Source organism: Streptomyces sp. RKAG293, from assembly GCF_023701745.1.
GTDB lineage: Bacteria > Actinomycetota > Actinomycetes > Streptomycetales > Streptomycetaceae > Actinacidiphila.
The window spans coordinates 6,552,672-6,783,357 of record NZ_JAJOZB010000001.1 but is presented as its reverse complement, the minus strand read 5'-3'; the positions used below and the strand labels follow the sequence as shown (position 1 = coordinate 6,783,357).

The window sequence follows — 230,686 nt, the reverse complement described above, 5'->3', positions numbered from 1 at the left end:
CGGCGAGCGCAAGCTCAACTTCTACGGCGCCTCCTACGGCACCTACCTCGGCGCGGTGTACGCGACGCTCTTCCCCCGGCATGTGCGCCGCATGGTCTTCGACAGCGTCGTCAATCCCGACCCGCGCCAGATCTGGTACCAGGCCAACCTGGAGCAGGACGCCGCCTTCGAGATCCGCTGGGCCGACTGGCGCGATTGGGTGGCGAAGTACGACTCCGCGTACCACCTGGGCACCGACCGGGCGCAGGTGCAGAAGGCCTACGACGCGGTGCGGTCCGAGCTGGCCGAGCGGCCGGCGGGCGGCGTGGTCGGCCCCGGCCAGCTGCAGGCCGCCTACCTCGGCGCCGGGTACTACGACGAGACCTGGCCGGAGCTGGCCGCCGCCCTGTCCGCGTATGTACACGGCGACCCGAAGCCGCTGATCGCCGAGGCCTCCCCCAACCCGGCCAGGGCCGTCGAGAACGAGAACGGCAACGCGGTCTACACGGCCGTCGAGTGCGCCGACTCGCCCTGGCCGCGCGACTGGTTCACCTGGGACCGCGACAACACCGCACTGGCCCGCACCGCCCCCTTCGAGACCTGGGACAACGCCTGGATGAACCTGCCGTGCGCCTTCTGGAAGGGACCGCACCGGCAGCCCCTGGAGGTGCGCACGTTCGGCCGTCAGCTGCCGCCGGTGCTGCTCGTCTCCGCCGAGCGCGACGCCGCGACCCCGCACGCGGGCGCCGTGGAACTCCAGCGCCGGCTGCCCGGTTCCGTACTCCTCACCGAGCGGCGCTCCGGCTCGCACGGCGTCGCGTACGGCCCCAACACCTGCGTCAACAACCGCGTCGACGCGTATCTGCTGCGCGGTGAGACGGGAACGGACCGCACGCCCACGTGCGGTCCGCATCCCGAGCCCAAGCCGTAGGGCCGGCGTTACGCCAGGCCGGCCACCAGCTCGCCGATCTCCTTGCGCCGCCCGGTGTAGAACGGCACCTCCTCGCGTACGTGCATCCGTGCCTCGGACGCGCGGAGGTGCCGCATCAGGTCGACGATGCGGTGCAGTTCGTCCGCCTCGAAGGCGAGGATCCACTCGTAGTCGCCGAGCGTGAAGGCCGGGACGGTGTTGGCCCGCACGTCCGGGAAGCCGCGCGCCATCTTGCCGTGGTCGGCGAGCATCCGGCGGCGGTCCTCGTCGGGCAGCAGGTACCAGTCGTAGGAGCGCACGAACGGGTAGACGCTGACGTACCTGCGCACCGTCTCGTCGGCGATGAACGCCGGGACGTGCGACTTGTTGAACTCCGCGGGGCGGTGCAGCGCCATGTTCGACCACACCGGGACCATCGCGCGGCCGAGCTGGGTGCGGCGGAAGAGGTTGTAGGCCTCCTGCAGCGCCTCCGCGGTCTCCGCGTGCCACCAGATCATGAGGTCGGCGTCCGCCCGGAGCCCCGACACGTCGTAGGTGCCGCGCACCGTGACGTCCTTCGCGGCGAGCTGCGCGAACAGCTCCTCCACCTCGTCGGCGTATCCGGAGCGGTCCTCGGGCAGCACGTCGCGCAGCCGGAAGACGGACCAGAGGGTGTAGCGGATGACCTCGTTGAGGTCCTTCGCCTTCTTGCCGGCGTTCGGAGTCCTGTCCGGGGCGTCGGGGGCAGCAGTCGAGTCAGTCATGCCGTCATTCTCCCGTGTCCCGTGCGCCGCCTGTCGCCAGGGTCGTGGCCAGGGAGGTCAGCACCTCGTCGGCCGCCTTGCGGGCGCTGGCGATGCAGGCCGGAATCCCGACCCCGTCGTACACCGCGCCGCAGACCGCGAGCCCCGGCAGCTTCCCGACCTGTTCGCGGATCCTGGCGACGCGCTCGACATGGCCGACCGGGTACTGCGGCAGTCCGCCGTCCCAGCGGGTGACACGGGCCGCGACGGGCGCCGCGGACAGCCCGATGGCCTCGCCCAGGTCGCGCCGCGACAGGCGGACGAGGTCGGTGTCGTCCCAGGCCAGGTCCGCCTCGTCGCCGTGCCGGCCGACGGAGGTGCGCAGCACGAAGGTGTCGGGTCCCGCCTCGTCGATCCATCCCCACTTGTGGGAGGAGAAGGTGGACGCCTTGATCGTCTTTCCGTCGACCGGCGGCACCAGGAAGCCGGTGCCCTTCGGCATCCGCAGCACGTCGCGCCGCCGGAACGCCATGGTGACCAGCGCCATGCTGGCGTACTCCACCGCCGACAGCTCCGCGGCGGCGACGGGCGACTCGGCCGCCAGCAGCCGGGCGGCGGCCGGGGCGGGCGCGGCGATCAGGACGGCGTCGGCGTCGAGCACCCGGTCGCCGACGGTGACCTGCCAGCCGCTCGCGGTGCGGCGCAGTTCCCTGGCCGGCGCGCCGGTCTCGATGGTGACACCGGCGGCCCGGCACGCCTCGGCGACGGCGACCGGCAGCTGCCCGACGCCTCCGCGGATGCCCATGAACACCGGTCCGTCCGGGGCGGTCCTGGCGGCGCGCCGCTGGACACCGCGCACGGCCTCGATGAGGGAGCGTCCCGACCGGGCCGCCTCGAAGAGCTGGGGCATGGCCGCGCGCAGCGAGATCTCGTAGGCGTTGCCCGCGTAGACACCGCCGAGCAGCGGCTCCACCAGCCGGTCGACGACCTCGTGACCGAGCCGCGCGGCGACGAACCCGCCCACGGCGACGTCCTCGCCGATCTTCGTCCGGGGCAGTACGTGGTCCAGCGGCAGCCGGGCGAGGCCCGCGGGCGACAGCAGGCCGGAGGCCGCGAGGGGGCCCAGATCGCCGGGGACTCCCATGACGTGCCCCTGTGGCAGGGCCCGCAGCCGGCCCCGGGTCCACAGGGCGGCGCCCGACACCGCGGGCGGCTCCAGCCGGTCGCCGAGCCCCACCTCGCGGGCCAGCGCGACCGCTTCCGGCCGGCGCGCGAGCATCGACTCGGCGCCCAGGTCCACGGGCACGCCGGCGATCTCGTCCGCGTACAGCTTTCCGCCGAGCCGGGCCGATCCCTCCAGCACCGTCACCCGCGCGCCGCCTCCGGCCAGGAAGTGGGCGGCGGCGAGTCCGGAGACGCCGCCGCCGACGACGATCACATGCCCTGTTCCGCGGTGTGTGTCGGTCATGCCCTCCACTGTCCCAGATTCCGGAACGAGCTCTAAACGTGACCGCTTCGGGACCGGGGATCCGCAACCCCGGCCGGCCTCTCCACGTCGTATCGCCAACACCGGTTCCATCACCGGTTTCCTGCCGGTGAACGATCTCTGGGGGAGTTCGATGCGCCAGCCGACCACCATCCGCCGCAGACCCTTCGCGGCCCTCGCCGCCGCCGCACTGACAGCCGTGCTCACCGTCTCGGGGTGCGGTGCCTCGGGCTCGTCGAACGACAGCAAAGCGGACAAGGCCGCCGCGGCGCCGCAGCAGGCGGACGCGAGGGGCGCGGCGGACGCGCCGTCGGCGGCGCCCGGCACCGCGAAGGGCGCCACCACCAAGACCCCCGCGCCGTCCCAGAACTACGTGGTGCGCACCGCGACGCTCAGCGTCGAGGCGAAGGACGGCGTCGCCGCCGCCCTCGTGTCGGCACGGACCCTGGTCACCGGGGCGGGCGGCTACATCGGGGACGAGAACACCAGCCGCGACGGTCAGGGCCTGGAGCACTCCACCATCACCCTGCGGGTGCCGCCGGAGTCCTACGACAAGGTGCTGAACGATCTCGCCGGCCTCGGCAGGCTGATCGAACGCAAGGTCAGCACCGAGGACGTCACCGGCCAGGTGGTGGATGTGGAGAGCCGCATCCGCTCGCAGCAGGCGAGCCTCGCGCGGGTGCGGGAGCTGATGAACCGGACCACACAACTCAGCGACGTGGTCACTCTTGAGGGTGAACTCAGCACCAGGGAAGCCAACTTGGAGGCGCTGCAGGCCCAGCAGGCGTCGCTGAAGGAGCGCACGAACCTGGCGACCGTCTCGCTGGTGCTGTCCGAGCCGGAACACCCCGCCTCCGCGCCGCCGAAGAAGGACGACGGTTTCTGGGAGTCGGTCGGGAACGCGCTGGGCACCGGCTGGCACGCCTTCTACGTGGCGCTGCGCGGGATCCTGATCGTGCTCTCGGTGGCGCTGCCGTTCGCCGCCCTGGGCCTCGCCGGCTGGTTCGTCTTCGTGGTCGTCCGCCGCAGGCTCTCCCCCTCGCCGCGCGTGGTGCGGGAGAAGGAGAGCGCCGCCGAGGAGTAGAGCCCCGTCAGACCTCGGTGGTGCGGTGCACGAAGTCCACGAGGCGGGTGAGCGCGTCGGGGTCGGTGCTGGGCAGGACTCCATGGCCGAGGTTGAAGATGTGGCCGGGCAGATCGGTCGCCGAGTAGAGCACCTCGCGGGTCTTCGTCTCGACGGCGGACGTCGGGGCGAAGAGCACCGCCGGGTCGAGGTTCCCCTGGAGCGCCTTGTGGGGGCCGACCCGGCGGGCCGCCTCGTTGAGCGGGACGCGCCAGTCGACGCCGACGACGTCCGCGCCGGCCTCGCCCATCAGCCCGAGCAGCTCACCGGTGCCGACGCCGAAGTGGATCCGCGGTACGCCGTAGCCCGCGACGGCCTCGAAGACCTTCACCGAGGACGGCATGACATAGCGCCGGTAGTCCTCCGGGGAGAGCGCCCCGACCCAGGAGTCGAAGAGCTGGACGGCGCTGGCGCCGGCCTCGATCTGCACCTTGAGGAAGGCGGCGGTGATGTCGGCGAGCCGGTCCAGCAGGTCGGCCCACAGCTCGGGGTCGCCGTACATGAGCGCCTTGGTGCGCTCGTGGTTGCGGGACGGGCCGCCCTCGACGAGGTAGCTGGCGAGGGTGAAGGGCGCGCCCGCGAAGCCGATGAGCGGGGTCTCGCCCAGCTCTCCGGTGAGCATCCCGATGGCCTCGGTCACGTACTTCACGTCGTCGGGCTCCAGCGCCCGCAGCCGGCCGAGGTCGGCGCGGGTACGGATCGGCTCCTCGACGACCGGGCCGACGCCGGGCTTGATGTCGAGGTCGAGGCCGATGGCCTTGAGGGGGACGACGATGTCGCTGAAGTAGATGGCCGCGTCGACTTTGTGGCGGCGCACCGGCTGGAGCGTGATCTCGGTGACCATGTCGGGCCGCATGCAGGACTCCAGCATGGCGGTGCCCTCACGGAGCTTGAGGTACTCGGGCAGCGATCGGCCGGCCTGCCGCATGAACCACACCGGGGTGTGCGGCACGGACTGACGCCGACAGGCGCGGATGAACGGGGAAGCAGCGGTCTGCTGGTGCGCACTCACGCCGTGAATCTTCGCACGCGCCGGGATGCGACCCACGCGCCCGGGTGTTGCTCCACCCGTGGAGGCCGCGGGCGGCCTAGTCTTCCGGGCATGGCAGCGGTTCACGGGCACCTTGCGGACGGGGACGGCGCACCACTCCCCTTTCAGCGCGCGGTAGACGCGTTGAGTTCCGCGCGGGTACGGCCCGAAGTGGAGATCGACACGACAGCCCCGCCCAAGCGTCTCGCGTCGTACGCGTACGCGCTGGAAGCGGCGGTCGTGGTGGACGGCGAGGAGCTGGCCGACGGCCGGCTCATCCTGCTCCACGAACCGGACGGCCATGAGGCCTGGAACGGCACGTTCCGGCTGGTCACGCTGGTGCGCGCCGATCTGGAGCCGGAGATGGCGGTGGACCCGCTGCTGCCCGAGGTGAGCTGGTCCTGGCTGACCGGCGCCCTGGAGGCGCGCGGCGCGGAGTACACCGAGCCGAGCGGAACGGTCTCGCGCAGTTCCTCGCACTACTTCGGCGGGATCGCGGAGCGACCCGACGCGACGGCGATCGAGATCCGGGCGTCCTGGACCCCCACCGAGGGCCCGGACGGGATCCCGGCCGTCGCGGACCACCTGGCGGCCTGGTGCGATCTGCTCTGCGCCTGCGCGGGGCTGCCGCCCACCGAGGGCCATGAGTCGCAGGACCTGCCCGGCGGCGTCGTGCCGATGCCCAAGCGCCGCGGCTGACGGCCCGTCCGGTAACCGCGTACTTGGCCGGTTTTCCCGGTATTTTGGCGCGGTTCCGCCGCGTGTCCGGCCGCCGCTCGACATGATCTTGTTCGAGTGAGCGTCCGATTTGCCGGAATTGTTACTCAACAAATCGTGATCATTCCCTAAAGGCCGGGGCAATTGCTGCCGAAGGAGACTGTGACCCTCTCAGTCCCCCCTTTGCCACAGGAGGCCCGGTGTCAGTTCTTCTCGAGCAGCCCACGAGCCTGGTCGCCTACCGTCCGAACAAGCCGACGGCCATGGTCGTCGTCGCCGACCCCCGCGTCCGATCCACCGTCACCCGGCACCTGTGGGCGCTCGGTGTGCGCGATGTGATCGAAGCCTCGTCGATCGCCGAGGCCCGGCCCCGGGTCAGCAGCCCCCGCGACATCTGCGTAGCCGATGTCCACCTCCCCGACGGTTCCGGCCTGACCCTTCTCGCCGAGACCCGCGCGGCCGGCTGGCCGAACGGCCTCGCGCTCTCCGCCGCCGATGACATCGGCGCCGTCCGCAACGCACTCGCGGGCGGCGTCAAGGGATACGTCGTCACCGGTACCCGCAACAACCTCGGCGGCATGCCGGGCCGTCCCGGCGCCGCGCCGGTCGGTTCGGCGGGCGCCCGTATGCAGCGCCGCCCGCCCGGCACGCCCGGCCACCCCGGCGGCTACCGCGAGCTCTCCGGCCGTGAGGTCGAGGTGCTGCGGCTGGTCGCCGAAGGCCAGTCGAACAAGGCGATCGGTGTCTCGATGGGCCTGTCCGCGCTCACCGTGAAGAGCCACCTGGCCCGTATCGCCCGCAAGCTCGGCACCGGCGACCGGGCCGGAATGGTCGCTGTCGCCCTGCGTACGGGCATCATCCACTAGCCCTCACACACCCCCGCATGGCCGCTGCGCCCGTCGACGGAACGTTCCGTCGACGGGCGTTCGCGATACACGGATACCCTTAGGGGGTGACCGACGCCCGAGAGACCGCAACAGAGGCTGCCCCGGCGCCGGTCCCGCTGCTGGACCCGCGCGAGGGAATCCCGCCGGTGACCGCCAGCCCGGAGGCCCTCGCAGACATCGTCGCGGCATTCGCCGCGGGCTCCGGTCCGGTCGCCGTGGATGCCGAGCGCGCGTCCGGATACCGCTACGGACAGCGGGCCTATCTGGTCCAGCTGCGCCGTACGGGAGCCGGGACCGCGCTGATCGACCCGGTCGGCTGCCCCGACCTGTCCACCCTGGGCGCTGCCCTCACCGACACCGAATGGGTGCTGCACGCCGCCACCCAGGACCTTCCGTGTCTCGACGAGATCGGTATGCGGCCCAAGAGCCTGTTCGACACCGAGCTGGCCGGCCGGCTCGCGGGCTTCCCCCGGGTCGGACTCGGCGCCATGGTCGAGAACGTCCTGGGCTTCGCCCTGGAGAAGGGCCACTCGGCCGTCGACTGGTCCACCCGCCCGCTCCCCGAGCCCTGGCTGCGGTACGCGGCGCTCGACGTGGAGCTGCTGGTCGACCTGCGGGACGCGCTCGAGGAGGAGCTGCGCGAACAGGGCAAGCTGGACTGGGCGCTGCAGGAGTTCTCGGCCATCGCCGCCGCTCCGCCGCCCTCACCCCGGGTCGACCCGTGGCGGCGTACGTCGGGCATGCACAAGGTCCGCCGCCGCCGGCAGATCGGCGTGGTGCGCGAGCTGTGGAACGCCCGCGACCAGGCCGCCCAGGAGCGGGACATCTCGCCGGGCCGGATCCTCACCGACGCCGCGATCGTTACGGCCGCCCTGGAGGGCCCGCCGAACGTGACGGTGCTCGCGACGCTGCCCGGCTTCGGGCACCGGATGGGCCGCCGCCAGCTCGACCAGTGGCAGGCCGCGATCGACCGGGCCCGCGCCCTGCCGGAGCGGGAGCTGCCGCAGCCGGGGCCGGCCTACGTCGGTCCCCCGCCGCCGCGCGCCTGGGCCGACAAGGACCCGGTGGCGGCGGCCCGGCTGTCCGCCGCGCGGGCCGCGGTGAGCAAGCTCGCCGAGGAGCTCAACCTGCCGCAGGAGAACCTGATCACCCCGGACACCGTGCGCCGGCTGTGCTGGGACCCGCCGGCCGAGGCCACCACCGAGGAGGTCTCGGCGGTGCTGACCGGCCACGGAGCGCGCGCCTGGCAGGTCGGGCTGACCACGCCGATCCTCACCGCGGCCCTCGCGGCCCAGCCGCCGGCGGCTCCGGAGGCCCCGGCGCCGTAGGGCCTGTCCGGGGTCGGCGCCCCCGCGGAACCCGGCCGGGAGCGGCCTCGTCGTATGTGACGTTCGCCGCTCCGGGCGAGGGGGCTGTCCCCGTTGGTTACTGGCTAGTAGCATGGGTGTCGTAGCCGCAGCCTCGCGCCCAGTGGCAGCGAATCCGCATCTGGAGGAGAGCCAACGTGCCTCGTACCGCTAGGGACGTCGTCTTTGTCGACGGCGTCCGCACCCCGTTCGGCAAGGCGGGCCCGAAGGGCATTTACCACGAGACCCGTGCCGACGATCTCGTGATCAAGTGCATCCGGGAGCTGCTGCGGCGCAACCCGGAACTGCCCGCCGAGCGGATCGACGAGGTTGCTCTCGCCGCCACCACGCAGATCGGTGACCAGGGTCTGACCCTCGGCCGCACCGCCGGCATCCTGGCCGGCCTGCCGACCACGGTCCCCGGGTACTCGATCGACCGTATGTGTGCCGGCGCGATGACCGCGGTGACCGCGGTCGCCGGCGGCATCGCCTTCGGCGCGTACGACGTCGCCGTGGCCGGCGGTGTCGAGCACATGGGCCGCCACCCGATGGGTGAGGGCGTGGACCCGAACCCGCGCTTCGTCTCGGAGAAGCTGGTCGACGAGTCCGCCCTGTTCATGGGCATGACCGCGGAGAACCTGCACGACCGCTACCCGGCCATCACCAAGCAGCGCGTCGACGAGTACGCCGTGCGCAGCCAGGAGAAGGCCGCCAAGGCGTACGCCAACGGCAAGATCCAGCAGGACCTGGTGCCGGTCTCCGTGCGCAACAGCAACCCCGAGGCCGGCGAGACCGGCTGGGGTCTGGCGACCGCGGACGAGCCGATGCGCCCGGGCACCACCCTGGAGCAGCTGGCCGGCCTCAAGACGCCGTTCCGCGCCCACGGCCGGGTCACCGCGGGTAACGCGGCGGGCCTGAACGACGGCGCGACCGCCTCGCTGCTCGCCGCCGAGGACGTCGCCGTCGAGCTGGGCCTGCCGGTCCGCATGCGGCTGGTCTCGTACTCCTTCGTGGGTGTCGAGCCCGAGGTCATGGGCATCGGCCCGGTCCCGGCGACCGAGAAGGCGCTGGCGCAGGCCGGTCTGACCATCGACGACATCGGCCTCTTCGAGGCCAACGAGGCGTTCGCCGTCCAGGTGCTCGCCTTCCTCGAGCACTTCGGCATCGCGGACGACGACCCGCGTGTCAACCAGTACGGCGGCGCGATCGCGTTCGGCCACCCGCTGGCCTCCTCCGGCGTCCGGCTGATGACGCAGCTGGCCCGCCAGTTCGAGGAGCAGCCGCACGTCCGCTACGGCCTGACGACCATGTGCGTCGGCTTCGGCATGGGCGGAACGGTCATCTGGGAGAACCCGCACTTCGACGGAGGCAGCAAGTGACATCCACCGCCGAGCTTTTGAAGGGTGCGGCCGAGCTGTTCCCCGACGAGGTCGTGACGAGCGCGCACGTGCGCCACCTCGACCTCCCGGGCGCCGGACGCTTCGCGCTCATCACGCTGGACAACGGCCTGGACCACACCAAGCCGACCACCTTCGGCCCGCAGTCGCTGGCCAACCTCGACGCCGCGATCGACCAGGTCGAGGCCGAGGCCGCCGAGGGCACCATCACCGGTATCGGTGTCACCGGCAAGCCGTTCATCTTCGCGGTCGGCGCCGACCTCAAGGGTGTCGAGCTGCTGAAGCGCCACGAGGACGCGCTCGCCATCGGCAAGGGCGGCCACGAGGTCTTCAAGCGGCTCTCGCACCTCGCGGTCCCGACCTTCGCGTACTACAACGGCGCGGCGATGGGCGGCGGTGTCGAGGTGGGCCTGCACTGCGCCTACCGCACCGTCTCCGCGGCGCTGCCGGCGTTTTCGCTCCCCGAGGTCTTCCTCGGTCTCGTTCCCGGCTGGGGTGGCTGCACCCTGCTGCCGAACCTGATCGGCGCGGACCGCGCGGTGACCGTCGTCATCGAGAACTCGCTGAACCAGAACCGTCAGCTCAAGGGCCGGCAGGTCTTCGAGCTCGGCATCGCCGACGCGCTCTTCGAGGGTGCGGACTTCCTGGAGCAGTCGCTGGTGTGGACCGCCGCCGTTCTGCGCGGCGAGATCGTGGTGGACCGCCCCGAGATCGACCGCGGTACGGCCTGGGACCAGGCCGTCGAGCGCGGCAAGGGCATCGCCGACTCCAAGGTGCACGGCGCCGCCCCGGCCGCGTACCGCGCGCTGGAGATCATCGCCAACGCCAAGGACGGCGACCTGCAGGCGGGCTTCGACGCCGAGGACACCGCTCTCGCGGACCTCATCATGGGCGGCGAGCTGCGCAGCGGCATCTACGCCTTCAACCTGGTGCAGAAGCGTGCCAAGCGCCCGGCCGGTGCGCCGGACAAGAACCTGGCCCGCCCGGTCACCAAGGTCGGCGTCGTCGGCGCTGGCCTGATGGCCTCGCAGCTGGCGCTGCTCTTCGCCCGCCGGCTGGAGGTGCCGGTCGTGCTGACCGACATCGACCAGGAGCGCATCGACAAGGGCGTGGGCTATGTCCACGGCGAGATCGACAAGCTGCTCGGCAAGCGCCGCATCAAGCAGGACCAGGCCAACCGCCTCAAGGCGCTGGTGACCGGTTCGCTCGACAAGGCCGCCGGTTTCGGTGACGCGGACTTCATCATCGAGGCCGTGTTCGAGGAGATGGGCGTCAAGCAGCAGGTGTTCGCGGAGGTCGAGGCGGTCGCCCCGGCGCACGCGATCCTCGCCACCAACACCTCCTCGCTGTCCGTCACCGAGATGGCGTCGAAGCTGAAGAACCCCGAGCGGGTCGTCGGCTTCCACTTCTTCAACCCGGTCGCGATCCTCCCGCTGCTGGAGATCGTGCGCGGCGAGTCGACGGACGACGCTTCGCTGGCCACCGCGTTCGGTGTGGCACGCAAGCTCAAGAAGACCGCCGTGCTCTGCAAGGACGCCCCGGCGTTCGTGGTGAACCGGATCCTGACCCGTTTCATGGGCGAGATCCAGAACATCATCGACGAGGGCACCCCGGTCGAGGTCGCCGAGAAGGGCATCGACCCGCTCGGCCTGCCGATGTCGCCGCTGGTGCTCCTGGAGCTGGTCGGCCCGGCCATCGGGCTGCATGTCTCCGAGACCCTCAACCGGGCGTTCCCCGACCGGTTCACCGTCTCGCAGAACCTGGCCGCGGTGGTCAAGGCCGGCAAGCGCGGCTTCTACGTCTACGACTCCGGCAAGCCGGAGCTGGACCCCGAGGTCGCCGCGCTGCTGGTGCAGGGTGACTCGGTGCTCACCGAGGAGCAGGTCCGTGCCCGGGTGCTGGACGCCGTGGCGCAGGAGATCGGCCTCATGCTCGACGAGGGTGTCGTCGCCGAGGCGCAGGACATCGACCTGTGCCTGATCACCGGTGCCGGGTGGCCCTTCCACCTGGGCGGGATCACCCCGTACCTGGACCGCGAGGGTGTCTCGCAGCGGGTGAACGGCAAGCCGTTCCTCGCCCCGGGCGTCGCGAGCGTGCCCGCGTAACACCGTGAGTGACGGCCCCCGGCCGGGTCCTGACCGCTGTTGGCCAGGACCCGGCCGGGGCTATTTCCTGGGCGTCTCGACCGCGGGACCGCGGGCGGTGTAGAAGGCCACGGTCAAGTCCCTGACCAGGGACTTCCGCTCGTAGTCGTCGAGCTGGACCAGCCCGCGGTCGGTCAGACCGCGCACCGTCTCGGCGACCGCCGCGAGCACGTCGTCGAGCACCGCACGGCGGTGCCTGGCGTCGAGCGCGGTGACCTGGGCCCGCCGCATCGCGGCGGCCACCTCCGGCGCGTACTCCAGGCGTACGGGCTGCGCCGAGAAGACCTCGACGCCGACCGGGCGCATGTCGGCGGCGAGCAGCCGGGTGAGCTGGTCGCCGAGGCGTTCCGAGTCCCGCAGGGTGGGCCCGGAGCCGCGGAAGTCGTCCGCGGGCAGCCGGGAGACGGCGCGGGTGACCGCGCACTCCACCTGTTCGCGCAGGTAGCGCGAGTGGTCGTCGACGGCGAAGGCGGCCCGGGCGGTGTCCCGGACCCGCCAGACGATCAGGACGCTGGCGTGCAGCGGGGTGCCGTCCGCGTCGACCGTCTCGATGGCGCGGCTGCGCCAGTGCCGCAGGCTGACGTCCATCCGGCGGCGGCCGAGCAGCGGGCTGATCCACAGCAGTCCGGTGTCCCGGACGCTGCCCTGGTAGGCGCCGTGCCGGGTCAGCACCCAGACCTTGCCGGGACGGCCCCGGGTGAGGCCGCCCGCGGCGAACGCGGTCAGCGCGCCGAGCAGCAGTACCGCGCCCCACAGACCGGTCAGGTCCCGGGGCGCCGGCGCCTCGGGCAGCACGGTGTGGCCGGCGAACCGCTCGGGCAGGACGCCCGTCCGCCACAGCAGCCAGCCGCCGGCGGCAGCCGCGGCCAGCGCGGTGAGCGCCGCGGTCCAGCCCGGCAGGCAGCGCCCTGGCCTCTCGACGAGATCGGAAACGGTGACGGTGGCGGCGGTGGGGATGACGGCGGGGAGGACGGCGGTGGCGGCCAGGGCCGCGTCCGCCGTGGGTGCGTGAGTCGTCACAGGAAGAGTCGTCTCCAGGTCTCCGGTCCGGGATGGCCATCCGCGTCGCGCCCGGACCAGCCCTGGGCGCGCTGGAACGCCTCGACGGCGCGGCGGTCGGCCTCGCCCCAGGTACGGCTGGGGCCCACGCGGTAGCTCTTGCCGAAGCCCTTGGCGACGAGGCGCCGTCCGAGGGTCAGCACGTGGTCGTTGGACTGTCCGGGGCGGAAGGAGGCGGCGCCCGGGTAACGGGGTGCCGTGGAGCCGCCGGCCGGCCGCGTCGTGGGGGTGCCCGCGGCGATGTTCTTGCCGCTGCCCTCCACCAGGTATCCCCAGGTGGTGGGTCCCGGCAGGCCGTCGGCGTCGCTGCCGGTCCAGCCCTGGGCGCGCTGGAAGGCGCTGGTGGCGCTGCGGTCGGCCTCGCTCCAGAGCGGGCCGGGGCCGACGAGGTAGTAGGGCCTGGCACCGCGGGTCATGAGCATGGTGCCCAGCCGGGTGACGGCGGCGTTGTTCGCGCCGGGTCCGAAGGCGGCGGTGCCGGGATAGGCGCTGCTGCCCGTGGTGCCGGTGTTCCCGGGTGTTCCCGGTGCCCCTGTGGTGCCCGATCCGGAACTGCCGGTGCCCGAGCCCAGGTACTTGTACCGGTAGGCGACGTACTTGTCGGAGTTGGTCCAGTAGGCCATCGGCGTCGTCTGCGCGCGGGTGTGCGGCTGGGTCTGCTCGATCGCGGTGTACAGGTTGTGCCCGGAGTCGGCCCAGCCGTCGAAGATGACGGCGTGCGAGCCCTTCTCCGGGTTCGCCTGGTTGTGGAACAGCAGGATGTCACCGGGCAGCAGATCGTCCCGGTCGATCCGGGTCCCGTAGTCCGCCAGGCTCCCGGTCCAGGCGTTGGTGCCGAGGCCCCAGGCCATCGAGATGAAGCCCGAGCAGTCCTGGCGGTAACCGTCCGACCAGTACGCGGTCATGCTGTAGGGCACCTCGGCGTCCACCCAGCGCTGTGCCCGGTCCAGGATCTGGTCCCGCGTCAGATGCAGCGGGGCCGGGACCGGCGCCGTGAGCAGGGCGTGGCCGAGCATGGAGCCGGTGGCGGCGCTCGGGGCGGTGGCCGCGGCGACCGCGCCCGCTCCGCCGCCGATGGCCGTGCCCGCGGCGGCCGCCACGACCATCACACGGGTGGCCGCGGTGGTGGTGCAGCCGGTGCCGGTGTCCCGCGTCACCGAGTCGGCGAGGCGCTGTCGCGCGCATTCCTCGCAGACGCAGCCGGAGAGCGGTTCTACCTCGTCGAACAACGGTATGGACATGCGCACACTCCTCCGTGATCGGGCGTCACATGCCTTCAATACCCGATTTCGCCAGAAAGTTGACGAAATGTCGGATACGTCTCGGCCAGGTGATGACGCGCCCGGTCACGGAGGGGTGGAGAGGAGTGCGGAAAGGGTGCGGAAAAGAGCTCAGCTCGCGAGGCTCGGCTGCCCGGACGGGACGGTCTCGTCGGACACCTTCTTGGCCTCCTTCTCCACCAGTGAGCTCAGCTTGACCGGCGTCAGCGACGTCTGGACGTCCGGCACCGTCTCGCCGTTGATCTGGACGACGGGCACCTCGCCGTAGCCGCCTGACATGAAGTCGGACTCGGACTTCGCGACCCAGCCTTCGTGGTCGTTGCCCTTCATGCACGGGACGAACTTGCCCTCGTCGATCTTCCCGGCCTTCTCCGACAGCTCCTTCAGCAGCTTCTGGCTGCTCAGCGCGTCGTCCGACGGATCGGGCTGCCGCTTCCAGACCTGCTGCACGAACTGCGTGTACCGCCCCTGGTCCTGGGCGCACGCGGCCGCGTTGGCGGCGGCCCGGGAACCGCTGCCGCCCAGCTGGGTGTCGGTGTGGGTGACCAGCCGGTACTGGATCTCCACCTGCCCGGTCGCCAGCAGCTTCGTGAAGGTGTCCGCGTACTGCTCGGCGAACGCCTTGGACTGCGGACTGCGCAGGTCCTCGTACACGGTGAGCGTCACGGGGACGCTGGGCTTCACCGGCACCGCCAGCTTCGCCTGGCCGTCCGGCCCCGCCGCGTTCGCGGGCGGCTTCACCTTGTCGGCCTTCGCGCCGCGCACATGCGCGCCGATGGCCGCGGACGCCCCGAACACCACCACGAGCACCACAATGCCCGCGGCGTACGGCCGCCAGCGCTGCAGAAGACTCTTATGGGGCGCCGCCCCGGAGTCCGCCGTGTCGTTCCGGTCCTTGAGTCCCTTGGACTCCGTCATGAAATACCGCCACCTCGATCAGCGTGCTCTGCTACGTCGCCTGTATACCACCGGGACGCGTCGGGACCGGCCCGGGGGCCCGGCGGAGGCGCTGTGCGGGGCCTGCGGGAGCGCCCGGTGCGAGGTCAGCGCAGGGCCGGGGCCCGGGCGTAGAGGACCGCGCCTCCGACGGTGTCCACGCGACGGTATCCGGCGTCCAGCATCCGCTTCAGGGTGGGCGTCAGGGCCGGGGCGTACGGCGCTCCGCGCGAGTCGTCGACGATCAGGTCGGCCGGGCGCAGCGCCGCCTCCTCGCCGAAGGTGCGCCAGGCGCCGGGGACCGCGTACTCCTCCCCCACCCGGACGCCGCCGCGGCCGCCGCTGAAGTTCGTCAGGAAGCCGGCGGTCAGATAGCGGCTCGCGGGGGCCCGGCCGGAGAGCCAGTACTGCTCGGGGTGCATGCCCCAGACCAGAACGGTGTCCCCTGGGCCGGTACGGGCCCGTACGGCGGCGGCGACGGCGTCGGCGTGGTCCAGCTCGGTCCGCGGCGCGGTCAGGCCCCAGACGGCGAATGCGGCGCTCGCGAGCACCGTCCAGGCGGTGGCCGCGGGCCACCAGCGCGGCAGCCCGCGCAGCGCGGCCACGCCGGCGAGCACCAGCGGCGGGATCAGCTGCAGGAAGTAGTGGCCGTAGAACTGGAAGCCGAAGGCGGCTCCGAGCGCCGAGGCGCCCAGCCAGACCCAGAGGTCGGCGGGCAGCCGTTCGGCGCCGCTCCGGCGGGCCAGGGTGAGGACCGTGGGGACGACGAAGGCCGCCCCGGCGGCGGCCAGTATCCCGGCGTTCCCCAAGCCCCGCCCCAGCGCCACGCCCCAGGCGCCGGACGCGGAGGCGTAGGAACCGGAACCGGTGACCGTCCAGAACAGGAACCGGGACGGGCCGGTGAGGACGGCGACGGCCGCCATCGGCAGGGCGCAGCCGGCGAGCAGCCGCAGCACGGCGACCCCGCCGGGCGGCTCCGGCGCGCGGCGGGCGCTCCAGAGCATCCAGAGCACGGGCAGCAGCGCCGCGCCGCCGGTCTGCTTGGTCAGCGCCGCCCCCGCGACGGCCAGGCCCGCCAGGGCCCAGCGGCGGCGGTCGGCCGCCCAGAAGGCCAGGACGGTCCACGGCACCATGAACACGCCGAAGGAGGCGGCCTGGGCGTCCTCGGGGGCCAGGCCGATGGAGAGCAGCAGATACCCGGCGCCGGCGGCGGTGCCCGCCCGGTTCCCCCAGCGGCGGCGGGCCACGGAGGCGAGCAGCAGGGCGGTGCCGAGCTGCGCCACGACGGCGGCGGCCCGCAGCGGCCACAGCGAGGCGTCGCCGAAGACCGCGAACAGCCCCTCGTAGAGCCAGGGCAGCAGCGGCGGCTTGCGGTCGACGACGGTGTCGTAGAGCACCCCGCCGTGCGCGAGCATCCGGGCCTGCACCGCGAGGTAGCCCTCGTCGGGGTTCCAGACCGGGCGCAGGAACGACGGGACGCGCACGAGGGTGGCGAGCACGGCCAGCGCCGCCGCCAGCCGCAGCCAGTAGCGGTCCGGCGGCCGGAGCCACCGGGCCCGACGGCGGGCGCCCCCGCCGTCCTCCGCGCACGGGGCGGGGAGTCCGGCGGGGGCGCCGCTCGTGATCTTCGGGGCCGATGGCACGCCTGACAACGTACCGGTCCGTCAGGCGCCCTTGTTCGCGCGGTTCATACGGCTGTGGCTGCGGCCGTACAGGAAGTAGACGACGACACCGATCACCATCCAGATCCCGAACCGCAGCCAGGTCTCGCTCGGCAGATTCAGCATCAGCCACAGCGAGGCGGCCACCGAGAGGATCGGCAGCACCGGCACCCAGGGGGTGCGGAAGGAACGCGGCAGGTCGGGCCGGGTATTGCGCAGGATGATGACGCCGACCGCGACGAGGACGAAGGCGAAGAGGGTGCCGATGTTCACCAGCGCCGCCAGCTCCGAGATGCTGGTGAAGCCCGCGATCACGGCGATCAGCCCGCCGAGCAGGATCGTCGAGCGGTAGGGCGTGCGGAACTTCGGGTGGACCCGGGAGAAGAACCGGGGAATGAGGCCGTCACGGCTCATCGCGAAGAACACCCGGGTCTGGCCGAGCAGCAGGATCATGCAGACCGTGGTGAGACCGACCGCGGCCCCGAAACTGATGACGCCCGCGTACCAGGGGTGTCCGGTCGCCTTGAAGGCGTCGGCGAGCGGCGCGTCCACCGACAGTTGGGTGTACTTCTGCATACCGGTGACGACGACCGACACGGCGACGTAGAGCGCCGTGCAGATGAAGAGCGAGCCGAGGATGCCGCGCGGCATGTCCCGCTGCGGGTTCTTGGTCTCCTCGGCCGCGGTCGCCACGATGTCGAAGCCGATGAAGGCGAAGAAGACCACGGCCGCCGCGGTGAAGATGCCCTGGACGCCGAAGCTCGTCGGCGCGTAACCGAACAGCACCTGGATGAGCGGCGACTTGAGACCGGACTCCTTGACGGAACTGATCGCGGGCGGAAGGAAGGGCTTGTAGTTCTCGCTGTGGATGAAGAACGCGCCGGCGATGATGACCAGCAGCACCACGGCCACCTTGATCGCGACGACCACCGTGGTGACCCGCGCGGAGAGCTTCATGCCGAGGACGAGGATCCCGGTCAGCAGCAGCACCAGCAGGAACGCGAGGAGGTCGAAGCCGAACCCGTCCGTGTCGCTGGTGCCGGACAGCGCCTGCGGCAGATGCCAGCCCGCGTTGTCCAGCAGCGACCGCACATAGCCGGACCAGCCGACCGCGACCACCGCCGTACCGAGCGCGAACTCCAGCACCAGGTCCCAGCCGATGATCCACGCCGGCAGCTCGCCGAGGGTGGCGAAGGAGAACGTGTACGCGGACCCCGCGACCGGCACCGTGGACGCCAGCTCGGCGTAACAGATGGCCGCAAGCCCGCACACCACACCGGCCGCGACGAAGGCGAGGGCGACCGCGGGTCCCGCGTTGTTCTTCGCCACCGTGCCGGTGAGCACGAAGATGCCGGTGCCGATGATGACACCGACGCCGAAGACCGTGAGGTCCAGGGCCGACAGCGACCGCTTGAGTTGGTGCTCCGGCTCCTCGGTGTCCCGCATGGACTGCTCGACGGACTTGGTCCTGAAGAGCCCGTCCTGCCTGCCCGAGGGCGGGTTGTCCTGCGTACTCGTACTCACCGGCGCGCCTCCTGTTCGTCCTGCCGACAGGTTGGGGTGCGTCGGCAGTCGCTACTCCACTCCCACGATTCGCTTCACCCGAATAGGCGCGCCTATGCCTACGCCAATGGGTGAGGGGGTCCACCCGGATGGGTGGACCCCCTCACTCGACAGCTCCGCGGAGCGGGACTCAGTCGCTGACCGCCGCCGGCTCGGCCGATCCGACGCTCTCGCCGTACCGGCCGTCGATCGTCGCGACCAGGCCGGTGACCTGGCGGGCGATGTCGGGCGCGGTCAGACCGATCTCGGCCATGACCTCCTTGCGGGAGGCGTGGTCCAGGAACTCCGCCGGGATGCCGAAGTCGCGCAGCGGTACGTCCACGTCGGCGTCGCGCAGTGCCTGCGAGATCGCCGAGCCGACACCGCCGGCCCGGCAGTTGTCCTCGACGGTGACCACGACGCGGTGGCCGGCCGCGAGCCCGGGCAGCGCCGCGTCCACCGGCTTGACCCAGCGCGGGTCGACGACGGTGGTGGTGATGCCCTGGGCGTCGAGCAGGTCGGCGATCTCCAGGCACATCGGGGCGAGGGCGCCGACCGAGACCAGCAGGACGTCGGGGCGCTCGAAGGCCTCGTCGGGGGTCGCCTTGCGGAGCACGTCCATGCCGCCGACCCGGCCGACGGCCTTGACCGCCGGGCCGACCGCGCCCTTGGAGTACCGGACGACGGTGGGCGCGTCGTCGACCTCGACGGCCTCGCGCAGCTGGGCGCGGACCTGGTCGGCGTCGCGCGGCGCGGCGATCCGCAGGCCGGGGACGACCTGGAGGATCGACATGTCCCACATGCCGTTGTGCGAGGCGCCGTCGGTGCCGGTGACACCGGCCCGGTCCAGCACGAAGGTGACACCGCACTTGTGCAGCGCCACGTCCATCAGCACCTGGTCGAAGGCGCGGTTCAGGAACGTCGCGTACACGGCGAAGACCGGGTGCAGGCCGCCGGTGGCCAGGCCCGCCGCCGAGACGGCGGCATGCTGCTCGGCGATGCCGACGTCGTAGACCCGCTTCGGGAAGACCTTCGCGAACTTGTCCAGGCCGACCGGCTGCAGCATCGCGGCGGTGATCGCGACGATGTCCTCGCGCTCCCTGCCGAGCTTGACCATCTCCTCGCCGAAGACCGAGGTCCAGTCGGCGCCGGAGGCGGCGATCGGCAGGCCGGTGTCCGGGTGGATGGGGCCGATGCCGTGGAAGCGGTCCGCCTCGTCCTGCTCGGCCGGGCGGTAGCCGCGGCCCTTCTCGGTGAGGCAGTGCACGATGACCGGTCCGCCGAAGCGCTTGGCGCGGTGCAGCGCCGACTCCAGCGCGTCCACGTCATGGCCGTCGATCGGGCCGACGTACTTCAGGCCCAGGTCCTCGAACATGCCCTGCGGGGCGATGAAGTCCTTGAGGCCCTTCTTCGCGCCGTGCAGCGTCTCGTAGAGCGGCTGTCCGATGAGCGGGGTGCGCTCCAACAGGTCCTTGGTGCGGGAGAGGAAACGCTCGTAGCCGTCGGTGGTGCGCAGCGTCGCCAGGTGGTCGGCGAGCCCGCCGATCGTCGGGGCGTAGCTGCGCTCGTTGTCGTTGACGACGATGACGAGCGGCCGGTCCCGGGCGGCGGCGATGTTGTTCAGCGCCTCCCAGGCCATACCGCCGGTCAGCGCGCCGTCACCGATGACGGCCACCACGTGGTCCTGCTTGCCGAGCACCTCGTTGGCCTTGGCGAGCCCGTCGGCCCAGCCGAGCACCGTCGAGGCGTGGCTGTTCTCGATGACGTCGTGCTCGGATTCGGCGCGCGAGGGGTAGCCGGACAGGCCGCCCTTGCTCTTGAGCCGGGTGAAGTCCTGCCGCCCGGTGAGCAGCTTGTGCACATAGGACTGGTGCCCTGTGTCGAAGAGCACCTTGTCCCGCGGCGAGTCGAAGACCCGGTGCAGGGCGATGGTCAGCTCCACCACACCGAGGTTGGGGCCCAGGTGTCCGCCGGTCTTGGAGACCGCGTCGACGAGGAAGGTACGGATCTCGCCCGCCAGCTCCACCAGCTGCTCCTGGCTGAGCCGGTCGAGGTCGCGCGGTCCCTTGATACGGGTCAGCAGCGCCACCCGTGCCTCCTATGCAGTCGAACTGGTCGATCCGTCGAGTCTAATGTTCCGCGTGCGGCGCCGTGGAGCGCCCCGTGCGACGTTTGTCACCCGCGACCCGCCCGCAGCGCACCCGCGGCACACCCGGCAACACGAATGCCCGGTGCAGGGATGATCATCCCCGCACCGGGCCGGTGCCGCCACACCACCGACATGCGGAGGTGTGTGCGATGGAGCGTTACGCGCGGCCGGAGGCCTTCTGCGTCTTGCGCGACACCGAGTCGATGACCACGGCGGCGAGCAGTACGGCGCCGGTGATCATGTACTGCAGCGAGGTGTTCATGTTCAGCAGGTCGAGACCGGTCTGGATGGACTGGATGACGAGCATGCCGAGCAGGGCGGACCAGGTGTTGCCGCGACCGCCGAAGAGGCTGGTGCCACCGATGACCGCGGCCGCGATGGCCAGCATCAGGAGGTTGCCGCTACCGGCGGCCAGCGTCGCGGTGTAGGTCTGCGCGGCGAGGAACAGACCGCCGGCCGCCGCGAAGCCGCCGGAGATGGCGAACACCGAGATGCGGATCAGGGCCACGTTGATACCGGCACGGCGGGCGGCCTCGATGCTGCCACCGACGGCGAAGATCTTGCGGCCGTACGAGGTGCGCCGCAGGACGAAGTCGGTGAGCACGAGCGCCACGAGGAAGATCACCAGGGCGTTGGGCACACCCGCCGCCTGGTTCAGCACGTACGCGGCGACGAAGGACACCACGGCCAGCGCACCGACACGTACGGCGATCTCGCCGGTCGGCCGGTACGGGACCCCGGCCTGGCGGCGGCGGCGCTGCTCGATGAGCGAGCCGGCGAGCAGGGCGACGGTGCCGAGACCCGCCAGCAGGTACGCGCCGGCGATGTCCTGGTTCATGAAGAAGGAGCGCTGCCCGAGCAGGTGCAGCGGGCCCTTGTCCTGGATCGAGAGGCTGCCGGTGTCGCCCAGCAGCCACAGCATCAGGCCGTTCCAGCCGAGGTTGCCGGCGAGGGTGACCACGAAGGCCGGCACACCGATCTTGGCGAAGAAGTAACCGTGCAGCGAGCCGATGGCGATACCGGTCAGGAGGGTCAGGAAGACGGCCAGCCAGGGATTCACATCGTGTGTCGTCGCCAGGATGGCGAAGACGGCGGCCGACAGACCACTGACGGAGGCGACCGACAGGTCGATCTCACCGAGCAGCAGCACGAAGACCAGGCCGATGGCGATCATGCCGGTGGCGGACATGAAGTAGCTGATGTTGAGCATGTTGCCGGCGCTCAGGAACAGGCTGTCCTGGGACTGGAACACGGACCAGATGATGATCAGACCGACGACGACGGGCAGCGAGCCCAGCTCACCACCGCGCACCTTGCGCTTGAACTCGGTCAGATAGCCCTTGAGTCCCTCTTCGCGGACCAGCAGTCGCGGGTCGACGACGGGGATCGCCGCCGCGGTGGGGTCTTCGGCCGGGGGCGTGTCCTTCACCGTCTTGGACAGGTCGCTCACTTTGCCGCCTCCGTGTTGCGCGCCTGACGACGGGTCACGGCGTTCTCCGTGGCTCCGGTGATCGCCGCGATGATCTCTTCGGGACTGGTGTCCTTCACCGGGAAGGCACCGTTGTTCTTGCCCAGGCGCAGGACGGACACCACGTCCGCCACGGCGCGCACATCGGCCATGTTGTGGCTGATGAGGATGACGGCGAGGCCGCGCTCGCGCAGCCGCTCGACCAGGTCGAGGACCTGGGCGGTCTGCTCCACACCGAGGGCGGCGGTGGGCTCGTCGAGGATGACGACCTTGGGGTCACCGATCAGTGCGCGGGCGATCGCGACGACCTGCCGCTGACCACCGGACAGACTCGCGATCGGGATCCGGACGCTCGGGATGCGGATCGACAGGGTGTCGAGCAGCTCGCGGGCGCGCTGCTCCATCGTCACCTCGTCGAGCGCCAGCCCGCGGCGCAGTTCGCGTCCGAGGTAGAGGTTGCCGACGACATCGAGGTTGTCGCACAGCGCGAGGTCCTGGTAAACGGTGGCGACGCCGAGACCCTGGGCGTCGTGCGGCCGGTTGATGCTGACCGGCTTGCCCTCCCACTCGATGACGCCTTCGTCGATGGGGTGCACACCGGCGATCGTCTTGACCAGAGTGGACTTGCCGGCACCGTTGTCGCCGACGAGCGCGACGACCTGACCGGAATGGACCTCCAGCTCGACATCGGTGAGGGCTTGCACCGCACCGAATCGCTTGGAGACTCCGCGCAACGCCAACACGGGCGTAGCGGACACGTGAATCATCTCCTTCGCCGCCTGACCGGCGGGGATGCCGCGCCCCTTGGAAGGGCGCGGAAGGACGTGCATGAAGCACAGGATTGCAAAGTCAAAACGTGGGGGTAAGTCCCGTGTCCCGTAAGCGTTTCCGTCCGGCGCCCCACCCCGAAGCGGGGATGTTGGTGGGGCGGGGCGCCGGACAGGCTTTTACCGGACCGAGGGCCCGGAGGGGCCCCGGGTTCTACTGAATGCCGGCCGTCTTGCAGGCGGCGGCGAATTCAGGGGTGCAGATCTGGGCCACGGTGAAGAGCTGGTCCTTGACGACCGTGTCCTTCACGTTGTCCTTGGTCACCGACACCGCGGTGAACAGCTTGGCGGGCACGGTGGTGCCGGAGCCGCTGGTCGCCGTGATGTCCGCGACGCTCTTGATGTCCTCGCCGTTGAGCAGCTTGACCGCGATCTCGGCGGTCGCGTCCGCCTCGGGCTTGTAGGCCTTGTAGATGTCGCTGGTCTGCGTGCCGGCGAGGAGGCGCTGGATGCCGGCGAGCTCGGCGTCCTGACCGGTCAGCGGAACGTTGATGCCCGCGCCCTTGAGGGCGGTGGCGATACCGCCGGCCATGCCGTCGTTGGCGGAGTACACACCGGCGATGTTCTTGGCGCCGAGCTGGGTGATGGCCGCCGTGACCTTCTGGTTGGCGACGGTGTCCTTCCACAGACCGCTCTGCTCGTACGCGATCTTGACCTTGCCGTCGAGCGCCTTGTGGGCACCGGCCTTGAACATGGCGGCGTTCGGGTCGGCGTCGTCACCGTTGATCATGACAACGTTGGCAGTCGGGGTGGCCTTGTCGCCCATGGCGGCGAGGAGCGCCTCGCCCTGCAGCTGGCCGACCTTCTCGTTGTCGTAGGAGACGTAGGCGGAGACCGGGCCCTGGGCGAAGCGGTCGTACGCCACGACCTTGATGCCCTTGTCCACGGCCGACTGGACCGAGGCCTTGATGCCGACCGCGTCCTGCGGGTCGAGGATCAGGACCTTGACGCCCTTGGTGATCATGCTGCTGACCTGCTGCGCCTGCTTGGCCGGGTCACCGGCGGCGTTCGCGTACTCGATCTTGCAGTCGGCGCAGAGCGCCTTGATCTTCGCTTCGATCAGCGGGCGGTCGAACTTCTCGTAGCGCGTCGTCGCGTTCTCCGGAAGGAGCAGGCCGATCGACTTGTCCTTGCTGCTGTCGGACTTGTCGTCTCCGGCCTTGCCGCACGCGGCCACGGACAGGGCCATCGTTACCGCAAGCGAGCCAATTACGGCACGACGCATCATTGCGTTCATTTTGGGTTGCCTCCCTGACGAGGCCGCAACGCTGCGGCCGAGGTTCACGTGAGTCAACTCCGCCGTTGCCATGCCGTCAATAAGTAAACACTTAACGAGATGGCAACGGCGCGTTTCGTTAGCTGTGTGAACTCAGGGTTATGCAGGTCGTTGCGCCGAAAGGGCCGGAACCGCCGCCGGAGCATTTCCATCAAGAAGGGTCGAATCACCCATTTCGCTCAGCACCAGAGCGAGTGCTCCGAGTACTTCCGCGCGGGCGCCGAGCCCGCCGGGGACGATCGACAGCTGCCGGGCCGCGCTGGGAATGGCGTAGCGCGCCACCGACTCGCGGATCGGCGCCAGCACCAGCTCGCCGGCCTCCGCGAGATCGCCGCCGAGGACGACCCTGCTGGGGTTGAGGAGGTTGCAGAGACTGGCCACGCCCATGCCGATGTGCCGCCCCACGTCCGCGATCACCCGGCGGCAGCCCGGATCGCCCTCACGGGCGTACTGGACCATCCGCGGCACCGTGAGATCGGCGCCGTGGCTGCTGCGCAGCAGCTCCAGGGTGTAGCGCGCCGCGGTGAAGGTCTCCAGGCAGCCGCGGTTGCCGCAGCGGCACACCGGGCCCGACTCGTCCAGCGTGATGTGCCCTATCTCGCCCGCCGTGCCGCCCGGGCCGCGGTAGATGCGGCCGTCTATCACCAGGCCCGCGCCGACGCCGCTGGCGACCTTGATGTAGGCCAGGTCCCGCACCCCGCGGCCGCCGCCCCAGACCAGTTCGCCCAGCGCGCCGAGGTTGGCGTCGTTGTCCACCTTCACGGGCATGCCGAGCCGGTCGGACAGCTCCTGACGTGGGTTGATGCCGCTCCAGCCGGGCAGGATCGCGGTCGATCCGATGGCTCCGGACTCCACGTCTATGGGGCCGGGGACACCGAGGCCGACCCCGAGCACCTTGTCCACGCCTATGCCGGTCGACTCGATCAGCTGGGCGACCAGCTGCTCGGCCCGGTCGAAGCCCTGGGACGCGGAGGCGTCCACGTCGATCGGCTCGGACTGCTCGGCCAGCACCTGGTGCGCCAGGTTCCCCACCGCGACCCGCAGGTGGGAGTGTCCGAAGTCGACGCCCACGACGATGCCGACATCGCCGGACAGCGCAACGCTGCGGGCCCGTCTTCCTCCGGAGGAGGTAGGCGTGACCTGCACCGTTCCGTTGTCCCGCAGCTCCCGGACGATATTGGAGACCGTGGCGGCGGACAGCCCGGTACTCCGGGCGATCTCCGCCTGGGTGAGCGAGCCTGCCAGCCGTACGGCGCGGACCACACGCTCTAGGTTGGCCCGGTGCAGCGATGACTGCGATCCCGGAGTCTCCACGACCATCCACTCCTGCCTCGGCAGGCGGTACTAACCGCCGCCCGAACGGACGAGGCCGCACCAGTGAGACCCCGTCGTCTACAACATGTGAACCCTAAGCTGAGCCTTTAGGGTGATGTCCCGTCAAGGGCTGAGACCATTCTGCGACGGAAAGCCCGATGCGTCATAGGTCGCCCGTGCCCGCTCAGCACCTCAGGACGTCACGGAGGGAAGACGTGTCGCGGCGCAGCAGCTCGTCCTCGACGAAGGTGACCTCGTACTCGTTCCCCCCTCCGGTCATCCGCAGGACGAGCCGGCCGTCGTCCGCGATCACCGCCGTCGCCGGCCCGCCCGTCGATTCGTCCCGGCCGCCGAGCACCCAGCCGAGATCCGGATCCCGCCGCACGTACACAAGGTGATCGCGCCCGATGCCCGCCCGGGCGAGCACCGCCGCGTCCACCCCGGGCGCGGCGAGCGGATCGTGTGCCTCCGGCAGACCGTCCGTACCGGTCCGCTGGAGCAGGGCGATCTTGACCGCCCGGCGCAGTCGCGGGTCCCGGGTCTCGGCCAGGAAGCGGCCGAGCACCTCGGTCTCCGCCTCGTTCCGCGCGAAGCCGCCCGCGTAGCTGGAGGCCCGGACGCGGTAGACGTACGAGGGGTCCGCCGGCTTGCTGACGACCGCGCCCGCGGCGACCAGCCGCAGCCACAGGTCCCACTCCTCGCCGTAGGCGATCTTCCGGAAGCCGCCGACCTTGTCGTACAGCGCCCGGCTGTACAGCGCGCCGACCACGACGTAGTTCTGCGCGAGCAGCTGGACGAGCTGGTCGCCGGGGAGCGGCAGCCGCCCCTTGGTGTACGTGCCGGGGACGAACGGCCCGCGGCCCGTCCAGGTCAGCGGGCGGGGGCTGATCAGCCCCGGGCTGGCGTCGTAGGCGTCGCACATCGCCTCGACGTGGTGCGGAAGGAAGGCGTCGTCGCCGTCGAGCTGGCACACCAGGTCGGTGTCGAGCCGCTCGATCCCGGTCCCCCGGGCGCCCCAGACGCCGAGCCGGCGGCTGTTGCGGACCAGTGTCAGCGGCAGCACCCCGCTCCAGCGCTCCACGCGCCGCACGGTGTCGTCGTCGGAGCAGTCGTCCACGACGACGATCCGGTCGACGGGCCGGGTCTGCATGGCCACCGACCCCAGGGCCTGGTCGATGAAGTCCGAGGAGTTCATGGCGGGGACGATGACGCCGACCGTCGGTCGGTCAGTGGGACGCGACACGGAACTGGGGCCTTTCGACGATGTAGTAGTGCGGGAGAACGACATCGGGCAGGACGGAGAGCGCCGCTTCGTACGCGCGCCGCACCTCCCCGACGGTGACGGGCCGGCCGCCGTCACCCCTTGGGTGCGGGACCACCCGCGCCGTCACCCGGGGCACGCCGGCGGCGTCCCGGTCGACGAGCAGTTCAGCGCCGGCCACCGGTTCCAGGCCGAGCAGGGCCCGGCGCATGGCACCGAGATCGGCCCAGGAGGCGTCGGTCAGCAGCCAGTCGTCGCCCCTTGCCAGGGGCCGGACGAGGTAGCCGTCCGGCGACGCCGCCATCGGCACCCCGGGGCGGCGGGCGGACTCGGTCAGCAGCGTCTCCATGTCCAGGAGCAGCCCGCGGACGTCGTCCCGGGGCAGGTACGCGGTGTCCGCGACCAGTCGGTGCACCGTGCGCGGGCCGTCCGGCTCCGCGCTCACGTTGTAGTAGAGCTTCAGCGCCGGCAGGGCGAACGGCGGCGCCCAGGAGAAGGAGCGGTCGTCCGCGCTCTCCCGCTCCGCCGTGTCCTCCGTTTCCTCCGGTGTCCGGGTCCGCTGTGCCGGGTCGCCGAACAACAGGGTGGTGTCGTTGTGCAGCACGGACAGGTCCAGGCGCAGTCCCCGCGCCGCGCCCGCCGCCGCGATCAGCCCGTCGAGGTCAGCCGGGTCGTACTGGGCCCTGGCGTACCCGCGCAGCGTGTCCTTGTGGGTGGCGCGGACCACGTCGTCGAACGCGGGCCCGGAGACCTCCGGACAGAGCACGACATCGGAGGCGAGCGGGGCGACCATGCCCTGCCGGTCCGCGCCGACCCGGTTGGCGAAGATCGTCTTCAGCGCGCAGCGGGTGGTGCCGTTGCGGCGCGCGAGGAGCGTCGCGAACGCCGCGAGGTGGACGGTCGCCGTGCTCACCTGGCAGCGCAGGGCGATCGTCCGGGCGGCGGCGTCCATCGGGGCGGAGCGCAGCTCGCCGTGCGCGGCCCCGGGATCGCCCGCCGCCCCCGCGAACATGGACCGCGGGGCGCCGTCGAGGACCCTGCGCACATACGCGCCCGACCGGCGGTTCATCGCCCGGCCCCGCTCGGACTGCTCCTGCTCCGCCAGATCCAGCGGCTGGGTGCGCGGCGCCCCGGCCGGATCCGCGGCGGGCCGGCCCGCCAGCCGGTCCCGCAGGTCCTGTTCCAGGATCCGCAGCGCCCAGCCGTCCAGCGCCACGTGGGAGAGATAGAGGAGGACGCGGAACGGCGCTCCCCCGGGCGCCAGCAGCAGCGTGACCCGGATCCCCCATTCGTGTGACAGGCCGAAGCCGGATTCCGCCATCCGGGTGTGCAGCCGGACGGTCTCGGCCTCGGGGTCGGCGCCGGCCGCCATGCGGTCGATCCGGACGGGCAGCCGTCCCTCCCCCTGGACCGACTGCCGGGGCGGCGCGCCGTCCGCTCCCGGGAGGTAGACGGTGCGCAGGCTCTCGTACCCGGCCACCACCTGCCGCAGGGCGGCCAGCACGTCCTCGGTGGTGGAGGTGCCGTCCAGCTCCACGAAGTACTTGATGTCGTAGTCGTAGCCGTGCGCCTCGGTCCTGCTCAGCACCGCCTCGTAGATCACCCGCTGGCCCCATGTCAGGGGCGCCTGGGCGGAGCGCAGTCCGGTGAAGTCCAGCTGGAACGGCTGCGCGTCGCTCACCCCGCGCTCCCGGCGGTCGGCAGCGGCGAGGCGGTCAGCAGGGCGGGCAGTTCGGCGAGTGACGCCAGCGCGGCACCCGGGGCGCCGCCCACCAGATAGGTGGTGATGCCCGCCGCCTCCCCCTGCCGGACGTCGTGCGCGGTGTCCCCGGCGAAGACCACCTCGGCCGCGGAGAGTCCCAGCAGCCCGCGGGCCCGGTGCAGACCCTCCGGGGCCGGTTTGGGCTGGTCCACGTCCTCGCGGGCGACCAGCAGCGGGACGTCGAGGCCCGCGGCGGTGAGCAGCAGGGCCGCGGCGGTCCGGGAGCGGCCGGTGCACACCCCGAGGGCGAGGCCCAGCGCGGCCAGCGCCTCGATCGCCTCGGCGGCGCCCGGCCGGGGCGGGGCGGGCGCGGCCGCGAGCGCGAGCGGGAAGTGCGCGTTGTAGGCCGCCATCGCCCGCTCCGCGAGCGGCTCGCCGGCCAGCCGGGCGAGCGTCGCCAGATCGGTCGCGGCCGACCGGGTCGCGATGAGGGCCGCGCTCGGCCGCGGCAGCCCGAGGTCCTGGCACACCGCGCGCAGACAGCGCACATGCACGCCCCGGGAGTCCACGAGCGTTCCGTCGAGATCGAGGATGACGCCCCGGACCGTCATATGCGTTCGCTTCCTGAAGGGTCGGGAGTCCGCACCGCTGCGTTGCCGGACTGCTCTGCCGAGGGGGGAGAAGCCGCAGGTGGAGGGACGGACGCGGCGGCCAGTTCGGTCACCGCGAGCAGTGCGTTGACCGGGCCGGCCGCGAGCGCGGCGCCCGATCCCATGCCGAGCCGCATCTCCAGGTCGAGCACCGGCTTCAGCCCCATCTCGTCCAGCAGCATCCGGTGGGCGGGTTCGGTGGAGACATGGGAGGCGACCAGGTACTCGCGGACCTGGGGGCACAGCCGGCAGGCGATCAGCGCGGACACCGCCGTCATACAGCCGTCGAGCACCACGAGGCAGCCGCGGGCGGCGGCGGCCAGGATCAGGCCGACGTTGCCGCACAGCTCGTAGCCGCCGAGCGCGGCGAGCTGCCGGACCGGATCCCCGCCGTGGACCGGATCGCCGGCGAGCCCGGACGTGCGCTCCAGCGCCTGCTCCACCAGCCGCGCCTTGAGCCGGACGGTCTCCTCGCCGACGCCGGAACCCCTGCCCGCGAGGTCCCGCGGATCGGCCCCGAGCAGCCGGGCGGCCAGCGCGGCGGCCGACGTCGTGTTGCCGACGCCGATCTCACCGCAGGCGGCCATGCTCCCGGCGGGGAAGACCTCGTGGGCGAACCGGGCGCCGGCCTCGATCGCGTCCAGCGCCCGCCCGTAGGTCATCGCGTCGGCGCGGGTGATGTCCGCCGTGCCGTTCCCGACCTTGTAGCGGTGGTCCCCGGTGTCGGTGCGCAGCCCCAGGTCCGCGGCCGCCACCCGGCCGCCCACCCGGGCGGCGAGCGCGCAGACGGGCGCCCGTCCCGCGACGATCTCCGCGAAGAGCCGGGCCGTGGACTCCGGCCGGTGGGCGGAGACTCCGTGCTCCGCCACCCCGTGGTCGCCCGCCAGCACCGAGACCACGACGGGCAGCGGCCGGACGCGGTGCGTCCGCAGGATTCCCGCGACCTGCCAGCCGATCTCGTCGAGGCGGCCGAGGCTGCCGGCCGGCCGGGATCCTGTCGCGGCGACCAGCCGCGCCAGCCGCGCGGTCCGCCGGTCGAACGCGCCGACCACGTCGGTCAGTGCGCCCAGCCGTTCCTCCGGCAGCGCTCCGGCACCACCGTCGGCAGGGTCACCGGCGCCGTGCCCGCTCCCGTCCGCCGCCCTCGAAACCTCCACCAGCCCTCCCCCGTCGAAGCGTTCACCGCGGCCGCTCCCCCGGCCCCGGCCGCGGCCGGGCCACACAGTACGCGGCGGTTTTGCCGATGTCACGAGGTGATCCCCAGCGCTCGGGAGCTGTCCGGGAGGCCGTTCAGGGACCGCGCCACAAGTCCAAGCGCTCTTCACGGAAAGCCCTTTCGCCCCGACCGGGCCCGCTGTTACGCTCGCGCCCTCAACCGGTCTAGACAACTTACCGGCTGAGTACGGGGCGATCCTGCCATGGCGTGGGAGAGGGACGATGATTTCACGGGAGACAGTCGTGGCGGCGCTCGTCGGCCGCCTCGCGGAGACCCTGCCGGAAGCGCGCGGTGCCGCGCTCCAGGAGACGGACGATCTGCGGCAGTTCGCCGGATTCGACTCCCTGGGAATCCTGGAGACCCTGGTGTGGCTGGAGTCGGAGTTCGACATCACCATCCCGGACGAGGACCTGGACGTGGAGAACTTCCAGTCGGTCGGCCGGATGGCCGACTTCGTCCTCACCCACCGCTGACCGGCTCTTGACCGGATATCCAGGAGGAGCAGTGGCGGACGCCGGATTCTTCTCGGCAGTTCGGGACGGGGCGGGACGGGGCGACGCCGTCGCCCTCATCTCCGGCAAGCGGGCGTGGACCTACCGTGAGCTGATCACCTCGGCGGAAGTGTTCGCCGGGCACCTCGGACGGCACCCCACCGCGGGAGTTCCGGTGGTCGTGGACATCGCCGACGCGGCCGTCCGCGCGGTGGTCACCCTCGCCGCGGACCTGGCCGGACTGACCGTCCTGCACAGCGATCCCGGGGCGCCCACCGACTTCGGCGGGCTCGTCGTCCGGGACAGCGCGACGCTCCAGGAGCCATCGCAACCGTCGGAGCCATCGCAACCGTCGCAACCGTCGGAGCCGCCCGCCGTGCGGACGTCGGACGGCGGTGTCGAGCTGTGGACGCACACCCGGGCCGCCACCCACAGCCTGGCCGGCATCCCGGCCCGCTCCCAGATCTTCCTCACCTCCGGATCCACCGGAACGCCCACCGGCGTGGTCCGGCCGGCCGCCACCGTCCTCACGGACGCGCACCGGATCGCGGCGTTCATGGGATACGGGCAGGGCCTGCCGGCCGTCGTCAGCACCCTGTCCTTCCACTGCTACGGCTTCGCCTACGGCATCGCCGCGCCCCTGCTGCACGGCACCCCGGTCCGGCACGTCCCCTCCCGGTCCATACCGTCCCAACTGGCCCGCGCGGTGCGCGAGCACGGGGCGCGGACGCTGGTCGGGCTGCCCTTCCAGTTCCAGCTGCTGGCGGGCATCGCCGCACCGCTGGACTTCGGGGAGCTGCGGATGGCGGTCTCCTCGGGCGCCCCGCTGCCCCCGGCGACGGCCGGCGCCATCACCGGGCGGTACGACTTCGCCCTCTACAACGCGTACGGGTCCTCGGAGACCGGGGCGCTCTCCGCGGCGCTCAGCACCGGGGAGCAGCTGCCGGGCGAGGTCGGCACGCCGTTCCCCGGCGTCGTCCCCCGGATGGTCCCGGTCGACGGCGTGTCCGGCGGCGGTGAACTGCAGCTGCGCACCGACGCGTTGGCGGCCGGCTACACCGGCACCGACGGGCTGCTCCCGCTCGACTTCGACGGCGGCTGGTACCGCACCGGCGATCTGGCCCGGATCGAGGACGGCGGTATCCGGATCAACGGCCGGCTGAAGAACATCATCAACGTCGCGGGCAAGAAGGTCAGCCCGGCGGAGATCGAACGGGTGCTGGCCCGGCACCCCGCGGTGACCGACGTCCAGGTCGTCGCGGCCCCCGACGACGTACGCGGCCAGGTTCCGGCCGCCCGCATCGTCACCGGCTCCGACCTCACCGTCGCGGAACTGCTCGCGTGGTGCCAGTCCCGGCTGGCCCCGCACCAGATGCCGCGGCGGATCAGCTTCCTGGACGAGATCCCCCGGTCGGCGATGGGCAAGCCGCTCAGGGGACCGGAACCGAGCTAGCCATGGAGAACTCCGCTCCCGGTATCCACCGCACCGCACGCGGCACGTTCATGGAACTGCCCCCGCAGACCCGCATGCTGCTGGAGAGCGAGGGATCGACCACGATCCTGCTGGAGTCGCTCATCGCCTGCCGGCTCACCGTCCGCGTCGACTCCCAGCTCCCGGTGGACGCCGGGTCCCTGGACCGCCGGATCCGCGACGAGCTGGGGCTGTCGCCGCACGCGAAGCCGGTGCTCCGCAGGTCCGCGCTGCTCACCCCGGCCGGGGAGGTCGTCAGCAGCAACCGTGTCGCCTTCGACGGGGCGGCCGTGCCGTGGCTGGCGGACAGCCAGGACTCCACACCGCTCGGCCGTGAACTGCGCGCCCGCAACTCCATGCAGCACCGCGTCATCCTCGACAACGGGCTGGCGAGCTGGCCGCCGGGCGGGGCCGGTACGCCGTGCGCGTTCAAGGAGTACATCATCAACTGCTCCGACGGCAGCCGCATCCACCTGCACGAGACGTTCAGCCCGCACTTCGTCCCGGTGCCCGGGCGATGAGCTGGGACGGGGTGCCCGAAGCGTTCCAGGAGTGGTGGACCAAGCGCGCCAGGGCGGGCTGGTTCGACGTCACCCGGATTCCGTTCGACGAGATGGAGGGCTGGTCCTTCGACGAGCCGACCGGGAACCTGGTGCACGGGAGCGGGAAGTTCTTCTCGGTGGAAGGGCTGCGGGTGACCGACGGGGACGGCCGCGGCACCTGGGCCCAACCGGTGATCCACCAGCCGGAGTTCGGTGTCCTCGGCATCCTCGTGAAGGACTTCGACGGGGTCCCGCACTGCCTGATGCAGGCGAAGATGGAACCCGGCAACATCAACACCCTGCAGCTGTCCCCCACCGTGCAGGCCACCCGCAGCAACTACACCCGGGTGCACGGCGGCCAGCCGACCCGCTACCTCGACCACTTCCGCGGTCCCGGCCGCGGGCAGGTCCTGGTGGACACCCTGCAGTCCGAGCAGGGCACCTGGTTCTGGCACAAGCGCAACCGCAACATGGTGGTGCGGGTGACCGAGGACGTCCCACTCCACGAGGACCACCAGTGGATCGCCTGGGACGACCTGCGGCGGATGCTGCGCGTCGACGACCTCGTCAACATGGACAGCCGCTCGGTGATCGCCTCGCTGCCCTTCCCTCCGGGTCCCCGTTCTGCCGGGGCCGCGCACCACTCCATGAGCCACGTGCTCAGCTGGTTCACCGAGGCCAAGACCCGCTGCGACTGGTCCGCGCGGCTGGTGCCGCTGACCGGGGTGCCGGGCTGGGCCCGGTCCCCGCGGCGGATAAGCGACGAGGCCGGGGACCGTTTCGACGTCATCGCGGTACGGGTGCAGGCCGGGAACCGGGAGGTGCCCGGCTGGACACAGCCGCTGCTCGCGCCCCGCGGCCTGGGACTCGCGGCGTTCCTCGTCCGCCGGATCGACGGCGTACCGCATCTGCTCGCCCGCGCCGGGCACGAGCCGGGGCTGCTGGACCGGGTCGAGATCGCGCCCACCGTGCAGCTACCCGACGCGGCGGCGGGCGGCTCCGGCGGGGCGCCGCCGTTCCTCGACGTGGTGCTGGGTGCCTCGCAGGACCAGGTGCGCTTCGACGCGGTGCTGTCCGAGGAGGGCGGCCGTTTCTACCACGCCAGGACCCGCTACCGGCTGATCGAGGTGGGTGACGAGGTGCCGGTGCGGGTGCCGGAGGACTTCTGCTGGACGACCGTGTCCCAGCTGATGGAACTGGTGGGTCACGGCCATTATCTGAACGTGGAGGCGCGCACCCTGCTCGCCTGCGCGCGGAGCCTGTGACCGGCGGCGCGCTGAGGAACGTGTGAAGGGGAACCCCGATGAGCGAGCCAGAACCGGCCTCCGGCGTCCTGCGGCTCGGGGTGCTGGGCTGCGCCGACTTCGCCTGGCGCAAGATGCTGCCCGCGATCGCCACCGTCCCGGAGCTCCGGATCACGGCGCTGGCCAGCCGCGACCCCGCGAAGGCGGCACGCTTCGCGGACCGCTTCGGCGGCGAGCCCGTCACCGGGTACGAGGCGCTGCTGGAGCGGGAGGACGTCGACGCCGTGTACGTGGTCCTGCCCACCGGCCTGCACCACAGGTGGGCGATGCGGGCGCTGGCCGCCGGCAAGCACGTACTGGCCGAGAAGTCCCTGACGACGGGGGCCGAGGAGGCCGCGGAACTGGTGGCCGCGGCGCGGGACCACGGTCTGTGGCTGATGGAGAACTTCCTCTTCCTCCACCACCCCCAGCACCCGGCCGTGCGCGAGCGGATCGACGCCGGCGCGATCGGTGCACCGCGGGTCTTCAGCGCCGCCTTCGGCGTCCCGCCGCGCCCCGCCGGGGACATCCGCAACAGCCCGGAGCTCGGCGGCGGCGCCCTGCTCGACGTGGGTGCCTACACCGTCCGTGCGGCGACGTACTTCCTCGGCCCCGATCTCGCCCTGGCCGGCTCCCAGCTGCGGATCGACGGGCGCGCGGGCGTGGACGTGGGCGGCAGCGCCCTCTTCCACACGCCCGCGGGCGTCTCGGCGGAGCTCTCCTTCGGCTTCGACTCCTCCTACCGCACCACCTATGCCCTGTGGGGCAGCGAGGGCCGGATCAGCGTGGACCGGGCCTTCACCCCGCCCGCCGATCTGCTGCCGTCGGTGCGCTGGGAGCGGCAGGACTCGGTGCAGGATCTGGTCCTGCCGGCCGACGACCAGTACGCCAACGGAGCCCGGGCGTTCGCCCACCGCGTGCTGACGGGTGCGCCCTTCGACGCGTACGGGGAGTCGCTGGTGCATCAGGCGGCGCTGCTGGAGCAGATCAGGGACCGGGCGCACCACGTGACGGTCTAGGTCGCGTCGTCAGCCGTTCAGGTCGGGCCCCAGGCGGCGCCCCGCGTCCAGGTCCGCGATCGCCGCCAGGTCCGCGTCGTCCAGGGTGAAGCCGAGCAGGTCCGCGTTCCGCCGGATCCGGGCCGGGTCGGCCGAGCGGGGGATCGCGATGTGGCCGAGCTGCAGATTCCAGCGCAGGACGACCTGGGCGGCGGTCACCCCGTACCGCCCGGCTATGGCGGTGAGCACCGGCAGCGCGAGCGCCTCGCCCTGTCCGAGGGGGCTGTACGCCTCGGTGGCGATGCCCCGCGCACGGTGGTGGGCCCGCAGTGCTGGCCGCTGGTACCAGGGGTGCAGCTCGATCTGGTTGACGGCCGGGACGATGCCGGATCCGGCCGCCAGCCGTTCGAGGTGCGGGATACAGAAGTTGGAGACACCGATGGCGCGGGCGCGCCCCTCGGCGTGGATCCGTTCCAGCGCCCGCCAGCTCTCCGGGTACAGATCGCGGGCCGGCTGGGGCCAGTGGATCAAGTACAGGTCGACGTACTCCAGGCCGAGCGCGGCCAGCGAGGCGTCGAAGGCGCGCAGCGTCCGGTCGTGGCCCTGGTCGGCGTTCCACAGCTTGGTCGTGACGAAGAGGTCCGCGCGCGGCAGCCCCGAGGCGGCGAGCGCCCGGCCGGTGCCGCGCTCGTTGGCGTACACCGCGGCGGTGTCGATGCCGCGGTAGCCGCACTCCAGTGCCGTCGACACCGCGACAGCGGCCTGGGCGTCGGTCAGATGACCGACGCCCAGGCCGAGCTGTGGCATCGCGGTGCCGGTGTTGAGGGTGACGCGCGGAAGACCGCTCACGCCGCCCCCGTCCGTGCCGCGACTGCTGTGGGTGACTACTTGATCGCACCGGCGGTGAGGCCGGCCTGGATCTGCTTCTGGAAGACGATGTAGACGGCGAGTACCGGGAGCATCGCGATGGCGAGGCCGGCGAAGAGCGCCGCCCAGTCACCCGCGTACCCCTGCTGCGTCGCCAGGTCCGCCAGTCCCTGCGTCAGCAGGTAGTTCTTGGAGTCGCCCTGGTTGAGGACGATCGGCAGCAGGTACTGATTCCACTGTCCCAGGATGTTGAAGACGCCGATGCTGATGAGGCCCGGCTTCGACATCGGCAGCATGATCTGGAAGAAGGTCCTCGAGTGCGAGGCACCGTCGACCAGTGCCGCCTCGGCGATCGAGGTCGGCAGCGTCCGGAAGAACGACGTCATGAAGAACACGGTGAAGGGCAGCGAGTACGCGATGTAGACCAGGATCAGTCCGGGGAACGTGTTCAGCAGGCCCAGGTTCTTCGTGACGAAGAAGAGCGGAACCAGCACCATCACGACGGGGAAGGCCATGCCGGCGACGAAGAGGTAGTAGATGAACCGGTTCCCGAAGAACTCGAAGCGCGCCAGGACGTAGGCGGCCATCGAGCCCAGGATCATCGTGCCGGTGGTCGAGCAGCCGACCACGATCGCCGTGTTGATGAAGTACTGGCCGATGTTGGCCTTGTTCCAGGCCCGGGTCCAGTTGTCGAAGTGCAGGTGCGTGGGGAGCGACCAGGGGCTGCCCACGATGTCGCCCGAGGTCTTGAGCGAGCTCCAGAGCACCCAGAGCATCGGCACGCCGACCATGAGCGCCCACACCAGGAGGAAGCCGTGGGAGAAGACGTTGAGCACGCCTCCCTCACTGCGCCGCCAGTTGCGTTTGGTCCTGTTCTTGGCGGTCGGGGCCGCCGACTTCTGCTTTTCCACAGAAACTGCGTTCGTCGTCATCGCGCCACCCCTAGAACTCGATACGGTCGCGGCGCGACAGCCGCATGCTGAGAATGGCGAAGATCAGCGTCACGATCAGCATCGCGACACCCATCGAGGCCGCGTAACCGAACTGGCTGTTGTCCCGGAACGCCGTCTTGTACAACAGCAGGGGCAGCACGTCGGTCGATTCGTCGGGCCCGCCGTTGTTCACCGACATCAGCTGCACGAACGCGAAACCGTCCATGGCCATGATGCCCATGTACACCCAGCCGGTGGCAACCGTGTCCCGCAGCAGCGGCAGGGTGATCCGGAAGAACGTCGTGCCGCGCTCGGCACCGTCCAGCCGGGCCGCCTCGTAGATCTCGGTCGGGATGGAGGCCATCCCGGCGGAGAACAGGACGACGTAGAAGCCGACGTTCGCCCAGATCATGACGACCATGATGCAGGCCAGCGCGGTGGACTTGTCGCCCAGCCACGCGTGCTGCAGGGCGCCCAGCCCCACATTCCCCAGCAGGGCGTTGAGCAGGCCTTCCTTGTTGTCCGGGTTGTAGATCTGCTGCCAGAGCACAGCGATGATCGTGACGGACAGCACCTGCGGGAAGAAGAAGACCACCTTGTAGATGGACGATCCCCGCACGCCGGAGACCCCCGCAGCACTACCTCTGCGGCGGCCTCCGACGTTGAGCATGAAGGCGAAGAACAGACCGAGCGACAGCGTCACCAGCGGCACCACCAGCAGCATGATGATGTTGTGCGACAACGACTTCCAGAAAAGGTCGTTGTGAATGAGCTTCTGGTAGTTGTCGAGCCCGATGAATTTCTTGTCGGATGAGATTCCGCTCCAGTCCGTCATCGAGATCTGGAAGTCCTGGACGAAGGGCGAGATCACGAGGACCCCGTACAACGCCAAGGGGATTGCCAGAAAACCGATGATGAACCGGTACTTGCCATGTCGCATGTCGCCGGTCGCTCTCGTCTCAGTCAGTACAAGTGAAGCAGCGTCAGGCGTGCTTGAACTTCGGGACGGACGAGTCCTTCGCGGTCGCGTCCGAGGCCGCCTGCGCCTTGGTGATCCACTCGGCGGCCTTGATCTTGCCGGAGAGCAGGTCGAGGGTCAGGTTGCCGATCGTCTCTTCGTTCAGCTTCTTGTACCAGTCGCCGAGCCGCGGGTTCACGACGTTGGCGGCGGCGGCCTTGAGGCCCGCGCTCGCGGAGGCGAGACCCGGGGTCAGGGTCAGGCCCTCCTCGGCGCCCGCGACGGCGGTCAGGGACTTCAGGGACTCGGTGAAGGCCTTGGCCTGGGCCTTGCTCAGCATGATGCGGAGCAGCTCCATGCCGCCGGCCGGGTTCTTGCCGTCCTTGGCGACGATGAAGGGCTCACCGGCCGCGGCGCGGATCGCACCGTACGGAAGCTTGTCGCTGGCGGCACCCTGGATCGGGCCGACCGCCAGGTCGAAGTCCTTCGGCATGGTGGGCGCTGCCTCGTTCTCCACCCAGGAACCGTTCGGGATGAAGGCGGCCTTGCCCTTCGTCCAGTCGGTCTGCGCCTGGATGTGGGTCTTGCCCTCGGAACCCTGGAGGATGTAGCCCTTGGCGGCCAGCTCCTCGTAGTACGCGATGACACCCTTGACCGCGTCGGTCTGGAACGCCTTCGGCTCCAGGTTGTCGATGGCGTTGATGCCCTCGACGCCGCCGGCCTTGGCGATCTGGGCGAAGATGTCGAAGTGCACGTAGTACGGGTACTTGCCCGGGTACGTGTACGGCGCGATGCCCGCGGCCTTGATCTTCTCGAACAGCGCGAGCTGCTCGGTGAGGGTCTGCGGGTACGTCCAGCCCTTCTCCTTGAAGAGCTTGTTGGAGTACCAGGTGCCGTAGACGGTGAACGCGTAGTTGAGCGCGTACACCTCCTTGCCGCCGTACTGGCCCTGCTCGATGGTGCCGGCGATCAGGGTGTCGCGGACCTTCTTGGCCGGGTCGTCGAAGGACGCGGCGTCGAGCAGCGGAGTGAGGTCGACGAGCTTGCCCTGCTTGGCGAGCGCCGCGGTGTCCAGGTTGTCGGCACCCGAGTTGTCCATGACGTCCGGCGGGCTGCCACCGGCGAAACGCGGCTGCAGCTTCGGGCCCAGGGCCTGGGTACCCGTGTGCTTGACCGTCGTCTTGTAGGTGGTGTTGTAAGCCGTCTCGGCGTTCTTGACGTAGTCGTCGCCGAAGCCGCCCTTGAAGATGAACGCCTCGAGAGGCGCGCCCTCCTTGACACCGAGCGGGTTCTTGGCGGACACCGTGCCCGTCTCCTTGGGCTTGTCGGTCTTGTCACCGCTGTCGGAGGCACACGCGGTGAGGAAAGATGCCGACGGTACGGCGACCAGGCCAACGGCCATCGCGCGCTTGACCAGATCCCGGCGGTTCAGTTCGGATCCCATGCTCAAGTCCTCGCCCTCTACAGGACTCATGCGGTGCAGCGGAATCCGCCGGCGCCCGCGAACAGATGAAGCTTCAGTGATGCTGCCATCCACCGGAGGGGTGGTCCTGCCACGAGCGGGCGTTTTCGGCCCGTCGATCCCCCCGCCCGGCCCGCGCTCGCGGGCTTCCCTGGACGCGACAGGTATAGTCCACTTCTCGTTGAGAGGGCAAGATCGAAAGCCCGTTTGGCCGTGAAGCTTTCCCGAGTTGAGACCTGGCCGAAACGCGGAGGAGCAGACTCCGTTTCTGGAACCACCTCGAACAGTAGGCATTCGCCTTCACTTATCTACCATTGATCACCCCTCTCACGTTCACTTCTTGAAGGACAAATGCGGACGGACCGCACCCCAGGGTGAGGGGGTGCGGTCCGTCCGGACGGCCGTGGCGGGCCGTCCCGGCCCGTGTCGGGCGGTGCTTACTTGGTGATCAGCGAGCGCAGCACGTACTGCAGGATGCCGCCGTTGCGGTAGTAGTCCGCCTCGCCGGGGGTGTCGATGCGCAGCTTGGCGTCGAATTCCACGTCGCCGGCCGTCACCTTCACCGTCTCCGGGATCCCGCCGTCGTTCAGCGCGGTCACGCCGGTGAAGGAGAAGGTCTCCTCGCCGGTGAGCCCCAGGGAGGCCGCGGTCACGCCCTCCGGGTACTGCAGCGGCAGGACGCCCATGCCGATCAGGTTCGAGCGGTGGATGCGCTCGTAGGACTCGGCGATGACGGCCTTGACGCCGAGCAGCGCGGTGCCCTTGGCGGCCCAGTCGCGGGACGAGCCCGAGCCGTACTCCTTGCCCGCCAGGATGACCAGCGGGATGCCGGCGGCCTGGTAGTTCTGCGAGGCGTCGTAGATGAACGACACCGGGCCGCCCTCGACGGTGAAGTCGCGGGTGAAGCCGCCCTCGGTGCCCGGTGCGATCTGGTTGCGCAGCCGGATGTTCGCGAAGGTGCCGCGGATCATGACCTCGTGGTTGCCGCGGCGCGAGCCGTAGCTGTTGAAGTCACGGCGCTCGACCTTGTGCTCGGTCAGGTACTTGCCGGCCGGGGTGTCGGCCTTGATCGCACCGGCCGGGGAGATGTGGTCGGTGGTGACCGAGTCGCCCAGCCGGGCCAGCACCCGGGCGCCGGTGACGTCGGTGACCGGAGTGGTCTCCATCGTCATGCCGTCGAAGTACGGGGGCTTGCGGACGTAGGTGGACTCGCTGTCCCACTCGAACGTGTTGCCGGTCGGGATCGGCAGCGCCTGCCACTGCGCGTCACCCGCGAAGACGTCCTGGTAGGACTTGTTGAACATGTCCTCGCCGATGGAGTTCGCCACGACGTCGTTGACCTCGGCCTCGGTCGGCCAGATGTCCTGGAGGAAGACCGGCTTGCCCTCGGTGTCGGTGCCGATGGCGTCCTTGGTGATGTCCACCTTCATGGAGCCCGCGATGGCGTACGCGACGACCAGCGGCGGCGACGCCAGGTAGTTCATCTTGACGTCGGGGTTGATCCGGCCCTCGAAGTTGCGGTTGCCCGAGAGCACCGAGGTGACGGCCAGGTCGTGCTCGTTGATCGCCTTCGAGATCTCCTCGTCCAGCGGACCGGAGTTCCCGATGCAGGTGGTGCAGCCGTACCCGACGAGGTTGAAGCCCATCTTGTCGAGGTACGGGGTGAGGCCGGCCTTGTCGAAGTAGTCCGTGACGACCTTCGAACCCGGGGCGAGAGTGGTCTTGACCCACGGCTTGCGGGTCAGGCCCCTCTCGACCGCCTTCTTCGCCACGAGCGCGGCGGCGACCATGACGTAGGGGTTCGAGGTGTTGGTGCAGGAGGTGATCGCGGCGACGGTGACGGCGCCGTGGTCGATCTCGAAGGACGTGCCGTCCGCGAGGGTGACCAGGGTCGGACGGCTCGGGACGCCGTTCGTGGACGCCGGGGAGTCGGAGGCCGGGAAGGACTCCTTGCCTGCCTCATCGTCGTCCTCGACGTAGTTGCGTACGTCGCGGGCGAACTGCTGCGAGGCGTTCGCGAGGACGATGCGGTCCTGCGGGCGCTTCGGGCCGGCGATGGAGGGGACGACCGTGGAGAGGTCGAGCTGCAGCTTCTCCGAGAAGTCCGGCTCGGCGGCCGGGTCCAGCCACAGGCCCTGGGCCTTGGCGTACGCCTCGACGAGCGCGACCTGCTGCGCGTCGCGGCCGGTCAGCCGCAGGTACTTCAGGGTCTCGTCGTCGATCGGGAAGATCGCGGCGGTGGAGCCGAACTCCGGCGACATGTTGCCGATGGTGGCGCGGTTGGCGAGCGAGGTGGCGGCGACGCCCTCACCGTAGAACTCGACGAACTTGCCGACGACGCCGTGCTTGCGCAGCATCTCGGTGATCGTCAGCACCAGGTCGGTGGCGGTGGTGCCGGCCGGCAGCTCGCCGGTCAGCTTGAAGCCGACGACGCGCGGGATGAGCATCGACACCGGCTGGCCGAGCATCGCGGCCTCGGCCTCGATGCCGCCCACGCCCCAGCCCAGCACACCCAGGCCGTTGACCATGGTGGTGTGCGAGTCGGTGCCGACGAGGGTGTCGGGGTACGCCTGGCCGTTGCGGACCATGACGGTACGGGCCAGGTGCTCGATGTTCACCTGGTGAACGATGCCGGTGCCCGGCGGGACGACCTTGAACTCGTCGAACGCGGTCTGGCCCCAGCGCAGGAACTGGTAGCGCTCCCGGTTCCGGCCGTACTCCAGCTCCACGTTCTGCGCGAACGCCTCCGGCGTACCGAACTTGTCGGCGATCACGGAGTGGTCGATGACCAGCTCGGCCGGGGCCAGCGGGTTGATGCGGGACGGGTCGCCGCCGAGCTCCTTGACGGCCTCACGCATGGTGGCGAGGTCCACCACGCAGGGCACGCCGGTGAAGTCCTGCATGATCACGCGGGCCGGCGTGAACTGGATCTCCTGGCTGGGCTGGGCGCTCGAGTCCCAGTTGCCGATGGCCCGGATGTGGTCGGCGGTGATGTTCGCGCCGTCCTCGGTGCGGAGCAGGTTCTCCAGCAGGACCTTCAAGCTGTAGGGAAGGCGGGCGGAGCCCTCGACCTTGTCCAGCTTGAAGATCTCGTACGACTCGTCGCCCACCTGCAGCGTGCTGCGGGCGTCGAAGCTGTTCGCCGACACGACAGTCTCCTTCATGCATGTAATTCGCGCGTACCACCGCAATCCTGCCGACACGACCGACACGACTCCATGCCGATCCGCTAAGGTGAGCGCTAGGTTAGGTATGCCTTACCTAGTAGCTCGGTGACTGCGGCGTGGTACGCCTCGGCAGATATCTCGATGTCGAGATAACTCTAGTACATCACCGGTGCGGGGTCATGCCCCGGCACCCCTGTGGCGCTCGCGCGCGCCCGGCGCCATGACCCGGAACCCACTCGTCCATCTGGAGCAATCCTTCACACGATCAGGCACATTAATCTCATATCCGAGATAGTGACCTTGTGTGACGTTGCCGGATCGAGGGCCACCGCGCCACGTCTACCCCGTTCCCGACGATCCACACGCCGCACCTGCCTTTCGCCACACAGCCCCCATCTCATGTGTGAGATACCGTTTGCCACATGATCGATGACTACCTCGCCCGTATCGGCAAGCTCATCCGTGACGCCCGCCAGCACCGCGGCTGGACCCAGTCCCAGCTCGCGGAGGCACTGGGCACCAGCCAGAGCGCGGTCAACCGCATCGAGCGCGGCAACCAGAACATCAGCCTGGAGATGATCGCCAGAATCGGCGAGGCCCTCGACAGCGAGATCGTGTCGCTCGGCTACGCGGGGCCCATGCACCTGCGGGTGGTCGGCGGGCGGCGGCTGTCCGGCGCGATCGACGTGAAGACCAGCAAGAACGCGTGCGTCGCGCTGCTCTGCGCCTCCCTGCTGAACTCCGGGCGCACCACGCTGCGCCGGGTCGCCAGGATCGAGGAGGTCTACCGGATCCTGGAGGTGCTGAACAGCATCGGGGTCCGCACCCGCTGGATCAACGACGGCAACGATCTGGAGATCGTGCCGCCGGCCGAGCTGGACCTCGACGCGATGGACACCGAGGCGGCCCGGCGCACCCGCAGCGTGATCATGTTCCTCGGCCCGCTGCTGCACCGCACCGACCGCTTCCGGATCCCGTACGCCGGCGGCTGCGACCTCGGCACCCGTACGGTGCAGCCGCACATGAACGCGCTGCGCCACTTCGGCCTCGATGTCACGGCCACCGACGGCACCTATCACGCGGTCGTCGAGCGGGCGATCTCCCCCGGCCGGCCCATCGTGCTGACCGAACGCGGCGACACCGTCACCGAGAACGCGCTGCTGGCCGCCGCCCGCAACAACGGCATCACCGTGATCCGCAACGCCAGCTCGAACTACATGGTCCAGGACCTCTGCTTCTTCCTGGAGGAGCTCGGGGTACGGGTCGACGGCGTCGGGACCACCACCCTGACCGTGCACGGGGTCACCGACATCGACCGCGATGTGGACTACGCGCCCTCCGAGGACCCGGTCGAGGCGATGAGTCTGCTGGCCGCCGCCGTGGTCACCGAGTCGGAGCTGACGATCCGCCGGGTGCCGATCGAGTTCCTGGAGATCGAACTGGCCGTCCTGGAGGAGATGGGCCTGGACCACGAGCGCACCGAGGAGTACAAGGCCGACAACGGCCGGACCCGCCTCATCGACCTCACCGTGCGCCCGTCCAAGCTCCGCGCGCCCATCGACAAGATCCACCCGATGCCGTTCCCCGGCCTCAACATCGACAACGTCCCCTTCTTCGCCGCCATCGCCGCGACCGCCCAGGGCTCCACGCTCATCCACGACTGGGTGTACGACAACCGCGCGATCTATCTCACCGACCTCACCCGTCTGGGCGCCGGCGTCAAACTGCTCGACCCGCACCGCGTCCTCGTCGAGGGCCCGACCCGCTGGCGCGCCGCCGAGATGATGTGCCCGCCCGCGCTGCGCCCCGCCGTCGTCATCCTGCTCGCGATGATGGCCGCCGAGGGCACCTCCGTACTGCGCAACGTCTATGTCATCAACCGCGGCTACGAGGACCTGGCCGAGCGGCTCAACACGATCGGCGCGCAGATCGAGACGTTCCGCGACATCTGACCGGCGAATGCCGCCGCATCGCCCTGGCCAGGATGGCGTCCACCCCCTCAGACCCCCACATGATGATGCGCCGCCCAGGCTGCTGGGCTGGCGGCGTAGCGTCGGCGGAGGCGGCGGGCGACACGGGTCAGGGCGAGCGCGGGGTGGCTGCCGTCGGACGCGGCGAGTTCCTCGTAGAAGAAGCGTGCCGCCACCTCGGCCACGTTGTCCGGGACCCGCCACAAGGTGCCGACCACGCTGAGAAAGCCCGCCATCTGGAAAGCGGACGTGAGGTGGACGGCCTCGTCGGCGAGGTGGCGGACGGTGCGGGTCGTCTCACACGCGGACAGGTAGGCAAGCCGCCCGGAGCCGTTGCGCTGCGCCGCGATCCGGGCGACCGTCAGGTCGATCCCGGCCAGCAGAAAGCCGCTGTCGTCCGGGGAGTCGAGGTCAGCTGCGGAGTGCAGCGCGAGATGCAGGTGTGAGCAGGTCGTGATCGCACCGATGACGCCTGCCGGATCGGACCGGGCAGCATCCAGGGGCTCGACACCCAGGTGCCGCGCGGCCAGTGCGACCTCTCGCTCCACGGCGGGCAACGGCGCCGTCCGCGCATCAGGGGATCCGCTGTGGATCACGGCGGCTTCGCGGACTTCCGGATCGGGAGTCCGGGTCCGTGCATGATGCAGAGCGGTCACGGTGGGGGTGTACGAAGACACCGTCAGGTCGACTACCGATGCGCCTGTCTCCCTGTCGGTGGCAGCGTGCAGCGGCAGATGACACAGGGCCTGCGTGGGCACCCACCAGATTCGCGGGAAGGAGCCGGACGCCTCCAGCGCGGCGAGGACCGGTGCGGCGGCCCCGTGCCACAGCAGGTCGAGCACGCCGGCGACCCGTTCCCCCGCCATATCGGCGTCGGCCTTCGGTGTGCGCGGGTCCAACGCCGTCTCCGCGTCGCGGTGGATGGTCGAGGCCGCGTCGTCCAGCCTGGCCGCGTCGAGGCCGGGCAGGGGCACGTGGCGGAGTCGCCCCGAGGTAAGGACAAGGGCGTCGCAGCGGTGGGAACTGACGTTCACCACGACGACCGGCCCGTCCGTGGCCTCGGCGAGCAGGGCCGTGGGCTCCGGGGGGCGCTGGAAGCCCGCCAGGCCGGGCAGTCTGCGAATCTGCCGCAGCAGCACGTCGAGGGCGGCCTCCAAGTCGCGACGTCGCTCGCGGTCCGTCCCAACAGCGGAGGGTGCGACCGGCGCCGCCACATCGTCGCCCGAGCCGGACGGCCGCAGGACCCGCCGGGCGTCCATCTCGTCGAGCGCGTCGCGCAGTTCCTCGAACCTACGGGCCAGTCCGGGGTCCGCGCGCCGCACCTCGCTCGTATCACCCCGGATGCCCAGCACACGGTTGAGCAGCACCCCGCGGCCGAGTTCCAGCAGACTCAGGGCACGCTCGGGTACACCGCAGGCCAGCCACAGGGCGGCGGCGTCACCGGCCAGCCCGGCGTATTCGGCCAGCAGGCGCTGCGCATCGGGTCGTTCCAGCCGTCGGGGCGTCGCGTAGGGCAGCAGTTCAACGGCGAGCGCCAGGGCCTCGGCCGCCTCCCCGGGGCCGCCGGGGCCGATGTCCTGCGCCGCGATCCGTCCCCAGGACCGGGCGGCATTCAGACGGACGCCAGGGCCTGCCGCCGTGCTGAGGGCGGCCGACCGCAGCGCGGCGCGCACGCCCTCCCGGTCGCGCGGATCGCCGGTCGTCCCGTGCCGCTGGTGCAGGAGATAGGCGAGATTCGCCAGCGCCTGCGCCCGCCCGGGGTCGTCCTCCAGGGCGCGCGCGGCTACCGTCCGAGCCAGGTCCACCGCCTCGTCAAGGTCGCCATCGCGGCGCCGGGCGGCCAGCGCGAGCGCGAGGTTGGCGCGGATCGCGTTGGCGGTGGATCCCTCACGCCGTTCGCGCAGCGCCTCCCGAGCGACGGTCACCGCCTCGTCTGCGGCTTCCGCGCGGTGCGCCGACGACACCTCCAGTGAGGTCACCAAGTTGGCCAGGCGCCACGGAAGTTCCGGATCGTCCGGCCGGGTGGCAGCGACCGCACTCCGCAACCAGGTGATCGCCTGCTCCAGGACGACCCGGTCACCGGTGGCGCCGTGCAGTGCGTGCAGCGCCATGGCGTAGGCGTTGGTGACGGTCGCGCGGATTCCACGGGGCGGGATGGCATCGAGGGCGGCCCGCAGGGAAGTCAGGGCCTCGTCCAGGTCGTCCCGCGACCCGAGCCGTTCGTTGCGTTCGGTCAGGGCAGTGCCAAGGTTGCTGAGCAGCCCCGGCCGGTCCGGGTGGCCGAGCGGTGCGGCACGCACAGCCTCCCGCTGGCAGTCGACGTCCTCGTCGAGATCGGCAAGGTCCCCGAACCGCTCGTAGCGCGCGTACAGAGCGCTGCCCAAGTTGCTCAGACGCGGAATTCGGGCCGGGCCGGGCGGGCTCGAACGCACGGCGGCGCGGCACACCTCGATCGCCTCGTCCAGCCGGTCGTCCGAGCCGGCCGGCTCCGCGCGTTCGGCAAGTGCCACGCCAAGGTTGCTCAGGTACCGGCCTGCGTCGGGGTGATCGTCGTCGATCAGGTCCAGCGCCTCACGGGTCAGCCGGATCGCCTCGTCCAGGTCAGCGCGGTTGCTGGTGGCCTTGTAGCGGTGGAGCCGAGCGACGCCCAGGTTCCCGAGGTAGCCGGCCCGGGTGGAGGGCAGGGCCGCGGGCGTCAGGGCGACCGCCTCCTCCCCCAGCCCGACCGCGTCCTCCAGAGCCGCCGGATCCTCGGTGAGCAGCCACCGCGTCTGCAGGACGTCGGCAAGAGTATCGAGCGCTTCCGCCCGCCGCACCTGCACTCCTCCGGACGCCTCCACGGCGATCCGCGCGGCGAATTCGGCCTCCCGCGACGCGTCGAGGTCCTCCCGCTCCTCCGCCCAGGTGCCGAGCACCGCCGCCGCGATCTGTGCCACGCCGGAGGTGTGGGGGGCGGCGGCCATCGCTACGCGCACCTGCTCGACCGCCTCGGCCAGCGCCCCGGCCCCGCCGGCGCCGTGGTATTCGGTCAGCGCCCCCGCCAGGAGACACCGGTGCCGGTGAGCCTCCTCCCGGCCGGCGTATCCGGCCAGAGCGCGGCGGGCCGTCTCGACGGCTTCGGAGGCTGTCTTCCGATCGCCGGTAGCGGCGAAGCGGTGGCGCAGTACCTGCGAGAGTTCGGCGTGTTCGTCGGCTGCCTCCAAGTCATGGCGCACACACTGAGCGACGGCCTCGCGCGCCGCCACCTCAGCCCCATCGAGGCTCTCGCGGGCGCCGGTCGCCTCGTAATGCAGGCGTCGGCCGTACGCCAAGTGCAACAGGGAGCCGCCACCTGCGGCCAACGCGTCCTGCACGAACCCGGACGCCTCCTCCAGGAGCGCCGGATCGCCCCCGTCCGATCCGGCGGCCAGCAGGACCCTCGCCGCCGCCGAAAGCACCATGATCCGGATGAGTCGGTCCTGGCCCAGGGCCTCCACCCCGCGCCGGGCGGTCGTCACGGCCTCCCGTAGCAGCCCGGGGTCCACGGCTTCCTCGGACAACTCGGCCAGAGCATCGGCCAGTTCGAGCAGGACGACCGGTTCCTCTGCACTGCCCGTCCCGGCAGCGCGGACGGCACGCCGCAGCGCGTCGACGGAACAGGCCCGGGCGCCCGGCTCGCCACGCAGGGCCGCCTCGGCGTGCAGCGCGGCGATTCCCTCCAGGAGCGTCACCGCGTCCGCCCGCCCGGCACCGGGAAGTACGGCCTCCAGAGCGGCAACGGTGCCGAGGCGGCGCGGAGATCTCCTGCCCCCGCTCGCCGCTCTGGCCCGGCGCAGCGCGAGGGCGAGCCGCAGGCGGCGCACCGGCCCCGCGGCCCTCACCACGTCCCTGGCGCCGAGGGGCGGACGCTGTGCGAATCGCTGCCAGTGGGCGGCTCAGTTCCGACGGCCATCGTCCGTTTCCCGCTCCGGCGGGCGTCCGCGGGGCTCACCGCCCGAGTCCTGGTCATCGTCCATGCGGTGGACGAGGGCCACCAGGCGTTCGCGCAGGGGGGTGGTCGGCGGAACCTCGTCCGAATCCCGTATCCGCTTCACACGGTGCGGGCTCAACATCTCCAGTGCGGCGGTGGCCGCCTCGAACGCGTCCTCGTCCCCAGCCGCCCATGCAGTGGCCAATGCTGCGACGGCCTCATCGGGACGCTCCCACCGGTCGGCCGGGAGTGTCCAGAGCAGAACGTCCCGCAGGACCGCGCGGGCCTCCACGACAAGCTCCCGAGAGATGCCCTTATCGACCGAAGCGCCCCTAGAATGCATGGAGTTACTGTAGCGATAGATTCGCCCGACACGGGAGTGAACCGCGACGTGCCCGAATCCGCCGTGGCGGAGCAGGAAATCGCCACCCATGTCTTCATCCCCCTCGACGGGGTGCGCCCCAGCGACGGTTTCGATTCCGTGGCGGGGATGTGGAATCGGTTCAGGGAGCGTCAGGGAGCCGATCACCCGGTGTCCCGGGGCGTCCCCGCCGATCTCCCGGACGTCCTGCCCGTCGCGTCCCTGCACGGGTCGGTACCGTTGGCCGCCGTACAGTCCGCCGGCGGGCTCGACCAAGCGGTCCTGCGTCGCAACCAGGAGGTACTGAATCTGTCCCTGCTGCTCGGCGCGGCCCCGGGCCGGACCTGGCCGGACCTGGAGCAACGTGTCCAGGAGATCACGGGCCCCTTGGGACAGGCCCATCTCGGCGCGGTGACGCTGCTTCTGGGCAAGACGGCCGGGAGCAAAACCGATGTCCTGGAGTCGGCGTCGCCCTATGGGACGGGCGACACGGATCCCGTGCGCCGCCTGCGGCTGCTCGTCCCGGCCGGGCACGACGACCGGCTCGGTGCCTGGGCGTGGTCCGCGGGCGACGGAACGGAGATGCCGCTGTTCGTCCGCTACCTGATGCACATGAGCGCGATCCGCTACCAAATCGCCGTGCACGGCATGCTCCGCAGCGACTGGGCGTTGTCGGACGGGCCGGCTCCAAAGGCCCGGATCCGGGTGCCGTTCGCAACAGGATCAGGACCTCGGGACCTGGAGGATCCGGTCGAGCAACTGAGTGCCCTGCGACAATCCGTGGAAGGAGCGTGGCACAACGCGTCGCAGGCGTTGCGTACTTGGGACGGCAGTCGTGGTTCCGCGCTCGCCTGCACGGACGTACTCGACGACGACGGGGAACTCGTCGCCTGGTTCACCCGAATGCTGAAGGACGATGTGACTCTCCACCATTTGGGCAAGCGGCAGCCTGTGCCGGAGGTCAGCACCACACCGGAGTCTCAGCCGGCCACACCGACTGGCCCGGAGCGCGAGCGGTCGCCGCATGGCAACACGGAGATCGGGACGCGTACCGAGCCGGTACGGGTGCTCAGCGTCGCCGACGAGTGGTTTCCCGCCCGGGGCGGTCTGAGCACACTCAACCGACTGTTGTGCATAGCGCTCGCCAATGCGCGGGCCGACGTCGTGGTGTTGGTGTTGACGTCGAGCGAGCAGGAGCGGGCGGACGCACGGACCCACGGCATCCGACTGCTCGATGTCGCGCGGACCGGCTACACCGGGCGGGAGGCGCTGATGCTGCCTCCGCAACTGCCCGAGGGGTGGGTGCCCGATCTGATCCTCGGGCACGGCAGAGTGACCGGCCCGGCGGCCCTGGCCCAGGTGCGCCACTTCCCCGGCGCGAAGCGACTGCAGTTCCTGCACGTCGAGCCGGACCAAGCGGAATGGCATCGGACGCGCCCCGAGGGGGACGTCGGAGCCCGTGCCGACGAGCGCACCGAACTCGAATTCACGCTCTGCCGGGGCGCGTGGCGCACGGTGGCGGTCGGGCCGCGGCTGGAGGCAGCGCTGGTCAGGCGGCGGCGCGTGCCCGGATTTGAGGATCTTGGTCCGCTGCTGCGGCTCGACCCCGGGTTCGACGCAGGCCCCACTGCGCTGGGCTCGCCGCCACCGGACACGGTGCCGCAGATCCTGGTGCTGGGCCGTCTTGGCGAGGAGATCGGCAAGGGTCTGGACATCGCCTGCCGCGCGGTGGGACGGGCGGTGCCGGAGCGGTCGCGACCCGGACGATGGCAGCTCGTGGTCCGGGGCGCGCGGGACGGCCAGTCCCCTGACCTGCACACCCGGGCCACGCGATGGGTGGACCAGTCCGCCGTGGACCTGAGCGTCCTGCCGTACAACGCCGACCCTCGCCAGATCCAGCGGGATGTGGCCGGGGCCGCCCTCGTGCTGATGCCCTCGCGGGCGGAGTCATTCGGGCTCGTGGGCCTCGAGGCGGTCGTCGCGGGTGTGCCGGTACTGGTCAGCGGGCGCAGCGGACTCGGGGAGCTGCTGCGCAGGACGCTGCCGGACCACGAGGCGGAGCGAGTCGTGGTCGATGTCGAGGCTGTCCCCCACCGGATCGAGCAGGACGTCGGGCGGTGGGCCGGGGCCATCTCCTCGGTCATGTTCGACCTTCGCGGGGCGTTCCTGCGCGCCGAGGAGTTGCAGAAGGAGATGGCGTACCGCGTGCCGTGGGGCGAGGCCGCGCGCCGGGTGCTGCGGTGTGTCCGGGAGACGGACCACCAGAGGTGAGCCACCCGGCCCGGGGGTGGGACGGGGCCGGAGCCATCCTTCGCCAGTACGGGTGGCAGGAACTCAGTGGGTCTGCACGGCTTCCGCCCTCCTGCGGGTCGGTCGGCGGAGAGGGTCCCCGCCGATGGAGACGTCTCAGCGGACCACGCGGTCCGGCCCCGGCAGCCGGTGCTCTGGAACACACTGGAAAGGTCTGAGAAACCACGGTGCGGAGTGACGACCGGTGCACGGAGGAACAGTGTCGAAAGAGGAACGCCGGCCCACAGGTGACGACTCCTTGGTGCTCCGGCAGCGGCTGGCCGCCGAGCTGAGCAAAGCGGTGATCAGTGCCGAGAAGGGGCGCGGCCGCGCAGTGGACCGCGCCGAACTCGCCCGCCGCCTCAACGTCTCCGCCAGCAGCCTCTACGCCTACCTGAACGGGACGACCCTGCCCGGCTCCGATGTGTTCGACGGACTGCTGGCCGCGCTCGGCGTCACGGGAGCGGCGGCCGGCCGGCTCGGCACACTACGGGACGCCGCGGAGATGGCCCGGCGGCTGCGCCCGCCCGCCGCCCGGGCTACGACAGACGCACACCGTCGTGTCCCGCAACAGCTCCCGCCGGGCACACCGGGGTTCGTCGGGCGGGAGACGGAACTGGCCCGGCTGGACGGCCTGCTGGGCATGGGTGCGGCGCTCGCCGCCGGGCCCGTGATGATCGCCACCGTCGAGGGCACCGCCGGCGTCGGGAAGACGGCGCTCGCTCTGTACTGGGCGCATCGCGTCCGGGACCGCTTCCCGGACGGCCAGCTCCACGTCAACCTGCGCGGCTTCGGTGCCGAGGAGCCGATGGACCCCAGCGAGGCCCTGCACGGTTTCCTCCAGAGCCTTGGGGTCGCTCCGGCAGCTGTCCCGGTGCACCGGGCTGCCGCCTCGGCGCTGCTGCGCACCCTGCTCGCCGATCGGCGTCTCCTGCTGGTGCTGGACAACGCCCGCTCCGCCGAGCAGGTACGGCCCCTGCTGGCGAGCGGCTCGGGGTCCCTGACCGTCGTCACCAGCCGGACCCGGCTGGACGGTCTGGTCGTGCGGGAGGGAGCCCTCCGCATCACGCTGGACGTGCTCCCCCGGTACGACGCCCACGCTCTTCTTGTCCGTCGGATCGGCGCCGAGCGAGTACACCGCGAACCGCTCGCGACAGAAGAGCTGGTCGATCTCTGCGCCCGTCTGCCCCTGGCGCTGAGTGTCGCCGCGGCCAGGGTCGCCGTCTGCCCTGGCGAAGCCTTTGGCCACCTGGTAGCCGAACTGCGTGAGGCCCACGCGCGGCTTGACGTCCTCGGGCTGCAGGACGCCGACGTCGACCTGCGGACCGTCTTCGAGCGGTCGTACGCCCTCTTGCCCCCGCCTGCGGCCCGGCTGTTCAGGCTGCTCGGATGCCATCCGGGGCGAGATGTCGACGGTCCCGCCTGCGCCGCGCTGCTCGGCACGCCCGCTGTCCCTCGGGCCCTGCTCGACACCCTCACCGCGGCACACCTTGTCCAGCAGCATGCGCCCGGCCGGTACGCCCTGCACGACTTGCTGCGGCTGTACGCGAAGGAACGGGCGGAAGCCTGGCCGGGCGACGAGCGCCGCGCGGCCACCGGGCGGCTGCTGTGCCACTACCTGGCGGCTGCCCGGTGCGCCGACCAACACCTGGAACCGTGGCGGCCCGGTTCCGCCGCCCCCGCGCCCGGGACGCCCACGGCCCTGGAGGACCGCCGAGAAGCCATGGACTGGTTCGAGCGCGAGCTGGCCACTCTCCAAGCCGTGATCGCGCAGGCCGCCGCGTCCGATGGGCTGGAACCCTACGCGTGGCGGCTTGCGGGGGCTCTGGCGGTTTACCTACGCCGGTCGGGGCGGCGGCACCAGCGTGCCGCTGTACACGCCCTGGCCCGCACCGCGGCCGATCGTGCAGGGAATCAGCAGGCCTGGGCGACCGCCACCCGGCGTCTCGCCGACGCGTTGTCGCGGCTGCACCGCTCCGAGGAAGCCCTTGAGCTGCTCCGCACTGCGTTACGCACCTGCCGGGCGCTGGAGGACTGCGAGGGAATGCGGGCGGTGCGGCTTTCGCTGGTGCGGGTGCACGCGGCCCGCGGCGACCACCGGCGGGCACTGCCACACGCCCGGCTCGCCCTCGCGATGGCGCAGCGGACCGGGGACCCGTGGGCGCTGGCGGACGGTCTCACGTCGGTGGCCCAACAGCAGGAGGAACTCGGCCGGCACACCGTGGCGTTGGACCACGGGCGGCGGGCGCTGGAGCTGTACAGCCGGCTCGGGCATCTCGACGGCCGGGCCGGGATCCTGCTTTGCGTGGGGGAGGCGGAGCTGGGGCTGGGTCGGCCCGCCGATGCGGTCGGGCACTACGAGGCGTCGCTCGCCCTCGACCGCGCGCTGGGCGACCGCTATCGGGAGGCGCACGCACTGGACCACCTTGCGGACGCCCACATGGCACTCGGCGACCACCATCAGGCACGCCGGTTTCGCGAGGAGGCGCTGACGGTGTTCGAGGGGCTGCACCATCCCGACACGCGCGCCGTCCGAGCGAAGCTGATCCCGCACGGCGGACCAGGGGCGCCAGGACCGGCCGTTCGGCCCTCCGCGGTCCCTGGCGGGTCACCGGCGGGCGGCGACGGACCGGACCTCAGGCGTCCTGCCAGCGCAGCCCGTAGCCGTAGCCGACCTTCATCTCCGTGAAGCCGGCGGCCACCGTGGCGTCCGGGTTCACCTTCAGCGGCGAAGTGCCGGGCAGTCGCTGGTAGATCACGGCGGTAGGCACCCCGTTCAGCCGCCAGACGGTCCGTGGGGGCCGCGCCGGGTCGAAGCGGACATGCAGCCGGAACCTCTCGCTGCGGGTGAGCGGGATGTGGACGAAGTGCGGCGCCATCGGCTGCGCGGACGGTATCCGTAGTCGCAGGACGTAGATGTGGCGGGCACCGACCGGCACCGGGTCACGCAGGGCGAGTTCCTGCCGGAAGTAGCTCTCATAGGGGTGCTCGGAGCTCTGCAGCCGCCCGCCCCGCACGACAGAGACGTGTAGCCCGTGCTCGGTTCCCACGTCATCGGTGTGCCGCGGCACGCTGAATGCCAGCGGGATGCGAGCCAGTCGATCGCAGGTGGAGACGACGACACGGGTTTCGACCGCCTCCGGGGCCCGGGTGTCCAACCGCAGGCGGGTGTCGACCGACTCGGTGTAGTAACCGTGCAGGTCGGTGCGTAGGCAGCCGGGCGGGCACACCGGGCCGCTCTCGCCGGCCGTCGGGGCCCGCAACTGCTCCCACGGCGGCGGAGTGAGGTCGGCCGGCCCGGAGGCGGGGTCACGGTCGAGGGCCCGCCGGACCTGGCCCCAGAACACGGTCCACCGGGTCAGGTCACCCGCGCATGCCTCGACCACTGCGAGTGTGACCCGCCGGGAAGGGAAGGTGACGCCCCCCATGGCGTCGCTCACCGTGGTGCGTCCGTATCCGGTGCGGCGCGCCAGTTGCTCCAAAGTCAGGTCCGCCGAGCCGCGCAGGTCGCGCAACCAGAAGGCGAACAACCGAATCGGTGAGCCGTCGAGTTCGATGTCCTTCACGGGACGACCCATGGCACCCCCCGTTCCGCCGTCCTGCCCGTCGTGCCAAGTCTCCCACGGGCAAGGACAATCGCAGCCCTTCCGCGGTCCGCGCCCAGGTGTCCCATCGAACCGTGCAGCGATGATCGCCTCGGAGAGCACGACGGTATCAACAACGTCGGAGCCCATGGGCCGCATGAATATTTTTCCGGGAATCGTCCGGCTTCACGAGGAATCGTTGTGCCGCCGTTCGGCGCGTTGCTACACAAGAACCTCGACCAACACGGCCGCCAACCGATCCCGACCTCGCGCCAGGAGCTACATGTCGTTCTTCCGCAGACCCTCGAGCTCCACCGACTTTCCCCCTGACGTGGCCTCCAGAATGGAGCAGTTCGGCCGATTCGAATTCGATCCGACAGGTAGCGGTATCGACGCCTCGTACGTCTGGAACGAACTCCAGGCTCCGTTCCTGGCCTTTGCCCAGTCCGATCCGGACCGATTCGCCGAGGAACTGGCCGAGGCTGTTCTGCCGGCCGGCGGCTTCGCGTTGTTCGGTGCGTCCCGGACGATCTGGAGTCTCGCCGGTTCCGATTGTCGCAGCCCCTCCTACGACGGCGTGCGGATGGCCGCCCTGGAGTTCTTCCGGTCCAACGGCATTACCACCAGCCGGATCTCACCTGACGACTATCGTTTCTGGCGTGAGCACCGGGACGAACCGTGGCTCGTTGGGCGCCCCAGGCCCGCGCCGGACGAGGCCGTGATCACCCCGCTCGCGCTGGGCGAGGTCCGTCCCCTCGCCCGGATCACCGCCGAGGCCGAATCGAACATCATCTACGTACAAAGCGGTCCGGATGGCGGCTACCAGGCTGTCGTCGAAGCGCGGCACAGCGACACCGACCCCACCCGGGGCCACTTCGACTGGCTCCGGGCCGCCACGCTCCACAGCCTCTACGCCCAGATCGGCGAGGCGTTCCAAGTGCCCGTGCACTGGGTCGCCGACGAACTCGAACCGTACATTCCCCTGCCCCCCGCCGATCTGTGAGGAGATCCGCCATGCCCAGAGGACGCACCTGTCAGGTCTGCCGGCAGCGCATGACCGTGAAGAGCGAACAACGTCAGCCCAAGGGGTCGTGGGTCGTCTACGAATGCCAGAACCCCGCCTGCAGGAACTACCTCAACAGCGGAAGGCTGTTCCGCTTCAGCGAGAAGATTTTCGAGGACAACTAAGGCCTCCAGCAGGCCGACACGTTCGGATCAGGAGACGAGCACATGGCAAATCAGACGGTGGAGATAGTCACCGAAGCGTCGGCACAGGACGCCGCCGCGCTCTTTCAGAAATCCATGCGAGTGAGCTGGGTCAGCGAGAACATCACCGGCGCCGGAACAGAGTTCGTGGAGCCCCGGGGTTCCGTATTCGACAGGCTGGACGACGATGTTCCGGACTTCGCGGTAGTTGCGATGCTGGGCGGCCGAGGGGCGGAGATCCAGAAGTCCGCAGTCCACATGTACCTGTGGGACCGGGGAGATCACCGCGAAATCACGCTTGGCGTCGTACGGAATCTCGGCGCACTGGGACTCAAGGCGAAGAGCAAGATGCGCCGATTCATCGCCGCTCTGGAGGAGATCGATCCCTCCGTCAAGTACACGGGTCTCTGAGCGAACAGGGGGAGGCTGCAAAGCCGTTCGCCGGCCCGTTGGGTGAGCACCCGGTCCACGACCGGGTGCTCACCTTTGTCCGAAGGCCGCCACCGACACGTCCCGCTCGAGGGACGCCTGATGGAACAGATACGTGCCGATGTGGCCGACCCGGATCAGCACGCAGAACCTGTGCACCGACCCGACCGCGCCGGCCACCTGCGAGTAGTCGCGGCGCAGGAATTCCACGGCGGCCTGATTGGCCACCGAACTCTGCCCGCAGACCAGGATCACCGGCCGGGTTGACTCCACCGGAGTGAACCGGGCCACCAGGACATACTCCTGCACTCCGTGGTCGAAGTCGTATTGCCGCCCTCCGACCGTGATGGCCACCGCGTCGCTCCCGGGTCCGAAGGGGCGAATGGCCACCCCCGGCAGGTGGGCAGCCAGATGACCGCCTGTGCGGGGGTTCGCGCCCCCGACCGGCCCGCCGATACAGAACTCCGTCCGGCCGCCGTTGCTCCCCCGCAGGGCCCCGGACTCAACCGACACCCGACAGCCGAGCCCGGCGAGCAGCACTGCCAGTTCGATACCGGCGCGCGCATCCCGGTGGTGCGCGCTGCCGGGCGTACCGTACTTGCTGCCGAGAACGATCAGGCAGTCCTCCCCGGGCCGCACTCCGAAGAAATCCGCCTTGCGATACAGCGCCCTGCGGCGTCGCCCGCGCTCCCAGAGCCATCCCAGCACCGCGCCCACCAGGCTGGTGACCAGGCCTATCCCAATGTTCACGAGTGTAGAGACCATCGGCGCCCCTCCCGACCCGTACGGCTGTGTCCCGCCGGTGCGTTCACCGTCCGGACGGCTGTCCGCCGCCCGCCGCGGAATCGGTGCCGTCGCGTCCCGCGGCAGTCGACCGCTCGAGGGCATGGAGAAGGGCGACGGCTCGCTCGCGCACCGGCTGCGGCGCAGGTACCTTGCCATCAGGCGGGGGGTTCTGCGGCGCGGCCCCGATCCGCCTGGCCCGCCACCCGCTGGTCTCCAGGTCGGCGGTGAGCTCGTCGACCGTCATCGCATCGCCCGCGTCGACAGCCTCGCCGAGCGCTGACAGCAGTCGTCCGGTCTCGTCCCAGGCGTCGGGTGGCAGCCGCCAGTCGAGCATGACGTTCAGCGCCAGCTGCACCTCTTGTGCCAAGTCCCATCGGATCGATGCGGACATGCGTGGCCCTCTTCTCTCTCAGCGACCGGTGTGCACGTACGGAGCCCAGACGGCCGGACTTCTGGGGTAGCGCTTCCGCAAGTCGCGGACAATGCCGTTCAGCGCCCGCCCGGTGTCGGCGACATCGAGTCCCCCGCCGTAACGGCGCAGCGACCGGTAGAGATGTCCCGCCAGCCGGACCGACACCAGGTCCGCGGCTTCCCACAGCGCCCCGACCACCTGCGGGTACCCCGCGGTCTGGAAAGCCGAGGTCAGGTGGATCGCCTCGTCCGGCAGGCGGTCGGTCCGCGCGGTGTGGCAGGCGAGCAACACGGCCAGTTGAGCCCGGGGCAACCGCTGCCGGGCGACGCCCGTCACTTCCAGCGGACCATCGGCCAGTTCCAGCCGGCTCCGCGACGGATCTGCGGGATCGCTGATGCCGTGGCAGGCAAAGTGCACGATGGCGGCGTACGGAAGTGCGGCCAGGACGGTATCCACACGGGCTGTGGCCCCGTCGAGGACTCGCAGCCCGGTCAGGGTCCGGGCGACCGCGGCGATCTCCCGCGCCGATGCCCCGGCCGATCCGTTCTCGCCGGTCGGCTGGCCGACCGCCAGGTACTGCCCGGCCAGCCCGCGGGCCACCGGTGCCTGCCGGGCGTGGCTCAAGGCCCGGATGCCCGGAGTGTAGGACGAGGCCACTCGGTCCAGCACCGAACGCCGCGCGGCCACGTCCTCCTGGCGGTGGTATCCGGCGGCATGCAGCGGCAGATGGGCCAGCGGACCGGAGGCAGACCACCACAGCCGGGGCACCTCGGCCGACGGGGTGCCGCCCGGAATCGGCTCGGTGAGTCCGGCCGCGTCGAGTACGGGCCGGGCAACGCGGTCCCACAGCAGCTCAAGGGTGGCGAAGACCGTCTCCTGCGCCTCCTGCTGGCGCGTGGCGGACGCGTCTCGGCCAACCGCGGCCGCAGCCAGAAATTCCCGTGCGGTGTAGGCCAGCAGCCCTTCAGTGATGTCGAGGGGCACGCGCAGGACAGCATCGCCGGTGACGACGAGCGCGTCGCAGCGCAGCCGGTCGACGTTGATCAGCGCAATGGGTCCCTCGGCGGCCTCGGCCCGCATCTGCTCGACGGTCGGGGCTCGCAGGAAGGTCTCGAAACCAGGATGCCGCCTGATGTCGTCGAGCAGCCTGCGCCACTGCTCGGCAACCTCGTGCTGCTCCCGCACGCGCCCTGATCTCTCGTCTTCACGGGTGTCCTGATGGTCGAGCAGGCGGGCCGAAAGGACGGCGAACGCATCGGCCAGGGAGGGGTGGACGGCGGCCAGGTCCGACACGTCACCGCGGGCCTCAAGGTCCTGGCTCATCAGAACGGCACGGCCCAGTTCCAGCAGCACCGCCGCCTGTTCGGTGCGCCCCGCGGCGAGAGCAACCGCGCATCCAGTGCGGCCCAGGCTCGTCCCAGCGATCTGATCCGGCACGTCGACCGCAGGGCCTGCCGTTAAGGTGCCGGGGTGCCTGCGGCCGAGCAGGGCTCGGCGCGCCACAGCTTGGCGGTCGTCACGGTGCAGTGCCGGGGAAGTGAGCAGTGGCAACATCTCCAGGGCGACGGCGGCGGCGTCCGTAGCCAGACCCCAGTCACGTCGCTCGATGGCGCGGCCCAACACCATTCGCGCGCTCTCGAACCGGGCCGTCGGCGGCAGCAGTGCCTCGGTCTCCGGGGACCACGTGCTGTCGGTCTCCTCGACTGCGTATACGTCGCCACGGAGCTCGGCATCGGCAAGGTCGGCGAGGTCCATGATCTGGGCGAGCACAGGCCGCACCTTTTGCAGGTGCTGCCCGGCCGGTCCGGCGGTGATCAGCAGCGCGTCGAGCCGGGCCGCGGCCGTGTCGAGAATGTGGCGGGCCTGCCGGGCCTTGCCAGGCTCCTGACGCATCATGGCGACGTGCGTGAGGGCCTGGGCGTAGGGTATGGCGCAGCCGATCCAGGTGGCGGAGTCCTCGGGCACCCGTTCCACGGCCCAGCGCAACGCGTCGCAGGCACGGACCAGGGTGGCTTCGTCCTCGTACAGGCCGCCGATCGCGCTGCGCTTGTCCTCCACGGCGCAGAGCAGGTCGATGTAGCGGGAGCTGGTCGGCGGCAGGGTCGCGAGTATCTCGTCGCCCTGGCGGACGGCCGCGAGCAGGAGAGCCGTGTCCTCGCTGAGGGTGTACTGAACGACCAGGACCGACATCAGCACGGTCGCGGTCCAGCCGCGCCGTCCGTGCTCCAGGGCGGGATCTCCCAGCCGCTCGCGGAGTTGCCGTTCGGCCAGGGCCAGCCGACGGGGGTCAAGGGCGATGTCATTCACTCCGCTCAGGCCGTGGAAGACCTCCTCGGCCTCGGCGGGCAGGCCCGCCATGTCCGACGGCAGCTGCGGGTCGGGCGGGCCCGCCGTGGCGGGCGGGCCCGGCGGCCAGCGGAACGTGGCGGCCTCTGCGGACGGGGCGAAGGTGGAGGTCCCACCGGGCGGAGGGCCCGGCGCAGCACCGGAGGGTGCCCTTCGGGTGCGGGGCGGGCGGGCGCCGGTTCCCAGGAAGGCTGCGAACTCCTCCGGTCCGGGCCCTGGCGACGCGTATCCGGGCGAGTCCATCGGCGCGCTCACCGTGATCGGCGGCAGGTCAGGGACAGGGAACAGTGACCCCAGCATGGGGCTCAGTCGCTTCAACGGGGTGGCGGGATTGAAGGGCAGCATCCGCATCAGGCGGGGCATCCGCGCGCACGCCGCCCGCTTCTGCTCAATATGCGGCAACAGCATGTGGCCTGGCGGCAACCCCCGCTGGAGTTGTTCCCAGAGCCCGTCCGCGCGGGCGACGTCCTCGCGCGAGCCGCTGAGGATGGCCCGGCCCGTCAACAGGGAGGCCATGTTCGCCGCATAAACGCCTTGGTCGTCCGGGGGACCCAAAGCCCGAAACCGCTCAAGGTGCTCCATCGCTTCCTCGATCGTCGCCGTGTCCAGCGTCCTGCGCAGCGACGACATCAGCGCCATGGCGAGCATCAGGTGCACGGCGGAGACATCATGCGGGTTGTCCCGGAAGCCGTGGCTGCGGGCCCTTTCGACGGCGGCGAGCGCCGTACGCCCGGCGTCCACGGCGAACTCGACGGCGCCGTAGTCCCGCCCGTGGGCGCGGAACCACGTGAGGGCGGCGTGCACAGCAGAGCGTCCAACCAGTTCTGCTTCGAGATGGTCGGAGGTGACGGCTTCGTGGGCGGCTCGGGCCCGGTGCCAGAGTTCGGGGAGCGCGCTCGCATCCCCGGACTCGTGGCGGAAGGCAGCGGCCTGTGCGAGCCGGACCAGCAAGCTGCACCTCCCCAGGTCACCCGGCGGCAGGTCGGCCGCCAGTTGGGCCGCGTGGTGCTCGATCGGCTCGACGGCCTGGCCGTGGCGCGGGAACGGCCGGTCGGAATAGGCAGCGGCGACCGCGACCGGGTCATCCGGAGTCCGTCCCTGGATCTGCGCCGCGAGGTAGTGCCGCACGTCGCCGGAGAGCTGGTAGTCGGCGTAGAGGCGGGACAGAGTACGTTCGGCCAGCCACAGGTGCATCACCCAGGACGGCCGCCGCACGTGGTTGCGCGGGCCGACATCCAGCGCGTACTCCATCAAGGCCGTTGCGGCAATGGCGGGGGCGCGCCCGCCTCCGTTCCAGGACAGGTGCAGCAGTCGTGCGGCAGCCGGCAGCCAGCCCGCCGGGTAGCCCCCGGCACCGCCGACGAGCCGTTCAATTTCGGGTGACCATGTGGCCTCACAGCGCACCAAGGTGCGGTCTACGACCGCTCGTACGTCAGACACGCGGCAAGTCTCCCCGCAAACCGGCCGGGGCAGGTGTCTTCCGGAAATTTCCGTCAAACTACCGCAGTTGTTCAAGATCGTCTGTCCCGGCGGCCTTCCGGCCGTTCAACACCAAGACTCGCGGCGGCAGGCCATCCAACAGGGACATCTCCAGGCCTGTGTGCAACGGCGAGCCTTCGCGATGAGCCTGACGTTCGGCTCCAGGCCGTAACGCGATGCCGATCCCCCCTCGCCCCCGGCTCGGGCCGGCCCTTGCCAGACCTTACTCACACAGGTAACTTCTTACTCATGCGAGTAACAGAGAATGCCGGCGCACCCACCGGACGGTCGGTCACCGCGACCGCCCGGCGGGCGCAGATCGTCGGGGCGGCCATCGAGGCCATCGCGGAGCTGGGATACGCCCAGACCTCGTTCGCGAAGATCGCCGCGCGGGCCGGGATCAGCAGCACGCGGCTGATCTCGTACCACTTCGCGGGCAAGGACGATCTGATGCGGGCGGTCGTCGACGAGGTGACGACCGCCGCCGCGGCCTTCATCCGGCCGCGGATCACGGCCGTCGCCGGGCGGACGGCGGTCCTTGCCGCCTACATCGAGGCGAACCTGGAGTTCATGAGCACCCACGCGGCGCACATCCGCGCGCTGGTGGACATCGCGGTGAACGCGCGGACGCCGGACGGCGCACCGCTGACCGTCCAGGACGGGCCCGCGCTGGAACTGCTGGAACGGCACTTCCGGGACGGCCAGGCGGAGGGCGTGTTCCGGGACTTCGATCCGCGGGTGATGGCGGTCAGCCTGCGGGCGTCCATCGACGCGGCGGCGGGTGTGCTGGCGCGCGAGCCCGGCGCCGACCTGAAGGCGTACGGCACGGAACTGGTCGGGATCTTCGAGCGGGCCACCCAAGGGGAGACGTCATGAGCGAGGTCACAGCGGTGCGGGAGCAGGCCAGTGGACGCAAGGCCGTGCTCGGCACGGTCCTGACGGATCTGGTGCTGCCGCTCGCGGTGTTCTACGGGCTGCGCGCCGCGGGCGTCGACCAGTGGTGGTCGCTGCTGCTCTCCGCGATCGTGCCGGCCGTGATCGTGGTGCGGCGGTTCGTCCGGCGGCGGCAGGTCGAGTACTTCGCGCTGTTCGTGCTCAGCCTCGTCGCGCTGGGCCTGGTCCTGTCGGTGCTGACGCACGATCCCCGGACGATGCTCGTCCGGGACGCGTGGGTCGGCATGGCGGGCGGGCTCGCCGCCGTGTGGATGCTCGGTTCCGTGGTGCGCGGACGGCCCGCCCTGATGGTGCTGTTCCGGTCCTTCGTACTGACCAAGGCGGGCCCGCAGGGGCTGCGCACCTGGGAGGCGCGGTGGGACGACGACCCCGCCTTCCGGCACGGACTGCGGGTGCTGACGACCGTCTGGGGCCTCGCCGGCCTGCTCAACGCCTTCGCCAATCTCGCCTTCGCGTACGCGCTGCCCATCGACGACGCCCCGGCCGCCATGCACCTCGTCTGGCCGGTGATCGCGGTACCGCTGACGGTCTTCCACGTCGTCTACACCAAGCGCCGCGACCTGCGCGCCTGAGCGCTCCTCCCCCTTCCGCGGACTCCTCAGCCCTCGGCGCCGATGAATTCGCGCAGTGCCGCCGCGAGAGCGGCCGGCTGGTCCACCGGGATGAGGGTGCGGCAGTCCGGGATCTCGACGAGCCGGCCCTGCGGCAGCAGGTCGGCGAGCCGGCGGCCGTGGGCGCGGGGCATCATCCGGTCGTCCTCGGCCCACACGACCAGCGCGGGGCGGTCGAACTTCCTGAGCCGTTCGGCCGCTTCGAGCATGGCGCCCTTGCGGGCGCTCAGGAGGTAGCGCCGCAGATCGGCCCGGATCGCCCGGTCGGTGAGCAGCGGCCGGAGCCAGTCGTCGAGCATCTCGTGCGGCACACCGTGCACGGACATCGGACGGAATCCGACCGGCAGTCCGCGCAGCGCGCGCAGGTTCATGAAGTGGGCGAGTGCGTACACGCCGCCGGGAATGCGGCTCACAGCGGTCAGCATCTTGCCGCCGGCCCCTGGCGGGTAGTTCTCGAACGCCTCACCGGAGGTGATGACCAACCGGCCGATCCGCTCCGGGCGTTCGCCGGCCAGCACCTGGGCGTGACCGGAGTCGTTCTCGACCAGCGTCACCCCGTGCAGCTCCAGCCGCTCCAGGAACTCCCCGACCAGCAGGGCCACGGAGCGCAGTGACAGCTCGGCGTCCGGCCGCATCGGACGGCGGTGGCCGCCGGTCGGCAGGTCCGGGATCACACAGCGGTGGTCGGTGCGCAGATCGTCCACGACCCGCTTCCATACGGTGCCGCTCTGGCCGAGTCCGTGCAGCAGAACGACGACCGGGCCCGACCCCCCGGTGTCCTCGAAGTCGATGGTTCCGGCGGAGAGTTCGATCCCGGGCACGTGGTCCCCCTCGCGAGTCGGCTACCGATCCTGGCGACCGTATCGCGCCCCCGCCGGACGAGTTCCGGGCGTCTCGGCGCATCCCCTACACATCACCTTTGACATGTGAAATATTACCTGCGCTCACCGGCCCTCCCCCTCCGGGAGGCGCTCCCGCAGTTCCTCCGAAAGGACCTGTACGTTGCGCAGAATCACCCTGCCCGGCATGGCGGCGCTCACCAGCGCCGCGATAGCCGGCGCGCTGCTGCTCACCGGCCCGGCCGCGGCCTCGACCGCACCACCGGCCGCCGCCCCGGGCCCGGCCAACAGCGCTCCCGAGGACGCCCGGCACGCCGATGCCCCGTCCAGCCCGATGGACCTGCAGCGCCAGGCGCTGCGCCGGCAGGCGCTGGAGCACGTCGCCGCCGGTTCGGTGGCCCGCGCGCCCGGCGGCACGCTCCCCCACACGGTCAAGATCGGCAAGCAGTACGCAGAACTCGCCCAGGAGCGCACGGACAAGATCTTCGTCATCCTCGCCGAGTTCGGCGACCAGGTGGACAGCACCACCATGAACAACGGCCAGCCCCGCTACGGCGGTGAGCCCGGCCCGCTGCACAACACCACCGGCCGTCCCGCGAAGGCCGACAACCACACCGTCTGGCGCAAGGACTTCGACCGCGCCTACTACCAGCAGCAGTTCTTCGGCGACGCCCCCGGCACCGTCTCGCTGCGCAACTTCTACCGCACCCAGTCCTCCGGCCGGTACGACATCGAGGGCACGGTCACCGACTGGGTCAAGCTGCCCTGGAACGAGGCCCGTTACGGCAGTGACAACTGCCCCGAGGGCCAGCAGTGCCACAGCAACTGGGACATGGTCCGGGACGCCACCACCGCCTGGTACGACGGAGAACGCGCCAAGGGCCGCACCCCGGCGTCCATCAAGGCCCAGATAGCCCAGTACGACCACTACGACCGCTACGACTTCGACCACGACGGCAACTTCGACGAGCCCGACGGCTACATCGACCACCTCGTCGTCGTGCACGCCGGCAAGGACCAGACCTGGGGCGGCGGCGCCCAGGGCACCGGGGCGGTCTGGGCGCACCGCTGGTTCGCTTACTACGACCAGGCGGGGCAGGCGGGCCCGCAGGGCAACCGGATCGGCGGCACCCCGGTCGGCGACACCGGCATCTGGGCGGGTGACTACCTCACCGGCGGCGAGAACAGCGGCGTCGGCCTCTTCGCCCACGAGTACGGCCACGACCTCGGGCTGCCCGACCTGTACGGCGCCACCGGCGACAACAGTGTCAACTACTGGTCGCTGATGTCCTCGGCCTCCTACCTCGGCAAGGGACCGAACACGACCGGCGACTACCCGGGCGACCTCGACGCCTGGAGCAAGCTCCAGCTCGGCTGGCTCGCCTACGAGGAGACCGCGTCGGCCGCCCCCGCCTCCACCCACAAGCTCGGCGTCTCCAGCTACAACACCGCCGACCCGCAGGGGCTGCTCGTCCATCTGCCGCCGTCGACCACCACCACCGACCTCACCGACCCGTACGAGGGCGGCAAACAGTGGTGGAGCGGTACCGGTGACTTCCTCGACAGCTCACTGACCCGCACGGTCGACCTGCGCGGCGTCACCGCCCCGGCCGTTCTCGACACCCGGCTCTGGTACGACATCGAGAAGGACTACGACTTCTTCACCGTCGAGGCCTCCACCGACGGCGGCGGCCACTGGACGGCCCTGCCCGGCACCGTGGACGGCACCGCGATCCCCCGCACCCCCACCGGCACCCCCGTGGTCACCGGCACCTCCGGCGCCTGGACCGCGCTGAGCGTCCCGCTCGACGCGTACGCCGGACAGCAGGTGCAGCTGCGCTTCCACGTCACCTCCGACAGCAACACCCACGGCAAGGGCGTCCTCACCGACGCGGTGAGCGTCAGCGCGGGCGGCACGCGGCTGTTCGCGGACGGCGCGGAGGACGGCGCCGCCGGCTGGACCGCACAGGGCTTCACGATCGTCAGCGGCCGCACCGGCGTCACCGACCACCCCCGCGCGTACATCGTGGAGAACCGCCGCTACACCGGCTACGGCGCCTTCCTGAAGACCGGCCCCTACAACTTCGGCTGGTCGAACGACCCGAAGAACCCGGCGAAGAAGGACACCGTCGAGTTCTACCCGTACCAGCAGGGCGCCCTCATCTGGCTCTGGGACACCGCCTACAGCGACAACACCACCGCCAACCACCCCGGTGGCGGGCTGCTCCTCCCGATCGACGCCCGGCCGGCGGCCCTGCGCTACACCGACGGCACCGTACTGAACGCCCGCGCCCAGACCTTCGACGCGACGTTCTCCCTCGGCCGCACCGACCGCCTCACCTTCCACAAGGACGGCGTCCCGGTCACCGTCCCGTCCCACGCCGGCATCCCCGTCTTCAACGACCACACCGGCGTCTACTGGAACGCGGACCTCCCCCAGGTAGGCGTCAAGGTCCCCGACACGGGCACCCGCATCGCCGTGACGAACGAGTCCCACGACGGCCGCGTCACCACCGTCCGCGTGAGCCACGTTTCCTGACCGCTGCGGCACACAAGAGTCCGCCCTGGCCCCTCGAACGCGGGGGCCAGGGCGGACTCTTGTGCAGAGGGACGGTCAACGGCGCAGCGGGCCCTCGCACGAGTAGTCGCTCGTGCCCGCCAGGCCCGACGACCAGACGTCCACCGCACCGAACGTGCAGTTCATGTCGGCCAGGTTGTTCGCCGCCACTCCCGCCCGGTCCAGGATGAAGTAGTCGACGGTCTCCGACATGTCCTTGAAGACCCGGTCCGGGTCGCCGGAGGCGGAGAGGTTGGCCGTGATGCGGCCGGTGCAGGTGAAGCGGACCTTGTTGTCCCGGTCCGCGTTGTCCTTGCAGACAGGGCTGTTGGCGGTGGCCGCGGCGAACGCCGCCTGCACCTCGGCGGCCGTGGCGAACGTCAGCGATCCGTTGGCCGTGTACTTCGTGTCGGGCACGTACAGCGTGGCGACCTGGGCGATCTGCCGGTCCAGGAAGGCGTCGTACTCCCGCTGGAGCGCGGCGTCGGCGCCGGTTCTGGTGCGCCAGGCGTCGAAGCCGGCCGGGTCGTCGGCCCGCTCGTAGCCGTACATCTCGCGCAGCAGGGTCGGGTGCTCGGTCCACAGGAACTCGAAGAACGTTCCCGCGTAGTCGTAGAAGCGGAATCCGTCGCCGTCGTAGGTGGCGTGCAGCAGCTGGTCGACGCTCATCCGCGGGCCGCCGCCCGCGGTGTCGTCGATGACGCCCTGCACCAGGGACTTTCGGACCTTGATGCCGTCGTCGCGGGTGCCGCCGTCGAAGAACTCGGCGGTCCCCTCGTCCATGGCGGTGGTCAGGTCGTTGGAGTACCAGCGGGTGTCACCGAAGGTGCCGGGGACCGCCCAGCGGCCGTTGAGGTAGTGGGTGTACTCGTGGCGGAACAGTTCCTCCAGGGTGAGCGAGGAGTCCTGCGGCACCCGGCGCTGGTAGGTGTAGAAGGTGGCGCCGTCCTCGATGTAGATGCCGCCGTTCTCGGTCCCGTAGCCGGTGAGCAGCGGCTGGAAGACCGCGTAGTCGGCGCGCGACGCGTACAGGTGGATGTGCAGGGTGGTGTTGATGTCCCCGGCCAGCGGGGTGGAGGTGCCCAGGACGCGCAGGAACTGGGTCTTGACCTGCTTGCTGGCGTAGTAGAGCTGGTCGACGGTCGCCTGGTCGAGGCCGGTGTGGACCTCGATGGCGCCGTTGTCGTACGTGTAGGTGTGCGGGAAGAGCATCGCCTCGATCTGGGCCTTGCAGACGTTGAACCGCGCGCAGTCGTCGTAGTAGTTGAGCCAGGACGCGGCGCTGACCCAGGGCGGGCTCATCTTTCCGAAGGCGGCCTCGGTGGTGCCCAGCAGCGTGCCGAGGTCGTTGACGATCGCCGGCTTGAGGGCGTCTATCTGGCCGAACCGGCCGTACTCGCCGACCGCGTCGCGCGCCGCCCAGTCGTTCGTGGTGCCCTTGAGGTGGCCGTAGCCGCCGAACACCCGGAAGGCGCCGCGGTAGGCGGCGTCCGCGGTGGCCGCCGCGCGGAAGGCGGTGTCGTTGTTGCCGGGGTAGACGCCGAGGTAGTTGACGGACAGGGCGGCGAGGACGGCGCCGCCCCAGTCGGCGCTGGTGGCGGTGGCCGCTCCCGGGGCCATGGTGGCGAGCACCTTCTTGATCAGCGGGAGCTGGTACTGGCGCAGTCCGGGCGCGCTGGCCGCGTAGAGCGCCTCACGCAGCGTCTGGGCGTTCTGCTTCGTCGCGTCGAAGGTGCGCGGGGCGGTCCCGAAGGCGGCGATGGCCTTCTGCATGGCGGCGACCGTCGGGGCGTCGGTGACGTCGATCTCGGTGTGCGAGTAGTCGTGGTACGCGACGGCGTGCAGATACGTGAACATCTCGTACAGGTTGTTGGCGTTGGTGCCCCGGTGTTTCGGCGCGAGCAGGGCTATGCGCCGGGAGACGGCCTGCACATGGGCGTCGGACATGACGGGTATCAGGCGTGGGTCCCAGGTCCAGAGCAGCTTGCTCAGACAGTTCTCCACGGAGACGGTGTAGTTGTCGGCGAGGAAGTCCGCGAAGCGTTCCGGGCTCAGTTTGGTGATGGCGTCGAGGGTGCAGGGGACGGTGCCGCCCAGCGCCTTGGCCGGAGCGGCCGACCGGTCACGGGCGGCCACCGCCGGGCCGCCCGCCGGTGCGGACTGGTCGCCGGGCAGCCTGCCCTCGGCGTGCGCGCCGCCGCCGGGGGCGGGCGCCTGGTGGGGGGCGACCGTGCCGGCCTTGGCGAGCCGCTGGACCTCGTCGAACGGGTTGCCGTCGGCCGCCCGCGCCCCCGCGCCCGGCGCTCCGGCTCCCGGCGCTCCGGCTCCCGGCGCTCCGGCGAAAGTCGACGGAACGGCCGGAGCGGCGGGGGCGGCCTGCGGACCTGCCGGTCCTGCCTGCCCCGCCTGGGCGACGTTCATCATCGGCAGGGTGAGGGACGCCGACAGGGCGGCGACGAGCAGGCTCTTACGCACGGCGCGGGTGGTGCGGGTGGTGCGGGTGGTGGTGCCGGTGGTGCGGGTGCTTCCCGTGGGACATGCGGAACGGGCGTGGGACACCAAGGACTCCTCGAAGTGGGGTGGAGTGTGGAGTGGGTGGAGTGGGTGGGACACCGCCGGCAGGGCCGGGGCGGCCGATCACGAACGGCCGGACAGGCCCTGGCCGGCGGGTGCGGGCTCCGGGAAGTGGCAGGCGGCCTGCCGCTGTCCCGGGCCGGCGATCTGCAGCAGTGGTGCTTCGGTGCGGCAGATCTCCCGCGCCTTGTGGCAGCGCGGGTGGAAGGTGCAGCCCGCCGGCGGATGCGCCGGGCTGGGGGGATCGCCGAGCAGCACGATCCGTTCACGGGCCCGCTCCGCCGCCGGGTCGGGCAGCGGCACGGCCGACAGCAGGGCCCGCGTGTAGGGGTGGGCGGGAGCGCCGTAGACCTCGGCCTTGCGGCCGATCTCGACGATCCGGCCGAGGTACATGACCGCGACGCGGTCGCAGACCCGCTTGACGACCGACAGGTCGTGCGCGATGAAGAGGTAGGCGAGGCCGAGTTCGCGCTGCAGGGTCTCCATCAGGTTCACGATCTGGGCCTGGATGGAGACGTCGAGGGCGGACACCGGCTCGTCGGCGATGATCAGCCGCGGCCGGGTGGCGAGCGACCGGGCGATGCCGATGCGTTGTGCCTGGCCGCCGGAGAACTCGTGCGGGTAGCGGTCGAGATGCTCGGGGATGAGGCCGACCAGGTCCATCAGCTCGGCGGCCCGCTTGCGGGCGTCGGCCGCTCCGCTGCCCTGCGCCAGCATCGGGTCGGAGATGATCCGGGCGACCGTCTGCCGGGGGTTGAGGGACGAGAACGGGTCCTGGAACACCATCTGCACATGGCGCCGTACCGGGCGCAGGGCGCGCGCGGACAGATGGCTGATGTCACGGCCGTCGAAGGTGACGGAGCCCGAGGTGGGCTCCAGCAGCCGGACGACCATCCGCCCGGTGGTGGACTTCCCGCAGCCCGACTCCCCCACCAGGCCCAGCGTCTCGCCCGCGGCGATGTCGAACCCGACGCCGTCCACGGCCCGGACGGGGGCGCCCGCGCGCCCGCCGCGGGTGCGGCGGCCGGGGAACGTCTTGACGAGGTCGCGGACGGACAGCAGCGGTGGCGCTCCGCCGTCGGCCGGGCCGCCGGTGGCGGCGACCGTCTCCAGGGCGCTCATCGTGATCCTTCCGGGGCCGGGGCCGAGGCCGGAGCCGGAGCAGTTGCCGGAGCGGGAGCCGCTGCCGGGGCCAGGGCTTTGGCAGGGACGGCGGCAACCGCTTCCAGTGGGTAGTGGCAGGCCACGCGATGCCCGCCGGCCGATGAGAACGCCGGGCCGAAGGCCGGACGCTCCGAGGCGCACCGGTCCCGTTCCGCCGCGCTCCCGGCCGCCGCGCGCGGGCAGCGCGGCACGTACGGGCAGCCGGGCGGTGGCGCGAGCAGCGAGGGCGGGCTGCCCGGGATGGCGCGCAGCGGCGCGTCGTCGGTGTCGTCGAGCCGGGGCAGCGAGTCGAGCAGACCCCGGGTGTAGGGGTGCGCGGGCGCGGTGAACAGCTGGTCCACCGGCGCCTGTTCGGCGGCCCGGCCGCCGTACATCACCAGTACCTCGTGGGCGACGCGGGCGACGACGCCCAGGTCATGGGTGATCATCACGACGCCGAGGCCGCGGTCGGCCTGGATGCGGGCGATGAGTTCGAGGATCTGCGCCTGCACGGTGACGTCGAGCGCGGTGGTGGGCTCGTCCGCGATCAGCAGGTCCGGTTCGCAGGCCAGCGCCATGGCGATCATGACGCGCTGCCGCATGCCGCCGGAGAACTGGTGCGGGTGGTCCGCCGCCCGGCGGGCCGGCTCCGGGATGCCGACCTCGCCGAGCATCTCGACGGCCCGCCGCCTGCCGACCGCGCGACTGGCCTTGAAGTGCACCCGGTAGTGCTCGGCCACCTGTTCGCCGACCGTGTAGTAGGGGTGCAGGCTGGACAGCGGGTCCTGGAAGATCATCGCCATCCGGCGGCCGCGCAGCCGGTTCAGCTCGCGGTCGGGCAGCGCGGTGAGCTCCCGGCCGTCGAGCGCGATGGATCCGCTGACGGCCGCGTCCCGGTGCAGGCCCATGACGGCCAGCGACGTGACGGACTTCCCGGAGCCGGACTCGCCGACGATGCCGAGGGTGCGGCCCGCCTCGACGGTGAAGCCGATGCCGTCGACGGCGCGGACCGGGCCCGCCGGGGTGGGGAACGTGACCTGGAGGTCACGGACTTCGAGCAGGGGGCCTGGCGCGGCCATCAGTACCTCACTCTCGGGTCGACAAGGGCGTAGAGGAGGTCGACGACCAGGTTGGCGATGACGATGAAGAACGCCGCCAGCAGGGTGACGCCGAGGATCACCGGCTGGTCGGAGCGGACGAGGCCGTCGTAGAAGAGCCGTCCGACGCCCGGCAGCCCGAAGATGGACTCGGTGATGACGGCGCCGGCCAGCAGCCCGCCGAGGTCCATCCCGAAGAGGGTGAGGATGGGCGTCATCCCGGAGCGCAGCCCGTGCTTGACGATGACGGTGCGCTCCGGCATGCCCTTGGCGCGGGCGGTGCGGATGTACGGCTCCGCCATCGCCTCGATCATCGAACTGCGGCTCTGCCGGGCGTACATGGCGGCGTAGAGCAGGGCCAGTGCCAGCCAGGGCAGGATCAGGTTGGAGGCCCAGTCGAGCGGGTCGGCGGTGAAGTCGGTGTACGTCGGGTAGGGCAGCAGGCCGGCGATCCTGATCACGCCGTAGATCAGCATCACCGAGGTGAAGTAGACCGGCATGGAGGCCGCCGCGACCGCGCCGACCATCAGGGTGCGGTCGACGAGGGTGTCCTTGCGCAGCGCGGCCGTCACCCCGGCGCCGAGGCCGAGCAGCAGCCACAGCGCGGACGCGCCGACGGCGAGCGAGACCGAGACCGGCAGCCGGTCCATCAGCAGGTCCCAGACCGGGACGGAGTTCTCGTAGCTGTAGCCGAAGCAGGGGAATCCGCAGTGCAGCGCGTGCGGCCCCTCCCCCAGGGTGCGGCCGGAGAAGATTCCGGTGAGGAAGTCGCCGAACTGCCGCCAGACCGGCTGGTCCAGGCCCATGTAGTGGCGGACCAGTTCGAGGCGCTCGGGGCTGCAGCTCTTGCCGCAGGCGGCCGCGGCCGGGTCGGAGGGCAGGACGTAGAAGATGGTGAACGTGATGGCGGAGATCGCGAAGAGCACGCCGGCGACTCCGGCGAGCCGGCGGGCGAGATAGAGGATCACCTGCGGCCTCCCCGGGGATCGAGGATGTCGCGCAGCGCGTCGCCGAGGAGCGTGAAGGCGAGGACGGCCAGGAAGAGGAAGAGGCTGGGGATGATGAAGTACATCGGGTCGGTCTCGTAGAACGCGACGCTGTCCGCGATCATCTGGCCCCAGGAGGGCGTGGGCGGCCGGACGCCGACGCCCAGATAGCTGAGGGCGGCCTCGGTGCTGATCATCCCGGGGATGAGCAGGGTGGTGTACGCGATGATCGGCCCGGCGACGTTGGGCAGGATCTCCCGGCCGAGGATGCGCCAGGCGCCGGAGCCGCCGACCCGGGCGGCCTCGACGTATTCGCGGTGCTTGACCGAGAGCGTCTCGCCCCGGACGACGCGGGCGATGCCGGGCCAGCCGAAGACGCCGATGATGGCGGTCATCAGGAAGATCCGGTTGACGTCCTGGGCCACCGACATCATCGCGATCATGAAGATGAGGGACGGGAAGGACATCGTCAGATCCATCAGACGGCTGAGCACGGCGTCGGTGCGGCCGCCGAAGTAGCCGGCCGCGATCCCGGTGGCGGTGCCCGCGAGGACGACCACCGCGGTGGCGCTCAGTGAGATCAGCAGCGAGACCTGGGCCCCGTTGACGACCCGGGCGAACAGATCGCGGCCGGTGACGGGTTCGACGCCCAGCCAGTGGTCGGGGCTGATGCCGCCGAGCGGTCCGAGCGGCAGACCGCCGAGGTAGGGATCGACGGCGGTCTGGTCGAACTCGGTGGGCGACCAGCCGCCGAGCGCGCTGAGCAGCGGCGCGCTCACGGCCGTCACGACGAGCAGCGCCACGACCACCAGGCCGAAGCGGGCGGCGGGGCGGCGGCTCAGCTGCCGCCAGGCGAGCCGCCACGGCCCGTACCCGGGAGCGGCTCCGGGCGCCGGTTTCCCGGCGGAATCCGGGGGTTCAGGGGGAGGTACCCGGTCGGGCACGGTGACGATGGCCATCGCCGTACGCCCCTCAGCCCTGGCTCTTGGACGGGTCCTTGAGGCCGATGGCCGCGTAGTCGAGCTGGCCCGACCACACCGGGTGGCCGAAGGCGCCCGCGATGTTGGTGCCGACCAGCAGCGGCTTGCGCTCGAGCATCAGCGGTACGGCCGGGGACTTGGCCATGATCTGCGCGTCGAGGCCGATCCAGGCCTGGTTGGCCTTGGCCGCGTCGGACATCGCGGCGATCGCGTCCATCCGCTGCATGACCGCGTCGTCGCGGAACTGCGAGTAGTTGCCCTGGTTGCCCTTGTCCCTGATGGTGCGGCCGTCGAAGACGAAGGGCAGGAAGGTGGAGCCGGACGGGTAGTCGGGGCACCAGCCGGCCATCACCATGTCGGGCGCGCTCTTGATGTCGCCGATCGACTCGTAGTAGGCGGACGGGTCGACGGTGTTGATGGTAACCGCGACCCCGACCCGGGACAGGCCCTGCTGGATCGCCTCCGCTCTGGTCTTGTCACCGGTGGAGACGGTGAAGGTGGCCCCGAACCCGCCGTCCTTGCCGGCCGCCTTCAGCAGGTCCTTGGCCTTGGCGACATCGCCGGCCGGTGCGATCTTCAGGGTGTCGGCCTGCTTGGCGCCGGTGAGGGCCGGCGGCAGGTAGGCGGTGGCGATGTCGTTGAGCGCGGGGCCGCCGGACGCGGTGAGCAGCGACGCCTTGTCGACCGCGTACTGCATGGCCTCGCGGACCTTGGGGTCGTTGAACGGGGCCTTGCTGGTGTTGAGTTGCAGCATCTCGGTGCAGCCGGAGGACTCGGCGATCAGCCGGCTCTTGACGTCGGCCTTGGGCAGCACCTTGGGCGCGCTCTCCGGCCGCATGTTGGACCACTCGATCGTGGAGGCGTCGCCGCCCGCGGAGGCGATGACGCGGTCGTCGACCTGGCCGCCCTTGAGCCCCTGGACGAACACGAAGCGGTCCGGGTAGGCCTTGCGGACGGTATCGGTGGCGGCGTCCCAGTTCGTGTTGCGGACCAGGACCAGCTTCTTGCCCCGGTCGTAGCTCTCGACCTTGTACGGGCCGGAGGAGAACGGCCGGGCGTCGTACTGCGCGCCCTTCTCCTGGGCCTGCGGTACGGGCGAGAAGGTGGGCAGCGTGGCCGTGGAGGCGAAGTCGGCGACCGGGCGCTTGAGCTTGAAGACGATGGTGAGGTCGTCGGGGGTCTCGATGGAGCTGAGGTGCTTGCCCGTCAGGGGCCCTGGTAGCCCTTGGTGTCGGCCAGGTACTGGGCGGCGTAGTCGGGGCCGCCGGTGAGGTCGGGCGAGAACGACCGCTCGACGTTGTACTTGACGTCCTTGGCGGTGATCGGGGTGCCGTCCTCGTACTTCAGGCCCTTCTTGAGCGTGAAGGTCCACACCTTGCCGCCCTCGGTCGGTGTGCCGAGGTCGGTGGCCAGGTCGGGGACGATCTCGCTGCCGGCCTTGCCGGGCTCGCTCCTGAAGGTGGTCAGGGTCCGGTAGAGCAGCCGGATCCCCATGTCCATGTTCGGCATCGTCCAGTTGCGGGCCGGGTCCAGGTGCGAGAAGTCCTGGTTGGACAGGACGGTGAGGGTGCCGCCCTTGACCGGGGTGCCGCCGACGACCTGTCCTTCGTTGGCCGCCGCCGGGTTCTTCCCCTTGCCGCTCTGGCTGCCCTTCGCATCGCCGGAACAGCCCGCGATGCCGAGGGCGAGGGACGCCAGGAGGGCGGTGGACAGGGCGAGTTGGGTGCGCTTGGTCATATGAGTCACTCCGCTGAGAAGAACCGCACTCTAAGATGTGACCCGTAACATAGTAATGTGAAATTGCACTGACAAGATGTGTGCGTCGCCGTTACCGACCCGTGTCCGAAGGAGCTCATCGATGAACGGAACCCCCGCCCGACTGCATACGGGAAGTCATGATCTGCCGACCTCGCCGGCGTTGGACGCCTTCATGGGCGCCGGCTGGGCCGCCACTCCGCTGCCCGACGGCACCCGCGTTCCCGCCTCGCACCTCACCCCGGCCCGCCGCGACCGGCTCTCCGCCCGCTTCCCCGGCGAGCGGCTCGTCGTCCCCGCCGGGCAGCTCAAGGTCCGCTCCAACGACGACGACCACCGCTTCCGCCCGCACAGCGCCTACGCCTGGCTCACCGGCCTGACCGGCGAGGACCAGCCCGGCAACGTCCTCGTCCTGGAACCGTCCGGCCCCTCAGGACACGAGGCCGTGCTGTATCTGCGGCCGCGCTCACCGCGCACCGAGGCCGGGTTCTACTGCGACCGCCGCTACGGGGAGTTCTGGGTCGGGCGCCGCCCCGACCTCGCGGAGGCCGAGCGGATGACCGGCATCCGGTGCGAGCACCTCGACGGCTTCGGCGCCCTGCCGCCGGGCCGTGACGCCGCGACGGACACCGAACTCGCCAGTGCACTATCGGAGTTGCGCCTGGTGAAGGACGCGTGGGAGGTCGGCCAGCTGCAGCTCGCCGTCGACCACACGGTCGCCGGCTTCGAGGACGCCGTACGGTCCCTGCCGCGCGCCCTGCGGCACGCGCGCGGCGAACGCTGGATCGAGGGTGTGTTCAACCAGCGCGCCCGCGCCGAGGGCAACGGCACCGGGTACAACACCATCGCCGCGTCCGGCGCGCACGCCTGTGTGCTGCACTGGATACGCAACGACGGCGCGCTGGACCCCACTCAACTGCTGCTGCTCGACGCGGGCGTGGAGGCCGACACCCTCTACACCGCCGACGTCACCCGCACCCTGCCGCTCTCGGGCAGCTTCTCCCCCGTCCAGCGCCAGCTGTACGAACTGGTCCTGGCCGCGCAGGACGCCGGCATCGCGGCGCTCAAACCCGGCGCCAGCTTCCGGGACTTCCACCTGGCCGGGATGCGCGTCATCGCCGAAGGGCTCGCCGACTGGGGCGTGCTGCGGATCTCCGCCGACGAGGCGCTCGCCGAGGACAGCGGCCTCTACCGCCGCTACACCCTGTGCAGCAGCGGCCACATGCTCGGTCTCGACGTGCACGACTGCGCCCAGGCCCGCGCCGAGACCTACCTCGACGCGGTGCTGGAGGAGGGCCACGTCCTCACCGTCGAACCGGGCCTGTACCTCCAGCCCGACGACGAGACGCTGCCGCTGGAACTGCGCGGCGTCGGCATCCGGATCGAGGACGACCTGGTGATCACGTCCGACGGGGCCCGGCTGATGTCGGGGGCGCTGCCGCGCGATGTCGGGGGGATCGAGAGCTGGATGGGCGAGCTGCTCGGCTAGACAGTCGTCAAACGCCGGACGGGCTGAATTCAGCCCGTCCGGCGTTTGACGACCGGGTCCGGGCGGAGCCCGGTTTCGGGAAGGGGCGGGGAGGGGCAGGCCCCGCAGGGCAACCGGCCTAGGCCTTGCCGAGCTTGCGCTTGAGGACCGGCTCCGGCTTCGCCGCGGCCGGTTCCTCCTTGCCCACCGCCCACAGCGACCGGACATGCCCGAGGTGGCGGGCCATGCACTCCTCGGCCGCCTCGGCGTCCCCGAAGATCATCAGGTCGAGCAGCTCGATGTGCTCCTCGGCCGACGAGACCAGCTCGCCGCGCTCGTCCAGCCGCGTCAGCCCGTACAGCCGGGAGCGCTTGCGGAGATCGCCGACGGCCTCCACCAGCCGCTCGTTCCCGGCCAGGCCGAGGAGGGTGAGGTGGAAGCGGCGGTCGGCCTCCAGATAGGCGATGAGGTCGTGCGCCCGGGCGGCGGCGACGATCTCCTCGGCGGCCGGCCGCAGTTCCTCCAGCTGCTCCGGGGTGGCGGTGCGGGTGACCCGGCCGACCGTCGGGACCTCGATGAGGGCGCGGATCTCGGTGTACTGGTCGAGGTCGCGCTCGTTCATCTCGGTGACCCGGAAGCCCTTGTTGCGCACCGGTTCGACCAGACCCTCGCGCGCCAGGTCGAGCATCGCCTCACGCACCGGGGTGGCGGAGATGCCGAAGTCCGCGGCGAGGGCGGGCGCCGAGTAGACGACGCCGGGGCGCAGTTCACCGGCGATGAGCGCGGCACGCAGGGCGTGGCCGACCTGATCGCGCAGCCGCTCCTGCGCTGTGATCAGGTTGCGCTGCTTCAGGTCACCCATCGCTGTTCCTCCGTCATCGCGCGGACGTCCAGCGTACAATGTCACGTTGCTTTCGCGGCCCGGAAGATCTCAGCAGCTACGGCGAGATCCTGCCACGCCATACCCGTGCCCTTGAAGAAGCGCGGGCGGCCCGCTTCCGGACGCAGCCGGCCCTCGACGAGGTCGGCGAGGGTGCCCGCGAGATCCTCCGGCCGGTAGGCGCCCTCCGCGATCGGGACCAGGATGTCCCCCGCCTCGCGCAGCGCGGCCGACCTCGCCTCGACGACGACGGTGGCCCGGGTCACCAGCGCGGTGTCGGTCTCGCGGGCCGTCGGTTCGTGCGAGCCGACGGCGACCACGGTCGTGTGTCCGGCGACGGTGCTGCCGTCGAACAGCGGGGTGCGGGCCGTGGTGCAGCAGATCACCAGATCGGCTTCGGCCACCGCGTCGGGACCGCCGGACACGGCGTCCAGTCCGAGCCTGCGGGCGTGGGCCACCAGCGCCCGCGCGGGCTCCGGCCTGCGGGCGACCACGGTGAGCCGGGTCAGGGGCCGTACCGCGAGGGCCGCCGCCAGGTGCCCGTACGCCTGCGGTCCCGCGCCGAACAGGACGAGGTGCGAGGCGTCGGGCACGGCCAGGTGGCGGATCGCGACGGCGGACACCGCGGGGGTGCGCAGCGAGGTGAGGGCGGGCCCGTCGAGCAGCGCGACCGGCTCCAGGGTCGCGCCGTCGAGGAGGAGATAGCTGCCGGTGATCCGGGGCAGCCCGCGGGCCGGATTGCCCGGCGCCACCCCGGCGATCTTCACCCCGGCGAAGTCCTTCGTGGCGGCGGGCATCAGCAGCAGCTCGCCGGCCGGGACCGGAACACCGGTGCGCGGCGGCCCGGTCTCCGGGTCGAGCCCGTCGCGCAGCGCCGCTTCGACGGCGTCCGCCGCGTCGGCGGGCCCGAGGAGTCGGGCGATGGCGGCGGCGTCGAGGTGCGGCAGTGTCACAGGGGTGGCCCCGTTCCCGGAAGGTCGTCGGAGGGCGCCACCGCGGCCCGGTGAGCCCCTTCCACCCGACCGTACCCGCCGTCGGTGATCACAGCAGGAACCCGCCGGGGAAGGGGTCGGACGGGTCGAGGAAGTACTGGGCGGTGCCGGTGATCCACGCGCGGCCGGTGACGGTGGGCACCACGGCGGGCAGCCCGCCGACCGTGGTCTCCTCGACGAGCCGGCCGGTGAAGGACGTTCCGATGAAGGACTCGTTGACGAAGTCGGTGTGCAGCGGGAGTTCACCGCGCGCGTGCAGCTGCGCCATGCGCGCCGAGGTGCCGGTGCCGCACGGCGAGCGGTCGAACCAGCCGGGGTGGATGGCCATCGCGTGCCGGGACAGCCGCGCGTCGGAGCCGGGGGCGATCAGCTGGACGTGCTTGACGCCGCCGATGTCCGGGTCCTCGGGGTGTACCGGCCGGTCCGCCGCGTTGATGGCCTCCATGACGGCCAGCCCGGCGGCGAGGATGTCGTTCTTGCGCTCCCGGTCGAAGGGCAGCCCGAGGTCGGCCAGCGGCAGCATCGCGTAGAAGTTGCCCCCGTAGGCGAGGTCGTAGGTGAGCGTCCCGTGGCCGGGGACCTCGACCTTGAGGTCCAGGCCGGCGGAGAACGCCGGCACGTTCCGGAGGGTGACGGCGGTGGCCGCCCCGTCCTCGACCTGGACGTCGACGGTGACGAGCCCGGCGGGGGTGTCCAGCCGGACGGTGGTGACCGGTTCGGTGACGGGCACCATCCCGGTCTCGACGAGGACGGTGGCGACGCCGATGGTGCCGTGGCCGCACATCGGGAGATAGCCGGAGACCTCGATGTACAGCACCCCGTAGTCCGCGTCGGGCCGCGTCGGCGGCTGCAGGATCGCGCCGCTCATCGACGAGTGCCCGCGCGGCTCGTACATCAGGAGCGTGCGCACCCGGTCGTGGTGCTCCATGAAGTACAGCCGGCGCTCGGCCATCGTGGCGCCGGGGATGACGCCCACGCCGCCGGTGATGACACGGGTCGGCATGCCCTCGGTGTGCGAGTCGACGGCGTGGTAGATGTTCCGGCTGCGCAAGGGGTCCTCCTTCTGGTGGGCCTGCTCGTCGGCGTTCTCGCTCATGCGCCTGCTCGGGGGTCAGCCGAGTCCTTCGGCCATCGCCTTCTCGGTCGCGGCGCGGACGACGGCCTCGATGTCGGCGGGAAGCGGGGAGCGTGGCGGGCGGACCGGGCCGCCGGGCCGGCCCACGAGGTCCATGGACACCTTGATGGCCTGGACGAACTCGGGCTTGGAGTCCCAGCGCAGCAGCGGGTGCAGCGCCCGGTAGAGCGGCACGGCGGTGTCGAGGTCGCCGGAGAGCGCCGCCCGGTACAGGGTGGCGCAGGCTTCGGGGAACGCGTTGGGGTAGCCCGCGATCCAGCCGACGGCGCCCGCGATGCCGAGTTCGAGCAGGACGTCGTCGGCCCCGACCAACAGATCCAGGCCGGGGGCGAGTTCGGCGATCTCGTAGGCCCGGCGGACATCGCCGGTGAACTCCTTGACCGCGACGATGCTGCCCTCGTTGTAGAGCTCGGCGAGCAGTTGCGGGGTGAGGTCGACCTTGGTGTCGTACGGGTTGTTGTAGGCGACGACCGGCAGCCCGGCCCTGGCCACCTCGGCGTAGTGCGCGCGCACCGCCCGCTCGTCGGCGCGGTAGGCGTTGGGCGGCAGCAACAGGACGGATCCGGCACCGGCCTCACCGGCCTGTTCGGCCCAGCGGCGGGCCTCGGCGCTGCCGTAGGCGGCGACACCGGGCATGACGCGGTCCCCGTCGCCGGCCGCCTCGACGGCGGTCCGGACGACCCGGGCCCGCTCGTCGTCGGTCAGGGTCTGGTACTCGCCCAGGGAGCCGTTGGGAACGACACCGTCGCAGCCGGATTCGATGAGCCAGGCGACGTGCTCGGCGTAACCGTCGTGGTCCACGCGCAGGTCGGCATGGAACGGGAGGGCGGTGGCGACCATGATGCCGTGCCAGGGCTGGTCGCGGGGCGGGGTGTTCGTGGTCACGGTGGTTCTCCCTTTAGTGAGATGTGACATTTTACTGTGTGGTGGACGGAGACCACAAGGGGCTCGCGGAGGAGAGTCCTACGGTTCTTCCGTGATCGCAGGCAAGCCGGCCCGTCCGGGCAGGGCGGCCGGTTCCGACAGGGCGGCCAGCGGAACCGGGCAGGACAGCGGACGGCGGTCCGGGCCGGCGCCTGCATCTGTGCACGCGTCTGCGGAGGAGTCGGCGCCCGGGTCCGTTCCTGCGCCCGCCAGGCAGTCGACCGCCGGGCCGCACATCCGGCCCTGGCACCAGCCCATCCCGGCGCGGGTGAACAGCTTGACGGTGCGGGCGTCGTGGGCGCCGAGATCGGCGACCGCCGCCCGGACCTCACCGGCGGAGACCTCCTCGCAGCGGCACACATCGGTGTCGTCGCTCAGCCAGCCCGGCCAGCCGGGGCCCGGCCGGTGGGCGGCGGCCATGACGGCCGCGAAGGCCCGCAGCCGGGACCGGGTCCGGCGCAGCGCGACCGCCCGCCGGGCGTCGGGGCGTCCCGCGGAGCGCGACACGGCCGCGATGGTGAGGGCCGCCAGTTCCCCCTCGGTGAGGGCGAGTTGAGCGCCGCCCACTCCCCCGGCCTCGCCGGCCGCCCAGACTCCGGGCACCGAGGTCCGCTGGCGGTCGTCGAGCACGAGCGCGTACGTGCCGTCGGGGGTGCGGTGGGTGGCGCAGCCGAGTCCGGTGGCCAGTTCCAGCTGCGGCACCAGGCCGTGGCCGACCGCGAGCGCGTCGCAGGCGATCCGGCGGCCGGTGCCCGGCACGGGACGCCAGTCGCGGTCCAGCCGGGAGACGGTGACGGCCTCCACCCGGTCGGTGCCGTGGGCCTCGGTCACCGCGCTGCGGGTGCGCGGGCGCAGGCCGTGGCGCAGCAGGGCGGCGCCGTGCACCGCGCCTTCGAGCAGCTTGCCGGGATTGGCGGCCAGCGTCCGGGGGTTTTTGGCGTACCCGGCGTAGCCGGCCGCCTCGACGACGGCGGGCACCGTCGCGCCCGCGGCGGCCAGCGAGCCGGCGACCGCCAGCAGCAGCGGGCCGCTGCCCGCGACGACGATCCGCCGTCCGGGCAGCACCAGGCCGGACTTGAGCATCGCCTGGGCGCCGCCCGCACCGACCACCCCGGGCAGCGTCCAGCCGGGGAAGGGAAGTTGACGCTCGTAGGAGCCGGTGGCCAGCAGCAGTGCACGTGACGTCACGGCCGCCCGGCCCTGCCCCGGCCCGTCGGGACCGGTGACGGCATGCGCGGTCCACGCCGTCGAACCGCCCCGTTCCACAGTCCACACATGGTGGTTGACGAGGTGCCGCACCCTGCCGGTCCCGATGTGCCGGTCGAGCCGTCGCACCAGATCGGCGAAGACGGCCCAGCCGTGGTGCAGCGCCTCGGGGCGCGCGGCGCCGAGTCCCGGTGCGGGATGGCGGTAGTACTGGCCGCCGGGGGCGGCCGCCGCGTCGAGGACGACGACGCTCATCCCGAGGTCGGCCGCGGTCACCGCGGCGGCGAGCCCGGCGGGGCCCGCGCCCACGATCGCGAGGTCGTACTCCGGAGGTACCGGCGGCACCGGCTGCTCAGACGGCGAGGTCGGCACGGCCGTGGCCCTCCTGGGTGGTGACGAGGTCGCCCGGACGGGCCGGGACCAGACAGGCCCGCTGGTTCGGGGCGCCGTTGACGGTGGCGAGGCAGTCGAAGCAGGAGCCGATGCCGCAGAAGGCGCCGCGCGGGCGGCCGTTCACCCGGGTGGTGCGCCAGGCGAGGATGCCCGCCGACCACAGGGCCGCGGCGATGCTCTGGCCCGGCAGCACGGGCACGGCGCGGCCGTCCATCGTGATCTCGAACGACGGCCCGGGCGTCGCCCCGGCCAGCTCGACGGGGTTACGCGCCATCGTGATGTCCTCTCGGGTCCGCATGGCCTCTCGGTTCCCCGCCGGGAAGCGGATCCGTGCCGGGAACCGGATCCGCGCCGGTGAAGCGGTCGGGGCGGAACGGTGCCAGGTCCAGGGCGGGCCGCTCGCCCCGGATCGCGGCGGCGAGCAGCAGTCCGGTCGCGGGGGCGAGTCCGATGCCGGCGCCCTCGTGGCCGCAGGCGTGGAAGAGACCGGGGGCGCGCGGGTCGGGCCCGATCGCGGGCAGATGGTCCGGCAGATAGGGCCGGAAGCCGTGATAGGCGCGCAGCACCCGGACCCCGGCCAGTACCGGGAAGAGCCCGGCGGCCCCGGCCGCGAGCCGGCGCAGCACCTCGACCCGCAGCGTACGGTCGAAGCCCACCCGCTCCCGGCTGGCGCCGATGAGCACCGGTCCCGAGGGGGTGCCCTCGACCACGGGCGAGGTCTGCAGGGCCGCGGAGCCGCTGGCCACATCGGCGACGTAGTCGGCGGCGTAGACCTTGTGCCGGACGAGCCGGGGCAGCGGTTCCGTGACGAGGACGAAGCCGCGCCGTGGCATGACCGGCAGGTCCGCTCCGGCCAGCGCGGCGAGTTCGCCGCCCCAGGTCCCGGCCGCGTTGACCACGGCGGGTGCCGACAGTTCACCGCGGTCGGTGCGCACCCCGCGGACCGCGCCGCCGGGGCCGGTCAGGACGGCGGTGACCTCTTCGCCGAGCCGCAGCACCGCGCCGGCGCGCCGGGCGGCGCGCAGCAGGTGGGCGGCGGCCAGGGCCGGCTGGACCTGGGCGTCCTGCGGGTAGTGGAAGGCGCCGGCGAGGCCGGGCGCCAGATGCGGTTCGAAGTCGTGCAGCCGGTCCGCCGGAACCCGGGCCACGGTGACGCCGGCCGCCGCCTGCTTGGCCGCGAACGTGCTCAGTGCGTCCAGGCGGGCCTCGTCGGACGCTACGACGAGGCCGCCCTTGGACTCGAACTCGATCTCCGGTGGGAGTTCGTCGGCGAGCTCGCGCCAGAGCCTGGTGGACAGCAGCGCGAGGTCGAGTTCCGGGCCGGGCTCCTTGTCGGAGACCAGCAGATTGCCTTCACCGGCGCCCGTGGTGCCGCCCGCGACGGAGCCGCGGTCGACCACGGCGACGGACAGTCCGGACCGGGAGGCGTAGTAGGCGCAGGCCGCGCCGACCACCCCGGCCCCGACGATGACGACGTCCAGCGAGTGTCTCGTGGGCACGGCAGTAATATGTCACATGGCTTAGGTGCTGCCAAGGGACACCGCGGAATGCCGAGGGATCACGTCCGCGCCCGCTTTCCGCGCTAGGCGAGGACGGCGATCCCGTCGAGTTCCACCAGCGCCTCCTCGTCCCACAGCCGGACCACCCCGACGACCGCCATCGCCGGATAGTCACGGCCCGCCAACGACCGCCACAGCCGCCCGAGTTCGGCGGCGTTCTCCCGGTAGGCGGCGACGTCGGTGGTGTGGACGGTGATCCGGGCGAGGTCGGCGGGGCCGCCGCCCGCGGCGGCCAGCGCCGCCAGGAGATTGGTCAGCGCCAGCTCGAACTGGGCGGGCAGCGTGTCGCCGACGATCTTGCCCGCCTGGTCGAGGGCGGTCTGGCCGGCCAGGAAGACCAGCGTGCGGCCGGTCGCGGTGACGGCGTGGCTGAAGCCGGTGGGCGGCGACAGCTCGCCCGGGTTGATGCGCCGCAGGCTCATCGGTACAGCTCCTTCGCGATGATGGTGCGCTGGACCTCGGTGGCACCTTCGTAGATACGCGGCGCCCGCACTTCACGGTAGAGGTGCTCGAGCAGATGGCCGCGTTCCAGGGCGCGGGCGCCATGGATCTGGACGGCGCGGTCCACGGCGAACTGCGCCGTCTCGGTCGCGTACAACTTCGCCATCGCCGACCGCTTGGCGATGTCGGGCGCGCCGCTGTCGTACGCCTCCGCCGCCGCGTAGACGAGCAGCCGCGCGGCCTCGGTGCGGGTCGCGGTCTCGGCGAGCGCGTGGGACACCGCCTGCAGATCCTTCAGCGGGCCGCCGAACGCGGTGCGCCCGCCCGCGTGCTCGGTGGCGGCGTCGAGCGCGGCCTGCGCCATGCCGACGGCGAACGCTCCGACGCTGGGCCGGAACAGGTTCAGGGTGTCCATGGCGACGCGGAAGCCCCGGCCCGGCTCGCCCAGCAGATCGCCGGGGCCGACCGGAACGCCGTCGAAGGCGAGCCGTCCGATGGGGTGCGGGGAGAGCATGTCCAGATGCTCCCCGGACAGCCCGGGCCGGTCGGCAGGGACGAGGAACGCCGTCACCCCGCGCGACCCCGCGCCGGGCGTGGTGCGGGCGAAGACCGTGTAGAAGTCGGCCTGCGGAGCGTTGGAGATCCAGCACTTCTCGCCGGTCAGCCGCCACCCCGGGCCGTCCGGCTCGGCGGCCAGCTCCAGTGCCGCCGCGTCGGAGCCGGCGGCGGGTTCGGTGAGCGCGAAGGCGGCGACCGCCCGGCCCGCCGTGACCTCCGGGATCCAGCGGGCGGCCAGCTCGGCGCTGTGCAGCACCGGGTTCGCGCCAAGCCCCTGCAGGGCGAGAGCCGTCTCGGCCTCGGTGCACTCACGGGCCAGTGACTCCCGCAGCAGGCACAGGTCCATCGCCGACACCTTGCCGCCGGGCGGGAAGACCCGCTCCAGCAGACCGAGTTCGCCCAGTTCCGCGAGCAACGGGCGGTTGACCCGGCCGGGTTCGCCGGCCTCGGCCAGCGGCCGCAGCCGGCTCGCCGTGAGGGAACGGACCTGGGCGCACCACTTCAGCTGTTCCGGGTCGAGAGCGAACGCGGGCATCCGGCGCCTCCAAGCGGTATCGCGTACCGTTGACTGTCGTCAGCAACACGTTACGCTGAATTCGTCCGCTCTCAGGTGCCAACGAAGGCGGTACCGCCATGGACCTGCTGCCATCCGCCCACGTGGACACCTTCGCGCGGGACCATCTCCCGCCGCGCGACCAGTGGCCGGAACTCGCCTTCGAGCTGCCCGCGCTGCACTACCCCGACCGGCTCAACTGCGCGGCCGAGCTGCTGGCCGGCGGCAGCCCCGGCGCCCCCTGTCTGCGCACCCCCGGCGGCGAGGTCTGGTCCTACGAGGAGCTGAACGCCACCGCCGCCCGTATCGCGCACGTCCTGGCCGACGACCTCGGGGTGCGGCCCGGCAACCGGGTCCTGCTGCGCGGCCCGACCACCCCGTGGCTGGTGGCCTGCTGGTTCGCGGTGCTCAAGGCGGGCGCGGTGGCCGTCACCGTCCTGGCCGCGCAGCGCTCCGGGGAGCTCGCGACGATCTGCGACATCGCGGCCGTCCGGCACGCGCTGTGCGATCTGCGGTCGGTGGACGACCTGGCCAAGGCCGAGATCCCGGACCTGCGGATCACCACGTACGGCGGCGAGGCGCCCGAGGACCTGCTGCGCCGGGCCGCCGCCAAACCCGATCACTTCACCGACGTCGCCACCTCGTCCGACGACGTCGCGCTCATCGCCTTCACCTCGGGGACCACCGGCCGCCCCAAGGGCTGTATGCACTTCCACCGCGATGTCCTGGCCATCGCCGACACGTTCTCCGCCGAGGTGCTGCGCCCGCGCGCCGACGACGTCTTCGCGGGCAGCCCGCCGCTAGGCTTCACCTTCGGCCTCGGCGGGCTGGTGATCTTCCCGATGCGGGCCGGGGCGTCCAGCGTGCTGCTGGAGCAGGCCGGACCTGAGCAGCTGCTGGCGGCCGTCGCGCGGCACCGGGTGAGCGTGCTCTTCACGGCGCCGACGGCGTACCGGGCGATGCTCGGTCACCTGAATGACGCAAGCGGACCCGCCTCGTACGATGTCTCGTCCCTGCGGCGCTGCGTGTCCGCGGGTGAGAACCTGCCCGCCGCCACCTGGCAGGCCTGGCACGACCGGACCGGTCTGCGCATCATCAACGGCATCGGCGCCACCGAGCTGCTGCACATCTTCATCTCCGCCGCCGACGACGCCATCCGCCCCGGCACCACGGGCCTGCCGGTGCCCGGCTACCGGGCGCGGATCGTCGACGCCGCCGGGGAACCGGTCCCCGACGGCGAGCCGGGACTGCTCGCGGTGCGCGGCCCGACCGGCTGCCGGTACCTCGCCGACGAGCGCCAGACCGTGTACGTGCAGGGCGGCTGGAACCTCACCGGCGACACCTACGTCCGTGAACCCGACGGCTACTTCCGCTATGTGGCCCGCGCCGACGACATGATCATCTCGGCGGGCTACAACATCGCGGGCCCGGAGGTCGAGGAGGCGCTGCTGCGCCACCCCGACGTCAGCGAGGCGGCCGTCATCGGCGTCCCGGACGAGGAGCGCGGCCAGATCGTCCGCGCTTTCGTCGTCCTGCGCGACGGGGTGCCGCGCGGCGCGACGACGGTGGGGGCGCTGCGCGACTTCGCCAAGGGCGTGATCGTGCCCTACAAGTGCCCGCGTGACATCGTCTTCCTGGACGCCCTCCCCCGCACTCCCACCGGGAAACTGCAGCGCTTCCGGCTGCGCGACCTGGAGTGATCATGTGACCGAGCACACCCCCAGTTCGCTGATCGTGACCTTCTTCGGCGCCTACGGGCGCGCCGAACTGGACGGCCGGGTACCGGTCGCCGCCCTCATCCGGCTGATGGGCGCGGTGGACGTCGACCCGCAGTCGGTCCGCTCGGCCGTCTCCCGGCTCAAGCGGCGCGAACTGCTGGTCCCGGACCGGGTCGGCGGCGCCGCCGCGTACGCGCTCTCCGACGACGCCCGCCAGCTCCTCGCCGACGGCGACCGCCGCATCTACGGCGGCCCCGGCCCAGGCTCCGGCCCCAGGTCCGGCTCCGCCGAAGCCGACGGCGACGGCTCCTGGGTGCTCGCCGTCTTCTCCGTCCCCGAGACCGAGCGCCACAAGCGGCATCTGCTGCGCTCCCGGCTGGCCCGGCTCGGCTTCGGCAGCGCCGCACCCGGCGTCTGGATAGCCCCGGCGCACGTCCAGGAGGAGGCCCGCCACACCCTGCGCCGCCTCGAACTCGACTCCTACGTGGACCTCTTCCACGGCACGCACCTCGGCTTCGAACCGACCGCCACCGCCGTCCGCCGCTGGTGGGACCTCGACGCCATCGCCGGCCTCCACCGCACCTTCCTCGACGCCCACGAGCCGGTGCTCGACCGCTGGACCCGGCGTCCGGACGTCCCCCCGCGCGACGCCTTCCCCGACTACCTCCGCGCCCTCGACTCCTGGCGCCGGCTCCCCTACGCCGACCCCGGCCTCCCCACCGCCCTGCTGCCGCCCGACTGGCCCGGCGCCCGCGCCTCCCAGGTCTTCACCGCGCTGCACCAACGCCTGCACACGGCGGGCGCAGCCTTCGTCCGCGCGGCTCCCGGGCCCGCCTGAACGACCGAGCGCGGTACCCGGCCGGAGAGGCCGCGTACCGCGCTCGGTCATGACTGCGGGCGGTGCGCCGCGGTCAGCCCTCGGCCGGGAGCTCGTAGACGTTCTTCGGGGTGATGATCGAGGTGATCGCCTTGGCGAAGAGGGTGCTCGGCTCGAAGCCGTCGTGCAGGATGTCCGTGTTGAGCAGGATCACCATGGTGGCGTCCTGCTTCGGCAGGTACATCGTCACGCTCTCGTAGCCCGGCAGCGAGCCGTTGTGCCCGATCCAGCCATGGGTGTTGAAGAGGCCCAGGCCGTACGCGGCACCGTCGAATCCGGGTACCGGGATGAACTTCTCCCGCTGCGCCTGGGTGGCCGGGGTGAGCAGCGTGCCGGTGGCGACCGCCTTCGCCCAGTGGTGCAGGTCGTGCAGGTCGGAGATGATCGCGCCGGCCGCCCAGCCCCAGCTCGGGTTCCAGTTCGTCACGTCCTCGACGTCACCGGTCAGCGTCTGGTTCGTGTACCCGTGCGCGTGCGGCGACGGGAACTCGGCGCCCTTCGGGAGGAACGTGTGGTTCAGGTGGGCCGGCCCCGTCACGCGCTGGTGGATGAACTCGGCGAGCGGCATCCTGCCGAGCTTCTCCACGAGCAGACCGAGCAGGATGTAGTTGGTGTTGGAGTACTGGAACTCCGTGCCCGGAGGGAAGACGTTCGGGTGGCTGAAGACGTAGGCCAGCAGTTCCTTCGGGGTGAACTGCCGGGTCGGGTCGCTGAACAGCGCCTGGGCGAAGTCCGGGTCGGCGCTGTACGAGAACAGGCCGCTGCGCATCTCCAGCATCTGACGGACGGTGATGTGCTCACCGTCGGGCACACCGTGCAGGTAGGTGGAGATCGGCTTGTCCAGTTTGACCAGCCCCTGGTCGACCAGCTCCAGGACGGCGGTGGCGGTGAAGGTCTTGGTCTCGCTGCCGATCCGCATGTTGAGGTCGGGCTTCATCGGCGCGCCGGTCGCCTTGTCTGCCACGCCCGTCGACCGGATGTAGCTGCCACGGCCGGGCAGCCACAGACCGACCGTCACGCCGGGGACGCCTGCCTCCTTGCGGACGTCCTCGATCGCCTTGTTGAGGCGGGCCACGAGCTTGGGATCCAGGCCCTGGGGCGGGCAGTCGTCGGCGTACGGGTCGACGGTGGTGACCGCGGCCGTGGGCGGGGCGGCCTGGGCCGCGGACGACGTCAGGGTGAGCGGGACGAGGGTGGAGAGGGCGAGGAGGGCGGTGGCGAGTCGGCGGGTGGGGGCACGACGCATGGCGGGATGCCTCTTCCAGAGGTGAGGGGACCTTGCGAGGCCAAGATGACTTATCGCACCGGCTGGGACCCCGTGCCCACGGTCACCACCCGGCAAGTCCACCCGTACGGCCCCGGGCCCCGGGCCCCGGCCCCCGGCCTCCTGCGGCGGTCCGTCCGCACCGCTCGTGATCGGCGCGCCTGGAGCCGCGGCTGACGCGCCTGGAGCGTGAGCCGCGGCTGACGCGGCTAGGGTCTGTCGTCTGGATCTCCGTGGGGGAAGGAGCGGTGTCCGGTGCGTGCAGCTGCAAGGCGGAGGAGGGAGGCGACGCGGAGCGTCGTCGACCGACGACAACGCGGCAGATGTGCGTGCTGGACACCGCGACGCCGCGGAGATCCAGACGACAGGCCCTAGTGACCTGAGTCAGAGATTCGGTGGCAGTAGGCGGCGACCTTGTCGAGGATCTCGTCAGCGGTCTTCGTCCAAATGAAGGGCCGGGGTTGGTCGTTCCAGTCGGCCAGCCAGGTTCGGACGTCGCGTTCGAGGGCCTGGACGGAGCGGTGGACTCCGCGCTTGAGTTTCTTCTGTGTGAGCTCGGCGAACCACCGCTCGACCAGGTTCAGCCACGACGCACTTGTGGGTGTGAAGTGCAGGTGGAAGCGCGGGTGGGCCAGCAGCCACTTCTTGATCTCGGGTGTTTTGTGGGTCGCGTAGTTGTCGAGGATCAGATGCACCTGGAGCCCGGCCGGGACTTCCTTGTCGAGCTTGGCCAGGAACTTCTTGAACTCGATGGCCCGGTGGCGGCGGTGCAGTGATCCGATCACCTTGCCGGTCGCGACCTCGAGTGCCGCGAAGAGCGTCGTGGTGCCGGCGCGAATGTAGTCGTGGCTGCGGCGTTCTGGAACGCCGGGCATCATCGGCAGCACCGGTTGTGACCGGTCCAGGGCCTGGATCTGCGACTTCTCGTCCACGCAGAGGACCAGGGCCTTCTCCGGCGGATCGAGATAGAGGCCGACGACATCGCGGACCTTGTCGATGAAGAACGGGTCCGTCGAAAGCTTGAAGGTCTGCGAGCGGTGCGGGGCCAGGGCGAACGCCCGCCAGATCCTTGAGACCGTCGACTGCGACATGCCCGTGGCTGCGGCCATGGAACGGGTCGACCAGTGCGTTGCGTTCTTCGGCGTCTCCTCGAGCGTCCTGACGATCACTCGTTCCACATCCGCGTCGGTAATCTTCCGCGGGACACCCGGCCTGGGCTCGTCACACAGGCCGTCCAAGCCGTTCTCCAGGAAGCGCCGCCGCCAGGTGCGGACCGTGTCCGGAGCGATCCGCAGACGACGGGACACCTCCATGATCGAGTGACCGTCCGCGCACTCCAGCACGATCCGCGACCGTTGAGCCAACGCTTGCGCGGTTGTGCGCCGACGCACCCAGCCCTCCAGCACGGCCCGCTGGGGCTCAGTCAGTAACAACGGCGGAATCTTCGGACCCGGACGGCTCATACCGAACTAACGCCAAACCTCCGACTCAGGTCACTAGAGGGTGAGCCGCGGCTTCGGGGCGTCCGTGCGGCCGCTCGGGGGCGGCGGCTGCCTGCCGAGTACTGCTGCGGCCAGGGGGCGGCCGGGCCGCTGTAGTTCTGTTCCGCGGCGGCGTGCAGGGTCCAGTTCGGGTCGTAGAGGTGGGGGCGGGCCAGCGCGCAGAGGTCGGTGCGGCCGGCCAGGAGGAGCGAGTTGACGTCGTCCCAGGAGGAGATGGCGCCGACGGTGATCACGGGGACGCCGAGCTCGTTGCGGATGCGGTCGGCGTACGGGGTCTGGTACGAGCGGCCGTACTGAGGGCGCTCGTCGGCGACGACCTGGCCGGTGGAGACGTCGATGGCGTCGGCTCCGTGGGCCGCGAAGGCGCGGGCGACGGTGACGGCGTCGTCCTCGGTGGTGCCGCCGGGCGCCCAGTCGGTCGCGGAGATACGGACGGTCATCGGGCGGTCCTCCGGCCAGACGGCCCGGACCGCGTCGAAGACCTCCAGCGGGTAGCGGAGCCGCCCGTCGAGGTCGCCGCCGTAGGCGTCGGTGCGGTGGTTGGTGAGCGGGGAGAGGAAGGACGAGAGCAGGTAGCCGTGGGCGCAGTGCAGTTCGAGCAGGTCGAAGCCGGCGCGGGCGCCGCGCGTGGCGGCCGCCGTGAACTCCTCGCGGACGGCGGCGAGACCGGCCGCGTCGAGCTCGCTCGGCACCTGGTTGACGCCCGGCCGGTAGGACAGCGGGGAGGGGGCGACGAGCGGCCAGTTCCCGTCCGGGAGCGGTTCGTCCATGCCCTCCCACATGAGGCGGGTGGAGCCCTTGCGCCCGCTGTGGCCGAGCTGCAGGCCGATGGCGGCGGTCGACTGCGCGTGGGCGAAGTCGGTGACGCGCCGCCAGGCCGTCTCGTGCTCGTCGGTGTACAGGCCGGCGCAGCCGGGGGTGATGCGGCCGTGCGGGCTGACGCACACCATCTCGGTCATGACGAGGCCGGCGCCGCCGAGGGCCCGCGCACCGAGGTGCACGAGGTGGAAGTCGCCGGGGGTGCCGTCCACGGCCGAGTACATGTCCATCGGCGAGACGACGACACGGTTGCGCAGGGTCAGCCCGCCGAGCCGGAAGGGGGTGAACATCGGCGGGGTGGCGGGCTCGGTGCCGAACTCCCGTTCCACCGCGTCGGTGAAGCCCCGGTCGCGCAGCCGCAGGTTGTCGTGGGTGACGCGGCGGCTGCGGGTGAGGAGGTTGAAGGCGAACTGCAGCGGCGGCTGTCCGGTGTACTGCCCGACCTGCTCGAACCATTCGAGGCTGGCGCGGGCCGCGCGCTGGGTGCTCTCGACGACGGGCCTGCGCTCGGTCTCGTACGCCGTCAGCGCGGCCGGTACGTCCGGCTGCTCCTGCAGGCAGGCGGCGAGCGCGAGCGCGTCCTCCATGGCGAGTTTGGTGCCGGAGCCGATGGAGAAGTGCGCGGTGTGGGCGGCGTCGCCGATCAGTACGGTCCGCTCGTGCCACCACCGCTCGTTGACGACGGTGGTGAACGCGCCCCAGCGCGAGCGGTTGCCGTGCAGCGCGTGGCCGTCCAGAGAGCCGGCGAAGAGCTTCTCGCAGCGGGCGATCGACTCCGCCTCGTCGAGCCGGTCGAACCCCGCGCGCAGCCAGACCTCCTCCCGCATCTCGACGATGAACGTGCTGGCGCCGTCGCGGTACGGGTACGCGTGCCCCTGCATGACGCCGTACTCGGTCTCGGCGATCTCGAAGCGGAAGGCGTTCAGGGGGAGGTCGCTGCCGAGCCAGATGTAGCGGCAGCGGTGGCCGGTGATCCTCGGCCGGAAGACATCGGCGTGCGCGGCGCGGGTGGTGCTGTTGGCGCCGTCGGCGGCGATGACGAGGTCGTGGGTCGCGGCGAGCTCCGCGGCGGCGGGGCCGGTCTCGCGCAGCCGCAGCTCGACCCCGAGGTCGCGGCACCGCTGGTGCAGGATCGTCAGCAGCCGGCGCCGGTCGAGGGCGGCGAAGCCGTGCCCGCCGGAGGTGACCACCTCGCCGCGGAAGTGCACGTCGATGTCGTCCCAGCGGGTGAACTCCGCCTGCAGCGCGCGGAAGACCACCGGGTCGGCGTGTTCGATGCCGCCGAGCGTCTCGTCGGACAGCACGACACCGAATCCGAAGGTGTCGTCGGGGGCGCCGCGTTCCCAGACGGTGATGTCGCGCGCGGGGTCGAGGCGCTTGAGCAGGGCGGCCGCGTACAGACCGCCGGGGCCGCCGCCGATGACCGCGATCCGCATGGCTAACGCCCTTCCCAGCGGGGCGGGCGTTTCGCGGTGAACGCGGCGTGGAATTCGGCGTAGTCGGCGCTGGTCATGAGCAGTGCCTGGGCGGCGGCGTCCATTTCGACGGCGGCCGCCAGCGGCATGTCGAGCTCGGCGGTGAGCAGCGCCTTGGTCTGCTGGTAGGCCAGCGAGGGGCCTGAGGCCAGCCGTTCGGCCAGATCGGCGGCCACGGCGTCGGCCTCTCCTTCGGCGGCGGTCTGGCTGACCAGCCCGATGCGCTCCGCCTCTTCGGCACCGACCGTCTCGCCCAGCATCAGCAGCCGGGTGGCGTGGCCGAGCCCGACCATGCGGGGCAGGAGGTACGCGGCTCCCATGTCGGCCCCGGCGAGCCCGACCCGGGTGAAGAGGAACGCGAACCGGGCCGACGGCTCGACGATCCGGAAGTCGGCGGCCAGGGCGAGCACGGCGCCCGCGCCCGCCGCGATCCCGTGCACGGCGGCGATGACGGGGAACGGTGCCTCGCGGATCGCCCGGACGACCTGGCCCGTCATCCGGTTGAAGCCGAGCAGCTCGCCCGTGCCCATGCCGAGGGTGGCGCCGATGATCTCGTCCACGTCACCGCCCGAGCAGAAACCGCGGCCGGCGCCGGCCAGCACCAGCACCCGGGTCTCCCCGTCGTGCGCGAGCTCGGCGAGCAGGTCGCGGAGGTCGGCGTAGGAGCCGAAGGTGAGGGCGTTCAGCTTGTCGGGGCGGTCAAGGGTGACGGTGACGACGCCACCGGCGCGCTCCACCCGCAGGTGTTTCCACTGGCCGGTGGGGCTCGCTGAGCTCGGATAGGGACTCAAGGCACGTCCTCCTTGGCGGGGGGAGGGGGTGCGGACGCCCGCAGAGCGAAGTTATCACTCATCTGTGACCGCCGTCACGAGTGCGAGATATCCGGACGGCGCCACGCGGACCGCGCTGCGCCGTCAGGCCAGCGTGGCCACCAGGATCGCCTTGATGGTGTGCATCCGGTTCTCCGCCTGGTCGAACACGACGGAGTGCGCGGACTCGAAGACCTCGTCGGTGACTTCGAGCGAGGTCAGGCCGTGCCGCTCGAAGATCTCCTGGCCGATCTTCGTCCCGAGGTCGTGGAAGGCCGGCAGGCAGTGCAGGAACTTCACGTCGGCGTTGCCGGTGGCGCGGAGCACGTCCATGGTCACCGCGTACGGGCCGAGCAGTTCGATCCGCTCGTCCCACACCTCCTTGGGCTCCCCCATCGACACCCAGACATCGGTGTGGACGTGGTCCACGCCGCGCACGCCCTCGGCGACGTCCTCGGTGAGGGTGACGCGCGCGCCGGTGGTCTCCGCGAGCCGGCGGGCCTCGGCGACCACCGCGTCCTGCGGCCACAGCTGCCGGGGCGCGACGATCCGGACGTCCATACCGAGCAGCGCGCCGGTGACGAGCAGCGAGTTGCCCATGTTGTAGCGGGCGTCGCCGAGGTAGGCGTAGGCGATCTCCCCGAGCGGCTTGTCGGTGTGCTCGGACATGGTGAGCACATCGGCGAGCATCTGGGTCGGGTGCCACTCGTCGGTGAGACCGTTCCAGACCGGCACCCCCGCGTACTGCGCGAGCTCCTCGACGATCACCTGGCCCGCGCCCCGGTACTCGATGCCGTCGAACATCCGCCCGAGCACGCGCGCGGTGTCCTTGGCCGACTCCTTGTGCCCGATCTGCGAGCCGGAGGGGTCGAGGTAGGTGGTGCTCGCGCCCTGGTCGGCGGCCGCGACCTCGAACGAGCAGCGGGTCCTGGTCGAGGTCTTCTCGAAGACCAGCGCGATGTTCCTGCCGGTCAGCCGCCGGACCTCGGTCCCCGCCCGCTTGGCCGCCTTCAGCTGGGCCGCCAGCTCCACCAGGTGGTGGAACTCCTCGGGGCTGAAGTCCAGCTCCTTGAGGAAATGACGGCCCTTGAGGTCGATGGCCATGGGGACTCCTAGGTAGCGGCAGAGGGGAGGACCTTGGAAGTCTATACGATCAATGACATGTTTATACAGATCTGCTTTTCCACCGTTCCGGCCTGTCCGCCCTAGACCGCGTCGCGTTCGATGGGGCAGCTCATACAGCGCGGGCCGCCGCGCCCCCGGCCCAGCTCGCTCCCCGGGATCTCGATCACCTCGATGCCGCGCTTGCGCAGGAAGGTGTTGGTCGTGACGTTCCGCTCATAGGCCACCACCACCCCCGGTTCGACGGCGAGCACGTTGCACCCGTCGTCCCACTGCTCGCGCTCCGCCGAGTGCACGTCCTGCGTCGCGGTCAGCACCTGGATGTCGTCCAGGCCCAGCGCCGCCGCGATCGCGCGGTTCATGTGCTCCGCCGGATGATCGGTCACCTTCAGGTCCCGGTCCCCCGCTCCCGGCTCGATGGAGTACGAGCGCAGCATCCCCAGCCCGGCGTACTTGGTGAAGGTGTCGCCGTCCACCATGGTCATCACGGTGTCCAGGTGCATGAAGGCCCGCTTCTTCGGCATGTCCAGCGCCACGATCGTGCGCGCGGAACCCGCCGCGAACAGCCCCTGCGCGAGCATCTCCACCGCCTGCGGGGTGGTTCTCTCGCTCATCCCGATGAGCACCGCCCCATTGCCGATGACCAGGACGTCACCGCCCTCGATGGTCGACGGATACGCCGCCTGCCCCTCCGACCAGATGTGGAAGCCGCCGCCGGCGAACAGCGGATGGTGCTGGTAGATCGCCTCGAAGTGCACGGTCTCGCGCTGCCGGGCCGGCCAGCGCATCGCGTTGATGCTGACCCCGTCGTAGACCCAGGCGGAGGTGTCCCGGGTGAAGATGTGGTTCGGCAGTGGGTTCAGCAGGAAGTCGTCCAGGCGCATGGCGTGGAAGAGCACCGAGATCGGTTCGGCGAACCGCTCGAGGAACTCCCGTTTGGTCATCCCGCCGACCAGTGCCTCGACGAGGTCGGGCACGGACAGCTCGTCGAACGATGCCCGCAGATGATCGGTGGCCAGCGGCCCGTACTGCTTCTCGTCGAAGACCCGGTCCAGCACCAGGGCCCGCGCCTCCGGTACCGCCAGCGCTTCCCGGAGCAGATCCCCGAAGAGATGGACCTCCACCCCGCGGTCGCGCAGCACATCCGCGAAGCCGTCGTGCTCCGCGCGCGCCCGGCGCACCCACAGCAGATCGTCGAAGAGCAGCGCGTCCTTGTTGGACGGGGTGAGCCGCTTCAGTTCAAGGTCGGGTCGATGGAGGATGACGCGGCGCAGCCGCCCGGCCTCGGAATCCACGTGAAAGCCCATGGGCACAGTCCTTCCCCTCTCACAGGCGCCTCGCACGCCCGGCGCACGCCCCGGTACCGGATGGACGTGTGGGGCGGATCTACGGTGGCAGGGCCGGTGACCCGGCCGGTGTCCGGCAAGCGGCGGGCGCGTGCCGGCAGGGTGTCACACCTCCTGGCGCATCACCTCCGCCAGCGCGGCGATCTGATCGGGCCCCACCCGGCAGCAGCCGCCGATCAGCCGGGCTCCGGCGGACCGCCAGTCGCGGACCCGGGAGGCCTCGAAGGTCACCTCGCCCTGCCACTTCCGGGCCTGCGCGTCCCACTCCTCGCCGCTGTTCGGATAGACCACGACGGGCTTGCCGGAGACCTCCGCGGCGACTGCCACGGCGTGGTCGGCGTCCCGCGGGGCACAGCAGTTGACGCCGACCGCCACCACCTCGTCGCGCCCGGCGGCCAGCGCGAAGGCGGCTTCCAGCGGCTGCCCGGCACGGGTCCGGTCGCCGTCGATGCTGTACGAGAGCCAGACCGGTACGCCGATCCCCTCGACCGCGCGCAGCAGTGCCTCCGCCTCGTCCGTGTCCGGCACCGTCTCCAGGGCGAGCAGATCGGGGCCCGCCTCGGCCAGCGCCTCGATCCGCGGGCGGTGGAAGCGCTCCAGCTCCCGCACGCTCAGCCCGTACCGCCCCCGGTACTCGCTGCCGTCCGCCAGCATCGCCCCGTACGGACCGACGGACGCCGCCACCAGCACGTCCGTACGGCCGCCCGCGGCGCTCCGCGCCAGCTCGACGCTGCGCCGCAGCAGCGCCGACGCCTCCTCCCGACCGGTCCCCCGGCGGGCGAAGCCCTCGTAGGTCGCCTGGTAGCTGGAGGTGATGAGCACCCGCGCACCCGCCCGGACATAGGCCGCGTGCGCCGCCTCGATCTGCTCGGGCGCGTCGGCCAGCAGCCGGGCCGACCACAGCGGATCGGACAGATCACAGCCCTGGGCGGCGAGTTGGTTGGACAGTCCGCCGTCCAGGACGAGCGGGGTGCCCAGGGTCAGGTCGGGCGGCATGGCGGTCGCTCCTTGCTTCGGCCCCGGATCGGGTGCGCCGGAGATTCCTTCAAAGGGTCAGCTCGGATGGGTTCAGTTCAGTTCAGTTGCAGGTGAGTTCAGGTGAGTTGGGACTGGACCTCGGCGGAGATCAGTTCCAGGTGGTCCAGATCGCCCAGGTCGAGGATCTGCAGATAGAAGCGGGTGGAGCCGGTCGCGGCGTACCGGCCGATCTTGTCGATCACTTCGGCCGGGGACCCGGCCAGCCCGTTGGCCTTCAGCTCGTCGACCTCCCGGCCGATGGCCGCGGCACGGCGCGCGACCTCGGCGTCGTTCCGGCCGACGCAGGCGACCAGCGCGTTGGAGTACACCAGCTCGTCCTTCTTGCGCCCCTCCGCCTCGGCCGCCTCACGCACCCGGCCGAACTGCCGCCTGCTGTCCTCGACGGAAGCGAACGGGATGTTGAACTCGTCCGCGTAGCGGGCGGCGAGAGCCGGGGTCCGCTTGGCACCGTGCCCGCCGATCAGCACCGGGATCTTCGTCTGGACCGGCTTGGGCAGCGCGGGCGAGTCCTTGAGCTGGTAGTACGTCCCGTCGAAGTCGAACGTGCCACCGACCGGCGTGGCCCACAGGCCGGTCACGATCGCCAGCTGCTCCTCCAGCCGGCCGAACTTCTCCTTCGGGAACGGGATGCCGTAGGCGGTGTGCTCCTTCTCGTACCAGCCGGCGCCCAGTCCCAGTTCGACGCGCCCGCCCGACATCTGGTCCACCTGCGCGACCTGGATGGCGAGCACGCCCGGCAGCCGGAAGGTGCCGGCCGTCATCAGGGTGCCGAGCCTGATGCGGCGGGTCTCACGGGCCAGCCCGGCGAGGGTGATCCAGGCATCCGTCGGGCCCGGCAGCCCGTCTCCGCCACCCATGCTCACGTAGTGGTCGGAGCGGTAGAAGGCGTCGAATCCGAGATCCTCGGTGGCCTTGGCGACCGTGAGGAGGGTGTCGTAGGTGGCCCCCTGCTGGGGCTCGGTGAAAATACGAAGATCCATGCCTCCCATCCTCCACGCCGGACCGCCCCGCACGTCAACCACGCGTACGGCGTCGCCGATCTTGTGCACCGGTGGGTGTGTCCAGGGCGGGCCGGACCCCGGATCATGAGCCGGGCGGTTTCATGCGCCCAGCGCGCCGAGCAGCGCGCAGACCCGGTCCTTGGAATCCTCGGCGGCGTCCATCGCGTCGATGCACTGCCAGTACACCGCCTCCTCCTCCGCGGAACAGGCCAGCCCCACGAGGGCCGCGCCCAGCTCCGAGAGCAGGTCCCGCAGTTCCGTCAGCGCACGGGCCGGTTCCCGCACGCCGGTGAGTATCGACGCCCGGACGGTCTCCGGACGGACGCCCGGCAGGCCCGAGAGCCCAGTCGGTCCGCAGACCCGGCCGCCGCCCGTCTCGCCCACCGAGAGCCCGGCGGCCCGCAGCTCCGCCGGTCCGTGCAGGGCGAGATGACCGCCCACCGCCTCGGCGAGTGCCTGCGCCTGCCACGCCTCCGTGATCAGGTCCTCCACCTGCCACGCCTGCTCGAGGGCGTGCCGGGTGGCCAGGATGAGCCGTACCGCGTCCATGATGTACTCCCCCTGCCGCTGCTTGCTACCGACCTGTTACCCAGAGTGACGGTCGGTGGCCGCGAGCGGAAGGGGGGTCCCATCGCCTGTGGATTACTCGCCGGTTGTGGATATCCCGGTCACCCGGTCGGGTGAAGCGTGCCCGGCCCCTCGTCCTCCGCCGGCATCGGGAAGCGCAGTTCATTGCGGTCGATCTTCGCCGAGAGGGCCTTCAGCACATCGATCTCCAGCACCTGGCAGAACTGCAGCAGATACGCCAGGACATCCGCCACCTCGTCCTCCACCCGGTGCGCGGTCCCGGCGTCCGCCATCACCCGGCCCGCCTCCTCCGGGGTCATCCACTGGAAGATCTCCAGCAGTTCGGACGCCTCGACGCTCAACGCCGCGGCCAGGTTCTTGGGTACGTGATATTGCTGCCAGCGCCTGGCCGCCGCGAAGGCGGTCAGACGGCGCTGCAGCGCCTGCAGATCCTCGCTCATCCGCACAGGTCTACCGCATGGTCGGCGCCGACCGCGCGGGCACCCGCTCCCCGACGCCCTCCCCCGCTTCCGGCCCCGGCTCGGTCTCGGGCTCCGTCCGCGGCTCGGTCCACAGCTCGGTGCCGGGATCCGCGCCTGCCGTCCCCGGCGTCTCCGCCTCGGCCCCCGCCTGCTCCGGCCGCCGCGGGCGGACGAAGTCGATGACCGACACCCCGCCCAACCCCTCGGCGACGGAGGCGTCGTGCACCGCGCCCAGCAGCCGGATGTGACCGCGGCCGGCCGCCATGCCCGCCAGGGAGAGCAGCTCACGGGTCTGCCGGCGGTCCATCCCCAGATCGAAACCGTCACTGAGCACGGTCAGTACCTGGGCGGCCGGGAGGAGTTCGGCGCTCGTGTCGACCTCCAGCACCCCCGGTCCGGTCAGCAGGACCAACGCGATGGCCAGGAAGCGCAGTTCGCCGTCGCCCAGCCGGTCCACCGGCACCAGACCCAGCGGCCCGCGGTCCACCGCCGCGATCACCGACCGCAGTTCGGCCCCGGAATCGGCGCCGGCCGCCCGGGACCGCAGGACGGTCAGCCCGTCGACCGGCGGGCTGCAGACCTCCCGCATCGCCCGCACCAGCGCCGCGTGCCGCGTACGGCACTCGCCTTCGGTCCTGGCCAGCACCGCCGAGAGGTTCTCGCAGCCGCGGCGGAGCATCCCGTCCCCGGCGTCCACCGGCGCCCGCATCGTCTCCGGCCGGGGGTCCACCGGGAACACCCCGCGTAACGCCAGCACCAGTTGTTCCACCGCCGCCAGCACCAGCCGCTGGCCCTCGGTGCGGCCCGCGACGCGCAGCGGCAGCAGCGCCGTCGCCAGCAGATCGTCGGGGAGCGGCGCGCGGGTGACGGGCACCAGGCCCGCCGTGTGCCACGCCGCCTGGACGGTGCGCCGTTCCGGGTCGCGCAGCGCGGTGGTCAGCAGCGTCTCCCCGCCACCGGTCAACCGCTCGCCGACGATGCGCAGTTCGGGCTCGGCCTGAACGGCCACATCCAGCCGGACCGGTCCGACGGGTCCGGTGACCGTGCAGCCGATCCGGAATCCGCGCCGCCCTTCCGCGTCCGGCTGCGCGCCCTGCGGCACGCAGGCCGCGGCCCCGCCCCGCACGCTCCCCGCCCTGTTCCCGGAGCCGTTCCCGGAGCCGTCGAACACCTCGCTCAGCGTCTCTCCGCCGGCGAGCCGCCCCAGCGCGCTCAGCGCCTCCAGAACGCTCGATTTCCCCGTCCCGCTGGCGCCGGCGAGCAGGGTGAGCGGACCCAGCGCGAAGCTCGCGCCCCGGTGCGACTTGAAGGCGGACAACCGCAGTTCGGTGACAGCGGGACGCTCACTCGTGAGGTTCATATCCGCGAACGTAGCCAGCGCCACCCCTGCCGAACCGTTACGTCAGCCCCCACGTCCTCCGAACGGGCGAAGCCCGGCAGGATGACGGTATGGAGATCAACGAATTGGGGCGTGTCACAACGGGTCCGCTCGGGTCCGCTCCGGCCGCCGAGCCCGATGCCCGAACTCCGCTACCGGACCTCTGAGGCATTGTCCGACCCCTGGTCTACGGTGGGCCGCGTGACGAGCTATGTGGCGCTGCTCCGCGGGATCAACGTGGGCGGCAAGAACAAGGTGCCGATGCAGACCCTGCGCGAGCTGCTGACCGGGCTGGACTGTACGGACGTCAGAACCCATCTCCAGAGCGGCAACGCCGTCTTCGGCCACCCCCGGGCCGATCCGGCCGCGCTGGCCACCGACCTGGAGGCGCGCATCACCGAGGAGCTGGGGCTCACCATCCGCTGCCTGGTGCGGGACGGCGCCGATCTCCAGCGGGTGGTCGACCACAACCCCTTCGACATGGAAGGCATCGACCCGTCCCGGTTCCTGGTGACCTTCCTGTCCGGCCCGCCGGAGCAGGAACGCCTGACCGCCATCGACCCCGCGGCCTACACCCCGGAGGAGTTCCGGCTCGCCGACCCCAGGGCCCCGCACGAGATCTATCTGCACCTGCCGACCGGCATCCAGAAGTCCCGTCTCGCCCTGCTGTTCACCGACAAGAAACTGGGAGTGACCGCGACGGCCCGCAACTGGAACACGGTGCTCAAGCTCGCCGCGATGTCAGCAGAATAGGCGCCAACTGAGGGCTTCTTCCACATGCAAGGCACCGAGTCGCTGTGAGGTTCTCGGGCCGCAAAGCCGAGCGGGAGGCGTCCGCCTGGTGCATCCTCATTGCCATAGAGGCCAGACAGGGACAGACCTGCACATCACTTTTCGTGGCCCGGTTGCCGCATGTTCGCCCACGCTCGCACCGGCCGCGCTTCCGGACCCATCGGGTGCCGGAAGGGGCGCAAGGGGTCAACTTCGACCCAAGGGGTCAGCGCCGCCGCCGGGTCGCCACGTTCGGGAAGCCAGGGGGCAAGCCGCCGCCAGACCTCGCCCGCATGGGCGGGGCGCTCGCGCGGGTCCTTGGCGAGGAGCTGGAGTACAAGGGCTTCCAGGTCGCTGGGGGTGTCGGAGCGCAGGTCACGCAGAGGTGTAGGTGGCCGGTCGAGGATGAGGCCAGGAAGTAGGAGTTCCGAGCGGTGCTCGAAGACCGGTTCGCCCGTGAGCATCTTGTGGAGCAGGGAGCCGAGGGCGTACAGGTCGGTGCGGTGGTCGACCGGCTTGCACAGCACCTGTTCGGGGGCCATGCATTCCAGGCTGCCGGGCCGCTCGCCGGTGGCGGTGAGCTTGGCGGTGCCGGGTTCGAGGAAAGCGGCGACGCCGAAGTCGAGGACTTTGACCACGCCATCGGTTCGGATGATGACGTTGCGGCCTTTGAGGTCGCGGTGGACGACGTCGCGGGCGTGCACGGAGCCGAGGACGGAGGCGATCTGCACCCCGATGGACGCGGTCTCCTGGACGCTCAGCCGTTCCTCTTCGGCAATCCGGTCATCGAGGTCGATGCCGGTCACGTACTGCATGACCAGGAACCGAGTGCCGTTCTCCTCGCCGAGGTCGTAGACGGTCGCGATGCCGGTGTGGTCCAGGCGGGCGGCGGCACGGGCCTCGCGCTGGAACCGCGCAGCATCCCGGGTCCGCTGACTCTCGGTCAGGCCGGGGGTCACGTTCATGGTCTTGAGCGCGACGTCGCGGCCGAGGTGTTCGTCGTGAGCGAGCCAGACCACGCCCATCCCGCCGGATCCGATCTCCTGTTTGATCCGGTAGCGCTTGGCGATCACAGGTCCGATGTCCATGTGCGGGGCGACTCCGTCCGGGTCCGTCTGATCCGTGGCCCGATGCGACCGCAGAGCAGAGGCATCGGAGAGAGTCTGGCATGCGCACGGCGCATATGTGTCCCACTCGCCGCCACAAATAGGCATTGACTGAGTTCACAGTTGCATGTTGTGATGTGCAACGTACGATCAAGGGAAGCGCGGCGCGCTGCGGACGCGGGTGACTACCGTTGCTCCCGGACCGCTTCTGGAACAAGTGGGGAACACGTGGACGTCTTCAGGGTGCACCAGCGGCTTATCCGGGACTACAAGGAGTACACCTCCGGATCAGTGGTGATCGACGACCGCCGGATCGACGAGAAGGTGTCGAAGTCGTTCGCCGACGGAGATCAGTGGCCGAACCCCTACCTCTCCCTCAACCCGAGCTTCGCGCCCGGCGGCTCGGTCGAGGATCTCGCACACCCGGCAGGGCTGCTGCACCCGGAGTGCGCGGACATTTTCCGTACGGGCAAGGAGGATCCGGGCGAGAGCGTCCGCCCGATCCGCTTCCACCAACACCAGCGGGAAGCAATCGAGGCGGCTGCGTCGAGGTCCTCGTTCGTGCTGACCACCGGCACCGGCTCCGGCAAGAGCCTCGGCTACATCGTGCCCATCGTCGACCGGGTGCTGCGTGAGAAGGAGGCCGGGGCCGCGCCCGGCATCAAGGCGATCATCGTTTACCCCATGAATGCCCTCGCCAACAGCCAGGAGCGCGAGCTGAGGAAGTTCCTCACCGCTGGATACGGCAAGGGCAACGAACCGGTCACCTACGCCCGCTACACCGGCCAGGAGAAGAAGGCCGAGAAGGACGCCATCCGCAAGTCGCCGCCAGACATTCTGCTCACCAACTACGTGATGCTGGAGCTGATGCTCACCCGGCCCGAGGAGCGCCAGGAGCTCATCGGGGCGGCCAAGGGGCTGAGCTTCCTCGTTCTCGACGAGCTGCACACCTACCGAGGGCGGCAGGGCGCCGATGTCGCCATGCTGGTGCGGCGGGTGCGTGAGGCCTGCCAGTCGCCGGGCCTGCAGTGCGTGGGCACGTCGGCAACGATGGCCACTGGCGGCACACCCGCCTCGCGGCGCCGTGAGGTCGCCCGGGTCGCCTCGACCCTCTTCGACACGAAGATCTCCCCGAAGCGGGTGGTCGGCGAGACCCTGGTGCGGGCGACCGGTGATGCCGTACCCACGCCGGCCGAACTCGCAGCGTGCGTAAGAGAGAACAACCCGCCGGCGGCGTACGGACGGCTGGCTGCCGATCCGCTGGCTCGGTGGATCGAGACGACCTTCGGCCTGGTTGAGACCGAGGACGAGGACGGCAGCACGCTCCTGGTGCGCGCCGAACCGCTCACCGTGGAGGACGCCGCCCGGCTGCTGCGCTCCGAAGCGTTCGATATCGACGACAGCGACGTCGAGGAGCAGTGGTACAACGCCTGTGTGGAGGCCATCCGGACCACCCTTCAGGCGGGTTCACGCACCCGCAGCACCGAGGACGACCGCCCGTTGTTCGCCTTCCGGCTGCACCAGTTCCTGTCCAAGGGCGGCTCCGTCTACGTCTCCTTGGAGCGGGAGAACGACCGCCACATCACCCGCACCTACCAGCAGCGCGTCCCGAACGCCCCCGAGAAACTGCTGCTGCCGCTCTCCTTCTGCCGTGAGTGCGGGCAGGAGTACCTGGCGGTGGCCCGCGAGCAGCGCGACGACGGCAGCATCTCCTTCCGTACGCGGGAGGACGAGGACGACGAGCAGGGATATCTGTACGTCTCGGCCGCCAACCCGTGGCCGGAGCAGGTCGGGGACGCCATCGAGCAGCGGCGCTTCCCCGACAGCTGGCTCACCTTCGACGAGCGCAAGGGTGCCCCGGTACTCACCGCCAGCCGCCGCAAGCGGGCGCCGCAGCCGGTGTGGGTACGCCCGGACGGTACCGGCGGAGGCAAGGCGAACGGCGGGCTGTACGCAGCCTATTTGCCGGCCCCGTTCCTCTTCTGTCTGGAGTGCGGCACCAGCTACGAGCAGGTCAGGGAACGGGACTTCGCCAAGCTGATGACCCTCGACCAGGAGGGCCGCTCGACCGCCACCTCGGTCATCAGTGCCTCGATCGTGCGTCACCTGAAGAGCATTCCCGCCTCGGAGCTCAAGAAGGACGCACGCAAGCTGCTCACCTTCGTCGACAACCGCCAGGACGCGAGCCTCCAGTCGGGGCACTTCAACGACTTCGTCATGGTGAGCCAGCTGCGCGGCGCCCTCTACCGGGCGATGGTCGCAGCAGGCGAGAAGGGACTGCGCTGGAAGCGGCTCGGCGAGGAGGTGGTGGCGGCGATGGGGCTCTCCCCGCACGAGTTCGCAGCCAAGCCCACCGAGATCGAGGAGCTGGCCGAGGGCACACTCGAAGCTCTGGCCGCGATCGCCGAGTACCGCCTCTTCCTGGATCTGGAGCGCGGCTGGCGCATCACCATGCCCAACCTGGAGCAGACCGGGCTGCTCGGCCTGGAGTACGCAGGCCTGGAGGCCATCGCCGGAGCCGAGGATCGGTGGGAGAAGGCCGCAGGTCCGTTGCGGACGGCCACCCCCGAGGTCCGCCGCCGGCTGTCCACAGTCCTCATGGACGAGCTGCGCCGCCAGCGCGCCGTGGACACCCCCTACTTCACCGAAGCCAAGTTCGCCGAACTGCGCAAGGAGTCGGCCAGGCTCAACGACGCGTGGGGAATCGCCGACACGGAGGCAGCACCGCCGACGGCCGGTGTCGCCGTCGCCCGGGCCGGACGCCCCGGCCGCACCGGCCGGGGCCGCAGCGAGCTGAACCTCACCGGCCGCGGCGCCTTCGGCCGTCATGTCCGCAAGCCCGCTACCTTCCCCGACTGGGGGCACGGGCTCTCGCTGGACGAGACCCAGAAGGTCATCCGCGACCTGCTCGCCGTCCTGGCGGACGGGGGGTCCTCACCGAGGTCCCCCAGGGGCGGGGCGAGGAGCCTGGCTACCAGATCAACCACACGGTGATCCGCTGGCACGCCCGCGATGACGACCACGGCGCGGTGGACCGGCTACGGCGCACCTATCGCAACGAACGCGGGCCTCGCGTCAACGCCTTCTTCAAGCGCCTCTACCGGGACATCGCGGTCACCTTTGCCGGTCTGCACGCCGCCGAGCACACAGCTCAGGTCCACCCCGAAGTCCGCCAGGAGCGCGAGGACCTGTTCAGCGAGGGCACCCGGCTGCCGCTCCTGTACTGCTCGCCGACGATGGAGCTCGGTGTCGACATCGCCAGCCTCAACGCGGTCAACCTGCGCAACGTACCGCCGACGCCCGCCAATTACGCGCAGCGTTCGGGCCGCGCGGGCCGCAGCGGGCAGCCCGCGCTCGTCACCACGTACTGCGCCACCGGCAACAGCCACGACCAGTACTACTTCACCCGGCGCAAGCAGATGGTGGCCGGCGCCGTCGCCCCGCCGCGGCTCGACCTGGGCAACGAGGATCTGCTCGCCTCCCATGTGCACGCGATCTGGCTCGCCGAGACCAGACTCGACCTCGGCACCAGCATGACCCGGCTGCTCGACTCCGCCGGCAAGAATCCCCCGTTCACCGTGCTGCCATCCGTCGCCGAGCACATCGACAACCAGGACGCACAGCGGCGCGCCCTGCTGCGGGCCCGCAGTGTCCTGGCCGGCTGTCTCGACGTGCTGCGTGCCACGTCCTGGTGGCACGAGCAGTGGCTGGAGCAGACCGTCAAGGCCGCGCCGGGCAGCTTCCGTAACGCTTGCGGGCGCTGGACGAACCTCTTCAGGAGCGCCCTCCAGGAGCGGGAAATCCAGCACGACAACATCCTCAACCGCACCGCCACCGGCCGCTCCAAGGACCAGGCCAAGCGCCGCCGCGCCCAGGCCGAGAACCAGCTCGCGCTGCTCCGCAACGAGCAGGGCGGCGAGCGGACCGTGATGTCCGACTTCTTCCCGTATCGCTACTTCGCCTCCGAGGGTTTCCTGCCGGGCTACTCCTTCCCCCGCCTGCCGCTCGCCGCCTACATCCCGGGCACGGGCCGCACCGGCCCCCGCGGCTACGACGGCGACTATCTACAGCGGTCCAGGTTCATCGCGATCCGCGAGTTCGGGCCCGGCGCGCTGATCTACCACGAGGGCAGCCGCTACAAGGTGGACCGGGTGCAGCTGCCCCCGGACACGGCGGGTGAACTGACCACCGAGAGCGCGAAGGTCTGCGGGCTCTGCGGCTATCTGTCCCCGGAGGAACTGCGGGAGGACACCTGCGGGGGCTGCGATGCCAATCTCGGTGACGCGCGCACGGGTCTGCTGCACCTGCACACCGTCTTCACCCATCGTCGCGACCGGATCTCCTCCGACGAGGAGGAGCGCCAGCGCACCGGCTACAAGGTGGAGATCTCCTACCGCTTCAAGAAGCACGAGGACGGACGGGACGGTTCGCTGCGGGCCACGGCGCAGGGCGCGTCCGGCCACGCCCTCGCGGAACTCGCCTACGGGGACAGCGCCACGGTCCGGCTCACCAACCTCGGCTACCGCCGGTCCGTCGGCAAGGGCGAGATCGGCTTCTGGATGGATCCGGTGACCGGGGAGTGGCTCGCCGGCAGCACTGCCAAGCAGGGCGGCCGGGAGCCGCTTCAGGAGCAAGAGGGCCTCGCGGACGCCGAGAAGGCGAACCGTAAGATGCCCGTGATCCCGTATGTGCAGGACACCCGGAACATCCTCGTCGTCAAGCTGGCCGAGCCGGTCGACCGGGACACCGCCGTCACCCTCCAGTACGCCCTGGAACGAGGCATCGAGGCCGAGTTCCAGCTGGAGGACTCCGAACTGGACACGGAGGAACTTCCGCCGTTCGAGGGGCCGCGTGAGCGGCTGCTGTTCATCGAGAGCGCCGAGGGTGGCGCCGGGGTGCTCCGGCGTCTCCAGGCCGAGCCGGACGCGCTGGCCCGTGCGGCCCGCAAGGCACTGGACATCGCCCACTTCGACCAGCTGGGCCGCGATCGCGGCGACGAGAAGAGCAACGGCGACCCGTGCGAGAAGGGCTGCTACGACTGCCTGCTCTCCTTCGGCAACCAGCGCCACCATCGCGCCATCGACCGCCGTCTGGTGAGCGAACTGCTGCAGGCCTTCGCGGGCGGAAGCGTCGGCGGAAGCATCCCGGGCCGGTCGCGGGACGAGCACGCGGACTCGCTCAGTCAGGGTGCCGACTCCCGCCTCGAGGAGCGCTTCGTCGAGTACCTGAAGTCACACGGCCACCGGCTGCCCGACCACCAGCAGGTCAAGGTGCGCGAGGCCCTGTCCAAGCCGGACTTTGTGTACGACACCGGGTTCGGCCCGATCGCGGTCTTCGTCGACGGACCGCACCACGACCACTCCGACATCGCGCTGCGCGACGAGGAGGCGGAGGAGCGGCTGAAGGAGATCGGCTGGGACGTGGTCCGGGTCCGTTTCGACGACGACTGGTCGAAGAAGGTCGCCGAGTACCCTCAGGTGTTCGGCGAACCCCGCCGCTGACCTGCGGCCGAACACGTGTCCTGGAGCGTCGGCCGACGGGTTGCGCGTCCCGCCGGCCGATCGTTCCGTCCCAGCACCGCCCGTACATCCCCATGCATCCACCCCGGAAGGCCCGTATGACCACCACCGTCCCGCCGGCCCCGAAGTACGCCGTCGGCTCCCTCGTCCGCGCCCGGGGCCGTGAGTGGGTGGTGCTGCCCGAGTCCTCCGAGGAGCTGCTGGTGCTGCGCCCGCTGGGCGGGGCCGATGTCGACATCGCGGGAGTGCTGCCCGGTCTGGAGACCGTGGTGCCCGCCACGTTCGCCCCGCCCACGCCCTCCGACCTCGGCGACCAGCACACCGCCGGTCTGCTGCGCACCGCCCTGCGGATCGGATTCCGGGCCGGGGCCGGTCCCTTCCGGTCCCTCGCCTCGATCGCCGTGGACCCGCGCCCCTACCAGCTGGTGCCGCTGATGATGGCGCTGCGCCAGGACACGGTGCGGCTGCTGATCGCCGACGACGTGGGCATCGGCAAGACCATCGAGGCGGGGCTCATCGCGGCCGAGCTGCTCGCCCAGGGTGACGCCCGCGGCCTGGTGGTGCTGTGTTCGCCAGCGCTGGCCGAACAGTGGCGGGCCGAGCTGCAGGGCAAGTTCGGCATCGACGCGCGCCTCGTGCTGCCAGCCACGATCGGCCGCCTGGAGCGCGAGACGCCGTACGGGCAGTCGGTGTTCCGCCAGGACGGCGTGTACGTCGTGTCGACCGACTTCATCAAGTCGCCCCGGCACCGCGAGGACTTCCTGCGCAACTGCCCCGACCTGGTCATCGTCGACGAGGCACACACCTGCGTCGCGGACTCGACGGCCCGCGTCGCTGCACGCACCTCGCAGCAGCGGTACGGACTCCTGCGCGCGCTCGCCGACGACTCGGCCCGGCACCTGCTCCTGGTCACGGCCACCCCGCACAGTGGCAAGGAAGAGCCCTTCCGCCGGCTGCTCGGGCTGCTGGACGCGCGCCTCGCCACGGTCAGTTTCGACACCCGTGCGGGGCGTGAGCTGCTCGCCCAGTTCTTCGTGCAGCGCCGCCGCGCCGACATCCGTGAGGACTTCCAGGACGGCGCCCACTTCCCCTCCACCCGTGACTCCGCCGAGGTCTCCTACACCCTGCACCGCGACTACCGCACGCTGCTCGGCGAGGTCCTGGCATACGCCCGCGAGACGGTGCGCTCCGCAGACGGCGCGCTCCAGCAGCGTCAGCGCTGGTGGTCGACGCTGGCACTGCTGCGCACCTTGTCCTCCTCACCCGCGGCCGCCGTACGGTCCCTGAACACCAGGGCGGGCGTCCAGGAGGCGGGCACCCCCGACGAGGCGGACCACACCGGACAGTCCACGGTCTCCGACCCGGCCGACAGCGACAGCGCGCAGGCTGCCGACGAGGTCCCGGGCAGTCTGCTGCCCACTGCCACGGATGACGAAGCCGTCGGCGACGAGGAGAAGGCCCGCCTGGTCGCCATGGCGGAGGCCGCCAAGAAGCTCTCGGGCCCCACCCGTGACGCCAAACTCAAGAAGCTGGTAACAACGGTCACCGACCTCCTCGACGCCGGCTACCGGCCGATCGTGTTCTGCCGCTACATCGCGACCTCCGACTACGTGGCCGACCACCTGGCGAAGGTGTTCAACAAGAAGGGGACCGAGCACCCGGTAGCGGTCGCCTCCGTCACCGGCGAGCTCGCGCCCGACATGCGGCTCAACCGGATCGCCGCACTGACCGGCGCCGACGAGAACGGCGACCCGGCGCCCGAGCGGCGCGTCCTGGTGGCCACCGACTGTCTGTCGGAGGGCGTCAACCTCCAGGGGTCCTTCGATGCCGTCGTCCACTACGACCTGGCATGGAACCCGACCCGCCACGAGCAGCGCGAAGGCCGCGTCGACCGCTTCGGGCAGCGCACCGACGTCGTGAAGGCGCTCACCCTGTACGGGGCGGACAACCCCGTCGACGACATCGTCCTGAAGGTGCTGCTGCGCAAGCACGAGCAGATCCGCCGCGCCACCGGCATCTCCGTCCCCGTACCGCAGCAGGCGGAGAGCGCCATGCAGGCGGTCTTCGAAAAGCTGATTCTGCAAGGTGAGACCCCCGCTTTCGAACAGGAGGGGCTGTTCGGGCGGGACCAGGTGCCCGCCGCCGAGCAGCTGGAGATCGCCTGGGAGTCCTCCGCAGAACGCGAGAAGGCGTCCCGTTCCCGCTACGCCCAGAACACGATCAAGAAGGAGGAGGTGGCCGCCGAGGTCGCCGAGATCCGCGCCGCGCTCGGCACCGGCGAGGAGGTCACGGAGTTCACCCGCCGCGCGCTCGGCGCGCTGCGCGGTGTGCCCGCCGACCGCAAGCAGGGCGGTTTCACCGCGCACACCGACGCCCTGCCACAGGGCCTGCGGGACGCCGTCACCGCCGCGCTCGGCCCCCGCCATCCGCGCCCGGTCGTCTTCCACGACGCGCCGAGCGCCCCGCGCGGCGAGGTGGCGCTTACCCGTACCGACCCGGTGGTGGCCGCGACCGCCCGCTTCGTACTGGACACCGCGCTGGACGAGAAGTTCCCGGACTGGCAGCGCCCGGCCCGCCGCTGCGGAGTGGTCCGCACGACCGCGGTGCGGCGACCCACCACGATGCTGCTCGTACGCCACCGTTTCCAGCTCAGCCTGCCGACCCGCGACGGCGGAGTGCGCACCCAGCTCGCCGAGGACGCACGAGTCGTGGCCTTCCAGGGCAGCCCCGAAGCACCGCAGTGGCTCCCGGACGAGGACGCCCTGGCGCTCCTCGCCGCCCGCGCCACCGGCAACTCCGACCCCGGGTTCGCCACCGACCACATCACTCAGATCCTCGCCGCCCTCGACACCGGCCTGATGGATGAGCTGCGCGTCCGGTCCAAGGCCGCCGCGAAGGAGCTGGAGGCATCCCACCACCGCGTCCGCGCGGCAGCCCGGGCACGTCTCGCCGGCCTGAGGGCCGCCCCGCAGGGCGATCCGGACGTCCTCGGCGTCTTCCTCTACCGCCCGGACGCCAAGATCCAGCTGGGAGCGGACGCATGAGCATCGCCAGGACCCTGGTCACCGACACCGTCGCCACCGTGGGCGGCCTGCTGCCGTACGACCTTCTGGTACGGATCAAGGAGGGCAAGGAGCAGTCGGGCGCCAAGCCCTCCGACTACCGGCTCTTCGCCAAGGGCGACTCCGTACGTGACGCTGCCGAGCGCTCCTGGGGCTATCTGCACGGCGTCTGGGCCGCCTACCAGGAAGCCCTCGCCCGCGACGGGGCGGACGGCGACACCGGCGTACACGCCGTCGGACTCACCACCGAGCGTTGGCTGCTGCCCCTGTTCGAGCAGCTCGGCTTCGGCGCGCTGTCCACTGTGCCGGAACCGGGCCTGCCCGCCCACGACCAGGCGAAGAATTTCCCGGTCAGTCACCGGTGGGCACACGTGCCCGTGCACCTCACCGGCTGGAACGTGCCCCTGGACCACCGGACTCCCGACGTGGCGCCCCAGGCCCCGCAGTCCATGGTCCAGGAATACCTCAACCGCTCCAGCGACTCGGCCCTGTGGGGTGTCCTGTCCAACGGCCGCCAACTGCGGTTGCTGCGTGAGTCCGCGTCGCTGACCGGTGCCGCGTTCATCGAGTTCGACCTCCAGGCGATCTTCGAAGGGAAGCGGTCCGACGACTTCGTCCTGCTGTGGCGGCTGCTGCACCGCACCCGCTTCGAGGGCGATCCCGCCTCGTCCTGCCCGCTGGAGAAGTGGCGCACCGAGGCCATCGACTCCGGCACCCGCGCCCTCAAGGAGCTCCGCAAGGGCGTTGAGAGGGCACTCACCGTGATCGGCAGCGGGCTCATCGCCCACCCCGACAACGGGGACCTGCGCGAGGCCCTGCGCACCCGCTCCAGCAGCGTCCGCGACCTCCACCCCGCCCTCCTGCGGCTCGTCTACCGGCTGCTTTTCCTCTTCGTCACCGAGGACCGTGGCCTGCTCCTGGACCCGGACGCCGCCGACAGCCCGCGCGGCCGGTACGAGAAGTACTTCTCCACGGCCCGCCTGCGCCGCCTCGCCCGCCGCACCGGCACTCCCCACGGCGACCAGTGGGAGGCCCTGACCCTCGTCGTCAAGGGCCTCGGCGAGCCCGGTGGCCGTCCCGAACTGGGCCTGCCCGCGCTCGGCGGCCTCTTCGAACCCACCGACGCCGACCACAGGTTGGATGGTCTCTCCCTCACCAACGAGGCCCTCTACACGGCGGTCCGGGCCCTCGCCGTCATCTTCGACACCAAGCTCGGCAGGCCCCGCAAAGTCGACTACCGGCACCTGGGCGCTGACGAACTCGGCTCGGTCTACGAGTCGCTGCTCGAACTCGAACCCCGCCAGGAGGCCGACGGCTCCTACGTCCTGAAGAAGCTGGACGGCAACGACCGCAAGACCTCCGGCTCCTACTACACCCCCTCGCCGCTGATCGACTGCCTCCTCGACTCCGCCCTCGACCCGGTCATCGAAAAGGCTGTCCTCTCGGGAACGACGAAGGAGCAGCGGGAGGCGGCCCTGCTCGCCCTGACCGTCTGCGACCCGGCCTGTGGCAGCGGCCACTTCCTGGTCGCCGCGGCCCGCCGGATCGCCCGCCGCCTCGCGGAGGTCCGCACCGACGATCCGGAGCCGGGCGCCGAGGACGTGCGGCACGCCCTGCGCGACGTCATCTCCCGGTGCGTGTACGGCGTAGACCTCAACCCGATGGCCGTCGAACTGGCGAAGGTGTCGTTGTGGATCGAGGCCATGGAGCCGGGACGCCCGCTCACCTTCCTCGACGCACACATCAAGCACGGCAACGGGCTCCTCGGTACGACGCCGAAACTGCTCGCCGCCGGCCTGCCCGACGAGGCGTTCAAGGTCCTGGAGGGCGACGAGTCCAAGTCGGTCAAGAACCTGAAGGCCCGTAACGCGAGCGAGCGGGACCGGTGGCTCGCGGCGCTGCGGCACGGCGCCAACCACGACGCCCTGTTCTCCGAGCAGCATGCGCTGGAGATCTCCAATGCGGCCATAAGCAGGGATGCTTCGGCCATCACGGCCTCCCCGTCGATGGTCCTTGAAGACGTCCAGGGCCAGGCCCGCGCCTACCATGAACTGACCACGTCCAAGAACTACGTCAGGGCGCTCAGGCTCGCCGATGCTTGGTGCGCGGCCTTCGTGTGGAAGAAGTCCGAGGGGACCTCCCCGGCCGCCCTCACCACCGACTCCTTGCTTTCCCTGCACGCTGCGGAAGGTGACACCGACGCCAAGGTCGACGCCGATGCGAGCCTGCCCGACGGCACAGTGCGCACGGTGCGCCATCTGCGCAAGAAGTACCGCTTCTTCCACTGGCACCTGGAGTTCCCCGAGGTGTTCCGGGTGCCGGCCGATCCGGCGGCGCCGGGTGTGGACGAGCGGACGGGGTGGAGGGGTGGGTTCAGCTGTGTGCTGGGGAATCCGCCGTGGGAGCGGGTCAAGCTTCAGGAGCAGGAGTTCTTCGCAACCCGCGACGAGAAGGTCGCTACCGCCGAGAACAAGGCAGCTCGCGAGCTCCTGATCGACGCCCTCGCCGAGAGCCGAGAGGAGTCGGACCGGGCGCTCCACGCCGAGTTCATCGCCGCGCGCCGCATTTCCGAAGGCGTCAGCCATCTGCTGCGCAGCTCGGGGCGCTTCCCGCTCGCCGGGCGCGGCGACGTCAACACGTACGCGGTCTTCGCCGAAGCCGCCTCCCTCGGCATCGCCCCCACCGGACACTTCGGCCTCGTCCTGCCGACCGGCATCGCCACCGACGCGACGACCGCGCCGTTCTTCTCCGACCTGGTGCGCACCTCGCGGCTTTCGTCTTTCCTGGACTTCGAGAATGAGGCGTTCATCCTCAGCAGGGACGTAGACCACCGGGTGCGCTTCTCGCTGCTGACCGTCACCGGCCGGAGCGAGCGAGTGGAGCAGGCATCCTTCGCCTTCGGCACCCGGCACATGGAGGACCTCCACGAGCGCCGCTTTGCCATGCCGCCGGAGGAGATCCTCCTCGTCAACCCCAATACCGGCACCCTGCCGGTGTTCCGCAGCCGCCGAGACGCAGAGATCACCCTTGGAATCTACCGGCGCGTCCCGATCCTCAAGCGGGAGCCAGACACGGAGGGGAAGGGCGCCACGGACCCGTGGGGCCTGACCTTCATGACCATGTTCCACATGTCCAACGACTCGCACCTGTTCCGTGGCAAGGCGGAGCTGGAGGCCGAGGGTTGGAAGCTGAAGGGGAACGTCTTCACGGACCCGGGCGACGGGCAGCGCTACCTGCCGCTGTACGAGGCGAAGATGCTCCACCACTTCGACCACCGGCTCGGCACGTATGAGGGGCAGACGCAGGCCCAGGCGAACGTGGGAACGTTGCCCCGTGCCACGCCGGAGCAGCACGACGATCCGGACTTCGCGCCGCTGCCTCGTTACTGGGTACCAGAGTTCGACCTGGACTCGGGGAAGCGGGACAAGAACCTGACTCCGATCATGTGGCCGGGGGTGGCATCACGGTTGAGGGAGCGGGAGTGGTGGCACGGGTGGCTGCTGGGGTGGCGGGACATCGCGCGGTCTACGGATACGCGGACGACGATGGCCACGGTGTTGCCCCCCTTCGGCGTCGGCCACACCAACCCGCTCATGTTTCCGTCGAATGCAGAGGCAGCAGCTCTGTTGCAGGCGTGCCTGTCGTCATACGTCTTCGACTATGCGATCCGTCAGAAGATCGCAGGCACGCACCTGACATACGGCTACCTGTACCAGCTGCCAGTACCCGAGCCGTCGGATTTCGCCGAGGCGCCCGGCGGGACTGAGTGGTTCATCGCTCGGGTGGCTGAACTTTCCTGGACCAGCAGGGACATGACGTCCTTTGCCAAGGACCTTGGATATTCCGGGTCACCGTTTCGATGGAGCAGCAACCGTCGTCACCTGCTGCGCGCCGAACTGGATGCCGCACTATTCCGCCTTTATGGGGTGAGCCGCGACGACATTCAGTACGTCATGGAGACTTTCCCGGTGGTCAAGCGCGAGGACGAGGCCGCCCACGGCACCTACCGCACGCGGGACCTCATCCTCCACGCCTACGACCGCATGGAGGAGGCAAGTAGGGCCGGCAGCGCGTACCAGACGTTGCTGGACCCGCCGCCAGGCCAGGGGCCTCGGCACGACAGCTGAGCGGGAATGAATCGGGCGGGGCCGGTCAGTGGGACCAGCCCCGCCCGACGTCCGCAACGAACGTGGCCCATGCGTCGCGCGTGAACGTGAGCTGGGGGCCGCCGCGCTCCTTGGAGTCCCGTACGTGGATGGCGGCGCGGTCGGAGGCGACCTCGACGCATTCGCCACCCTCTCCACTGCTGTACGAGCTCTTGAACCACTGGAGCCGTGGGGGCTGTTCGGTGCTCATCGATCTCCCAGCAACTTCTCGATCAAGGCCAGGGACTCGCTTGGGTTGAGGGCCTGGGCGCGGATGCTGCCATAGCGCGCGGCCAGCATACGGACCTCCTCCGGTTCCCTCACGAGTCGGCTGACGTTCTGGACCTCCACGTACGCGAGCTACGATTTGCCCGGTGGGACGAGCAAGGTGAAGGGGCCGCCCAGGCTGGGGTGGTCCGTGCGGTCCGTAGGCATGACCTGAAGCTCCACATTGCGCAGTGGCGCCACATCGACCAGACGACGCAACTGCTCACCGTGAACCGCTGAGGATCCCGTCGGCCGTTGCAGGACGGACTCCTCAACGGTGAACGAGACGAGTGGCGGGGGCCACCGTGTCAGGATCTGCTGCCGTGCCAGCCGGGCGGTCACTCGTTGCTCGATGGTCGCTTCGTCGAGCAACGGGCGGCGGCTGGTGAAGACAGCACGCGCGTGTCCCTCGGTCTGGAGCAGACCCGGCAGAGAGAGCGCAGCGTAGTAGTGCAACTCGACCGCCTTCGCCTCCAGATCCGCGTAATCCTGGAACCAATCCGGATGCCGCACCCGCCGCCGCGTCTTCGCCCGCTCCACATCCTCCGCCGTCACCGCCAGCAACCCACCGCACCCCAGAAGTTCGTCCACCGTCACCAGGAAATCCGGCTGCGGCGTCCGCCGCCCCCGTTCGATCGACGAGATCTGCTCTTCGCCGTAACCGACCCGCCCGCCCAGCTCACGCTGGCTCATCCCGGCCCGTTCCCGCGCGGCCTTGATCACGCGGCCGATGGCACGGAACAGATCCGCGGCCTCTTCCGACCCCGCCGGGTCCTCCGCACTCGTCCCGCCCCGTGCCACCATCACGTACCACCCGTCCCGTTCCTGATCCTGTCATCGACCGGAAAGCCGCTTACCGCCCACCGACCGTCACCGGCGGACGTCACGGACGGACACTCGTACAGACACGACCGCCACCCGGACGGCCTGCCCGTATGTCCGGAAAGTCACGTGCCGTACCGCGTCGGGTACTCCCCACCGTAGATCCGCCACGTCACTGTCGGTGAGGTGAACCAGGAATCCGGGACAGCCACCCGCCAACCCCGTGCAAACGCAGACCCCTTGGTCTTCAGCACCCTCTTCCCCACCACCAGACACGGTGCCCACGCCGCCCGCCACGCCGCCGAACGATGGCTCGCCCTCCATCTGTCACCGGACGAGCCGCGCGGCGGCGACCTCGCCACGCCCGCCGCCATCCTCATCGCTGAACTCACCGCGAACGCCGCCCTGCACGGCCGGGTGCACGGCCGTCAGGCCCGCCTCGACCTCCGACTGGATGTGACCGAACTGCTCATCGAGGTCACCGACGCTCGTGGCGACCGGCTGCCGACGGCGCAACGACCAGAGGACGCCGTCGAGTCGGGCCGAGGGCTGCTGCTCGTCGAGACCCTGTCGGACGGCTGGGGCGTACGCCCGCATCACCCCGGCGGGAAGACGGTGTGGGCCGTGTGCCGCCGGTAGAGCCGTAGCCACCCCTCCGGAACGCTTCAGCGGCCAGACGACAGAGAAGACTGTAAACTCAGTCAACGTTTGCTTGCTGTGTCGTTTCAGGGGGAGGACAGGGGCATGCCACAGATCGCGATCACCAACACCTTCTGGGAGGGCGTGGACCGGCTGGACAAGCCGGCCCGCGCCCGTGTCCACAAGGCGATGGGGAAGTTCCAGCACATGACCGTCCCGCAACTCCACGCGGACAAGGGGCTGCATCTGGAGTCCGTGGTCAGCTCGCGCGACCCGCGCATGCGTACGATCCGGGTCGACGACGGGCTGCGCATCGTGCTGCTCGCGCCTGACGACGGCAGCGACCTCTTCGTCCTCGTGCACGTCGTCTCTCATGACAAGGCGTACTCGTGGGCCAAGCGGCGGCTCTATACGGTCAATGCGGTGACTCGCTGTCTCGAAGTGCGCGACCTCACCGCCATGGAGCAGATCACCCCGCTCTTCGCGCAGGAGGCCCAGGCCGCGCCCCAACTCCTCTTCACCGCCTGGTCGGACACCGCGCTCCGGCATCTCGGTATCGACGACGTCACCCTGCGCGCCGCCCGCACCATTACCGGCAAAGCCCAGCTGGAGGCCTTCGGGTCGCTGATGCCGGAGGATCAGTTCGAGGCGCTGTGGCTGCTCGCCGAGGGGTTCGACGCCGACGAGGTCTACCGTGATCTCGTCACCGTACGGCAGGTCGCACCCGTCGATGAGAGCGACGCGGAGCAGGGCGAACTGGCAGCCGCCGTCAGCCGTACCCGGAGCCGGATCGCCCTCATCACCGGGCCCGAGGAGCTCGCCGACATCCTCGCCAAACCCTTCGACGCCTGGCGCATCTTCCTCCACCCCGCCCAGCGGCGCATCGCCTACCGGCCCGGATATAGGGGTCCCGCCCAGATCACCGGCGGTCCCGGCACCGGCAAGACCGTCGTCGCGCTGCACCGCGTCAAGCACCTACTCAACCGCTCGCCCGACTCTCGCGTCCTGCTCACCACGTACACCGGTGCGCTCACCCGTTCCCTGCGCGCCGGGCTCGCTCTCCTCCTCGATCACGACCAGGCGCTCCTCGGCCGGGTCACCGTCACCACGGTCGACGCGCTTGCCCGGCGCACTGTGCAGGAGCTGGACGGTGCGCCGGGCGCCGTCCTCGGCGACAAGGACGAGCGCCGGCGTTGGCAGCGTCTTGCCTCAGAGCTCGGGCTGCCCTGGAATGGGGCCTTCCTGTCCCAGGAGTACCGGCACGTTGTGCTCGCTCAGGACCTGCGCGCCCACGCGGAGTACGCCCTCTGCCGGCGGCGCGGGCGCGGCAGCGCACTGGGGAGGGCGCAGCGCGAGCGCGCGTGGCAGGCGATGGCCCAGTTCGAGGACGAGCTCTCCCACGACCGTTCCTGCACCTGGCTCCAGCTGTGCGCCCAGGCCGCCCGGCTGCTGCGGGACAAGCCGGGCGAGGGACCGTCGTACGACCATGTGGTGGTGGACGAGGCCCAGGACCTGCACCCCGCCCAGTGGCGCCTGCTGCGGGCGCTGGTTCCGGAGGGGCCGGACGACCTGTTCCTCACCGGCGACCCGCACCAGCGGATCTACGACGCCCAGGTCTCCCTTCGCTCGCTCGGTATCTCCGTCGCCGGGCGCGGGGCGAGGCTGCGCCTCAACTACCGCTCCACGGAGGAGATCCTGCGCTGGTCGCGGGCGCTGCTCGGCGGGGAGCCGGTGACCGACCTGACCGGGGACGAGCCGGACTCGCTGTCCGGCTACCGGTCCCTGCTCCACGGGGAACGACCTGTGTGCGAGGGGTACGGGACGGAGTCGGCCGAGGCGGACGCTGTCGTCCGCCGGGTGCGCGACTGGGTGGCGGCCGGAGTCGCCCCCTCGGAGATCGCGGTCTGTGCCCGGTTCCACACGCAGACCACAGGGATCGGGGAGCGGCTCGCCGAGGCCGGGCTGCCCGTGGTGCGGGTCAAGGACGGAGAGCCCGAGGGCACGGCGGGAGTGCGGATTTCGAGCCTGCACAGCTTGAAGGGACTGGAGTTCCGCTGTGTGGCCGTTGCCGGGGTGACGAATTCCGCATTCCCGTTCCAGACCGCGGTAACTCCGGCCGCGGTCGACCCGCTGCAGCACGCGACGGACCTCGCAGCCGAACGGTGCCTGCTGTTCGTGGCGTGCACCCGGGCCAGGGAGGCGCTGTACGTGTCGTACAGCGGGCGGCCGAGCACATTCCTCGACAGGGTGGGGTCGGCGGCCTGAAACGTCACTTCTGGACTGTGAACAAAGTCAACGGGCGTAGTAGCCTGGCGGGCGCAGGAGGGACAAGTGTGGCTGGATCGCACACCCATCTTCGAAGCAAGAATCCACGGTTGATCAGAAACGCCCTGGGAGGGCAGATGTCCACGTCGCGTGCCGTACCGGTGACCTTGGCCGAAATTGCCCGTCTCGCGGGTGTGGGGCGAGCCGCCGTGAGCAACTGGCGGCGGCGGCATCCGTCCTTCCCCGAGCGGATCGCCGGCACCGACGTCAACCCGCAGTTCTCCATGTTCGAGATCGAGAACTGGCTGCGCGACAACAGGAAACTCAGGAAGTCCACCGAGCTGGAATGGCTCTGGCCCCGCTTCGAAGCTCTCGGCGGGCGCGATGAGACCGGGGCCGCCGTCGCCGAGGCGGGACGGCTCCTCTCCGGTCGGGAGAACGAGGTAGGCAAGGAGCTCCCGGACTCGACGCGGGCGCTGATCGAACGGGTCGTGGACCTAGGGCGGCGCGAAGGAGGCGCGCAGACCTTCGCGTTCCTGCTACGCCGCTGGCTCGACGTCCATGTGCGCCAGATCACCACGACGCCGGAGCCGCTGGCCGCGCTCATGGCGGACCTCGCTCTCGGTGCGGCGGGCGGTGCCGGCGGTGCCGGCGGTGCCGGCGGTGCCACGGTCATGGACCCGGCCTGCGGAACCGGGCACCTTCTCGTGGCCGCGGCCGAAGCAGTGAAGGCATGCGGCGCCGGGGCGGTCACCCTGCTCGGCAGCGACCGCGACCCCGTCCTCGCCGCACTGGCGGATGCCCGCCTGCGCCTCGCCGATGAGGGAAAGCGGACACGCATCGACCTACGGGCGGGGGACTCCCTGCGCGACGACCCGTTCGCTGACTCCCCCGCTGACATCGTCCTGTGCAACCCGCCCTTCAACGAACGGGACTGGGGGTACGAGGAGCTGGCCACCGACGCCCGCTGGAGCCACGGACTACCCCCGCGCACCGAGCCCGAACTCGCCTGGGTCCAGCATTGCCTGGCCCGGCTGCGTCCCGGCGGCGTCGCCGTGCTGCTGCTGCCGCCCGCCGTTGCGGCCAGGAAGGCGGGCCGACGCATCCGCGGTTCGCTGCTGCGCACCGGTCACCTGCGGGCCGTCGTCGCACTGCCGCCGGGATGTGCGGCGCCGCACAGCGTCTCCCTGCACCTATGGGTGCTGCGGACGCCTGCACCCGGGGAGGAGGCGCGGGCGGGCGGCCGACTGCTGGTCGCCGACGCCGCATCACGCTTCCCCCGGTCCTCGGCGCGGGAGTGGGCCCCCGATTGGGCAGCGATCGGCGCCTTTGTACGCGAGGCCGTCAGGGAGGCCGGCTCCCCGCAGGCCTCCGCCTACGTGCGACAAGTCCCCGTCATCGAACTCCTCGACGATGAGGTCGACCTCACCCCTGGGCGCCACATCGCCCCGTCATCGGTGGACATCGCACACCGAATGGCCGAATCCTGGCACGAGTTCACCGGCCTCACCGCGAGCGTAGGCCGGACGGCCCGGCATCTCGCGGCGCTCGACCTCGCCGCGGCCACGGCGGACACGCCGTCGGCGACCACGGTCGCCGAACTGGCCCGGGCCGGGGCGCTCACTCTGCGCAGCGGCCAACAACCGCCGGAGGAGTCGATTCGCACCGGCCCGTCGTTCGACGACGACATCCCACTGCTTACCGTCCCCGACCTGCTGATGGACGGCGAACCCCGAAGCTGGCTCGCCCCCGGCGACGCGGCAGCCTGCGAGGCCGTGATCGCCGAACCCGGGGACATCGTGGTGGTGGGGGTGACCCGGGCATTCTCCGCCTGGGTCCATGAGGGGCCGCCGACCGCCCTCGGTCCGCAGCTGCACGCCGTGCGGGTGCAGCCCGAACAGCTCGACGCCTGGTTCCTCGCCGGTTCACTCCGCTCCCCGGCCAACGCCCGGCAAGCCGGAACCCACACGACGAGCTCTTCTCGGATCGACGTCCGCCGCCTCCAGGTCCGCCAGGTGCCCCTCGGCGAGCAGCGGCGCTACGGCGAGGCATTCCGCGAACTGGCCACCTTCGAGCGGATGGTGCGCCGTACCGGCAGCCTGGGCGCGGACCTCGTCCGTGACCTCGGCGACGAGCTGGCGGCCGGACGCCTGGCGGGCGGGGCGTAGGCAGCGGGTTCCGGCACCCCGGTCAACCCGCCACTCGGATCCGGGTGTCGGGGACACCGCTCGGCCGTTCAGCGGGCTGTCACGCCTCCATGCGCCCCGGGGCAGCGAGCCGGGCCGTGAGCTGGGCGTCAACCCCGCGTCGTACGGTCTCGACCCATGCCGCGAGTTCCGGTGGCAAGCCCGCAGCCGTGTGCCCCGCCGTGTCGACCGCGGTAATGACGGTCTCCAGTTCGCCGAAGACCAGGCGGCATTCGGCAAGGCGCAACCGGATCACCGCGCGTTCGGCCCGCTCGGCGGGACCCTCCCCGTGGATGAGGTCGTCGTCGATTCCCTGGTAGAGGCGGGCCGCGGAGCCGAAGTCACCGGCGAGACGGAGTCCGTCCGCCGCTCCCTGCCACACACGGCGCACGAGGGGGCGGCGCTCTCCCCACTCCTTGCGGACCCGCGCCGTCAGTCCGCGCAGGCGGCCGGCCGCGTCGCCCGGTTCGCCGGAGGTGATCTCCGACTCGGCCTGCGTGCAGAGCTGTTCGACCGCGCGGGTGTCCAGCCACTCCTCCTCGCCCGGCGCGGATGCGGCAGGTGGGACGGCAGGAGCGGGGCGCGGATGCAGAGCGCTGTCCGGCGGCCGACGCAAGGGGGCGGTGGGGTCGGGGCGGGTGCGCGGCCGGGGCTCGGGGTCGCCGGGCCCGGGCCTGAACGGAGCGAGGACCTCCAGGACCTCGTCGACGGCCGGGCGCCGCTCGGGCTTCTTGGCGAGCATCCGCATCAACAGGTCATCGATCACCTCAGGGAGGCCCGCGGCGTACACGCTCGGCGGCAGCGGCGCCTCATGGAGGTGCTTGTCGGTGAGGCCGGATTCCGCGCCGAGCGGGAACGGGGGTTTTCCGGTGAGGAGTTCGTAGAAGATGCACCCGAAGCAGTAGATGTCCGTTCGCGCGGTGGGCTCCAGCTCCAGGAGCTGCTCGGGCGCCAGGTAGCCCCGGGTGCCCAGCGTCGAACCGTGCGCCGTGTGCCTCGTGGCGTCGGCGCGCAGCGGCTTGGCGATACCGAAGTCGATGAGGACGACCGTGCCCCCATCGTCGATCATGATGTTCGCCGGCTTGAGATCCCGGTGCACCACAGGAAGGGTGTGCGCACAGGCCAGTGCCTCGGCCGCCTGCACGGCGACGGCGATCGCCGCGGCCAGGGGCAGGGGATTGTGCTCGTCGAGGAAGGTCCTCAGGCTCATCCCGGTCACCAGGCGCATGGCGATGTACGGCACGCCCTGGTGCGACCCGCTCCCGTACAACTCCGTGATGCCCGGGTGGTCGAGCGCGCCCAGAAGACCGGCCTCGCGTCGGAACCGGGCTTTTCTGACGGTGAGTTCGGCCGCCCGCTCGTGCGGGGCGAGGCAGTTAAGGGCCTCGGAGTCATGGCTGAGGAACTTCACCGCCACCTCCCGACCCCCGGGTACCTCGCGGGCCCGCCAGACGTGGGCCATCCCGCCCTTGCCGAGCGAGTCCGTCAACTCGTAACACCCGTCGATCAGGTCACCCGCGCCGGGCTTGTACGTATCCGCGTCCACCGCCGTGCCCCTTCGCACTCCTGCACCATCAGGCACACCAGAGTATCGTGAATGAACTGCCACGCGAACCATCCATGGACTGAGTTCACAGATATGTGGCATACTCGAGTGGTGCCCGGATCTCCTCGGAGTTCCGTCGGTCCTGGACACTCTCCTGCCCATGCCGCCTCCACGGGGGTCAATATGCAGAATTCATCGGGCGTCGTCGGCCACGACTGGCTGATCAGGGCGAGCCCCCGGATGGCCCGGCCCAACGCCGCGGCCTGCCCGACCCACCTGCGCACCGCGATGCGGCCCCTGCTCGTCGCCGAACCGGCCATGACGTTCCGTCCCGCCCCGCGCGAGGAGTTCGGGTTCGGTCCGCTCTTCACGGCCCTCGACCTCTGGGAACACAAAGACTGGACCGTCGAGCAGGTGCGCGAGGAACTCCGCAACACCCGCGGCCCCTTCCTGGGGTGGGGCGCGCCGGTACACCCCGCCCATCTGGCCTGGACCGCCCACGCCCTGGAACGCTATGTGGCGGCCCGCACCCGGGAGCAGGCCGCCACCATCGAGGCCGGACTGCCCCCGACCACACCGGTCGAGCAGCCGTGGACGTGGCGCACCCGACGCACGGACGCCCCCGACCCGCGCGGCGCCCGGCAGTACGAACACACCCTCTGGGGTCGCATGTACGCCTCCGCCGACGGGACGGTGCGCGATCTGTGGCTGCCGTCCCTGGGCCGGGCCAAGACCGGCCGCCCCGACGCCGAACTCGCGGCCGTGGCACAGGTGATGGCGTACGGGATGCCCACCCCCCGGCGCAAGGCGCGCGCCGAGCCCCCGCCCGCCGCGACCGATGGCACCCAGCCGCCGGGACTGGTCCGCGTCTTCGATGTCGGATGCGCCGACGGCTCCGTGGCGAGGCTGCTCTCCGAAGGTCCCGCCGAGGCGCGGCAGCGGTTCACGGACGACGCGGCGCCCGCTTTCCTCACAGCCGCGACCGGAACCGGCACGCAGCCCGGGGAGAACTGCGTCGACTGCAAGGCCACCGCCGGCTGTACGGACCTGAAGCGCGCCCCACAACTCTGGGGCGGGCGGCCCCCGGCCATCGCACGAAAACGCCGCTCCGTCTCCGCCTGGGACCTGCGCGTGCACGCCGAATGCCCTGCCCAGTACCACCTGGTGCGACGGCTGCACCTCAACGATCTGTCCACCGAGGGCCGGGGAGCACAGCGCGGACGGGCCGTCGACGCCTGGCTCGACACGCAACACGGCGAACGCCCCGCGCGAGGCTGCCGGGACCGCGAGATCCCCAGCCCGGCCGAGATACGCGCCAGGACCGGACTCGATGACGCGTCCGCGCGCGAGGCCGCCGGCATGTTCGCCGAGCACCGGCTGCTGTGCCCGCTCAACGGACTCGGCGCCGGTGAACAGGTGCTCGTGAAGCACCGGGTAACGGCCTACGTGCCTGAACTCGATGTCGTCGTCCTCGCCGTACCCGACCTGGTGCACACCTATCGCGGCCGGTGGATCTGGCACGAGACCAAAACATCGGCCCGCGCGCTGTGGGAACGGCAGTCCCTGCTCCGCACCTACCCCCAACTCGCACTCGGTGTACTGCTCTTCCACGCGGGCGCGCTCGGCGACGACCCGCGCCGCTCCTGGGTCGAGCTGGAGCACCTGCGCGAAGGCCACGGCGAGAGCCGGCTCGAACGCGTCGACCCCGGCCGGGCGGAGAACATCGACGAAGCCCGGACCGTCATCGCCGAACTCGCCCAGCCGCTCCTGGACGACACCACGTACGAGCCGAGGACAGGGCGCCACTGCCACGGCTGCCAGGCACGGACCTGGTGCCGGCCCGGTACCGCCTATGTCACCGACCATCCGCGCCCGGAAGACCCCGACGCGCAGACCCCTCCGCGAGGAGAGATCCCGGCCCATGACTGACCAGCAACTCGTACCAGACTGGCTGTCCAACCCCGACGTCGTCCTCCTGCGGGACATCGCCACCGCCATCCTGCACCTGGCGGCCGTCGACCGCCTCGACTCCTTCACTCTGCCCTACCCGGCCGCCGCGCAGCGAGCCGTGGACGCCCTGGTGCTCCAGTGTCTGCGCAACGGGGCGAAGCCCCCGGCCGGGGTACCCGAGATGATGCGCTGGGCCCGCGCGCGCCCCCTGGGCAGCTGGCCCCTCGACCGGCTGCCCACCGACCTGTTCGACGGGGCCGACCGGCTGATCGACGAGGACTCGGGAGAACCCACGCAGCTCTGCCATGAACTCGCCGTGCGGGGATACGGCGACAGCACCGGTCGGCAGTACGACCGTCTGGTGATTCACGAGGCCCTCCGCGCCTGCCGCGCCATGTCGTCACCCGAGTCGTACACGGCCTTCCGCCGCCTCCTGGTCACCCGGCCCGTGCTCACCGAGGCGGACTGGGTCGAGGTCAGCACCGACCTCCACCTCGACCCCGTCCGCTTCCTCATCGAGGAGATCTACGCCCCTGTCCCTCTCGGGTTCCGGCGGGGCGGTTCGTACCTGTGCTGCCACCGCTGCCTGACGCTGCTCCACCCGGTGTCCGACACCCAGTGGTGGTGCGAACGCGACCAGTGCCGGTACCGGGGTCCCGCGCCGCACGGACGTGTACTCGCCGCTTCAGAGGTGGGGGATTTGCGTCAGCTACGCAAACCGTTGCGGCAGTTCGTCACCGGACCCGGCCAGGCCGAGACCTCACTGGAGAGCGAGCTGCGCGCCCTGGGCCTCACCGTCGAGATGTGGCCCGGCTTCGACGCGTACGACCTGCGCGTCACCTTCCCCGAAGGTCACGTGTGGGCCGTCGACGTCAAGGACTGGGCCCACCCCGCCTTCCTCGGGCGCTCCGCGACCTCGGTCCGCGCCGAACCCCCGTATGACGAGGCCTGCTGGGTGGTACCGGGCTTCAGGGTGCGCGCACGCCGCGACTACCTCGACGTCTATGCCAAGGAGCGGGGCAAGGACGCCGACGGTCTGCGGCTGCTGACGGACGACCAGCTGATGCGAGCCGCGCGGCTTCGACTGTCTGGCCAACGCGGGCCGGACGCGTCCATCGCGCCCCTTCACGCCGGCCAACCCACGCCACTGAAAAGGAGGCGGAGGGGCGCGCGCACGGCGGTTCCCCCGACCGAAGTACCTACGGCACCGGCCTACGGAGCCGGGAAGGAAGGAGCCGATCATGCGTGACCGCAGCAGCTGGTACCAGCCGGTCGTCGCCGAGTTGCGACCCTGGCCCGAGGAGCACGCCAGAACCCGGCCCGCCCTGCTCTGCCAGGTGGAACTCGCCCTGCGACTGATGGAGACCGTAGCACCCGGCCACGCCGCCGACGGAGCGTGGACGCTCCTCGGCGGCTACGGTCTCCCCTTCGCCCGGGCCGCGAAGCTCCCCATCGGCCCGAGCCAGCAGGTCGCGCTGGCCGCAGCCCGGCACCTGCTCTGGCCGATGCGCCGCGGCCGGATGTGGCGGCAGAGTTTGGACGCCTACCTGGACCTGCCCGAACGGCTGCGCGCGTACCGTGTCCCGGCGGCCGGAGAGCCCGCATATCGCTTGCCCCTCAAGGTGGCCGCCGACCGTTTCACCGCCTACGACGATGCGCTCCTGAAACTCCCTGACTTCGCCACCAAGCCGCTTCCCCCAGCGGAGGCGGGCGAGCACCGCTTCATGGACCGGCGCCACCGCCGCACCTCCGTCGCTGTCCCCGCCGACCTCGTACAGGACCCCTTCCCCGGCCACCCCTTCTACGCCGAACGCCCGGCCACCGCAGGCCCTCTCGACGTGCCGCTCGACGAACTGGCCGATGTGGCCCGGTGGATGGATGAGGAGGAAGAGCGGCGCGGGCTCGGTGCGGGCAGCTGGTCTCAGCGCCTCGAGCACCTCGACCTCGACACCCGCACCCCGGACGGCACGGCCTTCGAAGCAGCGTCTGCGCTGCCGCTCGACGGGCTCACCCACCTCGTCGGGATGGTGGGCGCCGGCAAGTCGACTTTGATGACGCTGCTCGCCGTCTGGGCGCACCAGAAAGGCCTGCGCAGCACGCTCGTCGTCGGCGACGTGGCCGAACAGCTGAACCTGACCGAACTGTTCCGCACCCTCGGCCTGAAGGCCGCCCTGGTTCAGGGCGGCACGACGCGGCCCCAGCACACCCAGCGGCTGCACCGCAGGCTCGCCGCACGCGGTGCGCATTCGCTGCTGTCCCACACCGGCCCCGTTTTCGCGCACCTCAGCACCGCCTGTCCGCTGGACGCCCTGCGCGCCCTCGACACGTCGGAGCCGCTGCGCTACACCGATGCGCCGTGTGGTGCCCTCCACCCCACGCGACGCCAGGAGACCACCGCGGAGCCGACGGTCGAGCGTGCCGTACGTGAGCTCGAACGCGCCCGAGGAGTCGCCGACAGGAAGACCTTCGCGGACGACACCGACGAGGAGGACTTGGGAACCCCGCACGCCTGCCCGCTGTGGAGCGTCTGCCCCCGGCACTCCTCCGCGCGTGACCTCGTGGACGCGCTGATCTGGGTGGCCAACCCCGCCAGCCTCGTCCAGACGGCGGTACCGCGCCAGCTCAACGCCGAGCGCCTGCGCTACCTGGAACTGGCCTGTCTGCGCAGCGACATCGTGATTGTCGACGAGGCCGACCGCGTGCAGATGCAGCTCGACCAGATGTTCGCACCGTCGGCCACGCTCGTCACCACCGGTGTCTCCGAGTCCTGGCTCGACCAGTTGCAGACCCACGAGATCTCCGAACTCGCCCGACAGGGACGGGTACAGCTCTCCGACCAGGACGTGGAACGGTGGTCCGCCGCCCTGGACGTCGTCGGATCCACCGCGGACCGGCTGTACGCCATGCTCATCGATGACGAGGGACTACGGAACTGGGCTCAGATCGACTACTTCAGCGCGTGGACGCTTCAGGAGAAGCTGATGCACGCCTGGTACCCACACAGGTCAGGCCAGGCCGCGGGGCGACCGAACAGCACGGACGAAGGGGACGTCGAGGACGAAGGCGCACTGTACGAGGACGAGGACGGTCTCGGGAACGACGGCGACGCCTCTGACCCGGAGGCTCCTTGGACGCAGCGCCGTACCGAGCTGACCGGGTTCTTCGACACGTTCCGCGACGATCCGCTCGGCGGGCGCGGCCCTTACCTCACCCCCGCCGACGAACTGACCACCCTCGCGCACGACGTCCTGCACACCCTCGACGAGAAGCGGACGCGACGCCGCGTCCGCGTGCTCCTCGACTCGTTCCTCGTCGGAGCGCCGGGGCCGGAGCAGCGGCCCGTGCCCGTCGTCAGGCGCGGCAGGAAACCGGCGCCCGAGGATGTGCCCCTCACTGAGGAATGGCGTGAACTCAACGCGCGTAGGCTGGAGTTCGTTCTTGCCCTCGCCGCCCTGCATCAGCGCCTGGACCGAGTGACGTTCCTGTGGCCCCAGGTGGAGGCCGCGCTACGGCTCGACTCGGCAAGCCACGAACTGACCCGCCGCCCGCCCCTCGACTACGCGCCGCTGCTGCCCGAGGCACCGATGGGCAACGTCCTCGGCTTCCAGTACCTGATCGACGAACGGGCCGCTGCCCGCAACAAGGACGGACACCGCACCGGCACCCTGCGCTTCTTCCGCTGCGCGGGCGTGGGCCGCGAGCTGCTGCTCAACCTTCCCCAGCTCGGCGCCGACCCTGGCCGGGGGCAAGCGGGCCCGCACGTCCTGCTCATGTCGGGCACCAGCTGGGCCGGCACTTCCACCCGGGCCCACGTGCTCGCCCCCGTAAGCGCGGTGCTCAAACCGCAGAGCAAGGCGCTGCGCTCCATCCGGGAAACCGTGTTCCGCACCGAGTTCCTCTACGACGCGGCTGGGCAGCCGATCCGGCTCTCCGGGCAGGACCCCGACAAGCGCGAGGACGTCCTGCGACTGATGATCGACCGGCTCGCCCGTCCCCGGGGCGACGGAAGCACCTCCCCACTACAGAGCGAACTCGCCCAGATCCCCGATCAGCGCCGCAAGCGCGCCCTGCTCCTGGTGGGCAGCTATGCGGAGGCGAAGGCGGCCGCCGCCGCCCTGGACGAGATCCCGCGCTGGCACGGCCGGGTACGCGTCCTGGCCGCCGACGACGCCGAGCTGGAGACTGCCATCGACGGCTCGACACCAGCGGGGAGCCCGGTGTCGAGCGCGGGAGCGGTGCGGCGCGGAGACCTCGCGTCTTTCGCCGACGACCCGGATGCCGAACTGCTCGTGGCCCCCCTCCTCGCCGTCGAGCGGGGGCACAACATCCTCACCACCCCCCAGCGGCCCGGCGAGGAGAGAGTGGCGGCGTTCGGGACGGTGTTCTTCATGGTGCGCCCACACCCCCGCCCCAACGACCTCTCCCTGGCCATCTTCGCCATCAACGACTGGGCGAGCCGCTTCGTGCGCGGCCAACTGAGGAGCCCGGAAGGGACGTTCGGCGACCTGGTGGCCGAGACCGACGGTCTGGACGCGGCCGGCAGCGCCTTCAGGACCACCGCGCGCCGTGTCTGGCGGCACGTACTGTCACGGCCCTACATCTACTCCTCGCTCTCCGACGACGAGAAGACGTCCTTCGCCTGGGACCAGCTCGTCACCATCTGGCAGGTCATTGGACGCCTTGTCCGCGGCGGAGTACCTGCCCGCGTCGTGTTTGTCGACGCCGCCTTCGCACCCCAACTCGCGGCCGCACAGGCGCCCGTCATGGGGCGGGAACAGCGCCCGGGCCCCGTCGGCGACCCGGGGCTGCTCGTGCGGCTGCGGGACGTCCTCGCTCCCTACTTCGCGGATGGCGACACCGACTTCGCCGGCACGCACCCCGACCTCGCCGACACCGAGCTCGTCAAGCTGCTCTACCGCCCTCTGTACGAGGCACTGTGCGCCCTGGGGGCACCGCCGAGCCCGCGAGGCACCGACTGAGGACGGCAGCGGCCGGCGGATTCAACGCCGGCGAAGGGACGACACACCCGACCACGAACGGCACCGCAGGGAGAACCTACATGTACAAGAGCATCCGCCGATCCGCGTACCACTTGGCCGAAGGCAGCACTCCCTGGACCGAGGACTTCCACGTGCTCCCCTTCCCCGAACACTGGCACGCCGGACTCCTCGAACTGCACAACCACGGGCGGAACGAGGAGAAGCAGCAGCTGACACTGCCCACCCGGCGGCTCGACGGCGTGCTCCAGACCCTCGCCCCCGATGTGATCGTCCGCCCCCGGCCCAGAACCCCCGTCGAGCCGGGGCCGCAAGCCGCCGAGGACTTCTGGATGTACATCCCCGCCTCGGCACCGGACCCTCTCCCGAGCCGCTCAATGCAGCAACTCCTCGACGCCTGGCTGCGCACACTCGGCCCCAAGGACGCCGCCCAGGATCCCCGGTTCCGCTCGCTGCTGCTCGCGAGCAGCGCCGACCTGAAGCGGAACCTGCCCGCATGGCAGCCGGTCACCGACGTCGAGCTGCTCACCACCCCGACCACCCCGGGCGGCACCGCCGCCCTCGAACCGCGGCAGTTCCAGCTTGCCACCGACGCACTGGCACGCCGCATCCTGACCCTCGACGGCTTCCCCTTCGAGGGCGGAGAGCTGCACTTCCGGGCCCTGCCCCGCGGGCCGCGTGATCAGGGTGCCGAACTCAGCTCGCAGCCCCTGTGCCGGACCGTCAAACGCAAGGAGTGGTGGTTCTCCGTCCTCCTGAACATCTCCCTGCACACCACACCGTTCGACCCCTGGCCGCGCCTCCACCTGCACTGGGGCGTACGCCGATGGGCCACCCACCCACGGGCAACCACCAAACGCCTCAATCTGCCCTACCGGGAAGCCACCACCGTCCACCTCCGGCCCACCATCCCCTGGCTGCCCGGAGCGCCGGCCACCGAACGCTACGCACTCGCCCGGCTGCGCCGCGACCGGGCGGCCGACACCTTCGTCTGGTCGGAGAACGACACTGCCGGCATTCTGCGGGGACTCAGCCTGGCCGGTAACTTCCCCGACCCCGAACAACTCCTCACCGAGCCGGTTTCCTGGATCGGCGCGGGTCGCGGCGTCCGCGCCGCTGTGGTCCACAGCACCAGGATGGGAGGGCACGAGATCGGCACCGGCTTCATGCCCAACCAGAGGGCCCAGCTGACCGAATGGGCTGAGCAGGCCCTCCCCGAAGGGGTGGTCCGGGTACCCGACCTGGCGCGCGGACGAGGCAAGGGCATCGGCGCACCGGAGAACCGACGGCCCAAGCCAAGGACCGACGAGGCCAAGAAATCCGAGCTGCTGCGTGAAACCCAAGCGCGGCGCGTGGCACTCGCGGCGCAGTCCCGGATCGCTGGCCACGGCCCGGAACAGGGCGGCTCGCCAGTGGTAGAGGCCCGGCTGCTGTGGCAGTCGCCTGAGGTGCGGAAGGAAGCGGTGGCACAGTTCGCCAAGGTCCTGGGGCTCGACGGGGACGGCGCCGCCTCCGCAGCTCCGGCCACAGACCGGGACTTCGACGAGGCCAGGCCCGGAGCTCCGGTCGTCCTCGAATGGCGGACGGAGGAGCTCACACTCAGGCTGCGCTGCCTACCTCTCGCCGACGGACTCGGGGACCGGCTCGTGCCCGACCCGGCCGTCAAGGGGATGGGGGCGGCCAGCGCGGCGGCAGTCAGCGCACGCCGCCAAGCCGTGCGCTCATCGCTCCGTGCGGACGGCGCGGATCCCTCCCGTCCCGCACTCGCCCTGGTGGAGATCGCACACCGCAGCACCTTCCGCCCGGCGTCGACTGACCCCAAGTTCGCCGTCCGCCTGGGGTGTGCCGACGCCGGGCTGCTGACCCAGTTCGTCGTGACCCCGTCCGCCGACCGGCAGATCGACAACGTGGACAGTCTTGACCACCGCACGCACAGCTCCTGGCTCGACGGCCTGCGCCAGCTCGGCGTCCGCGTCTTGCCTCAGCACACGCTCGGCGACGACCTGCCCGAGGGACTGCAGTACGCGGCGCTGTGGATGGTGAAGCGCCGAAAGGACGGCCCGACCCGGCTGCCCAAGCACCTGCCCGTGGCGGTCCTGGTCACCCCACTGGGGGACGGGGAAGGCCTCGCGGCCGTACGCGGTTGGGACGACAGCGCGGGGGCGTGGGTACCCTACCCGCAGTTCCTCCTCAGCCTGGTGAAGCAGGCCGAGATCGACCCTGCGACCTTCGCGGAACCCGAAACTCCGGATGATGGCGCCCACTCCGGGACACTCCGAGTCACCAGCAGGCAGTGGCGCACCAACCTCGCCCAGCAGCGCAATGAGACCGCATCATTCCTTCAGCGCGTACTGCACTCCCTCCGCGGACAGCCCACCGCGCTGATCACCCATGCGCAGAACAGCAGGCTGCACTGGCCATGGCTGCAGGACGGCCGGACCGAACGGGACCTGATCAAGCCCGGTCACGCACCAGCAGGCCGGCTCGACGACGAACTCCGCCTCGTGCGCGTACGTGGGTGCGGCGGACGTGAGACCGCCCAGTGGTGGGGCCTGGCCGAACCCGGCAAGCCGCACGGACAGCCAGCCGGCTTCTGGACGCAGCATTCCGCGCAACAGGACGGAGCGTCCTCTCGCGAGCGGGTCTTTTACAGCACCACAGAGCGCCCCGGAACCCATGCGGTCTCGCCCGCCCTCGACCGCCTTGCCACCCGGGTCAACGCGGCAGGCAACCTCACCTCACAGGCGGGCACCAACGCTTGGAACCCGACCCTGGTGGAGATCGCGGTGCTGGGCTGTCATGAGGACGACCCGGCCGCCACCGTACCGGGAGCGTCCGACGACGCGGAGGCGCTGGCCCTTGCCGTACACCAGCTGCGCCAAGCGCCGGACTACGCCGCAGCGCTGTCGCTCCCGCTCCCTCTTCATTTGGCGGGACTGGCCCAGGCGTACGTCCTTCCGATGCTCGCAGAGCGTGACGAAAGCCCCGGCGAAGCGGCGGAGCCTACTCCGGGGCTTTGTATGGAGGACTTGGACCCCGACCTGACCGACGCGGCCGGGCTGGCCGCAGAACCCGACGTGGACGACGACAGTGGGGCGGAGCCGCGCAGGGCCTCGTAGTCGGGTCGTGGATTGATCGCCGGCACATTTTCCAGATTCCCTGCCCGGCTACAGAATCCGACGACCCCATCAGCCATGGCGATGGTCGCGTCACAGGCCGACGCAGCATCACGGACAGCCAGTGTGGGGTCCCGACCTCTCGAGACCCCACCGCGAGCAACCGGAGCCTCAGGCCGACTTCGCCACCGGCGCCAGGATCGCGACGCACTCGACGTGGTGCGTGAGCGGGAAGAGGTCGAAGGCGCGCAGCGAGACCGGCTTGTAGCCCGCTTCCGCGAAGTACGCCAGGTCGCGGGCGAGCGCGGCCGGGTCGCAGGCCACGTAGGCGATGCGGCGGGGGCCGAGCGAGGCGAGGTGCTTGACGGTGGACTTGCCGGCGCCGACCCGCGGGGGGTCGAGGACGATCAGGTCGGCCTCGGTGATCTTGGTGCGCGGCAGTACGGACTCGACCTTGCCGTGCTCGATCCGCACGCGCTCCAGATCGGCCAGGTTGTGCCGGGCGTCCTCCACCGCGCGCTTGCCGGACTCGATGCCCAGCACCGCGCCGGTCTCGCCGACCTTCTCGGCGATCGCGCCGGCGAAGAGGCCGACGCCGCAGTACAGGTCGAGGGCAGTGTCGCCGTCGCGCGGCTGGAGGCCGTCCAGGACCGCCTCGGCCAGCAAGTCGGGGGCCTGCGGGTGGACCTGCCAGAAGCCGCCGGAGCCGACCCGCCAGGTGCGGCCGACGGCGCGCTCGCGGACGAAGCCACGGCCGTGCACCTTGTGCACGCCGCCCTGCTCGTCGACGCGGGCGACCGAGACCGGCCGGTCCAGCTCGACGATCGGCAGCCGGCCCTCGGGCGTGGGGGTGACGATGACCTGACGGTCGTTGGAGCCGGTCGCGGCGATGGCCTCGACGGACGCGGTGTCCGGCCACTCACGCGTCTCGATGCCGAGCTCGGTGACGCCGGGCGCCGCGATCAGGCACTGGTCGATCCGCTCGATCTCGTGCGAGCGGTGCCGGCGCAGTCCCGCGTAGCCCTCGGCGTCGACGGCGAACTGGACGCGGGTGCGCCACGCGGGCACCTTGCCCTCGACGCCCTGGTCGCCGGGCGCGGGCTCGACGGTGCCGTCCCAGCCGGCGTCCTGCGGGCTCAGACCCGCGAGGCGGCTGAGCTGCTCGGTGATGACGTCGACCTTCAGCCGGCGCTGGGCGCCGGGGGCGACGTGCTGCCAGTCGCAGCCGCCGCAGGCGCCGGGGCCGGAGTACGGGCAGGGCGCCGGGACGCGGTCGGGGGACGCCTGGAGGATCTCCACGGCGTCGGCACGCAGGAACTTGGAGTCCGGTCCGCCCTCGGTGACCTTCGCGACGACGCGCTCACCGGGCAGTGCGTGCCGGACGAAGAGCACCCGTCCTTCGTGACGGGCGATGCAGTGACCGCCGTGCGCGACGGGGCCGACCTCGACCTCGTAGCGCTCCCCGACCAGCTCGTCGGCCTGTTCCTTCGTACGGTTCTGCATGATGAACAGGCTCCTGCGAGAGGTGGTGCGGCGGGGTGGTGCGGGCGGGACCGTAGAACGGCAGCTCACCAGTCTACGTCCCGCCGCACCCCCCGCCTTACGGCCTACTTCTGGCCGGTGTGTTCCTTGTCCCGCTTCGGCGGGCTGACCGGGCCGCGCCGGATCGCGCCGGGGGCGTTCCAGTCGGCACGCTTGCGCGCCCGGACCTTGGCCCGCTCGGAGGAGTCCAGCTGCCACGGCACCGAGGTGACCATGACGCCCGGGGTGAACAGCAGCCGGCCCTTGAGCCGCAGGGCGCTCTGGTTGTGGAGCAGGTGCTCGTACCAGTGGCCGACGACGTACTCGGGGATGTAGACGCTGACCACGTCACGCGGGCTGGCCCGCCGCAGGCCCTTCACGTACTCGATGATCGGCCGGGTGATCTCGCGGTAGGGCGAGTCCAGGACCTTCAGCGGTACGTCGATGCCGCGCCGGGTCCAGTCGGCCTGCAGGGCCTTGGTGTCGGCCGGGTCGACGTTGATGCTGAGCGCTTCGAGGGTGTCGGAGCGCATCAGCTTGGCGTAGGCCAGGGCGCGCAGCGTCGGCTTGTGGACCTTGGAGACCAGGATGATCGAGTGCACCCGGGACGGGCGCACCTCCTCGTCGGTGCGCTCGTCGCCCGCCGCGATCTCCTCGGCCACCCGGTCGTAGTGGCGCCGGATGGCGGTCATCATCGCGTAGAAGAGCACCATGCCGAGGACCGCGACCCAGGCGCCGTGCGTGAACTTCGTCAGCAGGACGATGATCAGCACCATGCCGGTGAAGAAGGCGCCGAAGGTGTTGATCGCCCGGGACCGGTGCATGTGGCGGCGCTTGGCGGTGTCGGTCTCGCTGCGCAGGTGGCGGTTCCAGTGCCGGACCATGCCGATCTGGCTGAGCGTGAACGAGACGAAGACGCCGACGATGTACAGCTGGATCAGCCGGGTCGAGTCGGCGCCGTAGAGGTAGACGAGGACGGCGGCGAAGCCGGCCAGCACCACGATGCCGTTGGAGAACGCGAGCCGGTCGCCACGGGTGTGCAGCTGGCGCGGCAGGTAGCGGTCCTGGGCGAGGATCGACCCGAGGACCGGGAAGCCGTTGTACGCGGTGTTGGCCGCCAGGAACAGGACGAGCGCGGTGACCGCGGCCAGGAAGATGAACGGGATCGAGTTGTGCCCGAAGACGGCCTCCGCGACCTGCGCGATGACCGGGTCCTGGGTGTAGCCGGGGCCCACCGGCTTGCCGTCGACCAGCAGGTCGGTCGCCGGGTTCTCGGCCATCCGGACCTTGGTGTACATGGCCAGCGCGATGATGCCGCAGAACATGGTGACGGCGAGCACGCCCATCGCGGCGAGCGTGGTGGCGGCGTTCTTGGACTTCGGCTTCTGGAAGGCCGGGACACCGTTGCTGATGGCCTCGACCCCGGTGAGCGCTGCACAGCCGGAGGAGAAGGCCCGTAGCAACAGGAAGACCAGGGCGAAGCCGCTGATCCCGCTGACCTCGGCGTGGATCGTGTAGTGCGCGGTGGGCGCCTCCATGGTGTCGCCGGTGGCGATCTTGAAGCAGCCCCAGAGGATCATGCAGAAGACGCCGACGACGAAGGCGTAGGTCGGGATCGCGAAGATCGACCCGGACTCACGCACCCCGCGCAGGTTCATCACCATCAGCAGGAAGATCATGCTGACCGCGCCCAGCACCTTGTGGGTGGCGAAGAACGGTACGGCCGAGCCGAGGTTCTCGATGCCCGAGGCGACGGACACGGCGACGGTCAGCACGTAGTCGACGAGCAGCGCGCTCGCGACCGTGAGACCGGCCTTCGGCCCGAGGTTGGTGGTGGCGACCTCGTAGTCACCGCCGCCGGACGGGTACGCGTGCACGTTCTGCCGGTACGAGGCCACGACGGTGAACATCAGCACGACGACCGCGACCGCGATCCACGGGCTGTAGTGGTAGGCGGACGCGCCCGCGATCGACAGGACCAGCAGCACTTCGCCGGGCGCGTACGCGACCGACGAGAGCGGGTCGGAGGCGAACACCGGAAGCGCGAGCCTCTTAGGGAGGAGCGTTTCTCCCAACTTGTCGCTGCGCAGGGCGCGGCCGATCAAGATCCGTTTCGGCAGGTCAGTCAGTTTGGGCACGGAGAGGATGGTAAGCGCTGCGCCGTACGTGCATGCGACCGCCACCCTCCTAAGAGAAGGCAAAGTCCCCCTCGGGCCGTCCACAACCTCCCGCTGGGGTGCCAGCGTGTGTAGCTTGGGCCGCGGTCTGAGACGCTTATCGGGTATCGGCCAAAAATGTTGACAGCCGGAAGGACGGGCGTGCACGTCGTGATTATGGGCTGCGGAAGGGTGGGTTCCACTCTTGCGCAATCCTTCGAACAGCAAGGTCATACGGTCGCTGTGGTGGACCAGGACCCGACGGCTTTCCGCCGTCTGGGATCAGGGTTCGGCGGGCGCCGGGTGACCGGAGTCGGGTTCGACCAGGACACGCTTCGCGAGGCCGGAATCGAGGAGGCAGGCGCCTTCGCGGCGGTCAGCAGCGGCGACAACTCCAACATCATCGCGGCCCGGGTGGCCCGGGAGATGTTCGGTATCGAGAACGTGGCCGCCCGGATCTACGACCCCCGGCGTGCCGAGGTCTACCAGCGGCTCGGCATCCCGACCGTGGCCACCGTGCGGTGGACCGCGGACCAGATGCTGCGCCGGCTGCTGCCGTCGGGCGCCGAGCCGCTGTGGCGGGACCCGAGCGGCGGTGTACAGCTCGCCGAGGTGCACACCTCGCCGGCCTGGGTGGGTCACAAGATCAGCAAACTGCAGGACGAGACCGGGGTCCGTGTGGCATTCCTCACCCGGCTGGGCGAGGCGATGCTGCCGACCTCCCAGACGGTGCTGCAGGAAGGCGATCTGGTGCACGTGATGATGCGCACCGACGGAGTCGCCGAGGTCGAGGCCGCGTGTGCCAAGGGTCCTGAGGAGGCGCACTGATGAGAGTCGCCATCGCCGGAGCCGGCGCGGTCGGCCGCTCGATCGCGGGCGAGCTGCTGGAGAACGGGCACGAGGTCCTGCTCGTCGACAAGAACCCCACCTCCATCTCGGTGGAGCGGGTACCGCAGGCCGAGTGGCTGCTCGCCGACGCCTGCGAGATCACCTCGCTGGACGAGGCGGCGCTGCAGCGCTGCAACGTGGTCATCGCCGCCACCGGTGACGACAAGGTCAACCTCGTCGTCTCGCTGCTCGCGAAGACCGAGTACGGGGTGCCGCGGGTCGTCGCCCGGGTCAACAACCCCAAGAACGAATGGCTCTTCAACGAGTCCTGGGGCGTCGACGTGGCCGTCTCGACCCCGCGGCTGATGTCCGCGCTGGTCGAGGAGGCCGTGAGCGTCGGCGACCTCGTCCGGCTGATGCGCTTCAGCCAGGGTGACGCGAACCTGGTGGAGCTCACCCTGCCGCCGGAGGCCGCGCTGGTCGGCACCCGCGTCGGTGACGTGGAGTGGCCGCAGGACACCTCGCTGGTGACGATCATCCGGGGCAACCGGGTGCTCACACCGACCTCGGACGACGCGCTGGAGGCCGGTGACGAGCTGCTGTTCGTCGCCGCACCGCACCGCGAGGAGCAGTTGGAGGACCTGCTGTCCGTCCAGCGCGAGGACTGACAGGACCGGTCATGACGACGGGCGCCCCGGACCGGGAAGGTCCGGGGCGCCCGTCGTCATGCTGAGCGGAGCTGAGCGGGGTCGAGCGGGGTCGAGCGGGATGAGCGGAGATCAGGACGCGGCCGCGGCCTTCTTCGCCTCTTCCTCGGCCTCCATCTCGGCGATCACGTTGATCGGCGGCGGAGCCTTCGACAGGAAGATCCACGTCAGGTAGACGGACAGCAGCATCGGTGGGATGCCCAGCGCCACCTTGACCCAGCCGAGCTGGGTGGCGTCCCCCCACCAGTACAGCGGGAAGAGGATCGCCGACTTGGCCAGCAGGATCAGCCCCCAGGCCCAGCTGGCCTTGGTGTAGGCGCGCAGCCGGCCGGGGTTGCGCTTGCGCCAGGAGAGGTTCTCCTTGAAGACCGGGCCGAGGATCAGGCCCAGCAGCGGGACGCCCGCGATGGCGGTGGCGATGTACGCGACGGCCAGCCCGAGGGTGTAGAGCATCCCCGGCAGGTAGAAGTTCTTGGCATCGCCGGACATCATCGCGAAGACCGCGCCGAAGGCCACCCCGAACACACCGCTGAAGGCGTGCTTGAGGGTGTCCTTGCGGGCCAGCCGGGCGATCCCGAGCAGCACGGAAAGACTGAGCGCGGCGATGGCCGCGATGTGGATATCTCTGTTGATCGTGTAGATCAGGACGAAGACCAGGCCGGGCACGGTGGTCTCCACCATGCCCCGGATGCCGCCGAACGCCTCGAAGAGGGCGGCTTCGGTGATCGCTTTCGAATCGCCGTCCGTGCCCTCCCCGGTCCGCGGGTCCTCTGTCTGCTTGTCGATCGACGCCACCGACTACTCCTGTCCGACCGGACGCAGTTCGTACTTGGGATTGAACAGGACGGGACGGCCGTGGTTCATCGAGATCCGGCCGGAGGCGATGATCTTGCGCCCCGGCTCTATCCCGCTGATACTGCGGCGTCCCAGCCACACCACGTCAAGGGCGGCGGAGCCGTCGAACAGCTCCGCCTCCAGCGCGGGCACGCCGGCCCGCGGTCGCAGTGTGACCGTGCGCAGACTACCGGTCACCGTCACTATCTGCCGGTCCCCGCAGTCGCAGATCCGCGTGCAGCCGACCGACAGGGCGTCCTTCTGCAGCTCCTCGGAGTGCAGCTCCTCCTGGGAGGACGACAGGCGGTCTATCATGCGCCGGAAGCGGCCGGTGGGTCGGTCCGAACGGGTGGCACCACTCATGTCTCCAGCGTACCGGGCCCGGCCGACAAGGCGTCCGCTACGCCGGACGGCCGATCGCCACCCCGCGGATGTCCGTTCGTGCTCGAAGCGGCTCTTCCGTGCTCGAAGCGGCCTTTCAGTGCTCGAAGCGGTAGCCCATGCCCGGCTCCGTGATGAAGTGCCGCGGATGCGCGGGATCCGCCTCCAGCTTGCGCCGCAGCTGCGCCATGTAGACCCGCAGGTAGTTGGTCTCGGTGCCGTACGAGGGCCCCCACACCTCCTGCAGGAGCTGTTTCTGGCTGACCAGCCGCCCGGTGTTGCGGACCAGGACCTCCAGCAGATGCCACTCGGTCGGGGTGAGCCGGACGTCGGCGCCGCCGCGGTTGACCTTCTTCGCCGCCAGGTCGACGGTGAAGGTCTCGGTCTCGACGGTCGCCGCGTCGTCCTCGGGCCCGCCGGGCGCCGCCCGGCGTACGGCGGCCCGCAGCCGGGCCAGCAGCTCGTCCATGCCGAACGGCTTGGTGACGTAGTCGTCCGCGCCGGCGTCGAGCGCCTCGACCTTCTCGTCGGACGTCTGGCGGGCCGACAGGACGATGATCGGGACCCGGGTCCAGCCGCGCAGCCCCCGGATCACCTCGACGCCGTCCATGTCCGGCAGGCCGAGGTCCAGGACGATCACATCGGGGTGGCGGGCGGCGGCCAGCTGCAGCGCGCTCGCGCCGTCGTGGGCGGCGTCCACCTCGTACTTGCGGGCCCGCAGATTGATCACGAGCGCGCGCACGATCTGCGGCTCGTCGTCCACCACGAGCACCCGGTACATGGAGTTCCTCTTCTCGGTCACATCGGTCGCTTCGGTCGCCGTCACGTGGGTCGTGCCGGTTGCTTCGGTCGCGACCTTCACGTCGGTCACGGTGCTGCTGCTCGCGGTCCTGTCCACTCCCGCCGTCACGACGTGGCCCCCGCCGGCAGGTCCGGACGGGCCGGACGGCCGCCGAGGGCGGCCTGGAGGGTGAGGACCATGGTCAGGCCGCCGCCGGGGGTGTCCTCGGCGACCAGCGTGCCGCCCATGGACTCGGCGAAGCCGCGGGCGACCGCGAGGCCCAGGCCGACGCCGTTGCCGCGCGGGGCGTCGCCGTAGCGCTGGAACGGCTCGAAGATCCGGTCCTTGGCGGTCTCCGGCACCCCGGGGCCGCGGTCGACGACCCGCACCTCCACCCGGTCGCCCAGCGCGCTGGCGGCCACCACCACCTTGGAGCCCGGGGCGCTGTACTTCACGGCGTTCTCGACGACGTTGGCGACACTGCGCTCCAGCAGGCCGGGATCGACCGCGACCATCGGCAGGCTCTCCGGGATGTCGAGGACGACGCTGCCCTCGGGGACGCCGCCGAGCGCCATCGGCACCACCTCGTCGAGGTCGATCTCGCGGATCAGCGGGGTCACGGTGCCGGTCTGCAGGCGGGACATGTCGAGGAGGTTGCCGACCAGGTGGTCCAGCCGGTCGGCGCCGTCCTCGATCCCCTCCAGCAGCTCCGCCTCGTCCTCGTCGGACCAGGCGACGTCGTCGGCGCGCAGCGACGACACCGACGCCTTGATGGCCGACAGCGGAGTCCGCAGGTCGTGGGAGACGGCCGCGAGCAGTGCGGTGCGGATGCGGTTGCCCTCGGCCAGCTCGCGGGCGTGCTCCGCCTCGCCCTCCAGCCGCCGCCGGTCCATGACGACGGCCGCCTGCGCGGCGAAGGCGGAGAGCACCCGGCGGTCGGAGGCGGGCAGCACCCGACCGGCGAGCGCCAGCGAGAGCCGGTCGCTGACCGGCACCTCGACGTCGGCGTCCTCGGGGCGCAGGCAGGGGCGCTCCCCCACGCTGGCCTCCCGGGTCCAGGCGCCGTGGTCGCTGTCCCGGGCCAGCAGCACCACCGAGTCCATGCCGAACGTCTCGCGGACCCGTTCCAGCAGGGCCTCGAGGGAGCTCTCGCCGCGCAGCACGCTGCCGGCCAGGTACGACAGGATCTCGGCCTCCGAGCGCAGCCGGGCGGCCTGCTGGGTGCGGCGGGCCGCGAGGTCCACCACGGAGGCCACCGCGAGACCCACCACGACGAAGATCACGATCGCGATGATGTTCTCGGGCTCGGCGATGGTGAAGGAGTGGGTGGGCGGTGTGAAGTAGTAGTTGAGCAGCAGCGATCCGGCGAAGGCCGAGGCCAGCGCCGGGAGCAGCCCGCCGACCAGCGCCGCCGCGACCGTGAGGGTCAGGAAGAGCAGCATCTCGGTGGCCTGGCTCATCCCGGGGTGCCAGTTGGTGAGCAGCAGCGCCAGCAGGACGGGGCCCACGACCCCGGTGAGCCAGCCGGCCACGACCCGTGCGCGGCCCAGGCTGGCGCCGCGCGCGGAGGGCAGTCCGCGGCCCTTGGCGGCGTGCTCGTGGGTGACGATGTGGACGTCGATGTCGCCGGACTCGCGGGCGACGGTGGAGCCGACGCCGGGGCCCAGCACGTACTGCCAGGCCTTGCGGCGGCTGGTGCCGAGCACGATCTGGGTGGCGTTGACCCCGCGGGCGAAGTCCAGCATGGCCTCGGGGATGTCCTCCCCGATGACGTGGTGGAACGATCCGCCGAGGTCCTCCACCAGGGTCCGCTGGGCGGCCAGCTCCTTGGCGGAGCCCGAGGCCAGCCCGTCGCTGCGGACGATGTGCACGGCGAGGATCTCGCTGCCTGAGCCCTTGGCGGCCATCCGGGCGGCCCGGCGGATCAGGGTACGGCCCTCGGGGCCGCCGGTGAGGCCGACGACGATGCGCTCGCGGGCCTGCCAGGCGGCGGAGATCCGGTGGTCGGCGCGGTACTCCTGGAGGTACTCGTCGACCCGGTCGGCGACCCACAGCAGCGCCAGTTCGCGCAGCGCGGTGAGGTTGCCGGGCCGGAAGTAGTTGGAGAGCGCCGCGTCGACCTTGTCGGAGGCGTAGATGTTGCCGTGCGCCATCCGGCGCCGCAGCGCCTGTGGCGACATGTCGACCAGCTCTATCTGGTCGGCGCGGCGCACCACCTCGTCGGGTACGGTCTCGCGCTGCCGGACGCCGGTGATCGACTCGACGACGTCGCCGAGCGACTCCAGGTGCTGGATGTTGACCGTGGAGACGACGTCGATCCCGGCCTGGAGCAGTTCCTCGACGTCCTGCCAGCGCTTGGCGTTGCGCGAGCCGGGCACGTTGGTGTGCGCGAGCTCGTCGACGAGCGCGACCGCCGGATGCCGCGCGAGCACCGCGTCCACGTCCATCTCGGTGAACACCGCGTCGCGGTATTCCAGCTCCCGGCGCGGGATCTGCTCCAGGCCGTGCAGCATCACCTCGGTGCGCGGGCGCCGGTGGTGCTCGACGAAGGCGACGACGATGTCGGTGCCACGCTCGGTACGCCGGTGCGCCTCGGAGAGCATGGCGTAGGTCTTGCCCACGCCGGGGGCCGCCCCGAGGTAGATGCGCAGTTTGCCGCGTGCCATGGCCCCATCGTTCTGCTCGGATGCGCCTGTCGCCCGGACGCGCGTGCGGCGCTTGTCTCGACCTTAGAACGACCGAAGGGGACATATGGGACCGGGGTCGCCCCCGGGGAGTACCTTGACGGCGCCTTAACCCCCCCTGGGCCCTCGCCGGCCCCGGTTCTCCCGGGCCGGACGGGCCGCGAGAGGCCCCGGCGGACGGTGACGGACCGCGTTCGCAGGACTGCCATACGGACGTAACGCCGGACCGTTGACCCGCCGCGCGCCGCCAGCGAGCATCGGCGCATGCCCTCCACCGACCGCCCGCCATGGCTCGTCGCCCTGCCGTCCGTGTCCGCGCCGGCCGCCGGCCGCGGCGGCGAGGGCGGCGCCACCGGGGCGGTGCTGCGGGCCGTGCTGCGGGGCGGTCCGGTGGCCAGGACCGCGCTGGCGCGGGACACCGGGCTGAGCCCGGCCGCCGTCTCCCGGCACACCGCCGAGCTGATCGGGCTCGGGCTGCTGCGCGAGCTGCCGCCGCCGGACGGTCCGCCACGAGCCGGCCGGCCCCAGGTGCCGGTGGACGTCGACCCCGTCCACCACGCCGTCTGCGGGGTGCACATCGCGCTGCCGCACACCACCTTCGCCGTGGTGGACCTGCGCGGGCGGGTGACGGCCCAGGAACGGCTGCCGCACGACGGTTCGGTGGGCGACGTCCTGGGCGGCATCCGCGGCCATCTGCCCGGCTTCCTGCACCGGCACGCCGCCGGGCGTTCCGTGCTCGGCCTCGGGGTCGTCACCGGCGGCTGGGTGGACAGCGAACAGGGCACCGTCGTCGAGCACGCCCCGCTGGGCTGGCGGGACGTCCCCGTACGGAGCGTGCTGACCGCCGCGACCCGGCTGCCGGTCCACGTCGACGGGCACGCACGGGCGCTGGCGCAGGCGGAGCTGATGTTCGGGGCGGGCGTGGGGCGCGAGGAGCTGGTGCAGCTCTTCGTCGGCAACGTGGTCGACGCGGCGATCGCGACGGGCGGCAGCGTGCTGCGCGGCCGCAGGTCGGGCGCGGGCGACGTCGCGCATCTGCCGTTCGGCGCTCCCGGACAGCGGTGCGCGTGCGGCCGTACCGGCTGCCTCCAGGAGGCGGTGTCCGAACTCCGTCTGGCCCAGCGCGCCTTCGAGGCCGGCATCGTGCCCGTGCCGGACTTCCGGCTGCTGCTGTCCCGGGCCCGCGAAGGCCACGCGGGCGCGGTGCTGATGCTGCGCGAGCGGCTGCGCACGGTGGGCCGGGCGGCGGCCCTGCTGCTCGACGTCATCAACCCCGAGGTGCTGGTCGTCGCGGAGGCCGCGGCGGTGCACTTCCCCGAGCTGCTGCCCGACCTCTACGAGGAGGTCGCCGCGCACTCCCATCTGTGCACGGACCCCGAACGGGCCGTGGTCCCCACGAGTTTCGGGGAGCAGGTGCTCGCGGTCGCGGCCGGGGCCGTGGTGCTCGACGCGGTCTACCGGCGGCCGATGGAACTGCGTACGGCCCGGTCGGCGTAGCCGGTCCGGCGGCAGGGTTTCTTCCACCGTGTCGTTAATCATTGCCCGGCGGCCCCGGGTTCCGGAGAATCGACCCATGGACGTGACAGGTAGGGCAGCGGCGCGCGACGCCGCCGGGCGGGAGGCGGTCAACGCCTTCCGCGCCCACCATTTCGCCGGTCTCGGCTGTCGTCCCACCGGCTCCACCGGCATCGCCGGTCGCGCCCCCCTCGCCGGCCCTGCCGGCCGCACGCGCTGACCGGGCGGTCCCGCCTCCTGGCGCCTGATCTCCATCCCTCTCCCGGCGCCTGGTCTCCCTTCTCCCGCCGGGCTTCAGCCGCTCCATTTTGTGCATCGGTCGGCGCCGGACCGCGCCCGCTGGGCGCGACACGTCGATTCACCGCCCCGGTTCGACCTCGACCTGGTCAAGAACTTCAACTCATAGCCGACGAAGGGCTGATCACCATGACCGTCACCGTCCGTCCGGCCTCCGGCCACACCGGCGCCGACATCTCCGGCGTGGACCTCTCGCTCCCGCTCTCCGACGAGAACCTCCTCGTGATCAAGGAGGCGCTGCACCGCTGGAAGGTGGTCTTCTTCCGCGGCCAGGAGCTCGATCACGCCTCGCAGATCGCCTTCGGCCGGCAGTTCGGCGAGCTGACCTACGCCCACCCGCACGACGACACCCCGCCGGAGGACCACCCGGAGATCTTCACCATCGACCCGCGCCGCTACGAGAAGCGGTACGGCGCCGGCTTCCGCGAGGCCGTGCGCAAGCGCCAGTACAGCTACTTCGCCGGCTGGCACACGGACGTCACCGCGGCCGTCAACCCGCCCGCCGGTTCGATCCTGCGTGCCGAGTCCGTCCCGGAGTTCGGCGGCGACACCACCTGGACCAATCTGGTCGCCGCGTACGAGGGCCTGTCCGCGCCCGTCCGCGCCTTCGTCGACACGCTCCGCGCCGAGCACCGCTACGGCGGCGCGGAGAAGACCGAGGGCAACAGCGAGTACGCCCGCCGGATCAACGACAATCTGCTCGTCGCCGTACACCCGGTCGTACGGGTGCACCCGGAGACCGGTGAGCGCGCGCTCTTCGTCAACCCCGGCTTCACCAGCCACCTGGTGGACGTCACCCCGCGCGAGAGCCGGGCCGTCCTCAACCTGCTCTACGAAGAGATCACCCGGCCCGAGTACACCGTCCGGTTCCGCTGGGAGGCCGGCAGCGTGGCCTTCTGGGACAACCGCGCCACCGCGCACCTCGCACCGCGCGACATCGAGCACCTCGACGTCGAGCGCCGGCTGCACCGCGTCACCCTGATAGGTGACGTCCCGGTCGGCCCTGACGGCACCGCGTCCGAGCTGATAGCGGGCAAGCCCTTCACCGCCGATCACAAGGTGGTCGTCGGCGCCTGACGTGCGGGCCGCAGCCGTGGCGCCGCCCATCGCGGGCGGTGCCACCGGCTGCCACGTCCCGTAGGCCCGCTGAACGGCAGCGGGCACCGGTCCGTCAGCTGAGCGCCCATACGGAGGGGTCGTGTTCGGCCGCCGTGCGCAGTCGGTCCCGGCCCGGTTCCGTCGGCGGTTCGTACCGGCCGACGGGCTGGACACCCGAATACGCCGCGAGGGCCTGTACGACCTCGGCTTCGGTGACCTCCGGAACCAACCTCCGCATGTCCCATGCCTTCACCACTTCGGCCTTGGCCCGTATCTGCTCCACCTCCCTGTCCCTGGCCGCTGCCGCCCCCTCGAAGTCCTGCTCATCGATGTGCGCCTCCTTGATACTTTGGAACGCGGCGATCTGCTCGTCGAACTTCTCCAGATCGGGCCGCTGTTCGGGCGCGCGGACCCGGGCCTGGGCGCTCGCCTCGTCCAGCAGGTCGATCGCGCTACCCGGCAGCGGCTGCGCCGGAATGTGTTCCTTCGCCAGGAACGCGGCGGCGGCGATCGCCTGATCGGTGATGGCGAGCCGGTGGTGCGTCTCCAAGCGCTCGCGAACGCTCTGGAGAATGACCAGCACTTCGTCCGGCGGAGGTTCCTGGACGACGATGGGCTGGATGATCCGGCTCAGATCGGGGTCCGGATCCCAGCGGCCGTATGCCGCTGTGGTGGCCGCGCCGATGACGGACACTCCCTCCAGGGACAGCACCCGCCGGAAAAGAGCCAGTGCCTCCCCGGACCCCGCCGGCGTGTGCAGCGGCGTCAGGGCGTTGTCGAGGAAGAGCACCAGGCCGGCGGTGGCCTGGATCTCGTCGATCAACTCGTCCAGCAGCCCGGTGAAATGGCCGCGCGTCTGTGCGTCGCCGAGGAGCGGACCGAGGTCCAGGGAGCAGACGAACCGGCCGCGGAACATCTCCGGTGCGTTGTCGGAGGCCAGCGTCCGGGCCAGTCCCGACACGATCGCGGTCTTTCCCACCCCCGGCTCGCCGATGAGCACCGGAACGTTCCTGGTCCGGCGCGCGAGGACCTGCATCAGCCGCTCGATCTCCTGGGCCCGGCCGACGACGGGCTGGAGTGATCCGGTCCGTGCCGATTCGCTCAGGTCGTGCCCGAACTGGAGCAGACGGGTGAGCGACGAGGACTTGGGAGCCCGTTGAAGCGGGGGCTCAGGAGTCGGCCACCGCGGGCTGAGGGCGTGGATGACCTGCTGCCGGACCATGTCCAGGTGGGCCCCGTGGTTTGCGAGGACCTGAGCGGCGACGCCCTTCTCCTCGCGGATCAGACCCAGCAGGATGTGCTCGGTGCCGATGTAGTTGTGGTTGAGCGTAAGGGACTCGCGGAGCGACAGCTCCAGGACCTTCTTGGCACGGGGGGTGAAGGGGATCGCGTCGGACAGGCGCTGCTGTCCCTGCCCGATCATTTCTTCCACCTCTTGGCGGACCGCCTCGAGCGAGATCCCGAGGCTCTCCAACACCTTGACACCGACACCCTCGCCCTCATGGATCAGGCCGAGAAGGATGTGCTCCGTGCCGATGTGATGGTGGTTGAGCATCCGGGCTTCTTCCTGGGCCAGGACCGTAACCTGCCGCGCGCGGGAGGTGAACTTCTCGAACATCGTCAACGCTCCTGAACCGTCAAGGCCGCCAGATCGTCCCGCGCCCGGAGCGTGTGCGGATGCTCAGCCCCCAGTAGCCGCTCCCGTTCCTGCTCCAACTGCCTGAGCAGCGCCATCGCTTCATCGGTCGCACCCGTCAACGCGAGGTTGCGGGCCAGCATGTGGCGGGTGCGCAGGGTGTGCGGGCTGTCCGGCCCCAGCACCCGCCCCCGGTCGGCGAGCAGGATGCGCAGCATGCCGACCGCCTCGTCCCGGAAGCCCGCTTCCCCCAGGTTGACGGCGAGGAACTGCCGGGTTCGCAGGGTGTCCTCGTGATCGGGCCCCAGTAACCTCAACTGCTCCGGAAGCAGTTGCCGCAGGAGCTGTGCGGCTTCCACCGGGCCGCCCGCGCCGCCGAGGCTGTGCGCGTAGGACTGCCGGGTGCGCAGTGTGTCGGTGTGCTCGGCGCCCAGGATGCGGGTCTGTTCGTCGGCGATCTTCTGCAGGATCGCGGATGCCCCGGGCCAGTCACCGCTCTTCCCCTGCTCGACGGCGGCGATGTGCTGCTGGCGCAGTTGCGGACCGATGGTCGCGGCGAAGGCCCGGTTCACCCCCAGTCCGATGTTGCTCGCGGTCTGGGTGCCCCGGTTGAGGGGGGTGGACAGCCCTTCGGCCGCCATGGTCGCTTTGAGCCGCTGGTAGAGGTCGTCGACCGTCAGGAGTTCGGGTCCGCCGACGACGCCTTCGGCCAGCAGCCGCATCAGCCGTCCGGAGAACGCCGTGTGGTGCTCGCCCGGAAGGGCGAGGGCGACCTGGTCCCGTTGAGCCGAGGTGAGGACGTAGGTGCCCGCCACTTCGATCTGGCCGAGCTCCGCGGCCTCCCCGCCGGCCATGGTGTCGGTGACGACACGACCGGAGAAACAGCAGTCCAGGATGATGACCTTGGTGGCGGCGGGGCTGTCGAGCACAGCGCTGCGCAGCTTCTCGTACTCCAGGGAGCTGAACTCCGGGTCGTCCCAGTCGCTGTCCGGCAGCGCGAGATACAGCTCATGCCGCCGGCCGCTGACGAGTCCGTGTCCCGCGTAGTACACCAGCAGCAGATCCTCGGCCTCACGGATCGTCGTGCGCAACCGCTGACCGATGGTGCGGAGGTCTCCTTCGTCGAGCAGGACCGTGCAGTGCTCCTCCGGCACGACGCCGTAGTACTGATCGGTGAGGAGCCCGGCCAGGTCCTCGATGGTGCGGTGCACGGACGGAAGGTCGGGAAGTTCCGGGGCCGTGTACGTACTCGCACCGATCAGCACGATCCGGGAGCGGCGTGGATCCGGCAGGCGGACGGCCACTACACCGGCCCGTCGGCATCCAGCACCTGCTGGAGAAGGGCCCCCAGATCCTCGCCCTTCACCCGCTTGGCGTCGATCTCCACGGACCGGCCGCCTTCTTGACTGATCGTCAATTTCACATCGGACCGCCGGGGCTGGGAGATCCAGGCGCGCAGCGACGCCGCGAGCACCGTGACGCTGCCGCCCGCGCCGAGCGCCACCGTCAGCACATCCGGCAGCGAACCGAGTTCGGTGGGAGCGGGTTCACCGCCCTCGGCCCGTACCCGACCGGCCAGTCCGGGCTCCCCGCGCAGCCAGCCGTCCAGTGATTCCAGGTCGGCGACCGCGCTGCCGCTGTCCACCGAGATCCGTGCTTCCACGGCGTTCTCCCCCCCCAACCGGACCCCTGCCGACGGCACGGATCGGACGCCGATTGTAGTGGCATCCGGCACCGCCGGTGGGGGGATCAGCCCTCGTCGACGATCCGGCCGTCGCGCAGTTCGAGCACCCGGTCGGCCAGGGCCAGCAGCTGGGCGTCATGGGTGGCGACGAGGGCGGTGACGCCCTCGCTGCGGACGACGGCACGCAGCAGTTCCATGACGGCGAGCCCGGTCTCGGCGTCGAGCTGGCCGGTCGGCTCGTCCGCGATGATCAGGACGGGCCGGTTGGCCAGGGCGCGGGCGATGGCGACCCGCTGCTGCTGGCCGCCGGACAGCTCGCCGGGGCGCTGCGCCGCGTGGTCGGAGAGCCCGACGAGCGACAGCAGCAGCTCCACCCGCTCCTCGCGCTCGCGCGGCGGCACCTTGCGCAGCCGCATGGGGACGCCGACGTTCTCGGCGGCGGTGAGGATCGGGATCAGTCCGAAGGACTGGAAGACGAAGCCGATACGGTCGCGGCGCAGCGCCAGCAGGCCGTTGTCGCCGAGCCCGGCGAGGTCGGTGCCGTCCAGCGTGATCCGGCCGCCGTCCGGCGAGTCCAGGCCGCCCACCAGGTTGAGGATGGTGGTCTTGCCGGAGCCGGAACGGCCCTTGAGGGCCACCAGCTCACCGCGCGGCACCCGGAAGGAGACACCGCGCAGCGCGTGCACGGCCGTCTCCCCGCTGCCGTAGGTGCGGCGCAGGTCCTCGACGACGACCATCTCCCCGGTCGCCGGCCCGTCCGCGACCGCCGTCCCCGCGTGCCCCGTCGACTGCTCGCTCATGCGCTGTCCCCCTCCTGACCCGGATCACCGGGCCACACCCCGTTGTGGTCGTTCCCGGCCGTGCGCCGCACCCGTCGGCCCCGGCCGGCGTACCGCTGCGTGTACGCGCTTGCCAGCTGGAGCCTATCCACCCGGTCAAGGATTTCCCGGCCCGGGCTCCCGGCCCCCGCCCCGGTCCAAGGCCCCGGTCCAAGGCCCCGGTCCCGGCCCCGGTCCCGCCCTCCGGACATGGCGAAGGGCCGGATCCGTGATCATGGATCCGGCCCCTGGCCGTGGTCGGTCCTCCGGCGCACCGGTGGAACGGGGTGCGGCGGGTTCTAGTGGATCTGGGTGATCTCCGGGCCGCGGCGCAGCGGGTCGAGCCCGTCGCCGAACTTCGGCCCCTCGCTCTCCTCCTGCGCGATGCCCTCGGGCACCATCTGGGCGTCGGTCGGCAGCTTCAGCACGATCGGGTCGCGCGGCGCCATCGGCGTCTCGCCGCGCACCACGACGGTGTCACGGAAGACCGACTCCAGCAGGCCCGCGGCCTCCGGCTGCACCGCGCCCTGGCCGGAGATGACCCCGCGCAGGAACCAGCGCGGACCGTCACAGCCGATGAAGCGGACCAGCTGCACACCGTTCGTACCGTCCGGCAGCTGTACGGGCACCTGCGCGCGCAGCTCCCAGCCCAGCGAACCCTCGATCTCGTCGACGATGCCGCCCTGCTTGGTGATGCCGGACGCGATCTCGTCCCGCACCTCGCCCCAGATGCCCTCGGACTTCGGGGCGGCGAACGCCTGGAGCTGGACAGCGCTGTCGTTCAGCACCACGGTCGCGGCGACGATCGACTCACCGGCCACCTCGACGCGCAGCTCCATGCCCTCGACACCGGGCACGAACAGTCCGCCGAGGTCCACCCGGCCCTCGCCGGGCTGCTTGACCTCGCTCAGGTCCCAGGGCCCGTCGGGCCTGGGGGCGGGCGGAAGGTTGTACCGACCCGATTCGCCGGAGTCGTCGGACTCCCCGGCGTCTTCGGCGTCTTCGGCCAGCTCGTCCGGGCTCGCGCCCTCGAGCTCGTCGAGGGCGTCTTCGCGCTCCTTGCGACGACGACGGAACACGGTCACTGTCCTTCCCGGTCTGCAACGACCGAAGCGAATCCATTACTGGTCTGGCCGTCGGGGGCATCACCTACCGAGGCATGCCCCCCGGTGGAGCCGAAGCCCCCAGCGGCCCTGGCAGAACCGGGAAGTTCCGCGACCTCGTGGAAGCGGACCCGTTCGACCTGCTGGACGACCAGTTGGGCGATCCGGTCTCCCCGTTCGAACCGCACGCTCTCGCGTGGGTCCAGGTTGACCACGATCACCTTGATCTCCCCACGGTACCCGGCATCGACCGTTCCCGGGGCATTCACGAGGGTCACTCCGCACCTGGCCGCGAGGCCCGAGCGGGGGTGTACGAAGGCCGCATACCCGTCCGGCAGCGCGATGGACACGCCGGTGGGGAGCACCGTCCGTTCGCCGGGGGCGAGTTCCGCGGCCTGGGTGGTCACCAGGTCGGCTCCCGCGTCGCCCGGGTGCTCGTAGGCCGGGATGGGCACCGAGTCGTCGAGACGGCGGATGAGGACGTCCAGGGGACGTCGTACGGCTTCACTCACGGGTTCACCTCGAAGGCGCGCGCGACCTTGACCTGGTCGGGGTCGGACATCGCGGCCTGGATCTCCTCGGGACGTCCGTTGTCCGTGAAGTGGTTGAGCTTCACTTCCAGGAAGAGCGCCTCGGCGCGGACCGCGACCGGGCCGTCGGGGGCGCCGATCCGGCCCTCGGCGGTGCTGTAGATCTTCCGTCCGGCGACCGCGCGGCAGTGCGCCCGCAGATACAGGGTGGTGCCGACGGGCACCGGGCGGACGAAGTCCGTCTCCAGCCGGCCGGTCACCGCGATGACCTGCAGCAGCCAGTTCAGCGAGCCGAGCGTCTCGTCCAGCGCCGAGGCCAGCACACCGCCGTGCGCGAGGCCGGGCGCGCCCTGGTGGGCGGTCTGTACGGTGAATTCCGCGGTGACGCTCACGCCGTCACCCGCACGGGATTCCAGGTGCAGTCCGTGCGGCTGTCCCTCGCCGCAGCCGAAACACTGGTCGTAGTGCGCCCCGAGCAGTTCGCCGGGCGCTGGCGCACCGGGGTGCCGTACGGGCAGGGCTGCGTCTGGCGGCGGCTTCAGGCCCGGCCGGCCAGGGCTCTCGGATGCGGTAGCTCCACTCACGCCCGAGACCCTACCCTCCTGCGGGATCCTTTCCCGTCGGCCGTCCGTTGACCCGTACCGGCTTCTACCCCACCTTGACCGGAGCGCACATGAGTCCCAAGTCCGTCGTCGTCACCGGAGCCGGCCGAGGCATCGGCCTCGCCGTCACCCTCGAGCTCGCGCACGCCGGATTCGACGTCATCGGCACGGTGCGGACGCCGGAGAAGGCCGGGGCGCTGCGGGCGGTGGTGGAACGCACGGGGGCGGCGGTGCGGACGGTACTGCTGGACGTGGCCGACGCGACGTCGTGCGTCCAGGCGTTCACCGAGATCGCGATGATGACGGACGGCGGCCCCTGGGCGGTGGTCAACAACGCGGGTTTCGCCCAGCCCGGCGCCGTCGAGGACGTGGACGACGAGCAGGCGCGGCGCCAGCTGGAGACGAACCTGATCGCCCCGGCCCGTATCGCCCGGCTGGTGCTGCCGGCGATGCGGGAGCGCCGGGACGGCCGGATCGTGAACATCTCGTCGGTCGCCGGCCGGGTCTCGCTGCCGATGCTGGGCTGGTACTGCGCCAGCAAGCAGGGCTTGGAGTCGGTGACGGACGCGCTGCGCATGGAGACCGAGTCGTTCGGTGTGAAGGTCGTGCTGATCGAGCCGGGCTCGCACCGCACCGGGATCTGGGAGCGGGGAGCGGAGCTGCTGCCGGCCGAGCGGACCTCGGCCTACCGCGACCAGTACGCCGCCGCCGACCAGGTGGTGCGCGACGCCAGGACGCTGCCCGGTCCGCGTCCGGTGGCCCTCACGGTCCTCAAGGCGCTGAACGCCCGGCGCCCCCTGCCGCGCTACCTGGTGGGCGGCGGCGCCCGCTCCGCGGCGGCCCTGGACGTGATGGCGCCGACCGCCGCGACGGACTGGGCCAAGCAGCTCGCGACCGGTCTGCGGGCCGCCCCGCCCCGGGTGGCGCGGGCGGTGGACCGGCTGCGCGGGAAGTGACGGCCGGGCGGCGGACGGCCGGAAAGCGTCTGCCAAGCTGGGTGCCATGCAGCCCTACGACGAACGCCTCACCGTCCCGCGCTCCTGGTGGCTCCTGGCTCTGGGAGCGGGCGTCTCAGCCGCGCTGATCCTCTTTCCCTTCGGGGTGCTGCCGATGCTGGCGGGTCTCGCCGGCGGGACCGCGCTGGCGGCGATGGGCCTGAGTTCGTACGGTTCGGCGCGGATCCGGGTGGTGGCCGGCTCGCTGGTCGCGGGCGAGGCGAAGATCCCGGTCGCGGCGCTGGGCGAGGCGACGGTGCTGGACCCGGAGGAGACGATCGCCTGGCGCGGGCGGAAGGCGAATCCGCGCGCCTTCATGCTGCTGCGGAGCTACGTGCCGACCGCGCTCAAGGTGGAGATCACGGACCCGGCGGACCCGACGCCGTATGTCTATCTGTCGACGCGCTCCCCGGAGCGCCTGGCACAGGCCCTGGAGGCCGTCAGAGCTCGATAGCGGGAGGCGGGGGAGCCTGGGGCAGCTCGGGGGCGGGCAGCGCGTCCCAGGGGATCTGGGCGGCACGCAGGTCCTTCCGGACCTTCTCCGCGAGCTTCTTGGTGTCGCGCCGGTTCATCGTGGCGCCGACGGCCGCACCGATCATGAACGGGGTCAGCGTCGGCAGGTTCCGCACCGTGCGCTTGATGAGCTGCTGGCGCAGCTCCCGCTTCATCTTGCCGCCGAGCGCGACATTGATCGAGGACAGCTTGAGCACGTCGATGCCGCGCTGCTCGGTCCACGACCACAGGTAGGCGGTCGCGCGCTCCCGTACGGTGCCGGCCGCACGGAGCCCGTAGACCTCGTGCAGCTCGGCGATGAGCTTGTACTCGACCGCCGCGACGCCGAGCGTCTCCGCGGCCAGCTCCGCCGGCATGGCGGGCGGGGTCGGCAGCATCGCCGCCGCTCCCACGCCTGCTCCGACGGTCATGGTGCCCTTGACGGCACCGGCGACGAGTTTGTCCGCGATGTCCTCGGGACCCAGACCCGGGAACTGCTTCCGCAGTGTGTCCAGGTCGCGCACGGGGATGCGCGGGGCCGCGTCGACGAGCCGCTCGGCGAGCGAGCCCATACCGACCCGCGCGCCCTTGCCGCTCTTCCTGGCCCCGCTCTTCACCCCGCGCCCCATGGCGGCCGCGAGCGAGGCCGCACGGCCCCGCTCGTCGTCCTCCCGGCCCTCAGGCGAGCCCTTCACGGCTACCCGCTGCCTCAGGCCGCGCAGTCGCGGCAGATCGGGTCGCCGTTCTTCGCCTCGCCGGCCAGCTGGCTGCGGTGGTGCACCAGGAAGCAGGTCATGCAGGTGAACTCGTCCGCCTGCCGGGGAAGCACCCGGACCGAAAGCTCCTCGTTGGAGAGGTCGGCGCCGGGCAGCTCCAGGGACTCGGCCTGGTCGAACTCGTCGACGTCCACCGCGGACGTGGACTTCTCGTTCCGGCGAGCCTTCAGTTCCTCGATGCTGTCCTCATTGACGTCATCGTCAGTCTTGCGTGGTGTGTCGTAATCCGTTGCCATGTGTCGCTCTCCCCCTCTGGGTATCTGCTGGTGTCTGCGCACGTAACGCGCGGGAGGCCGGACTTGTGCCCGACCTGAGGCGGAGATTTTGCCTCACATCAAGGCCTGTTACTCAATCGACACCCAACGTCACCCCGGATGAGGTGATCGTGGCAGTGGCCGATCAGGACCTGTTCCGGTCTGAAAGTCGCACATCACTCGTGCCAACACGTGTACTTCCCGTGATCATGACCAGCGGAAACATGGATTTTCCGGTCTTTTTTCGGGCGTAGTGATCACACAGGGTAGGCGGGACCGGAATTCCAGGTGTGATCAATCACACCAGCTTCCTACGATTCACAGACCGCGAAATTACTCGCAAAGCGAACACGATCCGACCCTCACGAGGGGTTCCGCGGCCCTCGGAAGACCCTTCGGAAGACTTCGGCCGACCACGGCGGAGCTGTCACCGGGTCCGCCGCTCGGTCCGCCGCCGGGTCCGCGGTCAGAGCGGGATGACCACTCGCATGACCAGGCCACCGCCCTCCCTCGGCTCCGCCGAGATGAAGCCGCCGTGGGCGCGCGCCACGGAGCGCGCGATGGACAGCCCCAGGCCCACGCCCTTGTCGCTGCCCGTGCGCTCCGTACGGAGGCGGCGGAAGGGCTCGAAGAGGTTGTCCACCTCGTAGGCGGGCACCACCGGCCCGGTGTTCGTCACGATCAGCAGGGCCTGGCCGGCCTCGGTGCCGGTCGTCACCTCGACCCAGCCGTCCGCCGTGTTGTACCGGACCGCGTTCTGCACCAGGTTCAGCGCGATGCGCTCCAGCAGCACGCCGTTGCCCTGCACCACCGCGGGCCCGAGCTCGCTGCGCAGCTCCACGCCCTTGGCCTGCGCCTCGGCGCGGGTCTGGTCGAGGGCCTGGGAGGCCGCCTCCGCCACGTCCACCGGCTTCCGGTGCACGATCTCGTTGTCGCTGCGGGCGAGCAGCAGCAGGCCCTCCACGAGCTGCTCACTGCGCTCGTTGGTGGCCAGCAGGGTCTTGCCGAGCTGCTGGAGGTCGGCCGACGCATCCGGGTCGGCCAGCTGCACCTCCAGGAGCGTGCGGTTGATCGCCAGCGGCGTCCGCAGTTCGTGCGACGCGTTGGCCACGAAGCGGCGCTGCGCGTCGAAGGACCGCTCCAGCCGGTCGAGCATGTCGTCGAAGGTGTCGGCGAGCTCCTTGAGCTCGTCGTCCGGGCCGTCGAGCTCGATCCGGCGCTTGAGGTCGGAGCTGACCACGCCGCGCGCGGTGCGGGTGATCCTGCCCAGCGGCGAGAGCACCCGCCCTGCCATCACATAGCCGAAGGCGAAGGCGACCACGGTCAGCCCTATGAGGGCCATCAGCGAGCGCCTGAGGAGCGTGTTGAGCGCCAGCTCGCGCTGGTTCTGCATACAGCTGCCGATGGCCCGGGTGAACTCGTCGGCGCTCCCCGAGGAAGGGAGCGCGCAGGACGAATTCCCGGACACCTGGCCGGTGATCAGCCGGAAGGGCAGCTCATTGCCCTGGTGCAGGGCCTGCGCGGCCAGCAGGTAGATGATCCACAGCAGCAGGACACCGGCGATCAGGAACATGCCGCCGTACAGGACGGTCAGGCGTATCCGGATCGTCGGCCGCAGCCAGGGCGGCGGGCTCTCGACCGGAATCGGTTCCCACCCGGGTTTCTGCGGGGCCGTGGACGGCGGCGGGGGCGGGGCGGCGGAAGTGGTCACCGCCATCAGATCCGGTATCCGGAGCCCGGCACGGTGACGATCACCGGGGGCTCGCCGAGCTTGCGGCGCAGCGTCATGACCGTCACCCGCACCACGTTCGTGAACGGGTCGGTGTTCTCGTCCCACGCCTTCTCCAGGAGCTGCTCGGCGGAGACCACCGAGCCCTCGCTGCGCATCAGCACCTCCAGCACCGCGAACTCCTTCGGCGCCAGATGCACCTCGGCGCCGTCCCGGAAGACCTCCCGGCGGTTGGGGTCGAGCTTGATGCCGGACCGCTCCAGGACCGGCGGCAGGGCCGTGGTCGTCCGGCGGCCCAGCGCGCGGACCCGCGCGGTCAGCTCGCTGAACGCGAAGGGCTTGGGGAGATAGTCGTCGGCACCCAGCTCCAGCCCTTCCACCCGGTCGCTCACATCGCCCGCGGCGGTGAGCATCAGCACCCGGGTCGGCATCCCCAGCCCGACGATCTGCCGGCAGACGTCGTCACCGTGGACGACCGGAAGGTCACGGTCGAGGACCACGACGTCGTAGTCGTTCACCCCGATCCGCTCCAGGGCGGCGCCACCGTCGTACACGACGTCGACGGCCATGGCCTCGCGGCGAAGTCCGGTGGCAACCGCATCGGCGAGCAGTTGCTCGTCCTCGACGACCAGTACGCGCAAGGCGCTTTCCTTCCATGAGCAGTACGAATGTCCTCCCATCCTGCACCGGACGGCCGTAAACCGGCGGTAAGTGGCGACCGGACCGGAATTCGTCGTCCGCTCAAGGTTTCCTCGTCGCCGGGCCCGGGGAGGACCCGTCGTACACCCACCAACCAAGCCCCGACGCGCATCCCGCCGCGCCGTTATGGGCTTTGACACACCCCGTGTCAACGACGACGACGAGGGGGCGCCAGCAGATGGACGCATTCACCACCGGAATCCTGCAGCGGATACACAGCACTGAATCCGACCTCCACCACGCCCGTGAGGCCGGCGACGAGTTCCTCGCCGAGGTCGAACAGAGCGAGCTCGACGATCTGCGGCGCCTGGCCGCGGAACATGGCGTGCACATCCAGTCCAAGGTCGCCTGACCGACCCTCCGACCCGGAACCCGACCCGGAACGGCAGCGCAGCGGCCGTCGGCCCGCCCCGGACACCTCCACGGTGCCGGGGCGTTCGCGTGCGCGGACGGGGAAACGCGGGCGAGGACCGGACGGGTGCTCCGGCGGGGATCCGCCGGAGCACCCGCCGAAGGACACCGGCGCACCCCTGCCGCCCGCGGACGGCCGCCCCGGTCCAGGTCAGTCGTGCCAGGCCCCCAGGTCCTCCAGCAGGCCCTGGAGCGCTTCGAAGAGGCCGGGTCCCGCGGCGACGGTCAGCTCGTTCGACGGAGCCTGCCCGGGGCGCCCGCCGGTGCGGACGCCCGCCTCCCGGGCGAAGAGGGCGCCGGCCGCGAAGTCCCACGGATTGAGGCCGCGCTCGTAGTACGCGTCGAGCCGTCCGCAGCCCACGTCGCAGAGGTCGATCGCGGCCGATCCCCCGCGCCGGATGTCGCGCACCTTCGGCAGCAGGGTGCGCAGCACCTCGGCCTGCGTCACCCGGCGCTCCGTGAGGTAGCTGAAGCCGGTGCCGACCAGGGCGTGCGAGAACTCGGGCACCGGGCGCGGCCGGGCGGGGGTGTCGTTGACGAAGGCACCCTGCCCGAGCACCGCCCGGTAGGTCTCGCCGCGCATCGGGGCCGCGACGACCCCCACCACGGTCTCGCCGTCCCACTCGGCCGCGATGCTCACGGACCAGGAGGGCAGCCCGTACAGGTAGTTGACGGTGCCGTCGAGCGGATCGACGACCCAGCGCACCCCGCTGGTGCCCGGGCTCTCGGTGCCCTCCTCGCCGAGGAAACCGTCCTGGGGACGGTGCTTCGCGATGAGTTCGGTGATCAGCTTCTCGGCGGCGATGTCCATCTCGGTGACGACGTCGATCGGGCTCGACTTGGTGGCCGCCACCCCGAGGTCGGCGGGCCGGCCGGTGCGCAGCAGTTCGCCCGCCTTGTGGGCGGCTTCCAGCGCGATCTCCAGCAGTTCGGTGCTCACGGCTCTCCTCAGTCGGTGCCCGCGACAGCGGGCTGGGGGCTCCGGGACGGGCAGCAGCCCGCCGGGCAGACGTCGTGGCTCGGGCCGAGCGAGCCCAGCGCGCAGGGCCGCGGCGCCAGGCCGCGCTCGTTCGCCGCCCGCTCCAGGACCAGGTCGCGCACGGCGGCGGCGAACCGGGGGTCGGCGCCCACGGTCGCGGCCCGCGCGACCGGCAGCCCCAGCTCGGCAGCCTTGGCGGCCGCCTCGGTGTCGAGGTCGTACGTGACCTCCATGTGGTCGGAGACGAAGCCGATCGGCACCATGACGACCGCGGGCGCGCCGCTCTCGTGCTGCTCCACGAGGTGGTCGCAGATGTCCGGCTCCAGCCACGGGATGTGCGGGGCGCCGCTGCGCGACTGGTAGACGAGCCGCCACGGGTGCTCGGTGCCGGTCGCCTCCCGTACCGCGTCGGCGATCACCCGGGCGGTGTCCAGGTGCTGCGCCACGTAGGCGCCGCCGTTCCCGTGGCCCTCCACCGGGCCCGAGGTGTCGGCGGCGGCGGTCGGGATGGAGTGCGTGGTGAACGCCAGGCGGGCGCCGGCCCTGACCTCGGCGGGAAGTTCGCCGAGCGCGGTGAGGACCGCGTCGGTCAGGGGTTCCACGAAGCCGGGGTGGTTGAAGTAGTGCCGCAGCTTGTCGACGCGCGGCACCGGCCGGCCCTCGGCCGCGAGCTCGGCGAGGGCGCCGGCCAGGTTCTCGCGGTACTGGCGGCAGCCGGAGTACGACGCGTAGGCGCTGGTGGCGAGCACCAGGATGCGGCGGTGCCCGTCGTCGGTCATCTCGCGCAGCGTGTCGACCAGGTAGGGCGCCCAGTTGCGGTTGCCCCAGTAGACCGGCAGGGCGACGCCGTGCTCGCCGAAGTCCTTGCGCAGCGCGTCGAGCAGCTCGCGGTTCTGCGCGTTGATCGGGCTGACCCCGCCGAACAGGAAGTAGTGCTGTCCGACCTCCTTCAGCCGCTCCCGGGGGATGCCCCGGCCCCGGGTGACGTTCTCCAGGAACGGGACGACGTCGTCGGGTCCCTCGGGGCCGCCGAAGGACAGCAGGAGCAGCGCGTCATAGGGCCCGGCCGCGGGACCGGCCTCGTTGTGATCGGACATGGGTCCGATCCTGCCACTGGTGCCCGGCGTCCAGAAAAGCGATTGCCCCGCCACGTAACCTGTGGAGGACAGTCACAAGCCTTACCGACGCCGGCGAAGACGCCGTGGAGTGCCCGTGTCCAGCCCGTATCGCGCGATCTTCGCAGCACCTGGAACCAAGGGTTTCTCAGCCGCCGGTTTCATCGGCCGGCTGCCGCTGTCGATGCTGGGCATCGGCATCGTGACGATGATCTCCCAGGTCACCGGCCGCTACGGGCTGGCGGGCGCGCTCTCCGCGACGCTCGCGATGTCCGGCGCCGTGATGGGCCCGCAGGTGTCCCGGCTCGTCGACCGCCACGGGCAGCGCCGCGTGCTGCGCCCGGCGGCGGCGGTCACCGTGCTGGCGGTGGCGGGCCTGCTGCTGTGCGTCGTGTGGGACGCGCCGGACTGGGCGCTCTTCGTCTTCGCCGTCATGGCGGGCGCCACCCCGAGCCTGGGCGCGATGGTCCGGGCCCGCTGGGCGGTGATCCACCACGGCACCCCCGCGATGCACACCGCGTACTCGTTCGAGTCGGTGGTCGACGAGGTCTGCTTCATCGTCGGCCCGATCCTGTCGATCGGGCTGTGCACGGTCTGGTTCCCCGAGGCCGGCCCGCTGCTCGCGGCGGTCTTCCTCGCGGTCGGCACGTTCCTGCTGACCGCTCAGCGCTCCACGGAACCGGTCCCGCACCCCACGGCCTCCCACGCGGGCGGCTCGGCGCTGCGCTCCCCCGGCCTCCAGGTGCTGGTGACCACCTTCGCCTGCACCGGCGCGATCTTCGGCTCGGTCGAGGTCACGACGGTGGCCTTCGCCGACGAGCTGGGCCACAAGGCCGCGGCCAGCCTGGTGCTCGCGGTGTACGCGTTCGGCTCCTGCGTCGCGGGACTGGCCTTCGGGCTGCTCCGGCTGAAAGGGTCCGCCTCCCGGGGCTTCCTGGTGGGTGTGTGCGTGATGGCTGTGAGTATGATCCCGCTCCTACTGGTCGGAAACTTGTGGTTCCTGGCCGTAGCGCTGTTCGTCGCGGGCCTGTCCATCGCACCGACGATGGTCATCACCATGGCCCTGGTCGAACAGCTGGTACCGCGTGCGAAGCTGACCGAAGGCATGACGTGGGTGAGCACAGGCATCACGGTCGGCGTGGCTCTCGGAGCCTCGGTGTCCGGGTGGGTGATCGACTCGTCGGGGGCGGAAGCGGCGTACGCGGTGCCGGCCGCCGCCGGGGCACTCGCCGTGGTGGTGGCAGTCCTGGGGTTCCGCCGGCTGCGGCCGGCGCCGGAGCAGGAGGGGCCGCGTACGTATGAGCACGACGAGCACGATGAACGGATCCGCCGAGAAGGTGTGGCGTAACTGGGCGGGGAACGTCACCTCCCAACCGCGGCGCAGTGTGTCGCCGGCCTCGGTGGACGAGCTGTCCGCCGCCGTTCGCAGGGCAGCCGAGGACGGGCTGACGGCGAAGGCCGTGGGCACCGGGCACTCCTTCACCGCCGCGGCCGCCACCGGCGGGGTCCTCATCCGGCCGGACCGGCTGGCGGCGATCCGGGAGATCGACCGCGAGCGCGGCACGATCACCGTGGAGGCGGGGGTTCCGCTCCACCAGCTGAACGCGGCGCTGGCCGCCGAGGGCCTGTCGCTGACCAACATGGGCGACATCATGGAGCAGACGGTGGCGGGCGCCACCAGCACCGGCACCCATGGCACCGGCCGTGACTCGGGATCGATATCCGCCCAGATCAAGGGCCTGCAACTGGTGCTGGCCGACGGCTCGGTGCTGACCTGCTCGGCGGACGAGAACGCCGATGTCTTCGCGGCGGCCCGGCTCGGCCTCGGCGCCCTCGGGGTGATCAGCGCGATCACCTTCGCGGTCGAACCGCTGTTCCTGCTCACCGCCCGCGAGGAGCCGATGGGCTTCGACCGGGTCATGGCGGAGTTCGACCAGCTGACGACGGAGAACGAGCACTTCGAGTTCTACTGGTTCCCGCACACCGACAGCTGCAACACCAAGCGCAACAACCGCAGTCAGGGCCCGGCCGCCCCGCTCTCCCCCGTCAAGGGCTGGATCGACGACGAGCTGCTGTCCAACGGGCTGTTCCAGGCCGCCTGTTCGCTCGGCAGGGCCGCTCCCGGCACCATCCCCGGCATCGCGAAGGTCTCCAGCCGCGCGCTGTCGGCCCGCACGTACACCGACATCGCGTACAAGGTCTTCACCAGTCCGCGCCGGGTGCGGTTCGTGGAGATGGAGTACGCCGTGCCGCGCGAGGCGGCCGTCGGGGCGATCCGCGAGCTCAAGGCGATGGTCGAGTCCTCGGGGCTGCGGATCAGCTTCCCGGTCGAGGTGCGGATCGCGCCCGCCGACGACATCACCCTGTCCACCGCCTCCGGCCGCGACAGCGCGTACATCGCCGTCCACATGTACCGGGGCAGCCGCTACCAGGAGTACTTCACCGCGGCCGAGAAGATCATGACCGCGCACCAGGGCCGGCCGCACTGGGGCAAGGTGCACACCCGAGACGCGGAGTACTTCTCCGGGGTCTATCCGCGCTTCGGCGAGTTCACCGCCCTGCGCGACCGGCTGGACCCGCAGCGGCTCTTCGCCAACGACTATCTGCGGCGCGTGCTCGGCGCGTAGGACCGGCCGGGGTCCCCGGCGCTCAGTTCTGCGTCCCGGCGCCCGCCGCGGCCCCCTGGGCGCCGCCCTGGGCGCCGGGAGACGCGGAGCCGCCCGTACCGCCCTTGCCGTCGTCCGAGGACCCGCCGGGGTCCGGGGTCGGCGGGATGCTGGTGCTCGGGCTGCCGCTCGATGACGGGGAACCGCTCGGGTCCGGCGTCGGCGAGCCGCTGCCGCTACCGCTGCCCGAGGGGGTCGGCGACGGCGACGAGGACTCCGAAGGAGTCGTCGACGATCCGGGCGAGGGGGTGTCCCCTGAGGTGCCGGCCGGATCGGAGGCCGGGGCGCTCGGCCGGTCGGCCGGCGGCCGGTGGTGCGTTCCGCCGCCGTCGAAGACCGCCTTGACGGACGGCTCCGATCCGGTGGCCAGCTCGATCGAGGTGACGGTGCCCATCGCCAGCACGAAGACGACCACGGCACCGATCGCCGACTTGTGCCAGCCGCGCTTGGTCGTGCCGTGCACGGTCGCCTCGCCGTACTCCCCGTCGGGCCTTTCGTCCTCGCCCGGTGGCGGCAGTTCCTCCAGCAGCCGGGTGGAGCCCGCCCCCGCCTCCGGCTCCGTCCCCGGGACGGAGACCGGCAGGTGCCGGGTGGACACCGTGCGGATCTGTTCGCCGGTGCGCCGGAAGAAGTGCTGGAAGACCGTGCCGCCCGCGGTGGCCACGATGCTGACCACGCCGGCGCCGATGATCGTCCCGTACACACCGAGCTGCGACGCCAGCAGCGCCGCGGTCACGGCCGCCAGCGCACTGCCCGCCACTTGGGGGACGCTCAGGTCCAGCCGTCCCCGCTGGGACGTTTCCTCGCGCTCGTCCTTTTCGTCCATATCCATACCTGGGTAGCCGATCTCATCCTCCTTGCACAGAGAAGAGACATATGGGCGAAGGCAGTAGTTCCACTTGCGGACATTCTGTGAGCCTCGCCACTCAACTCCCTTGTCGCGGGAGAACTTCGGCGGCGCCGCAACCCACCCCAGTGGCCCGAATGGAGTACTGTGGCGAATCCTGGCTCCGGCTTCCCGTCCGGTTGCCCGGACCAACGGGAGGGGAGCCCGGAGGCGGTGCTCATCCCGGGGTGCCGCGTTTGGTCACTCTGAGTGGCCAACTGGTCACCGTCCCATAACGGCGAGTCACGGCACCTGCCCGACACGCCGGGTAACCCTGCAAGGTTGTGGCGTGCCGCACCTGGGCAGGCCACACTCGTCCAACGGGAGCAGCGACGCACGTGACGTCGGCAGGCACCACCCGGGAGGTTCCCATGCCCGAACTGCGTGTCGTGGCCGTCAGCAACGACGGCACACGACTGGTGCTCAAGGCTGCAGACAGCACGGAATACTCGCTCCCCATCGACGAGCGACTCCGGGCAGCGGTACGCAATGACCGTGCCCGCCTCGGTCAGATCGAGGTCGAGAGCCACCTGCGGCCACGGGACATCCAGGCACGGATACGAGCCGGAGCCTCGGCGGAAGAGGTGGCCCAGACCGCCGGTATCGCGGTGGAACGGGTGCGCCGCTTCGAGGGTCCGGTGCTCGCCGAGCGCGCCTTCATGGCCGAGCGGGCCAGGAAGACCCCGGTGCGGCGGCACGGCGAGAGCGCCGGACCGCAGCTCGGGGAAGCGGTCGCGGAGCGGCTGCTGCTGCGGGGCGCCGAGAAGGAGACCGTTCTCTGGGACTCCTGGCGGCGTGACGACGGCACCTGGGAAGTCCTGCTGGTCTACCGGGTGGCCGGTGAACCGCACTCCGCGAGCTGGACGTACGACCCGCCCCGGCGGCTCGTCCAGGCCGTGGACGACGAGGCACGGGCGCTGATCGGCGAGACCACCCAGCAGGAGACTCCGGAGACCCAGGACTCCAAGGAGCCGCCGAGCTTCCCCTTCGTGCCGCGGATCGCCCGGCTGCCCAGGGACCGCCCGCTGGACCGGGCGCTCGACCGGCAGCTGGAACGCCCCAACCGGCCGCAGGAGCGCAGTGCCGAACGTGCCGAGGAGGACCGGGACTCGCTGACCAGCCTGCTGGAGGCGGTGCCGAGCTTCCGCGGCGACATGGTCGTACCGTCACCGCCGTCCGCGCCGCCGGAGACCGCTCCGGCGGAGCAGCCGGAGGAGCCGGCGGCCGAGGAGGCCGCTCCGCCCGCGGCGAGCGCGGGTGCGGGCTCCGCGTACGCGGACGTCCTCATGCCGCGGGCCGTCGCGGGTCACCGTGACCGGCTGGTCGGCACCACGGACCGGCAGGCCGAGGCGGACGGTGTCCGGCCGGGGCGCCGGGCGACGGTGCCCAGCTGGGACGAGATCGTCTTCGGCAGCCGCCGCAAGAAGCAGGAGTAACCGCAGACAGCGACGGTAAGGGGCGGCGCACCGGGTGCGCCGCCCCTTACCCGTCCGCCCCACCCCTGTCCGGGGCCCCGGTCCTGAGCCGCGGTCCGGGGGTCAGCCCGGCTGCGCGCCGGTGGCGACCGGACGGTCCGCGTCGGCCGTCCATTCGCTCCACGAACCCACGTACAGCGCGGCGGGGATGCCCGCGACCGCCAGCGCCAGCACCTCCTGCGCCGCCGAGACGCCCGAGCCGCAGTAGACGCCGACCTCGGCGGAGTCCTTGGCGCCCAGCTCCGCGAACCGGGCCGCCAGCACCTCGGCCGGCAGGAAGCGGCCGTCCGCCGCCAGGTTCTCCGTGGTCGGAGCGCTCACCGCGCCCGGAATGTGGCCGGCGACCGGGTCGATCGGCTCGACCTCGCCCCGGTACCGCTCGCCCGCCCGGGCGTCGAGCAGCAGTCCGCGCCGGGCCAGCGCCGCCGCGTCGTCGGCGGTCAGCAGCGGCGTCGATCCGACGGCGGGGGTGAAGTCACCGTGGACGGGATCCGCCGTTCCGGTCTCCAGCGGCTGCCCGGCGGCGGTCCACGCGGCCAGTCCGCCGTCCAGCACCCGGACCCGGGTGTGGCCCGTCCAGCGCAGCATCCACCAGGCGCGAGCGGCGCCCCAGCCCTGCGCGGCATCGTAGACGACGACGTCACGGTCGGCGCTGACGCCCGCCGCGCGCATCGCGGCGCCGAAGACCTCCGGGTCGGGCAGCGGGTGCCGGCCGCCCGCGCCGGGTTCGCCGGCCAGCTCGGATTCGAGGTCGACGTAGACCGCTCCGGGGATGTGGCCCGCCTCGTACTCCGGACGGCCGGGAGGAGCACCGAGCCGGTAGCGGACGTCGAGTACGGTGGTCCGGCTCAGCTCGCTCGCGAGTTCGGCTGCAGCGATAATGGGTTCCATACGTCCATTGTGGGCCTCACACGTTGGACGTTCGACTGATCGCCGTCGCGCGGCCACCGTCTCGAAACGGAAGTCAAATACCAAAACGGGCACTATTCAGCACTTAGGGGTTGGATGCGGCGCGGCCGGGGCGCGCCGCGGGCCCGGTGGTGGAACCATCGACTTCGGCACCTCCCCCGAATGCCCCCCGCGCCGGCCCCGAGGAGAGAATTCAATGACCGAGGTACCGAGCCGGCGTCCCCCCGGCACGCCCTGCTGGGTCAGCTTGATGGCACACAATCTGGATGCGGCCCAGGAGTTCTACGGTGCCCTGTTCGGATGGGAGTTCCACGAGGGACCGCAGCACCTCGGCCCCTATGTCCGGGCCGAGCTGGGGGGGCGGCAGATCGCCGGGATCGGAGACGGCCCGAAGGACCGGCATCTGCCGGTCTCCTGGACCACGCTGCTGGCCTGCGACGACGCGGACGTCACCGCGGAGCTGATCCGGGAGTGCGGCGGCACGGTGGGCGTCGGCCCGCTGGACGCCGATCACGAGGGGCGGATGGCGGTGGCCGTCGACCCGTCGGGCGCGGTCTTCGGGATCTGGCAGGCACAGCGCCACCCCGGCGCCGACGTCATCGGCGAGCCGGGCACGCTGGCCTGGAACGAGCTGGTGACGCGCGAGTCGTCGACCGTCGCGAAGTTCTACACCGATGTCTTCGGGTATGAGACGGAGCCCGAGGCGGCGGCGGACTTCGACTACCTCACCCTGCGGCTGAAGGGCCGTCCGGTGGCCGGGATCCACGGCGTCGGCCAGTCGCTGCCCCGTGACCGGGGTGCCCACTGGATGACGTACTTCGCCGTGGCGGACACCGACGCGGCGGCCCGCCGGGTGGTCGAGCTGGGCGGCCGGGTGCTGCAGCCGGCCCGGGACTCGGGCTACGGGCGGCTGGCGACGGTGGCCGACCCCGAGGGCGCCGTCTTCACCGTCATCGACGCGGCCCGCTGACCCCGTTCCGGTCGACGGCCTGGTCCACCGGCAGCACGTCCGGGGACAGCGTCGCGGCCTGAGCGCTCGCCGCCGTCATCCGCCGGGTGTGGTGACGGCGGCACAGCACCTCGTAACCCACTTCGCTGGCCGGGCGGTTGACGTCGCCGACGACGACCTGCGCGCCTTCGACGACCATCTGTCCGTCTATGGTGCGGGCGTTGTGGGTGGCGCGGGCCCCGCACCAGCACAGCGCCTCGACCTGCAGGACCTCGATGCGGTCGGCCATCTCGACGAGCCGCTGCGACCCGGGGAAGAGCTTGGTCCTGAAGTCGGTGGTGATGCCGAAGGCGAAGACGTCCAGGCCCAGGTCGTCGACGATCCGGGCGAGCTGGTCGATCTGGGCGGGCGCGAAGAACTGCGCCTCGTCGACCAGGACGTAGTCGGCACGGCCGCCGCCCGACAGGTGGGAGACCACATAGCCGTAGAAGTCGACGTCGTCGGCGGCCTCGATCGCCTTGGTGGACAGGCCCAGCCGGGAGGAGAGCACACCCTCGCCCGCCCGGTCGTCGCGGGTGAAGATCATGCCCTGCAGCCCCCGCGTCGAGCGGTTGTGCTCGATCTGAAGAGCGAGGGTGCTCTTTCCGCAGTCCATCGTTCCGGAGAAGAACACGAGCTCGGGCATGAGGAGGGCGACGGCCTTTCAGGAGACAGGACGGAGGAGGGGGCTGCGCTGCGGGTCAGGAACGTACTTCGAGCAGCGGCACCTGCTGCTCGACGGGGGTCATCGAGCCGTGCAGGCCCACCATCTGGGACTCCCCCGCCTCGGTGCGGCTCGCGATGACCGCGATGTCGTCGCGGGCCACGGCGATCACATCGCCGATCCGGCCGAGCACCCGTTCGTCGACGGGGTCGCCGGGGCGGCCGAACCAGCCCGCCGCGACGGCCTCTTCGCGGGTGGCGACCCACATCTGTTCGCCGAGCACCTCGCTCCACACCGTGTACACGTCGGCGGCGGCACCCGGCACGGCGTACACATGGCGGGCGCGGGCCTCGCCGCCGAGGACGGCGACGCCGGCGCTGAGCTCCCAGTCCTCGTCGAAGTCGATCCTTGACTCGTCGTCGAACGGGATGTCGATCATGCCGTGGTCGGCGGTGATGTACAGCGCGGAGCGCGGCGGGAGTTGCTCGGCCAGCCGCTGGGCGAGCCGGTCGACCATCATCAACTGGCCGCGCCAGGCGTCGGAGTCGACGCCGTGCCGGTGGCCCATGGAGTCCAGCTCGCTGTAGTACGTGTAGACGAGCGTCCGGTCGGCGGCGCCGAGCCGGTCGGCCGCCAGGTCCATCCGCTCGTCGCCGGTGAGCCGGCCGTGGAAGGTGCCGCCGCTGAGCGCGATCTTCGTCAGCGGGGTGTGCTGGAAGTTCGGCGAGGACACCTGGCAGGTCGCGACCCCGGCGGCGTCGGCGAGCTGGAAGACGGTGGGGTACGGCTGCCACAAGTGCGGATCGGTCCAGGGCTGCCAGCGCAGCTGGTTCATCAGCCGGCCGGAGGACGGGTCCAGCACGGTGTAGCCGGCGAGCCCGTGGCGGGCCGGCGCCAGGCCGGTGCCGACCGAGGCGAGCGAGGTCGCGGTGGTGGACGGGAAGCCCGCGGTGAGCGGCTGCCCGGTGCCGCCGTTCGAGGTGTGCATCAGGGAGGCGAGAAAGGGCGCCTCCTCGGGGTGCGCGCGCAGCAGCTCCCAGCCCATGCCGTCGACCAGGAAGACGCAGACGCGGTCGGCGGGGGCCAGTTCGAGGCCGGTGGCGGGCATCCCGGGGACGGCGAGCCCGGCGGCGGCCGCGGGGAAGAGGTCGCAGAGCGAAGCGGTGCCGTAGAGCGGTGCCGGTGCGGTACGCGGATCCAGTGGCGCGGGGTCGTAGGCGGGTACGGCGTGCACCATCAGCGGTCGGCCGCCGTCGCCTCGGAGAGCGCCTGCGCGAAGGCCAGGGCCTGGCGTACCGCGTCGGGCCCGTCGCCGGCCTCGCTGACGCGGAGTGACAGGTCATCGGCGGTCGAGGAGCCGGTGTAGCCGTGGTCGGCGTCGCAGTTGGGGTCGCCGCAGGCGGCGGGCTCCAGGTCCAGCCGGCTGACGGCGCCCCAGCCGATGGTCAGTACGACCTCGCGCGGCAGCGTGCCCGGTACGTACGCCTCGGGGTTGGCCACCACGCGGCTGACCACCACGGACGAGATCCGGCCGATCTTCACGGACTCGGTGGAGGTGGTCGCGTACGGGGTCGGGGACGTGTCGTCGGCGGCCTGCTCGTCGGTGTGGCTCACGATGAAGCGGTGGTCGGTGATGACCAGCACCGTCACATGCCGGCGCACCTCGTTCGCGTCGAACGTCGTCTCCTGATGGACCAGGTACGACGCCACCGGTTCGCCGCCCACCGCGGCCTCGACGGCCTCGGCCACCAGGGCCGGGTAGTAGCCGCTGCGCTCGATGGCCGTGCGCAGGCCCTGGGTCGTCATACCGGTCTTCGCCATGGGGTCCATCTTAAGGGCGGGTACCGCTCAGAAGGACGACAGTGCGCGTGGTCCGAGATCGGTTCTGGCGGGCGGCCGGTCGAGGCGGACGGACGCTCCCAGCACCGTGAGGCCGCGGGCCGCGACGACCACCGGCTCCAGGTCGACGGCGACCACTTCCGGGAGGTCGTCGACCAGCAGCGAGACCCGCAGCAGCAGTTCCTCCAGGGCCGCGGTGTCCACCGGTTCGCTGCCGCGCCAGCCGAAGAGCAGCGGGGCGGCCTTGATGGAGCGCACCAGTTCCGCGGCGTCCCGGTCGGTGGCCGGCACCAGTCGGTGCGAGGTGTCCCCCAGCAGCTCCGAGGGGGCTCCGGCCAGGCCGAACGAGAGCACGGCGCCGACCGCCGGGTCGACCGTGGCGCGGACGACGGTGTCCACCCCGCGCGGTGCCATCGCCTGCACCACCAGCAGCAGCTCCTCCGGCTTGCCGAGCCGCGCGGTCAGCTCCTCGTAGGCCCGCCGCAGATCGCCCTCGTCCGCGAGGTCGAGCCGGACCCCGCCGAGGTCGGCCCGGTGCCGCAGGTGCGGCGCCGTCGTCTTGAGCGCCACCGGGTAGCCGAGCCGCCCGGCGGCGGCCAGCGCGGCGCCGATCCCGGGCGCGGGCAGCGCGGACCGCACGGTGATCCCGTAACGCCCCAGAAGCGTGGCGGCGGCCGTGTCGTCGAGGACGACGCCGTGCTCGCCCTCCGTCTCCCCCGCGTCCAGCAGCCGCGCCACGTCGGCCGCCGCCGCGCTCTCCTCGATGTCCGTGAACTGCGGCACCCGGCCGGGTGTCTCGGCCTCGTGCCGCCACCGCGCGTACTCCACTGCCTCCGCCAGCGCCCGCACCACGCGGTCGGCGGCGGGATACGCGGGAATCCGCGCCTGCTCCGCCGGCTGCCCGGAGGGGTCCTCCGGGAGCGGGGCGCCCAGCCGGTCGGCCATGGTCTCCAGGGCGAGATGGGCGACGAGGACGGGCTTGCCGGAGCCGGCCGCGGCCGCGCGCAGCGCCCGCGCGAGGGCGGGGTCGTCGCCGGACTCGGGGTCGGGGGCGTCCTCGCAGCCGACCCGGGGGATGGCGGTGACGACGACGGCGTCGCTGGCGTCGTCGGCCAGCGCCGCGGTGAGCGCGGTCCGGAAGTCGTCGGGCCCGGCCGACGTGGTGAGGTCGATCGGCGCGATCGGCCGCAGCCCGGCGGTCAGGGCCGCGTCGTAGGTGAGCAGCCCGAGGGAGTCGGAGTTGCCGAGGATCGCGACCCGGCCGCCGCGCGGGATGGGCTGGAAGGAGAGCAGCAGGCCCACGTCCAGGAGTTCGGTGACCGTGTCGACGCGGATCACCCCGGCCTGCCGGAAGAGCGCGGACACCGTGCTGTCCGGGATCCGCGTCGGGGACACGGCGTGCCCGGCCGGGGTGGTGCCGGAGTGCAGGGCGCCCTTGACGACCACGACCGGCTTGCTCGCGGCGGTCCGCTTGGCGAGCCGGGTGAACTTGCGCGGGTTGCCGAAGGATTCGAGGTACATCAGGACCGCGTCGGTGTCCGGGTCGTCCTGCCAGAACTGCAGCAGGTCGTTGCCGGAGACGTCGGCCCGGTTGCCCGCCGACACGAACGAGGAGAGGCCGGCGCCGCGCCGGTGCAGTCCGGACAGCAGTGCGATGCCGATCGCGCCGGACTGGGTGAACAGCCCGAGCCGTCCGGTGGCCGGGACCTCGGGCGAGAGCGAGGCGTTGAGGCGTACGCCCGCCGCGGTGTTGACGATGCCGAAGGCGTTGGGGCCGATGACCCGCATGCCGTAGGAGCGGGCCTGGCGTACCAGTTCGCGCTGCCGCTCCCGGCCCTCGGGGCCGGATTCCGCGTATCCGGCGGTGACCACGACCAGCCCCTGGACGCCGTGTTCGCCGCAGGCCGCGACGGCGGCGGGCACGTTCTCGGCGGGCACCGCGATGATCGCCAGGTCGACCGGTTCCGGGATCCCGGCGACGTCGCGGTGCGCGCGGACGCCGTCGAGGGTGCTCTCGCCTTCGGGGAACGAGCGGTTGACGGCGTGCACCCGGCCGGTGAAGCCGCCCGCGACCAGGTTGCGCAGCAGGGTGCGGCCGACGCCGCCGGGCCGCCGGCTCGCGCCGATCACCGCCACCGACCGGGGGGTGAGCAGCCGCTGCACCGAACGGGCTTCGGCGCGGTGCTCGCGGGCCCGCATCACCTGGACCGACGCCTCGGTGGGCTCCAGGTCGAGTTCGAGGTGGACGACACCGTCGGTGAAACTGCGCTGCTGGGTGTAGCCGGCGTCGGTGAAGACCTTGACCATCTTGCGGTTGGCGGGCAGCACTTCGGCGATGAAGCGCAGGATGCCGCGCTCGCGGGCGACCGCCCCGATGTGCTCCAGCAGCGCGGAGGCCACGCCGCGGCCCTGGTGGGAGTCCTGGACGAGGAACGCCACCTCGGCCCGGTAGGCGTCCCCGCTGGCCGGCCGGCCCTCCGCGTCGATGCGGTCGTAGCGGACGGTGGCGATGAACTCGTCGCCGATGGTGGCGGCCAGGCCCACCCGGTCGTCGTAGTCGTGGTGGGTGAAGCGGTGCACGTCGCGGTCGGAGAGCCGGGGGTACGGCGCGAAGAAGCGGTAGTACTTCGACTCGTCGGAGACCTGCTCGTAGAAGTCCACCAGCCGCTGGGCGTCGCCCGGCCCGATGGGCCGGATGTGCGCGATGCCGCCGTCGCGCAGGACGACGTCCGCTTCCCAGTGCACCGGATACGGGCGGGGGGCCGGAGTCGTCATGGGGCCAGGGTATGCGGACCGGTGTCCGGGCGCGCCCCGCTGACCGGGCCGGTGTCCGGGCTGGTGTCCAGGCGGCCGACCGGGCCGGTGCCCGGGCGGCTGACCGGGTGCGCCCGGCTAGCGTGGGGTCGTCGCAGCGGGCAGGCTGAACCGCGTCGAGGTGCCTGAGCAGTCTTCCGCCCGTGCGAGACTGGTCTAGACAACAGGAACGACCTGAAGGGCTACACCATGGTTGAGCGCCGTGTCACCGTCGGCTGGGCCGAGGGCCTGCACGCCCGCCCCGCTTCACTCTTCGTCCGCGCGGTGACCGCCGCCGGCGTCCCGGTGACGATCGCGAAGGCGGACGGCAACGCCGTCAACGCCGCCTCGATGCTGGCCGTGCTCGGCCTGGGCGCGCAGGGCGGCGAGCCGATCGTGCTCGCGTCGGAGGCCGATGGCGCCGACGCCGCGCTCGACCGGCTGGCCAAGCTGGTCTCCGAGGGTCTCGAGGAACTCCCCGAAGCCGTCTGAGCCCATGGGCGCAGGCCCGTGCAGGAATTCGGCGGGGCCGCGTTGTCCGAATGGATAACGCGGCCCCGCCTTTCTTTATTCAGGGCCACGGTATTTCTGCCCACTTGTATACGGCGCCATTGTTAATTCCGCCGCCGCGCGGCGTATACAGGGTGTTTCGGAGTCCTCACCGAGACCGCGCGCTCCACATGCCCGGCCGAGATCCTGCGGGCCCGTTCCGCGTCGCCGCGGGCCACGGCGTCGACTATCGCGCCGTGCTCCTCCCAGGACTCCACCGCCCGGCCGGGGTCCCCCTCCCCGTACACCCAGGCGATCTTGTGCCGCAGCTGGGTGAGCAGCGCGGCCAGCGTGGGGCTGCCGGAGGCCTGGGCGAGCGTCTCGTGGAACCAGCCGTTCAGGGACGGCAGATCCGACAGCTGGCCCTGCTGGGAACGTTCCTGACCCAGCCGCACCAGCCCGCGCAACACCTTGAGGTGGGCGTCGGTGCGCCGCTGCGCGGCCCTGGCGGCCCCCAGCGGCTCCAGCAGGCCGCGGATCTCCAGCAGGTCGGCTGCCTCCTGCTCCGTCGGCTCGGCGACGGAGGCGCCCGCGTGCCGGCGGGTACGGACGAACCCCTCCGACTCCAGGGTCCGCAGCGCCTCGCGCACCGGGACCCGGGAGACCCCGTAACGCCTCGCCAGCAGCTCCTCGGTCAGCCGGCTGCCCGGCGGATAGAAACCGCCGACGATGTCGTCACGGATCGCGGTGCACACGACCTGTGCGGAGATACGACGCCCCGCGCCGTCCGTCCCGTTCACATCCGATTCCGCATCGCCGGTCTCCATTCTTTTCCCCGTATTCTTCGGCGACTCTATTCCAGCACAACCAGGATTCCGACCGCAGTCCAGAATTCATGGATTATTTTTGGACAGCACGAAGGCCCCGGCGGGGAGCCGGGGCCTTCGAGGGGGACGGGGGTGCTGGTCTCCGGTGGATCAGATGGAGACGCCGTGCGAGCGGAGGTACGCCACGGGGTCGATGTCCGAACCGTAGTCGGCCGTGGTGCGGGCCTCGAAGTGCACGTGCGGTCCGGTGACGTTGCCGGTCGCGCCGGACAGGCCGATCTGCTGGCCGGTGGTCACGGTCTCGCCGACCGACACGCTGAGCGAGGACATGTGGGCGCACAGCGTGTAGATGCCGTCGCTGTGCCGGATCACGACGTTGTTGCCGTACGCCGAGTCGAAGCCCGCGGTGACGACGGTGCCGGCGCCCACGGCGTGGACCGGGGTGCCGGTGGACGCGGTGAAGTCGACGCCGGTGTGGTAGCCGGAGGCCCACATGGAGCCGGGGACCTTGTAGCCGGTGCCGATGCCGCTGTCGACGGGCAGCACGAAGGAGTTGAGCTTCTTGCGCTCCTCCTCGGCACGGGCGGCGCGGGCCTCGGCGGCACGCTCGGCCTTGATCATCGCCTCGGCCGCGGCCTTCTTCTTGGCGGCTGCGGCGGCCTGGGCCACGCGCCTGGCCTCATCGGCCTTGCGCTTGGCCTCGGCGGCCACACGCTTGGTCTCGTCGGCCGCCTTGTGCTGGGCGGCGGCCTGGGCGGCGAGGGAGTTGGTGAGGCTGTCCGAGGCGTCGAGGGCGCGAGCGAACGACGTGTCCTCGATGGTGTTGGGAACGACGGCGCGTTCCGGGGTGGAGAGCGCGGTGGCCGCGGTGGCGCCGAAGGTGCCGGCCGCGGTCAGAACGGCGACGCCGGCCAGGGTGGTCCCGGTGCGGAGTGCGGCACGACGGGGACGGCGGTGCTTCCCGCTGGGCGCGGGCAGAACAGTGAACGCCATGGGTGCGGCGAGATCCTTTCCTTCCTTCTCGCCTACCGGGTTAGCTGACGGGTTCGGAGCAGGAAGGTCTCCTACGGGCTGCCTCGTGGTGAGGGCGGCCCGATTCACCCCAGGGACGTGGGTCCCCGGCTCCCCAGGCTCGCGCCAGACGGGGACTCGGCGATCACTGCCCGGTTGCCGCTGGACGCGGCGGATGGTGACGGACAGCAGAGCAGGACGCTAATCGGACCGTGTCGGTTACGGCAAACAGATCAGGTGATTTGTTGCGTTCGCCACAAGGGAGGTTTGCGGGCCGATAAAGATCGAAAAAGCCCGGAACCCCGGCGCCCCAAGGGGTGCGCCAGGGTTCCGCCGCCCATCGGCCGGCGCGCGGCCGAATCCGGTCAGCCGGCCGCGATGACCTTCACGGGGCCGAGTCCCAGCTCTGTGACGGGCCCCTCGATCGCCGAGGCGTCGCCCACGAGGACGACGACCATGCGGTCCAGCGGGAAGGCGCTGACCACCGCGGCGGTCGCCTCCACGGTGCCGGTCCGCGCCAGCCGCGCGTACATCTGGGCCTGGAAGTCGTCCGGCAGGAACTGCTCGACCTGGTCGGCGAGCGTGCCGGCGACGGCCGCGGCCGTCTCGTAGCGCAGCGGAGCCACTCCGACGAGGTTCTGCACGGCGACATCGCGCTCGTCGTCGGTCAGCCCCTCGGCCGCCAGGGTGCGGACGACCTGCCAGGCGTCGGCGAGCGCGGGTCCGGTGACCTCGGTGGCCACCGAGCCGCTGATGGCGAGCAGCGAGGCGCCCGTCCCCTCCGGGGTGGACAGCAGCACCTGGCCGAAGGCCCGCACGCCGTACGTGTAGCCCTTCTCCTCGCGCAGCACCCGGTCCAGCCGGGACGTCAGGGTGCCGCCCAGGCAGTACGTGCCGAGCACCTGGGCCGCCCAGACCGGGTCGTGCCGGTCGGAGCCGGTACGGCCGATCAGCAGCTGGGTCTGTACCGCGCCCGGCCGGTCCACGATCACCACGCGCGCGGTGTCGTCGGCGGTGATCTGCGGCAGCGGGCGGGGCTCCGCGGTCGAGCCGGTCCACTCGCCGAGCGTCTCGTCCAGCAGCGCGACCAGGTCGATGCCGGTCAGGTCACCGACGACGACGGCCGTGGTGGTGGCGGGGCGCACATGCGCGTCGTAGAACGCCCGGACGGCCGCGGCGTCGATCCTCGCCACCGTCTGCTCGGTGCCCTGGCGCGGGCGGGAGCAGCGCAGATCGGCGGGGAACAGCTCCGCGGAGAGCGCCATGGAGGCGCGGCGGGCCGGGTTGGCCAGCTCGTGCGGGATCTCGTCGAGCCGGTTGTTGACCAGCCGCTCGACCTCGCCGTCGGGGAACGCGGGGGCGCGCAGGGCGTCCGCGAGCAGCCCGAGGGCCTTGTCCAGCCGGGAGGCCGGGACCTCCAGCGAGACCCGGACGCCCGGGTGGTCGGCGTGCGCGTCGAGCGTGGCGCCGCAGCGCTCCAGCTCGGCGGCGAACTCCTCCGCGGTGAGCTTGTCGGTGCCCTCGGAGAACGCGCGGGCCATGATCGTGGCCACCCCGTCCAGGCCCTCGGGTTCGGCGTCCAGCGGCGCCGAGAGCAGCACCTCCACCGCCACGACCTGCTGGCCGGGGCGGTGGCTGGTGAGCACGGTCAGCCCGTTGCCGAGCGTCGACCGGTCGGGGGCCGGGAAGGCCCACGGCTTGGGGGCGCCCGGCTGCGGCTGGGGGTGGAACGTCATGGTCGCGGCGACGTCGGTCACTGGTCCGCGCCTTCCTGCTCGGTCTCGTCGGCCGCCTCGTCGGGCGAGCCGGTGGGCTCGTAGACCAGAACGGCTCGGTTGTCGGGGCGCAGCCGGGCCGCGGCGACGGCCTGTACCTCCGCGGCGGTGATCTCCAACACCCGCTGGACGGCGCTGAGCGCCAGCTGCGGGTCGCCGTAGAGCACCGCGAAGCGGCACAGTTCGTCGGCCCGGCCGCCCACGGTCGCGAGCCGGTCCAGCCACTCGCGTTCCAGCTGCGCCTGGGCGCGCTCCATCTCCTGCGGAGTGGGTCCCTCGGCGGCGAAGCGGGCCAGCTCCTCGTCGACGGCCGCCTCGATGTCGGCGAGTTCGGCGCCGCTGGACGCCTTGATGTCCAGCCAGCCGAGCGACGGCGCGCCGGCCAGCCGCAGCAGGCCGAAGCCGGCCGCCACGGCGCTGCGGTCGTGCCGCACCAGCCGGTTGTGCAGCCGGGACGACTCGCCGCCGCCGAGCACGGTCAGCGCCAGGTCGGCCGCGTCGGACTCCCGGGTGCCGTCGTGCGGCAGCCGGTACGCGGCCATCAGGGCGCGTGAGGGCACGTCCTCCTCGACGACCTCGCGGAGCTGTCCGCCCATCACGTCGGGCAGCGATCCGTCGCGCGGGGCGGGCTTGCCGTCGTGGCCGGGGATGGTGCCGAAGTACTTCTCGACCCAGGCCAGCGTCTGCTCGGGGTCGATGTCGCCGACCACGGCCAGCACCGCGTTGTTCGGCGCGTAGTACGTGCGGAAGAACGCCCGCGCGTCCTCCAGGGAGGCCGCGTCCAGGTCGGCCATCGAGCCGATCGGGGTGTGGTGGTACGGGTGGCCGTCGGGGTAGGCCAGCGCGGTCAGCCGCTCGAAGGCCGTGCCGTACGGCACGTTGTCGTACCGCTGGCGGCGCTCGTTCTTGACGACGTCGCGCTGGTTCTCCAGGCTCTCCTCGTCGAGCGCGGTGAGCAGGCTGCCCATCCGGTCGGCCTCGAGCCACAGCGCCAGCTCCACCTGGTGGGCCGGCATCGTCTCGAAGTAGTTGGTGCGTTCGAAGCTGGTGGTGCCGTTGAGCGAACCGCCGGCGCCCTGGACCAGCTCGAAGTGACCGTTGCCCTTCACACTGGCCGAGCCCTGGAACATCAAGTGCTCGAACAGGTGGGCCAGTCCGGTCCGGCCTTTCACCTCATGACGGGAACCGACGTCGTACCAGAGGCACACCGAGGCGACCGGGGTGAGGTGGTCCTGGGAGAGCACCACACGCAGGCCGTTCGCCAAGCGGTGTTCGGTTGCTGTCAGGCCGTCGGAGTCCTGCGGCTGTGTGCCGTCCGACGTGGCCGTGAGACCCATGGGCAAGCTGTCCTTCCGGTCGCGTGCACTTGTCTTGGTCGAGTGCTGACACTCTAGGCAAGCGTGCCGACACCACGCGAAGTTCCCACTAACGGCACGCTTATGCCGGGCGGTGGTCACCACTGTCAGTGAGCCGGTCCACAATGGTCCGCGTCAGTCCCGCTCAGGTCCAGGAAAAGGAGCAGCAGCCGCGATGGCCCGCCGCACCACGAAGACCCCTCCTCCCGACGACTTCGAGGAGCGCATCCTCGACATCGACGTCGTCGATGAGATGCAGGGCTCCTTCCTCGAGTACGCCTACTCGGTCATCTACTCGCGCGCCCTGCCCGATGCCCGCGACGGGCTCAAGCCCGTGCACCGGCGCATCGTCTACCAGATGAACGAGATGGGGCTGCGCCCCGACCGCAGCTATGTGAAGTGCGCCCGCGTCGTCGGCGAGGTGATGGGCAAGCTGCATCCGCACGGCGACGCCTCCATCTACGACGCCCTGGTGCGGATGGCGCAGCCGTTCTCCATGCGCCTGCCGCTGGTCGACGGGCACGGGAACTTCGGCTCCCTGGGCAACGACGACCCGCCCGCCGCGATGCGTTACACCGAGTCGAAGATGGCCGGGGCCGCCACGCTGATGGTGGAGTCCATCGACGAGGACACCGTCGACTTCTCGCCCAACTACGACGGCCAGGAGATGGAGCCGGTCACACTCCCGGCCGCCTACCCGAACCTGCTGGTCAACGGCGCGTCCGGGATCGCGGTCGGGATGGCGACGAACATGCCGCCGCACAACCTCGGCGAGGTCATCGCCGCCGCCCGGCACCTGATCAAGCATCCGGGCGCGGACCTCGAGACCCTGATGCGCTTCGTGCCGGGTCCCGACCTGCCCACCGGCGGCCGCATCGTCGGCCTGGCCGGGGTGCGGGACGCGTACGAATCCGGCCGCGGCACGTTCAAGATCCGTGCCACCGTGGCCGTCGAGGACACCTCGCCGCGCCGCAAGGGCCTCGTCGTCACCGAGCTGCCGTTCACGGTCGGCCCGGAGAAGGTCATCGCGAAGATCAAGGACCTGGTCGGCGCGAAGAAGCTCCAGGGCATCGCCGACGTGAAGGACCTCACCGACCGGTCGCACGGCCTGCGCCTGGTGATCGAGGTCAAGAACGGCTTCCACCCGGAGGCCGTGCTGGAGCAGCTCTACAAGCTGACGCCGATGGAGGAGTCCTTCGGCATCAACAACGTGGCGCTGGTCGACGGGCAGCCGCTCACGCTGGGCCTCAAGGAGCTGCTGGAGGTCTATGTCGACCACCGCTTCGAGGTGGTCAGGCGCCGCAGCGAGTTCCGCCGCACCAAGCGCCGGGACCGGCTGCACCTGGTGGCCGGCCTGCTCGTCGCCCTCATCGACATCGACGAGGTCATCTCGATCATCCGGTCGAGTGACAATTCGGCGCAGGCCAAGGAACGGCTGATCGCCCACTTCTCGCTCTCCGAGATCCAGACCCAGTACATCCTGGACACCCCGCTGCGCAGGCTCACGCGGTTCGACCGCATCGAGCTGGAGTCCGAGCGCGACCGGCTGAACGCCGAGATCGAGGCGCTCACGGTGATCCTGGATTCGGACGCCGAGCTGCGCAAGCTGGTCTCCAACGAGCTCGCGGCGGTGGCCAAGCAGTACGGCACCGACCGCCGCACCGTCCTCCTGGAGTCGGCGGGCTCGCCGGTCTCGGCCGTCCCGCTGGAGGTCGCCGACGACCCGTGCCGGGTGCTGCTGTCCTCGACGGGGCTGCTGGCGCGGACCGCCAACGGCGAGGAGTTCGACGACGGCGAGGGCAAGCGGGCCAAGCACGATGTGATCGTCTCCGCGGTGCCGACCACCGCGCGGGCCGACGTCGGCGCGGTCACGTCCGCCGGCCGGCTGCTGCGGCTCACCGTGATCGACCTGCCGATGATGCCGGACACGGCGGGGGCGCCGAACCTGGCGGGCGGCGCGCCCGTCTCGGAGTTCCTGTCCCTGGAGACCGGTGAGCGGGTGCTCTGCCTGACGACGCTCGACGAGTCGTCGCCCGGCCTCGCGCTCGGCACCGAGCAGGGCATCGTCAAGCGGGTGGTCCCGGACTATCCCGCGAACAAGGACGATCTGGAGGTCATCGGCCTCAAGGACGGCGACCGGGTGGTGGGCGCCGTGGAGCTGCGCACCGGCGAGGAGGACCTGGTCTTCATCACCGACGACGCCCAGCTGCTGCGGTACCCGGCCTCGCAGGTGCGCCCGCAGGGGCGTCCGGCGGGCGGCATGACCGGCATCAAGCTGACCGACGGGGCGAAGGCGATCTCCTTCACGGCCGTCGACCCGGCCGTGGACGCGGTGGTGTTCACCGTGGCCCGCGCCGAGGGAACGCTCGACGGTTCGGTCCAGGGCACCGCCAAGCTGACCCCGTTCGAGCAGTATCCGCGCAAGGGCCGGGCGACCGGCGGGGTGCGCTGCCAGCGCTTCCTGCGCGGTGAGGACGGGCTGGTGCTCGCCTGGGCGGGCGCGGTCCCGGCCCGCGCCGCGACGGCGACGGGCCTGCCCGCCGACCTTCCCCCGAAGGACCCCCGCAGGGACGGTTCAGGGGTGGCGCTGGCCAAGCCGATCACGGTGGTGGCCGGACCGGTCTAGGGTCTGTCGTCTGGATCTCCGTGGGGGAAGGAGCGGTGTCCGGTGCGTGCAGCTGCAAGGCGGAGGAGGGAGGCGACGCGGAGCGTCGTCGACCGACGACAACGCGGCAGATGTGCGTGCTGGACACCGCGACGCCGCGGAGATCCAGACGACAGGCCCTAGCCGCCGGTTACCGACGGGCGCGAGAGACCAGGGCGCGGCACCATCGGTGCCGCGCCCTGTCGCGCTCCGGTTAGGCTGCCCTGTGTGAGTACGTGCACGAACGCTTCGGCGGAGCTGGCCGAACCGCTCGCCGCCACCGCCGCCACCGCCAGAACATGGCTCCTGCTCGAACAGCCCGGTCCCTGGGGCGCGAAGGCCTTCACCGCGAGCCATCTGGATCCGGTGGTGGGCCGGGCCCTGGAGAAGGCCGCGGACGGCACCGGCGTGCGGGTCGCGCTGATCCGGCGTCCGGGACGCCACGCGGACTGCCACGTCCCGTCCCGGCACCAGGTGCTCGTCGCGCATGTGGTCCCCGGGCGGTCCTGGGTCCGGCAGGACGTGATCGACGATCCCGCCGCCCTGCTGGAGCTGGATTTCGCGGCGCTGGGCGCCGGCGGGCACCGGGGGTTCGGCGAGCCGCACCACGAGCCGGTCGCGCTCGTCTGCACCAACGGCAAACGTGACCGCTGCTGCGCCCTGTACGGCCGCCCGCTCGCCGCTCGGCTGGCGGCCGAGGGCGTCAGCGACGTCTGGGAGATCACCCATATCGGCGGCCACCGGTTCGCCCCCACCATGCTCGTCCTGCCGTCCGGCTACGCCTACGGGCGGATCGACACGGATCTGGCGCACTCGGTGCTCAAGGCGGCCCGCGACGGCCGGATCGCCCTCGACGGCTGCCGGGGCGCCTCCGCCTGGGACCGGCCGGGCCAGGCCGCCGACCTCGCGGTGCGTTCCCTGACCGGCGAGCTCCGGGCGGGAGCACTCGTGGTGACGCGCACGGACGGCTCGGAGCCGTCCTGGACGGTGCGGGTGACGCACGCCGACGGCCGGGCCTGGGACGTCGACGTCACCGGGTCCGCGGCGCTGACGCCGCGCCCGGAGAGCTGCGGAGCGGCCCTCGGCACGCCCGCCCGGATGGATGTCACGGGGATCAGGGCGGTGGCCGGGGGCCGCTGACAGCGGCGGCGCGGGGGCCGGGCGGGGTACGGATCAGCCGGCCTTCTTCACGAACTCCGAGGTGTAGGTCTTCTCCAGGTCCACCGTGGCGTGCTGCAGGGCCGGGTTGAACGCCTTGAGGACCTTCTCGACGGTCCGCGGCCCGTCGGCCGGCATGACCCCGTCCTTGGTGAACATCGGCAGCGTGGCCTTGATCGACTGGGCGTAGAGCTCCTTGCCGCCCTGCGCGTAGTCGGCCGGCATCTTCGCGGCGATCTCCTCCGGGGTGTGCGTGGACATCCAGCCGAGGGTCTTGACGAAGGCGTTGGCCATCTTCTGCACCGCCGCCTTGTGGCTGTTCACCCAGTCGGTGCTCATGTAGAGGCTGGACGACGGGTAGAGGCCGCCGAGCGCAGCCTTCGAGCCCTCGGGGGTGCGCATGTCGTACAGCACCTTGCCGAGGCCCTTGTCGAGGATCTGCGCGACGGTCGGGTCGGTCGTCATACCGCCCTGGATCGAGCCCTGCTGCAGGGCGGCGATGAACGTCTGGCCCGCGCCGACGGCGACCGGTGTGAAGTCGCTGACGTCCACGCCGTTCTTGACGGCGAGGTACTTGGTGAGGAAGTCGGTGGAGGAGCCGAGGCCCGTCACGCCGAGCTTCTTGCCCTTGAAGTCCTTGGCCGAGGAGATGTCGCCGGCCGCCTTGGTGGAGACCACCTCGACCTCGCCGGGGGCCTGCGCCAGCTGCACCACGGACTCGATGATCTTTCCCTTGACCTGGAGGTCGAGGGTGTGGTCGTAGAACCCGACGACGCCCTGCACATCGCCGGAGACCAGCGAGGTGGTGGCCTGCACACCGGCCGGCTCGGTGAGCAGCTGGACGTCGAGTCCCTCGGCCTTGAAGAAGCCGAGCTGCTGGGTGAGCATCGCGGGCATGTAGATGACCTTGTCCAGGCCGCCCACCATGATCTTGACCTTGCCGTTGTCGCCCGCGGCCGAGGAGTCGCCGCCGCAGGCGGTGAGGGTGGTGAGGGCGAGCGCTCCGGCGACCGCGGCCGCCGGGATTCTGGCCATGCTGCGCATGTTCACGTCCTTGTGAGGGGGTGGAGAAAGCGAAGGGGGTACGGAGATCGGTACGGGGATCCCGGTGTCCGGGGTCCCGGCGTCCGGGGTCTCAGCGTTCGGGGTCTCAGCGTTCGGGGTCTCAGCGTTCGGGGTCTCAGCGTTCGGGGTCTCAGCGTTCTGTGCCGGGCTCCGCCGGCTTCCAGCGGAACAGCCGTTTCTCGCCGAACGTCAGCAGTCCCTCGGCCAGCAGTGCCACCACGGCGAGGATCACCATGGCCGCGTACACCCCGGCCGCGTTGAAGGTGCCCTGCGAGGCGGAGACCAGCAGCCCGAGGCCCTTGGTCGCGCCGATGTACTCGCCGACGATGGCGCCGATCAGCGCGAAGCCGAACGAGACGTGCAGGCTGGTGAAGATCCACGACGTGGCGGACGGGATGACCACCTGCAGCGTCACCCGGCGGTTGCTCGCGCCCAGGATCCGGGCGTTGGAGACCAGGTTGCGGTCCACCTCCCTGGCCCCCTGGAAGGCGTTGAAGAAGACCGGGAAGAAGACCAGGACGACCGCGGAGGCGACCTTCGAGGCCGGGCCGAGGCCGAACCAGATGAGGAAGATCGGCGCCAGCACGATGCGCGGCAGCGCGTTGAGGACCTTGATGTACGGGCCGAGGACGTCGGCCAGGAAGCGGACCCGGCCGAGCGCGATGCCCAGCAGCACGCCGGCGATGACGCCGATGATCCAGCCGAAGAGCGCCTCGTAGAGCGTGTACCAGATCTGCTCCCACAAGGAGCCCTGCGCGGTGCCGTGCAGCGCCCACTCCCGGATCTGGTCCCAGATCTTCGACGGCATCGAGAAGTTGAACGGATCGATGATTCCGGCGCGCGCGAACCACTCCCACAGACCGATCACCGCGACGAGCAGCAGCAGACGGGTTCCGTAGACCAGGACCCGGCGGTTGCGGGCGGCGCGCGCCCGGGCCTGGGTGCGCTCGGTGGACGCCTTGGCGGGCCGGTCCTTGGTGGTGACGGCGTCGGCGACGGCGGTTTCAGGCTGCATGGCCGGCTCCCTTCTCGCGGGTGATGCGGACCTCTTCGCCCAGCGAGGACCAGATCTCCCGGTAGATCTCCAGGAACCGCGGTTCCATCCGGACCTCCTCGACCTTGCGCGGCCGTGGCAGGTCGATCGTGAAGACCTCCTTGACGGTCGCGGGTCCTGCCGTCATGACCACGACCTTGTCGGCGAGGGCGATGGACTCTTCCAGGTCGTGCGTGACGAACACGACCGAGGAGCCGGTGCCGGCCCACAGGTCCAGCAGTTCGTCCGACATCAGCGCCCTGGTCTGCACGTCGAGCGCCGAGAAGGGCTCGTCCATCAGCAGGATCTCGGGGTCGTTGACGAAGGTCGCGGCGAGCGCGACGCGCTTGCGCTGGCCGCCCGACAGCTGGTGCGGATAGCGGTCCTCGAAGGACGTCAGGCCCACCCGGGCCAGCCATTCGCGGGCCCGCTCCTTCGCCTCGGCCTTGGGTGCGCCGCGGAAGCGGGGGCCGGCCATCACGTTGGACAGCACGGTGCGCCAGGGGAAGACGGCGTCCTGCTGGAAGACGAAACCGACCTTGTCGCCGATGCCGCGGACCGGCTCGCCGGCCACCAGCACCTCGCCCTCGGTCGGCTCCTCCAGCCCGCTGACCAGGGTCAGCGTCGTGGATTTGCCGCATCCGGTCGGTCCGACGACCGCGACGAACTCGCCGCGTTCCACGGTCAGGTCCAGATCACGTACGGCGGTGTGCAGCGCCCCGGACGGGGTCCGGAACGCCTTGCTCGCTCCCCGCAACTCGATGGCGGGACTCGTTTGACTGCTCATGGGGCGGGACGCTAGGCGCGGCCCGGGCCGGGCGGCAGCCTTGTGAGCACAGGGCGCCTTCTGCTCACAACCGCTGTTCTGCTCGTTCTGCTCGCTCGCGCACAACGAATGCGAAACGGAGGGTGGGCATCCGCCTCTATGGCGTTTACGTTGCGTTCACAGCCGGGACACGGCGGCACGCCGTGGCAGCGACCGTAGTGAATCACCCGTTACCACCGCACATCACCACAGCAGAAGGAGACCGCATGCGCATCCGGTGGCCGCGTCGCGTCTCCGCACAGGTTCTGCTGACCCAGGTCGCGATCACTACGGGCGTCACGGTGCTGGCCACCGGGCTCTTCCTCGCGCCGCTGAGCCACCAGCTCGACGACCAGGCGATGCGCCGCGCCCTGTCCATCGCGCAGACCGCCGCGGCCGAACCGCAGATCGCGGATTCGCTGCTCACCTCGGAGCCCACCCCCGACGGGCCGGTCCAGGCCGAGGCCGAGCGCATCCGCCACGCCACCCGGGCCGAGTACGTCGTCGTGATGGACCTCAACGGAACGCGCTGGTCGCACACCACGGAGGACCGGATCGGCGAGCACGTCTCCACCGATCCCGGCGAGGCGCTGGCCGGTCAGGAGGTCATGCAGATCGACAACGGCACCCTGGGCCGCAGTGCCCGGGGGAAGGTGCCGTTGCGCGACAGCAGCGGCCGGATCGTCGGCGCGGTCTCCGTCGGCATCGCCTACGACAGCGTCCGCGACCGGCTGCTCGGCGCGGTCCCGGGGCTGCTGCTGTACGCGGCCGCCGCGCTCGCGGTGGGCGTGCTGGCCGCGATCGGCGGCTCGCGAAGGCTGCAGCGCCGCACCCACGGGCTCGCGTTCGCCGACATCTCCTCGCTGCTCGACGAGCGCGAGGCGATGCTGCACGGCATCCGTGAGGGTGTCGTGGCGCTCGACCGGCAGGGCAGGATCCGGCTGGTCAACGACGAGGCCGGCCGGCTGCTCGGGCTCGGCCCCGACGCCACGGGACACGTCCTGGACGACGTCCTGCCGCCGGGCCGTACGACGGACGTCCTGACCGGCCGGGTCGAGGGCACCGACCTGCTGACGGTGAGCGGCGGCCGGGTGCTGGTCACCAACCGGATGCCGACCGGTGACGGCGGCGCGGTCGCCACCCTGCGCGACCGTACGGAGCTGGAACTGCTCGGCCGGGAGCTGGACAGCACCCACGGGCTGCTGGACGCGCTGCGCGCCCAGGACCACGAACACGCCAACCGGCTGCACACCCTGCTGGGCCTGCTGGAACTGGGCCTGCACGACGAAGCGGTGGAGTTCGTCGTGGAGGTCGCCGACACCCACCGGTCCTCCGCGGAGCAGATCGCCGGGCAGGTGCGGGATCCGCTGCTGGCCGCCCTGCTGGTCGGCAAGGCGGCCATCGCCGCCGAACGCGGGGTCGCCCTGCGGATCTCCGCCGCGACCGGGCTGCCCGACCGGGTGGTCGATCCCCGCGACCTGGTGACCGTGCTGGGCAACCTCATCGACAACGCCCTGGACGCGGCGTCCGCGCACCGCACCGCCGACTCCTTCGTGGAGGTCGAGCTGCGGACCGAGGAGGACACGACCGCCGTCCTGCGGGTCTCCGACACCGGCCCCGGGGTGCCGCCCGAGGCCCGCGACCTCATCTTCACCGAGGGCTGGTCCACGAAGGAGCGGCCCGCGCACCGCGGCCGGGGGCTGGGACTGGCACTGGTCAGACGGCTCGCCGAGCGGTACGGCGGCATCGCCCGGGTCACCGCCCGTGCGGGCGGCGGTGCGGTCTTCACCGTGGTGCTGCCGGAGGCCCTGGTCGCGGAGGACGTCAGCGGCCGCCTGACCGGCCACCCCACCGAATGCGATCAGCTCGCCGGGCTCACCGGGCTCGCCGGCGCAAGGGAGACACGATGATCGAGGTACTGGTCGTGGACGACGACTTCCGCGTCGCCGAGATCAACGCGGCCTACGTGGCGAAGGTCCCCGGCTTCCGGGTGGCCGGCCGGGCGCACACCGCCGCCCACGCGCTGGCGACCCTGGAGCGCACCCGGATCGACCTGATCCTGCTCGACCACTACCTGCCGGACGAGACGGGCCTGACGCTGATCCGCCGGCTGCGCCAGCTCGGCCACCACGCCGACGTGATCATGGTGACCGCCGCCCGCGATGTCGCGACCGTCCAGGCGGCGATGCGGTACGGAGCACTGCAGTACCTGGTCAAGCCGTTCACCTTCGCCGGGCTGCGGGCCAAGCTCGACGGGTACGCGGCGCTGCGCCGGACCCTGGACGGGGTCGGCGGGGGCGGCGAGGCCGGTCAGGAGCAGGTCGACCGGATCTTCGGGGCGCTGCGGACGGCAGGGGCGGCCTCGGCCGAGCTGCCCAAGGGCCACTCGGCGCCGACCGCGGAACTGATACGGCGGGTGCTGCGCAAGGCCGGACATCCGCTGTCCGCCCATGAGGTCGCCGAGCTGGCCGGGTTGAGCCGCTCCACGGCGCAGCGCTATCTGAAGTACCTGGAGCAGGCCGGACGGATCGGCCTGACTCTCAAATACGGCGACACCGGCCGCCCCGAGCACCGCTACGCCTGGGCGGCGGCGGACTGACCCTGGTGCGCGGGCCGTTCCGCCGCCGCGTCACACCGCTCCGGCGCCGGTGAGGGAACGGACCTCCGTCTCCGCGTACTTGGAGCCGTCCCCGGGTTCCGGGAAGAGCACGGTGCCCAGCCAGCCGGCCAGGAAGCCCAGCGGGATGGAGACCAGACCCGGGTTCTCCAGCGGGAAGAGATGGAAGTCCACCCCGGGGAAGAGGGCGTCGGGCCGTCCGGAGACGACGGGCGACAGCACGACCAGGAGCAGTGCGGGGATCAGTCCGCCGTAGATCGCACAGACCGTTCCCCGGGTGGTGAAACGGGGCCAGAACAGGGCGAACAGCAGCGCGGGCAGGTTCGCCGAGGCGGCCACCGCGAAGGCGAGGCCCACGAGGAACGCGATGTTCTGCCCCTGCGCGAACAGGCTCAGCGCGATCGCCACCGCACCGATCCCGACCGCGGCGAAGCGCGCCACCCGCACCTCGTCGTTCCCGGTCGAGGGGCCCGCGTGCTTCCCGCTGCGGCGCAGCGTGGCGTACAGGTCGTGCGCGACCGAGGCGGACGACGCCAGGGTGATCCCGGCGACCACGGCCAGGATCGTGGCGAAGGCGACCGCGCCGACGACGGCGAACAGAACCGTTCCGCCCGTGGAACCCGCTCCCCCGCCCAGATCCTGGGCCAGCAGCGGTACGGCGGTGTTGCCGGCCGCGTTGGAGGTGCGGACGGCGTCCGAGCCCACGACCGCCGCGGCGCCGAAGCCGAGGACGATCGTCATCAGGTAGAAGGAGCCGATCAGCCCGATCGCCCAGACCACGGAACGGCGGGCGGAGCGGGCGGTGGGCACCGTGTAGAAGCGCGACAGGATGTGCGGCAGCCCGGCCGTGCCGAGCACCAGGGCGATCCCGAGGCTGATGAAGTCCAGCTTCGAGATCCAGCTCCCGCCGTACTTGAGGCCGGGCGCCAGGAAGGCGCTGCCGTGCCCGCTGCCGGCCGCCGCGGACCGCAGCAGCCCGTTCAGATCGCCGTGGAAGCGGATCAGCACCAGCACGACGAGCGTGATGGTGCCGCCCATCAGCAGCACGGTCTTGACGATCTGGATCCACGTCGTCGCGCGCATGCCGCCGAACGAGACGTAGATGACCATCAGGCCGCCGACCCCGATCACCGTCCAGGTACGGGACGCGCCGCCCTGTCCGCCGAGCAGCAGCGCCACCAGGCTGCTCGCGCCGACCATCTGCGCGACCAGGTAGAGCACCGAGACGATGACCGAGGAGGTGCCGGCCGCGATCCGGACGGGGCGCTGCCGCATCCGGGCGGAGAGCACATCGGCGAGGGTGTAGCGGCCGCAGTTGCGCACCAGTTCCGCGACCAGCATGAGGACCACGAGCCAGGCGACCAGGAAGCCGACCGAGTACAGCAGGCCGTCGTAGCCGAAGAGCGCGATGAGGCCGGAGATGCCGAGGAACGACGCCGCCGACATGTAGTCGCCCGCGATGGCGAAACCGTTCTCCATGGGGGAGAAGAGCCGGCCCCCGGCGAAGAACTCGACCGACGAGCTGCGCCGCCGGCCCGCCCAGGCGGTGATGGCCAGGGTGACGGACACGAAGATCGTGAACAGGACGAGAGCGAGCCCCTGGTGCTCGTTCGCCGGATCTGCCAGGTACCGCACCATCAGCGCATCCGCTCCTGGGTGTCCCAGCGCAGGTCGAGCGCCGCCCGGTCCCTGCGCAGCCGCGCATGCCGCGAGTAGGCCCAGGTCAGCAGGAACGTCGTGGCGAACTGCGCCAGCCCCGCGACCATCGCCACATTGAGCTCACCGGCCACCGGGCGGCCCATCAGGCCCGGCGCCACCGTGGCCGCCACCACATAGAGCAGATACCAGGCGAGGAAGGCCGCGACCGCCGGAAAGGCGAAGCGGCGGTACTGGCCGCGCACTTCCTGGAACGCGGCACTCTGCTGCACCTCCAGGTAGATGGCGGCGCGGTCCTGCTCCGTCCCCGCGGCGGGCGCCGCGGGCGGCGCCGGCACGGGTGACGGTGCCGGAGCCGTCGGGTCCGGAACCCAGAGACCGGCGGCCAGGGCGTCGTACCAGGGGTCGTCCACCCGCAGCGCGCCCGGGTCGCCCCCGTCGTGCTTGTCCACCGAACTCTCCTCGCTTCACAAGCCAATTGGCCGTGCGCCCAAGCATGGACAGAGTGGGAAGATCCGGTGCCATCAAGCTGAAACGTTCACCCCATCAGGTGATGCCGTGCCGGTAGGCATATCCGACGACCTGTGAAAGCAGCGGTGCTCCCCCGCCCCCGGGGGCGGAGGAGCACCGGTCGGCTCACGGGAGCGGCTACGCGTCGATACGGGACCGGTCGAGCGTCGCCGCCGAGCTGGTGATGAACTCCTTGCGCGGCGCGACCTCGTTGCCCATGAGCAGGTCGAACGCCTGCTCCGCGGCCTCGAGATCGCTGATGTTGATCCGGCGCAGGGTGCGGTGGCGCGGGTCCATCGTGGTCTCCGCGAGCTGGTTGGCATCCATCTCACCCAGCCCCTTGTAGCGCTGGATGCCGTCCTTGTAGCGGACGTTGCGGCGCTGCAGGTCGAGCAGCGTCTGGCGCAGCTCGCTGTCCGAGTAGGTGTAGATGTACTTGTCCTGGCCCTTCTTGGGCTGGACGAGCTCGACGCGGTGCAGCGGCGGCACGGCCGAGAAGACCCGGCCCTGCTCGATCATCGGACGCATGTAGCGCTGGAACAGCGTGAGCAGCAGGGTGCGGATGTGCGCGCCGTCGACGTCGGCGTCGGCGAGGAAGATCACCTTCCCGTAGCGCGCCTGGTCGATGTCGAAGGTCCGGCCCGACCCGGCTCCTATCACCTGGATGATCGCGCCGCACTCGGCGTTCTTCAGCATGTCCGAAACCGACGACTTCTGGACATTCAGAATCTTGCCGCGGATCGGCAGCAATGCCTGGAACTCCGAGTTCCGGGCCACCTTGGCCGTGCCGAGCGCCGAGTCGCCCTCGACGATGAACAGCTCGGTGCGGTCCACGTCGTCGCTGCGGCAGTCCGCGAGCTTCGCCGGCAGCGAGGAGGTCTCCAGCGCCGTCTTCCGGCGCTGCGCGTCCTTGTGCTGGCGGGCCGCGATGCGGGTCCGCGCGGCGGCGACGGTCTTCTCCAGCACCGCCCGCGCCTGGAGCTTCGTGTCGCGCTTGGCGGAGGTCAGGAACTCCTTGAGCTCCTTGGCCACGACATTGGCCACGATCCGGTTGGCGGCCGAGGTGCCGAGCACCTCCTTGGTCTGGCCCTCGAACTGCGGCTCGGCCAGCCGTACGGTGACGACCGCCGTCAGTCCCTCCATGGCGTCGTCCTTGACGACGTCGTCCTCGGCGACCCGCAGCAGCTTCGAGGAGCGCAGCGCCTCGTTGACGGTCTTGGTGATGGCCCGCTCGAAGCCCGTGACGTGCGTGCCGCCCTTGGGGGTGGCGATGATGTTCACGAAGGACCGCGACACGGTGTCGTACCCCGTGCCCCAGCGCATCGCGATGTCGACGCCCAGCTCACGGGTGACCTCGGTCGCCGTCATGTGGCCGCGGTCGTCCAGGACCGGGACGGTCTCCTTGAAGCTGCCGCTGCCGGTCAGCCGCAGGACGTCGCAGATCGGCTTGTCCTGGGAGAGGTACTCGCAGAACTCGCTGATGCCGCCGTCGTAGTGGAAGACGTCCTCGACGGCCTTGCCGTCACCCTCCAGGTCGCGCTCGTCGCGGACGACGATGGTCAGCCCCGGCACCAGGAAGGCCGTCTGGCGGGCGCGCTGGTGGAGGTTCTCCAGCGAGATCTTGGCGTCCTTGAGGAAGATCTGGCGGTCCGCCCAGTACCGGACGCGGGTGCCGGTCCTGGCCTTGGGGACCTTCTTCGACTTGTTCAGGCCACTCGCCGCGTCGAAGGAGGAGTCGGGACCCGCTCCGGAGAAGGAGCCGGGGACGCCGCGCCGGAAGCTGATGGCGTGCGTGTGACCGCTCCGGTCGACCTCGACGTCGAGGCGGGCGGACAGGGCGTTGACGACCGAGGCGCCGACGCCGTGCAGGCCGCCGGAGGCCGCGTAGGAGCCACCGCCGAACTTTCCGCCGGCGTGCAGCTTGGTCATCACGACCTCGACGCCCGACAGCCCGGTCTTGGGCTCCAGGTCGACCGGGATGCCCCGGCCGTTGTCACGGACCTCGACCGAGGAGTCACTGTGCAGGAAGACCTCGATGCGGTCGCAGTGACCGCCGAGGGCCTCGTCGACGGAGTTGTCGATGATCTCCCACACGCAGTGCATGAGCCCGCGGCTGTCGGTCGACCCGATGTACATGCCGGGGCGCTTGCGGACCGCCTCCAGCCCCTCGAGGACCAGAAGATGCCGCGCGGTGTAGTTGGAACCGTCGCGATCTGCGCCCGTCAGCAGCGCAGAGGACGGCACGGATGTTTCGGCGGTCACGCGGGCAGCTCCTCGATAAAGTTCTTCGGCCGTGTCGGTGAGAGGGTACCGAGACCTGGTACGCCGGTTGTGCCGCGACCCGGTATCCGGGCCTCGGAGTAGCCCCGTATCGATCATACGTTCGATACCTCATTTGAGTGATACACATGTCACGTTCCCATTGAGGCATGAACCATTTAGGCTCCGGGCACGTCCTCACCAACAACCGGCAACCCAGTCGGTGGACACAATCGGACAAGCGCCCCAAAAGCGACAACTAACGCATCAGAGGCCAATCCGCTACCAACAGGTAGCATCCAGTCACTTCGAAGTCAGATTTCGAGGAAAAGCCACGAGCGGGAACGTTTTCGGCCTGGTTGGATGTTGACCCTGGTACGACAGCTCGTCGAGCTAGAGAAGAGGCGACGTGACTACAGTTCTGACCCCCGCGAGCCCGCTGACGGCGGCGGACCGCTGCGACCGTTGCGGCGCCCAGGCATACCTGCGCGTCGTCCTCATCAGTGGCGGCGAACTGCTCTTCTGCGCGCACCACGGGCGCAAGTTCGAGCCCGAACTCAAGAAGATCGCTGCGGAAATACAGGACGAAACCGGCCGACTCACCGACACCCCGGCGCAAACGGTCGAGGACGAGCACTGACACATCGCACCTGCGACGAGCTCGGACCGACGGGCGGCCGGACCCCACCAGGGGCCGGGCCGCCCGTCGGCTCTTCCGGGCCCGTCAACGGTGCCGTGTGCCCATCGCGCTCGTGACCAGTGCGCTGACCGCGGAGATCCGGGTGTAGACACCGGGGTGTCCGGCCTCGGCGCAGCCGGTGCCCCAGGAGACCAGGCCGACCAGCTTGCCCCCGACGACCAGCGGACCGCCGCTGTCGCCCTGGCAGGCGTCCTTGCCGCCCTGTGGCTCCCCCGCGCACAGCATGGTCCTGCTGAGGTAGGTGCCGTCCGCGTTGCCCGGGTAGGCGCGCTGACAGACCGCGTCGTCGAGCAGCGCCACTTCCACGGACCGCAGGACCGGTGAGTACGCCCCGGTGCCTGTGGTGTCCCCCCAGCCGGACACCAGGGCCCTCGATCCCGCCAGATAGTCCTGCGGGTCGCCCGGCCCCGCCATCGCGATGGCGGAACCCGCGGGCAGCGGCTTCTCAAGTGTGATGACCGCCACATCGCCGGCATTGGTCACCGGGTCGTATCCCGGGTTGATCCGTACCTGGCTCAGCCGAATTTCCCGGCCGTCCACGCCCCTGAGGTCGAGCCGGCCGGCGATGACGCGCAGATCCCGGGCGTTCCGCCAGTCCCCGCCGAGTACATCGCGGCCGAAGCAGTGCGCCGCGGTGATCACGGTCGAGGCGGACACCACTGCCCCGCCGCAGAACTGGCCGGATCTCGACGGTCCGAAACGGTCACGGCTGGCCAGCGCCACCACCCAGGGCTGCTGCCCGGCGGTGACCTGGTCGCCGCCTATGACCACCGCCCCGGCCTTCGGCGCGGCACCGGGGACCCCGAGCGGCACGATCAGCGCGGCCAGCGCCACCGCCGACCCGCTGAGCAGCATCCGGAACGTGGAACGCATACGGCCTCCTGACCCTGTGGATCCCTCTGGAAACCCAGAGTGATCCATAGGACCGGAGGCCGCATCCGCTGGATTCGGAAGGATCAGTCCAGATAGTCGCGCAGCACCTGCGAGCGCGACGGGTGCCGAAGCTTCGACATCGTCTTCGACTCGATCTGGCGGATCCGCTCGCGCGTGACCCCGTAGACCTTGCCGATCTCGTCGAGCGTCTTCGGCTGCCCGTCCGTGAGGCCGAAGCGCATGGAGACCACGCCCGCCTCCCGCTCGGACAGGGTGTCGAGCACCGAGTGCAGCTGCTCCTGCAGGAGCGTGAAGCTGACCGCGTCGGCCGGCACGACCGCCTCGGAGTCCTCGATGAGGTCTCCGAACTCGCTGTCGCCGTCCTCACCCAGCGGGGTGTGGAGGGAGATCGGCTCACGGCCGTACTTCTGGACCTCGATGACCTTTTCGGGGGTCATGTCGAGTTCCTTGGCCAGCTCCTCCGGGGTGGGCTCGCGGCCCAGGTCCTGGAGCATCTGGCGCTGCACGCGGGCCAGCTTGTTGATGACCTCGACCATGTGCACCGGGATACGGATGGTGCGGGCCTGGTCGGCCATCGCGCGGGTGATCGCCTGGCGGATCCACCACGTGGCGTACGTGGAGAACTTGAAACCCTTCGTGTAGTCGAACTTCTCGACCGCACGGATCAGGCCCAGGTTGCCCTCCTGGATCAGGTCCAGGAAGAGCATGCCGCGGCCGGTGTAACGCTTGGCCAGCGAGACCACGAGACGGAGGTTGGCCTCCAGCAGGTGGTTCTTGGCCCAGCGGCCGTCCTCGGCGATGATCTCCAGCTCGCGCTTGAGCTTGGGAGCGAGCTTGTCAGCCGCCGCCAGCTTGTCCTCCGCGAACAGGCCGGCCTCGATGCGCTTGGCGAGCTCGACCTCCTGCTCCGCGTTGAGCAGCGGAACCTTGCCGATCTGCTTCAGGTAGTCCTTGACCGGGTCGGCGGTGGCACCGGCCACCGCGACCTGCTGGGCGGGAGCGTCGTCCTCGTCGTCGTCGGAGAGCACGAAGCTCTCGGACTCGGGCTTGTCCGACTCCTCGTCACCCTTGCCGGGCGTGGTCGTCTCGTCGGCTTCTTCACCGTCGGCGGCCTCGTCGTCACCCGAGGTCTTCTTGGCGGCGGTCTTCTTGGCCGCCGTCTTCTTGGCGGCGGTCTTCTTGACCGCCGTCTTCTTGGCCGCCGTCTTCGCGGCGGGTGCGTCGGATTCTTCGACCGAATCCACCGTCTCGGCCTCGACAGCCCCCGCGGGAGCGGTGGCGGCCTTGGCGGCGACGGTCTTCTTGGCGACGGTGGCCTTGGTGACGACCGTCTTGGTGGCGGTGCGCTTCGCCGGGCTCTTGGCTGCGACGCTCTTCCGAGTGCGCTTGGGCTCCTCAGCGGCACTGACCATCAGCGTCACACCTTCCTCATCGAGGACCTGGTTGAGGCTGCGCAGAACGTTCTTCCACTGGGTTGCCGGAATCTGGTCCGCTTCGAAGGCCCGACGCACGTCGTCGCCGGCGATCTGCCCCTGAGCCTTACCCCGCTCGATGAGCGCCATCAGAGACTCGGACTCGGCGATCTCCGGCGGGAGCGTACGGGATGTGCTGGCCGACACGAACAACCTCTCGGAACGATGGGAACGACTCGGTGGAACCGCTCAGGAACACAGCGTCAGAACTCTCGCTGCTATTCCTTGTGCGGCCATCACCTCTTAAGTCATCGCGCTGCCTCGCCAAGCGTTACGCCCGGCCCACGTGGCCCGAGTCACACCCCATACCAACTGTACTTATCGGATAGCGGGACACTCTTCGCGCATGGGCTGCCGCCGGCCCCGGACCGTCGGGTCCGGGGCCGGCGGCGGTTCGGCCGTACGGTCAGTGCTCGCGCGGCGCCGGGACGACGTGGTCGGTCGCGGCGACCTCGGTGTGCACGGCGAGCAGCTGGCGCATCGTGGCCTCGGCGCCGGCGCCGTCGCCCGACGCGAGCGCGTCGACGATCCGCCGGTGCAGGGTCACGGCGGGCTCGCCGGGCCGCTCGCAGCCGGTGACCGGGCCGCCCGAGACGTGCAGGGCGGAGGAGACGATGCCGGCCAGGTGCTCGAGCATCCGGTTCCCGGCCACCTGCAGGAGCAGGGAGTGGAACTCGGCGTCCGCCCGGGAGAACGTCAGGGAGTCGCCCTGGGCGGCGGCGTGCCCCATGATCTCCACCATGTCGGAGAGGCGCTGCTGGACATCCTCGCGGCCGTGGCCGGCGGCGAGCCGTGCGGCGAGCGGCTCGATGGTCCAGCGCAGCTCGAACAGTTCACGGCGCTGGTCGTCACGCTGCGGGCCGAACGCCCGCCATTCGATGATGTCGGGGTCCAGCAGGTTCCAGTCGGCGACCGGGCGGACCCGGGTCCCGACGTTGGGCCTGGCGCTGACCAGGCCCTTGGCCTCAAGGACGCGCAGGGACTCGCGCACCACGGTGCGGGAGACCTCGAAACGCTGACCGATCTCCTCGGGGACGAGCGGCCGGTCGGCGCCCAGGTCGCCGGAGACGATCATCTGTCCGAGCTGCTGGACGAGTTGGCCGTGCAGCCCGCGGCCACGGCTGCCGCCGGCCCTGCGGCCGACGCGGCCCATGTCCGAGTCGGCGCCGTCCCAGGAGGGAAGGCCGGGGCGGTCGACACCTGAGGCGTCGGCATACGAGTAGCGGTCGAGCTCGGCCGGGCCGACGATGCTGGAGTCGGCGGAACGAGCCGTGGTCATCAGGGTGTGCGCAAGGGTACTCACGCATCCTTTGTCGGCGATGCCACGGCGGGCCTTGAGGGCTTTGCTGAAAAGCACACGAAAGGGTGAGCGCTCATCACCTGATAATTGACGCTTTATCGGAATGAAACGCCCTGCATGACAGGCCAGCGGGACAGTTCCGTTTATCCGACCGCGAGTTGGGCGGCGTCAACGTCCGCGCCCCCGCAACACCGTTGCGAGGTGGGCGCACAGCAACACGGTGAGCGACAACACGAAGGCGCAGCCGACCGGTTGGACGGCCCTCCCGGTGACCCCCGCCGCGGTGCTGCCGACGCCTCCGGGCCAGCCGCCGAGGACGCTGAGCAGCGCCCCTGCCGCCTCGATGAGATGGCTTCCCGCGCGGCTGCGGACCGCCAGCGCCACCGCGGGGGCCACGACCAGCGGGACCGCCAGCACCGCCGTCACACCGAGCGCGGTGGTGCGGAAGAGCCCGGCGGCCAGCAGCCCGGCCCAGGCACAGCCGACGGCCAGCGCCGCCCAGCCGGCCGCCTGCGTGGGCCGGTCGGTGGGCAGCGGGACCGCGCCGGGACCGAGGATCGTGCGGAGCACGACGGTGTCGAGCACCGCGGCCACGGCCGCGAGCAGCAGCGCCGCCGCACCGCTCACCAGCATCTTGGCGACGAGCAGCCGCAGCCGCCGGGGCACCGGTACCTGGGCGGGCGCCAGCGCCGGGTAGCGGAACTCCTGCCCGTAGGCGAGCGCGCCCAGCAGGCCGGCGCCCATCGCGGCCGGGGGCAGCGGAAGTTGCCGCACCCAGCCGGACATCATCGACAGCGCCGAGGTCGCCCCGGTGCGCGAGAGAACCAGGGCGCCGGCCAGCGAGGCGAGCAGGGAGAGCGCGGCGATCCACCACGGGGTGCGGATTCCGCCGAGCCGGCGCAGTTCGTACCGGAGCGGCTGGGCGGGGGTGGCCGGCGCGACGACCCCTCTGGACGGCGCGGGAATCCTGGCGGGCTCGGCGGGCTCCCCCGGAGGCGCCTCGGCGGGGTCCGCCGGGGGCGCCGCGGGTCCGCGACCGTCGGCGCGGCTCAGCGGGGCGACCGGGCCGAGGTCGGCGACCTCGTCGGCCAGCCGGTGGAGCAGGATGCCGTTCCGGTAGGCGATCTCCCCGATGTGCGCGGAGGTGGTGCCGTAGATCACCAGACGGCTGCCGGTCGCCGTGGCGATCTCGGCGCCGCCGTCGGTCAGTACGCCGGCGAGCCGCTGGGCGTGCGGGGAGTGGACGGCCACGTGCGGGCGCAGCCGGGTGCGGGTGAACTCCTCGGCGGACTGGTCCGCCACCAGTCGGCCACCGTCGATCGTGACGACCCGGTCGGAGGTCCTGGCCATCGCCTTGGCATCGCGCCCGGTGACCAGGACGGCTCCGCCGTCGGCCGCGTACGCCCGCAGCAGCGCGTGCACCCAGGCGGCTTCACGGGGCGTCAGACCGAACGAGGGTTCGTCCAGGAAGAGGGTCCGCGGTTCGGCGAGGAGCGCCGCGCCGAGACCGAGCCGCCGGTCCATGCCCAGCGAGTAGGTGCTCAGCCGCTGGTCCGCGAGGCCGGTGAGGCCGACGACGTCGAGCACTTCGTCCGCCCGCTCCGCCGGCACGCCGAGTGCGGCAGTGAGCATACGGAGATGGTTCCGCGCGGTGCGGCCGGGATGCCCCGGCACATCGCCCAGGAGGATGCCGACCTCGCGGCTCGGGTGCCGGACCCCGTGCAGGGGGGTGCCGTTGAAGAGAGTGACACCCCGGCCCGCCTCGAGTTCGAGCATCAGGCGCAGCGTGGTCGATTTTCCCGCGCCCGGCGCGCCGAGCAGGCCGGTGACCTGCCCGGGGGGACCTCGAAGGTGAGGTCGTCGACCGCGGGCGGACCGTTACGGCGGGGCATGCTGGTCAATCCGATGGCCTGGATCACCCTTGCACCATAACGCCCGAAATCAGACCTCTGGTCGCAACATGGGCGGATTGAGCAGAGCAGCCCCTCCGGCCTGGAACAACTGGGCGGGGCGGCCGCCCTGACGGGTCGTCGTACCGCCGGTCGGTACGAGGAATCCGACGGTGCCCGTCACCTTGCGGTGGAAGTTGCGGGGATCGAGGGCCACCCCCCACACCGCCTCGTACACCCGCCGCAGCTCACCGACGGTGAACTCGGGCGGACAGAAGGCGGTTGCCAGCGAGGAGTACTCGATCTTCGACCTGGCACGCTCTACACCGTCGGCCAGGATCCGCGCGTGGTCGAAGGCCAGCGGAGCGGCCTCGCCCGCCGTGTCGAAACCGTCCTGCTCCAGGAGTGAGCCGACCGGGGCCCAGCGGGCGCTGCGCGCGTCGCCGCCCGCGCGGGGCGCGGGCAGATCGGGCGCCAGGACGAGATGGGCGACGCTGACCACCCGCATCCGGGGGTCGCGGTGCGGGTCGCCGTACGTGGCCAGCTGTTCCAGATGCGCGCCGCTCTGGGCGCGCAGGCCGGTCTCCTCGGCGAGTTCACGGGCCGCGGCCTGGGACAGGTCCTCGTCCGCTCTGACGAACCCGCCGGGCAGCGCCCAGCGCCCTTGGTAGGGCGGCTCGCCCCGGCGGACGGCCAGCGCGCACAGGGCGTGGTCCCGCACCGTGAGCACGACCAGGTCGACGGTGACGGCGAAGGGTGGAAAGGCCGACGGGTCGTAGGGCGACATGGCGCGATCATAGTCGTCTGCCTGACGATAAACAGCAGGATGGCCCCCTGCACCCGCCCTTGTTTCACCCCGTCTCCCCCGCCACGGTCCGCCCCACAGGCCACAGGGGTGCCGGGGTGTCGCCCGGGGGGGGCGGTGCTGGGGTGCCACCCAGGGACGACACGCCGACGGGTGCACCCAATGGCCGCACGGGACGCCTGCGATCCGCCTGGGGTCCGTCTGCAGGCCGCCTGCGGGCAGCACCGCCGCTCACGCGCCGAGCTGGAGGGCGGGGGCGGCCTCCTCGACCATCGCCATGCCGAGCCTGCTGACCCGCACCGCGAACGGCTGCTCGTCCACCCGCAGCCCCGAGAAGCGCACCGCGCCCAGCGGAGCGGTACTCATCGGCCGTACCGCGACGACGCCGCCGGGAGCGTCGGGGCGTACTCCCGCGAGCGAGGTCAGCAGATGGACGGCGCCCGCGGCGGCGACAGCGGACGGACGGCAGGCGGTGGGGTGCGGCAGCGGTGTCCGGTCGGCGGCGCGCTGTTCGCCCGCGTACATCTCGGGCAGCTGCCGTCCGAAGGTCCCGGCGGCGTCCAGGACGCCGCGCAGGAGGGCGGCCGCCTCCTTCTCGTAGCCGGCGGCGGCCAGCCCCGACACGGCGAGGGCACTCTCATGGACCCGCACCGCACCACCCCGGTGGCCGAACGGACTGTGTCCCGGTGCTCTGGCCGAGAGCGTCCGCAGACCCCATCCGGAGTCGAGATCGGGGGCTCCGAGCAGCCGCGCCAGCTGCCCGGTCCGCGCCTTGCCGAGCAGCCCCTCGGCGAGCGTGCCGCCGCCGAGCAGTCCGGTGTCGAGCAGGTGGACCGCGGCCGAGCCGAGATGGATCATCTGCCGGCCGCCGGGGGTGAGCGCGGCGGCGGGCCGGCCGCCGCCGCGGTCGTCGACCCAGAAGTCCTCCTGGAACCGCCCGCGCAGCCCCGCCGCGTACTCGCGCCACGCGCCGGCTCCGGGGCGGCCGTACGCGTCGAGGAGGTCGGCGCCGTGCAGCGCGGCCCGGTGGGCGTGGGCCTGCACCTCGCAGCGGAGCGGGCCGCCGGGGGCGGGGTCCGGCACATAGCCCGCCGCGTCCGCGACCGTGCGCAGCCAGCCGAGGCAGCGCTCGGCGGCGGGCAGCAGCAGCTCGGCCTCCCGTTCCGGCATCCCCCAGCGCCGGGCCTCCGCCAGGACGGTGACGAACAGCAGGGTGGCCTCGACGCCGGAGCAGGTGGGCGGCAGATGCGGACCCGAGTGCCGCAGCACACCCGGGATCCGGCCGCTGTCCCGGTCCTGGAGCCGCGCGAGGGTGCGCAGGGTGCCGGCGGCCAGCCGGGTGCCGAGCGGCAGCAGCATCCGGGCCGTCCACAGCGCGTCGGCGGGCGCCAGTCCCATCCGCCAGGGGGCGCCCGCCGCCACATGGACGTCGGCGAGCCGCGCCGGGTCGCGTAGCAGGAGCGCCCGCAGGCCGTCCAGACTGCCCCGCAGCAGCGCCTCACCCCTGGCGTCGTCGCCGGACAACTCCGCCGCGGACCAGGGCACGGGCGCCCGGTCACCGCGCACGGGCGCGGAGACCGCGGACCCGTGCGCCGCGGATTCCCGGGACACCCGCAGTTCGAAGGTCCGGGCGGCCCCGGGCGGCACCGCCAGCTCCCAGCGCAGCACGCCGGCCGAAGCCAGCACGCCGGCGGGGGCCGGCCGTGCGGTGACCCTGACCCCGATACCGGCATGCGACCAGCGCAGCCCCGCGTCACAGACGCTGGCCGGCAGATCGGGCCCCGCCCGCCCCGCGGCCGCCGCGCCGAGTTCGGCGAGGTCGGTGCCCAGTGCCACTTCGAGCGGCAGCCGGAGCACGGCCGGCCCGGTGTTGAGAACGGTGATCCGCTCGGTACCGTCGGCGTCCCGCAGCCGCTCCACCGTGACCGCCGGATCGGGTCCGGTGTCACCCGGGATCCTGACCACCGCCACGAACCGCGCCCGGTCCGCGCTGAGCAGCGTGCCCAGCACGGGGATCGGCTCGGCTCCCGCGAGCCGCACCTCGCAGCGCGCCAGCACCCGCCGGCCCTCCTGGTAGAAACCGTCGAGCCCCTGTCCTCGCAGCTGTCCGTCCTCGGCGGAGACGACGAGCGAAGGGGCGGCGACACAGATCACCGAGCTGTGCACGGGCTGCGGGCCGGAAGCGGGCCTGGTCAGGGCGGTGGGAGCGGGAACGGTCGGGGCGGTCGGCGGCGGGTTCACATCCCGGTGAACGGCCGTGTGGGCACCCGGGTCACGGCCCGTCTACCGTTCCTGGACAGGGATCGCTTCCCCGGTATCCGCCCGCACCACCGGAAAGAGACGCCATGGCCGTGTACCGCCAGCCCGGCACCGTTGTGACCGACCACGCTTTCGACGTACCGCTCGACCACGCTGCCCCCACCGGGGAGCGGATCCAGGTGTACGCCCGTGAAGTCGTGGCCGCGGGCCGGGAGGGCGAGCCGCTGCCGTGGCTGCTGTTCCTGCAGGGCGGTCCCGGCGGTCGCTCCCCGCGCCCGCTCGGCCGGGACGGCTGGCTGACCCGGGCCCTGGACGACTACCGGGTCCTGCTGCTCGACCAGCGCGGCACCGGCCGGTCCACCCCCGCCAACCGGCAGACCCTGCCCGCGCGCGGCGACGGCGCCGCCCAGTCGGAGTATCTCGCGCACTTCCGGGCCGACTCCATCGTGCGGGACTGCGAACTGATCCGCCGTGAACTGCTCGGCGCCGAGGGCCGGTGGAGCCTGCTGGGGCAGAGCTTCGGCGGCTTCTGCGCGCTGACCTATCTGTCGCTGGCCCCCGACGGTCTGCGGGAGGCGTTCATCACCGGCGGTCTGCCGGGGCTGCGCAGCAGCGCCGGCGACGTCTACCGCTCGGCGTTCCCCCGGGTGGAGCGCAAGAACACCGAGCACTACGACCGTTATCCCGGGGACGTGGAGGCAGCGCGCTCCGTCGCGCGTCATCTGCGCGACCACGACGTGACGCTGCCGGACGGCGGCCGGTTCACCGCGGAGGCGTTCCAGTCGCTGGGTCTGATGCTGGGCACGGGCACCGGCTCGCACACCCTGCACTACCTGTTGGAGGACGCCTTCCTTCCCGGCACGGACGGCCCGGTGCTCTCGGACGGCTTCCTCGCCGAGGCGCAGGGTCATCTGTCGTTCGCGGCCAATCCGCTGTACGCCGTGCTCCACGAGTCGGTCTACGCGCAGCGCTCGGTGTCGGCCGCGGGCACCGGCTGGGCGGCGCAGGCCGCGCATCTGGAGTTCCCTCAGTTCGACGTGGACAAGGCACTGGCGGGCCAGGGACCGGTGCTGTTCACCGGCGAGATGATCTACCCCTGGATGTTCACCGGCGACCCCGCGCTCGTCCCGCTCCGCGCCGCGGCCGACCGGCTGGCGCTGCGCGAGGGCTGGCCTGACCTGTACGACCCGGCTCAGCTGGCCCGCAACGAGGTGCCGGTGGCGGCGGCGGTCTACCACGACGACATGTACGTCGACACCGCCGATTCGCTGGCCACCGCGCGCGGGGTACGCGGCCTGCGCACCTGGGTCACCGACGAGTACGAGCACGACGGTCTCCGGGTGAGCGGCGGCCGGGTCCTCGACCGGCTGATCCGACTGGTCCGCGGCGAGCTTTAGACGCGTCGATCACCCGCTGCCGCCGCTCCTGGCGCAGGCACTGGCGCAGCGGCTCGGGGTCGAGTCCCTCGTTCACCGAGTGATGGAGCAGCCGGGCGAAGGTGTATCCGGGATCGAGGTCGAGCGCGCGGCCGAGCGCGACGCGCGCCTCCGGTTCGTCCCCGGAGGCCCAGGCGACCCAGCCGGCCAGGGTCAGCGGGGCGGCGGCATGGTCCTCGTACGGTCCGACGCACCGCCGGGCAAGGGCCCGCCACAGGCGCAGCGCGGGGTCGGTGTGCGGCGGCTCCATCCACTCCGCCGCCCGGTCCCGCGCGGCGCGGTCCTGCAGGCCCAGGATGATCTCGGCGGCTTCGTCGTCGCCGAGCAGCGCGTCATCACGCTGGTCACTGCGGCTCGCGTCCCCGTCCGCCGGGGTGGCGCGGAAGCGTTCGAGCGCCGCGCCGACCAGGGTCAGCGTCCGGTGCCGTACGGCCTCGCAGTCGCCCACGTCCAGGATCCGCGGGACGAGTTCGGCGCAGGCCATGTCGAGCGCCCGTGCCTGCCCGGCGGTCCGCTCGGTGACCGACGGGACGAGCCGGGACTCCATGTCCCGCAGCGAACCGCGCACGTTGATGCCGGCGTACGCGGCGGCCGCGGCCATCACCGAGTCGCCCGAGGTCGCGATGGTGAAGCCGTCGGCGGGACAGCAGTCGGTGCCGGGGCAGCAGTAGGACCACCAGCGGCCCGCCGAGACGCACAGCGCCTCGACCACCGGCACGTCCAGGGCGCCGCAGGCCGTGCGCAGCCGCTGCGCCAGCGGCCGCAGGCGCTCCATGACCTGGGCCGGCCGCTCGGTGTCCGACGGGTCCTGGCACAGGAACAGGACGATCGAGGCGGCCCGGTCACCGCGCTGCTCGCTGCCCCGCACCAGACAGTCCGCCAGCTGCGAGGCGACCTCGGGCCACTCCGCGGAATCCTCGGGAATTCCCAGGCGCAGCCGGCCGCCGAAGCGGCCGTGGTCGCCGTGCAGGGCGACCATGACGACGGAGTCGCTGGGATGGAATCCCATCAGATACGGCAGGGCGTCGGCCAGGTCGGCCGGGCTGCGCAGGGTGACCTTGGGATCGTTCTCGGACCGGGGCGATTCGATGTGCTGTGTCATGGCCCGACGGTCCCGCAGGCCGGTGATCTCCGCCAGACCCCCCAAAAACCTGTGGATAACTTCGGGGCCGAGTTGTCCACAGGTTCGGTGCGCGGTTCGCGTGTTGTCGGTGGCATCAGGTTGCATGGGGGGCATGACTGACTCCCCCACCGCGCTTCGTACCGCGGCCGACACCGTTCTGAGCCGCCTCGTCGGTGACTCCACCGGCACCGCCCGGCTGCGCGAGGACCAGTGGCTGGCGGTCGAGGCGCTGGTGGCGCACGGCCGCCGGACGCTGGTCGTGCAGCGCACCGGCTGGGGGAAGTCCGCGGTGTACTTCGTGGCCACCGCGCTGCTGCGCCAGCGCGGTGGCGGCCCCACCGTGATCGTCTCGCCGCTGCTCGCGCTGATGCGCAACCAGGTCGAGGCCGCGGAACGGGCCGGAATCCGGGCCCGGACGATCAACTCGGCGAACACCGAGGAGTGGGACACCATCGAGGCCGAGGTCGCGGCGGGCGACGTGGATGTGCTGCTGGTCAGCCCCGAGCGGCTGAACAACCCCGATTTCCGCGACCAGGTGCTGCCCAAGCTCGCGGCGACGACCGGGCTGCTGGTCGTCGACGAGGCGCACTGCATCTCCGACTGGGGTCATGACTTCCGTCCCGACTACCGGCGGCTGCGCACTATGCTGGCGGACCTGCCGCCGGGGGTCCCGGTGCTGGCCACCACCGCCACCGCCAACGCCCGGGTCACCGCGGACGTCGCCGACCAGCTGGGCACCGGCACGGCCGGGACGGGCGAGGAGGGCGCGCTCGTGCTCCGCGGGCCGCTGGAGCGCGAGAGCCTGTCGCTCGGGGTGCTGCGGCTGCCGGACGCGGCCCACCGGCTGGCCTGGCTCGCCGATCATCTCGACACCCTGCCGGGCTCCGGCATCATCTACACCCTCACGGTCGCCGCCGCCGAGGAGATCACCGCGTTCCTGCGGCAGCGCGGGTACCCGGTGGCCTCGTACTCGGGCAAGACGGAGAACGCCGACCGCATGGCGGCCGAGGCGGATCTGCTGGCCAACCGGGTCAAGGCGCTGGTCGCGACGTCCGCGCTGGGCATGGGGTTCGACAAGCCGGACCTCGGATTCGTCGTGCACGTCGGATCGCCGTCCTCCCCCATCGCCTACTACCAGCAGGTGGGCCGCGCCGGGCGCGGGGTGGACCACGCGGAGGTGCTGCTGCTGCCGGGGCGCGAGGACGAGGCGATCTGGCGCTACTTCGCGTCCCTCGCGTTCCCCACCGAGGAGCAGGTGCGCCGCACCCTGGAGGTGCTGGCCGACGCGGGACGCCCGGTGTCCGTCCCGGCGCTGGAGGCGCGGGTGGACCTGCGCCGGTCCCGGCTGGAGATCATGCTCAAGGTCCTGGACGTGGACGGGGCGGTGCACCGGGTGCGCGGCGGCTGGACCTCCACCGGGCAGCCGTGGGCGTACGACACCGAGCGGTACGCGTGGGTCGCGCGGCAGCGTGAAGCCGAGCAGCAGGCGATGCGCGACTACGCGTCGGCCACCAGCTGCCGCATGGAGTTCCTGCGGCTCCAGCTGGACGACGAGGAGGCCGCGCCGTGCGGCCGCTGCGACAACTGCGCCGGTGCCCGGTTCGGCATCGAGGTCTCCGGCGCGGCGCTGGACGCGGCGCGGGCGGCGCTCGGCCGCCCCGGCATCGAGGTGGAACCGCGCAAGATGTGGCCGACCGGGCTGCAGGCGATCGGGCTCGACCTCAAGGGCCGGATCCCGGCCGGTGAGCAGGCGGCGTCCGGGCGGGCGCTCGGCCGGCTCTCGGACATCGGATGGGGCAACCGGCTGCGCCCGCTGCTGGCCGACGGCGCACCGGACCAGGCTGTACCCAGCGACGCGGCGGACGCGGTGGTGCGGGTGCTGGCGGACTGGGCGAAGGGCCATGGCGGGTGGGCGAGCGGTGAGGCGGACGCCCCGCAGCGGCCCGTCGGCGTCGTCACCGTCGCGTCCCACACCCGCCCGCAGCTCATCGGAACTCTGGGCGCGCGCATCGCCGAGATCGGACGGATGCCGCTTCTCGGGCAGATCGCTTACACGATGGAGGACGGGCCCGGCCGGGTACCGCGCAGCAACAGCGCGCAGCGGCTGCGGGCACTGCACGGCGCGTTCACCGTCCCGCCGGAACTGGCCGCGACACTGGCCGCGACGCCCGGCCCGGTGCTGCTGGTGGATGATCTGGCCGACACGGGCTGGACTCTGGCCGTCGCGGCTCGACTGCTGCGCAAGGCGGGCGCGACCGCGGTGTTCCCGCTGGTCCTGGCCGCGCAGGGGTGATGGGTATCGACGTTTGAGACGATGAGTAGGATCTATCAGACGCAGGCGTCCATAACCGGTCAGAAGCTTCGAGTACCCGTTGCCGCTCGCAGCCATGCGGGGAAGAATTGGCGCTGGATCCCCGACCGGCTCATCGAGCCCCCTGACCGGCGTGCGCCCGCGCCCCGGTCGCCGGGTGCGTCCACCGAAGGGAGGAACGTGACCATCGGTTTCGCTCCGGAGACCACTACGCGTGCCTCCTCCCGACTCTCCCGCAGCCTGGAACCAGCCGAGTGGACGGCCGCGGGAATCCCGCTGCTCGCCAACCCGCGTGAGGTCGTCAAGGATCTGCAGTCCCGGCATCTCCCCACTCCGGTCACCGCCGTGGTCGCGGTGTTCGAACCGGAGGGCCGGCTCGCAGCGAGTGCCTCGTTCACCGGCAGTACCGGGGTCGTCGACGGCTGGGAGCACCGCAATGCGATCCTCGCGCATCTGCGCCGGGTGCTCCCGCACGATCTGCGGCGGCGCGCACCGGCGCGGACCGCGGTGCTGCTGCTGTGCCGGGACGGCACTCCCGGCTGGACCGAAAAGGACGGCGCGTGGATGTGGGGCCTGCGCGACGCGTGCATGCTGCACGGGCTGCGCTGCGGCGCGTACGTCACGCTCACCCGGGACGGCTGGCAGGTCCTGGGCGAGAACCGCGGTGGCCGCACCCCGAATTCCCACCCCTTCACCGAACGGCAGGACGGCGCAGCGACCCTGCGCCCGCAAGGGGCGCCGGAAGCGCTGCGCCGCACAGCCGCTCGCTGACCAGGCCTTCGGTCAGGCCTTCGGTCAGGCCTTCGCGGCGACCGCCCCGTTGATCAGCCCGGGGTCGCCGCACACGATCAGCAGGGTGCCGGCGCGGGCCAGCGCGGTGGGCAGCCCCAGCGCGGCGGCCTCGGCGGTTCCGCCGTTGACCGCGACGACCACGACCTGACGGCCGACGGCACGTTCGGCCGTGATGCCGGCGTAGAAGACGTCGTCACCCGCGTCGTGCTGCGACCAGTAGGACGTCTCGCCGAAGGACAACTCATGTGCGGCCCACGGGTGGTGCTCGCCCGTGGTGAGCACCAGGATCTCTCCGGGCGCGCGGCCGGTGTCCAGCAGCAGGTCGACCGCCTCGTCGGCGGCGTCGATCGCGCCGTCGGCCGGGGCCGGGATGAGCTGGATCCGCGCGGTGGTGGTGACGCCCCCGGTGCCGGCCGACGGACGCGGCACCGACGGCGCGGTGGCCGTGGTGGTGGCCGTCACGGTGGCGGCAGCGGTCGGGGCGGGCCCACGGGCCGGACCGGGCCGGCCGGGCCCGGCGTTGGCCGCGTGACCGGCGCGCGGAGGCCCGGGGCGGGGTGTAGGACGGGGACCGGGGACAGGACGGGGGGTCGACGCGCTGCGGCCTGCGGCCGGAGCTGAGCGGGGACCCGGGACACTCTCGTGAATCTGAGGCTCCTCGGGGATGAGAGGCATGGGCTGATGTCTATCAAATACGCCGCGATTGCGCAGCGGTGGGTCGTCAAAAATCGAAACCGAGCTGCTCCCCAGGGTCGGCGGGAGCCCGGACCTTCTTCAGGTGCCGCCAGCGCGGCAGCGCGTCGAGGTACGACCAGGACAGCCGGTGGTGCGGTGTGGGGCCGAGTTCCTCCAGGGCCGCACGGTGTACGGGCGAGGGGTAGCCGGCGTTGTCGGCGAAGCGGAACGGCGCGTGGTCCGCGCCCAGTTCGGCCATCGCGGCGTCGCGGTGCACCTTGGCGATCACCGAGGCCGCGGCCACCGAGACACAGGACTGATCGCCCTTGATGACGGTGCGCACCCGCCAGGGCCCGCCGAGGTAGTCGTGCTTGCCGTCCAGGATCACCGCGTCCGGGCGCTCCGGCAGTCCTTCGAGCGCGCGGACCGCCGCCAGTCGCAGGGAGGCGGTCATGCCGAGGGTGTCGACCTCCTCGACGCTCGCGTGGCCGAGGGCGTAGGACGTCACCCAGTCGGCCAGCAGCGCGGCCATCGGGGCGCGGCGCGGGGCGGGGATCAGCTTGGAGTCGGTGAGGCCTTCGGGCGCCCGGCGCAGACCGGTGACGGCCGCACAGACGGTGACGGGCCCGGCCCAGGCACCGCGGCCCACTTCGTCGACGCCGGCGACGATCTTCGCCCCGAGGGTGGCGCGCAGGGAGCGTTCGACGCTGTGGGTGGGAGGTTCATACGGCATGGCGGGGACCAGGGTACTCCCCTGTCAGGGGCGGAGCAGCGGGAGCATCACATGATCGACCAGATCGGCCATGTCCTGCTCGCCGATCCGGTGGTCGCCGATCTTGGCGCGGTACATCATCAGGGCGGGCGCCACGTCGGCGACGATGGCCGCGGTGGCGTCGGCGCGCACCGTGCCGCGGGTGATCCCGCGCCGCACCACGTCCAGGATGAGTTCCTTCCCCGGTTCGATCACGCCCTGGATGATCAGGTCGACGAACGGCTGGGCGGCGGCGTGGTCGCACTCGTCCAGAACGGCCCGCAGCGCGATGCCGCCCTGGGAGTACATCGCCTCGCGCATCCGCATCACGAGGCACAGCAGGTCCTCCCGGAGGGTGCCCAGGTCCGGCGGGGCGCCGATCTGCGGCAGCCCGAGCCGCAGCGCGTCGGCGACCAGCGCCTCCTTCGACGGCCAGCGGCGGTAGAGCGCCGCCTTGCCCGTCTGGGCGCGCGCCGCGACGCCCTCCATGGTCATCCCGGCCCAGCCGACGGCACCCAGCTGTTCCAGAGCCGCGTCGAGGATCGCGCGTTCCAGAACCGACCCGCGGCGGCGCGGCAGAACCGGTGCCCCCGACCGGATTCGCTGCGAAGTACCCATCGACAAACCTCCGTTGAAGCATATAGTGAACGGTGTCGTTCACTAAATCACTGATGGGGGATCATCTGTGACGACCTCTCAAGTACACGTATCGCGCCCGCCCGGCACCGCCCGGCGCGAGGGACGACCCGGTATCGCTCTCGCAGTCATCGCCGCCTGTCAGCTCATGGTGGTCCTCGATGCCACGATTGTGAACATCGCACTTCCCCACATCAAGGACGCACTGTCCTTCTCCACCACAGATCTGTCCTGGGTGCTCAACGCCTACACCCTCACCTTCGGCGGCCTGTTGCTGCTCGGCGGCCGGGCGGGCGACATCCTCGGCCGGCGTCGGGTGTTCGTCTTCGGCATCCTGCTGTTCTCGCTCGCGTCCCTGCTCGGCGGCTTCGCCCAGGAACCCTGGCAGCTGCTCGCGGCCCGCTCGCTGCAGGGCGTCGGCGGCGCCATCGCCTCACCCACCTCGCTGGCCCTGATCACCAGCACGTTTCCCGAAGGCCCGGAACGCAACCAGGCGTTCGGCGTGTTCGCCGCCGTCTCCGCGGGCGGCGGCGCCATCGGCCTGCTCGCCGGCGGCATGCTCACCCAATGGCTCGACTGGCGCTGGGTGCTCTTCGTCAATGTGCCCATCGGCCTGCTGATCGCCTTCCTCGCACCGCTGTTCATCAACGAGTCCGACCGGCAGACCGGGCGCTTCGACATTCTCGGCGCCATCACCTCCACGGGCGGTATGGCGTCGCTCGTGTACGGCTTCATCCGGGCCGCCGACTCCGGCTGGAAGGATTCGGTGACGCTCGCCGCCTTCGGGGCGGCCGTCGTGCTGCTGACCCTGTTCGTGGTGGTCGAGCGGCGGGCCGCCGATCCGATCACGCCGCTGCGGATGTTCGCCGACCGCAACCGCTCCGGCACCTACGTGATCATGCTGAGTCTGGCCGCGGCGATGTTCGGCATGTTCTTCTTCATCGTCCTGTTCGTGCAGAACGTCCTCGGCTACAGCCCGATCGACTCCGGCCTCGCGTTCCTCCCGATCACCGTCGCGATCGTGACCGGTGCCGGCCTCTCGACGCGGCTGCTGCCCGTGCTCGGCCCGAAACCGTTCCTCGTCACCGGCACCCTGCTGACCGGCGCCGGCATGGCCTGGCTCACCCGGCTCGAGCCGGGCAGCGGCTATCCCGGCGGGGTGCTCGGCCCCATGGTGCTCTTCGGCTTCGGCATGGGGCTGAACTTCGTGACGCTCACCCTGACCGCCGTCTCCGGGGTGGCCCAGCACGAGGCGGGCGCCGCGTCCGGGCTCCTCAACGCCACCCAGCAGGTCGGTGGCTCGCTCGGGCTGTCGATCCTGGTCACCGTCTTCGGCACGGCGAGCCGGAACGAGTTCGGCGACCAGCTGCCGGACTTCCTCGCCAAGGCCACCCCGCAGCAGAAGGCCGAGTTCGCGAAGACCCATGAGCTGCCCGCCCCCTGGGGGCACGACGTGCTCTCCCAGGGCATATCCACGGCCTTCATGGCCGCCGTCGGCTTCGTCGTCCTGGCGGTGCTGACCGCGCTGTTCGTGGTGCGGGTGCGCAGGAGCGACCTGGAAGCGCTCAGCGGGAAGTCCGCCGCACCGGCGGCCTGACGCCGCGCCGCCGCCCGGCCCGGTGCGGGCGGCCGAGCGGCGGAGCGGCAGTGGGCTGACGCGGTCCGCCGGGTCTCAGGCCTCCGCGGGCGCCGCGACCCACGGCGGAAGCGGTTCGGTGCGCTCCAGCCACTCGGCCGGCGGCTGCCCGGTCGGCCGTGAGGCGATGATCCCGCCGACGATCGCACAGGTGGTGTCGACGTCACCGCCCGCCTTGGCCGTCGTCCAGAACGCCTGCTGGTAGTCGTCCAGGTGCCGGGCCGCCGACCACAGCGCGAACGGCACGGTGTCGTGCGCGCTGGTGCGCCGGCCGCAGCCGAGCACCGCCGCCACCGTCGCCACGTCCGCGTAGTCGAGCATGTCGCGCGCGCGCCGTATGCCGGCCTTCACCGCGCTGGTCGGCACCAGGTCCAGCACCGCGCCGAGCAGCGCCGAGGGGTCCTTCGGGCCGTCCGGGTCGGCGACCAGCGCCGCCATGGCCGCGACGGCCATCGCGCCGACCACGGCCTCACGGTGCTGGTGGGTGGTGTACGCCGAGATCTCGGCCTGGTGCGTCGCCTGCTCGGCGTCGCCCGCGTACCAGGCGCCCAGCGGGGCGACCCGCATGGCGGCGCCGTTGCCCCACGAGCCCTGGCCGTTGAACAGGCCCGCGGCCAGCTCACGCCAGTCGGCGCCCTCCTGCCGGATGAGGCGCAGCATGCGGTTCACGGCCGGGCCGTAGCCGCGGTCGAAGTCATGGTGCTCCGCGAAGGACATCGCCAGGGCGTCCTGGTCGATGCGGCCGTGGGCGGCCAGCACGGCCAGCACGGAGCAGGCCATCTCGGTGTCGTCGGTCCACTGCCAGACACCGGGCGGCAGCCCGCCGTTCTGGAGGGCCTGGTAGTTGGAAGGGACGAAGAACTGGGAGCCGAGGGCATCGCCGACGGCCAGCCCGCGCAGACTTGCCAGGGCGCGGGAGGTGTTTTCGGAGTCAACAGGGTGAGCGGTCATCGCGTCGGAAACTCTGACATCGTGCCTGATCCCGGTCAATCACCCTGTGCGCAAACTCACCTGCGGAATCCTTCGCCCACCAGGGGGTCGGGAAACCGCCACCGCGCGAACGGGCGGTCGAGGGTGTAGCGGCCGGAGGGTCCGATGAGCAGGGTGCGGCTCTCGGCGTTGCCCGGGTTGGACAGCGACTCGAACTCCTCAACCGTCCAGTGGAACCACCGCATGCAGAACAGCCGCATGGTCAGTCCATGGGTGACCAGCAGGACGTTCGGCGGGAAGTCCGGCTTGTCGAAGGCCCGGTAGAGGGTCTCCAGGAACGCACCCACCCGGTCGTACACATCGGCCCCGGACTCGCCCTGCGCGAAGCGGTAGAAGAAGTGCCCGTAGGCGTCCCTGGCCTTGCGCTGCCGCTGCACGTCCTCGACGTCCTGCCAGTTCCCCCAGTCCTGCTCCCGGAGCCGCGGCTCCTCCATCGCGTGGGTCAGCGACGGATCGAGGTCCAGCCCGCGGAAGGTCTGCCAGGTGCGGCGGTAGGGCGACACGAACGCCTGGACCGGTTCGTCGCCGAACAGCGCCCGCAGGTTCTCCCCCGCGGACGCGGCCTGGCGGCGACCGGTCGCGGTGAGCTCAAGAGCATGGTCCGGCACCCTCTGGTAGATGGTGTCGTCGGCATTGCCCTGAGACTCTCCGTGCCGGATCAGCACGATGTGGCGAGGTCTGCCCATACTGATCAGCCTATTCCCGGGACGGAGCCCGGGCGCGCCGGTACGGCCTCCGCGGCCGACGCGCCCCCCAGGGCGCTCCCGGCCGCCGGCGGCCCCGTCACACCGTCCACGCCTGCACGATGTCCACGACGTCGCCTGCCACCGAGACCACATCGGCCTCCAGCTCGGTGCGCTCCCCCAGCCTCGTCATCGCGGCGGGGCGGTACTTGCCGCGCTCGTTCGCCGAGATCCACAGGGACAGCACCAGGAAGTCGCTGTCCGACCCCTCGGCGAAGGCCCCGCGCAGCAGTCCGGGCGACCCGGCCATCGCCGGGTTCCACACCTTCTTCTGCATCTCGACGAAGTGCTCGCCGCGTCCTGGCCGCACCCTCGAATGCGCGACACGCAGCAGATCGACGTCGGCGAAGCGCGCCTCGAAGCCCACCCGCACGTCCATCAGGTGCTCGAAGAGCAGCACCCCGAGGTTCTCGTACGAATCGGCCTGCGACCCCGCGAGCTGGTCGTGCGCGCCGCCCGTCATGAAGGCCTCGTACGCCGCCCTGCTGTCCCAGAACGCGAAAAGGTGCGCCACGCCCGGCTGCGCGCGGCTCCAGCCGCCGCCCTGCCCCCGGAATCCCGGCTGTCCCCGCAGCCCCGCCCACTTCCGCTGCCCCCGTTCGAACCCCGCCCGGTCCACGACCCCACAGCGAATCCACTTCACCAGCACCGCGCCATCCTAAGTCCGACGAGGACCCCTCCCGCGCCCGCTCACCCGCTCAATTCCCCTGCCGGGGTGGCGAATAGGATCGATCCATGGACGCTCTCCATCCCCGCCTCCTTGTGGAGGACTTCGCCACCGCCGCCGAATTCTGGACCGCCGCGCTCCGTGACCTCCTGGGCATCGAGCCCGTGAAGGTCATCCCGGAGGCCGGATACGCCAACTGGGACCTGAACGGCGAGGGTGTCCTCGTCCTGTTCTCCCGCGCCGCCGTCGCGGCGGTGGTCGGCACCGGAGCCCTGCCGGCCCGGCCCGCCGGGCAGGACGCCTCGATGCTCGTCTTCCGGGTGGACAGCGTGGACGACGCCGCGCCGTGCCTCGTCGCGCACGGCGCCGAGATCGTCGCGGATCCCCAGGACCGGCCGGCCTGGGGACCCGGCCTCCGTACGGCGCACCTGCGAACGCCGGACGGGACCCTCGTCGAGTTGCAGTCCTACTGAGCCGAGCCGCGGTGCGCGGCTGAGGCGGACCGCGTCCCGCTCCCGACCCGTACCTCTAGCGGGCCGGATCGTGCAGGCGTCCCAGCCGTTCGGTGTCGGCGGCGGCGAGGACGAGGCCGAAGGTGCTCTCCAGTACCTCGGCCAGTTCCCCTGTCGGCACCTTCCGCCGCTCCTCCGCGCCGTCCGCCGCACCCGCGCGCGTCACCGTCAACTCGTCCCGCACCAGGGAGTACCGCGCCTGCGGCGTCACCCGCTGCACCACGAGCTGGCCGGTGAACCGGGACAGCGGGTGCGTCGACGTGAAGTGGTTCAGGATGACGACGTCCACCGGGTACAGCGGATTCGGGGCGAACGCGTACAGGTCCGACCAGCCCCGCGCGCCGAGCGAGCGCAGCACGCGCACGCCGCCCGCTTCCTCGGCGACCTCGTAGGCCCAGCCGCCCTGCCACGTCGGGGTGCCCACCCGCACCTCGACCGGCTCCAGCGTTCCCGGGCCGCCGAAGCCGGTGTCCGCGATCCATTCCGCGCCGTCCACGACGACCCGCAGCAGGACGTGCGTGATGGGCCGCAGCGTCGGGCCGGCCGTACGGACCCTGGCGCCGTGCGCCGTGAAGACGAAGCCCAGCCGTTCGAGCACCGCGGCGAAGAGGGAGTTCTGTTCGTAGCAGTAGCCGCCGCGGCGCTCCGTGACGAGCTTGCGCTGCACGCTGTCCAGGTCGAGGCGGACCTCGCGCTCCAGCGCGACTTCCAAGTTCTCGAACGGAATCGCGGCGGTGTGCGCGCGGTGCAGTCCCCGCAGCGTCTCCGCCGTCGGGTCCAGACCGCCCGTGTACCCGGTCCGCGCCAGATAGGCGTCCAGGTCGAGCTGGTCACCGCTCCAGACGGACTCCGCACCGGATCCGGCCGCCGACTCCCGCTCCGCCACCGGCCCCGCCGGGGTCGCCGTCATCGGGCGGTCCCGGACTCGAAGCGCTCCCCGGGCTTCAGCAGATGCAGGCGGTCGCTGATCCCCGCCCGCTCGAAGGCGTCCACGAGGGTGTCGCCGTTCTGCGTGAGGTGCCCCCAGTGCTCGAAGTGCAGCGGTACGACCTGCCGCGCGCCGAGGATCTCCGCCGCCTCGGCGGCGTGGACGCTGCCGAGCGTCAGATCGGCGCCCGGAAGCAGCGGGGTCTGCGCGGCACCGGCGAACAGCACCGCGACATCGAACGGCCCGAACCGCTCCGCGATGTCCCGTACGACCTTCAGTGACGCGTTGTCCCCGCTCACGTAGACCGTCGGCAGGCCCTCGCCCGAGAGAACGAATCCGGTGACCTCGCCGACGACGGGCTCACTGCCGTCCGGCCCGTGCTGCGCCGGCACCCCGGTGATACGCAGGGTTCCCCCGTCGGGGCGGGTCAGCTCGGTGTGCTCCCAGTTCGGCAGTGCGGTGACGTTTCCGCCGATCCGCCCGAGCGCCGAACCGGTGGACAGGGTCAGCGGCACACTCGCGAGGTACGCCCGCCCCGAGGTGTCGAGGTTGTCCGGGTGCTGGTCGTGCGAGAGCAGCACGGCGTCGACGGCCCCGACCGCGTCCGCGGCGACCGCGGGGCCGGTGGTCTTCACCAGCGCCCGGTTGCCCATCGGGTACTCCCCCGGCGCGTCGAACGTCGGGTCGGTGAGCAGCCGCAGACCCCCGATCCCGATCACCGCGGTCGGCCCGCCCACGTAATGGATGTCCAGCTCGGTCATCGCAACTACCCCCTGTCATCAGCGGAAACGGTGGGCAGCACACCGTACGGGCACCCCGCCCGCGACACCGCCCCGGTGTCGTCACCGATGACAAGTCCGCCAAGATCACAGCTATTCCCGGCCAGGACGCGGACGCCGGACCCGTCACCCCCGGCACGGAAAAGGTCCGGCGCCGACTCCCGTCGGCACCGGACCTCTCACTTCCTCACCCGCGGTTCACACCCGCGGCGCGCGCACGATCAGCTGCAGCCGCTGGTCGAGCCGCAGCCCTCGCACAGGTAGCAGCTGCCCGCACGGCGCATCTTCGTGCCGCAGGAGAAGCAGAGCGGGGCGTCGGCGTTGAGGCCGAGCTGGATCTCCAGCAGCTCCGTGGAGTTGTGCGCCTGCTTCGGGGCCGGCACGGCGGCCGGGCTCTCCGGCTTGGCGACGGCGACCGGCTTCGGCGCCGCCTTCGGGGCGGGAGCCTCCACCTGGCGCGGTGCGGACTGGGCCAGGCCCTCGACGTCCACATCGTCGTCACCCGGCTCGTAGGAGCCGGTGTCGAGGTGGCGCTGACGCTCGCCGGCCGAGTGGATGCCGAGCGCGGAGCGGGTCTCGAACGGCAGGAAGTCCAGCGCCAGGCGGCGGAAGATGTAGTCGACGATCGACTGCGCCATCCGCACGTCCGGGTCGTCGGTCAGACCGGCCGGCTCGAAGCGCATGTTGGTGAACTTGGAGACGTAGGTCTCCAGCGGCACGCCGTACTGCATGCCCACCGACACCGCGATGGAGAAGGCGTCCATCATGCCCGCGAGGGTCGAACCCTGCTTGGACATCTTGAGGAAGACCTCGCCCAGACCGTCGTCCGGGTAGGAGTTGGCGGTCATGTAGCCCTCGGCGCCGCCGACGGTGAACGAGGTGGTGATCCCCGGACGGCCCTTCGGGAGGCGCTTGCGGACCGGGCGGTACTCGACGACCTTCTGGACCTCGGCCGGGACGACGACCTCGGCGACCGGCTCCTTCTTCTTCGCGGAGAGCGGCTGGCCGACCTTGCAGTTGTCGCGGTAGATCGCGAGCGCCTTCAGGCCGAGCTTCCAGCCCTCGAAGTAGACCTCTTCGATCTGCTCGACGGTGGCCGTCTCGGGCACGTTGACCGTCTTGCTGATCGCGCCGGACAGGAACGGCTGGGCCGCCGCCATCATGCGCACGTGGCCCATGGCCGAGATGGACCGCTCGCCCATGGCGCAGTCGAAGACCGAGTAGTGCTCGGTCTTGAGCGCCGGGGCGTCGACCACGTTGCCGTGCTCGCCGATGTGGGCGACGATCGCGTCGACCTGCTCCGGCTGGTAGCCGAGGCGGCGCAGCGCCTGCGGGACGGTGCCGTTGACGATCTGCATGGAGCCGCCGCCGACGAGCTTCTTGAACTTGACGAGCGCCAGGTCGGGCTCGACGCCCGTGGTGTCGCAGTCCATCATCAGGCCGATGGTGCCGGTCGGCGCGAGCACGGAGGCCTGCGCGTTACGGAAACCGTTCTTCTCGCCGAGGCGGAGCACGTCCTGCCAGGCCTCGGTGGCCGCGGCCCAGACCGGGACGTCCAGGTCGTCGGTGCGCTTGGCCACCGCGTTGGCGTCCGAATGCTGCTTCATGACGCGCTTGTGGGCGTCGGCGTTGCGGGCGTAGCCGTCGTACGGGCCGACGACCGCGGCGAGCTCGGCGGACCGCTTGTACGAGGTGCCGGTCATCAGCGAGGTGATGGCGCCGGCGAGCGCGCGGCCGCCGTCGCTGTCGTACGCGTGGCCGGTGGCCATCAGCAGGGCGCCGAGGTTGGCGTAGCCGATGCCCAGCTGGCGGAAGGCGCGGGTGGTCTCGCCGATCTTCTCGGTGGGGAAGTCGGCGAAGCAGATGGAGATGTCCATCGCGGTGATGACCAGCTCGACGACCTTCGCGAAGCGGTCCGCGTCGAACGACTGGTTGCCCTTGTCGTCGTCACGCAGGAACTTCATGAGGTTCAGCGAGGCGAGGTTGCAGGACGAGTTGTCCAGGTGCATGTACTCGCTGCACGGGTTGGAGGCGGTGATGCGGCCCGTCTCCGGCGAGGTGTGCCAGTGGTTGATGGTGTCGTCGTACTGGATGCCGGGGTCGGCGCAGGCCCAGGCGGCTTCGGCCATCTTGGTGAAGAGGGACTTGGCGTCGACCTCTTCGATGATCTCGCCGGTCATCCGGGCGCGCAGGCCGAACTTCGCGCCGCTCTCGACGGCGTTCATGAACTCGTCGTTCACGCGGACGCTGTTGTTGGCGTTCTGGTACTGGACGGACGTGATGTCGTCGCCGCCCAGGTCCATGTCGAAGCCCGCGTCGCGCAGGGCGCGGATCTTCTCCTCCTCCTTCACCTTGGTCTCGATGAAGGCCTCGACGTCCGGGTGGTCGACGTCCAGGACGACCATCTTGGCGGCGCGGCGGGTGGCGCCGCCCGACTTGATGGTGCCGGCGGACGCGTCGGCGCCGCGCATGAAGGAGACCGGGCCGGAAGCGTTGCCGCCGGAGGAGAGCAGCTCCTTGGAGGAGCGGATGCGGGAGAGGTTCAGGCCGGCGCCCGAGCCGCCCTTGAAGATCATCCCCTCTTCCTTGTACCAGTCCAGGATCGAGTCCATCGAGTCGTCGACGGAGAGGATGAAGCAGGCGGAGACCTGCTGCGGCTGGGCGGTACCGACGTTGAACCAGACCGGCGAGTTGAAGCTGAACACCTGGTGCAGCAGGGCGTAGGTCAGCTCGTGGTCGAAGATCTCCGCGTCGGCCGGGGAGGCGAAGTACCCGTTGTCCTCGCCGCCCTTGCGGTAGGACTTCACCACGCGGTCGATGAGCTGCTTCAGGCTCGACTCGCGGGTCGGGCTGCCGACCGCGCCGCGGAAGTACTTGCTGGTGACGATGTTGACCGCGTTCACCGACCAGGAGTCGGGGAACTCGACGCCACGCTGCTCGAAGTTGATCGAGCCGTCGCGCCAGTTGGTCATGACGACGTCGCGGTGCTGCCAGACCACCTCGTCGTACGGGTGCACGCCCGGGGTGGTGTGGATGCGTTCGATGCGCAGGCCCTTGCCACCCTTGGATCCCTTGGTCCGGGATCCTCGTGCCGCGCCGTTCGTCGTCTCAGTCATGTGCCGCCTCCCAATACAGGCAAAACGCCTAGAAGTGCGCGGATCATCCCGCCGCACGGTTCGTTGTCCTACGCCTCGGCGCAGCGCGCCTCGGCAAATCTGTGGGTACTGCCGCTGATCGGCCGTCGCTCGGTCAGTCAGCGGCGGGGGCGGGCGCGGGGACCCCGAGGTCCTCGTCGAGCCCGCGAAGGTTCGTGGGTGGGAGCTGCTCGCGCAGCTCGACGATGGCGGCCTCGAAGTCCTCGAGCGAGTCGAAGGCCCGGTAGACCGAGGCGAAGCGCAGGTACGCGACCAGGTCGAGATCCTGCAGGGGGCCGAGTATGGCCAGACCGACGTCGTGGGTCGAGAGCTCGGCACTGCCGGTCGCCCTGACCGCCTCCTCGACCCGCTGCCCGAGCTGGGCGAGCGCGTCCTCGGTGACGGGGCGGCCCTGGCACGCCTTGCGGACGCCCGCGATGACCTTGTTCCTGCTGAAAGGTTCCGTGACGCCGCTGCGCTTGATCACCATCAGGGACGCCGTCTCCACCGTGGTGAAGCGGCGGCCGCAGTCGGGGCACTGCCGACGGCGCCGGATCGAGGTGCCGTCGTCCGTGGTGCGGCTGTCGACCACACGGCTGTCGGGGTGTCTGCAGAAGGGGCAGTGCATGTTCCCTATCCCCTCCTTCATTCAGCCCGTACCGGCGGCTGAGCGCACGACGATGACGCTCCCGGGGTCTGGTCTCAACCCCTGGGAACAGCCCCAAGCATAGGCGATCCCCTGAGGGGTTGACCCACTGGGACCACTACTGGTGGGTGGCTGGCACATACTTAACCACTAGATCTGGTGCCAGAGCCCCAAGCCCGACATTCCGCGTGTCGCCGCGGCGCGGCGCGTCGGAGCTTACGCGACGCCGCGCCTCGGCGTGGCGGGCGGACGACGGTGCGACACTGGGGGCGCGGCCCGCCGGCGATCCCGGCCCCCGCAGGGAATCGAATGACCGTTCGGCCAATACACCCGATACCTTGATCACGTCAGGTGATTTACAAAATTTCACTCGAACGTGTGTTTGGCGCAACCTTTCGAAACCCACTACCGTTGTACTAACTGTCCGCGACAGCTGAGCGGGCCGACCGCGCGCACTTGGTGCGGTCGTAGGACGTGGAGACCTTGCCGCCGGGCAGTCTGCGAAGCGTCTGTCACAGGGAGAACATCTCGAGAGGGGCCGCCGTGACCACCACCGCAGACACCGCAGCATTGACCGCCCAGGACCGCTCCCAGGATCGGCTCAGCCCGATGGATGCGATGAACGACGAAACGCCCAAGCCCACCCGCTCGCTCCCCGGCCGGCCGCCCGGGATCCGCGCGGACAGCTCCGGCCTCACCGACCGCCAGCGCCGGGTCATCGAAGTGATCCGCGATTCGGTCCAGCGCCGTGGCTACCCGCCGTCCATGCGGGAGATCGGCCAGGCCGTCGGGCTGTCCAGCACCTCCTCGGTCGCCCATCAGCTGATGGCACTGGAGCGCAAGGGATTCCTGCGCCGCGACCCGCACCGCCCGCGCGCCTACGAGGTCCGCGGCTCCGACGCCACGCACTCGCAGCCGACCGACACCACCGGCAAGCCGTCCGCGTCGTACGTGCCGCTCGTCGGCCGGATCGCCGCCGGCGGTCCGATCCTCGCCGAGGAATCGGTCGAGGACGTCTTCCCGCTTCCCCGCCAGCTGGTGGGTGACGGCGAGCTGTTCGTCCTCAAGGTGGTCGGCGACTCGATGATCGAGGCCGCCATCGTCGACGGGGACTGGGTCACCGTCCGCCGTCAGCCCGTCGCCGAGAACGGCGACATCGTCGCCGCCATGCTCGACGGCGAGGCGACCGTCAAGCGCTTCAAGCGCGAGGACGGCCATGTCTGGCTGCTCCCGCACAATGCCGCTTACCAGCCCATCCCCGGTGACGAGGCGACGATCCTCGGCAAGGTGGTGGCGGTACTGCGCCGGGTCTGAACGACCCCTCCCGACCGGGCCCCGGAACCTCTGCGCCGGTTCCGGGGCCCTGCCATGTCCGTGCCCAGGGCTCAACCGGTGGCGGGTACTTCCGCCGCCTCGACCGCCGCCGCCTCGGCCGCCTCCTCAGTCACCGCCTCCTCGGTCACCATCTCCTCAGCCACCACCGCGGCTTCCTCGGCGACGGCTTCCTCGGTCTCGGCGATGGCGTTCGCCGTCGCGTCGATGGCCGCCAGCGAGCGGCGCACCTGGTTGCGGTCGGTGGTGTACCAGAGGTCCGGCATACCGGCCCGCAGGAAACTGCCGTACCGCGCGGTCGCGAGCCGCGGGTCCAGGACGGCGACGACGCCCCGGTCGCCCGAGGCCCGGATCAGCCGGCCGGCGCCCTGCGCCATCAGCAGCGCCGCGTGCGTGGCGGCCACCGACATGAAGCCGTTCCCACCGCGCTCCTCGACGGCCTTCTGCCGCGCGCTCATCAGCGGATCGTCCGGGCGCGGGAACGGGATCCGGTCCATCACCACCAGCTGGCAGTTCACCCCCGGCACGTCCACGCCCTGCCAGAGCGAGAGCGTGCCGAACAGACAGGTGGCCGCGTCCTCGGAGAAGGTGCGGATCAGCTCCCCGAGCGTCTCCTCGCCCTGCAGCAGGATGGGGTTGTCGAGCCGGCCCCGCAGGTCCTCGGCCGCCGCCTGGGCACCCCGCATCGAGGAGAACAGCCCCAGCGTGCGACCCCCCGCGGCCTGGATCAGCTCGGCGAGTTCATCGAGCATGTCCTCGCGGCGGCTGTCCCGGCCCGGCTGGGCGAGGTGCTTGGCGACGTAGAGGATCCCCTGCTTGGGGTAGTCGAACGGCGAGCCGACATCGATGCCCTTCCACGGCGGCACGTCCTCGCCCTCGACGCCCTCAGGGGCCAGGCCGAGCGAGGCGGCGACCCCGTTGAAGTCGCCGCCGAGCTTGAGGGTGGCGGAGGTGAGCACCACGGAACGTTCCGTGAAGAGCTTCTCGCGCAGCAGCCCGGAGACGCTGAGCGGAGCGACGCGCAGCGAGGCGCCGAACCGGTCGTGGCTCTCGCACCAGACCACGTCGTACTCGGAGCCCTGCACGATGCGCTCGGCGACCTCGTGCACGTGCTCGACCGAGGCGAGCGCCTGCTTGCGCACCGCGTTCTCGTCCTGGACCGCCTTGTCGCGGGTCTCGCCGATCGCGGTGATCACCTGACGGCAGGCGTCGCGCAGCGCCGCCAGCGCGTAGCCGAGATCCTCCGGGATCTCCTCCAGCCGGCCGGGCAGTGCCAGTTCCATCAGCCGCTCGAAGCCCTCGGAAGCGCTCAGCAGCGCGTCGGCGGCCTTCTCGTTGACGAGCTTGGCGGCCCGCCGGACGGCACGGTTGACGCTGCCGGGGCTGATCTCGCCGGTCGCGACGCCCGTGACGCGGGAGACCAGCTCATGGGCCTCGTCCACGATCAGGACCTCGTGGCTGGGCAGCACCGGCGCGCCCTCGATGGCGTCGATGGCCAGCAGGGCGTGGTTGGTGACCACCACGTCCGCGAGCTTGGCGCGCTCGCGGGCCGCCTCGGCGAAGCACTCCGCGCCATAGGCGCACTTCGTGGCGCCGAGGCATTCGCGCGAGGTGACGGAGATCTGCGACCAGGCCTTGTCGGAGACGCCCGGGGTGAGGCCGTCCCGGTCGCCGGTCTCGGTCTCGTCCGCCCAGTCGCGCAGCCGGAGCAGGTCCTTGCCGAGCTTGCTGGTGGGCGCCGCGGCTTCGAAGACGTCGAAGAGACCGTCCTCCTCTTCCTGCGGCACCCCTTCGTGCAGGCGGTGCAGACAGAGATAGTTCGACCGGCCCTTGAGCATGGCGAACTGCGGCTCGCGGCGCAGCAGCGGCTTCAGCGCCTGGACGGTACGCGGCAGGTCGCGCTCGACCAGCTGCCGCTGCAGGGCGAGGGTGGCGGTCGCGACCACCACCCGCTCGCCGTGGGCGAGGGCGGGCACCAGATAGCCGAGGGACTTTCCGGTGCCGGTGCCGGCCTGGACGAGCAGATGGGCGCTGTCGTCCACGGCGGTCTCGACGGCCTGGGCCATCGTGACCTGGCCGGGGCGCTCCACGCCGCCGACCGCGGTGACGGCTGCGTGGAGGAGTTCGGTGAGGGCGGGCTTCGTCATAGGGAAACCAGCCTAAGGGGGCGCACTGACAACGCGGTCCCGACCCGGGATGCGGTGATCGTTCACCGCACGGAATGCGGCCTCCGGTGCTAACTTCTGGCCCATGTCGTTCGAGTTGGCCGGGGAAATCGGCGTCGGAACGGTTCTCAACGGCCGGTACCGGCTGGAGGTCGCGCTGGGTGGCGGCGGCTTCGGGCAGGTGTACTCGGCGTGCGACCAGGCGCTGGGCCGGCAGGTGGCGGTCAAGGTACTGACGCTGCGCCCCGAGTGGGCGGACGGCGAGCGGTCGGCGCGGCAGGGCCGGTTCCGCCGGGAGGCCTCGGCCGCGGCCCGGCTGAGCCACCCGAACGTGGCCGCCGTCCATGACGCGGGCGAGCACTCCGGGTCACCGTTCATCGTGATGGAACTGCTGCGCGGCAAGGACCTGCGGCAGGTCCTGCTGGAGCGGGGCGCCCTGCCGGTCGCCGATGTCGTGGCCTACGGCGTCCAGATCTGCGCGGGGCTGGAGCACGCGCACGGCAAGGGGCTGGTCCACCGGGACATCAAGCCGGAGAACCTGATGCTGCTGCCCAGGGGCGTCATCAAGATCTGCGATTTCGGGCTGGTGACGGAGCGGGACGCGAACGTCACCCGGTACACCGAGCCGATGTCCATCCTGGGGTCGCCGCCGTACTTCTCCCCCGAGCAGGCGCTGGGGCAGGAGGTGACCGGCCGCTCCGACCTGTACTCGCTGGGGTGTGTCCTCTACGCGCTGCTGGCGGCGTCCCCGCCGTTCGAGGCGGGGAACACCGTCGGCTACGCGTACCAGCATGTGCACGAGGCGCCGGAGCAGCTGACCGCCCGGCGGCCCGGGGTTCCCGCCGCGCTCGCCGAGGTGGTGCACGCGCTGCTCGCCAAGAACCCGGCGGACCGGCCGGCCGGCGCCGCGGAGACCGCGGAGCGGCTGCGCGCGGCGGTCCGGCCCGCGCCCGCGCCCCTGCCGGCGCCGAGGCCGGAGCTGCCCAGGACGCCGACCGTGCTGGACCGCGGACCGCAGGACCCCGCCTGGTCGCGGCTCGAGGAGGCCGAGCGGCTGCTCGCGGCCGGCCGCTTCGGCGACGCCGACCGCTGCTACTGGAATCTGTACCAGCAGCTGAGCAGGTCGGGCGGGGAGGGCGAGCCGGCCGCGTTCGCCGCGCTGTTCGGCCGGGCACGGGTCCTGGAGGGGCTGAACGGCGCGGCGACGGTCGTCCGCCGGCTGACGGATCTGTCGGCGCGCACTGAGGCGGCGCTGGGCCCCGACCATCCGCTGGCGCGCTGTGTGACGTCCTACGCGGCGGTCAGGACTCCACGCGGGCGGTGACATCGGCGGCGAGCCGCAGCGCGTCGCCCGGGCGCAGTGCCACCCGCTCTCCGGCGGTGATCCGGGTGCCGCGCACGAAGGTGCCGTTGGTCGAGCCCTCGTCGGTGATCCAGGCGGAGCCGTCGGGGTCGACGCCGACACTGGCGTGCACCCGGGACAGGTTGTCGCGGCCGACCAGGAAGCGCACGTCCGGGCACTGCTGCGGATCCCGGCCGAGCCGGATCCGGCCGCCCGGCTCGACGACCGCCGCACCGTCGGGGAAGACGAGCCGCAGCGCACGGCCGGGCGCGTCGCGGCGGGTGATGCCCGGCAGCTTCAGCGGGGCGGCCTTCGCGGGCGCCGTCATCAGCGCGAACGGTACGTAGCAGCCCCGGCAGACGAGTTGGCCCGCGGCCGCGCCGGCGAGGCCGCACTCCGGGCACGGCCCCCTGGTGCCGTGGTCCTCGCCGGCACGGCCCTCGCCGCCCTCGCGCATTGCGCCCCCGCCTCTGTCTCCCGTGGTCTCCCGTCACGGTATCGCCACCCGGACGCAGCCGGGTCAGGGGCCGCTCAGGGGGTTGCGGACGGTGCCGTGGACGGCGGCGTGCGGGCGGTCGGGACGGTCCCGGTAGCCGTCGAGGTACAGCCGGTTGCGGTTGAGGCACAGCCGGTCGATCCGCGGGGTGAGCAGGTCGAAGGTCGCGAAGCGCTCCTTCAGCTCGGGGAAGCGGTCCTGGTGCCGCAGGACCGTCTCGCGGACCAGCCCCCAGAAATCGCCCTCCGGGACGCCCAGCTGGTCCTCGCACAGCGGCGCGAGGTACCGGAACACCCCGATGAAGAGCCCGGAGTGGATGAACTGGGTGAGGAAGGCGGGGGGTTCGGTGAGCAGCACGGCGCGGACGTCCGCCGGCATCGGCCCGTGTTCCGGCAGCGCTTCCGCGGAGACGTTGATGTCGTCGACGAAGTCCTTGACGGCGAGCCGGACGGGAATGTCGTGCTCGTCGAAGACGACGATGGCGTTCTCGCCGTGCGGGGAGAAGACCGTCCCGTACTGGTACAGGAAGTGCAGCAGCGGGGGCAGCAGGGCCGCGAACAGGTGCCGCAGCCAGACGCGCGGCGCCAGCCCGGAGCGTTCGACGAGCTCCGCGGTGAAGGCGCGCCCTTCCGGGTCGGTGTGCAGCAGCGCCGCGAGCGTACGGGCCCGCTCGCCGGGGCCGAGCCGGCCGGTGAGCGGCTCGCGCCAGATACAGCCGAGGAGTTCGCGGTACTGGTAGGGCACCCCCGGGAGCCGGTCGTACAGCGGGTGTTCGACGGTGATCGAGGCGACCTCGCCGAGCAGGATCACCCGGGTCTCGTCGCGCAGGAACGGGTCGGCGTCCCGCAGTCCGTGCACCCAGGCGGTGACCGCGGGGGCGGCGAGGGTGCGCTCGGTGGGCAGCCCGCGCCAGACGAGGGTGTTGAGGACGGACAGCGGCAGTTTGACCGTGCGGCGTTCCGGGCGGCTGGTGTTGAGGAAGGTCCGGATCGACTGCTGGGGCAGCCGAAGGTCGTTGTCAGTGCCGAGGGGCAGGATGGAACCGTCGGCGAGATGAGCGGCGAAAAGGGGTGCGATGGTCTCCTCCCACTGCCAGGGGTGGACGGGCAGCAGGAGGTAATCGGCGGGGTCGCGCCCCTGGTCGGTGACGGTGCGGGCGAAGGCGGCGCGGACGTCCGGGGGGAGTTCTTCGGCGTAGAGCCGGTCGGGGGTGTCGAGGGCGGCGACGCCCCGGTACCGGGCGAGGTCGCGGTGGACGGCGATCCAGGGAAGGCGGTGGTGCCGGCGGGCTTCGGGAGCCCATGAGGCGGAGTCGGCGGCGGAGAAGCCGAGCCGGCCCTTGTTGGCGACGAGCCAGGGGTGGCCGGTCTGGTGGCCTTCGAGGTCGGCGTAGTCGAGTGCGGCGAGCTCGGCGGCGGTGACGGCGGAGGCGTCGAGCCGGACATCGGCCGCCAGGGTCGCCAGGAGTTCGCGGATCAGATGTCCCGTGGTGTCGCCCGGCAGGTCCAGCACGGTGTCGTGTCCCTGGGCGAGGAAGTGCAGCGGGTCGCCGGTGGGCGTGATGGAGCCGGCGTCCACGTACCAGCTGCCGTAGGCGCCGCGGCGGGCGCGGAACCGATAGACGACGTCGTCGCGCAGCACCAGCCGGTAGGGCGACCAGCCGGCCCCCGAACCGGTCCCGGAGCTGGAACCAGAGGGGGAACCGGAGCCGGCGTCGAGGTCGGCTTCGCCATCCGGGTCCGGCTCCGGGGTGATGACGGCTTCGTACGCGTACTCGGCGAGCATCTTGGCCAGCATGCGGCGGGCGGCGAGCTGCCAGCCGGTGCCTCGGAGCGGGGGCGGGATGGGCAAGGTCGGTGCTCCTCTGCGGGGGACAGTGCGGCGGCGGACAGGGGTCGGCGGAGGTCTCGAAGGGGCCCGGAAGGTCAGGCTGCGGAAAGGCGGCCAGGCGGTCAGAGGAGGTGTCTCACGGCACGGTCGCGGATCATCAGAGCCGCCCGTTTGCCGGGCAGCTCCACCTCGGCGGAGAACCGGAAACCCCCGGCGAGGAAAGCGGCGACGGAGGGGGTGTTGCGCAGATCGGGTTCCGCGATGACGCGCGCGCAGGCCGGCCGGCGGTCGAGCACGAGGTCGGCGACGGCTCGCAGCAGGGTGGCACCCAGGCCGCGGGCCCGGTCGTCGACGCCCCCGATCAGCAGATGCAGCCCGGTGTCATGGGGGCGGGAGGGGTAGTAGCGGGCCACGGAGTCGAGATCGGCCCGGTAGATCTCCCAGTAGCTCATGGGAGCGCCGTCCAGGACGCCGAGGCAGGGGACGCTGCGGCCGTCGCCGTCGAGCTGGCCGCGCAGATGCCGCTCGGTGATCCGCGGTTCTCCGGAGAGCTCCCAGAACTCGGCGACGGCCGGATCGTTCATCCAGCCGGAGATCATCGGCAGATCGCGCTCGACGGTCGCGGGAACGAGCTGGAAAGTGCCCGCCCGGGTGGCCGTCGGCCCCCAGTCCGCGACCCCGCCGAGCAGACCGCCGTCCGCGCCCTGGGCCCCGGCGGACCGCGCCGGATCCGGCGCGTTGAAGAGGGCGAGGACCTCGTCGGACAGTGTCAGGTCCAGGGTGTCCTCGGTGTTGGAGTCGGCGGGCGGCAGCACGGCTCCCTCCTCTCCTGCGGTCGGACCGCTCAGGCGGCCAGCGGATTGCGGATCGTCACGTAGACGGACTGGGTGTCGACCGGGCCGACGAGTTCATCCATACCGTGCAGCCGGGTCAGCAGATTGGCTTTGCAGCGCAGTGTCGCGGCCCCGAGCAGCTGTTCCGGGAGGCGGGAGCGGCCGGTGGCCGCCGCCAGGCCGAGGAACCGGCGGAAGGCGGCGAGGAGCAGGCGCTCGTCGGCCAGCCCCTGGGAGCCGAACGCGCCGATCAGGCCGAGGACGTTGTTGATGCCGAGGTAGTAGGCGAAGCGTTCGTCGGCGATGGCGTCCGCGACGAAGGTGTCGCTGTCCGCGCCGATCCCGGGCAGCCTGCGCTCCAGGGCGGCCCGGTGGGACTCACGGAAGTAGTAGCCCTGGTTGTCGCGGTAGCGGCCGCCGGACGGCCAGCCGTCCGCGTCCAGCAGGACGAGGGTGTTCTGCTGGTGGGCCTCCAGGGCGATCCCCGCCTCCCCGTCCAGCCAGAGGACGGGACGGACGACGGCGTCCAGATACCGCAGGAACCACTCGGTGGCCACGGCCGCGGCCGGGCGCCCGGTTCGGGCCGCGAGACGGCCGGTGAGCTCCGCCAGGCGGGAGCGCAGGGCGGGCGCGTCCTGTCCCGGCCAGGGGCGCGGCGAGGTGAGGCCCGCCAGGCAGTGGGTCTGGTCGCCGGGGCCGAACGGGTTGTGCCGCAGCACCACGTCCAGGCCCTGGAGCGGCTCGCCGCCCGGCGCGTTCACCGCGAGCCATGCGGGGTCGCGGACGATGTCGAAGCCGGGGTGCGCGGCGCGCCACTGCTCGGCGAGTCCGCTGCGCAGCAGCCGGTGGACCTCGGTGCCGCGCAGGAGTTCCTTGCGGAGGTTCTCGCGGCGGGAGTTGGTGATGCGCAGCGCCAGCGAGAGCTTCAGCATCGCGGGGGCGCCGGACCGGTACACCGTCCGGACGGAGGAGGTGGGGTGCCAGGGGTCGCCGAGCGGCCCGAGGTCACGCAGCTGTCCCGTCGCGAAGAGCTCCCGCACTTCGGGCCTGTGCCGGACCTCGCGGGCCTGCCAGGGGTGCAGGGGCAGGGCGGCGGCGCCGTCGGGGAGTTCGAGACCGGGGCCCGCGAGGTCGTTGAGGAGCTGTTCCGCGGGAATGGCCCGGCCGCGTTCGGTCCAGGCGGAGTCGGTGGCGATCAGGGAGCGGTCGACGGCGAACCAGTGCAACGGGAAGGAGCCGCGCAGTTCCGGCGAGTAGGCGTGCGCCTCCGCCTCGGAGAGCCCTTCCCTGCCCTTGGGCGTGGGGTGCAGCGGGTGGCCCAGGATGAGCGACTGCTCGGCTTCGAGGAACGGATCCGTGGCGGCGGGCGCCGCGGGCCGCTCCCGCCGGTCGGTGAGGAACAGGGCGGTGCGGCGGGCCGAGTCGGCGACCCGGCCGGTCAGGTCGCCGCCCTCGGCCGGGTCCGTGCCGGCCTCGCGCGCCAGCAGCGCCGCCAGGCAGACGGCGGTCAGCGGCACCTGGTCGGCGAGGGCGAGCCGTACGGTGCCGAACCGGTGGTGCCCGGTCGCGGACCAGTGCCGGACCCGGACGTCGAACCCGGTCCCGCTGGCGGGGAGCGGTACGCGCAGCACGCCGTCCCGCGGCTCGGTCAGCGCGGTCTCGCGCACCCAGCAGCGCAGCAGGCTCTCGATCGACGCCGCGTCGGCCGCCGCGTAGGCGTCGGCCGCTTCGAGGGGATCGGGCTCGCCCAGCAACGGCGGGGCCCCCCGCCGCGACTGCGACGGTACGAGGGCGGCACTGTCCTGGACCGCCGTGCCGGCCTGGCGAACCGGCCCGCCCGGGAGGGTCGGCCTGTCCTGCGGGACCGCGCCGGCCTGGACCGCGCCGGCCTGGGCCGGCGGGCTGTCGGCGGCAGGGTCGGCGTTCGTGCCGGGGCATACGCTCATGCCGGTGCTCCGTGTGTCGGTGGGGCCCGTCGGCCCGGAGGTCGGGGGGTGCTCGGCCGTCGCCAGTGGGCTCGTCATGCGCGCTCGGCCGCCGCGATCGAGTCGGCGAGCCGGTCGAGCACCGCCTCGGCCTGCTCGTCGGTGATGGTGAGGGGCGGGAGCAGCCGGACGACACTGCTGTGCCGGCCGCCGAGTTCGATGATGAGACCGCGCTGCAGCGCCTCCTGCTGCACGGCGGCGGCGAGCCGGGGCGCGGCGGGCAGCGACCCGTACGCGTCGGGTTCGGCCTCGGTGTCGACGAGTTCCAGGCCGATCATCAGGCCGCGGCCCCGCACATCGCCGATGCACGGGTGGTGCGCGGCCAGTCCGCGCAGCCGGGCCGACATCCGGCTGCCGAGGGTGCCGGCCCGCACGTCCAGGCCCTGCTCGCGGACGTACTTCAGGGTGACGGCGCCCGCCGCCATGGCGAGCTGGTTGCCCCGGAAGGTGCCCGCGTGGGCACCGGGCCGCCAGGTGTCCAGCTCCTCCCGGTAGACGATGACGGCGAGCGGGAGGCTGCCGCCGATCGCCTTCGAGAGCACCATCACGTCGGGCACGATCCCGCTCTGCTCGACGGCCCAGAAGGTGCCGGTGCGCCCGACGCCCGTCTGCACCTCGTCGACGATCAGCGGGATGCCGCGCCGGGCGGTGATCTCCCGCATCCGGCGCAGCCACGCCTCGGGCGCGGGGATCACCCCGCCCTCGCCCTGCACCACTTCGAGCAGCATCCCGGCGGGCGGCTGGACGCCGCCCTTGGGGTCGTCCAGCAGGCTGGCGGTCCACCGGGCGGACAGCTCCGCCCCGCGGTCGCCGCCGGTGCCGAACGGGCAGCGGTACTCGTACGGGTACGGAAGCCGCGTCACCCGCGCGTCGGCCTCACCGACCGTGGCGCGCGCCGCGGTGTCCCCGGTCGCGGCCAGCGCGGCCGCGGTCATGCCGTGGTACGCGCCGGTGAAGGCCAGCAGGCTGGCGTGACCGGTGGCGTTGCGCACGAGCTTGATGGCCGCCTCGACCGCGTCCGTGCCGGCGGGTCCGCAGAACTGCACCCGTCCGTGGGCGGCCAGTTCCGGTGGCAGTGTCTCGAACAGGGCGGTGGTGAAGGCGTCCTTCACCGGGGTGGCCAGATCGAGGACGTGCAGCGGGGCCCCGGAGTCCAGGACCGCGCGGATCGCCTCCAGGACGACCGGGTGGTTGTGCCCGAGCGCCAGCGTGCCCGCGCCGGACAGACAGTCCAGATAGCGGCGGCCGTCGGCGCCCTCGACCGTCATCCCGCGGGCTCTGACCGGGACGACCGGCAGCGAACGGGCGTAGGTGCGGGCCGCGGACTCCCGTAGCGACTGCCGCCGCAGGATCCCCTCCCCCGCGCCGAAGTCGTCTGCCGACGCGGCCAGTTGGTCCGGCCCGCTCTGGATGGCGGCCACGTGCTCACTCCTCCGGTCGACGTCCCCCATCCGCACTAACGACGCGCCACTGGTCCGATCACGGTCGGCCGGGAGATCTTTCGGGCCGGAACCGCGGACCCGGCGGGAACCGTCCCTCACAGCACCCGGCATAGTGGGGGACCGCCCCCTCGCCGGGGTGAACTGCCGTTAGACGACCAGGGGGACCCAACCCATGCCATCCATAAGCCGGCCACTGGCCGCCGCCGCGGTCGCGGCCCTGCTCGCGGTCTCGGCGACCGCCTGCGGGCCGTCCGACGACAAGGCGGATCCCAAGCCGAGCGCCTCGGTCACGAGTGCGGACGGCCCGAAGCTCCCCTCCGCCCTGCCCACCAGCCTCGGGGACCTCGAGAAGTGGAAGAAGGCGTACAAGGACGGAGCGTGGAAGAACTGGGACAAGGACCAGTGGCTGCGCAAGGCCTCCGACTTCATCAACCCGGTCATCGACGGTCTGTGGGACAACGACCGGATGAAGGGCGCGGAGCAGAACGACAAGAAGGTGCCCGACGACGTCGCGGCGGACAAGGGCAAGACCGACCCGGTGCCCGCGGTCAACAAGGCCAGGGCCGTTGACGCGCCGTACCACGAGAACGGCCCGGGCGACGGGAAGATCTTCTTCGACGGCCCCAAGGGCTCGATGGTCTGCTCCGGCACCGTGGTGAAGGACCCGGCCCACCCGGGCAAGTCCAACCTGGTGTGGACCGCGGGCCACTGTGTGCACGCGGGTGGCGCGGGCGGCTGGTACCGCAACGTCATCTTCGTCCCGTCGTACAACGACGCCGGGAAGACCGAGGCGCAGCTGAAGGGCGCCAAGCGCGACGAGCTCGCCCCGCTCGGCGTGTTCTGGGCCGACGGCGCCGCCACCTCCGACCAGTGGATCGCGAACGGCGCGGAGACCGGGGGCAAGGGCTCCCCGTACGACTTCGCGGTGCTGCACGTGGCCCCGGACAAGGCGAGCGGCACCAAGTCGCTGGAGGAGAAGGTCGGTTCGGCCCTTCCGGTGTGGTTCAACGCTCCGTCCGTGACGAAGATGGGCAACATCGGCGCCTGGGGCTACCCGGCCGCGCCGCCGTTCGACGGCCAGCGGCTGTTCAACTGCACGGGCAAGGCCGGCCGGCTGTCGCTCTTCGCCGACCAGCCGACCGAGTACCGGCTCGGCTGCACCATGACCGGCGGTTCGTCCGGCGGCGGCTGGTACGCCAAGAACCCGGCGAACAATGAGGTGTCGCTGGTCAGCAACACCTCGATCGGCCCGGTCACGGCGACCTGGCTGGCGGGCCCGCACCTGGGAGCCGAGGCCAAGGCCGTGTACGACAAGGTGAGCAAGCAGTTCAAGTAGTACCGGAGTCCATCCGGTAGCAGGCACCGGAGTCCATCCGGCAGCAGGTCACGCGGAAGGGCCCGCCCCCATCGGGGACGGGCCCTTCCGTCGTGCTCCGGCGGACCGGTCAGTTCTTGGCGACGAGCGCGAAGGACTCGAACTCGGCGGCCAGGTCCTCGTGCACCCGCGCCTTGAGCAGCGTGCCCTCGCCGGTGTGCTCCTCGGAGAGCACCTCGCCGTCGGCGTGCGCCCGGGCGATGAGCGCGCCCTGGCTGTACGGCACGAGAGCGTCGATCTCGACCTGAGGCCGCGGCAGCTCCTCGTCGAGCAGCGCGAG

At 71.3% G+C, this 230,686-nt stretch carries 176 protein-coding genes, 4 pseudogenes and 1 riboswitch (2 of these 181 only partly in view); of the genes and pseudogenes, 62 read left to right on the top strand and 118 right to left on the bottom strand.

Annotated elements, in window-relative coordinates:
- Positions 1–910, top strand: partial view of an alpha/beta hydrolase gene (locus LNW72_RS30020; protein WP_250978214.1) — the 3' portion only. Its footprint begins 662 nt before the window's first position; the window shows 910 of its 1,572 coding nt (coding positions 663–1,572); its start codon lies beyond the left edge, outside the window; it ends in the stop codon at positions 908–910.
- Positions 911–918: 8 nt separating this feature from the next.
- Here LNW72_RS30020 and hemQ read toward each other — a convergent pair whose 3' ends face one another.
- The gene (gene hemQ / locus LNW72_RS30015) at positions 919–1,653 is read right to left on the bottom strand and encodes a hydrogen peroxide-dependent heme synthase (RefSeq protein ID WP_250978213.1); all 735 of its coding nucleotides are present in this window, start codon (positions 1,651–1,653) and stop codon (positions 919–921) included.
- Positions 1,654–1,657: 4 nt separating this feature from the next.
- Positions 1,658–3,100 carry a protoporphyrinogen oxidase gene (gene hemG, locus LNW72_RS30010; protein ID WP_250978212.1) on the bottom strand — a complete coding sequence of 481 codons (1,443 nt, stop codon included), beginning with the start codon at positions 3,098–3,100 and terminating at the stop codon, positions 1,658–1,660.
- A gap of 151 nt (positions 3,101–3,251) precedes the next feature.
- Between hemG and LNW72_RS30005 the strand changes: the two genes are divergently transcribed.
- Positions 3,252–4,202, top strand: a complete 951-nt coding sequence (locus LNW72_RS30005) for a DUF4349 domain-containing protein (protein ID WP_250978211.1) — start codon at positions 3,252–3,254, stop codon at positions 4,200–4,202.
- 7 nt (positions 4,203–4,209) lie between these two features.
- Here LNW72_RS30005 and hemE read toward each other — a convergent pair whose 3' ends face one another.
- A complete protein-coding gene (gene hemE / locus LNW72_RS30000; protein WP_374117430.1) occupies positions 4,210–5,280 on the bottom strand; it encodes a uroporphyrinogen decarboxylase in 1,071 nt (356 codons plus the stop codon).
- 63 nt (positions 5,281–5,343) lie between these two features.
- On the opposite strand from hemE, the gene LNW72_RS29995 reads away from it, so the two are divergent.
- The 5 genes from LNW72_RS29995 to LNW72_RS29975 all read left to right on the top strand — a co-directional run bounded on the left by LNW72_RS29995 (position 5,344) and on the right by LNW72_RS29975 (position 11,723).
- Entirely contained in the window at positions 5,344–5,970 is a 627-nt protein-coding gene (locus tag LNW72_RS29995) for a DUF3000 domain-containing protein (protein WP_250978210.1), read from the top strand.
- Positions 5,971–6,188: 218 nt separating this feature from the next.
- Positions 6,189–6,854 carry a response regulator transcription factor gene (locus LNW72_RS29990; RefSeq protein WP_138354287.1) on the top strand — a complete coding sequence of 222 codons (666 nt, stop codon included), beginning with the start codon at positions 6,189–6,191 and terminating at the stop codon, positions 6,852–6,854.
- Positions 6,855–6,940: 86 nt separating this feature from the next.
- A complete protein-coding gene (locus LNW72_RS29985) occupies positions 6,941–8,203 on the top strand; it encodes a ribonuclease D (RefSeq protein ID WP_250978209.1) in 1,263 nt (420 codons plus the stop codon).
- A gap of 176 nt (positions 8,204–8,379) precedes the next feature.
- On the top strand, positions 8,380–9,600 hold the full coding sequence (locus LNW72_RS29980) for an acetyl-CoA C-acyltransferase (protein WP_250978208.1): 1,221 nt from the start codon (positions 8,380–8,382) through the stop codon (positions 9,598–9,600).
- Positions 9,597–11,723, top strand: coding sequence for a 3-hydroxyacyl-CoA dehydrogenase NAD-binding domain-containing protein (locus LNW72_RS29975; RefSeq protein ID WP_250978207.1), 2,127 nt, complete (start codon positions 9,597–9,599; stop codon positions 11,721–11,723). Before LNW72_RS29980 ends, LNW72_RS29975 begins: the two co-directional genes overlap by 4 nt.
- 60 nt (positions 11,724–11,783) lie before the next feature.
- Here the strand turns inward: LNW72_RS29975 and LNW72_RS29970 are convergent, their stop codons facing one another.
- From LNW72_RS29970 to LNW72_RS29905, 14 genes are all read right to left on the bottom strand, one after another.
- Positions 11,784–12,782 (bottom strand): SPFH domain-containing protein, encoded by a 999-nt coding sequence (locus LNW72_RS29970; RefSeq protein WP_250978206.1) that lies wholly within the window; start codon positions 12,780–12,782, stop codon positions 11,784–11,786.
- Positions 12,779–14,062, bottom strand: coding sequence for a peptidoglycan-binding protein (locus LNW72_RS29965; protein ID WP_250978205.1), 1,284 nt, complete (start codon positions 14,060–14,062; stop codon positions 12,779–12,781). The genes LNW72_RS29970 and LNW72_RS29965 overlap by 4 nt, the downstream gene beginning before the upstream one ends.
- A gap of 150 nt (positions 14,063–14,212) precedes the next feature.
- Positions 14,213–15,019, bottom strand: a complete 807-nt coding sequence (locus LNW72_RS29960) for a thioredoxin domain-containing protein (protein ID WP_250978204.1) — start codon at positions 15,017–15,019, stop codon at positions 14,213–14,215.
- A 125-nt stretch (positions 15,020–15,144) separates the two neighbouring features.
- Entirely contained in the window at positions 15,145–16,680 is a 1,536-nt protein-coding gene (locus tag LNW72_RS29955; protein ID WP_374117351.1) for an ArnT family glycosyltransferase, read from the bottom strand.
- 21 nt (positions 16,681–16,701) lie between these two features.
- Positions 16,702–18,144 carry an amino acid permease gene (locus LNW72_RS29950; RefSeq protein ID WP_250980365.1) on the bottom strand — a complete coding sequence of 481 codons (1,443 nt, stop codon included), beginning with the start codon at positions 18,142–18,144 and terminating at the stop codon, positions 16,702–16,704.
- Between the two features lie 247 nt (positions 18,145–18,391).
- On the bottom strand, positions 18,392–20,329 hold the full coding sequence (dxs, locus tag LNW72_RS29945) for a 1-deoxy-D-xylulose-5-phosphate synthase (protein ID WP_250978203.1): 1,938 nt from the start codon (positions 20,327–20,329) through the stop codon (positions 18,392–18,394).
- Positions 20,330–20,546: 217 nt separating this feature from the next.
- Entirely contained in the window at positions 20,547–21,839 is a 1,293-nt protein-coding gene (locus LNW72_RS29940; protein ID WP_250978202.1) for a sugar ABC transporter permease, read from the bottom strand.
- A complete protein-coding gene (locus LNW72_RS29935; RefSeq protein WP_250980364.1) occupies positions 21,836–22,624 on the bottom strand; it encodes an ATP-binding cassette domain-containing protein in 789 nt (262 codons plus the stop codon). Before LNW72_RS29935 ends, LNW72_RS29940 begins: the two co-directional genes overlap by 4 nt.
- A gap of 214 nt (positions 22,625–22,838) precedes the next feature.
- Positions 22,839–23,921 (bottom strand): sugar ABC transporter substrate-binding protein, encoded by a 1,083-nt coding sequence (locus LNW72_RS29930; protein ID WP_250978201.1) that lies wholly within the window; start codon positions 23,919–23,921, stop codon positions 22,839–22,841.
- A 138-nt stretch (positions 23,922–24,059) separates the two neighbouring features.
- The gene (locus LNW72_RS29925) at positions 24,060–25,274 is read right to left on the bottom strand and encodes an ROK family transcriptional regulator (protein ID WP_138354276.1); all 1,215 of its coding nucleotides are present in this window, start codon (positions 25,272–25,274) and stop codon (positions 24,060–24,062) included.
- 184 nt (positions 25,275–25,458) lie between these two features.
- Entirely contained in the window at positions 25,459–26,562 is a 1,104-nt protein-coding gene (locus LNW72_RS29920; RefSeq protein ID WP_285369833.1) for a glycosyltransferase family A protein, read from the bottom strand.
- Positions 26,501–28,216 carry a condensation domain-containing protein gene (locus LNW72_RS29915; protein WP_250978199.1) on the bottom strand — a complete coding sequence of 572 codons (1,716 nt, stop codon included), beginning with the start codon at positions 28,214–28,216 and terminating at the stop codon, positions 26,501–26,503. Before LNW72_RS29915 ends, LNW72_RS29920 begins: the two co-directional genes overlap by 62 nt.
- Positions 28,213–28,848: an HAD-IA family hydrolase gene (locus tag LNW72_RS29910; protein ID WP_250978198.1), complete on the bottom strand. Its 636-nt coding sequence runs from the start codon at positions 28,846–28,848 to the stop codon at positions 28,213–28,215. Before LNW72_RS29910 ends, LNW72_RS29915 begins: the two co-directional genes overlap by 4 nt.
- On the bottom strand, positions 28,845–30,044 hold the full coding sequence (locus tag LNW72_RS29905) for a nicotinate-nucleotide--dimethylbenzimidazole phosphoribosyltransferase (RefSeq protein WP_250978197.1): 1,200 nt from the start codon (positions 30,042–30,044) through the stop codon (positions 28,845–28,847). Before LNW72_RS29905 ends, LNW72_RS29910 begins: the two co-directional genes overlap by 4 nt.
- A 280-nt stretch (positions 30,045–30,324) precedes the next feature.
- On the opposite strand from LNW72_RS29905, the gene LNW72_RS29900 reads away from it, so the two are divergent.
- The 5 genes from LNW72_RS29900 to LNW72_RS29880 are packed head-to-tail and all read left to right on the top strand — an operon-like array spanning position 30,325 to position 34,909.
- Complete coding sequence (locus LNW72_RS29900) at positions 30,325–30,576, top strand: acyl carrier protein (RefSeq protein WP_138354271.1); 252 nt, start codon at positions 30,325–30,327, stop codon at positions 30,574–30,576.
- Positions 30,577–30,607: 31 nt separating this feature from the next.
- A complete protein-coding gene (locus LNW72_RS29895; RefSeq protein WP_250978196.1) occupies positions 30,608–32,047 on the top strand; it encodes a fatty acid--CoA ligase family protein in 1,440 nt (479 codons plus the stop codon).
- Positions 32,048–32,049: 2 nt separating this feature from the next.
- A complete protein-coding gene (locus LNW72_RS29890; RefSeq protein ID WP_250978195.1) occupies positions 32,050–32,586 on the top strand; it encodes a hypothetical protein in 537 nt (178 codons plus the stop codon).
- The gene (locus tag LNW72_RS29885; RefSeq protein WP_250978194.1) at positions 32,583–33,872 is read left to right on the top strand and encodes an NDP-hexose 2,3-dehydratase family protein; all 1,290 of its coding nucleotides are present in this window, start codon (positions 32,583–32,585) and stop codon (positions 33,870–33,872) included. Before LNW72_RS29890 ends, LNW72_RS29885 begins: the two co-directional genes overlap by 4 nt.
- Before the next feature lie 38 nt (positions 33,873–33,910).
- Positions 33,911–34,909: a Gfo/Idh/MocA family protein gene (locus LNW72_RS29880; protein ID WP_250978193.1), complete on the top strand. Its 999-nt coding sequence runs from the start codon at positions 33,911–33,913 to the stop codon at positions 34,907–34,909.
- 9 nt (positions 34,910–34,918) lie between these two features.
- Here the strand turns inward: LNW72_RS29880 and LNW72_RS29875 are convergent, their stop codons facing one another.
- From LNW72_RS29875 to acnA, 5 genes are all read right to left on the bottom strand, one after another.
- The gene (locus LNW72_RS29875) at positions 34,919–35,737 is read right to left on the bottom strand and encodes an aldo/keto reductase (protein ID WP_250978192.1); all 819 of its coding nucleotides are present in this window, start codon (positions 35,735–35,737) and stop codon (positions 34,919–34,921) included.
- Positions 35,738–35,772: 35 nt separating this feature from the next.
- Entirely contained in the window at positions 35,773–36,687 is a 915-nt protein-coding gene (locus LNW72_RS29870; protein ID WP_250978191.1) for a carbohydrate ABC transporter permease, read from the bottom strand.
- A gap of 10 nt (positions 36,688–36,697) precedes the next feature.
- Positions 36,698–37,627 (bottom strand): carbohydrate ABC transporter permease, encoded by a 930-nt coding sequence (locus tag LNW72_RS29865; RefSeq protein ID WP_250978190.1) that lies wholly within the window; start codon positions 37,625–37,627, stop codon positions 36,698–36,700.
- Between the two features lie 43 nt (positions 37,628–37,670).
- Complete coding sequence (ngcE, locus tag LNW72_RS29860; protein ID WP_250978189.1) at positions 37,671–39,089, bottom strand: N-acetylglucosamine/diacetylchitobiose ABC transporter substrate-binding protein; 1,419 nt, start codon at positions 39,087–39,089, stop codon at positions 37,671–37,673.
- A gap of 455 nt (positions 39,090–39,544) precedes the next feature.
- Positions 39,545–42,256 carry an aconitate hydratase AcnA gene (gene acnA, locus LNW72_RS29855; RefSeq protein WP_308402052.1) on the bottom strand — a complete coding sequence of 904 codons (2,712 nt, stop codon included), beginning with the start codon at positions 42,254–42,256 and terminating at the stop codon, positions 39,545–39,547.
- 440 nt (positions 42,257–42,696) lie between these two features.
- Here acnA and LNW72_RS29850 point away from each other — a divergent pair, with 440 nt between their 5' ends.
- On the top strand, positions 42,697–44,226 hold the full coding sequence (locus LNW72_RS29850; RefSeq protein WP_250978187.1) for a UDP-N-acetylglucosamine 1-carboxyvinyltransferase: 1,530 nt from the start codon (positions 42,697–42,699) through the stop codon (positions 44,224–44,226).
- 47 nt (positions 44,227–44,273) lie between these two features.
- On the opposite strand, the gene LNW72_RS29845 is transcribed toward LNW72_RS29850, so the two are convergent.
- Both LNW72_RS29845 and LNW72_RS29840 read right to left on the bottom strand, forming a co-directional pair.
- Positions 44,274–48,107 carry a CHAT domain-containing protein gene (locus tag LNW72_RS29845; RefSeq protein ID WP_250978186.1) on the bottom strand — a complete coding sequence of 1,278 codons (3,834 nt, stop codon included), beginning with the start codon at positions 48,105–48,107 and terminating at the stop codon, positions 44,274–44,276.
- A gap of 51 nt (positions 48,108–48,158) precedes the next feature.
- Complete coding sequence (locus LNW72_RS29840) at positions 48,159–48,485, bottom strand: CATRA system-associated protein (RefSeq protein WP_250978185.1); 327 nt, start codon at positions 48,483–48,485, stop codon at positions 48,159–48,161.
- A gap of 99 nt (positions 48,486–48,584) precedes the next feature.
- Here LNW72_RS29840 and LNW72_RS29835 point away from each other — a divergent pair, with 99 nt between their 5' ends.
- A complete protein-coding gene (locus LNW72_RS29835; protein WP_250978184.1) occupies positions 48,585–50,825 on the top strand; it encodes a CATRA conflict system CASPASE/TPR repeat-associated protein in 2,241 nt (746 codons plus the stop codon).
- A gap of 238 nt (positions 50,826–51,063) precedes the next feature.
- Positions 51,064–53,532, top strand: a complete 2,469-nt coding sequence (locus tag LNW72_RS29830; RefSeq protein ID WP_250978183.1) for a helix-turn-helix transcriptional regulator — start codon at positions 51,064–51,066, stop codon at positions 53,530–53,532.
- Here the strand turns inward: LNW72_RS29830 and LNW72_RS29825 are convergent.
- The gene (locus tag LNW72_RS29825; protein ID WP_250978182.1) at positions 53,480–54,421 is read right to left on the bottom strand and encodes a helix-turn-helix transcriptional regulator; all 942 of its coding nucleotides are present in this window, start codon (positions 54,419–54,421) and stop codon (positions 53,480–53,482) included. The genes LNW72_RS29830 and LNW72_RS29825 overlap by 53 nt on opposite strands.
- 289 nt (positions 54,422–54,710) lie before the next feature.
- Here LNW72_RS29825 and LNW72_RS29820 point away from each other — a divergent pair, with 289 nt between their 5' ends.
- The 3 genes from LNW72_RS29820 to LNW72_RS29810 are packed head-to-tail and all read left to right on the top strand — an operon-like array spanning position 54,711 to position 56,044.
- On the top strand, positions 54,711–55,430 hold the full coding sequence (locus LNW72_RS29820; RefSeq protein WP_250978181.1) for a hypothetical protein: 720 nt from the start codon (positions 54,711–54,713) through the stop codon (positions 55,428–55,430).
- An 11-nt stretch (positions 55,431–55,441) separates the two neighbouring features.
- Positions 55,442–55,615 (top strand): hypothetical protein, encoded by a 174-nt coding sequence (locus LNW72_RS29815; RefSeq protein WP_250978180.1) that lies wholly within the window; start codon positions 55,442–55,444, stop codon positions 55,613–55,615.
- Positions 55,616–55,657: 42 nt separating this feature from the next.
- A complete protein-coding gene (locus tag LNW72_RS29810) occupies positions 55,658–56,044 on the top strand; it encodes a hypothetical protein (protein WP_250978179.1) in 387 nt (128 codons plus the stop codon).
- A 69-nt stretch (positions 56,045–56,113) separates the two neighbouring features.
- On the opposite strand, the gene LNW72_RS29805 is transcribed toward LNW72_RS29810, so the two are convergent.
- The 3 genes from LNW72_RS29805 to LNW72_RS41755 all read right to left on the bottom strand — a co-directional run bounded on the left by LNW72_RS29805 (position 56,114) and on the right by LNW72_RS41755 (position 61,046).
- Positions 56,114–56,779, bottom strand: coding sequence for a hypothetical protein (locus LNW72_RS29805; RefSeq protein ID WP_250978178.1), 666 nt, complete (start codon positions 56,777–56,779; stop codon positions 56,114–56,116).
- Between the two features lie 91 nt (positions 56,780–56,870).
- A complete protein-coding gene (locus tag LNW72_RS29800) occupies positions 56,871–57,239 on the bottom strand; it encodes a CATRA system-associated protein (RefSeq protein WP_250978177.1) in 369 nt (122 codons plus the stop codon).
- A gap of 18 nt (positions 57,240–57,257) precedes the next feature.
- Positions 57,258–61,046 (bottom strand): CHAT domain-containing protein, encoded by a 3,789-nt coding sequence (locus LNW72_RS41755; protein ID WP_250978176.1) that lies wholly within the window; start codon positions 61,044–61,046, stop codon positions 57,258–57,260.
- A gap of 288 nt (positions 61,047–61,334) precedes the next feature.
- Between LNW72_RS41755 and LNW72_RS29790 the strand changes: the two genes are divergently transcribed.
- Positions 61,335–61,961 carry a TetR/AcrR family transcriptional regulator gene (locus tag LNW72_RS29790; RefSeq protein WP_250978175.1) on the top strand — a complete coding sequence of 209 codons (627 nt, stop codon included), beginning with the start codon at positions 61,335–61,337 and terminating at the stop codon, positions 61,959–61,961.
- Complete coding sequence (locus LNW72_RS29785) at positions 61,958–62,611, top strand: VC0807 family protein (RefSeq protein ID WP_250978174.1); 654 nt, start codon at positions 61,958–61,960, stop codon at positions 62,609–62,611. The genes LNW72_RS29790 and LNW72_RS29785 overlap by 4 nt, the downstream gene beginning before the upstream one ends.
- Positions 62,612–62,637: 26 nt before the next feature.
- On the opposite strand, the gene LNW72_RS29780 is transcribed toward LNW72_RS29785, so the two are convergent.
- Positions 62,638–63,471, bottom strand: a complete 834-nt coding sequence (locus LNW72_RS29780; protein ID WP_250978173.1) for an alpha/beta fold hydrolase — start codon at positions 63,469–63,471, stop codon at positions 62,638–62,640.
- 181 nt (positions 63,472–63,652) lie between these two features.
- On the opposite strand from LNW72_RS29780, the gene LNW72_RS29775 reads away from it, so the two are divergent.
- Positions 63,653–66,028, top strand: a complete 2,376-nt coding sequence (locus LNW72_RS29775) for an immune inhibitor A domain-containing protein (RefSeq protein WP_308402050.1) — start codon at positions 63,653–63,655, stop codon at positions 66,026–66,028.
- 75 nt (positions 66,029–66,103) lie between these two features.
- Here LNW72_RS29775 and LNW72_RS29770 read toward each other — a convergent pair whose 3' ends face one another.
- The 6 genes and pseudogenes from LNW72_RS29770 to LNW72_RS29745 all read right to left on the bottom strand — a co-directional run bounded on the left by LNW72_RS29770 (position 66,104) and on the right by LNW72_RS29745 (position 74,563).
- A complete protein-coding gene (locus LNW72_RS29770; RefSeq protein ID WP_250980362.1) occupies positions 66,104–68,470 on the bottom strand; it encodes a collagenase in 2,367 nt (788 codons plus the stop codon).
- A gap of 213 nt (positions 68,471–68,683) precedes the next feature.
- On the bottom strand, positions 68,684–69,742 hold the full coding sequence (locus LNW72_RS29765) for an ABC transporter ATP-binding protein (RefSeq protein ID WP_250978172.1): 1,059 nt from the start codon (positions 69,740–69,742) through the stop codon (positions 68,684–68,686).
- Positions 69,739–70,842, bottom strand: coding sequence for an ABC transporter ATP-binding protein (locus LNW72_RS29760; RefSeq protein WP_250978171.1), 1,104 nt, complete (start codon positions 70,840–70,842; stop codon positions 69,739–69,741). Before LNW72_RS29760 ends, LNW72_RS29765 begins: the two co-directional genes overlap by 4 nt.
- On the bottom strand, positions 70,842–71,828 hold the full coding sequence (locus LNW72_RS29755) for an ABC transporter permease (RefSeq protein WP_164294559.1): 987 nt from the start codon (positions 71,826–71,828) through the stop codon (positions 70,842–70,844). Before LNW72_RS29755 ends, LNW72_RS29760 begins: the two co-directional genes overlap by 1 nt.
- Complete coding sequence (locus LNW72_RS29750; RefSeq protein ID WP_250978170.1) at positions 71,825–72,805, bottom strand: ABC transporter permease; 981 nt, start codon at positions 72,803–72,805, stop codon at positions 71,825–71,827. Before LNW72_RS29750 ends, LNW72_RS29755 begins: the two co-directional genes overlap by 4 nt.
- Positions 72,806–72,818: 13 nt before the next feature.
- Positions 72,819–74,563: pseudogene (locus tag LNW72_RS29745) on the bottom strand (ABC transporter substrate-binding protein).
- A gap of 121 nt (positions 74,564–74,684) precedes the next feature.
- On the opposite strand from LNW72_RS29745, the gene LNW72_RS29740 reads away from it, so the two are divergent.
- Complete coding sequence (locus tag LNW72_RS29740) at positions 74,685–76,070, top strand: aminopeptidase P family protein (protein WP_250978169.1); 1,386 nt, start codon at positions 74,685–74,687, stop codon at positions 76,068–76,070.
- A gap of 118 nt (positions 76,071–76,188) precedes the next feature.
- Here the strand turns inward: LNW72_RS29740 and LNW72_RS29735 are convergent, their stop codons facing one another.
- The 9 genes from LNW72_RS29735 to LNW72_RS29695 all read right to left on the bottom strand — a co-directional run bounded on the left by LNW72_RS29735 (position 76,189) and on the right by LNW72_RS29695 (position 84,672).
- Positions 76,189–76,911: a GntR family transcriptional regulator gene (locus LNW72_RS29735; protein WP_250978168.1), complete on the bottom strand. Its 723-nt coding sequence runs from the start codon at positions 76,909–76,911 to the stop codon at positions 76,189–76,191.
- 41 nt (positions 76,912–76,952) lie between these two features.
- Positions 76,953–77,882, bottom strand: a complete 930-nt coding sequence (locus LNW72_RS29730; protein ID WP_250978167.1) for an ornithine cyclodeaminase family protein — start codon at positions 77,880–77,882, stop codon at positions 76,953–76,955.
- Between the two features lie 88 nt (positions 77,883–77,970).
- Positions 77,971–78,972, bottom strand: coding sequence for a proline racemase family protein (locus LNW72_RS29725; protein ID WP_250980361.1), 1,002 nt, complete (start codon positions 78,970–78,972; stop codon positions 77,971–77,973).
- A gap of 60 nt (positions 78,973–79,032) precedes the next feature.
- Complete coding sequence (locus LNW72_RS29720) at positions 79,033–79,896, bottom strand: dihydrodipicolinate synthase family protein (protein WP_374117429.1); 864 nt, start codon at positions 79,894–79,896, stop codon at positions 79,033–79,035.
- Between the two features lie 123 nt (positions 79,897–80,019).
- Positions 80,020–81,558 (bottom strand): NAD(P)/FAD-dependent oxidoreductase, encoded by a 1,539-nt coding sequence (locus LNW72_RS29715; RefSeq protein ID WP_250978165.1) that lies wholly within the window; start codon positions 81,556–81,558, stop codon positions 80,020–80,022.
- Positions 81,539–81,853 (bottom strand): (2Fe-2S)-binding protein, encoded by a 315-nt coding sequence (locus LNW72_RS29710; protein ID WP_250978164.1) that lies wholly within the window; start codon positions 81,851–81,853, stop codon positions 81,539–81,541. Before LNW72_RS29710 ends, LNW72_RS29715 begins: the two co-directional genes overlap by 20 nt.
- The gene (locus tag LNW72_RS29705; RefSeq protein ID WP_250978163.1) at positions 81,843–83,078 is read right to left on the bottom strand and encodes an FAD-binding oxidoreductase; all 1,236 of its coding nucleotides are present in this window, start codon (positions 83,076–83,078) and stop codon (positions 81,843–81,845) included. Before LNW72_RS29705 ends, LNW72_RS29710 begins: the two co-directional genes overlap by 11 nt.
- A gap of 83 nt (positions 83,079–83,161) precedes the next feature.
- Entirely contained in the window at positions 83,162–83,560 is a 399-nt protein-coding gene (locus LNW72_RS29700; RefSeq protein ID WP_250978162.1) for a RidA family protein, read from the bottom strand.
- Positions 83,557–84,672, bottom strand: a complete 1,116-nt coding sequence (locus LNW72_RS29695) for an acyl-CoA dehydrogenase (protein ID WP_250978161.1) — start codon at positions 84,670–84,672, stop codon at positions 83,557–83,559. Before LNW72_RS29695 ends, LNW72_RS29700 begins: the two co-directional genes overlap by 4 nt.
- A 98-nt stretch (positions 84,673–84,770) precedes the next feature.
- On the opposite strand from LNW72_RS29695, the gene LNW72_RS29690 reads away from it, so the two are divergent.
- Together LNW72_RS29690 and LNW72_RS29685 are read left to right on the top strand one after the other, a co-directional pair.
- A complete protein-coding gene (locus LNW72_RS29690) occupies positions 84,771–86,390 on the top strand; it encodes an AMP-binding protein (protein ID WP_250978160.1) in 1,620 nt (539 codons plus the stop codon).
- 4 nt (positions 86,391–86,394) lie between these two features.
- Positions 86,395–87,246, top strand: coding sequence for a PaaX family transcriptional regulator C-terminal domain-containing protein (locus tag LNW72_RS29685; protein WP_250978159.1), 852 nt, complete (start codon positions 86,395–86,397; stop codon positions 87,244–87,246).
- A gap of 73 nt (positions 87,247–87,319) precedes the next feature.
- Here the strand turns inward: LNW72_RS29685 and LNW72_RS29680 are convergent, their stop codons facing one another.
- The 11 genes and pseudogenes from LNW72_RS29680 to LNW72_RS29630 form a co-directional block, all read right to left on the bottom strand.
- The gene (locus tag LNW72_RS29680; protein WP_250978158.1) at positions 87,320–88,531 is read right to left on the bottom strand and encodes a serine hydrolase domain-containing protein; all 1,212 of its coding nucleotides are present in this window, start codon (positions 88,529–88,531) and stop codon (positions 87,320–87,322) included.
- 389 nt (positions 88,532–88,920) lie between these two features.
- On the bottom strand, positions 88,921–90,012 hold the full coding sequence (locus LNW72_RS29675; protein ID WP_250973875.1) for an IS630 family transposase: 1,092 nt from the start codon (positions 90,010–90,012) through the stop codon (positions 88,921–88,923).
- Positions 90,013–90,045: 33 nt separating this feature from the next.
- Positions 90,046–92,306, bottom strand: a pseudogene (locus tag LNW72_RS29670) (bifunctional salicylyl-CoA 5-hydroxylase/oxidoreductase).
- Positions 92,307–92,308: 2 nt separating this feature from the next.
- Positions 92,309–93,136: an enoyl-CoA hydratase family protein gene (locus LNW72_RS29665; protein WP_250978157.1), complete on the bottom strand. Its 828-nt coding sequence runs from the start codon at positions 93,134–93,136 to the stop codon at positions 92,309–92,311.
- 123 nt (positions 93,137–93,259) lie between these two features.
- Positions 93,260–94,258: an ornithine carbamoyltransferase gene (gene argF / locus LNW72_RS29660; RefSeq protein WP_250978156.1), complete on the bottom strand. Its 999-nt coding sequence runs from the start codon at positions 94,256–94,258 to the stop codon at positions 93,260–93,262.
- Positions 94,259–94,359: 101 nt separating this feature from the next.
- Positions 94,360–95,583 (bottom strand): arginine deiminase, encoded by a 1,224-nt coding sequence (locus LNW72_RS29655; protein WP_250978155.1) that lies wholly within the window; start codon positions 95,581–95,583, stop codon positions 94,360–94,362.
- 144 nt (positions 95,584–95,727) lie between these two features.
- On the bottom strand, positions 95,728–96,618 hold the full coding sequence (gene mmuM, locus LNW72_RS29650) for a homocysteine S-methyltransferase (RefSeq protein WP_250978154.1): 891 nt from the start codon (positions 96,616–96,618) through the stop codon (positions 95,728–95,730).
- A 98-nt stretch (positions 96,619–96,716) separates the two neighbouring features.
- A complete protein-coding gene (locus LNW72_RS29645; protein WP_250978153.1) occupies positions 96,717–97,640 on the bottom strand; it encodes an LLM class F420-dependent oxidoreductase in 924 nt (307 codons plus the stop codon).
- A gap of 120 nt (positions 97,641–97,760) precedes the next feature.
- The gene (locus LNW72_RS29640) at positions 97,761–98,210 is read right to left on the bottom strand and encodes a DUF6099 family protein (protein ID WP_250978152.1); all 450 of its coding nucleotides are present in this window, start codon (positions 98,208–98,210) and stop codon (positions 97,761–97,763) included.
- A 119-nt stretch (positions 98,211–98,329) separates the two neighbouring features.
- Complete coding sequence (locus LNW72_RS29635) at positions 98,330–98,689, bottom strand: nucleotide pyrophosphohydrolase (RefSeq protein WP_250978151.1); 360 nt, start codon at positions 98,687–98,689, stop codon at positions 98,330–98,332.
- Positions 98,690–98,699: 10 nt separating this feature from the next.
- Positions 98,700–100,070 (bottom strand): ATP-binding protein, encoded by a 1,371-nt coding sequence (locus LNW72_RS29630; protein WP_250978150.1) that lies wholly within the window; start codon positions 100,068–100,070, stop codon positions 98,700–98,702.
- Between the two features lie 219 nt (positions 100,071–100,289).
- Between LNW72_RS29630 and LNW72_RS29625 the strand changes: the two genes are divergently transcribed.
- Positions 100,290–100,841: a DUF1697 domain-containing protein gene (locus LNW72_RS29625; protein ID WP_250978149.1), complete on the top strand. Its 552-nt coding sequence runs from the start codon at positions 100,290–100,292 to the stop codon at positions 100,839–100,841.
- A gap of 134 nt (positions 100,842–100,975) precedes the next feature.
- Here LNW72_RS29625 and LNW72_RS29620 read toward each other — a convergent pair whose 3' ends face one another.
- Positions 100,976–101,947 carry a serine/threonine-protein kinase gene (locus LNW72_RS29620; protein ID WP_250978148.1) on the bottom strand — a complete coding sequence of 324 codons (972 nt, stop codon included), beginning with the start codon at positions 101,945–101,947 and terminating at the stop codon, positions 100,976–100,978.
- Between the two features lie 246 nt (positions 101,948–102,193).
- On the opposite strand from LNW72_RS29620, the gene LNW72_RS29615 reads away from it, so the two are divergent.
- The 4 genes from LNW72_RS29615 (at position 102,194) to LNW72_RS29600 (ending at position 114,673) form a co-directional block, all read left to right on the top strand.
- A complete protein-coding gene (locus LNW72_RS29615; protein ID WP_250978147.1) occupies positions 102,194–104,959 on the top strand; it encodes a DEAD/DEAH box helicase in 2,766 nt (921 codons plus the stop codon).
- The gene (locus tag LNW72_RS29610) at positions 104,956–107,466 is read left to right on the top strand and encodes a helicase-related protein (RefSeq protein WP_250978146.1); all 2,511 of its coding nucleotides are present in this window, start codon (positions 104,956–104,958) and stop codon (positions 107,464–107,466) included. The genes LNW72_RS29615 and LNW72_RS29610 overlap by 4 nt, the downstream gene beginning before the upstream one ends.
- Positions 107,467–107,582: 116 nt before the next feature.
- A complete protein-coding gene (locus LNW72_RS29605; protein ID WP_250978145.1) occupies positions 107,583–110,528 on the top strand; it encodes a helicase-related protein in 2,946 nt (981 codons plus the stop codon).
- A complete protein-coding gene (locus tag LNW72_RS29600; RefSeq protein WP_250978144.1) occupies positions 110,525–114,673 on the top strand; it encodes an Eco57I restriction-modification methylase domain-containing protein in 4,149 nt (1,382 codons plus the stop codon). The genes LNW72_RS29605 and LNW72_RS29600 overlap by 4 nt, the downstream gene beginning before the upstream one ends.
- Positions 114,674–114,698: 25 nt before the next feature.
- Here the strand turns inward: LNW72_RS29600 and LNW72_RS29595 are convergent, their stop codons facing one another.
- Together LNW72_RS29595 and LNW72_RS29590 are read right to left on the bottom strand one after the other, a co-directional pair.
- A complete protein-coding gene (locus LNW72_RS29595; RefSeq protein ID WP_250978143.1) occupies positions 114,699–114,902 on the bottom strand; it encodes a DUF397 domain-containing protein in 204 nt (67 codons plus the stop codon).
- A pseudogene (locus LNW72_RS29590) lies at positions 114,899–115,762 on the bottom strand (Scr1 family TA system antitoxin-like transcriptional regulator). The gene LNW72_RS29595 and the pseudogene LNW72_RS29590 overlap by 4 nt, the downstream one beginning before the upstream one ends.
- Positions 115,763–116,020: 258 nt before the next feature.
- On the opposite strand from LNW72_RS29590, the gene LNW72_RS29585 reads away from it, so the two are divergent.
- The 3 genes from LNW72_RS29585 (at position 116,021) to LNW72_RS29575 (ending at position 120,852) form a co-directional block, all read left to right on the top strand.
- Entirely contained in the window at positions 116,021–116,419 is a 399-nt protein-coding gene (locus tag LNW72_RS29585) for an ATP-binding protein (protein WP_250978142.1), read from the top strand.
- A 105-nt stretch (positions 116,420–116,524) separates the two neighbouring features.
- A complete protein-coding gene (locus tag LNW72_RS29580) occupies positions 116,525–118,684 on the top strand; it encodes a UvrD-helicase domain-containing protein (protein WP_250978141.1) in 2,160 nt (719 codons plus the stop codon).
- Between the two features lie 137 nt (positions 118,685–118,821).
- Positions 118,822–120,852 (top strand): N-6 DNA methylase, encoded by a 2,031-nt coding sequence (locus LNW72_RS29575; RefSeq protein WP_250978140.1) that lies wholly within the window; start codon positions 118,822–118,824, stop codon positions 120,850–120,852.
- A 79-nt stretch (positions 120,853–120,931) separates the two neighbouring features.
- Here the strand turns inward: LNW72_RS29575 and LNW72_RS29570 are convergent, their stop codons facing one another.
- Positions 120,932–122,416 carry a serine/threonine-protein kinase gene (locus tag LNW72_RS29570; protein ID WP_250978139.1) on the bottom strand — a complete coding sequence of 495 codons (1,485 nt, stop codon included), beginning with the start codon at positions 122,414–122,416 and terminating at the stop codon, positions 120,932–120,934.
- Positions 122,417–122,599: 183 nt separating this feature from the next.
- On the opposite strand from LNW72_RS29570, the gene LNW72_RS29565 reads away from it, so the two are divergent.
- From LNW72_RS29565 to LNW72_RS29550, 4 genes are all read left to right on the top strand, one after another.
- The gene (locus tag LNW72_RS29565) at positions 122,600–124,345 is read left to right on the top strand and encodes a PD-(D/E)XK nuclease family protein (protein WP_250978138.1); all 1,746 of its coding nucleotides are present in this window, start codon (positions 122,600–122,602) and stop codon (positions 124,343–124,345) included.
- Positions 124,338–125,615: a hypothetical protein gene (locus LNW72_RS29560; RefSeq protein ID WP_250978137.1), complete on the top strand. Its 1,278-nt coding sequence runs from the start codon at positions 124,338–124,340 to the stop codon at positions 125,613–125,615. Before LNW72_RS29565 ends, LNW72_RS29560 begins: the two co-directional genes overlap by 8 nt.
- Positions 125,608–129,345 carry a hypothetical protein gene (locus tag LNW72_RS29555; protein ID WP_250978136.1) on the top strand — a complete coding sequence of 1,246 codons (3,738 nt, stop codon included), beginning with the start codon at positions 125,608–125,610 and terminating at the stop codon, positions 129,343–129,345. The genes LNW72_RS29560 and LNW72_RS29555 overlap by 8 nt, the downstream gene beginning before the upstream one ends.
- An 80-nt stretch (positions 129,346–129,425) precedes the next feature.
- Entirely contained in the window at positions 129,426–132,482 is a 3,057-nt protein-coding gene (locus LNW72_RS29550; protein WP_250978135.1) for a pPIWI_RE module domain-containing protein, read from the top strand.
- A gap of 168 nt (positions 132,483–132,650) precedes the next feature.
- Here LNW72_RS29550 and LNW72_RS29545 read toward each other — a convergent pair whose 3' ends face one another.
- Together LNW72_RS29545 and LNW72_RS29540 are read right to left on the bottom strand one after the other, a co-directional pair.
- Complete coding sequence (locus LNW72_RS29545) at positions 132,651–133,982, bottom strand: class I SAM-dependent RNA methyltransferase (RefSeq protein ID WP_250978134.1); 1,332 nt, start codon at positions 133,980–133,982, stop codon at positions 132,651–132,653.
- 104 nt (positions 133,983–134,086) lie between these two features.
- The gene (locus LNW72_RS29540; protein ID WP_250978133.1) at positions 134,087–136,138 is read right to left on the bottom strand and encodes an APC family permease; all 2,052 of its coding nucleotides are present in this window, start codon (positions 136,136–136,138) and stop codon (positions 134,087–134,089) included.
- A gap of 180 nt (positions 136,139–136,318) precedes the next feature.
- Between LNW72_RS29540 and LNW72_RS29535 the strand changes: the two genes are divergently transcribed.
- Complete coding sequence (locus tag LNW72_RS29535) at positions 136,319–136,984, top strand: TrkA family potassium uptake protein (protein WP_250978132.1); 666 nt, start codon at positions 136,319–136,321, stop codon at positions 136,982–136,984.
- A complete protein-coding gene (locus tag LNW72_RS29530; protein WP_250978131.1) occupies positions 136,984–137,652 on the top strand; it encodes a TrkA family potassium uptake protein in 669 nt (222 codons plus the stop codon). The genes LNW72_RS29535 and LNW72_RS29530 overlap by 1 nt, the downstream gene beginning before the upstream one ends.
- Before the next feature lie 111 nt (positions 137,653–137,763).
- On the opposite strand, the gene LNW72_RS29525 is transcribed toward LNW72_RS29530, so the two are convergent.
- From LNW72_RS29525 to LNW72_RS29510, 4 genes are all read right to left on the bottom strand, one after another.
- Positions 137,764–138,486, bottom strand: a complete 723-nt coding sequence (locus tag LNW72_RS29525; RefSeq protein ID WP_138356514.1) for a DUF3159 domain-containing protein — start codon at positions 138,484–138,486, stop codon at positions 137,764–137,766.
- A 3-nt stretch (positions 138,487–138,489) separates the two neighbouring features.
- Positions 138,490–138,888, bottom strand: a complete 399-nt coding sequence (locus LNW72_RS29520) for an OB-fold nucleic acid binding domain-containing protein (protein WP_138356513.1) — start codon at positions 138,886–138,888, stop codon at positions 138,490–138,492.
- Between the two features lie 115 nt (positions 138,889–139,003).
- Entirely contained in the window at positions 139,004–139,687 is a 684-nt protein-coding gene (locus LNW72_RS29515; RefSeq protein WP_138356561.1) for a response regulator, read from the bottom strand.
- 125 nt (positions 139,688–139,812) lie between these two features.
- Positions 139,813–142,353 (bottom strand): sensor histidine kinase KdpD, encoded by a 2,541-nt coding sequence (locus LNW72_RS29510; protein WP_250978130.1) that lies wholly within the window; start codon positions 142,351–142,353, stop codon positions 139,813–139,815.
- Between the two features lie 282 nt (positions 142,354–142,635).
- Between LNW72_RS29510 and LNW72_RS29505 the strand changes: the two genes are divergently transcribed.
- The 3 genes from LNW72_RS29505 to LNW72_RS29495 all read left to right on the top strand — a co-directional run bounded on the left by LNW72_RS29505 (position 142,636) and on the right by LNW72_RS29495 (position 145,260).
- Positions 142,636–143,868 (top strand): ROK family transcriptional regulator, encoded by a 1,233-nt coding sequence (locus LNW72_RS29505; RefSeq protein WP_250978129.1) that lies wholly within the window; start codon positions 142,636–142,638, stop codon positions 143,866–143,868.
- A gap of 76 nt (positions 143,869–143,944) precedes the next feature.
- Positions 143,945–144,106, top strand: a complete 162-nt coding sequence (locus LNW72_RS29500; RefSeq protein ID WP_250978128.1) for a hypothetical protein — start codon at positions 143,945–143,947, stop codon at positions 144,104–144,106.
- A gap of 206 nt (positions 144,107–144,312) precedes the next feature.
- Positions 144,313–145,260 (top strand): TauD/TfdA family dioxygenase, encoded by a 948-nt coding sequence (locus tag LNW72_RS29495; RefSeq protein ID WP_250978127.1) that lies wholly within the window; start codon positions 144,313–144,315, stop codon positions 145,258–145,260.
- 94 nt (positions 145,261–145,354) lie between these two features.
- Here LNW72_RS29495 and LNW72_RS29490 read toward each other — a convergent pair whose 3' ends face one another.
- The 7 genes from LNW72_RS29490 to LNW72_RS29460 form a co-directional block, all read right to left on the bottom strand.
- Positions 145,355–146,899, bottom strand: coding sequence for a Clp protease N-terminal domain-containing protein (locus LNW72_RS29490; RefSeq protein ID WP_250978126.1), 1,545 nt, complete (start codon positions 146,897–146,899; stop codon positions 145,355–145,357).
- A gap of 2 nt (positions 146,900–146,901) precedes the next feature.
- Complete coding sequence (locus LNW72_RS29485; RefSeq protein WP_250978125.1) at positions 146,902–148,221, bottom strand: tetratricopeptide repeat protein; 1,320 nt, start codon at positions 148,219–148,221, stop codon at positions 146,902–146,904.
- Positions 148,221–148,580 carry a hypothetical protein gene (locus LNW72_RS29480; protein ID WP_250978124.1) on the bottom strand — a complete coding sequence of 120 codons (360 nt, stop codon included), beginning with the start codon at positions 148,578–148,580 and terminating at the stop codon, positions 148,221–148,223. The genes LNW72_RS29485 and LNW72_RS29480 overlap by 1 nt, the downstream gene beginning before the upstream one ends.
- Positions 148,581–148,666: 86 nt before the next feature.
- Positions 148,667–149,401, bottom strand: a complete 735-nt coding sequence (locus tag LNW72_RS29475; protein WP_250978123.1) for an ABC transporter ATP-binding protein — start codon at positions 149,399–149,401, stop codon at positions 148,667–148,669.
- 317 nt (positions 149,402–149,718) lie between these two features.
- Positions 149,719–150,498, bottom strand: a complete 780-nt coding sequence (locus tag LNW72_RS29470) for a DUF3710 domain-containing protein (RefSeq protein WP_250978122.1) — start codon at positions 150,496–150,498, stop codon at positions 149,719–149,721.
- A gap of 2 nt (positions 150,499–150,500) precedes the next feature.
- Positions 150,501–151,034 (bottom strand): dUTP diphosphatase, encoded by a 534-nt coding sequence (gene dut, locus LNW72_RS29465; RefSeq protein ID WP_250978121.1) that lies wholly within the window; start codon positions 151,032–151,034, stop codon positions 150,501–150,503.
- Positions 151,031–151,636, bottom strand: a complete 606-nt coding sequence (locus LNW72_RS29460) for a PaaI family thioesterase (protein WP_250978120.1) — start codon at positions 151,634–151,636, stop codon at positions 151,031–151,033. Before LNW72_RS29460 ends, dut begins: the two co-directional genes overlap by 4 nt.
- Before the next feature lie 89 nt (positions 151,637–151,725).
- Between LNW72_RS29460 and LNW72_RS29455 the strand changes: the two genes are divergently transcribed.
- Both LNW72_RS29455 and LNW72_RS29450 read left to right on the top strand, forming a co-directional pair.
- Positions 151,726–152,610 (top strand): SDR family oxidoreductase, encoded by an 885-nt coding sequence (locus tag LNW72_RS29455; RefSeq protein ID WP_250978119.1) that lies wholly within the window; start codon positions 151,726–151,728, stop codon positions 152,608–152,610.
- Positions 152,611–152,656: 46 nt separating this feature from the next.
- Positions 152,657–153,103: a DUF3093 domain-containing protein gene (locus LNW72_RS29450; RefSeq protein ID WP_250978118.1), complete on the top strand. Its 447-nt coding sequence runs from the start codon at positions 152,657–152,659 to the stop codon at positions 153,101–153,103.
- Here LNW72_RS29450 and LNW72_RS29445 read toward each other — a convergent pair.
- From LNW72_RS29445 to LNW72_RS29430, 4 genes are all read right to left on the bottom strand, one after another.
- Entirely contained in the window at positions 153,090–153,932 is an 843-nt protein-coding gene (locus LNW72_RS29445) for a hypothetical protein (RefSeq protein ID WP_374117428.1), read from the bottom strand. The genes LNW72_RS29450 and LNW72_RS29445 overlap by 14 nt on opposite strands.
- The gene (locus tag LNW72_RS29440) at positions 153,851–154,153 is read right to left on the bottom strand and encodes a DUF4193 domain-containing protein (RefSeq protein ID WP_138356502.1); all 303 of its coding nucleotides are present in this window, start codon (positions 154,151–154,153) and stop codon (positions 153,851–153,853) included. Before LNW72_RS29440 ends, LNW72_RS29445 begins: the two co-directional genes overlap by 82 nt.
- Before the next feature lie 484 nt (positions 154,154–154,637).
- A complete protein-coding gene (locus LNW72_RS29435) occupies positions 154,638–155,888 on the bottom strand; it encodes a HAMP domain-containing sensor histidine kinase (protein WP_250978116.1) in 1,251 nt (416 codons plus the stop codon).
- On the bottom strand, positions 155,888–156,541 hold the full coding sequence (locus LNW72_RS29430) for a response regulator transcription factor (protein WP_138357505.1): 654 nt from the start codon (positions 156,539–156,541) through the stop codon (positions 155,888–155,890). Before LNW72_RS29430 ends, LNW72_RS29435 begins: the two co-directional genes overlap by 1 nt.
- Before the next feature lie 236 nt (positions 156,542–156,777).
- Here LNW72_RS29430 and LNW72_RS29425 point away from each other — a divergent pair, with 236 nt between their 5' ends.
- On the top strand, positions 156,778–156,951 hold the full coding sequence (locus LNW72_RS29425) for a hypothetical protein (protein ID WP_250978115.1): 174 nt from the start codon (positions 156,778–156,780) through the stop codon (positions 156,949–156,951).
- A gap of 210 nt (positions 156,952–157,161) precedes the next feature.
- On the opposite strand, the gene LNW72_RS29420 is transcribed toward LNW72_RS29425, so the two are convergent.
- Together LNW72_RS29420 and LNW72_RS29415 are read right to left on the bottom strand one after the other, a co-directional pair.
- Entirely contained in the window at positions 157,162–157,950 is a 789-nt protein-coding gene (locus LNW72_RS29420) for an inositol monophosphatase family protein (protein WP_250978114.1), read from the bottom strand.
- Between the two features lie 8 nt (positions 157,951–157,958).
- Positions 157,959–159,086, bottom strand: a complete 1,128-nt coding sequence (locus LNW72_RS29415; RefSeq protein WP_250978113.1) for a ferrochelatase — start codon at positions 159,084–159,086, stop codon at positions 157,959–157,961.
- A gap of 115 nt (positions 159,087–159,201) precedes the next feature.
- Here LNW72_RS29415 and LNW72_RS29410 point away from each other — a divergent pair, with 115 nt between their 5' ends.
- Positions 159,202–160,452, top strand: a complete 1,251-nt coding sequence (locus LNW72_RS29410) for an MFS transporter (RefSeq protein WP_250978112.1) — start codon at positions 159,202–159,204, stop codon at positions 160,450–160,452.
- Complete coding sequence (locus LNW72_RS29405) at positions 160,403–161,731, top strand: D-arabinono-1,4-lactone oxidase (RefSeq protein WP_250978111.1); 1,329 nt, start codon at positions 160,403–160,405, stop codon at positions 161,729–161,731. The genes LNW72_RS29410 and LNW72_RS29405 overlap by 50 nt, the downstream gene beginning before the upstream one ends.
- Before the next feature lie 22 nt (positions 161,732–161,753).
- On the opposite strand, the gene LNW72_RS29400 is transcribed toward LNW72_RS29405, so the two are convergent.
- The gene (locus tag LNW72_RS29400) at positions 161,754–162,596 is read right to left on the bottom strand and encodes a hypothetical protein (protein ID WP_250978110.1); all 843 of its coding nucleotides are present in this window, start codon (positions 162,594–162,596) and stop codon (positions 161,754–161,756) included.
- Between the two features lie 431 nt (positions 162,597–163,027).
- Between LNW72_RS29400 and sepH the strand changes: the two genes are divergently transcribed.
- Entirely contained in the window at positions 163,028–164,092 is a 1,065-nt protein-coding gene (gene sepH / locus LNW72_RS29395; protein WP_250978109.1) for a septation protein SepH, read from the top strand.
- A 102-nt stretch (positions 164,093–164,194) separates the two neighbouring features.
- Here sepH and LNW72_RS29390 read toward each other — a convergent pair whose 3' ends face one another.
- On the bottom strand, positions 164,195–165,022 hold the full coding sequence (locus tag LNW72_RS29390; protein WP_250978108.1) for a sulfurtransferase: 828 nt from the start codon (positions 165,020–165,022) through the stop codon (positions 164,195–164,197).
- Between the two features lie 214 nt (positions 165,023–165,236).
- Here LNW72_RS29390 and LNW72_RS29385 point away from each other — a divergent pair, with 214 nt between their 5' ends.
- On the top strand, positions 165,237–166,010 hold the full coding sequence (locus LNW72_RS29385) for a VOC family protein (RefSeq protein WP_250978107.1): 774 nt from the start codon (positions 165,237–165,239) through the stop codon (positions 166,008–166,010).
- Here the strand turns inward: LNW72_RS29385 and LNW72_RS29380 are convergent.
- Genes LNW72_RS29380 through LNW72_RS29365 form a run of 4 tightly spaced genes read right to left on the bottom strand, consistent with a single transcriptional unit; the run spans position 165,991 to position 171,306 of the window.
- Positions 165,991–166,674 carry a thymidine kinase gene (locus LNW72_RS29380; protein ID WP_138357497.1) on the bottom strand — a complete coding sequence of 228 codons (684 nt, stop codon included), beginning with the start codon at positions 166,672–166,674 and terminating at the stop codon, positions 165,991–165,993. The two genes, LNW72_RS29385 and LNW72_RS29380, sit on opposite strands and share 20 nt — an antisense overlap.
- Positions 166,675–166,729: 55 nt before the next feature.
- Entirely contained in the window at positions 166,730–167,929 is a 1,200-nt protein-coding gene (locus LNW72_RS29375; protein ID WP_250978106.1) for an alkaline phosphatase family protein, read from the bottom strand.
- Complete coding sequence (locus LNW72_RS29370) at positions 167,929–168,513, bottom strand: DUF5998 family protein (protein WP_138357495.1); 585 nt, start codon at positions 168,511–168,513, stop codon at positions 167,929–167,931. The genes LNW72_RS29375 and LNW72_RS29370 overlap by 1 nt, the downstream gene beginning before the upstream one ends.
- A 27-nt stretch (positions 168,514–168,540) precedes the next feature.
- Complete coding sequence (locus LNW72_RS29365; protein ID WP_250978105.1) at positions 168,541–171,306, bottom strand: bifunctional GNAT family N-acetyltransferase/acetate--CoA ligase family protein; 2,766 nt, start codon at positions 171,304–171,306, stop codon at positions 168,541–168,543.
- Between the two features lie 228 nt (positions 171,307–171,534).
- Here LNW72_RS29365 and LNW72_RS29360 point away from each other — a divergent pair, with 228 nt between their 5' ends.
- A complete protein-coding gene (locus tag LNW72_RS29360) occupies positions 171,535–171,816 on the top strand; it encodes an HPr family phosphocarrier protein (protein WP_138357493.1) in 282 nt (93 codons plus the stop codon).
- Between the two features lie 122 nt (positions 171,817–171,938).
- On the opposite strand, the gene LNW72_RS29355 is transcribed toward LNW72_RS29360, so the two are convergent.
- From LNW72_RS29355 to LNW72_RS29340, 4 genes are all read right to left on the bottom strand, one after another.
- On the bottom strand, positions 171,939–172,640 hold the full coding sequence (locus tag LNW72_RS29355; protein WP_250978104.1) for a GntR family transcriptional regulator: 702 nt from the start codon (positions 172,638–172,640) through the stop codon (positions 171,939–171,941).
- 150 nt (positions 172,641–172,790) lie between these two features.
- Entirely contained in the window at positions 172,791–173,633 is an 843-nt protein-coding gene (locus LNW72_RS29350) for a M23 family metallopeptidase (RefSeq protein ID WP_250978103.1), read from the bottom strand.
- A gap of 14 nt (positions 173,634–173,647) precedes the next feature.
- A riboswitch (cyclic di-AMP (ydaO/yuaA leader) is annotated at positions 173,648–173,805 on the bottom strand.
- A gap of 211 nt (positions 173,806–174,016) precedes the next feature.
- The gene (locus tag LNW72_RS29345) at positions 174,017–175,387 is read right to left on the bottom strand and encodes a pitrilysin family protein (RefSeq protein ID WP_285370810.1); all 1,371 of its coding nucleotides are present in this window, start codon (positions 175,385–175,387) and stop codon (positions 174,017–174,019) included.
- A 17-nt stretch (positions 175,388–175,404) separates the two neighbouring features.
- Entirely contained in the window at positions 175,405–176,763 is a 1,359-nt protein-coding gene (locus tag LNW72_RS29340) for a pitrilysin family protein (RefSeq protein WP_250978101.1), read from the bottom strand.
- A 193-nt stretch (positions 176,764–176,956) separates the two neighbouring features.
- Between LNW72_RS29340 and LNW72_RS29335 the strand changes: the two genes are divergently transcribed.
- Together LNW72_RS29335 and LNW72_RS29330 are read left to right on the top strand one after the other, a co-directional pair.
- Positions 176,957–179,407, top strand: coding sequence for a DNA topoisomerase IV subunit A (locus LNW72_RS29335; RefSeq protein WP_250978100.1), 2,451 nt, complete (start codon positions 176,957–176,959; stop codon positions 179,405–179,407).
- 246 nt (positions 179,408–179,653) lie between these two features.
- Positions 179,654–180,565 (top strand): sucrase ferredoxin, encoded by a 912-nt coding sequence (locus tag LNW72_RS29330; protein WP_250978099.1) that lies wholly within the window; start codon positions 179,654–179,656, stop codon positions 180,563–180,565.
- 33 nt (positions 180,566–180,598) lie between these two features.
- Here the strand turns inward: LNW72_RS29330 and LNW72_RS29325 are convergent, their stop codons facing one another.
- The 3 genes from LNW72_RS29325 to LNW72_RS29315 form a co-directional block, all read right to left on the bottom strand.
- Complete coding sequence (locus LNW72_RS29325; RefSeq protein ID WP_250978098.1) at positions 180,599–181,627, bottom strand: ABC transporter substrate-binding protein; 1,029 nt, start codon at positions 181,625–181,627, stop codon at positions 180,599–180,601.
- Positions 181,628–181,778: 151 nt separating this feature from the next.
- Complete coding sequence (locus tag LNW72_RS29320) at positions 181,779–182,663, bottom strand: ABC transporter permease (RefSeq protein ID WP_250978097.1); 885 nt, start codon at positions 182,661–182,663, stop codon at positions 181,779–181,781.
- Positions 182,653–183,468, bottom strand: coding sequence for an ABC transporter ATP-binding protein (locus LNW72_RS29315; protein ID WP_250978096.1), 816 nt, complete (start codon positions 183,466–183,468; stop codon positions 182,653–182,655). Before LNW72_RS29315 ends, LNW72_RS29320 begins: the two co-directional genes overlap by 11 nt.
- 245 nt (positions 183,469–183,713) lie before the next feature.
- Here LNW72_RS29315 and LNW72_RS29310 point away from each other — a divergent pair, with 245 nt between their 5' ends.
- Together LNW72_RS29310 and LNW72_RS29305 are read left to right on the top strand one after the other, a co-directional pair.
- Positions 183,714–185,396: a sensor histidine kinase gene (locus LNW72_RS29310; RefSeq protein ID WP_250978095.1), complete on the top strand. Its 1,683-nt coding sequence runs from the start codon at positions 183,714–183,716 to the stop codon at positions 185,394–185,396.
- Entirely contained in the window at positions 185,393–186,085 is a 693-nt protein-coding gene (locus LNW72_RS29305) for a response regulator (protein ID WP_250978094.1), read from the top strand. The genes LNW72_RS29310 and LNW72_RS29305 overlap by 4 nt, the downstream gene beginning before the upstream one ends.
- Positions 186,086–186,115: 30 nt before the next feature.
- On the opposite strand, the gene LNW72_RS29300 is transcribed toward LNW72_RS29305, so the two are convergent.
- The 3 genes from LNW72_RS29300 to LNW72_RS29290 form a co-directional block, all read right to left on the bottom strand.
- Entirely contained in the window at positions 186,116–187,741 is a 1,626-nt protein-coding gene (locus LNW72_RS29300) for a cation acetate symporter (protein WP_250978093.1), read from the bottom strand.
- Complete coding sequence (locus tag LNW72_RS29295) at positions 187,741–188,211, bottom strand: DUF485 domain-containing protein (protein ID WP_250978092.1); 471 nt, start codon at positions 188,209–188,211, stop codon at positions 187,741–187,743. The genes LNW72_RS29300 and LNW72_RS29295 overlap by 1 nt, the downstream gene beginning before the upstream one ends.
- A 196-nt stretch (positions 188,212–188,407) precedes the next feature.
- Positions 188,408–190,531, bottom strand: coding sequence for a DNA topoisomerase IV subunit B (locus LNW72_RS29290; protein ID WP_250978091.1), 2,124 nt, complete (start codon positions 190,529–190,531; stop codon positions 188,408–188,410).
- A gap of 406 nt (positions 190,532–190,937) precedes the next feature.
- On the opposite strand from LNW72_RS29290, the gene LNW72_RS29285 reads away from it, so the two are divergent.
- Positions 190,938–191,168 (top strand): hypothetical protein, encoded by a 231-nt coding sequence (locus LNW72_RS29285; protein WP_138357478.1) that lies wholly within the window; start codon positions 190,938–190,940, stop codon positions 191,166–191,168.
- 84 nt (positions 191,169–191,252) lie between these two features.
- Here the strand turns inward: LNW72_RS29285 and LNW72_RS29280 are convergent, their stop codons facing one another.
- The 6 genes and pseudogenes from LNW72_RS29280 to LNW72_RS29255 all read right to left on the bottom strand — a co-directional run bounded on the left by LNW72_RS29280 (position 191,253) and on the right by LNW72_RS29255 (position 199,829).
- A complete protein-coding gene (locus LNW72_RS29280; RefSeq protein ID WP_250978090.1) occupies positions 191,253–192,101 on the bottom strand; it encodes a serine protease in 849 nt (282 codons plus the stop codon).
- Positions 192,102–192,184: 83 nt separating this feature from the next.
- The gene (locus tag LNW72_RS29275; RefSeq protein ID WP_250978089.1) at positions 192,185–193,741 is read right to left on the bottom strand and encodes an RNA polymerase sigma factor; all 1,557 of its coding nucleotides are present in this window, start codon (positions 193,739–193,741) and stop codon (positions 192,185–192,187) included.
- A 259-nt stretch (positions 193,742–194,000) separates the two neighbouring features.
- Positions 194,001–194,951: a FadR/GntR family transcriptional regulator gene (locus LNW72_RS29270; protein WP_308402049.1), complete on the bottom strand. Its 951-nt coding sequence runs from the start codon at positions 194,949–194,951 to the stop codon at positions 194,001–194,003.
- A 111-nt stretch (positions 194,952–195,062) separates the two neighbouring features.
- A pseudogene (locus tag LNW72_RS29265) lies at positions 195,063–196,813 on the bottom strand (ATP-binding cassette domain-containing protein).
- A gap of 22 nt (positions 196,814–196,835) precedes the next feature.
- Positions 196,836–197,570, bottom strand: coding sequence for an NUDIX hydrolase (locus LNW72_RS29260; RefSeq protein WP_250978087.1), 735 nt, complete (start codon positions 197,568–197,570; stop codon positions 196,836–196,838).
- Positions 197,571–197,819: 249 nt separating this feature from the next.
- The gene (locus LNW72_RS29255; protein WP_374117350.1) at positions 197,820–199,829 is read right to left on the bottom strand and encodes a glycogen debranching N-terminal domain-containing protein; all 2,010 of its coding nucleotides are present in this window, start codon (positions 199,827–199,829) and stop codon (positions 197,820–197,822) included.
- A 104-nt stretch (positions 199,830–199,933) separates the two neighbouring features.
- Here LNW72_RS29255 and LNW72_RS29250 point away from each other — a divergent pair, with 104 nt between their 5' ends.
- Complete coding sequence (locus LNW72_RS29250; protein WP_250978086.1) at positions 199,934–201,244, top strand: alpha/beta fold hydrolase; 1,311 nt, start codon at positions 199,934–199,936, stop codon at positions 201,242–201,244.
- Here LNW72_RS29250 and LNW72_RS29245 read toward each other — a convergent pair.
- A complete protein-coding gene (locus LNW72_RS29245) occupies positions 201,156–202,385 on the bottom strand; it encodes a DUF4192 domain-containing protein (RefSeq protein ID WP_250978085.1) in 1,230 nt (409 codons plus the stop codon). The two genes, LNW72_RS29250 and LNW72_RS29245, sit on opposite strands and share 89 nt — an antisense overlap.
- Before the next feature lie 133 nt (positions 202,386–202,518).
- Between LNW72_RS29245 and LNW72_RS29240 the strand changes: the two genes are divergently transcribed.
- Complete coding sequence (locus LNW72_RS29240) at positions 202,519–204,699, top strand: RecQ family ATP-dependent DNA helicase (protein ID WP_250978084.1); 2,181 nt, start codon at positions 202,519–202,521, stop codon at positions 204,697–204,699.
- A 198-nt stretch (positions 204,700–204,897) separates the two neighbouring features.
- Positions 204,898–205,488, top strand: a complete 591-nt coding sequence (locus tag LNW72_RS29235; protein WP_250978083.1) for a hypothetical protein — start codon at positions 204,898–204,900, stop codon at positions 205,486–205,488.
- A gap of 24 nt (positions 205,489–205,512) precedes the next feature.
- On the opposite strand, the gene LNW72_RS29230 is transcribed toward LNW72_RS29235, so the two are convergent.
- The 3 genes from LNW72_RS29230 to LNW72_RS29220 are packed head-to-tail and all read right to left on the bottom strand — an operon-like array spanning position 205,513 to position 207,553.
- Positions 205,513–206,184, bottom strand: a complete 672-nt coding sequence (locus LNW72_RS29230; protein WP_250978082.1) for a hypothetical protein — start codon at positions 206,182–206,184, stop codon at positions 205,513–205,515.
- Positions 206,185–206,230: 46 nt separating this feature from the next.
- Entirely contained in the window at positions 206,231–206,917 is a 687-nt protein-coding gene (locus tag LNW72_RS29225; protein WP_250978081.1) for a ribonuclease HII, read from the bottom strand.
- 24 nt (positions 206,918–206,941) lie between these two features.
- Positions 206,942–207,553 (bottom strand): TetR/AcrR family transcriptional regulator, encoded by a 612-nt coding sequence (locus LNW72_RS29220; protein WP_250978080.1) that lies wholly within the window; start codon positions 207,551–207,553, stop codon positions 206,942–206,944.
- A 67-nt stretch (positions 207,554–207,620) separates the two neighbouring features.
- Here LNW72_RS29220 and LNW72_RS29215 point away from each other — a divergent pair, with 67 nt between their 5' ends.
- Entirely contained in the window at positions 207,621–209,168 is a 1,548-nt protein-coding gene (locus LNW72_RS29215) for an MFS transporter (RefSeq protein WP_250978079.1), read from the top strand.
- 75 nt (positions 209,169–209,243) lie between these two features.
- Here LNW72_RS29215 and LNW72_RS29210 read toward each other — a convergent pair whose 3' ends face one another.
- The 3 genes from LNW72_RS29210 to LNW72_RS29200 all read right to left on the bottom strand — a co-directional run bounded on the left by LNW72_RS29210 (position 209,244) and on the right by LNW72_RS29200 (position 211,589).
- Complete coding sequence (locus LNW72_RS29210) at positions 209,244–210,158, bottom strand: ADP-ribosylglycohydrolase family protein (protein ID WP_250978078.1); 915 nt, start codon at positions 210,156–210,158, stop codon at positions 209,244–209,246.
- A 56-nt stretch (positions 210,159–210,214) separates the two neighbouring features.
- The gene (locus tag LNW72_RS29205) at positions 210,215–210,883 is read right to left on the bottom strand and encodes a histidine phosphatase family protein (RefSeq protein WP_250978077.1); all 669 of its coding nucleotides are present in this window, start codon (positions 210,881–210,883) and stop codon (positions 210,215–210,217) included.
- A 97-nt stretch (positions 210,884–210,980) separates the two neighbouring features.
- On the bottom strand, positions 210,981–211,589 hold the full coding sequence (locus LNW72_RS29200) for a YdbC family protein (RefSeq protein WP_250978076.1): 609 nt from the start codon (positions 211,587–211,589) through the stop codon (positions 210,981–210,983).
- 86 nt (positions 211,590–211,675) lie between these two features.
- Between LNW72_RS29200 and LNW72_RS29195 the strand changes: the two genes are divergently transcribed.
- The gene (locus LNW72_RS29195; RefSeq protein WP_250978075.1) at positions 211,676–212,080 is read left to right on the top strand and encodes a VOC family protein; all 405 of its coding nucleotides are present in this window, start codon (positions 211,676–211,678) and stop codon (positions 212,078–212,080) included.
- A 55-nt stretch (positions 212,081–212,135) separates the two neighbouring features.
- Here the strand turns inward: LNW72_RS29195 and LNW72_RS29190 are convergent, their stop codons facing one another.
- The 4 genes from LNW72_RS29190 to nrdR form a co-directional block, all read right to left on the bottom strand.
- Positions 212,136–213,029, bottom strand: a complete 894-nt coding sequence (locus LNW72_RS29190; RefSeq protein WP_250978074.1) for an arylamine N-acetyltransferase — start codon at positions 213,027–213,029, stop codon at positions 212,136–212,138.
- A complete protein-coding gene (locus LNW72_RS29185; protein ID WP_250978073.1) occupies positions 213,026–213,808 on the bottom strand; it encodes an MBL fold metallo-hydrolase in 783 nt (260 codons plus the stop codon). The genes LNW72_RS29190 and LNW72_RS29185 overlap by 4 nt, the downstream gene beginning before the upstream one ends.
- A 239-nt stretch (positions 213,809–214,047) precedes the next feature.
- A complete protein-coding gene (locus LNW72_RS29180; RefSeq protein ID WP_250978072.1) occupies positions 214,048–216,942 on the bottom strand; it encodes a vitamin B12-dependent ribonucleotide reductase in 2,895 nt (964 codons plus the stop codon).
- A gap of 133 nt (positions 216,943–217,075) precedes the next feature.
- Complete coding sequence (gene nrdR / locus LNW72_RS29175) at positions 217,076–217,588, bottom strand: transcriptional regulator NrdR (protein WP_138357303.1); 513 nt, start codon at positions 217,586–217,588, stop codon at positions 217,076–217,078.
- Positions 217,589–218,149: 561 nt separating this feature from the next.
- Between nrdR and lexA the strand changes: the two genes are divergently transcribed.
- The gene (gene lexA, locus LNW72_RS29170; protein WP_138357304.1) at positions 218,150–218,920 is read left to right on the top strand and encodes a transcriptional repressor LexA; all 771 of its coding nucleotides are present in this window, start codon (positions 218,150–218,152) and stop codon (positions 218,918–218,920) included.
- Positions 218,921–218,991: 71 nt separating this feature from the next.
- On the opposite strand, the gene LNW72_RS29165 is transcribed toward lexA, so the two are convergent.
- Entirely contained in the window at positions 218,992–221,085 is a 2,094-nt protein-coding gene (locus LNW72_RS29165; protein WP_285369823.1) for an ATP-dependent DNA helicase, read from the bottom strand.
- Positions 221,086–221,188: 103 nt separating this feature from the next.
- Between LNW72_RS29165 and LNW72_RS29160 the strand changes: the two genes are divergently transcribed.
- Positions 221,189–222,427, top strand: a complete 1,239-nt coding sequence (locus LNW72_RS29160) for a serine/threonine-protein kinase (protein WP_250978071.1) — start codon at positions 221,189–221,191, stop codon at positions 222,425–222,427.
- On the opposite strand, the gene LNW72_RS29155 is transcribed toward LNW72_RS29160, so the two are convergent.
- The 5 genes from LNW72_RS29155 to LNW72_RS29135 form a co-directional block, all read right to left on the bottom strand.
- Positions 222,405–222,902, bottom strand: a complete 498-nt coding sequence (locus tag LNW72_RS29155) for an FHA domain-containing protein (protein ID WP_250978070.1) — start codon at positions 222,900–222,902, stop codon at positions 222,405–222,407. The two genes, LNW72_RS29160 and LNW72_RS29155, sit on opposite strands and share 23 nt — an antisense overlap.
- 63 nt (positions 222,903–222,965) lie before the next feature.
- On the bottom strand, positions 222,966–224,738 hold the full coding sequence (locus LNW72_RS29150; RefSeq protein WP_250980359.1) for an IucA/IucC family protein: 1,773 nt from the start codon (positions 224,736–224,738) through the stop codon (positions 222,966–222,968).
- 155 nt (positions 224,739–224,893) lie between these two features.
- On the bottom strand, positions 224,894–225,619 hold the full coding sequence (locus LNW72_RS29145) for a GNAT family N-acetyltransferase (RefSeq protein ID WP_250980358.1): 726 nt from the start codon (positions 225,617–225,619) through the stop codon (positions 224,894–224,896).
- On the bottom strand, positions 225,616–227,550 hold the full coding sequence (locus LNW72_RS29140; RefSeq protein ID WP_250978069.1) for an IucA/IucC family protein: 1,935 nt from the start codon (positions 227,548–227,550) through the stop codon (positions 225,616–225,618). The genes LNW72_RS29145 and LNW72_RS29140 overlap by 4 nt, the downstream gene beginning before the upstream one ends.
- 74 nt (positions 227,551–227,624) lie before the next feature.
- Complete coding sequence (locus tag LNW72_RS29135) at positions 227,625–229,040, bottom strand: diaminobutyrate--2-oxoglutarate transaminase family protein (RefSeq protein ID WP_374117349.1); 1,416 nt, start codon at positions 229,038–229,040, stop codon at positions 227,625–227,627.
- Positions 229,041–229,203: 163 nt separating this feature from the next.
- On the opposite strand from LNW72_RS29135, the gene LNW72_RS29130 reads away from it, so the two are divergent.
- The gene (locus LNW72_RS29130; RefSeq protein ID WP_250978068.1) at positions 229,204–230,367 is read left to right on the top strand and encodes a hypothetical protein; all 1,164 of its coding nucleotides are present in this window, start codon (positions 229,204–229,206) and stop codon (positions 230,365–230,367) included.
- A 109-nt stretch (positions 230,368–230,476) separates the two neighbouring features.
- On the opposite strand, the gene hflX is transcribed toward LNW72_RS29130, so the two are convergent.
- A protein-coding gene (gene hflX, locus LNW72_RS29125; protein ID WP_250978067.1) for a GTPase HflX crosses the window boundary here: on the bottom strand, positions 230,477–230,686 show its end. It continues 1,296 nt past the right edge of the window; only the last 210 of its 1,506 coding nucleotides appear in the window; its start codon lies beyond the right edge, outside the window; its stop codon occupies positions 230,477–230,479.

Bases quoted from the DNA above. Each gene is read 5' to 3' on its own strand.
- hemQ (WP_250978213.1), bottom strand. From the start codon at position 1,653: ATGACTGACTCGACTGCTGCCCCCGACGCCCCGGACAGGACTCCGAAC.
- hemG (WP_250978212.1), bottom strand. From the start codon at position 3,100: ATGACCGACACACACCGCGGAACAGGGCATGTGATCGTCGTCGGCGGC.
- LNW72_RS30005 (WP_250978211.1), top strand. From the start codon at position 3,252: ATGCGCCAGCCGACCACCATCCGCCGCAGACCCTTCGCGGCCCTCGCC.
- LNW72_RS29995 (WP_250978210.1), top strand. From the start codon at position 5,344: ATGGCAGCGGTTCACGGGCACCTTGCGGACGGGGACGGCGCACCACTC.
- LNW72_RS29965 (WP_250978205.1), bottom strand. From the start codon at position 14,062: ATGTCCATACCGTTGTTCGACGAGGTAGAACCGCTCTCCGGCTGCGTC.
- LNW72_RS29960 (WP_250978204.1), bottom strand. From the start codon at position 15,019: ATGACGGAGTCCAAGGGACTCAAGGACCGGAACGACACGGCGGACTCC.
- LNW72_RS29950 (WP_250980365.1), bottom strand. From the start codon at position 18,144: ATGCGGGACACCGAGGAGCCGGAGCACCAACTCAAGCGGTCGCTGTCG.
- LNW72_RS29935 (WP_250980364.1), bottom strand. From the start codon at position 22,624: ATGATTCACGTGTCCGCTACGCCCGTGTTGGCGTTGCGCGGAGTCTCC.
- LNW72_RS29930 (WP_250978201.1), bottom strand. From the start codon at position 23,921: ATGAACGCAATGATGCGTCGTGCCGTAATTGGCTCGCTTGCGGTAACG.
- LNW72_RS29920 (WP_285369833.1), bottom strand. From the start codon at position 26,562: ATGTCGTTCTCCCGCACTACTACATCGTCGAAAGGCCCCAGTTCCGTG.
- LNW72_RS29910 (WP_250978198.1), bottom strand. From the start codon at position 28,848: ATGACGGTCCGGGGCGTCATCCTCGATCTCGACGGAACGCTCGTGGAC.
- LNW72_RS29900 (WP_138354271.1), top strand. From the start codon at position 30,325: ATGATTTCACGGGAGACAGTCGTGGCGGCGCTCGTCGGCCGCCTCGCG.
- LNW72_RS29890 (WP_250978195.1), top strand. From the start codon at position 32,050: ATGGAGAACTCCGCTCCCGGTATCCACCGCACCGCACGCGGCACGTTC.
- LNW72_RS29885 (WP_250978194.1), top strand. From the start codon at position 32,583: ATGAGCTGGGACGGGGTGCCCGAAGCGTTCCAGGAGTGGTGGACCAAG.
- LNW72_RS29880 (WP_250978193.1), top strand. From the start codon at position 33,911: ATGAGCGAGCCAGAACCGGCCTCCGGCGTCCTGCGGCTCGGGGTGCTG.
- LNW72_RS29870 (WP_250978191.1), bottom strand. From the start codon at position 36,687: ATGACGACGAACGCAGTTTCTGTGGAAAAGCAGAAGTCGGCGGCCCCG.
- LNW72_RS29865 (WP_250978190.1), bottom strand. From the start codon at position 37,627: ATGCGACATGGCAAGTACCGGTTCATCATCGGTTTTCTGGCAATCCCC.
- ngcE (WP_250978189.1), bottom strand. From the start codon at position 39,089: ATGGGATCCGAACTGAACCGCCGGGATCTGGTCAAGCGCGCGATGGCC.
- LNW72_RS29850 (WP_250978187.1), top strand. From the start codon at position 42,697: ATGATCGATGACTACCTCGCCCGTATCGGCAAGCTCATCCGTGACGCC.
- LNW72_RS29825 (WP_250978182.1), bottom strand. From the start codon at position 54,421: ATGGGTCGTCCCGTGAAGGACATCGAACTCGACGGCTCACCGATTCGG.
- LNW72_RS29820 (WP_250978181.1), top strand. From the start codon at position 54,711: ATGTCGTTCTTCCGCAGACCCTCGAGCTCCACCGACTTTCCCCCTGAC.
- LNW72_RS29815 (WP_250978180.1), top strand. From the start codon at position 55,442: ATGCCCAGAGGACGCACCTGTCAGGTCTGCCGGCAGCGCATGACCGTG.
- LNW72_RS29810 (WP_250978179.1), top strand. From the start codon at position 55,658: ATGGCAAATCAGACGGTGGAGATAGTCACCGAAGCGTCGGCACAGGAC.
- LNW72_RS29800 (WP_250978177.1), bottom strand. From the start codon at position 57,239: ATGTCCGCATCGATCCGATGGGACTTGGCACAAGAGGTGCAGCTGGCG.
- LNW72_RS29790 (WP_250978175.1), top strand. From the start codon at position 61,335: ATGCGAGTAACAGAGAATGCCGGCGCACCCACCGGACGGTCGGTCACC.
- LNW72_RS29785 (WP_250978174.1), top strand. From the start codon at position 61,958: ATGAGCGAGGTCACAGCGGTGCGGGAGCAGGCCAGTGGACGCAAGGCC.
- LNW72_RS29770 (WP_250980362.1), bottom strand. From the start codon at position 68,470: ATGATGAACGTCGCCCAGGCGGGGCAGGCAGGACCGGCAGGTCCGCAG.
- LNW72_RS29765 (WP_250978172.1), bottom strand. From the start codon at position 69,742: ATGAGCGCCCTGGAGACGGTCGCCGCCACCGGCGGCCCGGCCGACGGC.
- LNW72_RS29760 (WP_250978171.1), bottom strand. From the start codon at position 70,842: ATGGCCGCGCCAGGCCCCCTGCTCGAAGTCCGTGACCTCCAGGTCACG.
- LNW72_RS29750 (WP_250978170.1), bottom strand. From the start codon at position 72,805: ATGGCCATCGTCACCGTGCCCGACCGGGTACCTCCCCCTGAACCCCCG.
- LNW72_RS29740 (WP_250978169.1), top strand. From the start codon at position 74,685: ATGAACGGAACCCCCGCCCGACTGCATACGGGAAGTCATGATCTGCCG.
- LNW72_RS29735 (WP_250978168.1), bottom strand. From the start codon at position 76,911: ATGGGTGACCTGAAGCAGCGCAACCTGATCACAGCGCAGGAGCGGCTG.
- LNW72_RS29720 (WP_374117429.1), bottom strand. From the start codon at position 79,896: ATGGTCGCCACCGCCCTCCCGTTCCATGCCGACCTGCGCGTGGACCAC.
- LNW72_RS29710 (WP_250978164.1), bottom strand. From the start codon at position 81,853: ATGGCGCGTAACCCCGTCGAGCTGGCCGGGGCGACGCCCGGGCCGTCG.
- LNW72_RS29700 (WP_250978162.1), bottom strand. From the start codon at position 83,560: ATGAGCCTGCGGCGCATCAACCCGGGCGAGCTGTCGCCGCCCACCGGC.
- LNW72_RS29695 (WP_250978161.1), bottom strand. From the start codon at position 84,672: ATGCCCGCGTTCGCTCTCGACCCGGAACAGCTGAAGTGGTGCGCCCAG.
- LNW72_RS29690 (WP_250978160.1), top strand. From the start codon at position 84,771: ATGGACCTGCTGCCATCCGCCCACGTGGACACCTTCGCGCGGGACCAT.
- LNW72_RS29680 (WP_250978158.1), bottom strand. From the start codon at position 88,531: ATGCGTCGTGCCCCCACCCGCCGACTCGCCACCGCCCTCCTCGCCCTC.
- LNW72_RS29675 (WP_250973875.1), bottom strand. From the start codon at position 90,012: ATGAGCCGTCCGGGTCCGAAGATTCCGCCGTTGTTACTGACTGAGCCC.
- argF (WP_250978156.1), bottom strand. From the start codon at position 94,258: ATGGCCATCGACCTCAAGGGCCGTCATTTCCTCAAGGAGCTGGACTTC.
- LNW72_RS29655 (WP_250978155.1), bottom strand. From the start codon at position 95,583: ATGGGCTTTCACGTGGATTCCGAGGCCGGGCGGCTGCGCCGCGTCATC.
- mmuM (WP_250978154.1), bottom strand. From the start codon at position 96,618: ATGCCGCCCGACCTGACCCTGGGCACCCCGCTCGTCCTGGACGGCGGA.
- LNW72_RS29645 (WP_250978153.1), bottom strand. From the start codon at position 97,640: ATGGATCTTCGTATTTTCACCGAGCCCCAGCAGGGGGCCACCTACGAC.
- LNW72_RS29640 (WP_250978152.1), bottom strand. From the start codon at position 98,210: ATGGACGCGGTACGGCTCATCCTGGCCACCCGGCACGCCCTCGAGCAG.
- LNW72_RS29635 (WP_250978151.1), bottom strand. From the start codon at position 98,689: ATGAGCGAGGATCTGCAGGCGCTGCAGCGCCGTCTGACCGCCTTCGCG.
- LNW72_RS29630 (WP_250978150.1), bottom strand. From the start codon at position 100,070: ATGAACCTCACGAGTGAGCGTCCCGCTGTCACCGAACTGCGGTTGTCC.
- LNW72_RS29620 (WP_250978148.1), bottom strand. From the start codon at position 101,947: ATGGACATCGGACCTGTGATCGCCAAGCGCTACCGGATCAAACAGGAG.
- LNW72_RS29605 (WP_250978145.1), top strand. From the start codon at position 107,583: ATGACCACCACCGTCCCGCCGGCCCCGAAGTACGCCGTCGGCTCCCTC.
- LNW72_RS29600 (WP_250978144.1), top strand. From the start codon at position 110,525: ATGAGCATCGCCAGGACCCTGGTCACCGACACCGTCGCCACCGTGGGC.
- LNW72_RS29595 (WP_250978143.1), bottom strand. From the start codon at position 114,902: ATGAGCACCGAACAGCCCCCACGGCTCCAGTGGTTCAAGAGCTCGTAC.
- LNW72_RS29580 (WP_250978141.1), top strand. From the start codon at position 116,525: ATGCCACAGATCGCGATCACCAACACCTTCTGGGAGGGCGTGGACCGG.
- LNW72_RS29575 (WP_250978140.1), top strand. From the start codon at position 118,822: ATGTCCACGTCGCGTGCCGTACCGGTGACCTTGGCCGAAATTGCCCGT.
- LNW72_RS29565 (WP_250978138.1), top strand. From the start codon at position 122,600: ATGCAGAATTCATCGGGCGTCGTCGGCCACGACTGGCTGATCAGGGCG.
- LNW72_RS29560 (WP_250978137.1), top strand. From the start codon at position 124,338: ATGACTGACCAGCAACTCGTACCAGACTGGCTGTCCAACCCCGACGTC.
- LNW72_RS29555 (WP_250978136.1), top strand. From the start codon at position 125,608: ATGCGTGACCGCAGCAGCTGGTACCAGCCGGTCGTCGCCGAGTTGCGA.
- LNW72_RS29550 (WP_250978135.1), top strand. From the start codon at position 129,426: ATGTACAAGAGCATCCGCCGATCCGCGTACCACTTGGCCGAAGGCAGC.
- LNW72_RS29545 (WP_250978134.1), bottom strand. From the start codon at position 133,982: ATGCAGAACCGTACGAAGGAACAGGCCGACGAGCTGGTCGGGGAGCGC.
- LNW72_RS29530 (WP_250978131.1), top strand. From the start codon at position 136,984: ATGAGAGTCGCCATCGCCGGAGCCGGCGCGGTCGGCCGCTCGATCGCG.
- LNW72_RS29520 (WP_138356513.1), bottom strand. From the start codon at position 138,888: ATGAGTGGTGCCACCCGTTCGGACCGACCCACCGGCCGCTTCCGGCGC.
- LNW72_RS29515 (WP_138356561.1), bottom strand. From the start codon at position 139,687: ATGTACCGGGTGCTCGTGGTGGACGACGAGCCGCAGATCGTGCGCGCG.
- LNW72_RS29510 (WP_250978130.1), bottom strand. From the start codon at position 142,353: ATGGCACGCGGCAAACTGCGCATCTACCTCGGGGCGGCCCCCGGCGTG.
- LNW72_RS29505 (WP_250978129.1), top strand. From the start codon at position 142,636: ATGCCCTCCACCGACCGCCCGCCATGGCTCGTCGCCCTGCCGTCCGTG.
- LNW72_RS29500 (WP_250978128.1), top strand. From the start codon at position 143,945: ATGGACGTGACAGGTAGGGCAGCGGCGCGCGACGCCGCCGGGCGGGAG.
- LNW72_RS29495 (WP_250978127.1), top strand. From the start codon at position 144,313: ATGACCGTCACCGTCCGTCCGGCCTCCGGCCACACCGGCGCCGACATC.
- LNW72_RS29490 (WP_250978126.1), bottom strand. From the start codon at position 146,899: ATGTTCGAGAAGTTCACCTCCCGCGCGCGGCAGGTTACGGTCCTGGCC.
- LNW72_RS29475 (WP_250978123.1), bottom strand. From the start codon at position 149,401: ATGAGCGAGCAGTCGACGGGGCACGCGGGGACGGCGGTCGCGGACGGG.
- LNW72_RS29455 (WP_250978119.1), top strand. From the start codon at position 151,726: ATGAGTCCCAAGTCCGTCGTCGTCACCGGAGCCGGCCGAGGCATCGGC.
- LNW72_RS29450 (WP_250978118.1), top strand. From the start codon at position 152,657: ATGCAGCCCTACGACGAACGCCTCACCGTCCCGCGCTCCTGGTGGCTC.
- LNW72_RS29440 (WP_138356502.1), bottom strand. From the start codon at position 154,153: ATGGCAACGGATTACGACACACCACGCAAGACTGACGATGACGTCAAT.
- LNW72_RS29435 (WP_250978116.1), bottom strand. From the start codon at position 155,888: ATGGCGGTGACCACTTCCGCCGCCCCGCCCCCGCCGCCGTCCACGGCC.
- LNW72_RS29425 (WP_250978115.1), top strand. From the start codon at position 156,778: ATGGACGCATTCACCACCGGAATCCTGCAGCGGATACACAGCACTGAA.
- LNW72_RS29415 (WP_250978113.1), bottom strand. From the start codon at position 159,086: ATGTCCGATCACAACGAGGCCGGTCCCGCGGCCGGGCCCTATGACGCG.
- LNW72_RS29405 (WP_250978111.1), top strand. From the start codon at position 160,403: ATGAGCACGACGAGCACGATGAACGGATCCGCCGAGAAGGTGTGGCGT.
- LNW72_RS29400 (WP_250978110.1), bottom strand. From the start codon at position 162,596: ATGGACGAAAAGGACGAGCGCGAGGAAACGTCCCAGCGGGGACGGCTG.
- sepH (WP_250978109.1), top strand. From the start codon at position 163,028: ATGCCCGAACTGCGTGTCGTGGCCGTCAGCAACGACGGCACACGACTG.
- LNW72_RS29390 (WP_250978108.1), bottom strand. From the start codon at position 165,022: ATGGAACCCATTATCGCTGCAGCCGAACTCGCGAGCGAGCTGAGCCGG.
- LNW72_RS29385 (WP_250978107.1), top strand. From the start codon at position 165,237: ATGACCGAGGTACCGAGCCGGCGTCCCCCCGGCACGCCCTGCTGGGTC.
- LNW72_RS29380 (WP_138357497.1), bottom strand. From the start codon at position 166,674: ATGCCCGAGCTCGTGTTCTTCTCCGGAACGATGGACTGCGGAAAGAGC.
- LNW72_RS29375 (WP_250978106.1), bottom strand. From the start codon at position 167,929: ATGGTGCACGCCGTACCCGCCTACGACCCCGCGCCACTGGATCCGCGT.
- LNW72_RS29370 (WP_138357495.1), bottom strand. From the start codon at position 168,513: ATGGCGAAGACCGGTATGACGACCCAGGGCCTGCGCACGGCCATCGAG.
- LNW72_RS29365 (WP_250978105.1), bottom strand. From the start codon at position 171,306: ATGACGACTCCGGCCCCCCGCCCGTATCCGGTGCACTGGGAAGCGGAC.
- LNW72_RS29360 (WP_138357493.1), top strand. From the start codon at position 171,535: ATGGTTGAGCGCCGTGTCACCGTCGGCTGGGCCGAGGGCCTGCACGCC.
- LNW72_RS29355 (WP_250978104.1), bottom strand. From the start codon at position 172,640: ATGGAGACCGGCGATGCGGAATCGGATGTGAACGGGACGGACGGCGCG.
- LNW72_RS29350 (WP_250978103.1), bottom strand. From the start codon at position 173,633: ATGGCGTTCACTGTTCTGCCCGCGCCCAGCGGGAAGCACCGCCGTCCC.
- LNW72_RS29345 (WP_285370810.1), bottom strand. From the start codon at position 175,387: ATGACGTTCCACCCCCAGCCGCAGCCGGGCGCCCCCAAGCCGTGGGCC.
- LNW72_RS29340 (WP_250978101.1), bottom strand. From the start codon at position 176,763: ATGGGTCTCACGGCCACGTCGGACGGCACACAGCCGCAGGACTCCGAC.
- LNW72_RS29335 (WP_250978100.1), top strand. From the start codon at position 176,957: ATGGCCCGCCGCACCACGAAGACCCCTCCTCCCGACGACTTCGAGGAG.
- LNW72_RS29325 (WP_250978098.1), bottom strand. From the start codon at position 181,627: ATGCGCAGCATGGCCAGAATCCCGGCGGCCGCGGTCGCCGGAGCGCTC.
- LNW72_RS29320 (WP_250978097.1), bottom strand. From the start codon at position 182,663: ATGCAGCCTGAAACCGCCGTCGCCGACGCCGTCACCACCAAGGACCGG.
- LNW72_RS29315 (WP_250978096.1), bottom strand. From the start codon at position 183,468: ATGAGCAGTCAAACGAGTCCCGCCATCGAGTTGCGGGGAGCGAGCAAG.
- LNW72_RS29310 (WP_250978095.1), top strand. From the start codon at position 183,714: ATGCGCATCCGGTGGCCGCGTCGCGTCTCCGCACAGGTTCTGCTGACC.
- LNW72_RS29305 (WP_250978094.1), top strand. From the start codon at position 185,393: ATGATCGAGGTACTGGTCGTGGACGACGACTTCCGCGTCGCCGAGATC.
- LNW72_RS29300 (WP_250978093.1), bottom strand. From the start codon at position 187,741: ATGGTGCGGTACCTGGCAGATCCGGCGAACGAGCACCAGGGGCTCGCT.
- LNW72_RS29280 (WP_250978090.1), bottom strand. From the start codon at position 192,101: ATGCGTTCCACGTTCCGGATGCTGCTCAGCGGGTCGGCGGTGGCGCTG.
- LNW72_RS29260 (WP_250978087.1), bottom strand. From the start codon at position 197,570: ATGTCGCCCTACGACCCGTCGGCCTTTCCACCCTTCGCCGTCACCGTC.
- LNW72_RS29250 (WP_250978086.1), top strand. From the start codon at position 199,934: ATGGCCGTGTACCGCCAGCCCGGCACCGTTGTGACCGACCACGCTTTC.
- LNW72_RS29245 (WP_250978085.1), bottom strand. From the start codon at position 202,385: ATGACACAGCACATCGAATCGCCCCGGTCCGAGAACGATCCCAAGGTC.
- LNW72_RS29240 (WP_250978084.1), top strand. From the start codon at position 202,519: ATGACTGACTCCCCCACCGCGCTTCGTACCGCGGCCGACACCGTTCTG.
- LNW72_RS29230 (WP_250978082.1), bottom strand. From the start codon at position 206,184: ATGCCTCTCATCCCCGAGGAGCCTCAGATTCACGAGAGTGTCCCGGGT.
- LNW72_RS29225 (WP_250978081.1), bottom strand. From the start codon at position 206,917: ATGCCGTATGAACCTCCCACCCACAGCGTCGAACGCTCCCTGCGCGCC.
- LNW72_RS29220 (WP_250978080.1), bottom strand. From the start codon at position 207,553: ATGGGTACTTCGCAGCGAATCCGGTCGGGGGCACCGGTTCTGCCGCGC.
- LNW72_RS29210 (WP_250978078.1), bottom strand. From the start codon at position 210,158: ATGACCGCTCACCCTGTTGACTCCGAAAACACCTCCCGCGCCCTGGCA.
- LNW72_RS29205 (WP_250978077.1), bottom strand. From the start codon at position 210,883: ATGGGCAGACCTCGCCACATCGTGCTGATCCGGCACGGAGAGTCTCAG.
- LNW72_RS29195 (WP_250978075.1), top strand. From the start codon at position 211,676: ATGGACGCTCTCCATCCCCGCCTCCTTGTGGAGGACTTCGCCACCGCC.
- LNW72_RS29190 (WP_250978074.1), bottom strand. From the start codon at position 213,029: ATGACGGCGACCCCGGCGGGGCCGGTGGCGGAGCGGGAGTCGGCGGCC.
- LNW72_RS29185 (WP_250978073.1), bottom strand. From the start codon at position 213,808: ATGACCGAGCTGGACATCCATTACGTGGGCGGGCCGACCGCGGTGATC.
- LNW72_RS29180 (WP_250978072.1), bottom strand. From the start codon at position 216,942: ATGACTGAGACGACGAACGGCGCGGCACGAGGATCCCGGACCAAGGGA.
- nrdR (WP_138357303.1), bottom strand. From the start codon at position 217,588: ATGCACTGCCCCTTCTGCAGACACCCCGACAGCCGTGTGGTCGACAGC.
- LNW72_RS29165 (WP_285369823.1), bottom strand. From the start codon at position 221,085: ATGACGAAGCCCGCCCTCACCGAACTCCTCCACGCAGCCGTCACCGCG.
- LNW72_RS29160 (WP_250978071.1), top strand. From the start codon at position 221,189: ATGTCGTTCGAGTTGGCCGGGGAAATCGGCGTCGGAACGGTTCTCAAC.
- LNW72_RS29155 (WP_250978070.1), bottom strand. From the start codon at position 222,902: ATGCGCGAGGGCGGCGAGGGCCGTGCCGGCGAGGACCACGGCACCAGG.
- LNW72_RS29150 (WP_250980359.1), bottom strand. From the start codon at position 224,738: ATGCTGGCCAAGATGCTCGCCGAGTACGCGTACGAAGCCGTCATCACC.
- LNW72_RS29140 (WP_250978069.1), bottom strand. From the start codon at position 227,550: ATGAGCGTATGCCCCGGCACGAACGCCGACCCTGCCGCCGACAGCCCG.
- LNW72_RS29135 (WP_374117349.1), bottom strand. From the start codon at position 229,040: ATGGGGGACGTCGACCGGAGGAGTGAGCACGTGGCCGCCATCCAGAGC.
- LNW72_RS29130 (WP_250978068.1), top strand. From the start codon at position 229,204: ATGCCATCCATAAGCCGGCCACTGGCCGCCGCCGCGGTCGCGGCCCTG.